This window comes from Chromohalobacter sarecensis (assembly GCF_023061135.1).
Taxonomy (GTDB): Bacteria; Pseudomonadota; Gammaproteobacteria; order Pseudomonadales; family Halomonadaceae; genus Chromohalobacter; species Chromohalobacter sarecensis.
In genome coordinates this window covers 403,700-628,818 of sequence record NZ_JAKGAN010000002.1, presented here as the reverse complement: position 1 = coordinate 628,818, position 225,119 = coordinate 403,700, and the positions used below count along the sequence as shown (strand labels likewise).

Annotated in this window: 201 protein-coding genes, 6 tRNA genes, 1 pseudogene and 1 riboswitch (1 of these 209 cut by a window edge); of the genes and pseudogenes, 68 read left to right on the top strand and 140 right to left on the bottom strand. The window is 60.0% G+C overall.

Annotation, left to right across the window (positions count from 1 at the left end):
• Positions 1–369 precede the first annotated feature (369 nt).
• On the top strand, positions 370–570 hold the full coding sequence (gene vapB / locus L1071_RS05785) for a type II toxin-antitoxin system VapB family antitoxin (protein ID WP_246969790.1): 201 nt from the start codon (positions 370–372) through the stop codon (positions 568–570).
• A 152-nt stretch (positions 571–722) separates the two neighbouring features.
• On the opposite strand, the gene L1071_RS05780 is transcribed toward vapB, so the two are convergent.
• The 3 genes from L1071_RS05780 to L1071_RS05770 are packed head-to-tail and all read right to left on the bottom strand — an operon-like array spanning position 723 to position 3,918.
• Entirely contained in the window at positions 723–1,658 is a 936-nt protein-coding gene (locus L1071_RS05780; RefSeq protein WP_246969788.1) for a glycine betaine ABC transporter substrate-binding protein, read from the bottom strand.
• 41 nt (positions 1,659–1,699) lie between these two features.
• Positions 1,700–2,794, bottom strand: coding sequence for a glycosyltransferase (locus L1071_RS05775; protein ID WP_246969785.1), 1,095 nt, complete (start codon positions 2,792–2,794; stop codon positions 1,700–1,702).
• A 38-nt stretch (positions 2,795–2,832) separates the two neighbouring features.
• The gene (locus L1071_RS05770) at positions 2,833–3,918 is read right to left on the bottom strand and encodes a glycosyltransferase family 92 protein (RefSeq protein WP_246969782.1); all 1,086 of its coding nucleotides are present in this window, start codon (positions 3,916–3,918) and stop codon (positions 2,833–2,835) included.
• A gap of 357 nt (positions 3,919–4,275) precedes the next feature.
• On the opposite strand from L1071_RS05770, the gene L1071_RS05765 reads away from it, so the two are divergent.
• A complete protein-coding gene (locus tag L1071_RS05765; RefSeq protein ID WP_246969779.1) occupies positions 4,276–5,193 on the top strand; it encodes a glycosyltransferase family 2 protein in 918 nt (305 codons plus the stop codon).
• A 7-nt stretch (positions 5,194–5,200) separates the two neighbouring features.
• On the opposite strand, the gene L1071_RS05760 is transcribed toward L1071_RS05765, so the two are convergent.
• The 8 genes from L1071_RS05760 to L1071_RS05725 all read right to left on the bottom strand — a co-directional run bounded on the left by L1071_RS05760 (position 5,201) and on the right by L1071_RS05725 (position 15,473).
• Positions 5,201–6,025: a polysaccharide pyruvyl transferase family protein gene (locus L1071_RS05760; protein ID WP_246969776.1), complete on the bottom strand. Its 825-nt coding sequence runs from the start codon at positions 6,023–6,025 to the stop codon at positions 5,201–5,203.
• 22 nt (positions 6,026–6,047) lie between these two features.
• Positions 6,048–6,917, bottom strand: a complete 870-nt coding sequence (locus tag L1071_RS05755; RefSeq protein ID WP_246969774.1) for a hypothetical protein — start codon at positions 6,915–6,917, stop codon at positions 6,048–6,050.
• 224 nt (positions 6,918–7,141) lie between these two features.
• On the bottom strand, positions 7,142–8,296 hold the full coding sequence (locus tag L1071_RS05750; protein ID WP_246969772.1) for a glycosyltransferase: 1,155 nt from the start codon (positions 8,294–8,296) through the stop codon (positions 7,142–7,144).
• Positions 8,296–9,651: an O-antigen ligase family protein gene (locus tag L1071_RS05745; protein ID WP_246969770.1), complete on the bottom strand. Its 1,356-nt coding sequence runs from the start codon at positions 9,649–9,651 to the stop codon at positions 8,296–8,298. The genes L1071_RS05750 and L1071_RS05745 overlap by 1 nt, the downstream gene beginning before the upstream one ends.
• Positions 9,652–9,805: 154 nt before the next feature.
• Positions 9,806–11,191, bottom strand: coding sequence for an undecaprenyl-phosphate glucose phosphotransferase (locus L1071_RS05740; RefSeq protein ID WP_246969768.1), 1,386 nt, complete (start codon positions 11,189–11,191; stop codon positions 9,806–9,808).
• Between the two features lie 84 nt (positions 11,192–11,275).
• Positions 11,276–12,505, bottom strand: coding sequence for a glycosyltransferase family 4 protein (locus L1071_RS05735; protein ID WP_246969766.1), 1,230 nt, complete (start codon positions 12,503–12,505; stop codon positions 11,276–11,278).
• A 20-nt stretch (positions 12,506–12,525) separates the two neighbouring features.
• The gene (locus tag L1071_RS05730) at positions 12,526–13,755 is read right to left on the bottom strand and encodes a glycosyltransferase family 4 protein (RefSeq protein WP_246969764.1); all 1,230 of its coding nucleotides are present in this window, start codon (positions 13,753–13,755) and stop codon (positions 12,526–12,528) included.
• Entirely contained in the window at positions 13,752–15,473 is a 1,722-nt protein-coding gene (locus tag L1071_RS05725) for a hypothetical protein (protein ID WP_246969762.1), read from the bottom strand. The genes L1071_RS05730 and L1071_RS05725 overlap by 4 nt, the downstream gene beginning before the upstream one ends.
• A 252-nt stretch (positions 15,474–15,725) precedes the next feature.
• Between L1071_RS05725 and L1071_RS05720 the strand changes: the two are divergent.
• Positions 15,726–16,348: pseudogene (locus tag L1071_RS05720) on the top strand (IS630 family transposase); the annotation flags it as partial.
• 598 nt (positions 16,349–16,946) lie between these two features.
• Here L1071_RS05720 and L1071_RS05715 read toward each other — a convergent pair.
• The 6 genes from L1071_RS05715 to L1071_RS05690 form a co-directional block, all read right to left on the bottom strand.
• Complete coding sequence (locus L1071_RS05715) at positions 16,947–19,280, bottom strand: hypothetical protein (RefSeq protein ID WP_246969760.1); 2,334 nt, start codon at positions 19,278–19,280, stop codon at positions 16,947–16,949.
• A gap of 66 nt (positions 19,281–19,346) precedes the next feature.
• A complete protein-coding gene (locus tag L1071_RS05710) occupies positions 19,347–21,482 on the bottom strand; it encodes a glycosyltransferase family protein (protein WP_246969757.1) in 2,136 nt (711 codons plus the stop codon).
• Positions 21,483–21,512: 30 nt separating this feature from the next.
• Positions 21,513–24,926, bottom strand: coding sequence for a glycosyltransferase family protein (locus L1071_RS05705; protein ID WP_246969755.1), 3,414 nt, complete (start codon positions 24,924–24,926; stop codon positions 21,513–21,515).
• A 27-nt stretch (positions 24,927–24,953) separates the two neighbouring features.
• Complete coding sequence (gene wecC / locus L1071_RS05700) at positions 24,954–26,237, bottom strand: UDP-N-acetyl-D-mannosamine dehydrogenase (RefSeq protein WP_246969752.1); 1,284 nt, start codon at positions 26,235–26,237, stop codon at positions 24,954–24,956.
• A gap of 34 nt (positions 26,238–26,271) precedes the next feature.
• A complete protein-coding gene (wecB, locus tag L1071_RS05695; RefSeq protein WP_246969749.1) occupies positions 26,272–27,390 on the bottom strand; it encodes a non-hydrolyzing UDP-N-acetylglucosamine 2-epimerase in 1,119 nt (372 codons plus the stop codon).
• A gap of 51 nt (positions 27,391–27,441) precedes the next feature.
• Entirely contained in the window at positions 27,442–27,735 is a 294-nt protein-coding gene (locus L1071_RS05690) for an SLC13 family permease (RefSeq protein ID WP_246969747.1), read from the bottom strand.
• 575 nt (positions 27,736–28,310) lie between these two features.
• Here L1071_RS05690 and L1071_RS05685 point away from each other — a divergent pair.
• From L1071_RS05685 to L1071_RS05670, 4 genes are all read left to right on the top strand, one after another.
• Positions 28,311–29,693 carry an aminotransferase class V-fold PLP-dependent enzyme gene (locus tag L1071_RS05685; RefSeq protein WP_246969745.1) on the top strand — a complete coding sequence of 461 codons (1,383 nt, stop codon included), beginning with the start codon at positions 28,311–28,313 and terminating at the stop codon, positions 29,691–29,693.
• A gap of 85 nt (positions 29,694–29,778) precedes the next feature.
• Positions 29,779–30,210 carry a DUF2384 domain-containing protein gene (locus L1071_RS05680; protein WP_246969743.1) on the top strand — a complete coding sequence of 144 codons (432 nt, stop codon included), beginning with the start codon at positions 29,779–29,781 and terminating at the stop codon, positions 30,208–30,210.
• A complete protein-coding gene (locus L1071_RS05675) occupies positions 30,207–30,725 on the top strand; it encodes an RES family NAD+ phosphorylase (RefSeq protein ID WP_246969741.1) in 519 nt (172 codons plus the stop codon). The genes L1071_RS05680 and L1071_RS05675 overlap by 4 nt, the downstream gene beginning before the upstream one ends.
• A 75-nt stretch (positions 30,726–30,800) precedes the next feature.
• Positions 30,801–31,142 (top strand): type II toxin-antitoxin system HicB family antitoxin, encoded by a 342-nt coding sequence (locus tag L1071_RS05670; protein WP_246969739.1) that lies wholly within the window; start codon positions 30,801–30,803, stop codon positions 31,140–31,142.
• Positions 31,143–31,245: 103 nt separating this feature from the next.
• Here the strand turns inward: L1071_RS05670 and L1071_RS05665 are convergent, their stop codons facing one another.
• The 5 genes from L1071_RS05665 to L1071_RS16250 form a co-directional block, all read right to left on the bottom strand.
• Positions 31,246–31,734, bottom strand: a complete 489-nt coding sequence (locus L1071_RS05665; protein ID WP_246969737.1) for a nucleotidyltransferase substrate binding protein — start codon at positions 31,732–31,734, stop codon at positions 31,246–31,248.
• A gap of 2 nt (positions 31,735–31,736) precedes the next feature.
• Positions 31,737–31,892 carry a NadS family protein gene (gene nadS, locus L1071_RS05660; RefSeq protein ID WP_246969734.1) on the bottom strand — a complete coding sequence of 52 codons (156 nt, stop codon included), beginning with the start codon at positions 31,890–31,892 and terminating at the stop codon, positions 31,737–31,739.
• 2 nt (positions 31,893–31,894) lie between these two features.
• Entirely contained in the window at positions 31,895–32,203 is a 309-nt protein-coding gene (locus L1071_RS05655; RefSeq protein ID WP_246969731.1) for a HigA family addiction module antitoxin, read from the bottom strand.
• A 208-nt stretch (positions 32,204–32,411) separates the two neighbouring features.
• The gene (locus L1071_RS05650) at positions 32,412–32,819 is read right to left on the bottom strand and encodes a helix-turn-helix transcriptional regulator (RefSeq protein ID WP_246969728.1); all 408 of its coding nucleotides are present in this window, start codon (positions 32,817–32,819) and stop codon (positions 32,412–32,414) included.
• A complete protein-coding gene (locus L1071_RS16250) occupies positions 32,816–33,073 on the bottom strand; it encodes a type II toxin-antitoxin system RelE family toxin (protein WP_246896343.1) in 258 nt (85 codons plus the stop codon). The genes L1071_RS05650 and L1071_RS16250 overlap by 4 nt, the downstream gene beginning before the upstream one ends.
• 310 nt (positions 33,074–33,383) lie before the next feature.
• Between L1071_RS16250 and L1071_RS05645 the strand changes: the two genes are divergently transcribed.
• Positions 33,384–33,773: a HigA family addiction module antitoxin gene (locus tag L1071_RS05645; protein ID WP_246969725.1), complete on the top strand. Its 390-nt coding sequence runs from the start codon at positions 33,384–33,386 to the stop codon at positions 33,771–33,773.
• Between the two features lie 181 nt (positions 33,774–33,954).
• On the opposite strand, the gene L1071_RS05640 is transcribed toward L1071_RS05645, so the two are convergent.
• From L1071_RS05640 to parS, 6 genes are all read right to left on the bottom strand, one after another.
• Positions 33,955–34,431, bottom strand: a complete 477-nt coding sequence (locus L1071_RS05640) for a hypothetical protein (RefSeq protein WP_246969722.1) — start codon at positions 34,429–34,431, stop codon at positions 33,955–33,957.
• Positions 34,428–34,841 (bottom strand): nucleotidyltransferase domain-containing protein, encoded by a 414-nt coding sequence (locus L1071_RS05635; protein WP_246969718.1) that lies wholly within the window; start codon positions 34,839–34,841, stop codon positions 34,428–34,430. Before L1071_RS05635 ends, L1071_RS05640 begins: the two co-directional genes overlap by 4 nt.
• A gap of 15 nt (positions 34,842–34,856) precedes the next feature.
• Positions 34,857–35,132 carry a type II toxin-antitoxin system RelE/ParE family toxin gene (locus L1071_RS05630; protein WP_246969715.1) on the bottom strand — a complete coding sequence of 92 codons (276 nt, stop codon included), beginning with the start codon at positions 35,130–35,132 and terminating at the stop codon, positions 34,857–34,859.
• Complete coding sequence (locus L1071_RS05625; RefSeq protein ID WP_246969712.1) at positions 35,132–35,404, bottom strand: CopG family ribbon-helix-helix protein; 273 nt, start codon at positions 35,402–35,404, stop codon at positions 35,132–35,134. The genes L1071_RS05630 and L1071_RS05625 overlap by 1 nt, the downstream gene beginning before the upstream one ends.
• Before the next feature lie 195 nt (positions 35,405–35,599).
• Complete coding sequence (locus L1071_RS05620; RefSeq protein WP_246969709.1) at positions 35,600–36,064, bottom strand: RES family NAD+ phosphorylase; 465 nt, start codon at positions 36,062–36,064, stop codon at positions 35,600–35,602.
• Entirely contained in the window at positions 36,061–36,513 is a 453-nt protein-coding gene (gene parS, locus L1071_RS05615; protein ID WP_246969706.1) for a type II RES/Xre toxin-antitoxin system antitoxin, read from the bottom strand. The genes L1071_RS05620 and parS overlap by 4 nt, the downstream gene beginning before the upstream one ends.
• Positions 36,514–36,792: 279 nt before the next feature.
• Between parS and L1071_RS05610 the strand changes: the two genes are divergently transcribed.
• A complete protein-coding gene (locus L1071_RS05610) occupies positions 36,793–37,086 on the top strand; it encodes a type II toxin-antitoxin system TacA family antitoxin (RefSeq protein WP_246969704.1) in 294 nt (97 codons plus the stop codon).
• Positions 37,038–37,586 carry a GNAT family N-acetyltransferase gene (locus L1071_RS05605; RefSeq protein ID WP_246969702.1) on the top strand — a complete coding sequence of 183 codons (549 nt, stop codon included), beginning with the start codon at positions 37,038–37,040 and terminating at the stop codon, positions 37,584–37,586. The genes L1071_RS05610 and L1071_RS05605 overlap by 49 nt, the downstream gene beginning before the upstream one ends.
• Before the next feature lie 170 nt (positions 37,587–37,756).
• On the opposite strand, the gene cysQ is transcribed toward L1071_RS05605, so the two are convergent.
• The 3 genes from cysQ to L1071_RS05590 all read right to left on the bottom strand — a co-directional run bounded on the left by cysQ (position 37,757) and on the right by L1071_RS05590 (position 39,217).
• A complete protein-coding gene (gene cysQ, locus L1071_RS05600) occupies positions 37,757–38,593 on the bottom strand; it encodes a 3'(2'),5'-bisphosphate nucleotidase CysQ (protein ID WP_246969700.1) in 837 nt (278 codons plus the stop codon).
• 67 nt (positions 38,594–38,660) lie between these two features.
• Positions 38,661–38,951: a type II toxin-antitoxin system RelE/ParE family toxin gene (locus L1071_RS05595; protein WP_246969698.1), complete on the bottom strand. Its 291-nt coding sequence runs from the start codon at positions 38,949–38,951 to the stop codon at positions 38,661–38,663.
• On the bottom strand, positions 38,939–39,217 hold the full coding sequence (locus L1071_RS05590; protein ID WP_246969696.1) for a CopG family ribbon-helix-helix protein: 279 nt from the start codon (positions 39,215–39,217) through the stop codon (positions 38,939–38,941). The genes L1071_RS05595 and L1071_RS05590 overlap by 13 nt, the downstream gene beginning before the upstream one ends.
• Positions 39,218–39,378: 161 nt before the next feature.
• On the opposite strand from L1071_RS05590, the gene L1071_RS05585 reads away from it, so the two are divergent.
• Together L1071_RS05585 and L1071_RS05580 are read left to right on the top strand one after the other, a co-directional pair.
• Positions 39,379–40,407, top strand: coding sequence for a CNNM domain-containing protein (locus L1071_RS05585; RefSeq protein ID WP_246969694.1), 1,029 nt, complete (start codon positions 39,379–39,381; stop codon positions 40,405–40,407).
• Between the two features lie 274 nt (positions 40,408–40,681).
• Complete coding sequence (locus L1071_RS05580) at positions 40,682–41,347, top strand: hypothetical protein (protein ID WP_246969692.1); 666 nt, start codon at positions 40,682–40,684, stop codon at positions 41,345–41,347.
• An 86-nt stretch (positions 41,348–41,433) separates the two neighbouring features.
• Here L1071_RS05580 and L1071_RS05575 read toward each other — a convergent pair whose 3' ends face one another.
• The 4 genes from L1071_RS05575 to L1071_RS05560 all read right to left on the bottom strand — a co-directional run bounded on the left by L1071_RS05575 (position 41,434) and on the right by L1071_RS05560 (position 44,648).
• Entirely contained in the window at positions 41,434–41,637 is a 204-nt protein-coding gene (locus L1071_RS05575) for a cold-shock protein (protein WP_040243594.1), read from the bottom strand.
• Between the two features lie 216 nt (positions 41,638–41,853).
• Positions 41,854–42,120: a hypothetical protein gene (locus L1071_RS05570; protein WP_246969689.1), complete on the bottom strand. Its 267-nt coding sequence runs from the start codon at positions 42,118–42,120 to the stop codon at positions 41,854–41,856.
• Between the two features lie 251 nt (positions 42,121–42,371).
• A complete protein-coding gene (locus L1071_RS05565) occupies positions 42,372–44,078 on the bottom strand; it encodes a putative bifunctional diguanylate cyclase/phosphodiesterase (protein ID WP_246969687.1) in 1,707 nt (568 codons plus the stop codon).
• Between the two features lie 327 nt (positions 44,079–44,405).
• On the bottom strand, positions 44,406–44,648 hold the full coding sequence (locus tag L1071_RS05560) for a hypothetical protein (RefSeq protein ID WP_246969684.1): 243 nt from the start codon (positions 44,646–44,648) through the stop codon (positions 44,406–44,408).
• 553 nt (positions 44,649–45,201) lie between these two features.
• Here L1071_RS05560 and L1071_RS05555 point away from each other — a divergent pair.
• Complete coding sequence (locus L1071_RS05555; protein WP_246969681.1) at positions 45,202–46,200, top strand: AraC family transcriptional regulator; 999 nt, start codon at positions 45,202–45,204, stop codon at positions 46,198–46,200.
• Between the two features lie 122 nt (positions 46,201–46,322).
• Here the strand turns inward: L1071_RS05555 and L1071_RS05550 are convergent, their stop codons facing one another.
• A complete protein-coding gene (locus L1071_RS05550) occupies positions 46,323–46,700 on the bottom strand; it encodes a histone-like nucleoid-structuring protein, MvaT/MvaU family (protein WP_246969678.1) in 378 nt (125 codons plus the stop codon).
• Between the two features lie 180 nt (positions 46,701–46,880).
• Positions 46,881–48,227, bottom strand: coding sequence for a Na+/H+ antiporter family protein (locus L1071_RS05545; protein WP_246969676.1), 1,347 nt, complete (start codon positions 48,225–48,227; stop codon positions 46,881–46,883).
• Positions 48,228–48,935: 708 nt separating this feature from the next.
• Between L1071_RS05545 and L1071_RS05540 the strand changes: the two genes are divergently transcribed.
• The 5 genes from L1071_RS05540 (at position 48,936) to L1071_RS05520 (ending at position 54,086) form a co-directional block, all read left to right on the top strand.
• Positions 48,936–50,270 carry a hypothetical protein gene (locus tag L1071_RS05540; RefSeq protein ID WP_246969673.1) on the top strand — a complete coding sequence of 445 codons (1,335 nt, stop codon included), beginning with the start codon at positions 48,936–48,938 and terminating at the stop codon, positions 50,268–50,270.
• A 432-nt stretch (positions 50,271–50,702) separates the two neighbouring features.
• A complete protein-coding gene (locus L1071_RS05535) occupies positions 50,703–51,560 on the top strand; it encodes a GGDEF domain-containing protein (protein WP_246969670.1) in 858 nt (285 codons plus the stop codon).
• Positions 51,561–51,763: 203 nt separating this feature from the next.
• Complete coding sequence (locus L1071_RS05530) at positions 51,764–52,414, top strand: hypothetical protein (RefSeq protein WP_246969668.1); 651 nt, start codon at positions 51,764–51,766, stop codon at positions 52,412–52,414.
• Entirely contained in the window at positions 52,411–53,151 is a 741-nt protein-coding gene (locus L1071_RS05525; RefSeq protein WP_246969665.1) for a DUF3307 domain-containing protein, read from the top strand. The genes L1071_RS05530 and L1071_RS05525 overlap by 4 nt, the downstream gene beginning before the upstream one ends.
• A gap of 32 nt (positions 53,152–53,183) precedes the next feature.
• Entirely contained in the window at positions 53,184–54,086 is a 903-nt protein-coding gene (locus L1071_RS05520; RefSeq protein ID WP_246969663.1) for an N-acetylmuramoyl-L-alanine amidase, read from the top strand.
• Here the strand turns inward: L1071_RS05520 and L1071_RS05515 are convergent.
• Positions 54,073–54,480, bottom strand: coding sequence for a VOC family protein (locus tag L1071_RS05515; RefSeq protein ID WP_246969661.1), 408 nt, complete (start codon positions 54,478–54,480; stop codon positions 54,073–54,075). The genes L1071_RS05520 and L1071_RS05515 overlap by 14 nt on opposite strands.
• A gap of 47 nt (positions 54,481–54,527) precedes the next feature.
• Complete coding sequence (locus tag L1071_RS05510; protein WP_246969660.1) at positions 54,528–55,247, bottom strand: SDR family NAD(P)-dependent oxidoreductase; 720 nt, start codon at positions 55,245–55,247, stop codon at positions 54,528–54,530.
• 195 nt (positions 55,248–55,442) lie between these two features.
• Between L1071_RS05510 and L1071_RS05505 the strand changes: the two genes are divergently transcribed.
• From L1071_RS05505 to L1071_RS05495, 3 genes are all read left to right on the top strand, one after another.
• Positions 55,443–56,048, top strand: coding sequence for a TetR/AcrR family transcriptional regulator (locus L1071_RS05505; protein ID WP_246969658.1), 606 nt, complete (start codon positions 55,443–55,445; stop codon positions 56,046–56,048).
• Positions 56,049–56,366: 318 nt separating this feature from the next.
• The gene (locus L1071_RS05500; RefSeq protein WP_246969656.1) at positions 56,367–56,858 is read left to right on the top strand and encodes a nuclear transport factor 2 family protein; all 492 of its coding nucleotides are present in this window, start codon (positions 56,367–56,369) and stop codon (positions 56,856–56,858) included.
• A complete protein-coding gene (locus L1071_RS05495) occupies positions 56,855–57,586 on the top strand; it encodes an SDR family NAD(P)-dependent oxidoreductase (RefSeq protein WP_246969654.1) in 732 nt (243 codons plus the stop codon). The genes L1071_RS05500 and L1071_RS05495 overlap by 4 nt, the downstream gene beginning before the upstream one ends.
• Before the next feature lie 152 nt (positions 57,587–57,738).
• Here L1071_RS05495 and L1071_RS05490 read toward each other — a convergent pair whose 3' ends face one another.
• Both L1071_RS05490 and L1071_RS05485 read right to left on the bottom strand, forming a co-directional pair.
• A complete protein-coding gene (locus tag L1071_RS05490; RefSeq protein ID WP_246969651.1) occupies positions 57,739–58,740 on the bottom strand; it encodes a saccharopine dehydrogenase family protein in 1,002 nt (333 codons plus the stop codon).
• A complete protein-coding gene (locus tag L1071_RS05485; protein WP_246969648.1) occupies positions 58,737–59,138 on the bottom strand; it encodes a VOC family protein in 402 nt (133 codons plus the stop codon). Before L1071_RS05485 ends, L1071_RS05490 begins: the two co-directional genes overlap by 4 nt.
• Before the next feature lie 185 nt (positions 59,139–59,323).
• On the opposite strand from L1071_RS05485, the gene L1071_RS05480 reads away from it, so the two are divergent.
• Positions 59,324–60,247 carry an AraC family transcriptional regulator gene (locus L1071_RS05480; protein WP_246969645.1) on the top strand — a complete coding sequence of 308 codons (924 nt, stop codon included), beginning with the start codon at positions 59,324–59,326 and terminating at the stop codon, positions 60,245–60,247.
• Positions 60,248–60,261: 14 nt separating this feature from the next.
• Here the strand turns inward: L1071_RS05480 and L1071_RS05475 are convergent, their stop codons facing one another.
• Positions 60,262–60,819, bottom strand: coding sequence for a helix-turn-helix domain-containing protein (locus L1071_RS05475; RefSeq protein ID WP_246969642.1), 558 nt, complete (start codon positions 60,817–60,819; stop codon positions 60,262–60,264).
• 134 nt (positions 60,820–60,953) lie between these two features.
• Here L1071_RS05475 and L1071_RS05470 point away from each other — a divergent pair, with 134 nt between their 5' ends.
• The gene (locus L1071_RS05470) at positions 60,954–62,132 is read left to right on the top strand and encodes a benzoate/H(+) symporter BenE family transporter (protein WP_246969640.1); all 1,179 of its coding nucleotides are present in this window, start codon (positions 60,954–60,956) and stop codon (positions 62,130–62,132) included.
• A gap of 29 nt (positions 62,133–62,161) precedes the next feature.
• On the opposite strand, the gene ppc is transcribed toward L1071_RS05470, so the two are convergent.
• The 5 genes from ppc to cysM form a co-directional block, all read right to left on the bottom strand.
• Positions 62,162–64,813 (bottom strand): phosphoenolpyruvate carboxylase, encoded by a 2,652-nt coding sequence (ppc, locus tag L1071_RS05465; protein ID WP_246969638.1) that lies wholly within the window; start codon positions 64,811–64,813, stop codon positions 62,162–62,164.
• 121 nt (positions 64,814–64,934) lie between these two features.
• Positions 64,935–65,777: a nucleoside triphosphate pyrophosphohydrolase gene (gene mazG, locus L1071_RS05460; protein ID WP_246969636.1), complete on the bottom strand. Its 843-nt coding sequence runs from the start codon at positions 65,775–65,777 to the stop codon at positions 64,935–64,937.
• Positions 65,774–68,026: a GTP diphosphokinase gene (gene relA, locus L1071_RS05455; protein WP_246969634.1), complete on the bottom strand. Its 2,253-nt coding sequence runs from the start codon at positions 68,024–68,026 to the stop codon at positions 65,774–65,776. The genes mazG and relA overlap by 4 nt, the downstream gene beginning before the upstream one ends.
• Complete coding sequence (gene rlmD, locus L1071_RS05450; RefSeq protein ID WP_246969632.1) at positions 68,010–69,437, bottom strand: 23S rRNA (uracil(1939)-C(5))-methyltransferase RlmD; 1,428 nt, start codon at positions 69,435–69,437, stop codon at positions 68,010–68,012. Before rlmD ends, relA begins: the two co-directional genes overlap by 17 nt.
• 1 nt (position 69,438) lies before the next feature.
• Positions 69,439–70,335: a cysteine synthase CysM gene (gene cysM, locus L1071_RS05445; protein ID WP_246969630.1), complete on the bottom strand. Its 897-nt coding sequence runs from the start codon at positions 70,333–70,335 to the stop codon at positions 69,439–69,441.
• A 183-nt stretch (positions 70,336–70,518) separates the two neighbouring features.
• Here cysM and L1071_RS05440 point away from each other — a divergent pair, with 183 nt between their 5' ends.
• On the top strand, positions 70,519–73,275 hold the full coding sequence (locus L1071_RS05440) for an ATP-binding protein (protein WP_246969628.1): 2,757 nt from the start codon (positions 70,519–70,521) through the stop codon (positions 73,273–73,275).
• 11 nt (positions 73,276–73,286) lie between these two features.
• Here the strand turns inward: L1071_RS05440 and pdxJ are convergent, their stop codons facing one another.
• The 9 genes from pdxJ to rpoE all read right to left on the bottom strand — a co-directional run bounded on the left by pdxJ (position 73,287) and on the right by rpoE (position 82,754).
• On the bottom strand, positions 73,287–74,102 hold the full coding sequence (pdxJ, locus tag L1071_RS05435; protein WP_246969626.1) for a pyridoxine 5'-phosphate synthase: 816 nt from the start codon (positions 74,100–74,102) through the stop codon (positions 73,287–73,289).
• Positions 74,103–74,159: 57 nt separating this feature from the next.
• Positions 74,160–74,864 (bottom strand): DNA repair protein RecO, encoded by a 705-nt coding sequence (recO, locus tag L1071_RS05430; protein WP_246969624.1) that lies wholly within the window; start codon positions 74,862–74,864, stop codon positions 74,160–74,162.
• A 30-nt stretch (positions 74,865–74,894) separates the two neighbouring features.
• Positions 74,895–75,794, bottom strand: a complete 900-nt coding sequence (era, locus tag L1071_RS05425; protein ID WP_246969622.1) for a GTPase Era — start codon at positions 75,792–75,794, stop codon at positions 74,895–74,897.
• Positions 75,791–76,483 carry a ribonuclease III gene (gene rnc / locus L1071_RS05420; RefSeq protein WP_246969620.1) on the bottom strand — a complete coding sequence of 231 codons (693 nt, stop codon included), beginning with the start codon at positions 76,481–76,483 and terminating at the stop codon, positions 75,791–75,793. The genes era and rnc overlap by 4 nt, the downstream gene beginning before the upstream one ends.
• An 81-nt stretch (positions 76,484–76,564) precedes the next feature.
• Complete coding sequence (gene lepB / locus L1071_RS05415) at positions 76,565–77,368, bottom strand: signal peptidase I (protein WP_246969618.1); 804 nt, start codon at positions 77,366–77,368, stop codon at positions 76,565–76,567.
• 11 nt (positions 77,369–77,379) lie between these two features.
• Positions 77,380–79,200: a translation elongation factor 4 gene (gene lepA, locus L1071_RS05410; protein WP_246969615.1), complete on the bottom strand. Its 1,821-nt coding sequence runs from the start codon at positions 79,198–79,200 to the stop codon at positions 77,380–77,382.
• 194 nt (positions 79,201–79,394) lie between these two features.
• Positions 79,395–80,828 carry a DegQ family serine endoprotease gene (locus L1071_RS05405; protein ID WP_246969613.1) on the bottom strand — a complete coding sequence of 478 codons (1,434 nt, stop codon included), beginning with the start codon at positions 80,826–80,828 and terminating at the stop codon, positions 79,395–79,397.
• Between the two features lie 340 nt (positions 80,829–81,168).
• Complete coding sequence (locus L1071_RS05400; RefSeq protein ID WP_246969611.1) at positions 81,169–81,927, bottom strand: sigma-E factor negative regulatory protein; 759 nt, start codon at positions 81,925–81,927, stop codon at positions 81,169–81,171.
• Positions 81,928–82,148: 221 nt separating this feature from the next.
• Positions 82,149–82,754, bottom strand: coding sequence for an RNA polymerase sigma factor RpoE (gene rpoE / locus L1071_RS05395; protein ID WP_246969609.1), 606 nt, complete (start codon positions 82,752–82,754; stop codon positions 82,149–82,151).
• 387 nt (positions 82,755–83,141) lie between these two features.
• Between rpoE and L1071_RS05390 the strand changes: the two genes are divergently transcribed.
• Complete coding sequence (locus tag L1071_RS05390; RefSeq protein WP_246969607.1) at positions 83,142–84,221, top strand: 3-deoxy-7-phosphoheptulonate synthase; 1,080 nt, start codon at positions 83,142–83,144, stop codon at positions 84,219–84,221.
• A 103-nt stretch (positions 84,222–84,324) separates the two neighbouring features.
• Here L1071_RS05390 and dinG read toward each other — a convergent pair whose 3' ends face one another.
• Together dinG and L1071_RS05380 are read right to left on the bottom strand one after the other, a co-directional pair.
• Positions 84,325–86,490 (bottom strand): ATP-dependent DNA helicase DinG, encoded by a 2,166-nt coding sequence (gene dinG, locus L1071_RS05385; protein WP_246969605.1) that lies wholly within the window; start codon positions 86,488–86,490, stop codon positions 84,325–84,327.
• A gap of 3 nt (positions 86,491–86,493) precedes the next feature.
• Positions 86,494–87,768: a DEAD/DEAH box helicase gene (locus tag L1071_RS05380; RefSeq protein ID WP_246969603.1), complete on the bottom strand. Its 1,275-nt coding sequence runs from the start codon at positions 87,766–87,768 to the stop codon at positions 86,494–86,496.
• A gap of 230 nt (positions 87,769–87,998) precedes the next feature.
• Between L1071_RS05380 and L1071_RS05375 the strand changes: the two genes are divergently transcribed.
• Positions 87,999–88,247, top strand: coding sequence for a hypothetical protein (locus L1071_RS05375; protein ID WP_246969601.1), 249 nt, complete (start codon positions 87,999–88,001; stop codon positions 88,245–88,247).
• Complete coding sequence (gene xthA / locus L1071_RS05370) at positions 88,247–89,062, top strand: exodeoxyribonuclease III (RefSeq protein ID WP_246969598.1); 816 nt, start codon at positions 88,247–88,249, stop codon at positions 89,060–89,062. The genes L1071_RS05375 and xthA overlap by 1 nt, the downstream gene beginning before the upstream one ends.
• A gap of 37 nt (positions 89,063–89,099) precedes the next feature.
• Here xthA and L1071_RS05365 read toward each other — a convergent pair whose 3' ends face one another.
• The 8 genes from L1071_RS05365 to L1071_RS05330 all read right to left on the bottom strand — a co-directional run bounded on the left by L1071_RS05365 (position 89,100) and on the right by L1071_RS05330 (position 96,199).
• Positions 89,100–90,344, bottom strand: coding sequence for a tetratricopeptide repeat protein (locus L1071_RS05365; protein ID WP_246969596.1), 1,245 nt, complete (start codon positions 90,342–90,344; stop codon positions 89,100–89,102).
• A gap of 33 nt (positions 90,345–90,377) precedes the next feature.
• Positions 90,378–91,166 carry an energy transducer TonB gene (locus L1071_RS05360; protein ID WP_246969594.1) on the bottom strand — a complete coding sequence of 263 codons (789 nt, stop codon included), beginning with the start codon at positions 91,164–91,166 and terminating at the stop codon, positions 90,378–90,380.
• On the bottom strand, positions 91,163–91,573 hold the full coding sequence (locus tag L1071_RS05355) for an ExbD/TolR family protein (RefSeq protein WP_097023273.1): 411 nt from the start codon (positions 91,571–91,573) through the stop codon (positions 91,163–91,165). Before L1071_RS05355 ends, L1071_RS05360 begins: the two co-directional genes overlap by 4 nt.
• The gene (locus L1071_RS05350) at positions 91,566–92,099 is read right to left on the bottom strand and encodes a MotA/TolQ/ExbB proton channel family protein (protein ID WP_246969592.1); all 534 of its coding nucleotides are present in this window, start codon (positions 92,097–92,099) and stop codon (positions 91,566–91,568) included. Before L1071_RS05350 ends, L1071_RS05355 begins: the two co-directional genes overlap by 8 nt.
• Positions 92,083–93,507: a MotA/TolQ/ExbB proton channel family protein gene (locus tag L1071_RS05345; protein WP_246969590.1), complete on the bottom strand. Its 1,425-nt coding sequence runs from the start codon at positions 93,505–93,507 to the stop codon at positions 92,083–92,085. Before L1071_RS05345 ends, L1071_RS05350 begins: the two co-directional genes overlap by 17 nt.
• Positions 93,504–94,280 (bottom strand): DUF3450 domain-containing protein, encoded by a 777-nt coding sequence (locus L1071_RS05340; RefSeq protein WP_281504428.1) that lies wholly within the window; start codon positions 94,278–94,280, stop codon positions 93,504–93,506. The genes L1071_RS05345 and L1071_RS05340 overlap by 4 nt, the downstream gene beginning before the upstream one ends.
• A 243-nt stretch (positions 94,281–94,523) precedes the next feature.
• Positions 94,524–95,450, bottom strand: coding sequence for an electron transfer flavoprotein subunit alpha/FixB family protein (locus L1071_RS05335; RefSeq protein ID WP_246969585.1), 927 nt, complete (start codon positions 95,448–95,450; stop codon positions 94,524–94,526).
• Positions 95,447–96,199, bottom strand: coding sequence for an electron transfer flavoprotein subunit beta/FixA family protein (locus tag L1071_RS05330; protein ID WP_246969582.1), 753 nt, complete (start codon positions 96,197–96,199; stop codon positions 95,447–95,449). The genes L1071_RS05335 and L1071_RS05330 overlap by 4 nt, the downstream gene beginning before the upstream one ends.
• Before the next feature lie 366 nt (positions 96,200–96,565).
• Between L1071_RS05330 and L1071_RS05325 the strand changes: the two genes are divergently transcribed.
• Complete coding sequence (locus tag L1071_RS05325) at positions 96,566–98,206, top strand: electron transfer flavoprotein-ubiquinone oxidoreductase (protein ID WP_246969841.1); 1,641 nt, start codon at positions 96,566–96,568, stop codon at positions 98,204–98,206.
• Positions 98,207–98,257: 51 nt separating this feature from the next.
• Here L1071_RS05325 and L1071_RS05320 read toward each other — a convergent pair whose 3' ends face one another.
• The 15 genes from L1071_RS05320 to L1071_RS05250 all read right to left on the bottom strand — a co-directional run bounded on the left by L1071_RS05320 (position 98,258) and on the right by L1071_RS05250 (position 111,111).
• On the bottom strand, positions 98,258–100,453 hold the full coding sequence (locus L1071_RS05320; protein ID WP_246969579.1) for an ATP-dependent helicase: 2,196 nt from the start codon (positions 100,451–100,453) through the stop codon (positions 98,258–98,260).
• Positions 100,450–101,004 carry a DUF1285 domain-containing protein gene (locus L1071_RS05315; protein WP_246969577.1) on the bottom strand — a complete coding sequence of 185 codons (555 nt, stop codon included), beginning with the start codon at positions 101,002–101,004 and terminating at the stop codon, positions 100,450–100,452. The genes L1071_RS05320 and L1071_RS05315 overlap by 4 nt, the downstream gene beginning before the upstream one ends.
• Before the next feature lie 22 nt (positions 101,005–101,026).
• Positions 101,027–101,854 (bottom strand): TatD family hydrolase, encoded by an 828-nt coding sequence (locus L1071_RS05310; RefSeq protein ID WP_246969575.1) that lies wholly within the window; start codon positions 101,852–101,854, stop codon positions 101,027–101,029.
• 35 nt (positions 101,855–101,889) lie between these two features.
• Positions 101,890–102,219: a PilZ domain-containing protein gene (locus L1071_RS05305; protein ID WP_378110595.1), complete on the bottom strand. Its 330-nt coding sequence runs from the start codon at positions 102,217–102,219 to the stop codon at positions 101,890–101,892.
• Positions 102,220–102,299: 80 nt separating this feature from the next.
• A complete protein-coding gene (locus L1071_RS05300) occupies positions 102,300–103,277 on the bottom strand; it encodes a DNA polymerase III subunit delta' (protein WP_246969571.1) in 978 nt (325 codons plus the stop codon).
• Positions 103,268–103,906 (bottom strand): dTMP kinase, encoded by a 639-nt coding sequence (gene tmk / locus L1071_RS05295; RefSeq protein ID WP_246969569.1) that lies wholly within the window; start codon positions 103,904–103,906, stop codon positions 103,268–103,270. Before tmk ends, L1071_RS05300 begins: the two co-directional genes overlap by 10 nt.
• 18 nt (positions 103,907–103,924) lie before the next feature.
• A complete protein-coding gene (gene mltG, locus L1071_RS05290; RefSeq protein WP_246969567.1) occupies positions 103,925–104,926 on the bottom strand; it encodes an endolytic transglycosylase MltG in 1,002 nt (333 codons plus the stop codon).
• A 14-nt stretch (positions 104,927–104,940) separates the two neighbouring features.
• The gene (pabC, locus tag L1071_RS05285) at positions 104,941–105,756 is read right to left on the bottom strand and encodes an aminodeoxychorismate lyase (protein ID WP_246969564.1); all 816 of its coding nucleotides are present in this window, start codon (positions 105,754–105,756) and stop codon (positions 104,941–104,943) included.
• A gap of 5 nt (positions 105,757–105,761) precedes the next feature.
• Positions 105,762–106,994, bottom strand: a complete 1,233-nt coding sequence (gene fabF / locus L1071_RS05280) for a beta-ketoacyl-ACP synthase II (protein WP_246969561.1) — start codon at positions 106,992–106,994, stop codon at positions 105,762–105,764.
• 173 nt (positions 106,995–107,167) lie between these two features.
• Positions 107,168–107,401, bottom strand: a complete 234-nt coding sequence (gene acpP / locus L1071_RS05275; RefSeq protein WP_011506901.1) for an acyl carrier protein — start codon at positions 107,399–107,401, stop codon at positions 107,168–107,170.
• A 98-nt stretch (positions 107,402–107,499) separates the two neighbouring features.
• The gene (gene fabG / locus L1071_RS05270; RefSeq protein ID WP_246969559.1) at positions 107,500–108,243 is read right to left on the bottom strand and encodes a 3-oxoacyl-ACP reductase FabG; all 744 of its coding nucleotides are present in this window, start codon (positions 108,241–108,243) and stop codon (positions 107,500–107,502) included.
• A 20-nt stretch (positions 108,244–108,263) separates the two neighbouring features.
• Positions 108,264–109,220, bottom strand: coding sequence for an ACP S-malonyltransferase (fabD, locus tag L1071_RS05265; RefSeq protein ID WP_246969557.1), 957 nt, complete (start codon positions 109,218–109,220; stop codon positions 108,264–108,266).
• A gap of 5 nt (positions 109,221–109,225) precedes the next feature.
• The gene (gene plsX / locus L1071_RS05260) at positions 109,226–110,359 is read right to left on the bottom strand and encodes a phosphate acyltransferase PlsX (protein ID WP_343315405.1); all 1,134 of its coding nucleotides are present in this window, start codon (positions 110,357–110,359) and stop codon (positions 109,226–109,228) included.
• 24 nt (positions 110,360–110,383) lie between these two features.
• Positions 110,384–110,554 (bottom strand): 50S ribosomal protein L32, encoded by a 171-nt coding sequence (gene rpmF / locus L1071_RS05255; protein ID WP_040243667.1) that lies wholly within the window; start codon positions 110,552–110,554, stop codon positions 110,384–110,386.
• Between the two features lie 29 nt (positions 110,555–110,583).
• The gene (locus L1071_RS05250) at positions 110,584–111,111 is read right to left on the bottom strand and encodes a YceD family protein (protein WP_246969555.1); all 528 of its coding nucleotides are present in this window, start codon (positions 111,109–111,111) and stop codon (positions 110,584–110,586) included.
• Positions 111,112–111,233: 122 nt separating this feature from the next.
• On the opposite strand from L1071_RS05250, the gene L1071_RS05245 reads away from it, so the two are divergent.
• Positions 111,234–111,815 (top strand): Maf family protein, encoded by a 582-nt coding sequence (locus tag L1071_RS05245; protein ID WP_246969553.1) that lies wholly within the window; start codon positions 111,234–111,236, stop codon positions 111,813–111,815.
• Positions 111,816–111,831: 16 nt separating this feature from the next.
• Here the strand turns inward: L1071_RS05245 and sppA are convergent, their stop codons facing one another.
• The 3 genes from sppA to L1071_RS05230 are packed head-to-tail and all read right to left on the bottom strand — an operon-like array spanning position 111,832 to position 114,620.
• Positions 111,832–112,911, bottom strand: a complete 1,080-nt coding sequence (gene sppA / locus L1071_RS05240) for a signal peptide peptidase SppA (protein WP_246969550.1) — start codon at positions 112,909–112,911, stop codon at positions 111,832–111,834.
• Entirely contained in the window at positions 112,908–113,615 is a 708-nt protein-coding gene (locus L1071_RS05235; protein ID WP_246969547.1) for an HAD family hydrolase, read from the bottom strand. Before L1071_RS05235 ends, sppA begins: the two co-directional genes overlap by 4 nt.
• A gap of 57 nt (positions 113,616–113,672) precedes the next feature.
• Positions 113,673–114,620, bottom strand: coding sequence for an RluA family pseudouridine synthase (locus L1071_RS05230; protein WP_246969544.1), 948 nt, complete (start codon positions 114,618–114,620; stop codon positions 113,673–113,675).
• Between the two features lie 727 nt (positions 114,621–115,347).
• Here L1071_RS05230 and rne point away from each other — a divergent pair.
• Entirely contained in the window at positions 115,348–118,860 is a 3,513-nt protein-coding gene (gene rne, locus L1071_RS05225; protein WP_246969541.1) for a ribonuclease E, read from the top strand.
• A gap of 124 nt (positions 118,861–118,984) precedes the next feature.
• Here rne and murB read toward each other — a convergent pair whose 3' ends face one another.
• The 7 genes from murB to L1071_RS05190 all read right to left on the bottom strand — a co-directional run bounded on the left by murB (position 118,985) and on the right by L1071_RS05190 (position 126,547).
• Positions 118,985–119,986 carry a UDP-N-acetylmuramate dehydrogenase gene (murB, locus tag L1071_RS05220; protein ID WP_246969538.1) on the bottom strand — a complete coding sequence of 334 codons (1,002 nt, stop codon included), beginning with the start codon at positions 119,984–119,986 and terminating at the stop codon, positions 118,985–118,987.
• A complete protein-coding gene (locus tag L1071_RS05215; RefSeq protein WP_246969535.1) occupies positions 119,973–120,473 on the bottom strand; it encodes a low molecular weight protein-tyrosine-phosphatase in 501 nt (166 codons plus the stop codon). The genes murB and L1071_RS05215 overlap by 14 nt, the downstream gene beginning before the upstream one ends.
• Positions 120,470–121,243: a 3-deoxy-manno-octulosonate cytidylyltransferase gene (gene kdsB / locus L1071_RS05210; protein ID WP_246969531.1), complete on the bottom strand. Its 774-nt coding sequence runs from the start codon at positions 121,241–121,243 to the stop codon at positions 120,470–120,472. Before kdsB ends, L1071_RS05215 begins: the two co-directional genes overlap by 4 nt.
• Positions 121,240–121,464 carry a Trm112 family protein gene (locus L1071_RS05205; protein WP_246969528.1) on the bottom strand — a complete coding sequence of 75 codons (225 nt, stop codon included), beginning with the start codon at positions 121,462–121,464 and terminating at the stop codon, positions 121,240–121,242. The genes kdsB and L1071_RS05205 overlap by 4 nt, the downstream gene beginning before the upstream one ends.
• A 3-nt stretch (positions 121,465–121,467) precedes the next feature.
• Positions 121,468–122,460, bottom strand: coding sequence for a tetraacyldisaccharide 4'-kinase (gene lpxK, locus L1071_RS05200; protein ID WP_246969525.1), 993 nt, complete (start codon positions 122,458–122,460; stop codon positions 121,468–121,470).
• Positions 122,457–124,196 (bottom strand): lipid A export permease/ATP-binding protein MsbA, encoded by a 1,740-nt coding sequence (gene msbA / locus L1071_RS05195; RefSeq protein WP_246969522.1) that lies wholly within the window; start codon positions 124,194–124,196, stop codon positions 122,457–122,459. The genes lpxK and msbA overlap by 4 nt, the downstream gene beginning before the upstream one ends.
• Before the next feature lie 74 nt (positions 124,197–124,270).
• On the bottom strand, positions 124,271–126,547 hold the full coding sequence (locus L1071_RS05190; RefSeq protein WP_246969519.1) for a DNA internalization-related competence protein ComEC/Rec2: 2,277 nt from the start codon (positions 126,545–126,547) through the stop codon (positions 124,271–124,273).
• Between the two features lie 122 nt (positions 126,548–126,669).
• Between L1071_RS05190 and L1071_RS05185 the strand changes: the two genes are divergently transcribed.
• Complete coding sequence (locus L1071_RS05185) at positions 126,670–127,197, top strand: DUF2062 domain-containing protein (RefSeq protein ID WP_246969516.1); 528 nt, start codon at positions 126,670–126,672, stop codon at positions 127,195–127,197.
• Positions 127,198–127,206: 9 nt separating this feature from the next.
• On the opposite strand, the gene L1071_RS05180 is transcribed toward L1071_RS05185, so the two are convergent.
• Together L1071_RS05180 and L1071_RS05175 are read right to left on the bottom strand one after the other, a co-directional pair.
• On the bottom strand, positions 127,207–127,935 hold the full coding sequence (locus L1071_RS05180; RefSeq protein ID WP_246969513.1) for an ABC transporter ATP-binding protein: 729 nt from the start codon (positions 127,933–127,935) through the stop codon (positions 127,207–127,209).
• The gene (locus L1071_RS05175) at positions 127,928–129,169 is read right to left on the bottom strand and encodes a lipoprotein-releasing ABC transporter permease subunit (RefSeq protein WP_246969510.1); all 1,242 of its coding nucleotides are present in this window, start codon (positions 129,167–129,169) and stop codon (positions 127,928–127,930) included. The genes L1071_RS05180 and L1071_RS05175 overlap by 8 nt, the downstream gene beginning before the upstream one ends.
• A 227-nt stretch (positions 129,170–129,396) precedes the next feature.
• Between L1071_RS05175 and L1071_RS05170 the strand changes: the two genes are divergently transcribed.
• The 3 genes from L1071_RS05170 (at position 129,397) to L1071_RS05160 (ending at position 132,387) form a co-directional block, all read left to right on the top strand.
• The gene (locus tag L1071_RS05170) at positions 129,397–130,494 is read left to right on the top strand and encodes an agmatine deiminase family protein (RefSeq protein ID WP_246969507.1); all 1,098 of its coding nucleotides are present in this window, start codon (positions 129,397–129,399) and stop codon (positions 130,492–130,494) included.
• 4 nt (positions 130,495–130,498) lie between these two features.
• Positions 130,499–131,398 (top strand): carbon-nitrogen hydrolase, encoded by a 900-nt coding sequence (locus L1071_RS05165; RefSeq protein WP_246969505.1) that lies wholly within the window; start codon positions 130,499–130,501, stop codon positions 131,396–131,398.
• A gap of 128 nt (positions 131,399–131,526) precedes the next feature.
• Positions 131,527–132,387 carry a DNA replication terminus site-binding protein gene (locus tag L1071_RS05160; protein ID WP_246969502.1) on the top strand — a complete coding sequence of 287 codons (861 nt, stop codon included), beginning with the start codon at positions 131,527–131,529 and terminating at the stop codon, positions 132,385–132,387.
• 5 nt (positions 132,388–132,392) lie between these two features.
• Here L1071_RS05160 and L1071_RS05155 read toward each other — a convergent pair whose 3' ends face one another.
• From L1071_RS05155 to L1071_RS05105, 11 genes are all read right to left on the bottom strand, one after another.
• Positions 132,393–132,677 carry a YrhK family protein gene (locus tag L1071_RS05155; protein ID WP_246969498.1) on the bottom strand — a complete coding sequence of 95 codons (285 nt, stop codon included), beginning with the start codon at positions 132,675–132,677 and terminating at the stop codon, positions 132,393–132,395.
• A gap of 116 nt (positions 132,678–132,793) precedes the next feature.
• Positions 132,794–134,212: a Si-specific NAD(P)(+) transhydrogenase gene (gene sthA / locus L1071_RS05150; protein WP_281504427.1), complete on the bottom strand. Its 1,419-nt coding sequence runs from the start codon at positions 134,210–134,212 to the stop codon at positions 132,794–132,796.
• A 177-nt stretch (positions 134,213–134,389) separates the two neighbouring features.
• Positions 134,390–134,647, bottom strand: a complete 258-nt coding sequence (nqrM, locus tag L1071_RS05145) for a (Na+)-NQR maturation NqrM (protein ID WP_075367888.1) — start codon at positions 134,645–134,647, stop codon at positions 134,390–134,392.
• On the bottom strand, positions 134,644–135,696 hold the full coding sequence (locus L1071_RS05140) for an FAD:protein FMN transferase (RefSeq protein WP_246969497.1): 1,053 nt from the start codon (positions 135,694–135,696) through the stop codon (positions 134,644–134,646). The genes nqrM and L1071_RS05140 overlap by 4 nt, the downstream gene beginning before the upstream one ends.
• Complete coding sequence (gene nqrF / locus L1071_RS05135; RefSeq protein WP_246969495.1) at positions 135,693–136,925, bottom strand: NADH:ubiquinone reductase (Na(+)-transporting) subunit F; 1,233 nt, start codon at positions 136,923–136,925, stop codon at positions 135,693–135,695. Before nqrF ends, L1071_RS05140 begins: the two co-directional genes overlap by 4 nt.
• 22 nt (positions 136,926–136,947) lie before the next feature.
• The gene (gene nqrE, locus L1071_RS05130; RefSeq protein WP_040243701.1) at positions 136,948–137,568 is read right to left on the bottom strand and encodes an NADH:ubiquinone reductase (Na(+)-transporting) subunit E; all 621 of its coding nucleotides are present in this window, start codon (positions 137,566–137,568) and stop codon (positions 136,948–136,950) included.
• A complete protein-coding gene (locus L1071_RS05125) occupies positions 137,568–138,242 on the bottom strand; it encodes an NADH:ubiquinone reductase (Na(+)-transporting) subunit D (protein WP_246969493.1) in 675 nt (224 codons plus the stop codon). Before L1071_RS05125 ends, nqrE begins: the two co-directional genes overlap by 1 nt.
• Before the next feature lie 2 nt (positions 138,243–138,244).
• Positions 138,245–139,021: a Na(+)-translocating NADH-quinone reductase subunit C gene (locus L1071_RS05120; protein WP_246969835.1), complete on the bottom strand. Its 777-nt coding sequence runs from the start codon at positions 139,019–139,021 to the stop codon at positions 138,245–138,247.
• The gene (locus L1071_RS05115) at positions 139,018–140,253 is read right to left on the bottom strand and encodes an NADH:ubiquinone reductase (Na(+)-transporting) subunit B (protein ID WP_246969491.1); all 1,236 of its coding nucleotides are present in this window, start codon (positions 140,251–140,253) and stop codon (positions 139,018–139,020) included. The genes L1071_RS05120 and L1071_RS05115 overlap by 4 nt, the downstream gene beginning before the upstream one ends.
• Before the next feature lie 2 nt (positions 140,254–140,255).
• A complete protein-coding gene (locus tag L1071_RS05110) occupies positions 140,256–141,605 on the bottom strand; it encodes a Na(+)-translocating NADH-quinone reductase subunit A (RefSeq protein ID WP_246969489.1) in 1,350 nt (449 codons plus the stop codon).
• Between the two features lie 316 nt (positions 141,606–141,921).
• On the bottom strand, positions 141,922–143,376 hold the full coding sequence (locus L1071_RS05105; RefSeq protein ID WP_246969487.1) for a glyceraldehyde-3-phosphate dehydrogenase: 1,455 nt from the start codon (positions 143,374–143,376) through the stop codon (positions 141,922–141,924).
• A gap of 273 nt (positions 143,377–143,649) precedes the next feature.
• Between L1071_RS05105 and mfd the strand changes: the two genes are divergently transcribed.
• Both mfd and L1071_RS05095 read left to right on the top strand, forming a co-directional pair.
• On the top strand, positions 143,650–147,102 hold the full coding sequence (gene mfd / locus L1071_RS05100) for a transcription-repair coupling factor (RefSeq protein ID WP_246969485.1): 3,453 nt from the start codon (positions 143,650–143,652) through the stop codon (positions 147,100–147,102).
• A 160-nt stretch (positions 147,103–147,262) separates the two neighbouring features.
• Positions 147,263–148,372, top strand: a complete 1,110-nt coding sequence (locus L1071_RS05095; RefSeq protein ID WP_246969483.1) for a L,D-transpeptidase family protein — start codon at positions 147,263–147,265, stop codon at positions 148,370–148,372.
• Here L1071_RS05095 and L1071_RS05090 read toward each other — a convergent pair.
• The 6 genes from L1071_RS05090 to topA form a co-directional block, all read right to left on the bottom strand.
• Complete coding sequence (locus L1071_RS05090; RefSeq protein WP_246969481.1) at positions 148,354–148,890, bottom strand: L,D-transpeptidase family protein; 537 nt, start codon at positions 148,888–148,890, stop codon at positions 148,354–148,356. The genes L1071_RS05095 and L1071_RS05090 overlap by 19 nt on opposite strands.
• A 258-nt stretch (positions 148,891–149,148) precedes the next feature.
• Positions 149,149–149,412 (bottom strand): Lpp/OprI family alanine-zipper lipoprotein, encoded by a 264-nt coding sequence (locus L1071_RS05085; protein ID WP_075367878.1) that lies wholly within the window; start codon positions 149,410–149,412, stop codon positions 149,149–149,151.
• 379 nt (positions 149,413–149,791) lie between these two features.
• Positions 149,792–150,904, bottom strand: coding sequence for a cobalamin-independent methionine synthase II family protein (locus tag L1071_RS05080; RefSeq protein ID WP_246969479.1), 1,113 nt, complete (start codon positions 150,902–150,904; stop codon positions 149,792–149,794).
• Between the two features lie 189 nt (positions 150,905–151,093).
• Entirely contained in the window at positions 151,094–151,333 is a 240-nt protein-coding gene (locus tag L1071_RS05075) for a hypothetical protein (RefSeq protein ID WP_246969476.1), read from the bottom strand.
• Positions 151,334–151,431: 98 nt separating this feature from the next.
• Positions 151,432–151,893, bottom strand: a complete 462-nt coding sequence (locus tag L1071_RS05070) for a DUF6586 family protein (RefSeq protein ID WP_246969474.1) — start codon at positions 151,891–151,893, stop codon at positions 151,432–151,434.
• Entirely contained in the window at positions 151,890–154,523 is a 2,634-nt protein-coding gene (gene topA, locus L1071_RS05065; protein ID WP_246969472.1) for a type I DNA topoisomerase, read from the bottom strand. Before topA ends, L1071_RS05070 begins: the two co-directional genes overlap by 4 nt.
• A gap of 425 nt (positions 154,524–154,948) precedes the next feature.
• Between topA and pyk the strand changes: the two genes are divergently transcribed.
• Positions 154,949–156,418 carry a pyruvate kinase gene (pyk, locus tag L1071_RS05060; RefSeq protein WP_246969469.1) on the top strand — a complete coding sequence of 490 codons (1,470 nt, stop codon included), beginning with the start codon at positions 154,949–154,951 and terminating at the stop codon, positions 156,416–156,418.
• Positions 156,419–156,577: 159 nt separating this feature from the next.
• Complete coding sequence (locus L1071_RS05055; protein ID WP_246969466.1) at positions 156,578–158,788, top strand: DUF3141 domain-containing protein; 2,211 nt, start codon at positions 156,578–156,580, stop codon at positions 158,786–158,788.
• Between the two features lie 12 nt (positions 158,789–158,800).
• On the opposite strand, the gene oadA is transcribed toward L1071_RS05055, so the two are convergent.
• Entirely contained in the window at positions 158,801–160,615 is a 1,815-nt protein-coding gene (oadA, locus tag L1071_RS05050; RefSeq protein ID WP_246969462.1) for a sodium-extruding oxaloacetate decarboxylase subunit alpha, read from the bottom strand.
• Between the two features lie 13 nt (positions 160,616–160,628).
• Positions 160,629–162,044: an acetyl-CoA carboxylase biotin carboxylase subunit gene (locus L1071_RS05045; protein WP_246969459.1), complete on the bottom strand. Its 1,416-nt coding sequence runs from the start codon at positions 162,042–162,044 to the stop codon at positions 160,629–160,631.
• A gap of 176 nt (positions 162,045–162,220) precedes the next feature.
• Here L1071_RS05045 and L1071_RS05040 point away from each other — a divergent pair, with 176 nt between their 5' ends.
• From L1071_RS05040 to lipA, 3 genes are all read left to right on the top strand, one after another.
• Complete coding sequence (locus tag L1071_RS05040; RefSeq protein ID WP_178998154.1) at positions 162,221–163,195, top strand: LysR family transcriptional regulator; 975 nt, start codon at positions 162,221–162,223, stop codon at positions 163,193–163,195.
• An 88-nt stretch (positions 163,196–163,283) separates the two neighbouring features.
• A complete protein-coding gene (locus L1071_RS05035; RefSeq protein ID WP_246969456.1) occupies positions 163,284–164,306 on the top strand; it encodes a zinc-binding alcohol dehydrogenase family protein in 1,023 nt (340 codons plus the stop codon).
• 267 nt (positions 164,307–164,573) lie between these two features.
• The gene (lipA, locus tag L1071_RS05030; protein ID WP_246969453.1) at positions 164,574–165,623 is read left to right on the top strand and encodes a lipoyl synthase; all 1,050 of its coding nucleotides are present in this window, start codon (positions 164,574–164,576) and stop codon (positions 165,621–165,623) included.
• Positions 165,624–165,775: 152 nt separating this feature from the next.
• Here lipA and lipB read toward each other — a convergent pair whose 3' ends face one another.
• The 11 genes from lipB to L1071_RS04975 all read right to left on the bottom strand — a co-directional run bounded on the left by lipB (position 165,776) and on the right by L1071_RS04975 (position 176,100).
• Positions 165,776–166,432: a lipoyl(octanoyl) transferase LipB gene (gene lipB / locus L1071_RS05025; protein ID WP_343315403.1), complete on the bottom strand. Its 657-nt coding sequence runs from the start codon at positions 166,430–166,432 to the stop codon at positions 165,776–165,778.
• 6 nt (positions 166,433–166,438) lie between these two features.
• Positions 166,439–166,735 (bottom strand): HP0495 family protein, encoded by a 297-nt coding sequence (locus L1071_RS05020; RefSeq protein WP_246969450.1) that lies wholly within the window; start codon positions 166,733–166,735, stop codon positions 166,439–166,441.
• A gap of 117 nt (positions 166,736–166,852) precedes the next feature.
• Positions 166,853–168,055, bottom strand: a complete 1,203-nt coding sequence (locus L1071_RS05015) for a D-alanyl-D-alanine carboxypeptidase family protein (RefSeq protein WP_246969447.1) — start codon at positions 168,053–168,055, stop codon at positions 166,853–166,855.
• Between the two features lie 24 nt (positions 168,056–168,079).
• Entirely contained in the window at positions 168,080–169,000 is a 921-nt protein-coding gene (locus L1071_RS05010) for a septal ring lytic transglycosylase RlpA family protein (RefSeq protein WP_246969444.1), read from the bottom strand.
• Positions 168,997–170,028, bottom strand: a complete 1,032-nt coding sequence (mltB, locus tag L1071_RS05005) for a lytic murein transglycosylase B (RefSeq protein ID WP_246969441.1) — start codon at positions 170,026–170,028, stop codon at positions 168,997–168,999. The genes L1071_RS05010 and mltB overlap by 4 nt, the downstream gene beginning before the upstream one ends.
• Positions 170,029–170,086: 58 nt before the next feature.
• Positions 170,087–171,184, bottom strand: a complete 1,098-nt coding sequence (gene rodA, locus L1071_RS05000; RefSeq protein WP_246969829.1) for a rod shape-determining protein RodA — start codon at positions 171,182–171,184, stop codon at positions 170,087–170,089.
• Between the two features lie 34 nt (positions 171,185–171,218).
• The gene (gene mrdA / locus L1071_RS04995; RefSeq protein ID WP_246969439.1) at positions 171,219–173,120 is read right to left on the bottom strand and encodes a penicillin-binding protein 2; all 1,902 of its coding nucleotides are present in this window, start codon (positions 173,118–173,120) and stop codon (positions 171,219–171,221) included.
• A gap of 63 nt (positions 173,121–173,183) precedes the next feature.
• Positions 173,184–173,651 carry a 23S rRNA (pseudouridine(1915)-N(3))-methyltransferase RlmH gene (gene rlmH, locus L1071_RS04990; RefSeq protein WP_246969437.1) on the bottom strand — a complete coding sequence of 156 codons (468 nt, stop codon included), beginning with the start codon at positions 173,649–173,651 and terminating at the stop codon, positions 173,184–173,186.
• Positions 173,648–174,019, bottom strand: a complete 372-nt coding sequence (rsfS, locus tag L1071_RS04985; protein WP_246969435.1) for a ribosome silencing factor — start codon at positions 174,017–174,019, stop codon at positions 173,648–173,650. Before rsfS ends, rlmH begins: the two co-directional genes overlap by 4 nt.
• Before the next feature lie 151 nt (positions 174,020–174,170).
• Positions 174,171–174,827, bottom strand: coding sequence for a nicotinate-nucleotide adenylyltransferase (gene nadD / locus L1071_RS04980; protein WP_246969433.1), 657 nt, complete (start codon positions 174,825–174,827; stop codon positions 174,171–174,173).
• The gene (locus tag L1071_RS04975) at positions 174,814–176,100 is read right to left on the bottom strand and encodes a glutamate-5-semialdehyde dehydrogenase (RefSeq protein WP_246969431.1); all 1,287 of its coding nucleotides are present in this window, start codon (positions 176,098–176,100) and stop codon (positions 174,814–174,816) included. The genes nadD and L1071_RS04975 overlap by 14 nt, the downstream gene beginning before the upstream one ends.
• Positions 176,101–176,178: 78 nt before the next feature.
• Here L1071_RS04975 and L1071_RS04970 point away from each other — a divergent pair, with 78 nt between their 5' ends.
• From L1071_RS04970 to L1071_RS04960, 3 genes are read left to right on the top strand one after another with little or no spacing between them, the layout of a single operon-like run.
• Entirely contained in the window at positions 176,179–177,096 is a 918-nt protein-coding gene (locus L1071_RS04970; RefSeq protein WP_246969429.1) for a hypothetical protein, read from the top strand.
• Positions 177,089–178,024 (top strand): GGDEF domain-containing protein, encoded by a 936-nt coding sequence (locus L1071_RS04965; RefSeq protein WP_246969427.1) that lies wholly within the window; start codon positions 177,089–177,091, stop codon positions 178,022–178,024. The genes L1071_RS04970 and L1071_RS04965 overlap by 8 nt, the downstream gene beginning before the upstream one ends.
• 2 nt (positions 178,025–178,026) lie before the next feature.
• Positions 178,027–179,430 (top strand): bifunctional DedA family/phosphatase PAP2 family protein, encoded by a 1,404-nt coding sequence (locus L1071_RS04960; RefSeq protein ID WP_343315401.1) that lies wholly within the window; start codon positions 178,027–178,029, stop codon positions 179,428–179,430.
• A gap of 40 nt (positions 179,431–179,470) precedes the next feature.
• Here the strand turns inward: L1071_RS04960 and L1071_RS04955 are convergent, their stop codons facing one another.
• From L1071_RS04955 to mpl, 3 genes are read right to left on the bottom strand one after another with little or no spacing between them, the layout of a single operon-like run.
• Positions 179,471–180,094 carry a LysE family translocator gene (locus L1071_RS04955; RefSeq protein WP_246969421.1) on the bottom strand — a complete coding sequence of 208 codons (624 nt, stop codon included), beginning with the start codon at positions 180,092–180,094 and terminating at the stop codon, positions 179,471–179,473.
• Positions 180,091–180,717, bottom strand: a complete 627-nt coding sequence (locus L1071_RS04950) for a flavin prenyltransferase UbiX (protein WP_246969418.1) — start codon at positions 180,715–180,717, stop codon at positions 180,091–180,093. Before L1071_RS04950 ends, L1071_RS04955 begins: the two co-directional genes overlap by 4 nt.
• Positions 180,707–182,077: a UDP-N-acetylmuramate:L-alanyl-gamma-D-glutamyl-meso-diaminopimelate ligase gene (gene mpl, locus L1071_RS04945; RefSeq protein ID WP_246969415.1), complete on the bottom strand. Its 1,371-nt coding sequence runs from the start codon at positions 182,075–182,077 to the stop codon at positions 180,707–180,709. The genes L1071_RS04950 and mpl overlap by 11 nt, the downstream gene beginning before the upstream one ends.
• Positions 182,078–182,219: 142 nt before the next feature.
• On the opposite strand from mpl, the gene L1071_RS04940 reads away from it, so the two are divergent.
• Positions 182,220–183,479, top strand: a complete 1,260-nt coding sequence (locus tag L1071_RS04940) for a 6-phosphofructokinase (RefSeq protein WP_246969413.1) — start codon at positions 182,220–182,222, stop codon at positions 183,477–183,479.
• A 132-nt stretch (positions 183,480–183,611) separates the two neighbouring features.
• On the opposite strand, the gene L1071_RS04935 is transcribed toward L1071_RS04940, so the two are convergent.
• From L1071_RS04935 to hemA, 5 genes are all read right to left on the bottom strand, one after another.
• Positions 183,612–184,367, bottom strand: a complete 756-nt coding sequence (locus L1071_RS04935) for a HesA/MoeB/ThiF family protein (RefSeq protein WP_246969827.1) — start codon at positions 184,365–184,367, stop codon at positions 183,612–183,614.
• Between the two features lie 57 nt (positions 184,368–184,424).
• Positions 184,425–184,922 carry an Lrp/AsnC ligand binding domain-containing protein gene (locus tag L1071_RS04930; RefSeq protein WP_040243754.1) on the bottom strand — a complete coding sequence of 166 codons (498 nt, stop codon included), beginning with the start codon at positions 184,920–184,922 and terminating at the stop codon, positions 184,425–184,427.
• Positions 184,923–185,079: 157 nt separating this feature from the next.
• Positions 185,080–185,937 carry a peptide chain release factor N(5)-glutamine methyltransferase gene (gene prmC / locus L1071_RS04925; RefSeq protein WP_246969409.1) on the bottom strand — a complete coding sequence of 286 codons (858 nt, stop codon included), beginning with the start codon at positions 185,935–185,937 and terminating at the stop codon, positions 185,080–185,082.
• A complete protein-coding gene (prfA, locus tag L1071_RS04920) occupies positions 185,937–187,022 on the bottom strand; it encodes a peptide chain release factor 1 (protein WP_246969405.1) in 1,086 nt (361 codons plus the stop codon). The genes prmC and prfA overlap by 1 nt, the downstream gene beginning before the upstream one ends.
• On the bottom strand, positions 187,019–188,293 hold the full coding sequence (gene hemA, locus L1071_RS04915) for a glutamyl-tRNA reductase (protein ID WP_246969402.1): 1,275 nt from the start codon (positions 188,291–188,293) through the stop codon (positions 187,019–187,021). The genes prfA and hemA overlap by 4 nt, the downstream gene beginning before the upstream one ends.
• A gap of 252 nt (positions 188,294–188,545) precedes the next feature.
• On the opposite strand from hemA, the gene L1071_RS04910 reads away from it, so the two are divergent.
• The 9 genes from L1071_RS04910 to L1071_RS04870 all read left to right on the top strand — a co-directional run bounded on the left by L1071_RS04910 (position 188,546) and on the right by L1071_RS04870 (position 195,749).
• On the top strand, positions 188,546–190,327 hold the full coding sequence (locus L1071_RS04910; RefSeq protein WP_246969399.1) for a tetratricopeptide repeat protein: 1,782 nt from the start codon (positions 188,546–188,548) through the stop codon (positions 190,325–190,327).
• Positions 190,324–190,968 (top strand): lipoprotein insertase outer membrane protein LolB, encoded by a 645-nt coding sequence (gene lolB / locus L1071_RS04905; protein ID WP_246969397.1) that lies wholly within the window; start codon positions 190,324–190,326, stop codon positions 190,966–190,968. Before L1071_RS04910 ends, lolB begins: the two co-directional genes overlap by 4 nt.
• Positions 190,965–191,849, top strand: a complete 885-nt coding sequence (gene ispE, locus L1071_RS04900) for a 4-(cytidine 5'-diphospho)-2-C-methyl-D-erythritol kinase (protein ID WP_246969394.1) — start codon at positions 190,965–190,967, stop codon at positions 191,847–191,849. Before lolB ends, ispE begins: the two co-directional genes overlap by 4 nt.
• Before the next feature lie 75 nt (positions 191,850–191,924).
• A tRNA-Gln gene (locus L1071_RS04895) sits at positions 191,925–191,999 on the top strand.
• Between the two features lie 63 nt (positions 192,000–192,062).
• Complete coding sequence (locus tag L1071_RS04890; RefSeq protein WP_175575845.1) at positions 192,063–193,004, top strand: ribose-phosphate pyrophosphokinase; 942 nt, start codon at positions 192,063–192,065, stop codon at positions 193,002–193,004.
• Positions 193,005–193,121: 117 nt separating this feature from the next.
• Entirely contained in the window at positions 193,122–193,778 is a 657-nt protein-coding gene (locus tag L1071_RS04885; RefSeq protein ID WP_246969391.1) for a 50S ribosomal protein L25/general stress protein Ctc, read from the top strand.
• A 20-nt stretch (positions 193,779–193,798) separates the two neighbouring features.
• Positions 193,799–194,383: an aminoacyl-tRNA hydrolase gene (gene pth, locus L1071_RS04880; RefSeq protein ID WP_246969388.1), complete on the top strand. Its 585-nt coding sequence runs from the start codon at positions 193,799–193,801 to the stop codon at positions 194,381–194,383.
• Between the two features lie 111 nt (positions 194,384–194,494).
• Positions 194,495–195,586, top strand: a complete 1,092-nt coding sequence (ychF, locus tag L1071_RS04875; protein WP_246969386.1) for a redox-regulated ATPase YchF — start codon at positions 194,495–194,497, stop codon at positions 195,584–195,586.
• A gap of 86 nt (positions 195,587–195,672) precedes the next feature.
• Positions 195,673–195,749, top strand: a tRNA-Met gene (locus tag L1071_RS04870).
• Positions 195,750–195,818: 69 nt separating this feature from the next.
• On the opposite strand, the gene L1071_RS04865 is transcribed toward L1071_RS04870, so the two are convergent.
• Positions 195,819–197,117, bottom strand: coding sequence for a M18 family aminopeptidase (locus tag L1071_RS04865; RefSeq protein WP_246969384.1), 1,299 nt, complete (start codon positions 197,115–197,117; stop codon positions 195,819–195,821).
• Between the two features lie 131 nt (positions 197,118–197,248).
• Between L1071_RS04865 and L1071_RS04860 the strand changes: the two genes are divergently transcribed.
• Together L1071_RS04860 and ligB are read left to right on the top strand one after the other, a co-directional pair.
• Positions 197,249–199,321 (top strand): carboxy terminal-processing peptidase, encoded by a 2,073-nt coding sequence (locus L1071_RS04860; protein ID WP_246969382.1) that lies wholly within the window; start codon positions 197,249–197,251, stop codon positions 199,319–199,321.
• A 223-nt stretch (positions 199,322–199,544) separates the two neighbouring features.
• Entirely contained in the window at positions 199,545–201,233 is a 1,689-nt protein-coding gene (gene ligB, locus L1071_RS04855; protein ID WP_246969380.1) for an NAD-dependent DNA ligase LigB, read from the top strand.
• A 19-nt stretch (positions 201,234–201,252) separates the two neighbouring features.
• Here ligB and L1071_RS04850 read toward each other — a convergent pair.
• From L1071_RS04850 to L1071_RS04830, 5 genes are all read right to left on the bottom strand, one after another.
• A tRNA-Asn gene (locus L1071_RS04850) sits at positions 201,253–201,328 on the bottom strand.
• A 28-nt stretch (positions 201,329–201,356) separates the two neighbouring features.
• Positions 201,357–201,432: transfer RNA gene (locus L1071_RS04845), tRNA-Asn, on the bottom strand.
• 21 nt (positions 201,433–201,453) lie between these two features.
• A tRNA-Asn gene (locus tag L1071_RS04840) sits at positions 201,454–201,529 on the bottom strand.
• A 345-nt stretch (positions 201,530–201,874) separates the two neighbouring features.
• Positions 201,875–201,951, bottom strand: a tRNA-Met gene (locus L1071_RS04835).
• A 94-nt stretch (positions 201,952–202,045) separates the two neighbouring features.
• Positions 202,046–202,996, bottom strand: coding sequence for a choline ABC transporter substrate-binding protein (locus L1071_RS04830; RefSeq protein WP_246969378.1), 951 nt, complete (start codon positions 202,994–202,996; stop codon positions 202,046–202,048).
• Between the two features lie 229 nt (positions 202,997–203,225).
• Here L1071_RS04830 and betI point away from each other — a divergent pair, with 229 nt between their 5' ends.
• From betI to L1071_RS04795, 7 genes are all read left to right on the top strand, one after another.
• A complete protein-coding gene (gene betI, locus L1071_RS04825; protein WP_246969375.1) occupies positions 203,226–203,837 on the top strand; it encodes a transcriptional regulator BetI in 612 nt (203 codons plus the stop codon).
• Positions 203,838–203,893: 56 nt separating this feature from the next.
• Positions 203,894–205,363, top strand: a complete 1,470-nt coding sequence (gene betB / locus L1071_RS04820) for a betaine-aldehyde dehydrogenase (RefSeq protein WP_246969372.1) — start codon at positions 203,894–203,896, stop codon at positions 205,361–205,363.
• Between the two features lie 176 nt (positions 205,364–205,539).
• Positions 205,540–207,222 (top strand): choline dehydrogenase, encoded by a 1,683-nt coding sequence (gene betA / locus L1071_RS04815; protein WP_246969370.1) that lies wholly within the window; start codon positions 205,540–205,542, stop codon positions 207,220–207,222.
• Between the two features lie 241 nt (positions 207,223–207,463).
• A complete protein-coding gene (locus L1071_RS04810; protein ID WP_246969367.1) occupies positions 207,464–208,672 on the top strand; it encodes an efflux RND transporter periplasmic adaptor subunit in 1,209 nt (402 codons plus the stop codon).
• The gene (locus L1071_RS04805) at positions 208,669–211,803 is read left to right on the top strand and encodes an efflux RND transporter permease subunit (RefSeq protein ID WP_246969365.1); all 3,135 of its coding nucleotides are present in this window, start codon (positions 208,669–208,671) and stop codon (positions 211,801–211,803) included. The genes L1071_RS04810 and L1071_RS04805 overlap by 4 nt, the downstream gene beginning before the upstream one ends.
• A complete protein-coding gene (locus L1071_RS04800; protein ID WP_246969362.1) occupies positions 211,800–214,904 on the top strand; it encodes an efflux RND transporter permease subunit in 3,105 nt (1,034 codons plus the stop codon). The genes L1071_RS04805 and L1071_RS04800 overlap by 4 nt, the downstream gene beginning before the upstream one ends.
• A 164-nt stretch (positions 214,905–215,068) precedes the next feature.
• Positions 215,069–217,519 carry an acyl-CoA dehydrogenase gene (locus L1071_RS04795; protein WP_246969360.1) on the top strand — a complete coding sequence of 817 codons (2,451 nt, stop codon included), beginning with the start codon at positions 215,069–215,071 and terminating at the stop codon, positions 217,517–217,519.
• Between the two features lie 45 nt (positions 217,520–217,564).
• Here L1071_RS04795 and L1071_RS04790 read toward each other — a convergent pair whose 3' ends face one another.
• From L1071_RS04790 to L1071_RS04780, 3 genes are all read right to left on the bottom strand, one after another.
• Complete coding sequence (locus tag L1071_RS04790; RefSeq protein WP_378110635.1) at positions 217,565–217,957, bottom strand: septal ring lytic transglycosylase RlpA family protein; 393 nt, start codon at positions 217,955–217,957, stop codon at positions 217,565–217,567.
• A complete protein-coding gene (locus tag L1071_RS04785) occupies positions 217,957–218,934 on the bottom strand; it encodes an NADPH:quinone reductase (protein ID WP_246969357.1) in 978 nt (325 codons plus the stop codon). Before L1071_RS04785 ends, L1071_RS04790 begins: the two co-directional genes overlap by 1 nt.
• Before the next feature lie 143 nt (positions 218,935–219,077).
• Positions 219,078–219,650 (bottom strand): hypothetical protein, encoded by a 573-nt coding sequence (locus L1071_RS04780; protein WP_246969354.1) that lies wholly within the window; start codon positions 219,648–219,650, stop codon positions 219,078–219,080.
• Positions 219,651–219,966: 316 nt separating this feature from the next.
• Here L1071_RS04780 and L1071_RS04775 point away from each other — a divergent pair, with 316 nt between their 5' ends.
• The 5 genes from L1071_RS04775 to L1071_RS04755 all read left to right on the top strand — a co-directional run.
• Positions 219,967–220,719, top strand: coding sequence for a glycerophosphodiester phosphodiesterase family protein (locus L1071_RS04775; RefSeq protein WP_246969821.1), 753 nt, complete (start codon positions 219,967–219,969; stop codon positions 220,717–220,719).
• Between the two features lie 143 nt (positions 220,720–220,862).
• The gene (locus tag L1071_RS04770) at positions 220,863–221,681 is read left to right on the top strand and encodes a motility protein A (RefSeq protein WP_246969352.1); all 819 of its coding nucleotides are present in this window, start codon (positions 220,863–220,865) and stop codon (positions 221,679–221,681) included.
• On the top strand, positions 221,678–222,520 hold the full coding sequence (locus tag L1071_RS04765) for an OmpA/MotB family protein (protein WP_246969350.1): 843 nt from the start codon (positions 221,678–221,680) through the stop codon (positions 222,518–222,520). Before L1071_RS04770 ends, L1071_RS04765 begins: the two co-directional genes overlap by 4 nt.
• Before the next feature lie 171 nt (positions 222,521–222,691).
• Positions 222,692–223,936, top strand: a complete 1,245-nt coding sequence (locus tag L1071_RS04760; protein WP_246969348.1) for a NupC/NupG family nucleoside CNT transporter — start codon at positions 222,692–222,694, stop codon at positions 223,934–223,936.
• A 77-nt stretch (positions 223,937–224,013) separates the two neighbouring features.
• Positions 224,014–224,231, top strand: a riboswitch (cobalamin riboswitch).
• Between the two features lie 121 nt (positions 224,232–224,352).
• A protein-coding gene (locus L1071_RS04755; RefSeq protein WP_246969346.1) for a TonB-dependent receptor domain-containing protein crosses the window boundary here: on the top strand, positions 224,353–225,119 show its start. The gene runs 1,078 nt beyond the window's last position; 767 of the gene's 1,845 nt are visible here — the first part of the coding sequence; it begins with the start codon at positions 224,353–224,355; its stop codon lies beyond the right edge, outside the window.

The following is a 225,119-nucleotide window of genomic DNA, read 5'->3' as shown; positions in this document are numbered from 1 at the left end:
ATCTCGCACCATCTCGGGGTGAGAGAACAGCAGCTTATAGCTGTGGTCGTGAGGGTGGTGGGGTTGACTCGCCATACGTGCTCCTGTCTTGATACCTGAAGCCTACCGCGTTGCGGGTACCGGCGACAGGGACTATCGCGAATAAATTCGCTCCCACTAATGTCTTCTCACAACCTGGATGGACACCCTATACGGCGTATCTTGTGGGAGGCCTTCGCGAGAGGCACGCACTGACGTCCTTCTTGCCGCTCTTTCTCGGCCCACAAACGAGAACGGCCCAAAAGGGGCCGCTGCGTTCATATACATTGACATTCTTATGCCTCTATTCTAATTAATTATATTAATACAAAATATTCCAAGGTGACTTCCATGCCGCAAGGTTCTGTCTTTCACTCCCACCGCCCCCAGACCATACGACTACCCAAGGAAAGCGCCTTCACCAAAGAGGTCAAACGTGTCGAGATTATCTCTATCGGGCAGAAGCGCATCATCACCCCCGTCGATAATTCATGGGATGAGTGGTTCGATGGGCAAGACGTCACCGCCGACTTCTTTTCTGAGCGCGATTAACCTACGACTCCCCCGCCCATGCCTCGGCCGCGTTGACCAATTGGCGGTGAACGTGGCTATTTACGCAACGCCCTATCGTGACGCCAAGGCGCTGCGGCGGCGGGGTTTATGCAGCGTTTCTCTAGAGAACGGGCTTCAGAAGAGAGCGAGCTTCACGGAGCGGGCTTCGCCAGATCGCTAATCTTTTCGAGATTGTAGCGTTGTGCGGTCTCGGCGGTGACTACGAAGCCATTCTTGTCTTCCGCAGGGGCTGGCTCGAAGCCCACCAAGCCGCGATCAGGCAGCAATGTAGACAAGGGTTGTCCGGTCGTATCGGCAAGCGTATTTAGCCAGCCACCCAGACTGCCGGTGTATTCCGGGAACAGGTCGATCTCACCACTTTCGAGCAGAGGCAGATAGGTCGCGCGGTTGCCGATTTCCTGCCGATGCCGGGTGGGGTATCCCGCCTGGTCGAGCGCCTGTTGGTACATTTCCGCCAGGATGATGCTCTCGGCGAAATTACCCGAGCCGACCACGATGGTTGGGCCCTCTTTCGGCGCACTTTCCGAAGGCGCGGACGCCCCATGTTCCTGCAGCCATTCCCGGGCGATGGTCTCCGCCTCCACCCCATCGAGCGCGAAGCGTCGGTTCATCTCGGTCAGCTCTGGAGTCGTCAGGGCGGCGCTGAGCGGATTGAGCACCTTACCGAGCTCGGGGTAGGCGTCGCCGATGGACTGGTGGGCCACCGGGATGACGTTTTCCGCCGGCTGGGCGTCAAGGTCATCCTCCAGCAGAACGAAGCGGTCAGTGGCAAGATATCCATTGGTGGTGAAGAGCACGCCGATCTGGATATCACCGTTCAGGAGCGCCTCTCGCGTGCGCGGCCCCCCGGGGTCGGTGACCACGAAATCGGCGAAGTGCAAGCCGTACTCTTCCTCGAGAGCGGGCAGGCAGTACGGCTCATGGGGACACTCCTCGCCGGAACCGAATACGAACTGGTTGGCGATGGTTTCGGGTCCGTTCTTGCTGGCCGACGCGTCCTGCTCGGCCTCACTGGCCGACAAGGGCGGCGCTGCCAGAAACAAAGCGGCCAGGGCCGTGGTAAACATCAGGGAGCTGCGTCTGGTCAATAGCGTGTTGCTCAATTCGATCACCCCGTAATATTGAAGTTGTGAGTCAGACTCTCGTACTGGCGCGCAATGGCATCAGGCGAGAAACGTTCATAGTGCTCGGGCTTTATCACCGGCGGCGCGTCCAACACTTCACGCATTTTACCCGCCAACGCCTGCTCATCGCCTGTTGGCACCAGGCAAGTCGCCAGTTCGCCCGTCAGGATATCCCTCGGCCCCGACGGACAATCGGTGCTGACGACGGGCGTGCCGCAGATCAGCGACTCCGCGATGACACGACCGAAACCCTCGTAGTCGGAGGCCAGCACCAAGAGATCGGCGTGACGAATATACGGGTAGGGATTGGCCTTCTGACCGAGGAACACCACGCGCGACTCGAGCCCCAGCTCACGGACCAGCGCTTGGGCGTGTTCCAGCTCCCCGTCGCCGACGAACACGAGTTTCTGCGTGATCCCGCTTTCTTTGTAAGCCCGCAGAAGGCGGTCATAACGCTTTTGCCGTAACCCCAAGCGCCCCACAAAGACGATATAATCTTTTATCTCCACCTCATCTTGCATACGCTCACGGACAACGTCAGCATCGATGATATTGTGTATTACCTTGGCTTGACGAGGGGCAGCACCATACGCAGAAATCGATTCGAGTATGCCATGCGAGATAGCAAGCACACGGCGCCCACCATAAACATTTTTTATTTTTCGTCTTATCTTGAAATTTGAAACATTTTTACTCAGCAGCATCTGAGCAGGGTCGGTCCGAGCACATAACCATGCTTGGTTAGCCAGGGAGGAATAGGCTACAACCTGATGCGTATAATAAAGATTGGCAATAACAACATCATAAGACCGTTTGTTCTCACTCAACCATTTATCAAGCTTTTGGGCGTGCAACCTAAAGCGTCTAAGCTTTTGCCAAGCATTCTTATACGTGAACGGGATTTTCTTGACCGCCACACCTCTCGGCATGTCATATTGAACTTTATCGCTCAACACAACCATCGTCACGTCATGGCCGCGCTGTACCAACGCCTCGGCCAAGCTCAATATCGAGATTGGAGCGCCTCCGCCCCCCAAGTGGTCAGAAGCAAATAAAAAGCTCCTTGCAGCACCTTTCATTTGGAAATTCCTTTTCCAATAATTTTTAACACGCTAATCTAACCAGCCACAGACATCATCCGTATATGGCTTTGATCTTCCACCAGGTCTTCCGTGGTGACCTCTTTCAATTTTTGCAAATCCGGCTGCCAATTCGTCGTAATACCGAGGAAATGCAGAAAATAAGATTTTTCATCCACCAAACCATCCAGCTTGTTGCGTTTCAAACGATTCCAAAAGAGATAGTTCTTTTTCACCCAGGTGTTATGCGGGGAAATCAAGAAATTCGCGTCTGCGTCACAAACAAACTTGCGTGCGGTCTTTTTCCTTTCCGGACACCGGTACTTGAAATCGCGAAACGAATAATCGCTTTTCCCAGGATTCACGTAGGGTACGTTATGACTCTCAAAGTAAACCACACCATCCCGAGAGACATTTTCCATAACGCTCTCTGCGTTGGATACCAAGAGCTCATCTATATCGAAATTGAACAGTACGCCGCCCCGAGCAAAACGCCTCAAGCAATGATTCAAAGCCACGGGCTGCGCAAATGAACTAAAACGCTTTGCCGTAGGCCCGAATGGAAACGGCCATTTTATAATATTTGCTTTATCCCCTACGCAACTTTCTAGCTCTTCGAGGTTGGAACTCCCATTGTCATATATATAAACTTCATCTATAGCGTAATTCGTTCTATAATGTTCAACCCAATCGTTGACCCATGCAACATCATTGTTTTTAGAGATTGCCGTCAATACCTTCTTGCCAGACGCCACAAACTCATCTTTCAGAGAAATTTCACGCTCAAAATCAGGAAACTTCAACACGACATCATATTGTTCCTGCCGTGGCAGCCTGAGCCTCAAAATCGAAACCTTTTGTTCTGGGTAATCGGCAAGAGAATATTTTCTCTGCTTCCCATTCACAAAAACTTGAAGATTTTTCACATACGACTTCAAATTCAAGGCAGGTGGACCAATAGCAACCAGTTCACCCTTGTCAGAATTAACAAATACATCATAAAAAATGTATCGATTATCAAAGTTTTGTAACTGCTCATCGCTGATCACCCCATCTTTTGGATGAGGCTGTCGCCGTTTGGCAACATCATCTGGCATCAAAACGGAGTGAACGCTATATTTCATGGTTATCTCGAGATAAGGACATTTAATTCGAAAAACCTTAATATATTAAATTAACAGAACATCCACCTATGTATCATCTTAACCCAAGATAGCACATCTGCGAAAAAAAGCTGCTAAAGAAAACGACACGGTTCACCACTCCATGAGCCATTGGCAATCAATCGCATTGGTGATCGAATGGTACTCCTACATAACAGGAAGCTGGATAGATCAGAATGCGAGGGCTTTTACCTCTCCTCCAAGTAGGGGAACATAGAAAACCATGTCCAAGCATAAGCCGGATTGCCTTGACAATTATTATAGAGTAAAATATAGAAAACAGCCACCAAACACATACCATACATCAAGAGCCAGATTTTGAAGAACGAAAACGAAACACCTCCCTTGATAACAGTAATAGTCCCTGTTTTTAACAGATGGCCTCATGTCTGCGATGCAATTGAAAGCCTTCTTTCACAAACCTATCAAAATTTCGAGTGCATTGTTGTAGACGATGCATCTTCAGACAAAAGCTATGAAAACATAAAGGAAAAATATAGCGACAACGAAAAAATAAGAGTAGTACAATTATCCAAGAACTCTGGGCAGGCAATCGCTAGAAATATTGGCGTACAAAAAGCCTCAGGTAGCTTTATATGTTTTCTGGACTCAGACGATATACTTCTTAAAGATTCACTTGAAGCTCGCATATCGGTTTATAATGAAGAAATAGACAAAGATACGATAGTGTCTGGCGGTAACATTTCAGCTGAAAAAAGTAACACCAAAGACCTGAAAAAACGACTCACCCCCATCACACTCGATGAATACCTTATCGAAAGAGGACTCATACACACCAATACGGTAATGATGCGTACTGCTTCTTTTCATCACCTAGGGGGGTTTAATGAAGAGTTGCGCCAACGGGAGGATGTTGAGTTTTTCATACGTGCACTTTGCCATTTTTCTGCAGTTTCTTGCGGCACATATGTAGCGCAAATGCGTGCCGTCGATAGCAGCCGGGCTCGTCACGACTATGAAAAAATAATAAAGCAAGGTTATGCTTTTGTAGAAGCATTAAAAAACAACAAAAAACTACATGAAGAGGCCTCCCCTAAAACCCTTAATAATTACATCAGTCAAGGCTACAACTCTTATCTTAATGCTCTTTACAAAACAGGGCGCCACAAAGAATACAGGTCAGAAATAAAAGGGTTAGCTGCATCAAAAAAAATACACTTAACCAAAAGACATTTAAAAAGAATCCTCGCTGGCTTTTTAAGCCCTAATAAATAGAGGGCCATCACATAACAACACCCTTATTCTTTAACTCTTTTATATCAGGAAAGAAAAAGTCCTGCTCCGAATACTCAACACTGGCCGGGCTCAATGGTAGGCCTGAAAGTCGCTTTTCATTAAAGTCTTTCAAAGGCTCAGGAAGATCTAAAGATACCGAAGAGTAATAATCCTTAAACTTGATCATTGATTCAAAAATGGGCTCAACAAATGTAACGGGCCTATTCAGAGCGTGAGCGAAAACGATACCATGCAGCGAAGAGCTAAACACATGTTCTGCGCTCAGTATCTCGCTGCATACTTGCTCTGCAGTAGCATCAATATCAACGACATTAACACTCTTAGACATGTACTTATAATGTTTCCGCTCTTTGTAATGCGGTATAAAAACTACTTTTCCTTTCTCAGGCTTTGTCTCACGGCCATACATGAACCGCACCATCAAACCAGGATCTAATAGAAATTTTAGTGCGGATAAGTCATACCCTTTCTTCTTGAATTCATCATACGTTATGGGGCCACGAAGCCCATAAATAGAAACATTGTCTTTCCTTTCTATTTTATCAGACTTCCCTTGGGTGCCGATACCACACAAAACATCTCCGTCTTCCAACCTATGGGAGACAGAGCCTATCAGCAAAAGCCTATCACCCTCATCTTTAATATTGACGGGTTCCTCACTATAAAATGACGTCAATATATCATGATTAAGAATATCGCCAGCATTACCTACTTTAAAGTGCTTATAGCCATCTCGCCAAAAAAAATCTCTTAGCTTGATCTTCCATTCCGGAAGAACACGATCATTCCAATAATAAGTTCTCAAACTCATTAAATATTACCTTGAATAAAATTTATGGATCAAGCCGCCCCGACATAAGTTCGGGCGTACATGTTTGAAAGGCTTTACACAAACGCACTAGGGCATCCTGCCCCTGCAAGCCTTGCGTCACCCGCGCCCACCACTCCCGATGCACGGCCTTCACCAACACGGGCACGGAAGGCAAGCCGAGATGCTGGGCCATGGCCAGGCGATGCAGGCCGCGGTTGATCTTGAGGAGCCGACCTTCACGCGTAACAGCCACACCCAGCATATCCTTCCCACGGGTGGCGTCGAAGCCACGCACGGTCATGTCGTCCATGAAGCTCAGGTACACCCGCAAGAAGGTGAGAATGCGCGCCTCGCTATCCAGCAGAATACCCTGCTGATGCGATGACCAGGGTTTCCCAGCCTTCAAGCGTTTCATGTATTTGGCGAAGGCTTCCGACTGGGTGAGATCGTCGCGATGGTTATCGATATCCTGGATGAAGCGGGCACGCGAGCTGGTACGTAAGTCGCCCCGGCGCAGATCCCACTCACCATCCCAAATGAATGCCGAGGAAGTCGGCCGGTACTTATGGGGCCAACCCTGCCAATGCGTACTACGGATCAAGGCCCTGGGATCAACGTGCAGTATCAACGCGTCGCCAAGGGTCAACTCGACTGCGCGGCGCGGCAGGCCGATACGCTCGACACAGGCGGCACCCGGTAACGCATGCTTCCAGAGACCAAGCAAACCCAGCTCCACTGGCACGCCCAGGGATTGAGCGCCCTCCCTCACCGTTTTAGCCACGCGTGCCCGCTGTACCGGCCAGTACATGCGGGCGTCTTCCAAGGGAGCGAATGCGGGATCGCCCGCAGGTGGCGTCGGCAGCCGACGCTCGCCAAGCAGCAGAGACCTCACGCCGCGCCCTCCTGCCTCACCGACAAAGCAAAGAAAGCGCTATTCTTGTGTCGCCCTAAGAAGCGACGGAGAAGATGCGGTTGCCCATGTTCCATGCGTCGTGCCTCGTTATATGCTTCATGCTTTAATAGTTAGCATGATAGCAATTTTAACGCACGTTACGTAAGGCTAACGTCTTATAAAGCGACCTCTTTCAAAGGTTATCCCGGCCTGGCAACCAGCCCCTAGCCGGCAGAACCCGGCGTTTGTAGAAACCGCGCCGCAACGGTCTCAGGCTTGAAGTCATCCAGCCATGCTTCTTGTATGACCGGGGGGGCGTTGGCTGCGGCATCGCGTATCCCCGTGGCCAGGCTTTCTTCATCATGAGCGACGATACTGCTTTCCAGCTCGCCCTTGAGAATCGTGCGAATGCCGCCTGGGCAGTCCACACTCAGCACCGGCGTGCCACACGCCAAGGCCTCGAACAGCACGATGCCCATGCCCTCGAAGCGCGAGCTCAGCACGAACAGCCGGGCATGGTGCATCCACGGATAAGGATTATCACGCTGACCTGCGAATATGACCCGCTCGGCAATATCCAGTTCCACGGCCAATGCCTCGAGGTTGGCGCGCTCTCGGCCATCGCCGACCAGCACCAGCGGCATGGTCACCCCGGCACGCGCATAGGCCCGTAGCAGCAGCGCCTGGTCTTTCGCCGGCACCATGCGCGCCACGTTGACGATGTAGGGCTCAGACGGAATATCCGGCTCCGGCGCCAGCATCGTCTGGCGTATACCCGCAATGGGACAGGGGTTGGGAATGACCTCCAGACTCGCCGGCGAAAAACGCCACACCGCCATCGCCTGGCGTAGCGTCTCGGCAACGCCCTCCGAAACCGCGACCAAATGTCGATCCTGATAAAGGCAGCGCGCAAACAAGCGGCGGCTGAAGCTTGGCTCGCGCGCACGAAGGATATTTTCCAGCGTGTAGCGCGCGCGCTCATCTCGAAACGTCCATACCTGCTCGAAGGTGCCCTGGCCACGAAAGACGATCCGATCCACCCGCCCGTGGCGGCGCTCGAAGCGCCATAGCCATAAGCGGAACACGGCCCCGCCCATGATCCCGGTACCCAGGAACACGGCACGATTGAACAATGGGTTGAGCAACCAGCGCGCGACAAGCTCGAGAAGGAAGCCGACCACCGTCAAGCGACATACACGCATGAGCGGTAAATGATGCACGTTCACGCTCGCGTGTGTCGGGCTTAGCGGCTTCTTGACCCGGCGAAAGCTCACCAGATGACTTTCATGCCCGGCATCGGCAAAGGCATCGGCCAGATTGACGGCCACCCGCTCCATGCCGCCCATCTTCAATGAGCGAACGACAACCAATGTACGCATTACACGCCCCGCCGACGCGGCCAGGAGAAAACTCGCTGGCCAGTATCCAATTGCCAGCGCCAAATGTGCGTCACCAACCCACCGACAACGATGTTATGCACGTACACCCCCGTCCAGAAGGAGTTATAAGACTCGAATTGATTGACGATCATCCAATAGACGAAGAACGACGCCCCGAATAGCGCCATATCATTCGGCAGCACGCCCGCGCGCCACGCCAGCCAGGTTCCCCGGCCGATCCACAATGCCAATGCCGCAATAACGCCAAGCCCCAGCACGCCATACGCCACCCACACTTCCAGGAAGAAGTTATGCAGGTGACCAAAGCGTTCTTTCACTTCATCCGGCAACCACGGCGTATGGTCAATCACCAGGCCACGCCCTTCGCCGCCCCAGCCGACCAGGGGGCGCTCGGCGATCCAATCGCTTGCCGCCACCCAGGTATGAATGCGAATACCCACGCTACTGTATGGCACTGACTCCAGATCACCTTGCAGCACCTCCGCTATCACCCCGGATTCCGTCTCCAGGCGTTCGCTCAGCGTGCCTCCGAAGAACACACTGCCAAGCGTGATGAGCACCAGCCCCGCGACGACGCCACCGATGACGGAACGCAGCATGCGACGCCCCATGCCACGGTTAATTGCCCATAGCAAAACGATCAACACCGCCACGGGGAACGAAACGGCCAGGGCCAGCCACACTGCACGCGTCTGTCCGATGGCAATACCCACCACGCAGATGCCCAGTGCCAGGCCCCACCCGATGCAGCGCCAGGGAACCCAACGCGTGTCATTCATCATGATGCGACGGGCAAAGATCACCAGCCCCAGCAAGGCCACCCCGAACAGCATCGAGCCATGCTGTTTATTGCGGATGCCGAAGCCGGTTCTTACGCCCTCCAGGCCCTTGCGCCATTCCTCCAGCCCGCCGGCGGCAAAGGAGGCAACGAGATAGCCCAATACAGCCAGCCCCCATACCAGCAGCGTATTGCGCGAACTTCCGCCTAGCCACCACGCCACACCGATGAAGATGAACAGCTTGGCAAGGCGATCCACTTCGGGGTTATCCGCCACCCATTGCGGGTGATGAAAGTACCCCAACCCCCACGACAGCACCTGCACAGCGATGGACAGCAACAATAACCACAGTGGCGCAGAACCACGTATGCCCTTGCCCCATGCCAGAACGGCGATCAACCCCAATAGCGCCGTGGCGCTACCCGCCGGGCTACCCACGGCAGGCCACAGCACGCGTAACGTGCCATACAGCAACAACGCCGTTGCCCCCACGACGACAAGCGCACCGGGAGACCGCCCGATACCGCTAGGCTCCCACAGACGAGAACGCAGCATTCCACCCCCAAAACCAACCGACCGAACATTGCGGCGCACCATGCGACGATATGGCGACAGCCCCACTATGTTCTTCCATGAAAAAGCCGCTGACAAAGTCAGCGGCCCGAGAATATACCCATGCGTTCGCCAGGCTGTTGCTTAACACCAAAATTCAATACGCATTCTTGTGCAAGAACCCACGCACAACCGTCAAACCGATAATACGAAAATCGAGCCACAGCGACCAGTTGTCGATGTACCACAAGTCATACTCGACGCGCTTTTCCATCTTCTCGATGGTATCCGTCGCGCCACGAAATCCATTCACCTGCGCCCAGCCGGTGATCCCCGGCTTCACCTTGTGGCGCTTCATGTACGACTCGACGAGATCCTTGTAATGCTCGTTGTGCTTCAAGGCATGCGGCCGCGGCCCGACGATGGACATGCGCCCTTGCAGCACATTGTAGAACTGCGGCAGCTCATCCAATGATGTACGGCGCAGGAAGGCCCCGAAGGGCGTCACGCGCGGGTCGCCGCGCTGCGCCTGGGTGATCTGGCCTGAGGGCTCGTCATGTACCTCCATCGAGCGGAACTTGTAGACCTTGAAACGCCGCCCGTTCACGCCGGTGCGATGCTGCTTGAAGACGATTGGCCCCGAGGACTCAAACATCAGGATCAACGCGATCACGGCACCGATTGGCAGGGAGATCAGCAAGAACACCGAGCCCAGCACCACATCCTCGACACGTTTGAGAAAGCGCGCCGTTTCCGTCATCGGCGTCACGCTCAAGTCGATGGAGAAACGCCCCGCCACCTCGCTGATGCGATGGTTGAGCAGCTTGAGATCCTGAAACTCCGGCAAAAAGCGCACTTCAGCGGTCTGGTGGCGAAGCGCGAACATGATATCCCGCACGGTGCCGCCCATTTCCAACGGCAAGCACAGCCAGACCTCCCGTGCCCCGGAGGCCTCCACACGTCGCGCCAGGGATTCCAAGCTCTCTTCGTCCGGCGCCTCTGCCATTCGCTGCACGCCTGAAATGGCGAAGCCCTCGGCCGGTGACTGGCGCATCCCCCGCGCGACATTGAGTAGATGCTCCTGGGGGCCGACGAGAAAAACCCCTCGCAGGTTCTTCCCCAACGCACGCGCTCGCTTCAACAGCAGCATGACGAGAACGCGAAACCCTGCCGATATGCCAAACGAGAACAACAGGGTCATCCCCAGCCACAGGCGCGAATACCTGACGGAGGCCTCAGCCAGATAGATGATCGACGTCGCCAACAGCGCCACGATCACCCAGACACACAACAGCCGGAAAAGGATGTTGGAAAGGCGCGTAGTACGCCAGCGCACGTAAGCACCATCCAGGAAATTCGCCATCACCACGAAGATGGCGATGATCACCATGCCCAACAAGAAACGATCATGAACATCCGTGGAGCCGAAGCGAATGCAATAGGCCAGAAACCCGGAAAACAGCACAGCGCCGGCATCGATCAAGGGGACGAAGACTTGAGCCGGAAAACGCTCGGTAATAATCTTCTGAGAAGACTTACTCATTTAGTCAAGGCAATCCAAACCGATTTAAAAAACCATACGAGACGTTGAATCGCGGCCGAGGCTCAACCGCGTTCCGTCAGCGCATCAACGCCAGCACATCAACGCCAGCACATCATCAGCCATTTCCCCCATGATCTTGTCCCTGTGAAAACGCTCGATGAACGCTTGCCTAGGCTGCGATCCAAGCACCAGTGTCTCGAAAGCTTCCAGTGCGGAGGCGGCATCGCAAGGCTCAAAAACGGCCGTGTTGGCGATATTCTGCTGACAGAACTGGGCAGGGAAAGCACGTACACCCGCCCAAATCGGCTTGCCCATCGCGGCGTATTCGAAGAGCTTGGAAGGAATGACCCGCGAGAAGCAAAACATATCATTCAGGTGTAGAAACAACACATCGGCTTGCCGGTAGTGTTCGATTAGTTGATCCCGAGCAACGGGAGGTCGAATTTCCACGTTGGAGACCCCTTGCGCCTGCAAGGCGGCTTGCAACGTCTCGCGACGCCCACCGTCGCCGATCAACAAGAAGTCGACGCGATTCTCCAACCGCTTGGCCAATGCCGGCAAGATACGGTCGATCCCTTGGCACTGGCCGATATTGCCTGCATACAGCACACGCAAGCGTGACGTAGCCGGGCTAGACGCACTCGCAACGTCAGCAGCCGATACCTCACGACGCTCAGCCTCGGCCCCCTGCAAGGCCGAATCGGCAAAAAGCGGATCCACCCCATTGGTATGCCAGGTAAAGCGCTTACCGGGGTAGCGACGTTCGAAATACTCCCCAAACCCCGGCGACACCAGATTGACCTTTGAGGCATAGCGGACCGCCCAACGTTCCAGGGTGCTGAAAAAACCGATGCCCAAGCGTTGGGTGCCTTTGGGTAACAAGAAAGGCAAGTTTTCTACAAAGATATCGCGGATATCGAGATACAGGCGTGCCGACACGCGACCCGCCACATAGCGCCCCAACACACCGGTCATCAGCCGCGATGAGGTCGCGATCACCAAGTCGTAATGCTGACCTCGTGTCAGCCGCGCCACCTGCCATGCATAGGCGAGAAAGGCCCTTGATTGATCCAGTATGCCACTCTGGTGGCTGGGCAAATCGATACGACGCACCGTAAGCCGCCCGTGATCAGACGTCTCGACATCAGGCGCGGTGCTATCGTACTGGGCATAGCGGTTGGGCGCCGTGGTGATGACCTCAACCTCGTCCTCCGGTGACAAGCGCTCCAACAACGCATCGACCAAGGCCCGGCTACGAAACGCCCCAGCCCCCAGATCGGGGGGGAAATAAAAAGTCAATAATAGAACGTTCAAGCGATATCCTTTTCCGCGTCCTACTTTCCCTGCAGGTCGAATACCTTACGATAGAGCGCTACCAATAAATGCTCTTGATCTTCCCAGTTCAGCGTCCGCGCCGCTTCACGCGCGTTATCCGCGAACGCAGCTCTCTTCGCGGGATCGTCCACCAGCGTCTGAATGGCCTCGGCCAAGGCGGCTGTATCGCCTGGCTCGATGAGCAGGCCTAGTGCGTGCTGCCTCACGACCTTGCGGATCTCGGGCATATCGGAGGCGACGACGGGCAAACCGGCAATCACGTACTCGAACAGCTTGTTGGAATCCGTGGTGAAGTGATTCAGACACGTATTTTCGATGGGCTGCACGCCGATATCGGCCGACGCCGTATAGTGCGGCAGCTCACTCAACGCCACCGTGGGGATGAAATGAACCCGCTCCTCGAGGCCCAGTTTCTCGCGAAGCTCATGCAGCTCCCGCTCCTGACGCCCGCCCCCAATGAACACGAAGTAAGCATCCGGAACGTGCGCTGCAGCTTCAACCAGCCTGGGCAGCCCTCTCCCCTGCTGAAGCCCCCCCTGGTACAGCACGATAGGCCAAGGTTGGGTCAAGCCGAGCTCTTCGCGTATACGGCTATTGCGCGCCACGTCAGTCAAACGCGGACGATTCTGTAACACCACGGGACGCTCAACACCATATGCACGGGCGAAGAACTTGGCGCGCGCATCGGTCGTGGTGATCGTTCCAGCCGCGCGAGGCATGATACGCCCCTCAAACCAAGCGACAAGCCCTTTGAAAGCCGCATAGCCTTCACGGTCAGTACTTATTTCATGAGCATCGTAGACCAAGGGCACTCTCGCGAGCGCTGCGGCCAACCAAGCCGTGGGCAACACGTTGACATCATGAGCATGAATGACGTCAGGCCGACAGCGTAGAAAGTACGCAAGTATGACCATATGAGTGGTCAAGCGCGAGCTTATAGCGACCAAGCTTGAGAACAATGAACGCTTGTTAGAGGCACTTGAACCTTTTTTAGTCGGCGGCTTACTACCGCGCCTTCCGAAGCGCCGGACCTTGACCCCATTTCCCAAGATTTCTCTACTCAGGGTGACTCCCGGTTCCTGCAACGCATGGACAGTTAACGCATAGCCGGCATTCACAAGCGTTTCAGCTTCCTTCAATACACGAGCATCATTGAGGAAAGAATTCCATACCAGCATGGCAACATGCTGCTTAACAGCATCACTACCCTCGGAATAATCTTCTATCACTTCATAAAATCCATTTTATCCTGCTTCTCTTTACAAGACTGGAGCCTTTCAAGCAGAAGAGGTAACACTTCCAGCGCCTGCACATAACGTTGTCGACTGCATTCTTGCTCCAGAGCGAATGTGAGTGCAGCTAGCTCAGCTTTCTCAGGTATTACTTTATTCAATGAGGAGCGTTGTTCTGCCGCCTCAGCCAGTGCAGGTGCAAGAAGGGGAAGCATTTGAAGCTTATCAAGCCACCCACAACCAACGGGCTCAATGGTCCATCGTCCCCAATTTTTAATTAAGGCATCCCCATCTTCTGTCATCCATAGTAAATCCGCTTGAATTTTGGGAATGACAAAAGTAACCGGCAACTCCTTCAACTCTTGCTGCAATACGGGGAGTTGCTCAAGCAGCGAGCTGATCTGGTGGCGTAGCTCAACCGTATTGGCAGCTACCTGCAACCGATCCCATGGCATGCTATCCAATCGTTGCCAAAGCATAGGCCTGGAGCGTTTGAAGCGTGCCACAAGAGCTTTAGGGGGTTCGACTGAAAGAATCTGGGTCTTAAGAGGCTCAAGAAACTGCTTAATCATGCTCGGTTCTGGGATATTCCCTTGTGGCAGTGAGTATACTAAGCAATGAAGCTTGCCTAATTGGGTAGCTCCCACCCAGGGCAAGCTTGGTAGCCCTTGAAGTGGCTCAGCCATTAGCGTCGACTCATGCAAAGCCAAGGCGCTTCGGTTGGTCTCGAATAACTTTATTAAATAAGCTCCACCTTCAGTCCGCGCCTCTAACCCAGCAACGTTTGGCACCCCAATCTGATGCCAAAAAATTTCTACCTTTTCAATATCCTTCTCAAGAACTTCACTTAACACTGCACAAACCCACTTCTCACGCTTATCAATACTAAGCATGGGCCACATTGTTTTTTCTGCGCGTAGGTTGTCGGGTAGCAAGACCTTGCCATGAAAAAAAAGAGCATCCAGTTTTAGGCGTTGTTTTTGTAATGCTGCCAGGTCACCAATACTACCTGTAACCCGTTGGGTTATCTGTCGACTAGCAATTAAAGAGACAACCGCAACCAAAAAGCTGGGTGGACTCCAGAACATAAAATCCACAACAAGAAAACCAAAGAAAACAAAAAAACCAACGCCACTAATCAACTTAAGCACAGGTGATAGACTTGACTCAAGTTTTTCTCGAAAAATCCAGCTCCGGTTATACAAAAGAACAGTTAACATTAGAGAAAGAAGGCTATAGCCCACCATCAAGCTGACCATACTTGGATAGAAGGGAGCCAGCCCTCCCAATGCAAGTAATACAAACACCGCACCCGCAAGAGCCCGAGAATAACGCTGATAAGCATTCGCAGCAGTTTCATCTTGGTTATCGAAAAGCACAATCTTCTGGCTTTTCAGAAGAAGATGCTTTGTGGCTCGCGCGGTAGCCAAATTAATGAAACGCTCAAAAAGCAAATACAGTAAAAAGAACCCAAGCGTGGCAGCGCTCAAGCTCCCAATCAGAATATCCCTGTTTATATCGGCAAAACTTGCTGGAAAATAGCTAGGAATGCCATCTGAACCAAGCAGAATAACAACCTTTAGTGGCAACAATGATGCTAATAAAGCCGAAACCTGCGAGCTCAATGTAAACAACACAATTACTAGTGAGTACAGTGGAACCACGCGACCAAACTTGGCACCAAGGGATAAAAACCAACGCAAATGAGTCAACATAGAGTAAATATAATCTTTAACTGGCTTTCGCTAAACGAATTGTCGTTACCACTTGGGGAGCAGCTGCGGCTGCAATGGCAGATCCAAACTCCAAGCATAATACTATTGGAGTGTTAAAGATTCGACGCCGATTTCTTTAGAACTTCCGCTTACACTTCCAATGGCGTCTTCGCATTCAAGATCCTCGAGGCCTAGTGTTGAGTGAATCTGTAATGCTCCCCTAGTTTCTGCACACCCTACGCCGAATGTTGAAAAAATCACCATAGCTTCAAGTGCATTCGACACTCACTGAAGGAACGGCGTGATGAAACAGTTTTTCGCAACACACAGAGTCTCCTGAGGGCGTTACAGGCGCGGGAAGATCGAGCGAACACGCGCTGTATTACTTTGATGAGTCGTGATTTTCGCAGTCCTCGTCGGTCCCTTATGCGTGGAGCCCCATTGGTCAGCCCTGGGAAGTGACGGCATATTCCCATAGCCGAAGACTGAACTTGCTGGGATTCCTTAGACGCACCGGCAAGCTGATCTACCACACGACTTTTGAAACAGTGACCACGAAGACGGTCATCGAAGCGTTTGACCAGTTTATCGCCTAGAAAGCCCCCGACATCTTCACCGTCGTGGTGCTCGACAATGCCCGCATGCACCGCTCCAAGGCCTTCAGACGGAAGATAGTGAAATGGATGGCGCATCGTGTCCACCTGGTCTACCTATCGACATACTCGCCAGAGTTGAACCTGATCGAGATTCTGTGGCGGCGGATGAAATATGCCTAGCTGCCCTTGAGTGTTTATCTCACGTTCGACCACTTCTGTGATGAAGTACACCGTTTACTCAGTGGCTACGGCACGAAATACACAATTAATTATAAATAATAACTTAGCTTTTCACAAGAACACTGCACAACACCTTGCCAGACAAAGTCATTGAAAGCACACAAACTATCAGACAAGCCATTATTAATAGCAAGCACAACCTTTACATCACCCCTAGCCATAATAACGCCAAAACTTAAATAAAAATATTAGCTCAAAACTATTTTATAAAAGGCTAGAAAAAAATGCACAGCGCAAAAAATAGCATAGCAGTTTTGCCGGCGCTTCGTCACAATTACAAGGACGACGCATTTTTTTAAAGCCTAAGTTAGAGACGAGCTAGACAGGCGCGAAAACACCGACTCAAGTCACTAACAGAACAAAATCGAATATACCTGACCCCAAGGACCCTAGCGCTACAGATTATAACTCTATTGCACAGCCTCATAAAATACCACTTAAAATCAGCTGTCATTTCGCTTTGGTCGACCCATCGGCTAAAACGCTAAACGAGATATTTAATCAGTGACTAACAGCGCTCGGAAAGCTCGCCCCCCGTCACGCCCCCCCCCATGCGACTAGAGCATAGCAAAATTAGTAGAATAGATTTTTCGTGCAAAATCCTAAAATCAACAATAAATGCCCAAAACTTATACAGTCAACTAATATTTACTTTCACAAAGGCAGAGAACGGGGCACTCCACAATCTAAGCACAAGAGGAATATCTTTCAATTTTTCTGAATTTTCATTTTTTTCAAAATGAATATTAAACTTTCCAGTCTCAGCATCAATATTCAAATATCTATAATAAGCCTTTAAAGTCTTACTGTAAACAAGGCTTTTAAATGGCTGAACATCAACACCATCAAAATATATGACAGCACATTGTTTTGGGCTCCCCTCTTTCAAAAGGTATCCTTCGACAGAAAGGTTCTCATTACAACTAATAGTCGCAATCACAAGTGGATCTTTTCCAGCCTTAAGAAAACCACCTTCACTTAAAGAACTGAGTTGCTCCCATGAAAACCCATTGTATACATTATTATTAGACTTATTTTCACCGCGAACACTATCTACGAAGGAAGCACTATCTTTCTTATCGCTAGCATTAACTATATCCTCCTCCATGGTAGCTATACTTTTTTCATATAACTCAATTTTATCCCCAAGCTTAGATATTTCGTCTTTCTTATCACTCACCTTAACCCCTTCTAGCTTACTCTTATCTAAAAACCCTTCGATTAAAGACTTAGATTTAGAAAAATCATCAAACGAAAAAGCATACTCCCAAGCACTATGAACTATAACAGACTTAAGGAGCCCTAAATGGACATACATTTCTCTAAACGTTTTATCTGTAGATGGCTTAAAAAGGATCTTCTTTACTGTAGAATAATCAAGAAAATCGAAAAAATCCTTATTGTCTTTAAGGTATGAATAAATATTACTCGCAGATAACTCACAAAGCTCTAACCGCTGGCTAAACATACCGAATTTTTTTTCAGCCGGGAAGTAGTTTTTAAACTCATAAGGGGTTACTGGAACTGGGTTGCGGCCATTATTCACTAATCCATACTTTTTTAGAAAACCAGGAAGCTCAGATGGCCATGCATCATCAGCGAACCGCTTGCTGACAATATCTTCTTTTGCTAGTGAAGAAAAAAAATAAGGAATATAATGGTTCTTGATTGCTTCTTCAGACATGCCGCAAACCAATCGTAGTAACTTTCCATCATAGAATGGATGAATTTGACTCCCACCAATGTGCGAAGCAGTAATTGATGGTGAGTTTCGATTCATCACCCTAAACTCTAGCCCTTCAATTTTATCATAACTCCTAACCGGAACCTCACTCAACAATTCAGTTAAAGACTTTTGATATTTCTTTGTTAGAAATTCTTTTTCGTTTTTTCGCAGCACCCCTCTATCATCGCACCAAAATCTGCGATTTTTTACAAACTCTTCCAACCCTCTTGCATTCAATGGGGATTTAATACCTACTTCATGGCCACCGGTAACCAATTCACCGGAAAAAGAAAATTTAGAAATATCGGCCAATGACTTTCCGACAAAATCTAAATACAAATCTTCTGCTATTTTTTCTGCATAATCACCAGGTGTCTGGGACAATTTCGGCCTATTAATGCTATGCTGACCTGATAATCCAAGAGAATCAGTAAGCTTAGTAGCAGCCATAACATCTGGGGAAAAAAAGTTCCCAGTAGTATTAATTTTCAACGAGGCGCCATGATCAGTCCCGCTGAGCAAGCCTAATATCCCTCTACTATCCTTTCCGCCAGTAAGAGATAATCTTTTACTCGCAGAAACCTGATCAAAAACATTTTTAAAGTATGTAGTCGCTTCTTCCATTACGCTGCCAAGATCTTCGTTTGGTATCGGCTCAAAAAGATGACGATAGTCAGGCTTTACTTCATTTAAACCGTTTTCATAGAAATATTTTCTAAAAGGGCGGCTCCTTGAAATCTCATTCCAATAAGTGCCGCTATCACCGATGTGAGTACGACCGGCCATCCACCAAAACGACTCTTTCCTCAACGTCAAACTTTCACGCACAGCTCCTAAAAGATTATGTCGGTTAGTAACATAAAAGCCATCATTTCCTTCATAAAAGAAGAGCTGATCTGCAGCAGTCACTGACGACATAAAAGAAAAGCTATTATTATAAAATAACAAAGCACAAAATGATTCAGGGAAATCTACTGCGTTGGCGCTCTTTTTTGAGAGAAGCTCTCTCACTAAACCATCTAGCTTAGAGTTAGGTATATATCCTTGAACAAACAAAAAGCCTTTATCCAGTATTTTGATGGTTTTATCCAAAGCCGCCCCATAGGAGAAAACTGCTATCTCTCCCTCACCACAGTTTTTATACTGGGTACTTACAGGCTCTCTAGGCAAAAACTTTCTCAAATCTAAGGCATCAATTTTGAATGAGCTCAACTTAGACTTATACCTAAACAAAAAGACCGACATGAAACACCTTTTAACTTTTACAGAAAATAACACCAGAAAATTAAACGTACCCAACCAACAAAACTATTACTTGATAAACTTACTAATCCAGCAATCTTTAACTTTGTCCATCGCCATATGTTTGGGAGGGTTTTGATTTTTAATAACACCAAAGCGAACTATTTCAGCTGCCTTATTCAAGTTATCTACTATATGCTCTCTCCCCCATAATACTGCTGCACCATCCCAGTCCCAAATCACAGGCTTGGCACCGGTTAGTATTCCTTCGCCGATAGCCATATGAAAAGATTCATGATCTGAGGGCGAGAGGATAAAACCCACCATGGTGAACCAATCGTTAACATCGTCACCGGGGGGATCAAAAATAACTTTATGTCGTAATGTTGGGCTAGTATTGATGCGCTCGAACACTTCACGATAAAAAATCAGCTCATCGTCTCGCTTAAGCAGCCAACCATAGTCAAGCGGATGTTTGCCTTTTATCCGTAAGCAGTAGCGACTGTCCTCTTCCAACAACGCTTCCAAGAGATCAATAGCACGATCCAATCGTTTGCTCTTAGGAGCGACACCTACGATACCCAGCGTAAAACGAGCTTCGCCGGTTTTCTTCTTGGGCGTAAACTTTGTGTCATCCAGATAGTTGGGGATCACCGAGGTCTTGGCGGTCGGAAAGCCTTGAAAGATCTCCAGTGCAAATCGCCGAGTATGTTCGCTAACAAAGCTGATGTGGTCGATAGCGTCCCAATTGGCTTCGTGCATATATCGCACGCGAGTTTCTTGCGCGTGAAAACGCGCCACCAAGCGCTGATGTGGCTTCTTGTGGTGCGAATACCACTTAAGGTTACCCAGGCACCACTCGCAGAAGATCACATCGGCTTTTTCCAGCAGGGCGCGACTCTGGGCTTCATCGTGCTTATTGTGGCCTTGCCATTGATCGATCAAGAACTCGAACTGACCAGTGGCTTCTAGCTTCTTCTGCAGCAGAGTAAAGAATTTGAGGTCATGCCCTGCCACTAGTACTTTGGTCTTGGCCTGAGGCTTCGGCGCTTTGGGAGCTTCTGCCAACCATTGGTGAATTTCGTCTACGCGGGTAGTAAAGGTGTGTCGTTCGGCCAATTGTTTCAGAACATCAGCGGCCTGCTGAGCGACCTGTGGCTCATTGAGCGCACGCATCAACTGATGACAAAATTCCTCGCTGCTGTTAGCAAATAGAGGATAGTCGTGTCCCAGCAATTGTTCATGTAACGAGTTGCGATTAAGAATTGCGGCACAACCTGCTCCACCATACTCCAGGATTTTGGTGGAGTACTCCACGGTGTTATTCATGCTCTCGTGGCGCCAGGAGAGCCCCACACGCGCTTGGTGTAACTGCTGCTGAACCGCATCGCGCGGCTGCGCACCCAGCCAAACTAAGCCCTGTGTATGCTTCAACGCGTGCAGCATACACGCTGCGTAATTCGGCTGATCCGGTTCATCATGGATCTTGTCACCGATCATCAGCAGCTCACTACTAGGGAGCTCACCATGAATAGTGGGCCAGGCCTCGGCCATTGCCAACGTCATCCAGTCACCTTTGAACTTGCCAGCGTAGATGGCACGTTGAGGACGCTCATCTATGGGTGGGAGTGACGTAGGCAGATCCGGAATTACCGGGGTGTAGAGGCATACCTTAGCGGTGTCGAGATCCGGCACCAAAGACAGCCACAGTGCCTTGAAGCCTTCGGTCTGACACAGGAGACGCTGACAGCCCTGGGCAACGCTCTGCATGATCAGGCGCTGATAGTGAGTATACTCGGCCACTGACTGGGGGATGTCGGTGAGGTATATCCAGCACTTGGCGAGCACATCCGGGGCATCCAGCAGTTGAGTGGCAATCTCTAGTCCACGCACAATGATGACATCATAGGCTTCGGCTTGATCCAGCCGAATGGCCAGCTCTCCCATCATCTCCGGGGTTATGCGTGCAAATCCCCTACCCTGCCAATACTTGCGATCACTGCCATCGAGAATGGTCAGCCTGTCGGAGTTCTTCAAGGGTCCGTAAAGCTCATCGCGGGCTGGAGTGCTTCTGGTCAGGAACTCGACCTCAGCCTCTCCGGTAGCAGTAATAGCCAAGGCAATGGTTTGTGCCCAAATAGAAGAGCCATCAATATAGTTAAGGTCCGGATTTGCACAAATAAGGACGCGTTTCAGATCAGACATCTTGCAACTTCCCTTCCCTGCGTTCTTTTATTAATGGTCGGCTTGGAACTCATCCGTATCCGTGCAAAACAGGCTACTTGAAGAAAGAGTACAGTCTTCCGATTTTAACCATTCTTTGTGGAAGACTTCCGGTCGCCAGATAGCAGCAGTAAGCCTAGTTTCAACGTCGTACGCAAAAGCATCTTCATCGCAAGCCTTTGCCCATCCATTAGCTTCTGGCTGGTAAATCATGGCATTTGCCAAGTCCTGAAGATAGTTCGATCCGTAGGCATGGTTTGAGGAAATCCAACCTATTCCTCGAAAGCCTTCTTTCTCGCCTTGTTCCACATACTTTTCCAACTCATCGGCTGTAACAAGCTGCACATGGTCAGGAAGATTTAGCTCATTTTTATTGAGGTTATGAGTGCTTTTGATCAGTAGATGGAAATTCCTGTAGTCCTGCCCCTCCGCGAAACTGGCCAACTGCTCCACTTCAGCATGCTGCTCGGCTCGAGCGAGCAGCATGAGCTTCGGCGTCGTTTCGATACGCTCATCCAAGCCGATAATCTCGAATATATTATTGAGCCGGTGAGCATAGGTATGCCCAGAGAACACTTCTCGAATGCCGGCAAGACTTCTGCGCCGCCATTCAGCGTCATCGGTCATCAGCGTATGGATGGCCTCATCGGCCTCCTCTTGGCTATTGACCAGCCACACAGCTTCGGACTCGAACAGGTTCTCGATGCCTTTAGCATAGGTGCTGACCACAGGAGTGCCGCAAGCCATCAACTCGAATACCCGGCGCGAAAACATGGTGGGCGAGTCAGTTACCGAGTTAACATTGAGAAACACCCGGTAGCGTGCGTATTCCTTGCAAAGCTCTAGGTAAGGAAGGCTTCCACGAATTCCATCTTGATACTCTTCCGGGAAGGGAAATATCCCGGTCCCGTGGTTACGATCAAAAATTTCAAGCCCATGCTTATTGGCAGTAGCGAGAAGCCACTTCATGGATTCGCCGCGCTCGGCATGCCGATTTCCGTACCAGCTCCCGGCAAAGCATGACTTCTGCAACCGGCCACGCAGAGGGGCAGGCTTGTGCAGAGCCGGCTGAGCGGCGAACGGTAAGGCGTGTACCGATTGATTGCCCGTCCGCTTCTTATAGGAATCGACCATATTTTGGTCGGTCGTAAAGATGTGATCCGCCAGGCCAGCCGCTTCCATGAACTTGTCATGGTGGACCGGGTCTTCCTTATTCCAGAAAACTGTAGGCACCTTTTCCTGTCGAGCCCAAGACGCCATCTGCTCAAGTTCTTGGCCGGGTTTGTTGCTGTAGGAACCTACGCGATATTGCCAACTACCCCCGTTGCCCTTCCAAGCGCTCTCAATGAATACCAGTGCAGGAGGATATTTTTTAGCAAGTCCATACCAGTTATCTGGGCGTGGTTGAAGCAGCCGTACGTCACTTCCGAAACAACCTTCCGTGAACTCATCCATCACGGCCAACACTAAAGGCTTGTCATTATCGGGAGGAGCCGGCCAGCCAAGTATGCTGATTTCCTGAGCGGCCGCAGAGGGAGGCGTAAACGATATTTCAGTAGAGTTCGTCTTGAGCGTTTTAGCTACAGTATCGCGGTTAGGTGCAGTTGAAGCCGGCTTCGCCCGACCTAGGTGCCTTTCAATAGCTTTCGGTAGAGTAATATAAGCGACCCGGTGGCGTGGAATCCCCATTCGCGTAGCCAAAGGTACTACAGCTCGCCATTTTACATAGCGTAGCCCTTCACGTAGTTGTATACGCAGCCCGGATGTATCTCTCTTAGACTTTCTGAGGCGCCATAACCTTACGGGTAGTTTAACTGCTCCTTTCCATGATTTTGAGGCTTCCTTGATATACAGCCCTGATTTGTATGCTTTACTGGATTTCAGTGCGGACAGTTCTTGACTAACATTACGGTACTTTGCATTGGCCGCTCGATACCTGGCAGATATTTCATGATGCTGCGTGCTTATTCCTTGGAAGTCTGCGTTCAGACCACTCAGCTTAGCTTCCAGTGCCTGATTTTTTTCTTGGCACTTACTGCATTGCTCATTAGCTTCACTTAACTCGTTATCAGCAACAGCCAGCCTTTCCTCTAATATTGACTCTTGCTGCCTAACCTCACGACACTGCAAGTTGAGCTCGTGGCATTCTTCTCGTGCTATTCTGAGCTCATCCTGAAGTAGAAAAACTTTTTGATTTGCCTGATCTAAACTTTCTTGAAGATGCTGTGTTTTATCTACCTCTCGAACCGCTTTTGTCAACTTATCAATTTTTTTATTAGCTGAGGCGACATCATCAGTGAGGCTTTTATAGTTTTCGTCAAAAACCATCAATGTATTAATGATCTTATCAGAAGCAAAGCGCTCACGGTCGACCGGAGAATGACTCTCTGACTTATCTTCGCTCAGCTTTTCAAATACAAAAAAATCAGCAAAGGAAGTGTTAGAGGGGTTGATTGCAGAGAATGGGTAGCTATTAGGTACAGCATTCACTAGGTTCCATGCCGGCTGCCATCTCTCTACATCCTCCAACACGTCACGAAACCTGACGTAGTTGGCTGACTCATTTATTCCCAATCGACTCCCCTCCTCACTGCTACTATTGCTGTAAATAACGACAAAACGTGCTGAGGCTTCGAACAAATGATCCAGATAGTATTTATATACTTCATCATTCGAAAGATGGTATATCACATCCAACGAAAGGACTAACTCTGCCTTAACTGTTTCCGGATTGAAGTTCTCAGGGTCGTAAACTTCAAAGCGCTTGGAAGAATCATGCGCAAAGATTCGACGACAATGTTCTATAGCCGTGGGGCTAATATCGAGCCCTGTGTACTGAGGATAATCAGCCAACGAAAGTTGACCGCCATCCCCACAGCCAATCTCCAGAACTGACTTGATTTCGTTTTGCCTGACAAAGTTATTGAGAAAGTGGGCTTTGAAACGTGCCAAGCGTCCATATGACCCCGCACCGCTATTTCTTCCTGCGCTATAGCGATTTTCCCAGTAGCCAGCGACATCGAAGTATTTCTTATGGCTAAGGTCAGCACTCTCGGTAACATAGAAAGAGTACCCTTTCGGTTGCACCGGCGGCAGTTTATATCCTAGGGCATGCAACTTGTCCTGCACCGAGCCAGGTAATGAGCTATTTTCCAGGAGAATAACAACTGGCCTGGCATCACTATCTGCCAGTTGTGTAAATATTTCCTCGATTGACTTGTTTTTACTGGCGTTCAGTATAAGCACACTACACTGCGCCAGCGCTTCCGAATCTTCCGGAACGCCTAAGTGAAGCGCTCCAGCCGGGAATCGCGTAGACAGCACCTGCTGTAGTGACTCGTCGCCTCCAATAACCCAGCAATGTCCTTTCAAGCCAAGTTCATCGAGATAATCAGACAGCTCGTTTTTTAGGTTCATCTTCTCCATGACAACCCTACTCAAATATGATTTGTATTAGGCCGTCCAGACACCGCGGCTATCGATAAGGTAGCTTCCATTAACCTTCTGAGGGGCGATACTTTTGAACGGCTTGTGATCTACCAGCAACACAACGATATCCGCACTATCAAGTGCACTTTGTGCCTCCACCAATGTGCATCCCTCCAGCTTTCCAGAAGGTAGTACCTCTATATTGGGCTCAACGATCAAGGTCTGGCCGGGATTGGAAGTGGTGATTTGCTGGGCAATGGCGAGTGCAGGGCTCTCACGCAGATCGTCAATATCCGGCTTGAAGGCCAGCCCAAAGCAGGCAATTGTCACGTCTTTGGCGGTCTTGTCGGGGTTGGCACTCAGGAACTTGCCGACAGCTTCATTGACCTTGTCGACCACCCACTGCGGTTTGCCATCGTTCACTTCACGTGCGGTACGAATCAGGCGTGCCTCATCCGGCGTTTCACTGACGATGAACCACGGGTCGACAGCGATGCAGTGCCCCCCGACGCCAGGGCCAGGCTGGAGGATGTTGACACGCGGGTGGCGGTTGGCGAGGCGAATCAACTCCCAGACGCTGATATCGAGCTTGTCGCAAATGATGGAAAGCTCGTTGGCAAACGCGATGTTGACGTCTCGAAAGCTGTTCTCGGTCAGCTTGGCCATCTCGGCGGTGCGAGCCGTCGTCGTGATGCACTCCCCTTCCACGAAAACCTTGTACAGCTCCGTAGCGGCTTGAGAGCACTTGGCGGTCATACCACCGATAACGCGGTCATTTTCTACTAGCTCACGAATCACGTGCCCAGGCAGCACACGCTCGGGGCAATGAGCGATCCGGATATCCGACTCTTCCCCGTGGGTCTGCGGGAAGGTCAAATCCGGGCGAGCCTCAGCCAGCCACTCGGCCATGCTTTCCGTCGCACCAACGGGCGAGGTCGATTCCAGAATAACCAGGTCGCCCTTCTTGAGCACAGGGGCTATAGATTGGCTCGCGGCCTTGATGTAGGTCAGGTTCGGTTCATGGCTGGTATGTTCGGGGTTCGTCTTGAACGGTGTCGGCACAGCAATGAGAAACGCATCGGCCGGCTCAGGCGTGGTGGTGGCATGCAGATACCCTTCCTTGACTGCCGCATGCACCAGCATGTCGAGCTCGGGCTCGACGATATGAATCTTTCCTTGATTGATCGTATCAACGGTAGATTGGTTGATATCTACCCCGATGACCTTTTCCTTGCGAGACGCTATCACGGCGGCCGTGGGCAAACCGATATATCCTAAACCGACTACCGAAATAGTATTGAATTCCATTTATATAGCACCTAATGCTAATGAATTAAAAAGGTTATCGATTCGCAAGAATCTCTAGGATTCTCGGGCAAGCCTTGCCATCACCATAGGGGTTATGGGCATAGCTCATCGTTTTGTATGCGCCTTTGTCAGTCAGCAGGCTATGAAGCTCGCCCACGATCGTATCGACATCGGTACCGACGAGTTTGACAGTGCCGGCTTGTACCGCCTCGGGTCGCTCAGTCGTCTCACGCATTACCAGCACCGGCTTACCCAGCGACGGCGCTTCTTCCTGAATGCCGCCGGAGTCGGTCAGGATGATATGCGCACGGTTCATCAGGTAGACGAACGGCAGATAGTCCAGCGGATCGATCAGGTGCACATTATCGACATCGCCCAACAAACGGTTCACCGGCTCGCGCACATTCGGATTTAAATGCACCGGGTAGACAATTTGTGCTTCCGGGTGCTGGGCGGCGGTATCATGCAAGGCGCGGCAGATTCGGTCGAAACCGTCGCCAAAGCTTTCTCGCCGGTGGCCCGTCACCAGAATCAGCTTGCGCTGGCTATCCAGAAAATCGAAGTGCTTTTCGAAACGCTTCCGGTAAGAATCATCGCCTTCCAGCTTTTCTACCACCTCGAACAAGGCATCGACGACGGTGTTACCCGTCACATGCACTTTCTGAGGGGGCACGCCCTCTTCCAACAGGTTCTGGCGTGAGCGATCCGTGGGAGCGAAATGCAATTCGGCCAGTGCGCCCGTCAACTTGCGGTTGGCTTCTTCGGGCCAAGGTGAATAAATGTTGCCAGTGCGTAGCCCCGCCTCGACGTGGGCGACCGGTATTTGCTGGTAATAAGCAGCGAGCGTTGTCGCTAGCGTTGTGGCGGTATCCCCATGTACCAGCACGATGTCCGGCTGAACTTCGGCCAGAACGCTTTTCATACCTTGCAGAATGGCCGTAGTCACATCGGTCAGGTCCTGGCCGGGCTTCATGATGTTGAGATCGTGATCCGGCACGAGGGAAAACAAATCCAGGACCTGATCGAGCATTTCGCGGTGTTGGCCTGTTACACATAGGTGAGCGTCAAAGCGCTCGTCTGCTTTCAATTGCAAAGCAAGCGGTGCCATTTTGATGGCTTCAGGCCGTGTTCCAAACACGCAAAGCGTTTTCATATATTTCTGAATCCTTACTCTTGAGCCTTCTGTGGCTCTATTCAAATAGTTCTAACGATGTTTACGCGCCTGAAGCAGGCCCTTGGGCTGCCCCGGCAGGCGATGGGCGATCCACTGAATGGCCCCGGTTTCCTTGAGCCCCGCCGCGACCACATACAACGTCGCGATGGTCATCACGCCCGGGTTGGCAAACCCCGCCAGCGCCTCGCCGGGGGTCAGAATGCCACTAATGACTAGAAAGGCCAGCGCCCCCATGAGGACGACATCGGGGGCGATACGGGTCAGCGCGAGACAAGCCAGAACGGCAAAGATGAGGACTAACGTGGTGAGTGCTGCGGGTTCCATCCAATACGACGAATAAAGGTAATGCGAATAAGATCAGGCTCGGACACGCTACCGCCCTAGGATTGTTCCGGGCGGCTTCCCAAGGCCCTTGATGTTGTGCCGCGGTTGTGGTCACGCGGGCCGCGTGACGGCGCCCTCTCCCTGAAGGCGCCAACACGCCATTCTAGGCGAGTACCCGTAGGGTCTCTAGCGTTATGGCGTTGATTTTTGTGTGCATTTGGGAAAAGTTGTCGCCTATTAACGACGCCCTGTGTGTCGTTTTTTCTACACAAAGCAGCGCTTGGTTTGCCCATTATTTCGTATTTGCCCGCTATCTACACACAACAGTGTAGATCAGTCCCCGCGCGCGACATTATTAGCCGACTATCTAATATAGCGGCATAAAAAAACGCGGCCTTGGCCGCGCGACGCTCATATTAAGGGAAGTAAGGATTCGTTACCAGAATCGTCATGCCAGCGCGCTGCATCGTGATTCGCATTTACCTAATGCAGCATGCCGCTCTATGTGCTTAACTTAACCAATAGTCACAATACGAACAAAACTTTTGGTTACGTTAGCTTAGGGAGGCGTGAGGATGTCGATGACGGACGCGGCACATGCAATGCAAGACGAAAGCTCGACAACGTGCGGCGAGGCGATCGGTTTGCCGCTGGGGTTATTGAGCCAGGTGCGGGGGCATTTCTATTACGTCGACCACTGCCCCATCGATGGCAAGCGGATTCACTTGAACGGTGTCGGCGAGCCGCTGGCGTTGAAGTCAGCGGTGCAGATGAATGCGGAGTTGGCGAGTTTGCCGGCGCCGCTGGAGGCGGAGGCGCCGGGCCACCATGTTCAGGCGATGCTGACCACGCATGGCTGGGAGGATCTCGCGATTTGGTTGAGAGTGGCGTCGGCAGGTTCGCATGATCAGCTTTGGCGGGCACCTAGCGTGGCGGAATGCTGGGCGCAGGTATTGGCATTGGCGCTGGGGGCGACTCCCCGCGGGAGCCATGTGGTGACCACGGCGCTGGCCTCTGCCAAGGAGGCGACGGCCATTGCACTGCGCGCCAGGCAGCGGGCGTTGAGCAGTGCCACGGTGCCGGTGAATCCACTCACCGGGCGGCTGGAAACGGCGGAGTACGCGCACTATGTAACGCCGGAGACGCGCGTTGCGACGCTCGTGCATACCTGCCCTTTCACCGGCATGCGCCAGGATGTGGCGGCGATGGCGTATGCCATCCGCGAGGTGGCGCCGGCGTGTTTCATCCTGGTCATGGGGGAGCATCACGCCGCGCACGCGCCGCTGGCGGTGGCGCATTGGGAGGTCGATGCGTATGTGATCGGTTCAGAGGCGATCTTCTGTCGCCCTCGACAGGGGTTTGCGTGGCTGTCGCGGCGTTTGTCACTGGCCATGCGCGGCACGCCGCCGAACGGCTTGATGGCGCCACATAGCGGTGAGGAGCCCACTGCCCTGGCGAGCATTACCGAGTGGGTGGCGTATCTCGATTGGCTGGGCAGGCATTTCACCGGCGTTCCGCCCCGGTGTTCTCGCTTACAGGCAGCGGGCGAGGCCATTCAGGCCCATGAGCGGGCGTTGTTGAATCGGTTGTTGCATGGCTTTCCCGAGGCGCCGGAGACGCCACAGGCGAGCGCATCGCCCACCTCACTGTGGCGATGCGGTTTGCATGGCCATCCACGCGTGCGGGTGATCGGCGCGCCGCATGCGCTATGGCGCGACGGCAGCGTGGCATTCCATGTGCAGGGAATGGACGCGCGGGAGGTAGTTCAGTGGCTCGCGGCAACCGGCATCGCCGCCCAGCTTTTGTCCTCGCCCCAGGCAGTGCGCGCACTCGCGCCGTTTGGGTATACCACCGCCACGCGTTTATCCGTCAGCCATTACAACAGCGAGGCAGAAATCGAAACCTGCTTGCAGACGCTCGACCCCTTGCTGGAACGCCCGGCGGAGGGGCGGGGGTGAGGTTGCGGGCTGCACACCATGACCGACAATGCTATGCTACATAGAAGTAGCAATTACGTAGCATATTCGTTGCGAGGCGCTTCCCATGACCGCTGAAATTCTGAAAGAGTCTTTACCCGACCCGGCCGAGTATCACGCGCCTGCCTCGTACGCACGTTTCGTTGCAGACTTGAAAGCCTCCGCACGTGCAGAAGGCGAGCCGGTCATCAGTCCACGATTGTTTGCCAGTGCCCTGCGCATGGATATTCAGACACTTGCCAGCCGCGCCCACGTGCATAGATCCACCATCACTCGGGGCCAAGGTGCCGAAAAGCTGCAAAGCTTTCTACGCGATGCCATTCGCGTGCTGGGGGTAGCTGCAGATATCAACGGCAACCTGCCGGACGCTCTTTTCTGGTTCCGCAATGAGCCGATACCGCCTTTCGACTATCAAACCCCCGAGCAACTGGTGAGCGCTGGTCGCACTGATGATCTGGTGCGCTATGTACAGTCGCTCAAAGCTGGGGTCGCCGGATGATCGAGCTCCTGCCAATTGAGACAGAGGCCTATCGTGTCCATGTGCCTAGGTGGGCATTTGCTCCCACTAGCGGAGCCGGTGCAGGGGAACACGGCGGTCGACTGAACCGCCCTGGGGTTCCGGCACTTTACCTGGCCCTCGAAGAAGCCACCGCGTTGGCTGAATACAAGCAGCTTTCAAGTTTGATGCCACCAGGGCTCATCGTGAGCTACGAAGTCAGGATACGCCACGTCGTAGACTTCAGCAGAGGGTACAACGAGGACTGGGACGAGATCTGGCAAGAGCTCCACTGTGATTGGCGCAGACTATGGTTCAACGACCATATTGAGCCCCCTTCCTGGTTTCTCGGCGATATTGCCCTCGCGGCGGGCAGTTCAGGCATTCTCTTCCCTTCGCAAGCCAATCCTGCTGGCACCAACTTGGTCATCTACCCCGAGTCACTGGAAGAAGGCGACATGCTAAGGGTCCATGATCCCAATGGGCTACTTCCCAAAGATTCGAGTTCGTGGGAGTGACGTGAACATGTTAGCTCGGCTCAAAGCGTGCCAGCGCGTGCAGTTCATCGAGCTACGCTCAGGAGGGCTGATCTAATGGAAAAACTCTTGAAGTACCGGGGCTACTACGGCTCCCTCGAGGCCAGCACCGAAGACAACTGTCTGTTCGGCAAGCTACAGTTCGTTCGCGCCCTGATCAGTTACGAAGGCGAGACGGTGGCGGAGCTGGAAGCCGCGTTCCGCGACGCCGTCGATGACTATCTCGCCACCTGCGAGCAACTCGGCGAGACGCCCGAGACCCCGTGCAAGGGCTCCTTCAACGTGCGCATCGGCCACGACCTGCACCTGGCCGCCGCCGTTTCAGCCTCGCGGCACGGCATCTCGCTCAATGACCTCACCCGCCAGGCGCTGAACGACTACCTGCAACAGCATCCTTGACTGCCGGACACTGCGGGCTTCGGGCGCCAGGTTCGGGGCGCTGTGGAGAGTGGATTCGGTAGCATTTTAGCCCGTTGCTCGTGGCAGCGTTACCCCGCCAGTTTCAACCGGGATGATACGGTGAATGGGTCGCATCGAATCTCTGGCCAACCCGCGCGATGTGGTCGCGTAACTCTTCATTATCGATCTCGTGCTGGCGCTCCATCGTTTCGCGAAACTGCTTCAGGGCTGGGTAATAACGTTCGATGCTGTTCTTGAACTCAGTCTCCAGAATGCTGTGGCGATACGCATGCACCGTATGGTTACGCGTTTCTATCATATCCATCCAGGCTTGGCCGTCTTCCAGTAGACCGATATTGAAGGCATGTCGGGCCGCGCTGCGCGATCCCGTCACGTTTTGAATACCCTCATGCTCCAGGTAATCCTTCATCACCTTCCAGGCGAGCTCGTGGGTGAACTCGAAACGCTGGATGACGCCTTCCTTGATGATATCTAGCGTCGTGTCGCCATACGCTTCGACGGCTTGCTCCAACTGAGCAAACGCATTGATGTAATTGGCAAATCGCTGCTGCCAGCGGATATCGTCCGCCATCGTTATCCCCTTTGATCGTTTGTCGAAGTGCCTGGTTTGAATTGAGCGCGAATGGCTTCGACATCAGCCACTTCATAACGCGTCACGCGCTTGGCGGGTTGACACCCCTGCTGAATCTCCACGGCCTCTTCCAGGGAGGCTTTCAGATCATCGAACATGTTCAGCTCACCAGTTTCAGCGAGGGCACCGCGCTGACGTCTACTTCGCGCTCGGCGTGCCAGGCGTCATAGGCCGCCTGGAGACGTAGCCATAGACCCGGGCCGTTACCGAACAGCTTGCCTAGCCGTGCGGCTGTCTGTGGCGAGACAGGCTTACGCATGGCGAGAATGGCGTGTAATTGCTGGCGTGAAATGCCCAGCATCCGCGCGATGTCGCCCTTGCTGTAGTCCATATCTTCCAGCATGTCGTCGATCACCTCGCCGGGGTGCGGCGGGCAGCGATTGGGATTTTGCTTCGCCGTAATAGCCATAGGGGCTTTACCTCTTCGTCAGTGGTATTGCTCAAAATCAAACCACCAAGCGGGGCCAATCGCCATAGCGGGATACCGCAGGCTGCGAGCGCCAGATTCGGGGCGCTGTGGAGAGTGGATTCGAGCTTCGAGCAACATTATAGCTCGTTGCTCGCCGCGCTCGCGGCATGGCCGCGCTAGGCGATGCTTTCGCACAAGGCGATCACTATTATGGCCCACTTGCTTCGTCTTCTCGCAGTACGTCGTCGTGCAGGTCATCCAGGCTCACGCCGAGCACATCGGCGATCCTGCGTAGTGCCTCGATGCGCCCGGTTCGGTCCCCGCGCTCGATCATGGCGACGTACGACTGGGATACGCCGGCCGGCTCGGCCAGCGCGGCCTGGGTCAAGCGGCGGTGTTCGCGCCAGACCTTGACGGGTTTCTCCCCGGCAAGCAGCCGGTCGACCACCTCTGCCGGCACCAGCTCGTCACGTCCCTCCGCCAGCTCGCGCGTCGCATGATCAAACGCTGTCACGTCATCCAGCTCTTCGGCCTTGTGCAACAGCTCTTGGTATTCGTCATAAGGAATGACGGCGTATTCCGGCCGCCCTTCCCGTTCAATGATCTGTGCGTTCATTTGTAAATGTCCCCTCTGGGTCCGATATCCAACACCAAAATCACCAGCTCATCGTCGACGATCTTGTAAATCGCCCGCCATCGACCCACTCTGAGCCGATAGCCAGGCCGGCTCTGCAATTTCCGCGTATCCAAATCAACGCGCTGCGGGTCCTGCGCTAGCTGCTCCAGCGATTCTCTGAGCTGACGCCGCTGCTTTGCGGGCATCTTGCACAAGCCTTTGGCCGCCGATTTCTTGAACGTAATTTTGTACATGGATGAATTATAACATAATGTGATAAAAAATGCCAGCGCCTGTCCGGGGCGGTTCCCCGACCCGGGCGAGTATCACGCGCCTGCCTCGTACGCACGTTTCGTTGCAGACTTGAAAGCCCCCGAACGTGCATGTGAGACGGTGGCGGAGCTGGAAGCCGCGTTCCGCGAAGCCGTCGATGACTATCTCGCCACCTGCGAGCAACTCGGCGAGGCGCCCGAGACTCCGTGCAAGGGTTCTCCTTCAACGTGCGCGTCGGCCACGACCTGCACTTGGCTTGTCACGTGTGATGTGATAAGTCACACTTGAGACATGATCATCAGCTTTCGACACAAGGGCCTGCGTGCCTTCTTCGAAACGGGCACTACCAAGGGAATTCGCACCGACCACGCCAAGCGTCTGAGGTGGCACATGGCTTACATGCACAACCCCCCGCACCCCGGTGAGACGTTGCGCGAAGATGTATTGCCGGCGCTGGACATCAGCGTAACGGAAATGGCGCGTCGCCTGGGGCTAGCGCGGGAAACCCTATCGCGGATTCTGCACGAGCGGGCACCGATTAGCCCCGACCTCGCCGTTCGCCTGGAACGGGCCGGCATCGGCCGGGCGCGTACCTGGCTAGCGGTGCAAGGCGATTACGACTTGTGGCAGGCCGAGCACCGCGCCCAGCCAGCCATCGAGCGCTTCGCCAAGCTGGCGTAAGCGCGGTTTGAGAAAAATTCCTCTCGCGTCCCAAGGACACGGCCGTGGCGGTACAGGTAGGGATGCTGGGGTAGTGCCTTGGCTGTCTCTTCGATGGCACTGATGAGTGCTTCGAGCTTCGGCAGGATTGTAGCTCCTAGCCCGCCGCTCGTTTCTCGTAGCTTTTGACTCGTAGCCCCTCTTACTCAAGCAGATTCCTCCGCTTGGCGTCACTGAGCATGGCATGGGCAAACGCTATGAGCGTTTCCTGATAGCCATGCGCCGTATTGAGTGCGTCGGCAAGAACCTGAGGGGACTCGATGTATTCATGGATCATTTGATTGCGGGTCTGACGAATCTCGAGCCACTTGTCGGCAGAATCGAGCATACCGAGCTTTTCGGCGCGATCCAGGTTGTCGGCGACGGCCCCTGTCTTCTCGCCCAGGGCGCGTAACCAAAGAGGAAGCAGTTTGTCGCCGGTCGTGTCCTGAAGTCGACAGAATCGACTGGTGTAGGCTTCCAGCTTCTCTGCCAATGCCTCATCTTCACCCAGCCTGGCGGCACGCTCCTCGGTGAACGGCGAGGCAAACACGCTATCCGATGAGTAGCGAAGATGATGGATCTCACGCTCGACGACGCGTTTCAGGAAGCCCAAGCGCTCCGCAAGATTGTAGCTCATAAAAAAGCTCCCTGTTCTCGTGCCAGCCTGTGTATCGTCTGCTCATTGAGGTTCGGCGCACTCAGCAGTACATCCACCTTGCGCCCGTGCATGGCGCGCATGATACGCACACTGAGCCGAGCGGAGAGCTGTGCGGGATGCTCCACCGGCGCGTCAACTTCAACGAACAGGTCGATATCGCCGCCACGGGCGCTATCGTCGAGCCGTGAGCCGAAAAGCTTCACGGTGCTGCCCGAACCAAGCTCGTCGGTGACGAGCTGCCGGATGGTCTGTCGTTGGCTATCTGTCAGGCGCATGGTGGTCATCTCGGCAAGGCGTTCGGCCCAGGCTCGGGGCGCTGTGAAGAGCGGCTTCGAGCTTCGAGCTTCGAGCTTCGAGCTTCGGCAGGATTGTAGCTCGTTGCTGGGCATGGTTCGCATCCAGGGCTAGCGGTCCTCACGGGTATGCCACAGACGTAGCAGATAGATGGTGGAATTCGTGATCTCGTAGCGCATCTCGTAATGGCCGACCAGAATCCGCCGCACGTTACGCGGCTCGAACTCTTCCAACTGCTCGCCGATACGCGGGTTGGCCAGCAGGGTGGTCGGTGCAGCGGTGAGCTGTTGCACCGTGCGGGCCGCTGCGGGCTGGCTCACTGATGCCAGGAATTCGTGGAGACGTGCCAGATCGGATAGGGCCTTGCTCGTCCACTTCAGCTCCATCAGCGTGGCACTGGCAGCGGGGTATCGGTGCTCAGACTGTCGGCCCAGGCTTGCACGGCCTGATGGTCGATGACACGACCGGCATCCACATCGGTCAGCGCCTCGCGGGTCAGGCGGTTGCGCTCCTCTTCCTGGTCAAGCCAGGCGGCCAGGGCTTGCTTGACGATCCAGTTTTTGGATCGATCCAGACGATCGGCAATTTCATCGACTCGCTCGGCCAACTCTACAGGGACGTGGGCGGTAACGGATCGAGTCTTGGCGGTGGTGGCCATCGTGACTTCCTCTGCTATAAAACGATTCATATTTAATCATAGTTAATAACCATGCATCGTCAAGCTGAATTGTCAGGTTGAGCTGTGCCCCGCCGCGCCAGGTCCGGGGCGCTGTGAAGAGCGGCTTCGGGCTTCGGCAGGATTGTAGCTCGTTGCTCGAAGCGTTCCAGCGCGTACGGCGGCATTGAAGAGGTATCAAAGACGTTTATCCGGGACAAACGCGATTTCTGTGGCGCCATCGACCATCGCCTTGAAGCCAGCATGGTTCGGGTTGACGAGGTAATTCGTTTCTCTGGGCACCACGACGCTCGGCACGGCGAGCACGAGGCTCGATTGGCTTTCCAGCCAACCGTCGCCGATCTCGGCGGTCGATGAGGGCGCTGGCTCGACCATCCAGTCATCCGGGCGTCCATCTGCTGGAAGGCGCATGAGGTCGTCTTCCTGAAACGTCACCTCGAGCAGCGCATAGTCTTCCAGCAAACGGTAGTCGTTGAGGTGCACCATCACCTCGAGCATGGCCAACGATTCAGCGCCCGCGAGGTACACGCAGGCGTTGCCTTTGCTGTTCCAACGCCCACCGTACAATCGGGCGCCTTCACCATCGAAGGCACTCTTGAGCCATTTCCGCTTGACGAGTCGGTATCCAGACACCGTGCTCATGCGAACACGCCGTGCTCAAGCCGTCCGATCAGGTCCAGCACGGCTTCCGCCCCGGCGGTCGTCGCGATCATCTCCACCGGCCTCTGGTCACCTAGCCCCCGCACCGGATTGAGAAGCCAGGTGTTGGCCCGCTGTCGGTCGCCCTCGAACAGGTCGACGGCGCTCTTGTAGACTTCAGCAAAGCGATACAGCCGGTCACCCTCGTCCCGCTTGAAGTGCCCTGCTTTCGCTCGACGCTGCAAACTGGCCGGGGAAATGGCGACATACCGCGCCAACTCTTTACTCTCCAGGCCAGAGGCTGCCGCGAGCGTTGTGTAAACCTTGTAGGGGATGCCTTCGCTCAACGCTTCATGCAGTTTTGGCCCTCGTGAAGGCAACCCCAAGGTCTGCCAGAAGTCTTCCTTCCGATCTACCGCCGTGGGTCGATACTCTTTGATCGCGCCTTGCATGGCCCCCTCCTTAAATTACTTGATACATTTTCAGTATATCAAATGATTCGACGGATAGCGCATTCGAGCTTCGGGCGCCAGGTCCGGGGCGCTTTAATAGGGTATGCCCAAAGTGACCCGAGAGGTCTAGCTATACGTGTAGCTAATAGCGTTACGGTATAGACGACAGCGTTACGTCGCGCTATTGTGTGTCCTAAGACACACGCATTCAGTGTGTGGCGATGCTAGCGCCATTAAACGGCTAAGGCGTAAGTAAAACTCAATTCATAGGTGATAAGCATGAGCCAAGTTGCAGAGGCGCGGACGAATAAGTTGTTGCCTCTCAATATGCGCGTTGAGAGTAAAAAACGCGCCCTCATTGATAGGGCCGTTGCAGAATGTGGCGGTGATCGGACCAGCTTCGTGCTGGATGCAGCATGTCGTCGAGCAGAGGAAATCTTGATGGATCGGCGTGTGCTTGTAATGGATGATCGCTCGTTTGAGGCCTTCGAAAGGGCATTAGAAGCCCCCATCGAGGACAATCCATGTGTGATGAAGCTGATGAACCGAAAGAAACGCTGGGACAAGACGTAATTGAAGCGGCGCGTGTTGATCCTCCTGTCGTTATTGCCCAGCTTCATGAAGTCGATAAGTTCGATTGTGGCCGGTATAGCCTTAACGATTTCTTGAAGGATCGAGGTGTCAAGAACACGCAGCGTAAGGCCACAACGACGTATGTCGTGTGCTATGAAGGAACAAGCCAGGTGGCAGGCTACTTCTCACTGGCGACCGGCGCGGTGCTGCGGGACTTATCCCCCAAGAACATGCGGCGCAACATGCCCACTGAATTGCCTGTGATAAAGCTGGGGAGGCTAGCGGTAGATCAGCCTTGCCAGGGTGCGGGACTCGGTGGCGACCTGCTCGGAGATGCTATCGAGCGATCTTTGATCGCGGCTGGACATGTTGCAGCGCGTGCCCTAATTGTCGATGCGCTCGATGAGGACGCGGCAGCTTTCTACAAGAAGCATGGTTTTCTCGAGAGCCCCGACAACCCCCTTATGCTGTTCTTGTCGTTAAAGACCCGAGGCGGATGACGGGAATAGGATCGGTTGTCGAAGCATGTGGTGGTTAGCGGGCTTCGAGCGCCAGGTTCGGGGCGCTGTGAAGAGTGGCTTCGAGCTTCGAGCTTCGAGCTTCGAGCTTCGAGCTTCGAGCTTCGTCAGTATTATAGCCCGCCGCTCGTAGCTCGCCGCTTAGGGCCGCATCAGGCGATGCTTTCACGCAGGGCGTTTTCCCAGCGTGCGTCGCGCTGGCCGCAGACGATGAAGAAGGGGTTCAAGACGCTGTCTTGTTGGTTGCAGCGCAGCGGTTCAAGCGTTTGGACATCGAGTACGTGCCCGCCGGCGGCGGTGACCACGGCTTGGGCGGCGGCGGTGTCCCATTCGCAGGTGGGCGCGAGACGCGGGTAGAGATCGGCTTGGCCTTCGGCGACCAGGCATAGCTTCAACGAGCTGCCCATGGTGACGCATTCATGCGCGGGCAGGCGCTGGCAGAAGGCGTCGAAGATTTCAGCACCATGGCGGCGGCTGCCGATAATCTTCCAGGGCTCGGCCTGGGGGTCGGGCAAGGCGCGGGCGTGAATCGGCTGGTCGTCACTGCCGTTCTCGCGCTTGTAGGCGCCCTCCCCGTGCTGGCCCCACCAGGTCGCGGGGCCGCTTTCCAGCGCGGGCGCGTGGACGATGCCGAACACCGGCACGCCGTCTTCCACCAGGGCGACGTTGAGCGTGAATTCACCGTTGTGACTGATGAATTCCTTGGTGCCATCCAGCGGGTCGATCAGCCAGTAACGCTGCCACGTCTGGCGGGTCTCGTAGCGGATCTCGGCGGATTCCTCGGAGAGAATCGGCACCTTGGGGGTGAGCGCTTCCAGCAGCCCGACCAGGGCGTGGTGCGAGGCCATGTCCGCCTCGGTGAGCGGGCTGGCGTCGGCTTTTTCCTCGATTTCGAAGTCGCGACGGTAAATCGCCATGACTTCCTGGCCGGCGACGTGAACGCCCTCGATAAGGCGATTGCGCGTGGAATCGGTAATAAAATCGGTCATCTTGATTCGGGTATCCGGAATATCGGGTTGAGACTATTGCAGATGGGCGCGGTTGCTGGGCAGCCAGCTAGAAGCCCGCTTCTTTCTGTTGACGGATGGCCAACACTACCACGGTGTCAGCGTCGACACGGTACCGGGCGATATAGTCGCTATCGCCGAAGTCAATCAGCCAATCCCGGTAGGCTTCTGGCAGGTCGTCGATTGGGCGTCCGATATGGGAATGTTCACCGAGTGCCTGGACGCCTTGGAGGATAGCCTGGGAAGCTCGCTCGGCCGCTGCGGGATTCTTCGGTTGCAAGAATTCACGCAGCCGCTCGAGGTCGCTGATCGCTGCCGGGGCGAAGATCACTTGTGGCATGTGGGAGCGGGCTCCTCATGATCCGTTCCCCAGCTATTCAGCCACTTCTCTACGTCGTCTGCAGTCGCGTGCAGGCCGGTCGCCTGGTAGTCCTCCCAAGCCCGGAGCGCATCCTGCTTGAAGGCTTCCCGGCTTTCCTCACGCACGACATACTGCTCGATGGCTTCACGCATGAGCCAGTGTGACGAGCGTCGGCGCGCATCGGCCAAGTGCTGCACCCTTCCTTTCAGATCGTCGTCGAGCTTGATGGATGTCGGGGTCGCCATGTCAGCCTCCGTGATTAAAGCTCGTAGTCAGAGGTAATACCTATAAATACCTTAGACCGCTTGGGCCTGGCTGTCGATGAAAGCAAAACGCTTCATGCATGGATTGACAGTCTTCTTCGAGACTGGATAAATACTCGCTCCATTCTTAACCAAGAGTCTTCATGGTCCTCCTTGCGGCCTTTGCCCTGCTTTCCATCGGGTTTTCGTTTCTGTGTTCCATTCTCGAGGCGGCGTTGCTGTCACTCACGCCGAGCTATATCGCGCAGTTGAAGGACGAGCGCCCGAAGCTGCACGCCTCGCTTTCCAAGCTGAAGTCCAACATCGATAGGCCGCTGGCGGCGATCCTCACGCTCAATACCATCGCGCATACCGTGGGTGCGACGGGCGTGGGCGCGCAGGTGGCGGTGGTGTTCGGCGATGCGCATGTGGCGATTGCCTCGGCAGTGATGACGCTGGCGATCCTGATACTTTCCGAGATCATCCCCAAGACCATCGGCGCGAGCTACTGGCGAGCCCTCGCCCCGCTGCTGCCGCCGATCTTGCGGGTGATGATCGTGGTGTTGACGCCGTTCATCTGGCTTTCCGAGCGGATCACCAATCGTATCGGCTCTTCGGAGAACGATGTCGACATGCGCGGCGAGATCAAGGCGCTGGCGCGTATCGGCCTGGATGAGAAGGCGCTGGACAATGACGAGGCCCGCGCTATCGTCAATATTCTCAACCTGCATGAGATTCAGGTGAAGAGCGTGATGACGCCGCGCACGGTATGCGTGGCGGTGACGCCGGATCTCAGCGTGGCGGAGTTCGATGCGCAGTTCGGCAAGATGCAGTTCACGCGCTTTCCGGTAATGGACGGCGGCGAGCAGTCGATTGGCTACATCCATAAGGCGGATACTTATCACGCCGAGGATGAGCAGACCATGAAGGCGCTGATGCACCCCATCGAGGCGCTGCACGAGACGGATAACGTGGAGCATGTCTTCACCGCGATGCTCAAGGATCACGGCCACATGCGCGTGGTGTACGACGAGCACGGCACCTGGGTGGGCTTGATCACACTGGAAGACGTGATCGAGACGATTCTCGGCCAGGATATCGTCGACGAGACGGACAACGTCGAGAACCTGCGCAAATACGCCAAGCAGCGCTGGGTGAAACGCCTCAAGCGTGACGGCAACGACGCCGGCTGATCCGCGCCCGGTTGACCTCGCGCAGAATCAACTTTTTAAAGTGACAGGCTCTATGTCTTGTTCTTAACAATTGTTATTGAAACTTAGCTGATGACATAACAAGCTATATGACCCGCGCAATAGGTAGATGTACCACGCCATTCGCGACGCACGTTTCACGCCTTTTGCTAGACTACTAACGCCAGCAACGAACGCTGTCAGACGCTCTGCGTCGATAGCGTTTATTCTTTTTCAAACAATACCATTTACTTACCACCCATAAGGAGAGCAAGGAATGCTCGAGTGGCTCAACAATAATAGCGGTGCGCTGAGCGCAATCGCGAGTTTCTGCACCCTGGGCGTGTGGCTGTTCTACGCGCAGCTGCTTTACCTGGGGTTTGCGCGCCAGCGGCGGCCGCGCATCCTCATCAACCGCGGCCGCAGCAAGTCGCCGGACGGCATGTGCCTGATCAGCAACATGAGCTCAGAAGCGATCTTCGTCACGAATGTCCTGGGTGTATTGCATACGTCCCAAGGCGAATATACCTGCGATCTAACCGACTACACGCGGTCGGATGACAGCGGAGAAGAAAGTAGCGAGGAAAGTGCCACGCGCCAAGGCCCACTCGCCTCGGGCGACTATCATCAGGTGTGCTCGTTCAGGGAGATCATCGATCACATCGCCGAGGGGCACAATCTCGATATCGACCGGAACACGCTGACGCTCGATGATGAAATGCTGAGGATGCTGGAGATCCGGCTGATCGCGATCTACGGCAGCGAGAATCGCCCGCTGGGAGCCTACCGTTGCTTCATGCTGGAAAAGGCGGAGCTCGACCCCAACGTCAAAAATCAGGGCTGCCTGATCGTGCCGACGTCGTTCGATACCTACCGCGTGTCGCGTCGCTGGCATCAGAAGCGTATACGCCAATGGCTGGAGTCACTACCGAGCAGTCGTTGATCATCCGCCACCCAAAACGTAACAGGGCCCGCCGAAGCGGGCCCTGCTATGCGAAACCTTGGAGGTTTCGAATCAAGCGAGTGAGATCACTCAGGCTTGATATTAGAGGCCTGAAGGCCTTTCTTGCCCTGGGTGACGTCAAAAGAGACTTTTTGACCGTCTTGCAGGGACTTGAAACCTTCAGCCTGAATTTCGGAGAAGTGGGCAAAGAGGTCGTCGCCGCCGTCGTCCGGAGAAATGAAGCCGAAACCTTTAGCGTCGTTAAACCACTTAACTGTACCAGTTGCCATTTTCAATATCCTTTGCGCTTTCAATTGCCGGGTATTTACCCGAGTTGCAGTGGGTAAAACAAATTAGCGATACACCAGGCTCTCGAAAACATCGATTACTACTGCGGTATGCCACTTGCTAACCTACTGAGCTAAGCTTGGACCTTTGTGGGGGCGCTGTCAACACTTTCTCTTCGTATCTTCTCAGCGCGCCAGTGACGCGCCCCAGCAGGTGTTTCACTGTGCCCCGCGTGACGTGTGACGCAGCTCGACGATGGTGCGCAACAACGTGGCAACGCTTCGACTGGACTGGCTGTACTCGTTCATCAGCGCCTGCAAGCGCTCCTCGAACGGCGGCTCTTGAGGTTCGGCCTCTGCATTGCTTGCCCCGCCGCCATCGAGCTCCTGTAGAGCCGTGGCGAAGGCGTCATCGAGTTCACGAAACTTGCGGAGTTTTTCACGCTCGTCCATTTGGCGTGACGAGGCTTGGCGATTGTTTTTCATGGAAATATTGAAATCACGATGTAACGGTTCAAAAACGTAATAGCACGCCTTCGGTGAGGTTCACCGGAGACGCTCGACGTACGGCAACGAGTCGCGCGGATAGGTAACGCGGGAAAAACGATCTTTCTGAATAGGCGATGTGAATCGCTTGGCATCGACTCGGCCCAGCATTATAGATGATGCCGAATCTGCGAAGTTCAATCCCTGCGGTATTTTATATACTCCGCGCCCACCGAATTGGCGTACAAACCCTAGCGCGCGCGTGCGGTGCGCGCTGGCAGCGTTTCTTGGTGCTGAGATAGCCGCCACAGGAAAGACTCGACGGGCCTCGGCCTTCCCAATAGATAGCCTTGGCCAATGGGGCAACCCAGCCCGCGCAAGACATCCATCTGCTCCTGAGTTTCTATCCCTTCGGCGACGACAGTCAACCCTAGCCCCCGCGCCAGATCGATGATGCCCTTTACCAGCAACTGGCTGCGCTCGTCGTCGGCGATGGCATCGATATAAACCTTATCGAGTTTGACTTTGGTGAACGGCAATTCCTTGAGAAACCGCAGCGAGGTATAGCCGGCCCCGAAGTCGTCCAGTACCAGCCTGAAGCCGTGCAGACGTAAGGTGCGCATGATTTGGCGGACCTGGGAAAGGTCCTGTGTGGCGACATGCTCGGTGACCTCCAGCTCGATACATTGCGGGGGGACGCCGTAATGCTTGCAGCGCGCCAGCAGCCAGTCGGTGAATCGGTGGTCATCGAAATGGCGTATCGACAGGTTGATCGCCCACACCAGGCGCTGCGTCTGCGGCAGTTCGTAGCGCGCCAGCCAGGCGAGCATGGTGTCGAAGACTTTTTCGTCCAGCGGCACGATCTGGTGGCTGGCTTCGGCCACGGGAATGAATTCACCCGGCGAGATAGTGCCGAAGGTGGCGTGCTGCCAACGAATCAAGGCTTCAGCGCCTACCAGTTGCCGAGTGGCAAGACGGTATTGGGGTTGCAGATACAGCTCGAAGAACGGCGTTTCTTGCTCCATTGCATCGGCCAGCGTCTCCGCCAGGAACCGCCGACGCTCGGCGGTCTTGAGCAGGTCGAGCTTGAATAGCTGCGGCTCGGCACCGGTACTGGCCAGTACCTGGTCGGCGGCATCCTGCGCGGCTTGCAACAGCGCCATGGGTGTCTTGCCATGCTCGGGCGACACGGCAATCCCGATGCGCGGCTCAAGCCGATGCGGCACACCATGAACCTCAATGGGCGCGTAGAGCAGCTCTTGATAACGCGCCGCCATGGCCAAGGGGGCTGGTGCGCCGGTGGCCATGACCACGAAGACGTCGTCCGAGAGTCGCGCCGGATAACACACGCCGCCACAGGTATCACGCAGGCGCTCGGCGATGGCCTGTGCCGCCAGATCGGCGCATTCGACCCCGAACTGGGCGCGCAGGTGGCGCAAGTCATCGAACGCCAGGTAATAAAGCGAGACGGCGTAGACGTCGTCCATGAAGCGTTGCATCCGCTGTTCGAGCAACACCCTCCCCGGTAGATCGGTCACCCTGTCGTTACGCAGCGCTAGACGCTTCAAGCGGCGCTTGCGCTCGCGCCACCGCGCCAGCCAGATGGCGAGCACTGCCATGACCAGCGCGGCCAACGCCAGGGCGAAAGCTCGCCAGGTCCATTGACGCTGAGCGACGACCGCGTCGGGCGACTCCAATGCCAACCAGGCATCGCTGAGCCGCGGTGAATCCACCCGACGTGCACTGGCCACGACTGCGTCGCGCACATCGCCCAACAGGGCACCATCACTTTGCAGCGAAATCTGACTGGGCACCACGATCATCGCGGTGGGCGTGGTAGCAGACGGTACTGGAGCGTCATCCTCGGCCGCTCCTGCCCCCTCCAGCGGCAGGAGCGCCAGTACAAGGAGATACCATAGCCAAGGCTTGGCCTTGGTCTTGTCGATGCCCTTTAGCATGCGTGCAGCCTCCTGCCATCGAGATGAAACCCGCCATCCTTTTCCCCGAGTCACTACTTAGCATAGACGTCGGTGGCGCCTCTGATCCTCGTCAATCGAAAAAGATGCTGGCAGTCGTTTTCAAGGGATCTGGCGTGCCCGGTATGCTGATGCCAAATAGGTTCAAGATAGGAAGCGGAAAGTCAGCTTGAACGCAGATCGTCAGCAACCCTTCTTCAAACGTGGGGGGCATCCTTACAAAATCGGGTATTGAAGCGAGCGAGCCAACTATCATCTTTTTGTGTGCCATCCTCACCGGTAATTAAACCTAGCTCCGTGAGGCGATCTTCAAGCTTTTCCATATCCGGCACCCAGCAATTCGGCATCCACACCATTGAGGCTCAATCCCAGGGCGCTGAGCAGCTGGTCGATTAACGGTGCCAAGATATTGTCGAGCCCCGCCGTAAGTGCTGACAGCAAGTCGCCGGGCCGCACGGGCACGGCATTGCCGGATAACACGCCGATCAGGTCATCGAGTGTCGTGTCCACCTTGCCCGGGCCAATGGCGTTATCAGCGGATTGCAGCGCCACGAGTGCGCGTTGTTACCGCCCCCGTTGTTGTCACCCATGTCAGGACCATCGCCCGTAGCACCATCCATGGGCTGAGACTTGGAGGAACTACCACTGCAACCGCTCAGGACCAGTACCAAATACGACCGTTGTTAGTGCCGGTATTTTGAGTTTCCCAAGCATCTCGACCTCCATTAATTATCGTTTACTACCTACGGTTTTTCGTGTAGCGGCTGCTAGAGCATTGACCCTCATATTGCTCACTTCGACCGCCTCTCATCTTTAAAATGAATGAGATTTCGTCTCATTTACGTAGGAGGTATCCGAAATAAAAGACAGACCCCCTTTACATGCATTTCTTTTTATTCGCACCCCCTCCATGGCCTAAAAAATGCTATAAAAAACTGTTTTTTATATAAATATTCAGCGCAATTTATATATTTTCCTTCAACACCCCCTCCTTTTTAAGATAAAGGAAGCCATTTTCGCCTTCTTTACAAAAAAGCAAACCTCAAAATTAACTATTGGTTACATAAAAAAATATTCTAAACAACAGGTCCTTTTGGTTTTATTTTTGTACTATCTTTTACCTGTTTTGCATACTAGGGTTCTCATCCTTCCGGGCTTTGCAATTCCAGTCATCTTCTCGATATTTACAAGTTGTGTAGGCAATAACTTACAAATAAAGCCGCAAAAAAACCAAGGGGAATCATTTATGGCAGCGTATGAGACACCGTTATCGACCAGCCTCAATACCATGCGAGCCGCCGAGATATGGCTGCATGAGCGGTCAGGCGATAGCCCATCGATCAGTGAGCTGGCCAATTACCTGGGATATTCGGAAGCGCAGATACGGCGTAACTTCAACCGCTTCTTCGGTATCTCACCCGGGCGATATCGTGACTCGGTACGGTTGGAACGCGCTGCTCTGCTGCTATGTCGCACGCCGATGCAGGTGCTCGATGTCGCCATCAGCTGCGGATATCGCAGTCATGCCATTTTCACACGGGCCTTTCATGGCTACTTCGGCGTCTCGCCCAGCGATTATCGACGCCGCTTCCACGACCGCTTGTACGATACGGTGTCACGGCGCGCCCCTGAGGCGTTGACGGTCGAGATACGGCCCGAGGCACGCTGTTTTTTGACGCGGCATTACGGCAATGTACCGATAAGCGAACACCCCAGCTTGTGGCACTACTACGCACAACGATGGCGACATTCTTTGAGAGGATGCGAGGTTTTGAGGACCTGGATATATCACGACGATCCGAATATAACGCCCGCGAGCAGGGTCCGCATCGACTTCGGCTTCAAGGTCGAAGGCAACTGTATGACACCTCCGGCAATGGCATTTAGACAGGTCTGCATTCCTGCCAGACGGCAGGTCAAGATGCGTGTGGCGAGGAGGGAGAACATCGCTGGCGCATTTGCTTATCTGCTGTACGAATGGTTACCGACGCATGATGAATGGTTGAGTGGTGAACCCGTCATCGTGACGTGGCGGGAAAGCTCGTCATCATATTCGCGGCTCGAGAGCTTTGAGCTGGAGGTGCCGCTCTTGACGGTTCATTAGCTCGCCAGCACGTCCAGGAGCAAATAAAAAAGGCTGATGCTCTAAAGCATCAGCCTTTTCTGGAGAATACGCTTAGCGTACTTAACGCGCTTTCACTGGAAAGCGCTTACCCCAAAGAACGTTCAGTCCTCGACGCGCACCAACCAAGACTCGACGGTCTCGTTGCCGTGCTGATCTTTCCACGCCTTGAGCGTCTTTTGATTACCACCCCGTGTTTCTACCACTTCACCGGTATTGGGGTTCTTGTAGATCTTCAGCTTGCGCTTGCGGCGTCCGCCGGTGCTCGCCTGAGACGACGCTGCAGGACGAGAATCCGGCTGCGGGTCGAGCAGTTCGATAACGGCCGCAGGCGTCTTGTCGTACTCTTTCATCAAGGTTTCGAGCTTTTCCTTGAATTCTAGCTCTGATGTCAGGCGCTGGTCCTGCTCCAGCTGCTGCAACTCTTCGCTGAGTTGCTTTAGCAGCTGTTCCTTTTTCATGTACTCGCTCAACAGAGACATTCTGTACCTCTAGACAGTTGGGATGTGTTCATATTATCGCTACTTATTCGCTTATTGCCAAGTCCTGTATTTCTTTTTTATTTAACCTGTCGCAAGCTTGGACCTCCCAAGATGCCTTATGCGCCTTCAAGCAAGTTCGGCGACACCACACGCTTTCCCTTAAAAGAGACAGGCATCCATTTAAAGCCACATTGCCGCCAACCACCCGAACACAATGAGCGGGATATTGTAATGAATGAAGGTGGGGACGACCGAGTCCCAGATATGGTCGTGCTGGCGGTCGACATTGAGCCCCGAGGTCGGCCCCAGCGTCGAGTCGGACGCCGGCGAGCCGGCATCGCCCAGCGCAGCAGCGGTGCCCACCAGGGCCACCGTGGCCATGGGCGAGAAGCCGAATTGCATGGCCAGCGGGACGTAAATCGCGGCGATGATAGGAATCGTCGAGAACGACGAGCCGATCCCCAGCGTTATGAACAAGCCAACCAACAGCATGAGCAACGCGGCGAGCCCTTGATTGTCACCGATAATGGCGAAGGCGTTTTCGACCAGCGTATCGATATCCCCCGTGGCCTGCATGACCGAGGCAAACCCCGCCGCCGTGATCATGATAAAGCCGATAAGCGCCATCATGCGCATTCCGCTGGTGAAAAGATCATCGGCTTCTCGCCACTTGAAGATGCCGCCCAACGACAACAAGGCAAAACCCACGAGCCCGCCCATGATCATCGAGCCACTATACAATTGAATCGATAAGGCAGCGACGATGGCCACGACGGCCATGACCAGCCCACGTGTATGAAGCGTCACTTCACTGGCGTGATGTGGAGCATTGCTAGCGGCAACATCGCGCGCTTCATAATCACGCGGCTTGCGATAGGAATAAAACACGGCCACCAAAAGGCCCAGCGCCATACCCGCCACCGGAATTCCCATGGCGAGCGGTACCATGCCACGCGTTACCTCGAGCCCTACGGCCTCGCCTGCCGAATTGATATTGGCCAATAGAATATCGTTGAGGAAGATTGCCCCGAACCCGACTGGCAACAGCATATAAGGTGCCGTCAGACCAAAGGTCAGCACGCACGCCACCATGCGTCGATCCAAACGCAGGGGATTCATGATCTTGAGTAGCGGCGGAACCAAAATGGGAATGAAGGCGATATGTACGGGGATCAGGTTCTGCGAGGAAATCGCCACTAATAGCAAGGCCACGAGCAGGATGTATTTCACCGCCGATTGGCGTTTATATGACGCCTCGTGCCCAAGCAGACGAATCAAGCGCTGAGCCAACAAGTCGGGAAGTCCTGAGCGTGAAATCGCCACGGCGAATGCCCCTAGCGTTGCGTAGGCCAGCGCCACCTTGGCACCGCCTCCCACGCCATCGTTGAATGCGGCCAGCGTGTCCTCAAGCCCCAGACCACCGACTAGGCCACCCACCAAGGCGCCCACAATAAGCGCAAACACTACCGATACTCGCGCCAAGGCGAGCCCCACCATGACCAGAACGGCCAAAATAACCGCGTTCATTGCCGTGTTCCCGTTGAGTGTGTTGTATGAAAAGAGCGAGATACTAACAGAAGTGGCCACCGGAAGCGGCCATCGAAAGTCGCCATGAAAACGTCACATCCGCGACGCGATATTGTCATAGAGATGCCTTACAACGGGCGGTGACAGTCAGTGGTTAAGCAAACCATTGCTTGTCAGACAAGGGACACTGTCGTTAAGCGCGTCAGGGAGGCATGCTGAGCGAGGAAGCTCACAGGAACCGGCAAAGCACCGGTGTGTCAGGAAGACACCAAGGGAGCGCGGACTATTACGCCATGGCCGGAATCACCAGCCATGGCGTTTTTATATGCTGAAAAGGATCACACGGGCGCGCAACGTCATCTCACGATCCCCCACCCCTTCCGAAGTGCTTTCCAAGTCCTTCATAAGCGTCTATGCCGGGATCCCCCGGCCATTCCATAACACCTGTTTATGTAAGGGCAAGTTTTCGGTATGATGCCCCCCATAATGAAAAATAAAGAGAATTCAGGGAACTTTTGAACCGCATCCCACTACATGGTTTGCCTCGCATGGACGCCACCCTCATTCGCAGGGTGGATGTGCCTTTGTGCACCCCAAGAGCAAGGGGGCATGTGATACCCGGTTCGATGTTTCCTTGACGTCAGTTCGCAAGGGCGATCCCGCCCATCCGACGACTCACGACCCTAAGCAGGAAACGGAGAAAATAAAGTGGCACAACTATCATTCAAGGCAGCCGGCCTCGCCATGGGCGTTACCGGCACACTGGCTTTTGCTGCACCGGCATTGGCACAACAAGACACCGAGGCCATGCAACGTCAGTTGGATGCCCTGCGCGCGCAAGTCGAGCGCATGGAGCAGCAACTAGACGCCCAACAGTCGACCGCGACCGCCGACAGCAGCCAGGCAACCTCGCAGACGCGTGACCTCGCCGAGGAAAATCGCTCGCTGATCGACTCGATCCAGAATTCTCAGTTCAGCGGTACGCTGCAATTGAAAGGCGTCTATAACGACTGGGACGAAGTCGACAAGGACACCGCCGGCGATATGGACTTCGGCAAGTTCACCCTCGGCGTCGACGGCCAGCACGGCAACTTCCTATATTCGTTCGAGTATCGCTTCTACGACGGCTATCAGTTCCTCAAGAAGGGCTGGATGGGTTACCAGGCCAGCGACAACGACACCGTCAAGGTGGGTCTGGTCCAGACGCCGTTCGGCAACATGGATTACGGCTACCTGGGCTGGTACGGCAACCTGCCTTACCTGGCCGGTTTCAACGACAACCAGAACGCGGGTATCAAGTGGGATCATACCCAGGGCGCCTGGGACACCTCGCTGGCCTTCTTCAAGAGCGACCAGTTGGGTGATGGCGACGAGCACTACGGTGCCAATGCTGTCGCTGATCCGAGTAATCCGGTTGGTGATAGCCCCCAAGGCAATTCCGCCGAGAACCAGCTTGCCGGCCGTGTCGCTTACACCTTCGGCCAGGGCACCGACTACACCACCGAGATCAACTTCTCGGCCAAAGGCGGTCAGCTCTACAACAAGCAGACCAACGACAGTGGCAGCAACTGGCAGGCCGCCGTGGGCTTGAACGGCAGCTATGGCAACTGGCTTACACAACTGCAGGCCACCGCCTACGAATACGACGCCGAGAACCCGGCTGAGTCTACTACCGGGGTTTCCGATGACGTTCTTGAGATTGGCGCATTCGGCTTCAGCTATCTGATCCCCGCCGAAGGCCAGATGTATTCCGCCAGCGTGGGCTACAGCATGAACGTCGACTGGGGTGACATCGACAATGTCTACTTCTACAACGACTTCAGCTATATCAGCCCTGAAGGCGACTATACGCCAGTCAATGGCGGCTTCGGCGACAGTGTCGACGACCCGATGCTCAACGACTTGGGCATGAAGGTCACCGCAGGGCCTTACTACGCCTGGTTCAGCGTCGTTTCCAACAAGAACGGACTCAACTACTTCGGTTCACCAGTCGATGATGGCTGGCATACCAGCCTGCAGACCAACTTCGGTCTCAACTTCTAAGCAACACGTCTTGACTAGCTGACGTTTTATTGCCCCGCTCCCCAGGAGTGGGGCTTTTTATGTCCTGAATTCAACGAATACGTGCGCCACCTGCCGTGACAGGGAATGCAGCATGCCGCTTGGCAGCGCACTGACCCGGACGCCTCCATTCCATTTTGCGAACAAAACCTAGCCTTTATTAAATCGAAACTTTAAAAGATAACCGATACTTCAATACTTGGTTGATCTTACACCACTTTCAAACGATTGCTTCAGCTGATGTAAGTCAACTTACAGGAAATTAATTTTATTTTACTTATAAGATAACTTTATTTACATTACCTAACTGTTTAGACTAACCGCTTCATCAAAACGGCATGTAAACCAATGTCTATAATAGCGATGCAGGGAAAACATACACTTATATTCAAGGGCCGATGGGCGCGCCTGAGTGTGTTGGCCTTCACGGTCAGCGGCCTGCTCGGCGGGGTGATCGGTGTGTCACAGTGGCCTTGGCCCATGCAGGTCATCGCGCTACTACTGCTGGTATCGCTGACTTCAGGCTGGGTGCTTCTAAGGATAGATCGGGACTTTTTGCACCCCATGCGGCGGCTCTCGGAACATGCGCGTCGACTACATGAAGGTGACAATACCCACCTTATGATGACGACCTACCTCACCGAACGCCACGATGAAGTCGGCGAGTTGGCACGCCAGTTTCAGCACTTGGTTGAGGATCTCAAGACACACAATGCCCAGTTGCTGGAACAATCGCTGATCGATCCGCTCACGGGGTTGGGCAATCGCCGTATGCTGGAAAATCGCCTGGATGTCTCGCTTCCCCTGTCACGCCGACTCGACTGCACGGTGTCGGTGCTGATGATCGATGTCGACCATTTCAAGCCTTATAACGACTATTATGGCCATCCTGCCGGCGATGAATGCCTGGTGCAGATCTCCGGTGTATTACGCGATACCTTCCGCCGTGAAACGGATATCGTCGTGCGTCTGGGCGGCGAGGAATTTCTCGTCTTGCTCATCGACACTTCCAGTCAAGAGGCCTGGCGCCTGGCCGACGCCATGCGTGGCATGATCCAGGCCATGGCTATCCCACATGAGTACTCGCCCACCGTCGATGTCGTGACCGTCAGCGTGGGGGTCGTGACCAGCCCACCCGGCGTCAGCGCGGATATCGATGCCATGATTGCCTGTGCCGATGAAGCCCTTTACGCCTGTAAGGCCCAAGGCCGCAACACCACCCAGGCCCGCATGCTTTCGTCCCCCGCCGAAGCGATTGAAGCTCACGTCTGATAGCACCATGATCAAACCCCGCAAGGTTTCCCCCACATGGTGGGGCCTTGCGGGGTTGGCATGCCTTTAATACTGTATATAATTACAGCATCAAAGGCATCAGATCTGACGCCGCTAAAATTGACTTATTTTACGATTATATGGATTTATAGAATTATTAAACTATTATTGCCATATATCGTATTAAAAGGCGATCAAAACACATGGATGACATACCGCTGGGTGTGCTGACCGGCGACATCGTCGGGTCACGCCGTATCAATGACCACACGCAGCTCGATCAGGCGCTCGAGAGCGCACTAGGGCTCCTCGAATCGCACTACGGGGCGCGCGTGGACCGCTACCGAGGCGATGGCTTTCAAGTCGCCTTGCGCTCACCCGCGCAGGCCATGACGGCCGCCGTACTGACCCGTGCCGCATTGATACGTCACTCGCCTTCACGCCGCGAGACTTGGGACGCCCGCATCGCAGTAGCCATCGGCTGGGGGGATTTACCCGAGACGGGGCGTTTCGCGTCGGCCAATGGCGAGGTTTACGTGCGCTCCGGCCAGACCCTGGACGCCTTAAGCGAGGGCGATACGCGCTTTGCGCTGTCATTGCCCGCGCCCGATGACACCCTGGCCCTGTTGACCCGCTTCGCCGATGACGTCATCCAGGGCTGGACCCATAACGCCGCCGAAGTGATGTACTGGCAGTTGCAACACGGCGAAACCCAAAAGGCCCTGGCCCAACGGCTCGGACGCACGCAACCGACAATTCATCAACGCCTGCACGCCGCGCGTTGGCCGCTGATCGAGGAATATCTCGCGCATATCGGCCAGCGCATCGCCACCATCTTGGAGGCTCCGCGATGATCGGTTCGCCCTTGACCACGCTATTGCTGTTACTGATCGCGCACCTGGCCGGTGACTTTCTGCTCCAGAGCGCTGCCTGGGTTCGTGACAAGAACGCGCATCACCAGCGTTCCCGAGCCCTTTACTTGCATGCCGGCGTGCATGGCGCATTGGCCTGGCTGGTACTGCTGTGCTCTCAGCCCCTTGCCATCGCCTTGTTGGGGGCGGCTTTCATAGCCATCACGCATCTCGTCATCGACGCTCTCAAGAGCCACGCCCCGGTCGAGCGCGTGCGTTACTTCGTCATCGACCAGGCCTTACATATCGCCGTGCTCGTCATCGCCTGGGCATGGCTGGTCGGTGACGGTGCCTGGCTCGGCCACGCCATCGCGTGGCTATTGCAGCCTCGGACTCTATTGGTGGCCTTGGCGTATTTGATCGTCATGCGGCCGTTCTCGATTCTCATCGCCCTGATCATGCGTCGTTGGAGCCATGGCGTGGACAATAGCGGCACGCTCGCCGACGCGGGCGCGCGGATCGGTATGCTCGAGCGGTTCCTGGTGCTGACGTTCGTGCTCGCCGATCAGCTCGTGCCCATCGGCTTCCTGCTGGCTGCTAAATCGGTATTGCGTTTCGGTGATCTACGTGAGGATCGCGACCGCAAGCTCACCGAGTACGTCCTGCTGGGCACCATGCTGAGCTTCTCGTTGACGCTCACGCTGGGCATACTGATCGCCCATTGGTATGCCGCCTTGTAGCCCTGAAATACGCCAACGCCGGAGACGCCGCCATGCCGACGCCACGCTTCCATTCGCACCAAACGCGATGTCGGCTATCCGTGCCCTGGCTCTCGATGGCCAGCGTTGTTGCCGTCTGCCTGCTCGCTCTAACGGCATGCAGCGGCACACCGACAACCGAGTCGCGTGACGGCTACCGAGTCGACCATCGTTATCAGTCCACTGCGCAGAGCAGTCGCGTGCGCCACTTGGTGCTGCATTACACCGACAGCAATGCACGGCGCTCGCTGCGCACCCTGACTGGACCGCACGTGAGCTCGCACTATCTAGTGACGCGCGACTCAACGCCGACGGTCTATCAGCTGGTCGATGAATCGCGCCGCGCCTGGCATGCCGGGGCCAGCGCCTGGGGCTCACGTTCGAACCTCAATGACACCTCCATCGGTATCGAGATCGTCAATCGTGGCCCGCGCGACACGTCCAATGGACGTATCTGGACACCCTATCCCGCGCACCAGGTCGACACGCTCATCGCCGTGGCACGCGACATCATCGAACGCCATGACATCGACCCCGTGGATGTCGTCGGCCACGCCGACATCGCCCCGCAGCGCAAGATCGACCCCGGCCCGCGTTTTCCATGGTATCGGCTTTATCGCGCAGGCATCGGCGCCTGGCCTGACACCGACCGCGTCGCGGCTTATCAAGCATACTTCACGCAGCATCCGCCGAGCCTGGCGCAATTACAGCGTGCACTGGTGGCTTACGGCTACCCGGTTCGTATCACCGGCCGCTTCGATTCGCTCACACACGACACCTTGCGGGCCTTTCAGATGCACTTTCGGCCGATACGCTATGAGGGTTTTCCCGATACGCAGAGCGCGGCCATCCTCTGGGCACTGCTGGAGAAATACCGGCCCGAGGCCCTCCCCCTTTTTAATCTCAGTGACCGCTGATAGCAGAACTCTGGCATACCACTTCCACATTGATACCGTCCGGATCCAGCACATACGCCGCATAGTAGTGGTCGTGGTAGTGCGCGCGTACGCCAGGCGGCCCGTTATCGATACCACCGGCCTTCAGAGCGGCCTGATGGAAGGCATCGACGATGGTTCGGTCCTGCGCTGCAAAGGCGATGTGCGTGCCGACGCCCGGAGGCTCGTTGTCATGAATCCAGAGTCTGGGATAGTCGTCCTTGCCGAAACCGTGGCGTGCCCCCTTTGTGCGCGTGTGGTCGGGCCCGACGGTGATGACCCGAACAATATCCAGAGGCGCGAGAGCCGTTTCGTAAAAGCGCCGCGATACCTCGGCATCGCGTACGGCAAATTCGACGTGGTCGAGGATGGTCATGGTTGTACGCCTCAGCTCAAGGGGTTGGGATAAACGCGCGAGGCTGATTACACCTGAGACGCCCCACCATCGGCGAATAACTCGACACCATTGATATAGCTCGAGGCATCGCTCGCCAGGAACGCCACGGCCTTGCCGATCTCGTGCGCTTCGCCTATCCGTCCGAGCGTGCTCTTTTCACTGAACGCTTGGATGATCTGTTCCGCGTCATCGGCCAGCATGCTTCGCAGAGACTGGGTATCGACAGGGCCGGGGCTGAGCAAATTGATTCGAATGCCGGAACCTTTGATATCCAGGACCCAGCTTCTGACCATGGCACGGATGGCGGCTTTCGTCGCCCCATAGACACTCAGGCCGGGTCCGGGATTCATCGAGGCAGTGGAGCCGATGATGACAATACTGGACCCTTGCCCCATGAGGGGTAGCGCGCCCTGGACGGTAAAGGTCACCCCTTTCACGTTGGTATTGAAAACGCGATCGAAGACCGCCTCGGTAATCTTGCCAAGAGGCGTAATTTCGCCCATCCCGGCGTTCGCGACCAACACATCGATACGACCATGAAGCGACTCGATACGGCTAAAGAGTGCCGCCAGATCAGAGGCGTTGGACACATCGGCTGCAATGGCGGTCGCGTCATTGCCCAGACTGACCAAGGCCTCATCCAACTGCTCCTGTCGGCGCCCGGTAATGACCACTCGAGCGCTCTGCTCGGCGAACTCCTTCGCGATCGCGAGTCCCAAACCTGATGAGCCACCGGTGACCAACACAACCTTATCTTTGAATGACATGGAGATTACCTGTACGTGGAAGTAGATGGGTAGGACCTATGTAGTGAACACTACATGTCAGGAGGTGTCACGCATTTTATTTAGCGGTCGATATATAAAACATCTCCTTGCTCGAGCGTTCGATCTCTGATATATAGCGATCGCTACAACCTATATTTCATCCAGCGAGGCCCCATGACCAATAAGACTCGGCAACGCCGGCCTGCTTTTGATCGCGAAGCGGGGGTCGCTATCGCACAGGCGCTTTTTCACGAGCGAGGCTATGACGCGGTCAGTCTCAATGACCTGACCGAAGCCATGGACATCAAGCCCCCCAGCTTTTATGCCGCCTACGGCAGTAAGGCGGAGCTTTTCCAGCGGGCCATGGTGCGCTATGCGCAGGAGAATGCACTGCCACTGGATGAACTTCTGTCCCCCGAACAACGACCGCCTGCCGAAGCGCTTCCTACCCTGCTGCTCACCGCCGCCGAACAATACGGGCGCGACAGCGTGTTACGCGGCTGTCTGATTACGGAGGGGATGCGGGCGGATGACCCCGCCGCCCGTCAGATGGCCGAGAATCTTGCCGATGGCGGGCTCCAGGCGATTCGCGCCTACCTCGATCAGGTTCATCCGCAAGACGCAGAAGCACTGGCCGACTACGTGACAGTTACTCTGCGTGGCCTCTCGGCCTCGGCTTGCAACGGCATGTCTTACGAGCGCCTGACGGAAACCGCGCGGACCGCAGGCCGGTTTATCGCGCGCGAACTGGAAACCGACGAGCCCACAACGGCTTCTTGAGTCGTGAAACCGTCGCAGGACTGGTACGTCTATCTCCGCGGGTCTGCTTTTATAAATCCGTGATCGTTGTTCTCTCGATCGTTTCTGAAAACCGTGCTATCGACTCCCGTTACCTTCACTACAGCGCGAGCCCCACGGGATCGCGCTGCTCAGGGGTCGTACCCTCAGGTCCGCCGAAAATATATAGCGCTCGCTAAAAGAGCTTGCCAACCTGGCTGTCATGGCGCATATATAGTGCTCGCTATATAAAATGTGCGAGACATCCTCTCGCCATCGAAGACACCAGACACCAGACACCAGACACCTCAGGAAAAGACCATGACTGACTCCAATCGTACTGACACCATCATGCGCCTTGATGCCGAGCGCGCTATTCACCGCCTCCTTGCCAGTTACGTTCACCTTATCGACGAAGGCAGGTTTGCCGAGGTCGCGGAACTTCTTCAATACGCAGAGTTCGATGTTGCCGGGAACGTAGTCGCGGACCGGGCGCAAATCGAGGCATTCCTCGAAGCAGGCCTCCAGCGTCACGCGGATGGCACCCCGCGTACATGGCACACGGTGGCAAACATCCTCATCGACGTCGATTCTTCTGGCGAAAGAGCGAGCTCATCAAGCTACTACACGGTCCATCAACAGCTGGAGAGTTTTCCCCTGCAGCCGATCGCCACGGGCAAGTACCTTGACCGTTTCGAGCGTCACAATGGCCAGTGGCGCTTCACCCATCGCTCAGTGACCGCGCAACTGTTGGGAAATCTGCAGTACCACGCCAAAGGGCCGAACGAACACGTCATGGGGCCAAGCGCATGACAGTCCAGCGCCAGGCACTGGTGACGGGCGCGAACAAGGGAATTGGCCTGGCCATAGCCAAGGGCCTTGCTCAAGCTGGCATGTCGGTGTGGCTGGGAGCTAGAGATCGGCAACGTGGCGAGCGAGCCGTTCAAGAGCTCCAGGACACCGGTCTCGATGTCAAACTTATCGAGATCGATGTAGCTGATGACGCCAGCGTGGGACGCGCGGCGTCGGTGCTTGCCGAGCATATCGACGCTCTTCATGTCCTGGTAAACAATGCCGGCATCCTCATCGACGCATCTACTCCGCCAAGTAAACTGCGGATGGACGACATAAAAGCGACCTTCGAGGTCAACCTCTTCGGGCCCATACGAGTGACACAGAGCTTTATCCCGCTCCTGAAAGCCGCCGAGGGTGCGAGCGTGGTGATGATGGGCAGTGGGCTCGGATCGCTGACACTGATTACCGATCCGACTTCGATCTATTCGACCGTCAACCTGCTCGACTACACCGCATCAAAGGTGGCACTGAACGCCGCCACCGTCTGCTTTGCCAAGGAGCTTGCGTCTTTCGACATAAAGGTCAACGTGGTCGAGCCCGGCCATGTGCAGACAGACCTCAACGACAACACGGGTGTCACGACACCCGAGGAAGGCGCGGCAAGCGCCATCCGGCTGGCGACCATTGGAAAGGACGGCCCCACCGGAGGCTTCTACGGAATCGACGGGGCCATACAGCCTTGGTGATAGCAAAGCGCCTGACGGAAGCCGCACGAACCGCGGGCCGATTCATCGCGCGTGAACTGGAAGCCAGCGCCCCCAACGGCTTCTTGAGTCGTGAAGTCGTTGTAGGGTTAGTCCGCTTCTATCTCTGTAGGTCCGTTTCTAGAGATCGGTCTCTATAAATCCGTGATCGTCGTCCCTTCGATGGTCTCGGCAAACCCTCCACCGAACAGCCGCGCCGGCGTTTCGAAACCGGGGCGACGTTCCCCTTTGAGTACCCGGCGCGCGGCCTCTACGGCCGCCAGCGGTGTGTAGGAATAACCGTTGATGGTTTCGATCATCGATCGAGCCACCGTGCCATCGGCGCCCGTTATCTCGACCACCGCACGGGCGCGGTGGGCCTCGCGTTGTGCCTCGGTCGGGCCATCAGGCAGTTGTGACAGATCACCCTCGGGAAACGCCTCGCCGCTGACATGTACGAACATAGCAATATTGGGGATACCGGCAGAGTGCCAAGAGGTGACCAGATCTCCAAACGACAACGGCGCGCACGGCACAAGACCCTCACCGAAATCGAAGTCTCGAGGCTGCGCGTTGGGGGCCGGAATCAGATGGCCGTCGACTCTCGCCATCAGGCCTGCGCCAATGATCTCGCTGACACTCATCGCGGAGCCCCGCGACATGGAGCCTGGCACATGAAGCGCCACGCTCAGCGACTGCGGCTCGTTCATACGCTGCGCGACATGCACTGCCAGGCAATCCGTCGGTACCACGTCCCAGCCGACGCCGGGCAGCAGCATGACGCCGGCTTCAGCCGCTTCGGCACCCAAGCATTCCGCCAGCCGGTAGACGTTGATCTCGGCAGTGATATCCAGGTAATCGACACCGGCCTCGAGACACGCCCGCATCAATGGCTTCGCCGTTTGTGCGAAAGGGCCCGCGAAGTTCAGCAGCACATCGATACCGGCCAGGGCGTGCGCGGCTCCACCATCGGCAGCGACATTGACAGTCCCATCGACAGAAAATATCCGGAACGGGACCGCCAACGCGTCAGCGAGAGAAGCCAGCGTCTGCCGGTTACGCCCGGCGATTTCGAAATCGAGCCCCAACATTTTGGCACGCTCTGCCCCCATGCGGCCGGTATAGCCGGTCGCGCCGTAGATCAGTAGTTTCTTCATTGGGCGTGCTGCCAATTCTTGTAGACGAATTCGAGACTGTACCCATCAGGGTCCAGAACGTTGGCGGCGTAGTAGTTGGGGTCGTAATGCAGCCGTGCCCCGGGTGTGCCATTGGCGGTCGCCCCGTTATCGATGGCCGCGACGTAGGCCGCCTCGACTTCTGCCGTACTGCTCGCAACGAAACCGACGTGAACGGCTTTTCCTTCGACCACACCCTCACGTAGCCAGAAGAACATTCGGCCATTGGCACCGAACCCCTTGAGATCCGGATGGCCTGATGGGCCGTCTTTCCCGTCGTAATCGAGCCGGGCCGTGATCCCCAGCGGTCTGAGCACGGCTTCGTAAAAACGAATCGAGCGTTCGATGTCGCTGACGGATAAAAAGAGATGATCAAGCATTCAGTAGCCTCGCTATTCAGACGATATCGCCGGTAGCTACCATAAACACTACGCTTATCACGGACTCAGCCGTTCCTGCTCGAAACCTGCCCATTTCTGCTTTTTGCTTGCGCGGTCGCGCACCCAGGATCAGCATGCCTCATCATCGACAACCAACTACTCGCCATGAACGACCAACTGCTCCCATGAACGACCAACTGCTCGAGCTTCGCGCCCTGGCTACCAAGGCCGAGAACCGCCGTACAGAAACGGGTATCCCGCGCGTGGCCATGATTCAGGGAGAAATTCCGGCACATATGCTGGCCGCCGTCTACGCCCCGATGATCAACCTGATCCTGCAGGGCAGTAAGACGATGACCGTCGGTGATCGTACGTTGCGCTATGACCCGGCGACGTATTTCGTCATGTCCATCGAGTTGCCGGCAGTGGGCACGGTTCATCCGGCGGCTTCTGGGGAGTCCTACCTCGCCCTGAGCCTGACGCTGGATCCCACGGTGCTCTCGACACTGCTGACCGATCTACCTTCGCCCACCCGGCAAAGCGAGAACGAGAGTGAAGACGATGACAATGCGGGATTTTCGGTAGCGGCCACCACACCGGCATTGATGGATGCGTGGCTACGCATGCTGCGATTGATGAAAAGCCCGGAGGAGATTTCAGCGCTCGCGCCCGTATACGAGCGTGAGATTCTCTACCGCGTTCTGCAGGGGCCCCATGGCTGGATGCTGCGTGACATTGCGGCGCCGGATACGGCCTTGGCACGCGTCGGCCAGGCCATCCAGTGGATCCGTCGGGACTTCGCCGAGCCGATCAGAGTGGAAACGCTGGCCCAGAAAGCAGCGATGAGCGTGTCTGCGTTCCATCGCCACTTCAAGGCGGTCACCACGCTGAGCCCGCTGCAGTACCAAAAGCGGGTTCGATTGCTTCAGGCGAGAATGCTCATGGTGGCCGGTGCCAAAAGCGTCACCAACGCCGCCTTCGAGGTCGGCTATGAAAGCGCCACGCAGTTCAGCCGCGATTACGCGCGGATATTCGGGCTTCCACCTTCACGAGATACCGCGAGAATTCTGGGGAAGACGAAAGGCAGCGGTGTAGCGCTAGACAAGTAAGAAGCTCTGCCAGCCTAGACCTGCGGGTAATGAATCACGCAGTGAAAGCGCGCGGTGCGTTGGTCGGGGTTGCGATAGCCATGCTCACGGTCGGCGGTAAAGCGTCGTGCCTCACCGGTGCCAAGCGCGTTCCATTGCCCTTCGAGGCCCAGTTCAAGTGCCCCTTCAAGCACCACGACATGTTCGACCACGCCAGGTTCGTGGGGGGATGACTCGCTGCAGGCCCCCGGCGCCAGCTCGATCAGGAACATCTCGAAGCGCAGGTCCGGGTCGAAGGCGAAGAGCGGCGTCACCGTCATGCCGGCGGCGGCGTCTTCCAATACCGTGGCGGCAGCATCGTCAGGCGGGCCGCCCTCGACCGAGGCCTGCTCGAAGAACAACGAGAACGACACGCGAAATCCACCCGAGATTTTCCATAACGTCGCCACGGTGGGGCTCGACTCGCCACGCTCGATCTGCCCCAGCATCGCCTTGCTGACGCCCGTGGCGCGGGATGCTCGATCCAGGCTCCAGCCTTGCGCGGCACGCAGCGTCTTGAGTGTCGCGGCGATGTGCGGTGTGGGTTCCTGCATGTCCGTGACCTCCGGTAAACCGTCCTTGGAATGACTGCACCGTGGGTTAATTGTACGTCATCGTCGGCGCTGCTATCGTGCGTTATAACGCACAACATGCCAAAATCAGCCGACCGCCTGGGCAAGGAGCCACCATGCGTCAGCCTTTTTTTCTACGCGATCTTTCCGTCTCGGCGAGCGTGGCGGGGTTCGTGGCCGTGCTGGTAAGCTACGCCAGTTCGGCGGTGATCGTCTTTCAGGCGGCCGAGGCTGCCGGCGCCAGCCCTGCGCAGATCGGCGGCTGGCTGAGTACGCTGGGGTTGGGCATGGGCGTCACCTCGCTGGGGTTGTCGCTTTACTATCGCGTGCCGATACTCACTGCGTGGTCGACCCCCGGCGCGGCGCTACTGGCGACCAGCCTCGGCGACTATACGCTCGCCGAGGCCATCGGCGTGTTCCTGTTCTCGGGCGCGCTGATGGTGCTATGCGGGGTCACGGGGATCTTCGCGCGGCTCATGGAACGTATTCCCCACGCCCTCGCCGCCGCCATGCTCGGTGGGGTATTGCTGCGCTTCGGGCTCGAGGCCTTTGCCTCTCTCGAGGATAACGTCAGCCTGGTGGGCGCCATGTGCATCGCGTATCTGCTGGGGCGGCGCTATTCCCCGCGCTACGCGGTGCTCGGTGTGCTTCTGGCGGGGTTGGCCGTCGCTGGACTGCAAGGCGGCATCGATACGACCCGCGTCACGCTGGCCATCGACATGCCCGAACCGATTGCGCCGCGCTTCACGCTGTCGTCGCTGATCGGCGTGGGTATTCCGCTATTCGTGGTCAGCATGGCGTCCCAGAACGCACCGGGCGTGGCGACGTTACGCGCGTCGGGCTATACGCCACCGTTGTCGCCTCTGATCGCCTGTACGGGGTTGGCAACACTGATATTGGCACCGCTGGGCGGTTTCTCGATCTGCCTGGCGGCGATCACCGCTGCCATCTGCATGGGGCCCGAGGCGCATCCCGACCCTGAGCGGCGCTACATGGCCGCCGCCTGCGCGGGGGCCTTCTACTTGCTGGCGGGGGTCTTCGGCGGTTCCATCGGCACGCTATTCGCCGCCCTGCCCGGCCCTTTGGTGCTGGCCATCGCGGGGCTGGCGCTGTTGACCACCATCGGCGGTAGCCTGCACAACGCCCTGCACGACGCAACCCAGCGCGATGCGGCGCTGGTCACCTTTCTCATCACCGCCTCGGGGGTGACGCTACTGGGTGTCGGCGCCGCCTTCTGGGGCCTCGTCGGCGGCATGCTCACCCGGGCGCTACTGACGCCCGCGCGCCCGTCATGACCAGCGCCCGACGCAATAAAAAGTAGCATTCACCCGGTATTACGCAGGCCCGCCGCGATCCCCGCCATGGTCACCATCAACGCCCGCGATAGCTCGGGGCTGATCGCACCGTCGGCGTCGCGGTTACGCTGTAGAAGCTCCGCCTGCAGGCCATGCAGGGGGTCGATATAGGGGTTGCGCACCTCGATGGCCTGGCGAATCAGTGGCGTGTGCTCGAGTAGTTCATCCTGATCGAGGATATCCAGCAGCGCCGTGTGCAGATGCGCCAGACGCTCGCGCAGCGACTTGCCCAGGGCTTGCAGCGCCGGCTCGTCGACCAGACGACGCTCGTAATACGCTGCGATGTCCGGGTCGGCCTTGGCCAGCAGCATTTCGAGCATGTCCAGATAGGTACCGAAGAACGGCCAGCGCTCACGCATGTCACGCAGGCGCTCGCGGCCGTCGGGTTCGGCGAGACGCGTGGCGAAGGCTTCGCCACTGCCCAGCCAGGCCGGCAGCATGAGGCGCGTTTGGGTCCAGGCGAAGATCCAGGGAATCGCCCGCAGCGATTCCACCCCGCCCTCCTGGCGTCGCTTCGCCGGTCGCGAACCCAGTGGCAGCCGCCCCAGCGCGCTTTCCGGCGTCACCGAGCGGAAATACGGCACGAAGTCGGGGTCCTCGCGGACCACGCCGACGTAGGCGCGATGCGCGATATCGGCCAGCCGGTCCATTTCCTCGCGCCACACCGGTTCCGGGTCGGGTGGCGGTAGCAACGTGGCTTCGAGCACCGCACAGGCGTAGATCTCCATGGAGCGCAGGGCGATATCCGGCTGACCGAACTTGAAGCGGATCATTTCGCCCTGCTCGGTGACGCGCAAGCTGCCGTTCACCGAGCCCGGCGGCTGCGAGAGAATCGCCGCATGCGCCGGGCCGCCGCCGCGCCCCACGGTACCGCCACGCCCATGAAACAGCGTCAACGCGACGCCGTGCTCGCGGCAGATGCCGACCAGTTGTTCCTGGGCGCGGTACTGGGCCCAGGCAGCGGCCAGTTGACCGGCGTCCTTGGCCGAATCCGAATAACCGATCATGACTTCCTGACCATCACCGGCCATGCGCCGGTACCCCGGCAATGACAACAACCGCTGGATGACATCGCCGGCGCGATTGAGATCATCGAGCGTCTCGAACAGCGGTGCGATAGGCAGGTGCATGTCGCCGCCGACTTCCTTCATTAGAAGCGCCACCGCCAGCACGTCGGACGGCTGCCCCGCCATGGAGATGACATAGGTGCCCAGCGCTTCGCGGTGCTCGCGGGCGATGACGCGGAAGGTATCGATGACTTCGCGGGTTTCCGCCGAGCAATCCCAGCGCCGGGGAATCAGCGGGCGTGGCGATGCCAGCTCCTCGAGGAGGAAGGCCTGACGCTGGTCTTCGTCCCACTCGAGGTAGTGACCCAAGCCCAGACAATCGCTGAGCTCGTCGAACACCTGGGCATGACGCCCGGCTTCCTGGCGGATATCCAGCTTGGTGAGCGAGACGCCGAACACCGCCACACGCCGCAGAGTATCCAGCAGGCTCCCAATGGCGATGGTATCCAGGCCCATATCGCATAACGAGCGATAGCAGCTCAGCAACGGCGCATAAAGCTGATCGCGGGTTTCGATGATCGGGATGTCGCTGTCGAAGGGGTGCCCATCGAGACGCGCCTTGGCCCAGTCGCGCGTCGCCTCGACCCGTGCCAGCAAGCGCTTGAGCAAGGCCCGATACGGCTCGGGGTCACTGCCGACCTCGGCGCGCAGCGCGCCGTTGGCCTTCCACATCGAGAGTTCGGACTTGAGGCGCAAAAGGTCACGCGCGTAGAGATCGGCGGCCATCCAACGGCCCAGCAGCAGGACTTCCTCGGTGACCCGCGCGGTAACGTTGGGGTTGCCGTCACGGTCACCGCCCATCCACGAGGCGAAACGCAGCGGTGCGGCGTCCAGCGGCAAGCGTTCACCGGCGGAGGCCAGCAGCAGATCATCCAGCTCGCGATGAAAATCGGGCACCGCCTGCCACAGCGAGTTTTCGATCACCGCGAAGCCCCATTTGGCTTCATCCACCGGGGTCGGACGTTCGTGGCGAATCTCGTCGGTGTGCCAAGCCTGTCCGATCAATTCCTCGAGCCGCCCGCGGGCACGATCGGCGATTTCCTCGCGCTCGGTAGCGCCTTCCATGGTGCTCAGGCACTCGTCTATGGAATCGTACTTGCGGATCAGGGTGCGTCGGATGACCTCGGTGGGATGCGCGGTGAGCACCAGTTCCACGCGCATGGCGGCCAGCGTCTCGATCAGCTTGCGCGGCGCATGGCCGGCGCTACGAATGCGCCCGAAAAGCTCGCCGAGATCCGGCTGGGTGCCGGGCTTGTAGTCTTCGACGCGACGAAAACGCGCGCGATAGTGCTGCTCGGCGATATTGGAGAAGTTGAGAAACTGGTTGAAGGCACGCGTCACCGGCAGCAAGTCCTGCTCGGGCAGCGCGCGCAGATATTCGATCAATTCACGGCGGCCTTCGCTGTCTTCCTGGCGTCCTTGCTTGGCCAGGCTGCGAATGGTCTCGATCTTGTCGACGAAGCCATCGCCCAGGTCATCGGCAATGGTGCGCCCCAGGCTATCGCCGAGGATGCGGACGTTATCGCGCAGCGATTCATGCAAGTCGTGACTCATGATGCCCTCCGTGGTGGATGTGCCGGTCAGCGCCGTGGCCGACATGGCAAGTTGTTGTCTTGACTATTGTTGTCTTGACTACATTACCCGGGCACGCCGACACCCACAACGAATGTTCCCCTCAGGACGCCGAGGTTTCACGCTGCTTGGCGGCTTGCCAGTGACGCTCCATCTCGTCGAGGGACGAGGCCTCGAGGGAGTCGCCCCGCTCCGCCAGCGCACGCTCCACATGACAAAAGCGGCGCTCGAACTTGTCATTGGCTTCGCGCAGCGCGCGCTCGGGGTCGATATCGAAGCGCCTAGCCAGGTTGGTCACGGCGAACAGCAGGTCGCCGATCTCCTCGCGCACGTGGTCGGCGTCTTGCTGCTCTGCGACCTCCTCGACTTCCGCCAGCTCTTCGCGGATCTTGTCGTAGACGCCGCGCTCATCGGGCCAGTCGAAGCCAACCCGCGCGGTGCGCTTGGAGAGCTTGGCACCACGCGAGAGGGCCGGCAGCGTGCGTGGCACGTCATCCAGCACCGACACCGCCTCGCGGGTCTCGCGCTCCTGCGCCTTGAGGGCTTCCCAGCGCGTCTTGACGCCCGCCGTTTCGACCTTGTCGGCGGAAACGCCGGCCGGGCGCCGCGAATCAAGCGTGCCCTCGGGGAAGACATGCGGATGGCGCGCCACCATCTTGGCAGTCAACACATCGACGACGTCGTGAAAATCGAAGCGCCCTTCCTCCCGCGCGAACTGGCTGTAGTAGACGACTTGGAACAACAAATCGCCCAACTCGCCGGGCAGCTCGTCGAAGGCGCGGCGCTCGATGGCATCGGCCACTTCGTAGGCCTCTTCCAAGGTGTGCGGGACGATGCTGTCCCAATCCTGCTTGACGTCCCAGGGGCAACCTTGATCGGCGTCCCGCAACACCGCCATCAACGTCAAAAGATCGTCGAGACCATAACGTGCGGATGCCTCGCTCATGCTGTCTTGCCTCCTCCACTGCGCAGCCGCTTGACGTCGATGACGTTGGGCAGCTGCTGAATGCGCGAAAAGATGCGCTCTAAAGCCTCGAGGCCATCGACTTCCAAGGTGATCTTCATGCGCGCCAGGTTGTCATGCTTGTCGGTGAGCGTATTGACCGACAGCACGTTGATGCGATCACTGGTGAGAATGTGCGTGACATCGCGCAGTAATCCCGAGCGGTCCCAGGCTTCAATCTCGATATCCACCGGGTATTGAGCGCTGGCGTTACCCCACTCGACATCGACGATGCGGCGCGGCTCCTCGGCACGCAGCTGCAGGATATTGGGGCAATCCTGACGGTGGATGGTCACGCCGCGCCCCTGGGTGATATAGCCGACGATCTGATCGCCGGGCACCGGATGGCAGCAATTGGCCATCGAGGTCTTGAGGTTGCCGACACCCAGCACGGTGATGTCGTCCACCGCCTCCCGAGATGAGCGCCGCGGCTTGGCCAGCAGGCGGTCGAGCTGTTCCTGATCGTCGGTGTCGCCGAAGAGTTGCTGCGCCTGGTGCAGCACCTGCCCGATGCGTAGATCGCCGCCGCCGATAGCGGCATACATGTCTTCGACCGTCTGGTAATTGACGGCTTGCGCCAGGGCGTCGAAATCCACGCCCTCGATGTCCAGGCGCCGAAACGCCTTCTCGAACAACGCGCGCCCTTCTTCGATATTCTGGCTGCGCGCCTGGTACTTGAACCATGCCTGGATCTTGGCCCGCGCCCGCGAGGTCCTGACGAAGCCCAGGTTAGGGTTGAGCCAGTCACGGCTCGGCCCACCCTTGGTCGCGGTGAGGATCTCGACCTGCTGCCCGGTTTCGAGCTGATAGGTCAACGGCACGATGCGGCCGTCGACCTTGGCGCCCCGGCACAGATGCCCGACCTCGGTATGCACGCGATAGGCGAAGTCGATGGGCGTGGCGATCTTGGGCATGTCGATGACATGGCCGTCCGGGGTGAAGACGTAGATTCGATCCGGCGCCACGTCGCTGGTGAGCCCCTCGCTCAAGTCGCCCAGTTCGCCGACTTCTTCCTGCCATTCGAGCACCTGGCGCAACCAGGCGATCTTCTCCTCGTAGCTGCGGCTTTTCGAATCGACATCGTGGCCCTTGTAACGCCAGTGGGCACAGACGCCGAGCTCGGCCTCCTCGTGCATGGCGAAGGTGCGGATCTGAATCTCCAGCACCTTGTTCTCGGGGCCGATCACCGCCGTGTGCAGCGATTGATAGCCATTGCGCTTGGGATTGGCGATGTAATCGTCGAATTCATGCGGCACGTGATGCCAGCTCGAATGCACGATCCCCAGTGCGGTATAGCAGTCGGCGACTTCCGGCACCAGAATGCGCACCGCGCGCACGTCGTAGACCTGCGAGAAATCGATGTGCTTGCGCTGCATCTTGCGCCAGATCGAATAGATATGCTTGGCGCGGCCGTCGACATCGTATTGCTTGATGCCTTGCTGATCGAGCAATCCCTTGATGGTTTCCACCACGTCATGGATGTAGCGGTCGCGGTCGAGGCGCTTCTCGGCCAATTGTTTGGCGATGGCCTTGTAGTCGCTCTCTTGCAGATAACGGAACGACAGGTCCTCGAGTTCCCACTTGAGCTGCCCGATGCCCAGGCGGTGGGCCAGCGGCGCGTAGATATCGAAGACCTCGCGCGCTACCCGCAGACGCTTATCACGCGGCGCATCGCGCACCATACGCAGCGCACAGGTACGCTCGGCGATCTTGATCAGGGCGACGCGCACGTCATCGACCATCGCCACCAGCATCTTGCGCAGGTTTTCCTGCTGATTGTGCTGCGACAACCCCTGGCGCGGCGCCTGCAGTTGGCTGATCGCCGCCATGTGCAGCACGCCGTCGATCAACGACGCGACTTCCGAGCCGAAGCGCTTCTCGATGGCCTCCAGCGTGATCAGCCCCTCGCGTACCACGCGGTAGAGTACCGCCGCCTCGAGGATCGACTGATCGAGCTTGAGTTCACCGAGAATATCGGCCATTTCCAGGCCGGTGCGAAAGCCCGACCCCGGCTCAGCCCAGTTGTGGTGCGGTTTCTCGGCGTTATAGGCCAGATGTCGAGCAAGTTCGCAGGCCTCGCGCATCTCCTCGACATCGCGCAATACGACATCGTCCTGGAGGCGCTTCAACCACAATGCGATATCGACCTCGCCGGTCGGCGTCAGCGGCTGGTCTTCACGGACCTTGACCATGATCTTCCCTTTCTGCGGACATGGACCGACCACGCGATACCTCGCGGGTCAGCAACAGCATGGACTCCAAGTGCGCGGTGTGCGGAAACATATCCACCACCGCAGCACGTTCGATGCAGTAGCCACCTTGCACAAGATGTGCCGTATCCCGCGCCAGCGCGGCGGGATCGCATGAGACATACAGCACCTTTTCCACCGGATGCTCGGCAAGCCCCCGGCACAGCGCTTCGGCACCGCCACGCGGCGGGTCAAGCACCACCCAATCGATAGCTTCGACATCGGGCATGCGCGCGGCCAGGTCGGCCTGATGTGCCTCGACATGGTGCAAGCCGGCGCGGCGCGCGTTGTCGGCAAGGCGCTCGACCATCGCCGGGCTGCCTTCGATGCCGCTGATCGCGGCCACATGCGGCGATAGCGCCAGGGTGAAATTGCCCACGCCGGCAAACAGGTCAAGCACGCTTTCGTGCCCCTGTGGTGCAAGCCAACGTAGCGCCGTGCGCACCAGTTGGGCATTGACCTCGGCATTGATCTGCAGGAAATCGCCCGGCGCGCATCCCAGTTGCAAGGTGGTGTCATCCAGCGCCAGCGTGACGTGCAGCGTCTCGCCGAACGGCGCGCGCAACCAGCGCAGGGTGGGCGATTCACGCCCCACCTGCCAGACCAGGGTGATGTCGTGTTCGGCGGCGAAACGTTGCCAGCGCGTTTCGTCACCGGGCACATCGCGCAATTGACGTATCACCACGCAGGCGCCTTCAGCGGTGGCGAGCAGTTCGATGTGGCCGACGCGTCGCGGCGCCTCTAGCGTGGCCAGGCATTCGCGCAGCGGGGCGATCAAGTCCGCCAGCATGGGCTCGAGCACCACGCACGTATCGATATCGATCAAATGCTCGCTGCCCCGGGCACGAAAGCCGAGGTGCGGCGAGCCCTGGGCATCGCATTTGACGCCCAGACGCGCGCGACGCCGATAGCCCAAGCCCTCGCCGGCCAAGCGCTGCACCTCGGGGAGGCCGAGCCCCTGACGTGCGAACAGTTCCTCGAACGTACGCTGCTTGTGAGTGCGCTGATCCTCGAGCGCCAGATGCTGCAAGTCACAACCGCCGCAACGCCCATAGTACGCACAAGGCGGTGTCACCCGCTGTGGAGAGGGTTCGAGACACTCGACGACATGCGCCTCGTCGAAGCGCTTGCGCTGACGATGCACGGCGATGCGCACGCGCTCGCCGGGGAGCGCTTGATCGACAAACACCGTCTTGCCCTGCGGGTCGCGAGCCACGCCCCGCCCATCATGCGCCAGGCGCTCGATGGTCAACGTATCTGCCGCCTCGTCACCGCGCGGCGCATTCGTCCCGCTTTCCCGACGCACACGATTCGTGGCGGCACGCGGTGGGCGCCGCTTGCCCAGCATCGCCATCTCAGCGCTCCGGGGCGAACAGGCCGGTGGACAGGTAACGGTCACCTCGGTCGCAGACGATGAACACGATCACCGCGTTTTCCACTTGCTCGGCGATACGTAGCGCACCGGCGAGCGCGCCACCGGAAGAGACGCCCGCCAGAATGCCTTCTTCGCGGGCGAGCAGACGCATATGTTCCTCGGCTTCCTGCTGGCCGATATCCAAAGTAACGTCGACCCGTGAGGCATCGAAAATGCTCGGCAGGTACTCCTGCGGCCAGCGACGAATGCCGGCGATGCTGGCGCCATCGGCAGGCTGCAGGCCGACGATCTGAATGTCGCTGCGGCGTTCCTTGAGATACTGCGAGACGCCCATGATGGTGCCGGTGGTGCCCATCGAGCTGACGAAATGGGTGATTTGCCCGTCGGTCTGCTCCCAGAGCTCCGGCCCGGTGGTGCGATAGTGCGACAAGGGATTATCAGTATTGGCGAACTGGTTGAGCGGCTTACCCTCGCCCCGCGCGATCATCTCATCGGCCAGGTCGCGGGCGCCTTCCATGCCCGCCTCCTTGCTGACCTCGATCAACTGCGCGCCATAAGCAGCCATCGCCTGCTTGCGCTCGCTGGAAGCGCTCTCGGGCATGATCAAGGTCATGCGATATCCCTTGATCGCCGCCGCCATGGCCAACGCGATGCCGGTATTGCCCGAGGTCGCCTCGATCAGGGTATCGCCAGGGCTGATCTCGCCACGCGCCTCGGCCTCTCCAAGCATCGATAGCGCCGGGCGGTCCTTGACCGAGCCCGCCGGGTTGTTGCCCTCCAGCTTGGCCAATAACGTGTTGTTTCGACCTGCGTTCAGCCGGGTCAAACGAACCAACGGCGTGTGGCCGACCACATCCGCGAGAGTGGGAAATTGCATGGATTCATCCTTTGCTGACCGCGACCCCCATCGATACGCCTGGCGTGAGCGATGCGCGTCGCTTTGGAACGCATTCGTCGGTTATTCGCTGCGCCCAATTATATCCGGGACCGCCCGTCGGCGACAGGCGAACCCGCTGAGTGTGGCATACTGGCGATGGGGAACACGAAGGGAGCGGTCGGAATGTCATTAAGGCTGCGTTTGCTGCTTTTATTGCTGGGTTTGCCACTCGGCGTGGGAATCGCCTATGGGGCGTATGACGTCTATGCCGGGCGCCAGGAGGCGCGCCAGGCTCTCGTCACACGCATCGCCGATGTCACCACCACTTTGGCACCGGCCTTCACGCTGGCGCTCAATGAAGGACGTGACGAGCATCTCCGCCAGTTGGCCCAACGCCTGCTGGATATCGATGAAATCGACGCTGTCAGCGTTCGCGATGGCGACGGTGAGGCCGTGCTCAGCCTCGGCGAAACGCAGCACGACCCCGCCCGGCCGATGCCAACCCAGGGCACATTGCAGGAGCACGCGCAACGCTGGCGCTGGCTGCAACCCATGGGCACGGTCGACACGGACCAGGACACGGCAGGCGATGCCACGGCCTACTGGCTCGATGTCGATATGGGTACCACGACACTGACGCTGGCCTTTTATCGCCAGCTAGCCGGCCACGGCATGGCCGGATTGGTGCTGGGCCTGCTGCTGTTCTTGCTCGCTTACCCCTTGAGCCGCCGTCTGACCCGGCCATTGCAACATCAGATCGACTTGCTCGAACGCCTCAACGGCGGCGATTACAGCGCTCGCCTGAAGCCTCGCGGCGCGCGCGAACTGGCCACGCTGGGGCATCAGCTCAACGCCCTGGGCGATCACATGATGCGCCTGCGCGAGGACACCCAGGCACAGATCGATCAGACGACCTTCGATTTGCGCGAGTCGATGGAAACCATCGAGGTCAAGAACATCGAACTCGATATGGCCCATCGCCGCGCGCTGGAAGCCAATCGCATCAAGTCCCAGTTTCTGGCCAATATCAGCCATGAAATCCGCACGCCTCTCAACGGCATCATCGGGTTCTGCCAACTGCTCGGACGCAGTGCTCTGGACAGCCGCCAGCGCGAATGGCTCGAACAGGTACAAACCGCCTCGGACAACCTGCTTTCGCTGATCAGCGATGTGCTGGACTTCTCCAAGATCGAGGCCGGCAAGCTCGAGCTGGAAACCGTGCCGGTAGACATGGTGGCGCTGGTCGATGAGGTGCTCGGCCTGCAGGCGCCCAACGCCCAACGCAAGAGCCTGCATCTTTTGGGACTGGTCTACGACGATGTGCCCGACCAACTGCTCGGCGATCCGCTACGTATCAAGCAGGTGCTTACCAATCTGGTCAATAACGCCGTCAAATTCACCGAGCGCGGCGAGGTCGTGGTCCGCGTCATGCTCGATGATCTCAGCACCACCAGCACCAAGCTACGCATCAGCGTGCGCGATACCGGCATCGGCCTCGATCTAGCGAGTCGCGAGCGACTTTTTCAGGCTTTCAGCCAGGGCGATGCCAGCCGCTCGCGCCAATACGGCGGCACCGGACTGGGGCTGATGATAAGCAAGCGTCTGGTGGAGCAGATGGGCGGTGAGATCGACGTTGAAAGCGAGAGCGGCGAAGGCACGACCTTCACGTTTTCGCTGACGCTCATCGCCACGCAACAACGCGAACGCCTTCCCGAATTGAACCTGGGCGGTTATCGCGTCGGTTTGTTCGAAGCCCACGCCGCCAGCCGTCGAACCTTTACGCATCTGCTCGAGCGCTGGGATGCCCACGTCGTGTCGCTGTCCTCACGGAATGCCTGCAAGACCCCGCCGCCGGAGATCGATCTATTGGTGCTGGGGCTGACTCATGACGACCTGCGTCCCCGCGAGATCGCGGCCTGGCGCGAGGTGCTGAATCAGTGCGCCTGCCCCGGGCTGCTGTTGGTCAATGCCGACCCCTTCGAGTTGCCCGATCTAGCGCTTCCCCACGGTGGCGAAATCACTACCAAGCCTGTGTCGCGACGCGGGCTGGGCAATGCCCTCAATGCCTTGTTGACAGGCGAACGCGAGTCGTCGCGCACGATACCGGAAGCATCATCGCTCGCGCCTTCCGGGAAGGTGCTGGTCGTCGATGACACACCCTCCAACCGCTTGCTGGTCAAGGAACTACTCCAAGACCGTGGCTTGACGCCGCTACTCGCGGGAAGCGGCGAGGAGGCGCTGGCAATAGCGCATGGCGAGTCCATTTCCCTGGTGTTGATGGATATCCAGATGCCCGGCATGAACGGTGTGGACACCATGAAAGCGCTCCGCGCGCTTAGCGACGACTGGCAGCGGCAGCCTATCGTGGCACTGACCGCCCACGCGCTCGAAGAGGAACGCCAACAGTTGCTGCGCGACGGCATGAGCGACTGCTTGATCAAACCGATCCGCGAAGCGGCGCTGGACGCTCTGCTCAAGCGCCACCTGGGCGATACCGTCAATTCCGCGTCCGACCCTCGTCCCACGGCGCTTCCCGCACCACCGCCCGACGCGGCACCGACGCCAACAGCTCAGGACGATACCGCTGGGGATGAATTACCGGTGGTCGATATGCAGCTTGGCATGCGCATGGCCGGAGGGCGCGAGGCGCTGGCGCACGATATGCTCAGCCTGCTGTTCGAGCATCTGGATGAATCCGAGCAGGCGATTCACGCCGCTTGGGCCGCCCAAGATGCCGAGGCTTTCCATGAGCAGGTCCATCGTCTCAATGGCGCCTGCCGCTACTGCGGCGTGCCGCAACTGGCCTTATTGGCGGAGACGCTGGAAACCCGCTTCAAGGCCCAGGGCCTCGAGGCCTGCCAGGGACTCTATGCGGCACTTCAGACCGCGATCACGCGGCTACGCGAGTGGCAGGCCGAGTACTGGCAGACCGAGCACTGACGAACCCAGGCTCAAGCGCCGCAGCACTCGCCGGTATCGTCATGATCGTGGTCGTGGTCGTGCTCATGGGCATCGAGCTGCGCCATGACCCCGGCTTCCTGTCCGGCGATCGCGAGGCGCTTCATGTCCGCCACGGCCTCCTTGAGGCCGACGAACAGCGCCCGTGCAATGATCGCGTGCCCGATGTTGAGTTCGTGGATACCGGGGATCGCGGCAATCGCCTCGACGTTGTGGTAATGCAACCCGTGACCAGCATTGACCGTCAGCCCCAGCTCGAACGCCATCTCGGCCGCCGCCACCAGGCGCTGGTACTCGATACGCTGTGCTTCGCCACTGGCCTCGGCATACGCCCCGGTATGCAGCTCGACGGTCGGCGCACCCAACTCGAACGCGGCCTGGATCTGGGCCGGCTCGGGGTCGATGAACAGCGACACTTCACAGCCCGCTGCCGCCAGGCGCCGACAGGCCTCACCGACGCGCTCGCGTGCGCCGGCGACATCGAGCCCACCTTCGGTGGTAAGCTCTTCGCGTTGTTCGGGTACCAGGCAGACGTTGGCGGGACGCAACGCCTCGGCGAAGGCAATCATCTCCTCGGTCACGGCCATTTCCAGGTTCATGCGCGTGGCCAGTGTTTCGGCGAGCACGCGCACGTCGCGCTCCTGGATATGGCGGCGATCTTCGCGCAGGTGCAGGGTAATGCCGTCGGCGCCGGCCTCTTCGGCCAACATCGCCGCCTGCACGGGATCGGGATAGCGTGTCCCGCGGGCCTGGCGCAGCGTAGCGATATGGTCAATGTTGACGCCCAATAGAATACGTGGCGGATGCATGGCGGATTCCTTTCAATGAAAAAGTATGAAATGAGCGATTAGGCTTGCGTTCGGTATCTAGTTGGCGCGTCGACGCTCGGCCAGTCGCCGCATCAATTCTCGCGAGCGCAGCGGGCGCTCACCTAATAAGGGCGCCAATGCCGCACGCGTGACATGCTTGGCAACGCCCGCCAGCCCCGGCGCCTCCCAGTCGCCCCGCGCCAGCCATTTGAGGCTGCGTCCGTCGATGCCGCCCTGGCCGGCCGCGACGGCACGAAAACAATGCCCCTCGGCGTGGTACAGATAATGCGTGTAGGCATCCAGCGGAGCATCGTGCTCATCGACGAAACGCGGCGCCATGTCGAGGCTTTCCAGCAGGGTGATTTCCAGGCGTCTCAACGCTCCCGCTCGCTTGGCCGGCGATGGCAGGGCCTCAAGCGTCAGCGCGTATACCGAAAAAACGTCGCCTACCGGATACTCCAGCGGCAATGCCCGCGCCATGAGTTCGTTGGCGTAAAATCCGCACAGCAACCCTTCACCGGCTAGCAAGGCCGTACTGCCCTGGCTTTCGAGCAGACGCAAACGCTTAAGCTCGCCGTTGCCGCTCCAGGTGACATGCAGGGGGGAAAACGGTTGCAGAATGCCGCGCGCCTTGCTGCCACCGCGCTGCACGCCTTGGGCAACGGCACGCACGCGCCCCTGGGTGAGCGTCAGCAACTCGACGATGGCGCTGGTCTCACGATAGGGACGCTTATGCAGTAGAAAGGCCGGTTCAGGCGTCATCGCGGCATCCATACGCCATGGCAGGCGCCATCAGTCGAGATCGTAACCCAGGCTCTTCAGGGCGCGATCGTCGTCGGACCAGCCCCGCTTAACCTTCACCCAGAGGTTGAGCATGACCTTGGCATCGAAAGCACGCTCCATCTCCAGACGGGCTTCGCGGCCGATGTTCTTGATCCGTTCGCCCTGATCGCCGATCAGAATTTTCTTCTGTCCCGAGCGTTCGACCAGAATCAAAGCACTGATGTGCAGCGTCTTGCCGTCATCCTTGAATTCCTCGATCTCGACGGTCATCTGATACGGCAGTTCGTCACCCAACTGACGCATGACCTTCTCGCGCACCAACTCGGCGGCCAGGAAACGCTGACTCTTGTTGGTGACCTGCTCTTCCGAGAAGTAGTGCACGCTTTCCGGCAAGCGCTGGGCGACTTCGGCTTCAAGTTCGGGCACGTTGGTGCCGTTCTTGGCCGAGAGCGGCACGATGGCCGCGAACTCGCGCTTCTTGCTCACGCTATCCAGCCACGGCAACAGACTGCTCTTGTCCTCGAGCCAGTCGACCTTGTTGACGGCCAGAATCACCGGTGCCGGCACGTTGCTGAGCTTCTCGAGTACTACATCGTCTTCCTCGGTCCACTTGGTGCGGTCGACGATGAAGATGACGCAGTCGATATCGCGCAGGGCGTGCGTAGCGGCCTGATTCATGAAGCGATTGATCGCCTTGTTGCGATCGCGCGTCTGAATGTGCATGCCCGGTGTATCGACATAGATGAACTGGGTATCTTCTTCGGTCTTGATGCCCATCACCTGATGGCGCGTCGTTTGCGGGCGCCGTGAGGTGATGGATATCTTTTGCCCAAGAATCCGATTCATCAGCGTCGATTTGCCGACATTGGGGCGGCCAACAATGGCCACGAAACCACAGTGTTGCGTCATGCGTGTCTGCTCTGGGAAGGTTCGAGTATTTCCAGCGCCTTTTCGGCGGCTTGCTGTTCGGCGTGGCGGCGGCTGGAGCCGACGCCCAACGTATGATCCTCGAGCATCGCGACATGACACTCGATGGTAAAGACCTGCGCGTGCGCTTCGCCTTCGACCGAGACGACGTCATAACGCGGCAACGCCGACTGCCGCGACTGCAGAAATTCCTGCAAGCGTGTCTTGGGGTCTTTCTGGTTATCCTGCAGATCGAGCGCTTCCAGGCGCGTCGCGTACCACGACAGCACCCGCGCCTTGGCGACGTCCATGCCCGCATCGAGATAAATGGCGCCGATCAACGCTTCCACGCCATCGGCGAGGATCGAATCGCGCCGGTAACCGCCACTTTTCATCTCGCCGGAGCCGAGTCGCAGGCATTCGCCCAGCTCGAACTCGCGCGCCAGTTCGGCCAGGGTCTGCCCTTTCACCAGCCGCGCGCGCAAACGCGACAACTGACCTTCTCGGGCCTGGGGAAAACGCTGAAACAGCGCTTCGCCGATCACGAAGTTGACGATGGAGTCACCCAAAAATTCCAGGCGCTCGTTGTTCTGGCCCCCATAGCTACGATGGGTCACCGCCAATTCAAGCCGCGCGGCATCGCGAAACTGGTAACCAATTCGTTTACTGAGGGCGTACAAAGGGCTACTCACGACACTGCCTTTTTCATCTGTTCTGGGTGAAGCGGCGGAGAGCATGGCTCTCCCCCAGCATGAGTCATTCGAGAGTATGGTTCACTCGATGACTCTGACACTAGAAAAACTCGGCAAGCCGCTATCCCAGTGCATCCAAACGGCGAACGCCTTACCCACGATGTTCTCTTCCGGTACGAAGCCCCAGTAGCGGCTATCGTTGGAATGATCGCGGTTGTCGCCCATCATGAAATACTCACCATCCGGCACCACGATCTCGCGCATTTGCGGACCGGGATCGTCGGGATTGTTGTAAATGGCGTGAACCACGCCATCCAACTGTTCCTCGAGCAGCTCCTCGCCAGGCGCTGCCTCGATGTCATCGCCGGTTACCGATTTACTGACCGGTTCGCCGTTGACGTAAAGCTGCTTGTCTTCATAGCGAATGCGATCCCCCGGCAAGCCGATGACACGCTTGATGAAGTCGACCGAGGGGTCGTCCGGGAAGCGGAATACCATGACATCGCCGCGCTCGGGTTCACCGAAATCGACGACCTTGGTATTGATGACGGGTAACCGCAGCCCGTAAGTGAATTTGTTGACCAGAATGAAGTCCCCGACCTTGAGCGTCGGACGCATCGAGCCGGAGGGAATCTGAAACGGCTCGACCACGAAACTCCGCAGCACCAGCACGATCAGCAACACGGGAAAGAAGGAACGCGCATAATCCACCGCCCAGGGTTCCTTGACCAACTTGCCCCGTGTGTCGGCATCCAACCCAGCGTCGACTTGCGATTCGGCTTTTTCCAGACGAGCGCGGCGGGCTCGCCGCCACCAGACGATATCGACCAGCCAGACAATGCCGGTGACGGCGACTGCCAACACCAGCAACAACGAAAAATCCATGGCTATGATTCCTAATCATTCATCTTGAGGACGGCGAGGAAGGCATCCTGGGGAATTTCCACTTTACCTACCTGCTTCATGCGCTTTTTGCCTGCCTTTTGCTTTTCGAGCAACTTCCGTTTGCGGGTCACGTCGCCGCCGTAACACTTGGCAGTGACGTTCTTGCGCAACGCCTTGACGGTCGAGCGCGACACGACCTGACCGCCCAGCGTCGCTTGGATCGCGACATCGAACATTTGGCGCGGGATCAGCTCTTTCATCTTTTCTACCAACGCACGGCCACGCGGATGCGCGTGGTCGCGGTGCACGATGGTGGCGAGCGCATCGACGCGGTCACCGTTGATCAGTACGTCGAGACGCACGAGATTGGCGGCTTCGAAACGCTCGAAGTTATATTCGAGCGACGCATACCCCTTGGAGATGGACTTCAAGCGATCGAAGAAGTCCATCACCACTTCGCTCATCGGCAGCTCGTAAGTGAGCTGAAGCTGACTGCCCAGGAACAGCATGTCGAGCTGAGTCCCGCGACGCTGCTCACACTCGGTGATGACGTTGCCAACGTATTCCTGCGGCACCAGAATGCTGGCGCGCACGATGGGCTCGCGCATCTCTTCGATGTCGGCCATGTCCGGCAATTTGGATGGATTGGAAACATAACGTACCTCGCCATCCTTCATGACCAGCTCGTAGATGACCGTCGGCGCCGTGGTCAGCAGTTCTAGGTCGTACTCACGCTCGAGACGTTCCTGGATGATCTCCATGTGCAGGGTACCGAGGAAACCGACACGAAAACCGAAGCCTAATGCATCGGAATTCTCGGGTTCGTAATCCAGCGAGGCATCGTTGAGCGCGAGTTTTTCCAACGCATCGCGGAACTCTTCGTAATCGTCGGAGCTGACCGGGAACATACCGGCGTAGACTTGAGGCTTGACCTTCTGGAACCCAGGCAAACGCGCGACATCGTCACCGCCTTTGGCATGCACGATGGTGTCGCCCACCGGTGCGCCATGGATGTCCTTGATGCCCGCGACGACGAAACCGACCTCACCGGCACGCAGCACACCGGTCTGCTTGCGCTTGGGCGTAAAAACGCCCACTTCGCTGACTTCCCAAGCCCGCTCGGTGGACTTCATGCGAATCTTGTCGCCCTTCTTGAGCGTGCCGTCGAAGAGACGCACCAGGGAAATCACACCCACGTAGTTGTCGAACCACGAGTCGACGATCAACGCCTGCAACGGCGCTTCGGGGTCACCCTTGGGCGGCGGAATGTCACGCACCAAGCGTTCGAGCAAGGCTTCCATCCCCAGGCCACTCTTCGCGGAGACCTGGCAGGCATCGGTGGCATCGATGCCGATGATTTCTTCTACCTCATGGGCCACGCGATCGGGGTCGGCCTGGGGCAGGTCGATCTTGTTGAGGACCGGCAGGACTTCGAGCCCTTGCTCCACCGCCGTGTAGCAATTGGCCACCGACTGCGCCTCGACCCCTTGCGCCGCATCGACCACCAACAGCGCGCCCTCGCAAGCATAAAGCGAGCGCGACACTTCGTAGGAAAAGTCGACGTGGCCCGGCGTATCGATGAAGTTGAGCTGATAGACCTGACCATCGTCGGCCTTGTAGTCCAGTGTCACGGACTGAGCCTTGATGGTGATGCCTCGCTCACGCTCGAGATCCATCGAGTCGAGCACCTGCTCCTTCGTTTCACGCTCGGTCAGACCACCACAAATCTGAATGATGCGGTCGGAGAGCGTCGACTTGCCGTGGTCGATATGGGCAATGATGGAGAAATTGCGAATGAGTGGAAGCGTTGCGTTATTTTCGTCGCGGCTCATCAAGTCCTACCTGAGTCAGAAACACGATCCGGCCAAGCAATACCGCTAGGCAAGCGTACGCGGACCGACGGGCATTCAATTGAAGGACATTGTACCGGCAAGCATCTTCTATGGACAGCGAGGGCGTGTGATCGACACAACGAGGCCCCGACAGCGCGGGGCCTCGATTCCTGGCATCGGCAGCCGGTTCGGCGTCAGTCGTCGTCGGACTGCAGCCGCAGCGCCACGAACAGCGAACGCCCTTCGCGAACGATACGCACGGGAATGGCGCGGTCGGTAGGCGCGTTCTTCACCGCCTCGATCAGGGCATCGGTGTCCTCGATGGCGGTGCTATCGAAGCTGACGATGACGTCGCCACGCGCGATCCCGGCAGCGGCCGCGGCGCCGCGCGGATCGAGCTGGCGCACTACGACACCGTTGTCGACGTCGAGTTGACGGCGTGCCTGATCGTCGAGGTCGCTGATCGCGACGCCCAGGCGCGACTGGCTGTCGTTTTTGGGGCCCTGTTGGCTGGAAGCCATCTTACCCTCTTCCGGCCAATTGCCCACGGTGACCTCGACATTCTGAGGTTCGCCGTCACGCAGAATACTCAGCGTGACGTCATCGCCAGGCGACACACGGCCCACCAATCGCGGCAAGGTGGTGGAGTCCTCGACCTCTTCGTCGTCGACCGACAGCACCACGTCACCGGCCTTGAGCCCGGCTTCGCTGGCAGGGCTGTCATCGCTGACATCGGCAATCAACGCACCGCGCGTATCGTCGAGGCCGAAGGATTCCGCCAAATCGTCCGACACGGGCTGTATCACCACCCCGAGCCAGCCACGGCTGACGTGTCCGGAGTCTTTCAACTGATCGGCGATGTCCATCGCCACGTTGATCGGGATGGCGAAGGAAACGCCCATGAAGCCACCGCTCCGGGTGTAGATCTGGGAGTTGATACCCACGACCTCGCCATCGAGATTGAACAAGGGGCCGCCGGAATTGCCGGGATTGATCGCCACGTCGGTCTGGATGAAGGGAACGTAAGCGTCACTCGGCAGGGTGCGATTGATAGCGCTGACAATGCCTGCGGTGACCGAATGATCGAACCCGAAGGGCGAACCGATGGCAGCGACCCACTCGCCCACCTGCAGGGCGTCGGAGTCGCCCATGTCGAGTGTCGGCAAATCGTCGGCATCGACCTTGAGGACGGCGACGTCGGTTTTCTTGTCGGCGCCCACCAGGGTGGCCTCGAGCTCGCGGCGGTCGTTGAGTCGCACCACGATCTCGTCGGCACCATCCACCACATGCGCGTTGGTCATGATGTAGCCGTCATGGCTGATCACGAACCCTGACCCCAGCGAGTGGCGTTCTTGACTGCCCTGACCGGGCGTTCCCGGCGTCATGGGCGGCATCTGATCGCCGAAGAAGTGGCGAAAGATATCGGGGACGCCCTGTTCACCGAATGGCGAGCCCTGCATGGCCCGTGTATCGACCTTGCTGGTCGTAGAAATGTTGACGACGCCCGGCGCGGCGTCTTCGACCAATTGCGTGAAGTCCGGTAATTCACGTGCCTGAGCGAGCTGCGCAGCGCATAGCGCCACGACAGCGAATAACAGCGGGGTGACATAACGAGAGAGACGTTGCATAAAAGACTCCTGATAAAAAGCGTGAACTCGTTAACCTAAACGAGGAGTCACATTGACAACTGCCGGTGCGCATTACCGGCTTACCATGGGTCGACAGCGAGAAACGTAGCATCGACCACTACATTGATACACTAACGGGACAAGAGTTCACTGAACAACGCAATTAGTTCAACGCCACATGTTCAATGCGTGTCCCTGAGCCCTGCCAGCCGCGACCAGCACCTCTGCACAACGCGTCGACGAATCGCCAAACGACAAAAGGCGCGCCCCTGACAACAGGTGACGCGCCTTGGCATAGAATCGATGGAGCCGTCATATGCAGACGACGAATGGCATGAGGTTAACGCTGACTCGCCACCTCGGCAGCCGAACCATCGGATCCGCGAGAAGACGACATCCAAGCCTCACTCGCGCCATCAGACTGCTGCCGGTTCAAGTACGCCTGCAGAAGGCGCGCCTGTTCGTAGTCGCTGCGTGACGCCTGACGCGGGGAGTCGGAAAAGAGCGACGCGTCCATGCTGACTTCCGTGGCACCACCGGGGCCTGAAGGTGCGAGGCTGGGAAATACCGGATTCGCCCCGGACGAGGTCAAGAACCCGGTACTATCGCCGCCGAAGCTCGCGAGCCTGGCACCCGCACCGCCTCCCGAAGGCGCACTCTGAAGCGATGCTGGTTGCACGCTGGCGCCGCCGTCACCGGAAGAGGCGTTACCACTGGCAAACTCGGCGCCTTCACCGCTGACACCGCTTGGCGAGTTGGCGTTATACACCTGAACACCGGTGATGACCATCAGCGACACCGCAGCGGCGATAGCGGCGCTACCGGCGAAAGAAAACGGCACCCCACGGCGCGTGCCAGATGTCGCCGCTTCCTGCACCGCAGGCTCGTCGGCAAGACGTGCCATGATACCGGCGGACAGATCCGCACTGACATCCACACCGCGATCACGCTGCATCATACTGCGCGCCAAGTGATAACGTCTCCATGTGTCGGCGTCTTCAGGGGCGTCTTGCAACGACCTCATGACACGGCGTATCTCGAGATCGTCGCCCTCATTATCCATCAGCGCGGACAAGGACTCTCGCACGTTCTGATTCATACTTACCCCCTCACATTCGAGAAGACGAATGCCCATCGTCTACTGGGCGCTACGCAGCGGTTCACGTGTGGCAACACCTTTTCTTGATATCTTGCACGAGCATCCTGCCCACTTGACGCGGTAGCGCCCACTCATTCCACTGGTACTCGTTGAGACGTCAAAGTCGCCGGACAGTTCACTTTTGAATGCGTCGCGCGACATTTTTTTATCACCCAACCTGGTCACTCGACCGTGGCATCGGCCTGGCGCGGCGCGTTCAGCATCGGCTCGATGGCTTTGTCCACCGCCTCGCGCGCCCTGAAGATGCGCGAACGCACCGTACCTACCGGACACTGCATGATATTAGCAATGTCTTCATAGGCAAGCCCGTCCATCTCGCGCAAGGTAATCGCGGTGCGCAGATCTTCCGGTAGGTTCTCGATGGTCTCGAATACCACCGCCTCGAGCTGATCGCGCTGCAAAGCGGCTTCGGGGGTTTCAATATCGGAAAGGCGACCGCTATGATCGAGCACCTCGGCATCCGCGATGTCCATGTCGCTGCCCGGCGGGCGGCGGCCCCGAGAAACGAGATGATTCTTGGCGGTGTTGATGGCGATGCGATACATCCACGTATAAAAGGCACTATCGGAGCGAAACTTGCCCAAGGCACGATAGGCCTTGATGAAGGCTTCCTGCGCGACATCCTGCACTTCGGCGGGATCATGCACATAACGCCCAATCAAGCCGAGAATCTTGTGCTGGTACTTCTTGACCAAGAGATCGAAAGCCCGGGTATCTCCCTTCTGGGCACGCTCGACGAGCTGGTGATCGGTTTCCCTAGTGCCCATTCATTCTTCCCCCATGCCGGAGGCACTATAAAGCGAAGCGCCGACAACGGCGCCAGCGCAGGAAAATTGCATCTGCTGTGTGGTCATCATGTTCCAGTCGAGCCCACGGGGCGCTGAATGATCGAGGTAATGGATGAAATTGGGCGAAGACCTGCGGTCATGTGGCCGATCCACTTGCTTAACTTAAGTAATGCCTAGTGTTCCTTTTTCTGCCCGCCCCATCAAGGCGATAAAGCGGCGGATGCGCTAATGGCATCCAAAAGTTGACCGTCATCATCGCGAGAAGTTCGTCCATGAGATTGATTTTCCCGGCGCCGACAAGCGATAGTAGCGCTTTCTCGCAAGCGAAACCGATGCCCTTCGCGACACATATCTACAGGTAGCGGAATGTCAGAACAGCAGGTCAATAACATTAACGTCCTTTCCCAGGACGTACTGGTCACACCCGAAGCGCTCAAGCGTGAAATCCCCCTTTCCGAGGAGGCCGAACGCACGGTACTCGAAGGGCGCCGAACCGTTCAACGGATTCTCGACGGCGACGATCCACGCCTCGTCGTCGTCATCGGTCCTTGCTCGATCCACGATGTGGAGGCAGCACGCGATTATGCCCGCCGCCTGCGCCAGTTGGCCGACGAGGTGAGCGATAGCCTGTACGTGGTCATGCGTGTGTATTTCGAGAAGCCGCGCACCACCGTCGGCTGGAAGGGTCTGATCAACGACCCGCACCTCGACGACACCTTCGATATCCAGGAAGGGCTGCGCACCGCCCGGCGCCTATTGGTGGAACTCGCCGAAATGGGCCTCCCCCTGGCCACCGAGGCGCTCGATCCCATCTCGCCGCAGTATCTGCAGGATTGCATCAGTTGGTCAGCCATCGGCGCACGCACCACCGAGTCCCAGACACACCGCGAGATGGCCTCCGGCCTGTCGTCGCCAGTGGGCTTCAAGAACGGCACCGATGGCAGCCTCGACGTCGCGGTCAACGCGCTCAAGTCCGTTGCCCATCCGCATAACTTCCTGGGTATCGACCAGGGCGGACAAGTCGCCGTCATTCGCACACGCGGCAATCCCTACGGCCATATCGTGTTGCGCGGCGGCAACGGCAAGCCCAATTATGACAGCGTCAGCGTGACCCTCGCCGACAATGAGCTGCGCCAGGCGGGCGTGATACCCAACATCATGGTCGACTGCTCGCACGCCAACTCCAACAAGGATCCGTCCCTGCAGCCCTTGGTGATGGATAACATCGCCAATCAGATCCTCGAGGGCAACACCTCGATCATGGGGCTGATGGTCGAATCGCACATCGGTTGGGGCAACCAGAAGATCCCCGAGGATCGCTCGCAGCTGCAGTACGGTGTTTCCATCACCGATGCCTGCATCGACTGGCCGACCACCGAAACTGCCATGCGCGAGATGAACGAGAAGTTGAAACCGGCACTGAGCCAGCGCCAGCGCGGCGAGTAAGTGCACCTCCACGGCCCCGCCTGGCGCGGGGCCGGCGCCTACCTTCTAGCCTACCGCTCTTCCGAGCGGTGCGTCTGTGAGCAGTACGCTTGTAAGCAGTGCGCTACTGCGCCATGCCGTCGATTTCACGCCGGAAAGGCGGTAACGAATCGAGCAGCGCGCGTCCATAACGCCGCGTCAGAACACGGCGGTCGAGCAATGTGATACGCCCCTGATCGGCTTCCTTGCGGATCAACCGACCGCAAGCCTGCACCAAGCGTATCGAAGCATCCGGCACCGAGATGCGCATGAATGGATTCCCGCCTCGGCTTTCGATCCATTCCGCCAGCGTCGCCCCGACCGGATCGTCGGGCACGGAAAACGGCAACCGCGTAATCACCACATGCGTCAGATATTCCCCCGGCAGGTCGATCCCCTCGGCGAAACTGGCCAACCCGAAGATGACGCTGCCCTCCCCGGCATCGACGCGCGCACGATGACGCTGCAGCAATTCACGCTTAGGGAGGTGATTCTGCGCCGACACGCGCTGACGCACCGTCTCCGGCAACGCCTCGAGCACCGCGCGCATCTGCTTGCGTGACGAGAACAGCATGAGTACGGCTTCACGCTCCCCCAGCGCTTGGGTGAAATCGATCAGCGCGCGCTCGTGGGCCTCGCGATTACTGGGGTCGACGGCCTCCGGGGGCACGCTAAGCACCGCCCGCGAATAATCGAACGGGCTGGGCAGGCGTTGATAACGATAGCGGTTGGCAAGCCCGGCGCGTTCTTGCAAGCGCTCGAAGCGATTGAGCGCGGTCAGCGTCGCCGAGGTCACCACCGCGCCATAGCACGTGCCCCATAGATGCCGGGCCAAGGTCTCGGCAGCCGAGACGGGGCTTGCCGACAACGTCAACTCCGCCTCGCCGGCGACACGTTCGAAGGTCAACCAACGTGCCTGCGGCACGCCGTCCTCAGGGTCCGGCGTGGCCAACGCCTGCCACAAGGCATGTGCTTCCAGGGCACGACCGTGCAGCAAGGCTATCAGCGGCAGCCAGGCCTCGGCCTGTTCGCGCGGCAAGCCCGTGGCCTTTTCCGGGTCGAGGCTCTCGCGCAGGATATCGGCCATGCTCTCGAGCGTACGCGACAACTCGGCAAAGGCCGTGACCATCGACCCAGCCTGCTCGGAAAGCGCTTCGGGCACGCGCCCCATGGGGAAACGATGATGCACGGCATCGGTCGCGTCGTCGGGAAGGCCTTCCTCGCGTTCGGCGATACGATGGCCCATGGCGAACGCCTCGCCGAGGCGCGGCTCCAGCGCAGCGATGGCTTCCGGCAGGCTGCCCAGCAAACGCGCCAGGGTCGGCTGCACAGCTAACGCCGTATTGAGCTCGGTGAGCGACTTCTTCAGCGTGCGCAGCCAGCGCAGCGTGCCGTTGACCGGCAGGCGATGATAAAAGTGATCGAGCGCCTTGTCGGGCAGATGGTGGCCTTCATCGAAGACGTAGATGCATTCCTTGGGCGATGGCAGTACTAACCCACCGCCCAAGGAAAGATCCGCCAGCACGAGGTCGTGATTGGCGACGATGATATCGGCCTGGTCGAGCCCGCGGCGGGCACGAAAGAAGGCGCAGGCGCCGAAGTGGCCACAGCGGCGATTGGTGCACTGGCGATGATCGATGGTCAGGCGACGCCAATCGGCATCGTCGATCCCCGTCGGCCAGCTATCGCGATCACCCTCCCAGCGCCCCGCCGAGTAGGCGTCGGCCATCTCGTGCGCCAGGGTCTGGAAGTCATCACCGTCGCGCGACGTCATCGCTTCCTCGAAAAGCGACAGCGTGGGATTGTCTTCCCCGCCTTCCAGGACTTGATCGAGCCGCGCCACGCACAGATAGCGCCCCCGCCCCTTGGCCAGGGCGTACTCGAAATCGAGACCGCTATGCGCCTTGAGGGCCGGCAGGTCGTGATGCAGCACCTGCTCTTGCAGTGCCACCGTGGCGGTGGAAACCACCAGGCGCTTGCCCCGCGCCTGGGCGATGGGCAGTGCGGCGAGCAGGTAGGCCAGCGTCTTGCCGGTGCCGGTCCCCGCCTCGAGCACACAGACATGCTCGTTGGAGAGGCGTCGCCCGGCGTCATCCGCCTCGATGCCGCCCAGGGTTCGAGCGATCTCGGCGATCATCAGGCGCTGTCCATAACGCGGCGTCAGCTCGAGCCCATCGAGCACGCGGCGGTAGGCCGCCTGTATGGTCGCCTTGAGCTCAGGATCGAGCGCCTGGGATGCCGTTTCCGCCAAGGGTCAGAGCAACCCTTCGGGAGGATGCTGACAAGGCAGCTTGGCGTCGATGTAAGATTCGATTCCCGGCAGCGCAAAGGCGTCTTCTTCACCGACGAAACTGATCGATACGCCCTCGGCGCCGGCACGCCCCGTACGGCCGATACGGTGAACGTAATCCTCGGGATCTTCCGGCAGGGTGTAATTCACCACATGGCTGACATCATCGATATGAATGCCACGCCCTGCCACGTCAGTGGCCACCAGCACATCCACCTCGCCGTTGCGGAAGCGATCGAGGGTTTCGATACGCGCTTTTTGCGGCACATCACCGGAGAGCATCGCCACATTGATGCCGGCGTCACGCAAGGTCGAGTCGAGATTGCGCACCAGATCACGGCGGTTACCGAACACGATCACGCGTTCCATGCTCTCTTGGTTGAGCAAGTTGATCAGCAGGCGCTGCTTGTCGCTGTCACCCACCAGATAGACACGCTGATCGATGTTGGCGGCATTCTCGAGGCTGGCCTCGATCTCGACGTGTGTGGCGCCATGCGTCCACTGGCTGGCCAGGTTGAGAATGTCCGGGCTGAACGTCGCCGAGAACAGGAAGGTCTGACGCTCTTCGGCCTTGGGCGTATGCTGGATGATGCGCTTGACGTCGGGGATGAAGCCCATCGACAGCATACGATCCGCTTCGTCGAGAACCAGCACCTCGGTTTGCGTCAAATCCACATCGCGCTTCTCGTGGAAGTCGAGCAGACGCCCCGGGGTCGCGACCAGCACATCGAGCTTGCGCGACAACTGATCGCGCTGCTTCTGATAGTCCATGCCGCCAACGACGCTGGCGACATTGAGCGACGTGAAGCGCGCCAATGCCTTGGCATCTTTCTCGATCTGCAGCGCCAACTCACGCGTCGGCGCGACGATCAACGCACGCGGTGCACCGGGCTTCTGACCGTCGGGGACCTTTTCTTCCAGGAAATACGCCAGGATCGAAATCAGGAAAGCGGCGGTCTTGCCGGTACCCGTCTGCGCCTTGCCGACCACATCGCCGCCAAGCAGCGTATGCGTCAAGGCTTCCGCCTGAATCGGCGTGCAGTATTCGAATCCCAGGGCGTGAATCGCGCGCATCAGCGGCACAGGAAGATCGAAATCGTGAAAACGCCACTTGCCCGCCACCGGCGTCACCTGGAACTGCTTGATATCCCACTGGGACTGCGACCGGCGCGGCTTGCGACGCCGACGCTTGGGCTTGCGGTTCTGGGCCGGTGCTGGGGTTTTATCCGACTCACTCATAGGCTTCTATGTCTGTCCATATTCGTACGCAAATGCATGAATCCAGCGCGCTTTTTCGCCTTTCCGGAGCGCGCCACGGCCATCGCGACAGCCAAGCTGGATCACGACGCAAGCAGACATTGTATCAGTCATTGCCAAGCATCGCGCGGGCATCACACTCAAGCACGGATGTCGCCCGGCAGCGCGACTGGTAGAATGGTCCGCAAGTCAATACGACACAGGGTCACGACATGACACGCAGTAAAAAAACGCGCTCGATCGCCAGCAAGGTGACGATTCGCACCGGGCGCCGCAAGGACTTCCGTAAATGGCGCCACGACAATCCCGATCAGGTCAAATCGTCACCGCGCTACGTGCAGAAGAAGCGTCAGCAACGCAAACTGCAGGCCGCTCGTCGCTTGGCACGCCAACAACAGGCGCCGACGCTCGACGTGCATGGCGCGCCGACACCTGATGACGATTCTCAGGGTGATCGCTGATGCGCCTGGTCTCCTTCAACATCAACGGTATCCGCGCGCGCCTGCACCAACTGGAGGCGCTCATCGAGGCGCATCGTCCCGATATCATCGGTCTCCAGGAAACCAAGGTGCAGGACAGCGAGTTCCCGCGCGAGGCTGTCGAAGCGCTTGGCTATCACGTCGCCTTTCACGGGCAGAAAGGCCATTACGGCGTCGCGCTACTCAGCCGAGAGGCGCCCGAAGCCGTGCATTATGGCATGCCCGATGACGGTGAAGACGCTCAGCGACGCTTGATCGGTGTCCGCGTCCGTTGTGACGACGGCGAGACCATGACCGTGTACAACGGCTATTTCCCGCAGGGTGAAAACATCGAGCACCCCACCAAGTTTCCCAACAAACGCGATTTCTATGCCCGGCTCACGGCATTGCTGCAAGAGCGGCATACATCCAGCGAGCGGCTCGCGGTCATGGGAGACTTCAATATCTCGCCCGCCGACATCGACATCGGCATCGGCGAGTCCAATCGCAAGCGCTGGCTGCGCGAGGGCAAGACCAGTTTTCAGCCCGTCGAGCGCGAATGGCTCACGCGGCTTGCCGACTGGGGGCTGAGCGATTGCTACCGTCTGCGCTACCCCGAGGTCGACGATCGTTTCAGTTGGTTCGACTATCGTTCGCGGGGCTTCGAGCGCGAGCCCAAGCGCGGCTTGCGGATCGACTACATCATGGTCACCCCCACGCTGCGCGAGCGGGTGGAAGACGCCGGCATCGATTACCAACTACGCGGCATCCAGCGTCCTTCGGATCACGCCCCGGTGTGGGCACAGCTAACGTTGTGATGCGCCTCGACGCCCGTAAAAAGCGGGCGTTACAGCCTCACTGCGTATCGATATCCGAGGGCGCCTGGGGCGTCACCTCATTGGGGGATGAGTCGACGTCTGGCGCCTTCCCGACATTCCCTTCGCCGAGCGATGCCAGCCAGGCCTCGGCCTGCGACGCACCGGCATCGCGTGCCGCTTCGAACGCCTCGCGCGCCGCCTCTTCATCCGATAACTCGAGTTGCGACACCCCTTCCAGCAACCAGGTGCGCGCGGCATCGGCGCCCTGTTCACGCGCTTGGTGCAGCGCTTCTATCGCCGTCGACCACTCGCCCCAGCCGTAAGCCAACTCGCCGAGCTGGCGCCAGTCCTCGGCGGCATGGGTATCTTCGGCCAGCGCGCGCCACGCCGACAACGCCTTGTGGTGCGCGCGCGCCGACGTCCAGGCCTCGGCGAGAAGACGCCGATGTTCGCTATCGCGTGGTAGCGTACCCTGCTCGAATGCCGTTTCCAGATGCTCGGCGGCACGCGCCGGGGTTCCGCCCGCCAGATGCAAGCGAATCAGGCGCTCGAGATCGTCCTCGCCTGTGAGCGCCCCCCGCCGCCAACCGGCCTCCCATAATGCCGCTGCCACTCCGGGCTGTTGCATGCGCTGCGCCAGCGCCGCGGCACGCCGCCATGCCTGAGGGTCATCACTCTCGCTTTGCAGCTGATCGTCGAGCAACGACAGTGCCGCATCATAACGCTCGGCATGCTGATAAACGCTCGCCGCCAAGCGACGCCTGTCGGCATCCATGTCGCCGGCGCGACGCGCGCGGTCGACCCACTGCGCCGCTTGCGACCACTGTTTCTGCGTCGCCTGGGCTTGCACCATCAGCCACAAACTGTCGGAGTCATCGCCATGACGCTCGATCCAATCGCCCAGCAACTCGGCACCTTGCGCGGTCTGCCCCGCGCGCAACCGCAAGCGAGCCTCTTGATTGAGCCAACGCTGGCGGGAATCGCTATCCACACCGTCTATGTGCCGCGCTTGATAAAACAAGTCCGCAGCGGCGGCGTCCCGACCCTGGCGCGCCTCACCGGTGGCCGCGAGTTGCAGAAACAACGCACGCGCCCAGCGATCCGCCCGATTACCGCCTTGTAGGCGCTCGGCGGCCGCCTTGGCGTCATCGATGGCGCTTTCGCTGGCGTTATCCTGCATGCGCTGCTGCAGCGACTCCAACGCTTGCACCATGTCTGGCGCCAGTGCCGGTCCGGCGGCACTGACGCTCGTGCTGGCCATTCCCAGACCCAGACATAGCATCGTTACACATCCCCAATGACGCCACTGCATGCGTTACCTCTTGAGATGAAATTCCAGCCGCTGACGCGCTTCACGCGGTTGATCGCTTTGCGGAAACTTCCAATCGGCGACGGCCTTGAGTGCCGCGCGCTCGAACATACTGCGCGGCTCGGCCTCGGTGACGCGCAATGAATCGCGATCGACTCGCCCATTGGGCTTGATCGTGAAGCTCACCTCCACGAACCCCTCGATGCCACGCCGCTGTGCCCGCGACGGATATTCAGGCGGCACGCGCTCGGTGGGCTGCGGTGAGCCGACTTTCTCGGCGTCCTGCTCGCTCGTTTCACCATTCGCCGAGGCGTCGGAATCCGAAGCATCCGCACTGTCACCTTGCGACGCTGCATTCGAGGGTGACGTTTCTTCTGCAGGCTCGGGATCGGGCTGCGGTTCAGGGTCGGGCTGCGGCTCAGGCGCCGGCTCGGGTTCAGGCTCAGGAGTGGGTTCGACTTCCTCGAGATCGGGCAACGACTCCTCCGGCACTTCCGGCGAGGGAGGCGCCGACGCTTCCGGCTCGGGCAATGTCAGCGAACTGTCACTCTGGGCCGCAGGCACTGGCGAGGGCGGTGGAGGCGGCGGCGTTTGCGCCGGTGGCGTCGGGGCATCCGGTGCAGCCGCTTCCGGCGCCGACGCCTGCTGTGCCTCGGGCGCTTCGACGCGCGACACCGACATCGGCTGCTCGACCGGTTCACGATTATCTTCCGGTGGCGCCACCAGCAGAGCCAGCAGATAGAAAAGCCCCAACGCCATCAAAATGCCGCCTACGGCGCCCGCGATCGCTCTCATCCGTCGGCGCCTCGATCCGCCGCCACAGCGACGTTGTCAACGCCGGCGTCGCGAATGGCATCCATGACCTCGATCAGAAGCCCGGTGGTCGATTGGCGGTCAGCCTGAATCACCACGCCGCCTTCGTCGCTCACCAGACTCGCCACTTCATTGCCCACGCGATGCGCATCCACCGGCTGTCCATCGACCCACACGGCGTCCTCGGCGGTGATCGCCACCATGACTTGCGCTTCGGGGCGCGCGGTCGCGGAGGACGACTCGGGGCGGTCGATTTCCACGCCGCTTTCCTTGATGAAGCTGGTCGTCACGATGAAGAAGATCAACATGATGAAGACCACGTCGAGCATCGGCGTGAGGTTGATTTCCTGGGCGTCGTCATTGACGTCCTGTAGTCGACGCCTACGCATTGGCATCCTCCACGGCACGTGCCATGCGGTCGTGTAGCCGCTGATCCTCGCGCCGAATCACGTGTTCAAGACGGGTGGTGAACAATAGCCCCACCACGGCGACCGCCATGCCGGTCAATGTCGGTAGCGTCGCGCGGGCCACGCCATCGGCCATGGCTCGCGCCTGGTTGGTATCGGTCAGTGAGAGGCTGTCGAAGACCTGGATCATGCCGGTGACCGTGCCCAACAATCCCAGCAGCGGACACAGCCCCACCAGCAGCTTGAGCCACGGCAACGGGCGCCGCAGTTGGCCGATGAGCTCTGTCGTCCAGACCTCACGCAGTGTCAACGCGCTCCAGCTGGCGTGATCGCGGCGCGCCACCCAGCGCGCCACCAGTGCCCGGCGGCGGCGATTATGCACGAACTGCCAGTACAAGCCGCGCTCCAGCCCCATGGCGAAAAGCGCCATGGCAACCAGGGCAATCACCACCAGTACCGGACCACCGGCCTGCACCAGCCAGACGATGGGCTCAGCGAGCGTGGACATCAGCCTGCGTCCCTGTATGCCCGTGTGATGCTTCGAGGTGCTCGGCCAGCACGGCACTTGCCTGGCCCTCGAGCGTCCCCAGCAATTCGCGACTACGACTGCTCAAGGCGGTATGCACGAACAGCAGCGGCACGGCAGTGATCAGACCCAGCACGGTGGTCACCAGCGCTTGGCTGATTCCGCCGGCCATGAGTTGTGGGTCGCCGGTGCCGAACACGGTGATCGCCTGGAAGGTACCGATCATCCCGGTCACAGTCCCCAGTAGTCCCAGCAAGGGCGCAACGGCCGCCATGAGCTTGACCAAGGGTTGGCCACGCTCGAGACGCGGCTTTTCGGCCAGCAACGCTTCGTCGAGGCGTGCTTCCAGCGCTTCCGGGGCGTGATCCTGGCCCAGCGCCGCAAAGCGACCGAGCACGCGGCCCAGCGGGTTATCGTCCCGCAAGTCTTCGGGGGTCCGCAGTTGACGACGCAGCCGCAGGCTGACCATCAGTAGATACGCGTATTGTGACAACGCCACCAGCAATCCCACGATGCCCAACACGATGATGACGTAACCGACCGAGCCGCCCTGCTGAAAACGCTCCCACAGCGAGGGTTGTTGCGCCAAGGCATCGAGCACATTGCCCTGGGTGGGGTCGAAGACCACGCGTTCTCCGTCGCCATTCTGGAAGGCTTGCAGTGCGTCGCTGGCATCCTCGGGCGTATGCGATACCACCCGGAGCCCCACCTCGTCCGAGGCATCACCCACATCGCGCGTCAGAAGCTTGCCACCGCTGAAGGCGAGGAAGTCGCCCAGGCGCACGGCTTCACGCTGCTCGACATTACCTTGGGCATCGGCGATGGGCGCTTCGAAGCGCACGCCGCGCCCGGTTTCCGCCGTCAACTCGGCGAACGTCCGCCCCAGGTTTTCCAGTGTCTGGGTATCGATGATGGCATCGTCGTCGAGCCGTTCCGGCAACGTCGTCCGCGTCCCCACGGTCAACCAACCGTCGCCTAGCGCATCGCGCAATTCGCCGATTTGCCCTTGCGCCACATCGATGACGCCATCGAGATCGCCCGCTTCATCGCGACGCCGCTGGTTGACGTCATCGAGCGCTTCACGCTGGCTTTCCTGCGTCGCCTCCAGTTCGTCGCGCCGTTGACGCGCGTCATCGCGTTCGGTTTCCGCTTCTTCTACCGCCTCACGCAAAGCGTCGCGGTCGTCCACCAGTGCGCTTAAACGCTCCCGGTCCCGCGACTCGGCAGCATCGCTATCCGCGTGCAGACTTTCCAGCATCTGTCCCAGCGAGGGGGTTGAATCGTCTTCCTGGGCCAACGCCGATGGCACGATGCCTGGTAGCGCCATGGCTAGTACCAGCACCGGGGCCAATACCAACACCCGGGACCACAGAGACTTCCATGTGCTCATGACGACTCCTTGTTCTCGGCTGGAGAATTCGCGTCGTCGGCCGATTGCGTTTCGACCGTTACCGAGACCGGGAGATCGAGCAATGCCGGCGCCCGCTGATCGCGCGCAATACGCAGCCCCTTGCGCAGTTCCTCGAGCGCATCGCCTTCGAGAGGTTGCCATTCCTGGGCATCGGCACGCCAGACGCCGCCCGCGCGGCCATCCGGTGTGGCGTAATACAGCCCCATACGGCCTACGCGGAGGTAATCGACCTGACGCTCGTCGTCACCCACCAACGGACCTTGCCAGGCATCCATCTCGCGGCCGTAGTCGAGCTCCGTGCGCCAGGCGGAGAGCACGCGGTCAAGCTTGTCGCCCGCGCTCATTTCACTGTCATCGAGCATCGCATCGAGACTCTCGACGCGCGCCAGGCGCTCCTCGCGCAGGAAAGGCAAGTCGGCTTTAATCAGGGTGCGCAATTGCGACACCATATCGCGCAACTGCCCTGGCAAGGCTTCTCGCGTCACCGAGAGTTGATCGATGGCCTCGCGGCGCTTCTCGATCAAGGCCTGCTGCGCCTCGTTGCGGCGCGCCAGCTCATCGTTGTAGCGCTCGAGGCGCGAGGCTTCGCGGCTGGCATCGCGCAAGCGCGTCAGCAATTCCCGCGTTTCGTCGTCAGCCGCGTCTATCTTTTCCTGCAACGCCGCCTGTTCTTGCTGCGCCTGCGCACTGGCGTCACGCAAGGACGACTGCTGCGCCCCGGCCGTTGCGGAAACACCCATCAATAACGCCATGCCGGCGCACACCGCACGCCGGCATGTCCGTGTTCGGCTTCGCGTGTCGTTTGGCACCACGCTTTCTCCCGTTGCTTGATCGTGTCGGGGCTCATTAGCACCAACAAAAGGACGGCTAGCACGCTAATACAAACAAGAACAATTATCAATCATGAGTCACAAGAAAGAAAAACCGGCCACGCGGGCCGGTTTCGCAATGCAGTGCGGCCAACGCCAGTCGGCAGGCCGCATGTTAGCTTCGACTTACAACTTGGACTCGAGTTCGGGCAGCACGTCGAACAAGTCACCCACCAGGCCGTAATCGGCGACCTGGAAGATCGGCGCTTCTTCGTCCTTGTTGATCGCCACGATGACCTTGGCGTCTTTCATGCCCGCCAGATGCTGGATGGCACCACTGATGCCCACGGCGATGTACAGTTCCGGCGCAACGATCTTGCCGGTCTGCCCGACCTGCATATCATTGGGCACGAAGCCGGCGTCCACGGCCGCGCGCGAGGCACCGATCGCCGCACCGAGCTTGTCGGCGATGCCGTCGAGCAACGTGAAGTTCTCGCCGTTGCCCATGCCGCGACCGCCGGAGACGACCACACGCGCACTGCCCAACTCGGGGCGATCGCTACTTGCCAGCTCCTCATCGACGAACCGCGACAGCGTATTCTCGACTGTGGCACTGACCGCCTCGACCTCGGCGCTGCCCGTCGCGTCGACGGCATCGAAGGCCGTGGTGCGCACGGTGAGCACCTTGAGAGCATCGCTCGATTGCACGGTGGCAATCGCGTTGCCCGCATAGATCGGACGCAGGAAGGTATCGGGGCTTTCCACGCCGATCACCTCCGACAGTGCGGCCACGTCCTTGAGTGCGGCCACGCGTGGCAACACGTTCTTGCCGTGGGTAGACGCAGCGGCCAGCACATGGCTGTAGTCACCGGCAAGCTCGGCGATGAGTTCGGCCATCGGCTCGGCGAGCTGATGCGCGTAGACGCCGTCGTCGGCGGTTCTCACCTTGGCGACACCGGCCAGCTTGGCGGCCGCCTCGGCGACGCCTGCGACGTTCTCGCCCGCCACCAGGATATCGATGTCTCCACCGATAGCCTGGGCCGCGGCAACCACGTGGGCGATGCTGTCCGCCAGTTGGCCGTTATGATGTTCGGCGATAACCAGAATGCTCATGCGATCACCTTGGCTTCGTTCTTGAGTTTGTCGACGAGTTCATCCACGGAGGCCACCTTGGTGCCCCCCTTGCGTTCCGCCGGCGATTCCACCTTGAGCACGCTCAGGCTCGATGCCACGGCGACGCCCATATCCTCGGGGCTCTTGACGTCGATGGGCTTCTTCTTGGCCTTCATGATGTCGGGCAGCTTGGCATAGCGCGGCTCGTTGAGGCGCAGGTCGGTGGTGATCACCGCCGGCAGCTTGAGCGCAACGGTCTGCAGGCCGCCGTCGATTTCACGCGTCACCTGGACCTCGTCGCCCTCGACCTGTACCTCGGAGGCGAACGTGCCCTGCCCCATGCCCGCCAGCGCGGCCAGCATCTGACCGGTCTGGTTGTTGTCGGTGTCGATGGCCTGCTTGCCGAGAATCGTCAGGCCTGGCTGTTCGTCGTCGACGACCCGCTTGAGCAGCTTCGCCGCGGTCAGCGACTCGACCTTGTCGTCGGTCTCGACGTGGATCGCGCGATCGGCGCCCAGCGCCAACGCGGTACGCAGTTGCTCCTGCGCAGCCTTGGGACCGATGGTAACGGCGACCACCTCGCTGGCCACCCCTTTTTCCTTGAGGCGCACCGCTTCTTCCACGGCGATCTCGCAGAACGGATTCATGGCCATCTTGACGTTGGTGAGATCGACGTCGGAGTGATCCGGCTTGACCCGGATCTTGACGTTATAATCGATGACGCGTTTGACCGCGACGAGTACTTTCATGGTGTCCTCGCTTGGTTAGAACCGGCAGGCATGCCCTTAGAATAAATTCATTCAAGCGTTTGATAGGGGGCGTGTCCCGTAAAAATGTCGCCCGTTAAACACTCGGCGACCCTATATAATATTGCGTGATCTCGTCCAACCTGGTCAAACCCTGAAGCGCCGTCATGGCAGCGCCCCAGGACAAACCACGCGGAAAATGACATCATGCGGGCGGTCGTTCTGTGTAGAATCAAACGGCCGTTTAAAATACAACCAAGAAAAACGCGACTTGTCCATGCACCATTGCTCGAAAGACACTGTGCATGCTCGGGCGCGTCGACCGCCCAACGCGAAGATGGAGGAGATCAAGCCGTGGAACGCGAATACATGGATTTCGACGTCGTCATCGTCGGCGCCGGCCCATCCGGGCTATCGGCGGCGTGTCGCCTGATGCAGCAGGCCCATGAGGCCCAGCGCGAACTCAGCGTCTGCGTGGTCGAAAAAGGCTCTGAAGTGGGCGCGCATATTCTTTCCGGTGCCGTGCTCGAGACACGCGCCCTGCGCGAACTCTTTCCCGACTGGGAATCGCGCGGCGCGCCGCTGACCACCCCCGTGATCAGCGACGATCTCTACCTGCTCAAGGACGCCGAAAGCGCCCAGAAGCTACCCAATGCCCTGGTGCCCAAGAGCATGCACAACACCGGCGGCGCGCATGACAATTACGTCATCAGCGCCGGTAACCTGTGTCGTTGGCTGGCCGAGCAGGCCGAAGAACTGGGCGTGGAAATTTTCCCCGGCTTCGCCGCCCAGGAAAGCCTGCACGATGACGATGGCACGGTACGCGGCATCCTCGTCGGCGACATGGGCGTGGCCGCCGACGGCAGCGAAAAATCCGGCCACATGCCGGGCATGGAACTGCGCGCCAAATACACGCTATTCTCCGAGGGCGCACGCGGGCATCTTGGCAAGCGCCTGATCGAGCGCTTCGACCTCGACGAGGGCCGTGATCCACAACACTATGCCCTGGGTTTCAAGGAGCTCTGGGACGTGCCCGCCGATCAGCACACGCCCGGGCGCGTCTTGCATGGCTCGGGCTGGCCACTGCCCAATGACACGCATGGCGGCTGGTTTCTTTACCATGCCGAGAACCAGCAGGTCGTGGTGGGGTTGATCGTCGATCTTTCCTACGACAACCCTTATCTCTCGCCCTTCGATGAATTTCAACGCATGAAGCACCATCCGGTGCTCAAGCAACATCTCGAGGGCGGCTCCCGAGTCTCCTACGGCGCCCGCGCGATCACCAAGGGCGGTGCCAATAGTCTGCCCAAGATGACCTTCCCCGGGGGCTTGTTGATCGGCTGCGATGCCGGCACGCTCAACTTCGCCAAGATCAAGGGCATTCACATGGCGATGAAATCCGGCCTGGTCGCCGCCGAGGCTGTGTTCGAGGCGTTCGTGGCGGGCGATGAAGGCGGCGCGGAGCTGACCGCATTTACCTCGAAGTGGCAAGCCAGTTGGGCCTGGACGGAGTTGACCGAAAGCCGCAGCTTCGGGCCGGCGATTCACAAGTACGGCACCGTCAAGGGCGGCGCCTACAACTTCCTGGACCAACTGCTGGGCGGCAAGTTGCCCACGGTGCACGACACTACCTCCGACCATGCACGCATGCGCCATGCCAGCGAGGCGACACGCATCGACTATCCCAAGCCGGATGGCAAGCTCTCGTTCGACAAGTCTTCGTCGGTATTCCTCTCCAATACCAACCATGAAGAGGATCAACCCTGTCACTTGCGGCTCGCCGATCCCGAGATTCCGGTACGCGTCAACTTGCCGGAATACGCCGAGCCCGCGCAGCGTTACTGCCCCGCCGGGGTCTACGAAATAGTCGAGGAAGACGGCGAACCCAAGTTCCAGATCAACTTCCAGAACTGCGTGCACTGCAAGACCTGCGACATCAAGGACCCTGCCCAGAACATCACCTGGGTAGCGCCGGAAGGTGGCGGCGGTCCCAACTATCCCAACATGTAGTCATGCTGACACGGCGCCCTCGCTTGCGGGCGGGGGCGCCTGACGTTCACTTCAGTTGGGTACCGCCTGATCCGCCACATGCTCCAGCGGGGCGCGCGCAGCGATCAACCGCCGACGCCCCGCCTGCGTGAAGCGTACCTCGATGACCGGATTGGCGGGATCGCCCTCGAGGAGGACGATCTCGCCCTCGCCGAAGACGTCATGCCGCACCCACTGCCCCACCGTCCATGTCACAGGCGATGATTCAGAGGCCGTCTCTGACGCGCGGGTGACGGTCAGTTTCAGGCCGCAACGTTCGAGATAGCGCCCGACCACCTCCGGCGCACGCACCGCCAGTGACTCCGGCGGCGTTTCATTGAGCGCGCCGGCAGCGCGATGGCAGTCGTCCCAGGCGGTTTCGTCGAGGAAGCGACTGGGACGATGATCGCCGCCATCGTGCAGGACCAGCAAGCGCTCCCGGGCCCGCGTAATCGCTACATAGTAGAGACGCCGCTCCTCCTCCAGACGCTCGGCGTCCAGGGGCGTCTCACGCGTGTAGTGCGGAAAGTCTTCCTCGTTGACGCCCCACAGCGCGACCATCGGCCATTCGAGTCCTTTGGCGCCATGCACCGTGGTCACCAGCACGCCATCCTCGCGCGCTTCCACCGGCTGACTGAGCAGCTCGATGAAGCCTTCGGGATCGTGGGCCAGTTCACCGGCCTGCTCGATCAGCACATCGAGCAGGCGCACGTCGTCTTCGGCCTTGGCACGCCTCGAGGCCGAACGCTTGAGGGCCTTGTCCGCCTCGGTGGCCTCGACGACATGTTCGAGCAGCTTGGCCGGCGGCCAGTGCGCCATGCGTGGCAGTTCGCATAACAATTGCCAGCGACGCTTGAGGTTACGCCGCTGAAGGGGCTTCAACGCGTTCAACAAGGGGTCGTGGCGCTCGGGCCATTGCTGGGTCTGGGCCAGTTGGTGCGCCAATGCGGTCAGCGTCTCGCGAGGCACGAAGACCGTGGGCTGCGACAACAGCAGATTGAGCTGCTCGGGGTCCTGCAAGCGTCGCCCGTCACGCGCCAGGGCCAGATACCCCGCCAGCGCCTGTACCAGCGGCAAACGAAACACGAAGCGATCCTCACGCGCGAGCCGGAACGGGATGCCGGCTCGCAACAACTGTAACTGCACCGAGACGGACAACGCCCAACTGCGTACCAGCACGCAGGCCTCGCCCAAGGCTCGCCCGTCGCCGCGCCACTGCTGAAGAGCATCAAGCAGCGCACTACTGCCCACCGCTACGTCGGCGCGAGTCGCCGGCGTGCCGGGCGCGGCCAGGCATAACTGATCGGGACGCCGCCGGTTGGCGCGGATGGCATGATTGGCTGCCAATGCCAGCACATGGCCATGGCGAAAGGTATACGACAGCGGGTAATCGTGGGCGGTACCGAACAAGGTGGTAAAGCGTTCGAACATGGCATCGGGGCGCGCCCCGCGCCACTCGTAGATGCACTGATTGGCATCGCCCACCGCCATCACCTGGGCGGAAGCTCCCGAGAGAATCGCCAATAAGCGCTGCTGCACCTCATTGATGTCCTGATACTCGTCGACGATCACATGATCGAGAAAACCCTGCACCCGCGAACGCGCCTCGGGGGTCGCTTCCAGGCAGCGCAGCGGCCGATAGAGCAGATCGGCGTAGGTCATCAGGGCGTGATCCTTGAGCAATCCCTCGAAGACAGCATACGCTTCGCAGAAATGCTGGGTGCCGTCACCGAAATCCAGGCGTTCGTGGAGTATCTCGGGGGCGCACATCTCGGCCTTGACCAGCTCGCAGAACTGCGCCAGCGTCTCGAGACGATCCGACTCCAGCGCGGCGTGGCGCTGACTGTCGTCGGCGTGTTCCAGACTCATTTGCACTGCCTGGCGTAACAGCCGCTCGCGCTGCCAATCGGCGGCGATCAACTGGCGCGATGACAGATACCCCCAGCGCGTCAGGGTCTTAGTCAGGCGATGCCCGACGGAGTGAAAGGTTCGCACGTCAGGAAGGCGCTGCCCTGCCGCCGCGTACGCCAGCTTATGGGTGAAGTCCTCGCGGGCGGCGCGATTGAACATCAGCACCAACATGCGTTGCGGTGGCACGCGGTTGGCAAGCAGGTGCAAGACGCGCTGCACCAGCGTGGTGGTCTTGCCGGCACCGGCGACCGCCGATACACGCGCATGCCCTTCGACATGCGCGACCACGGCGCGTTGTTCGGGCGTCGCCTCGCTCACGGCGTCTCCTCGGGCAACCAGCCCAGAGGCTGCCAGACGCCGTCGCTATATATCCCCAGCGCGCTGCCGTCGGCTGTCGCATGCAACTCGGCGGTGTCGATCAGGCGATAGTAGACGTTGCGATTGAGGCGTGCCGCCAGCCCGAAGCGAATGGCGACCTCGGGAACCGGCTCCCCGGCCGGCATGGCGCTGACCGCGAGGCGGCGCTGCGCACCCAAGGTGACGCTATCGCCGAGGTTGGTGGTCAGCGTCCACACCCCGTCGCGACAATCGGCATCGGCGATCAGGAACGCTCGATCCTCGACCTGGATACGCAGCTTTTCCACCGGCGTCACCAGGTAATAATCGCCATCCGCTTCGCGGCGCAACAGGCGCGACAGCAAACGTACCAAGCGTGCGCGCCCGATCGGCGTGCCCTCATGCCACCAGCGGCCATCGGCGGCAATGGTCAACGCCATGTCACCGCAGAAAGGTGGGTCCCAGGTATCGACCGGTGGCAACGCTGCCGTCGGTGATGCGTCGAGATGTGCCGTCAACGACTCTAGTGGCATGCTCGCTCCTCGCTGCTGGACGTTACTGACCGCTCATCTGTGCCAATGCTTCGCGCACATCCTCGGGCGCCTCGGGCAGTGCGGCGCGAAACAGCCGGTAGAAATTGGCACTCGTCTGCATCGCGACTTCGTCGACACTGATGCCGCGCTCGGCGGCGATGCATTCCGCCACTTCCACGACCCACTGAGGCTCATTGGGTTTGCCACGATGCGGCACCGGGGCCAGATAAGGGCTATCGGTCTCGATCAACAGCCGGTCGAGGGGCACAAGGCGCGCCAGCTCGCGAACCGAGGTGGCGTTACGGAAGGTCACGATGCCGGAAAGCGAAATGTAGAAGCCCAGCCTCACCGCCTCGCGCGCCATGTCGAGATCCTCGGTGAAGCAATGCAAGACGCCCCCCACCGCAGGATCGGTATGTTCGCGAATCAACGCCAGCGTGTCTTCCTTGGCATCTCGGGTATGCACGATCACCGGCAATTCGAGCTCGCGCGCGGCGCGCAGGTGATCGGCGAAACGCCGATGCTGCACATCATGGGGCACTTCATCGTAATGATAGTCCAACCCGGTCTCGCCAATCGCCACCGCGTCATGGCGCTGGGCGCAGTCGACGATGGCCTGGACGTCGGGCTCGTGCTCGACGCGGTGCAACGGATGTACCCCGGCGGACAGCGAGACGTCATCGTGGGCACGGGCGATATCCACCAGGTTGGAGACATCGTCCAGCGTGACGGCGATCGCCAGGAAGTGACGCACGCCACGTTGGCGGGCGGCGTCCAGGGCGCCCTCAAGCTTACCGTCATGAGCGGTGAGGTCGAGTCGATCGAGATGGCAGTGGGAATCAACGAACATGCGGTACCTAAAGAATCGAAAAGGGTGTCATGGCATTAAAGGGTATAACTGGGACGCGAGGCGGTGACGCCTTCGAGTTGGGCGTCGATCAGTTCCCTCACACGCTGATCGGCATCGCTGAAATGCACGCCGATCCCCGGGACGCGCCGCCCGCCGACACCCGGCGGCGACAGCCAGGCAACCGTGCCCGAGACCGGTAGACGTTCGGCGTCCTCCGGCAAGGTGACCAGCAGATACACCGCATCGCCGAGGGCATAACGCTCCTGCGTGGGAACGAAGACGCCGCCCCGCGCCAGCCAGGGCATATAAGCCGCCTGCAGAGTCTGCGTATCGTGGAACGTCAGGGATAAGGCTTTTTGCGCCACGCCGGGTACTCCTCGGTCAGTGTGCACGACGCGCTTCATGCACCATATTTATGCTTTTATGCCTCGCCAGCGTGGTGCCGTCACGAGCGCAACAGTGACGCCCAGCGCACCAGCCAGGCTTCCAGCACCAGCTGTGCATTGGGATTGCCCCCGGCGGCGATCAAGCGGCGCTGTTCGCGCGCATAGTCGAGCAGGCGAAACCAGTCACGCACCCGTGCATTCTTGGCCGCCTGGCGATACAACGGCAGTAGATCCGGATTGCGCACGTACTGCGTCTCGCCGGAGACGCCCAGGCGAATCAGGTCTTCGAGCCAGACGATACCGTACCACAGCACGCGGTCCAACGACTGAGGATCGAGACGCGCCGCCTCGGCGACCGGCTCCGCGCCACGCACCAAGGCATCGAAGAGCTCACGCAGCTCCTGGCGCAAGCCGCGCCCCTCGGCCAATTCGACGGCGAACTGGGGTAAGCCACCGGCCACGCGCAACCAGAAACGCGCTTGTTCGGGATCCTCGAAACGTTCGTTCAGCCATTCCAGGGCGCTGTGTGGCTCGGGCACGCCCAGGCTCCAATGCTGGCAACGCGAACGAATGGTCGGCAGCATGCGCGAAGGGATGTCCGCCAGCAGCACGAACAGCGTCTTCGCGCCCGGCTCTTCGAGACTCTTGAGGAGCGCGTTGGAGGCCGCCACGTTCATGGCCTCGGCGGGATGCAGACGAATCACCCGATAACCGCCTTGTTGTGCGGTCTGCGAGACGAAAGCATTGACCTGGCGAATCGGGTCGATGCGTATCTGGCGGCGCTTTTCCGCCGGGGTAATATCCAGCAGGTCGGGATGATACCCCGACGCCAGCATGTGACAAGCATGGCACTCGCCGCAGGCGGTATCGCCCGGCGCATGACACAGCGTGCGGGCTACCAGGGCATCGGCGAGATCGTGCTTGCCGACCCCATGCGGGCCCGAAATCAATAGCGCATGCGCCAGGCGGCCGGCGTCCTGCTGACGGATCAGGCGCTGCCACAGGTCACGCTGCCAAGGCAGTGGCGTCACGACCATAACGCGCTTCTCACTGTCAGGTGATCGGCGATCGACGCCTGTACCGCGTCCAGATCGCGGTCGGCATCGATCACGGCGAACCGCTCCGGTGCCTGGGCGGCGCGGGACAGATAGCTCTCCCGCACGGCGCTGAAGAAGTCTTGGCGTTCGCGCTCAAAGCGATCGCGTGCGGCGCCCCGCCGTTCGACACGCTGCTGGGCGGCCTCGACGGGCATATCCAGCAACAACGTCAGATCGGGTTGCAGATCGTCTTGAACCAACGCTTCAAGTGTCGCGATACGCGTCTCGTCCAGCCCACGCCCGCCGCCCTGATAGGCGAAGGTCGCATCGGTAAAACGGTCACAGACGACCCACACGCCCTGCGCTAGCGCGGGGCGGATCTTGGCCGCCAGATGCTGGGCACGGGCGGCGAACATCAACAGCAATTCGGCCGTTTCGTCGAGGGGCTCCTGCGGGGCGGGGTCGAGCAGCAGCGCACGAATCGACTCGGCACGTGGAGTGCCGCCCGGCTCACGCGTGCGCAGCACGTCGATGCCGCGCGCGCGCAACCAGTCGCACACGAAATCCACGTTGGTGGACTTTCCCACCCCTTCGCCCCCCTCGAGGGTGATGAAACGTCCTGGCGTCATGGCGATGGTCTACCCCGCTCAGCGGTTGAGAATGTAACGACGTACTGCGGCATTGTGCTCGGCCAGCGTACTGGAAAAGTGATGCGAGCCGTCGCCTTGGGCGACGAAATACAAGGCATCCCCCGGGGCCGGGTCCACGGCGGCCTGCAACGACCCCGCGCCCGGCATGGCAATCGGTGTCGGCGGCAGCCCGTCGATCACATAGGTGTTATAGGGCGTCTCGCGACGCAGATCGGCACGCGTGATGTTGCCATCGTAGTCCTCGCCCATGCCGTAAATCACCGTAGGGTCGGTTTGCAGCCGCATGCCGAGCTCGAGACGCCGCGTGAACACACCGGCGATCTGACGCCGCTCTTCCGGCACGCCCGTCTCGCGCTCGATCAACGAGGCCAGGATGAGCGCATCGTAGGCGCTATCGATAGGCAAGTCGTCACGCCGCTGCGCCCATACATCTTCCAGAGTGGTGGCCATGCGTTCATAGGCACGACGCAATACCTCAAGGTCTGTCATTCCCTTGTGATAGCGATACGTATCGGGAAAGAAACGTCCTTCGGGATGTTCGTCCTCATGCCCCAGGGCCGTCATGACCTCATCATCGCTCATGTCGCGCGTGCGATGCTCGAGCTTGGCGGCGGCATCCAGTTGGCGGCGCATCTGCGCGAACGTCCAACCCTCGGGAATGGTAAACCGATAGGAGACAACGTTGTCGCTGGAAAGTCGCGCCACCATCTCGTTGCCGCTCATTCCAGGGTCGAGCTCGAACTCGCCGGACCGCAGCCCGTTGACCTTGTCCGGTGAGAGCTGCGCCAGGACGCGATATGGCCAGGCGGCGTCGATGATGCCTCGCGCCTCCAGGTCCAGAACGACACGCGTGAACCCCGCACCACGCGGCACTTCGTAGATCGTCGTTTCATCGAGGGCCAGCGGGGCCGCCAGGCGGGATTGCCAATACTGATAGGCGCCCAGAAACACCACACAGGCCAATACCGCAATCCCTATGAAAACCTTCACCACTCGCATGTCGATACCTTATCTCACGCCTCATCGAAGGCGTCATGGGGATAGCCCAGCAATGGGTGGGCATGGTGTTGCAGATGTCGATGCACGGTGTCTACCGCCCATCGCTTCAGGCAGTTACCGTCGGCATCGTCCAGTTGTCTCAAGGGCCATACCCCCTGAACCGAATTGATGACCCAGGCCGCGTCGGCTTCCATCAACGCTTCGATTCCCGTTGCCCTCGTTGCGATCGGCAATCGCTCGCGCAAGGCCGCCAGCAGCGTGCCTTCCACGCCACATGCCGTCAGATCAGGCGTTTCGAGGGTGCCGTGACGCTGCCACACCAAGTTCATGCTGGTCGCCTCGACGAGACGATCGTGCTGATCGCACAACACGCCCTCGGCAATGTCGGCATCGCACCACTCACGACGCGCCATGACATTCTCGAGGCGATTGAGATGCTTGATGCCCGCCAGTAGAGGCTGCTGACCCAAGCGCAGCCGACACAGGCGAACGCGTACACCATCCCGCCAATGAGTAGATTGCGGCGTGAATGGCATACACCGCCAACGCAGCCGCGGTGCGGGTGATTCGGGGGAAGCATAGCCACGGCCGCCACTGCCACGGGTCACGAGCAGCTTGAGCACGTACAACCCAGCCCCCGCTTGCCCCGGCAAGCTCGCCAGGGTCTGCGCATCCGGCAACGGGATTTCCAGCCGCTCGGCACCGCGCGCCAGTCGCCGTAGATGCGCGCCCCATAATAAAGGCTGCCCATCACGCACGAGGACGGTCTCGAAGAGACCGTCCCCATAAGCGAAGCCGCGATCATCGAACGGTACTGCCTCGTCGGCCATGGCGTTTAAACGCGGCCGAAGATCAGCGATCCATTGGTGCCGCCAAAGCCGAAGGAATTCGACAGACTGTACGTGACTGGCATCTCGCGCGCCTCATTGGGCACGTAATCCAGTGTGCACCCTTCGTCGGGATCTTCGAGATTGATGGTCGGCGGCGCGACGCTATCGCGAATGGCAAGCACGCTAAAAATCGCCTCGACGGCGCCAGCGGCACCCAGCAGATGGCCGATCATCGACTTCGTGGAACTGACCGCTACGGACTTGGCGGCCTCACCCATGACACGCTCCACGGCCTGGCTTTCGGCGACATCGCCCGCCTGAGTCGAGGTCCCGTGCGCGTTGATGTAATCCAGCTGACCGGCATCGATGGCAGCGTCCTTGACGGCATTGCGCATGGCCATTTCCGCCCCGTGACCATTAGGCGCAGTCATGTGGTAGGCGTCATCGCTCATGCCAAAGCCCAGAACCTCGGCATAGATGGGCGCGCCACGCTGCTTGGCATGCTCGTACTCCTCGAGTACTAGCACTCCCGCACCATCGGAGAGCACGAAGCCATCCCGGTCGCGGTCCCAGGGGCGGCTCGCCGCAGCGGGATCGTCGTTACGCGTGGACAGCGCACGTGCCGACGAAAAGCCACCCAGGCCCAGCGGCGTGGTCGCCATTTCGGCGCCCCCACAGACCATGGCATCCGCATCGCCATAGGCGATAGTGCGTGCCGCGTAGCCGATGTTGTGCGTCCCCGTGGTACAGGCCGTGGTAATGGCGATGTTGGGTCCGCGAAAGCCATGCTGGATCGCCAAATTGCCGGAGATCATGTTGATGATCGAGCCGGGCACGAAAAATGGCGATATCTTGCGCGGGCCGCCGCGATTCAAGGCATTGTGATTATGCTCGATCATCGGCAGACCGCCGATGCCCGAACCAATCGCCACGCCGATACGATCGGCGTTCTCGCCATTGCCTTCCAGCCCGGCATCGGCGATGGCCTGACCCGCCGCCGCGATGCCGTACTGAATAAAAGTATCCATCTTGCGCGCTTCCTTGGGGTTCAGGTAGGGACTGATATCGAAGTCCTTCACCGAGCCGCCAAAGCGCGTATTGAATCCCGTGGTGTCGAAGTGGTCGATCAGTGCGATGCCGCTCTTGCCTGCCAGGATGTTGTCCCAGCTTTCCTTGACACTATTACCGACCGGGGTCACCAGGCCCAATCCGGTTACCACGACCCTTTTACGAGGCATCAGCTCTCCTCCAGACTTGCGAGTTGGCACGGCAGTGCCGTGTTTGGCGCGCATTATACCCGAAACACCGACGGGGTGGAGACCGCACGCATGCACAAACGACGAAGGCCGCCCTGATGACAGAGCGGCCTTCGCGAGTCGATGTCGAACCGGGCGACCCGGTACCGCTCTACTTACTGGTGAGCGACGACGTAATCGATCGCTTCCTGAACGGTCGTGATCTTCTCGGCTTCTTCGTCGGGAATCTCGGTGTCGAATTCCTCTTCGAGCGCCATCACCAGCTCGACAGTGTCCAGCGAGTCGGCGCCGAGATCCTCGGTGAAGGAAGACGTGTTCTGGATGTCTTCTTCCTTGACGTTCAGGCGCTCAGCCACAACCTTCTTCACGCGCTCTTCGATGGTGCTCATTCTCTTGTTACTCCTAGTGGTACGAATCCGCTAGCTCTGGAAAGCTGCGGGTAGTTTATAGACCGCTCCCAGACGACGCAACAGCGCCTAGGGAAGCGTCAACGCATATTCATGCCGCCGTTGACCTGCAGCGTCTCACCGGTAATGTAGCCGGCATTGTCGCTGGTGAGAAACCCCACGGCAGCGGCAATTTCCTCCGGGGCGCCCAGCCGCGATAGCGGAATCTGCCCCAGCAACGCTTCGTGCTGAGCTTCGGGCAATCCCTGCGTCATGTCAGTGGCGATGAACCCCGGCGCGACGCTATTGACGGTGATACCACGGGATGCGACTTCACGCGCCAGGGAGCGAGAAAACCCTTCCATTCCGGCCTTGGCCGCCGCATAGTTGGTCTGTCCCAGGTTGCCCATGCTGGCAACCACCGAACTGATACTCACGATACGCCCGAACCGCGCCTTGGTCATGCCACGCACGCATGCTTTGGTAACGCGATAAAGCGACTTGAGATTGGTATCGAGCACCGCATCCCACTCGTCTTCCTTCATGCGCATCAGCAGATTGTCACGCGTGATGCCGGCATTGTTGACCAGGATGGTCGGTGCACCGAACTCGTCACCGATCGCCTTGATCAGGCTCTCGACGCTGGCCTGGTCGGTGACGTCGAGCACACGCCCGGCGCCTTCGATATCATGCGCCTTTAGATCGGCATCGATATTGTCGGCGCCGGCCTGGCTAGTTGCCGTACCGATCACCACACGCCCTTGACGGCCCAGCTCACGGGCAATCGCCTGTCCAATGCCACGACTGGCACCGGTGACCAGGGCTATCCTGCGCTCGCTTGTCATCTGGCTCCCCGCATTCATCACTAAGACTGCTCCCCTTCGCTGCGCGCCAATTCCAGCGCGCTCTCCAGCGATTCGGGGTCATTAACGGCAAGCCCCTTGGCTTGGCGCTGAATTCGCTTGTTGAGCCCGGTCAAGACCTTGCCCGGCCCACATTCGACAAAGACCCGGGCGCCGCGTTCGTACATGGCATTGACGCAATCCGTCCAGCGCACCGGGCGATAAAGTTGCTCGACGAGACGCTGACTAAGCGTTTGAACGTCCTCATGCGCAAGCGCATCGACATTCTGAACCACCGTATAGCGCGGCGTTCTGAGATCGAGTCGGTCGATCTCCGCCGCAAGGCGCTCGGCGGCCGGCTGCATCAAGTTGCAATGCGAGGGCACCGACACCGGCAGCGGCAATGCCCGCTTGGCACCGGCTTCCTGGCACAAACCAATGGCGCGATCCACGGCCGCCTTGTTGCCGGCGATCACAACCTGTCCCGGCGCATTATAGTTGACCGCCGCAACCACTTCATCTTGCGCCGCCTCGCGGCACGCTGCCTCGACCGTCGCGTCATCAAGCCCCAGCACTGCGGCCATTGCGCCGCGGCCTTCGGGTACCGCCGCCTGCATTGCCTCACCGCGCAGGCGTACCAGACGCACGCCTTCTGCAAAACGGATGACGCCGGCACATACCATGGCGCTGTATTCACCCAGACTATGGCCCGCCATCACCACAGGGCGTGGGCCTTCGAGCTCTTGCCAGACGCGCCAGATCGCGACGCTAGAGGTCAACAGCGCAGGTTGCGTGCAAGCGGTAGCATTCAAAGCGCTTTCGGGGCCTTCTTGCACGACTTTCCAGAGGTCGTAACCTAACGCACCGGACGCTTCGTCGAACGTGGTCCGCACGACGCTATAACGCTCGGCCAGCTCCCTCAGCATGCCGACCTGCTGGGAGCCCTGCCCCGGAAAGACGAGGGCGAGGGATTGTGTCATGACAGTCACCTTTGAGGATGGGAGTCGTCGGGTTGAGCGTCGCTCGCTAACCCGCTATCCGCTCGGCCGCCACGAGGGTCGACCGAGTGGATAGCAGATTGGGGGCGCGACGTGTCACTCAACTCCCTTGCCAGATGCGAAGGCAGGTCCATGTCGACCTCGCGTACTGCGCGTGAAATGGCATAGGCAAACCCCTTGGCATCCGCACCACCATGACTCTTGACGACAATACCCGACAGCCCCAGAAGACTAGCGCCATTGTAGCGCACCGGATCGAGTCGCCGCTTGAGACGCAGTAACGCAGGCCGTGCCATGGCGCGCACCACACGCGTGGTCAGGTGCGCTTCGAAAGTCTCCTGCAAGCGCGCCAGCAACATCGTCGCCAGACCTTCGCTGGCCTTGAGAACGGCATTACCCACGAAGCCGTCGCAGACCACGACATCCGCCGCGCCGGAGAAGACGCCATCGCCTTCGAGGTAACCGATATACTCGAAGCCATAACCATCTCCATGGCCCGCCACGCCTTGGCGTAGATGCTCATCTGCCTCGCGTACGCTGGGCACGCCTTTATTGGCTTCGACACCGATATTCAAGAGCGCCACACGCGGCGTCGCCACATCGTCGATCACCCGCGCCATGATGGCGCCCATGCGCGCGAAATCCACCAGGTGACGCGCCTGGACACCGACGTTGGCACCCAAGTCGAGCAGATAACACTGCCCACCGCCCTGGGTGGGCACCGCCGTGCTGATGGCAGGCCGGGCAATGCCCTCGACCGTGCCCAATTCACGCCGCGCCAACGCCATCAGCGCCCCGGTATTTCCCGCGCTGACACAGGCATGCGCCTGGCCGCCGCGAACGCTCGCGATGGCACCCAGCATGCTCGATCCCTCGGCCTCACGCACAGCGTTCGCCACCCGCATGGCCTGTGAAATGACACGCGGCGCGTGCTGCAGGACGAGACGAGAGCGGTAGCCGGAAAGGCGTTTGGGGAGGGACTCTAGCTCGGCTTCCAAGGCATCGCGAGGGCCGTGCAACTGAATCTCGAGATTCGAGTGCATGGCGAGCGCCTGGAAAGAGCCTATGACGGTGGCGCGGGGACCCAAGTCCCCGCCCATCGCATCGATAGCGATTCGCACAGTCACGTGCGCGTCGACGACGTCTTAAACGTCGAAGACCTTGCGGCCACGGTAGAAGCCATCGGACGCCACATGGTGACGACGATGCGTGGTGCCGGTTTCCTTGTCCTGAGACAAGGTCGGTGCGCTCAACGCATCGTGGCTACGACGCATGCCACGCTTGGAACGGCTCTTGCGAACTTTTTGAACTGCCATGGGTTACACTCCAGAGTGTCAACGATGATTCAAAGTTTGCCTTTCAAGTTACGCAACACCTCGAAAGGGCTTGCTGGACGCTGTTCCGACACTTCGGCATCAGCGCCGCTTTCCAGCTGGTCGCGCGAAACGGCGCAATCCGCCTCGTCATGATAAACCACCTGCGGCAAGCTGAGGATGAGCTCATCCTCGACGACCGACAGAAGATTCAGCTGTTCGTTTTCCACCAAGACCGGCTCGTAATCGCTCGGCAACTCGCCCGCCAGGCTATCATCACTGACAAGACCCAACAGAAAGCGACTCTCCAACGTCACCGGCATGAACTCCAGACAGCGCCTGCAAGGCATCTGCACATGCGCCAGGAGTTGACCGTCCATGAGGCGCCGCCCTTGGGTATCGATATCGAAACTCAGGCGTACTTCGCAATCGCCCTGTTGCGCGCCGATTTCTTCGCCAAGACGCCGCATCGCATCAAGCGCCGCTAGCCCTTCGAGACGTTCGCGATTGGCAGCGAGCTTATATGGCTCGATCTGCTTGGGGAGTCGTGTGGTTAACATAGGCGCGCAATAATAGGGACTCACCCCGACGCTGTCAAAACAAGCGCACTGTACACAACCAGCCGGGCGCGGCAGACTGCAATTTGACGCGCCATACCGCCATCGTTTTTCCAGGAGACGCCATGACCCGCCTCGTCCTCGCTTCCGGCTCCCGTTGGCGCCGCCAGCTTCTCGACCGTCTCGAGCTGCCTTATGCATGGGCCGCGCCGGATATCGACGAAACCCCGCTCCCCCGCGAATCCGCCCAGGCCCTGGTGCACCGCCTCGCCTTGGGCAAGGCCACGGCGTTGGCCGGCGAATACCCCGAGCACTTGATCATCGGCTCGGACCAGGTATGCCTGTTCGACGGCGAGATACTCGGCAAACCCGGCGACATGGCCACCGCCCGCGCCAACCTGCGCCGCTTTTCGGGTCGCCATGTTCGCTTTGTGACCGGCATCGCGCTGATCGATACCGCCCACGCGCGCCATTGGGTCGATCATGAGCGTTACGACGTGGTGTTTCGCGAGCTCAGCGATACCCAGATCGAACGTTACGTCGAGAAGGAACGCCCGCTGGATAGCGCCGGCAGCTTTCGCATGGAAGGGCTGGGCATCACGCTCTTCGAACGTCTCGATGGACGTGACCCCAACACCCTGATCGGCCTGCCACTGATACGTCTATGTGAAATGCTGCGCGAGGCCGGCCTCGACCCGCTGGGCTGATACCGGCCTGTTGTCGTCATTGCACCTGATAGCGCACGGGCGACGCATTGCTGGAGACCCCGGCCCACTCAGCCGCGACACGCCCCAACTGGCGTGACAAGCGGCTCAAGGGATCGAGCGCAGGCGTATAATCGTGCAGCTGCACATCATCGAAACGCTCTCGGGACAATCCATCGAGACTCTCCAGACCGTCGATCAACCCCAGATCGAGCGCTTGTTCCCCGGTCCAGACCAGGCCTGAGAAAAGCCGGGGATCGTCGGCCAGGCGTTCGCCACGCCCGTCCTTGACGTCGTCGATGAACTGACGGTGCGTGGTATCCAGCACGTCCTGCCAGAACTGCTGTTGCTCATCGCGCATCGGAGAAAACGGATCGAGAAACGCCTTATTGTCGCCGGAAGTAAAGACCCGGCGCTCGATGCCCAGCTTGTCGATAGCTTCCTGCATTCCGAAACCGGAATAAATGACGCCAATGGAGCCCACCAGGCTCGCCGGAGCGGCATAGATATCGTCCGCCGCCGACGCCATGTAATAGGCACCGCTCGCGCCGATATCCTCGATTACCGCGATGACCGGCTTGTCGCCTTTTTCCGTCAAACGGCGCACTTCATCATAGACACGCTGTGACTGCACCGGGCTGCCGCCGGGACTGTTGATATGCAACACCACCGCCCGCGACGACGGCGCCTGCCACGCGGCACGCAAGCCCTCGATGATGCGCTCGGCACTGGCCTCGCCATCGGCATCGATGACACCGTCAACCTCGACGACACCCAGATGGGAAGCACCGACACCACCCGCCATGTCGCGACCAGAGAAGAATAATGCATACGCCGTCATCGCCAGCGACGACGCAATCAGCAGCACGACCACCAGACGAAAGAATAGCTTCCAGCGCCGCGAACGCCGCTGCTCGACGAGCACGCCATCGATCCAGCGATCGAGCATGCGCTGCTCGCGCAGGCGCCGCAGCTCACGCAAGCGCTCGGGGTCGCTGGTCGCCTCTTCGTCAGACTCGTCAGTCGAGCGGCGTTCCCGCGGCGCACGTCCGACCTCGGGGGCCTGCGTCCAGGCATCATCGTGTTTATCGTCACTCATGAGATTTCACTCTGCTTCACGTTGCCCGGTCCTGTATCACATACGCCATCGTGATCCACATACAACCAATCCATCAACGCCGGGAACGTATCGGCCATCAGCATCGGTTCGCTACGCGCCAGACGCTCGCGCGCATGCACGCCATAAGTCACCGCCACGCGGTCCATACCCAACGCCCGCGCCATTTCCATGTCGTACTCGGTATCGCCGACCATCAACGCCTCTTCTGGCGCCAAGCGCATCTCGGCCAGCAACTCTTCCAGCATGCGCGGATGCGGCTTGGACAGCGTTTCGTCGGCCGTACGACTCGCGTGGAACCATTCGCCACTACCCGTGCTCGTGAAGATACGCTCCAACCCACGGCGGCTCTTGCCGGTCGCCACTGCTAATCGCATGCTCGACTCACCCCGCAGACGCGCAATGCCGGATACCACGCCATCGAAGAACTGCATCGGCTCGCGCTCGGCGGCAACGAAGTGTGCCGCATAACGCTCGCGCAAACGCTCACGCTGCGCCGGCGTCATTCCAGGGCATAATTTGGCGATGGCTTCCGGCAGCCCCAGCCCGATGATGTCGCACACGGCCGCGTCCGACAGCGGCGCCCAGCCGACATCCTGAGCGGCTGCTTGCATGCAGGCGACGATCCGCGCCGCAGAATCCATCAGGGTGCCGTCCCAGTCGAAAATCACTAAACGATAGCGCAAACCACTTTCCTCCTACCGGCGTTATTCGATGCCGCACCCTCGCGGCCCATGAGCCAATCAATTGGCACGGCGCGCCCTCGCCAACACCGCTTCCAGCGTTTCCCCCAGCGGCGCTTTGACGTGTACCGGGCGCCCACTCGAAGGCTCGGGAAAGGTCAAGGCATGCGAATGCAGGAACAAGCGTTCGAGCTTCAACTCACGCGCCAAACGTGCGCCCTCGCGGGTACCGTACTTGTCGTCCCCCAACAATGCATGTCCGGCATGCGCGGCATGCACGCGAATCTGGTGCGTACGCCCGGTCACCGGCTCGACCTCGATCAGCGTGACGCGCGAGAACGCCTCGCGCACGGCGAAGCGCGTACGCGACACCTTGCCCTGGTTATCGACACGCACGCGCCGCTCGCCGTTGCCAGCATTGAAGCGATCGAGCCGGGCACTGACGAACTCGCGCCGCGTCGGCCAGCGTCCCTGGACCAGGGCCAGATACTGCTTATCCATCTGATGGGCCTTGAGCGCCTGATTCAAGGTCACCAACGCCTCGCGAGACTTGGCCAGCAACAGACAACCGGAGGTGTCTCGGTCCAAGCGATGCACCAACTCCAGGAAATCGAGATCGTCACGAACTTGGCGCAGCGCCTCGATCAACCCGATCTTCACACCACTACCACCATGCACGGCGAGGCCTGCCGGCTTATTGAGCACCAGCCAGTCAGGGCCCTCGACCAGCACGCTGCCTGCCAGCAGATTGCGCAGCCCGTCACTGACTTCGCGCACGGCTTCTTCGGGCGCCAGACGTAACGGCGGTATGCGCACCATGTCGCCCAGCACCAGACGGTAGTCCGCCTTGACCCGCTTCTTGTTGACGCGAATCTCACCCTTGCGCACGATGCGATAGATCAAGGATTTGGGTGCCCCCTTGAGCCGCGTACGCAAGAAATTGTCGATACGTTGCCCGACCTGCCCTTCGCTTATTTCCACCCACTGTACGTCGCGGCCTTCGGCCATGCGCACCCTCTCCTTTACGATTCGCCACCGAATTGTCGCCACTTGACGCCGATCGACATTCTACCGCAGCGAGACCGACTTGACGCCAATTGCTGCGTTATCGCTTTACTGTTATATTCGGAGCTCGCTCTAATGGGCATCAAGCGCCCGTCAGTTGCGCCTGCTTTGCAGACACGCAGGCCCGAGCGAAGAACATGACATCCCCGCTGGCGGCGACATCATCGCCGCACTAGGGGAAGCGAACGTTTGGAACGCCATGCCCGCCAGGGGCGCACGATATGTTCGGCGCCACCACACGGGGTGACATAAACACCGTGCCGGGGCCGGCGTCGCCGAATCGATTTATTGCTAGCTGTCTGGCGGATGACCGCAGGGCCGGACGGGCACACTCCCGCCGGGACACGTCCTGCCTCCGCCGCGTACTCAACATGCTCTTACAGTGTTCAGGGATGTATACGACAGGATCGATACGAACGGGATAACGAAGTTGAACACCCCTCGAAGCGCTGGCGGGCCCCCTCGTCCACCGCATTCGGCGGCCATCATCACGCGCATCGTTCCCTCCGGGCGATGACGACCGTTGGTATGCCTGTCTTGTCGCCCACGGCCTCCGGGTCGCCACGACATCGTCACGACATGCACTGAGCACAAGCATGCAAGCAAACGATTCGACGCGCCGTTTCCACGCCTTGTCGTTAGACCGGCACGCCTAGTCAGTGAGACTTGCATGAAACGAATGCTCATCAATGCGACACAGCCCGAAGAGCTGCGCGTCGCGCTCGTCGATGGACAACGCCTGTACGACCTCGACATCGAATCCGGCGCCCGGGAACAGAAAAAAGCCAACATCTACCGAGGCCGCATCACACGTATCGAGCCCAGTCTCGAGGCTGCCTTCGTCGATTTCGGTGCCGAGCGCCACGGTTTTCTCCCGCTCAAGGAAATTTCGCGGGAGTACTTCAGCAAAGAACCTTCCGGACGTCCCAACATCAAGGAAGTCCTCAAGGAAGGCCAGGAAGTCATCGTCCAGGTCGACAAGGAGGAGCGCGGCAACAAAGGCGCCGCGCTGACCACCTTCATCAGCCTGGCTGGGCGTTTCCTCGTATTGATGCCCAACAATCCCCGTGCCGGCGGCATCTCGCGGCGCATCGAGGGCGACGACCGCGCGCAGCTCAAGGATGCGATGGGCCAGCTTACCGTTCCCGACAAGATGGGCGTCATCGTGCGCACCGCCGGGATCGGGCGTTCTCCCGAGGAACTCCAGTGGGACATGGACTACCTCGTGCAGGTCTGGGAAGCGATCACCGAGGAAGCCGGCAAGCACAGCGCGCCCTTTCTCATCTACCGCGAGTCCAACGTCATCATCCGCGCCATGCGCGACTACCTGCGCCATGATATCGGCGAGGTCCTGATCGACAGCCCCGAGGTGCACGAGGAAGCCCTGCATTTCATTCGTCAGGTCATGCCCTCCTACCAGAGCAAGATCAAGCTTTACGCCGACGATGTGCCGCTGTTCTCGCGCTTCCAGATCGAGTCGCAGATCGAGACCGCCTATCAGCGTGAAGTCAAGCTGCCCTCCGGCGGCGCCGTGGTCATCGACCACACCGAGGCCCTGGTGTCCATCGACATCAACTCGGCGCGCGCCACGCGCGGCAGCGACATCGAGGAAACCGCGCTACAAACTAACCTCGAAGCCTCCGACGAAATCGCACGTCAATTGCGCCTTCGCGATATCGGCGGCCTGGTGGTCATCGACTTCATCGACATGACGCCGGCCAAGAATCAGCGCGAAGTGGAAAATCGTGTCCGCGATGCGCTCAAGCTCGATCGCGCTCGCGTGCAGATCGGACGCATCTCGCGTTTCGGCCTGATGGAAATGTCGCGCCAACGCCTGCGGCCCTCGCTCGGCGAAACCAGCGGCGTGGTCTGCCCGCGTTGCAACGGCCAAGGCACCATCCGCGATGTACGCTCCATCTCGCTGTCCATCATGCGTCTCATCGAAGAAGAGGCCATGAAGGAACGCAGCTCGCAGATTCGCGCGGTTCTCCCGGTACCGGTGGCAACCTACCTGCTCAATGAAAAGCGCAGCGTGCTCAACGACATTGAGCAGCGGCAAGGTGTTCAGGTCGTACTTTTGCCCAATCCCGACATGGATACGCCGCATTACGACATGCAGCGCCTGCGCGACGATCAGGTCAATGAAGAAGACGGCCAGCGTTCGAGCTTCGAATTGGCGACCGAGACCGAACATACTCAGGAACCCGATCCAGCGTTCGACAAGCCGGCGCAGCGCGCCGAAGCTGCCGTCAAGAGCGTCGCACATAACGCCCCTGCGCCTACTTCGCTGCAGACCGATACCGAGTCCCAGGACAAGTCGAGCGCTGCGAGCGCCACGCCGAGCGCCGCCACAACGCCTTCGAAAGCCGCTGAAAGCGGACTTTTCTCACGCATGGTGAAGGGGCTCGGCAAGCTGCTCAACGGCGACGATAGCGCCGCCTCGACACAGGGCTCCGCATCCGGTGCCGAGTCGCCAAAGCGCGCGGCCAGCAAGTCGTCCACGGCGAATTCCTCGCAACAGCGCAACCGTACTGGCAACAGCCAAGCGGAACGCTCAGACGACAAGAAGACCGCCGACAAGCAGCAGCGTCAGACGTCCCGCGACAGCGATGATACGCGCCGTGATACGACGTCCAGCAGTGGCAACAGTAGCCGCAATGGCAACAATAACCGCCGGCGTCGTAATGGCGAGGAATCACAAGAGCGCCAGGCATCGCGCAACGAAGGCCGCCGCGAAGAAAGCAACGGCTCGCAGTCCAATCGCAATTCGCGGTCCTCGCGTGGCGCCGGTAAGTCCAACAATGCCGAGCGTAGCGACAATGCCAATAGCGGCGACAACACGCAGCAAGAGACGCGCAACACGCGTAACGACGCTCGCAACGAAGCCCGTAATGCCGGTAAATCCAACAAACCCCGCACGGACAACAAGGACCCCAAGGCCAACAAGCCCAAGTCGGAGTCTGCCTCACAAGCGACGTCCGAGGACAAGGCCTCTGAAAAGCCCTCTCCGGCGAAAGACGACACGCCGAAGGCAGACAGCAAGCCGAAGCGCACGCGCAACAACCCGCGTCAGCGCAGCCGCAAGCATGCCGTGAATCCGCAAGCCGTCGCCGAGCAGGAAAAACTGCAAGCGCAACAGCAGGAAGCGCCAAGCGAACCGGCACAAGATGCTCAAAGTGACACCGCTAGCGCCGCGCCCTCGCCCGCCAAGCCGGCAGAAGACAAAGCGAGTGCCAAGCCGAGCGAGACCGCATCGTCTGCAGTGACCGAAGCGCCTTCCGATGCAGCGTCGCAGTCTCACGAGGCGCAGACTGCGGCCACGGCCGAGCACGCTAAGACGGACGACCGCGATTCGGTGGACACTCCCCGTACAGACGCAACGAAGCCGTCATCCCCGGTCGAGGCACCGGCAGCCGATAGCGTCACCGCCGATTCGAAAGACGACGCAGCACAGGTCGACTCCACGGAGCCGAAAGCGGACAGCGCCGAACGTTCCGCCGCCCAAGCGGTGCCGGAAGACGTTTCCGCTGATGGCTCTCCACAAGCGCCCGCTGATAATTCTCCAAAAGCGCCCGCTGATGTCTCTCCGGCACAGGCACCGACGCAAGTCGCTCCGAAGGATGCCGGCGAAGCCGCCGAAGCAGCCCCCAAGGAGGAAAGCGGCATAGCTTCTCAAGCCGAGAAGCACGCCGCGCAGACCAGCGATGCACCGGTCGCGGCAGACGAGCAAGACGCGCCGTCTACGCCCACCGAGCCCCTCGCGGCTCAGGCGAGCGATGACAAGCCGGCCATCGATGACGTGACGCCGTCCTCGCAACCTGAGGACGATAACGTCGCCATCACCGATGCAACCGCCGCGACGACGCCCTCGAGCAGCGCCGAAGAACAGGCAAGCTCGACTTCGGCCCCGACGCCGACTGAGGCGCCCAAGGCCGAAACGCCGGCCTCGATCGACGCACCGGCCAGCACTAAGGAAACGTCCGCGACGCCGGCCGAATCTCCGGCACCGACGGACACGCCTCGCGCCGAGGAGGCATCCGCTCCGGCAGCTACGACCACGGTCGCGTCACAAGCGCCCCAGGAAACGGCCACGCCACGTCAGCGTCGTCGCGCCCACAACGACCCACGCGAACAGCGTCATCGTCTCCAGGAAAATCTCTTCCGCGGCGACGACAACGCCTAAGCACCCCAGGCGGTCGACCGGCCGCCTTGCAGTCACAAAAACGCCTGAAGGATTCCTCCTTCAGGCGTTTTTTTATGGTCGCGTCACCTTGACGCCCGATAATGCATCGTTTGGCGGATGTAGCCTATCCCATCAGACGCGGCTCACGCTCCAGCATCACGCCAAACGCCTGCTGTACGGTATCGCGAATATGCTCGGCCAGTGCCAACAGCTCCTGCCTGTCGCCACCACCGAAGTGCACCAGCACCAAGGCCTGACGCTCATGCACGCCAAAGGCGCCGAAGCGTGCCCCTTTGAAACCGCAGTGCTCGATCAACCATCCTGCGGCCAGCTTGACGCTTCCATCCGGTTGCGGAAAATGCGGCATCGCAGGATATTCCCGCAAAAGACGTTCGGCTTGAGTTGCCTCGATCACGGGATTGGTGAAGAAACTGCCGGCGTTACCCAGTACGGCAGGATCGGGCAGCTTCTCTCGCCTCACGGCACATACGGCATCAAAGATCTCCTGCACCTCGGGATGAACCGAAACACGCTTGGCGAGATCGCCGTAGCCCAAGCGCGGTGAAGGATGGCGCGACAACCTCAACACCACCTGCGTTACCACGACACGCCCTGCCAAGTCGCGCTTGAAAATGCTATCGCGATAGGCGAATTCACAATCATCGCGCGAGAAAACGGCGTCGCGACCATCATCGCAGTGGATGACATGGACCGCCTCCAGCACGTCGGCAAGTTCGACACCGTAGGCGCCGATATTCTGGATGGGTGCGGCCCCGACATGGCCGGGAATCAACGCGAGGTTTTCGATTCCCCACCAACCGCGCTCGACGCATGCCGTGACAAGATCGTGCCAGGGCAACCCCGCCTGGGCGTAGACGCGAATCGTCTGCTCGTCGCTTTCTTCCCACCACCAGTCGTCACACGCTACTTGCAAGGTCACACCTGAGAGACGGGGCGCGAGAATCAGGTTGCTGGCGCCGCCCACGATATGCAGCGGCGACGTATCCCGTGCAGCCATGGCCAGCGCGGTGCGTACCTCATCGTGCGTAGTGGCCGCGATGAAACGTTCCGCATGACAGGGCAGCCCCAGCGTATTCTCGAGTATCGCGGCCTCAGCGAGCGCCATCGCCAGGCTCCGGCTGCGTTTCAAGGCGTTGACGACAGCTCTCGATCAAGCCGTCGGCCGCCTCCTCGATCAAGGCGAACACATTGGCGAAGCCATCCCCCGCGCCGTAATACGGGTCCGGCACCGAGCGTCCCGGCGTCCCCGCGAAATCCAGCAGCAGACCGAGATGCGCCTGACAGTCGGCGGGCGCCATGCGTCGCATATGAGCAAGGTTGTCCGCGTCCATGGCCAACACGTAATCGAACGCCTGGAAGTCATCGACACAGAGCTGGCGCGCGCGTAGCGAGGCAATGTCGATACCGCGCGCTCGCGCTTCCGCCTGGGCACGCGGATCGGGCGATTCGTCTACATGCCAGCGCCCGGTGCCACATGAATCGAGCGCCACCACATCCGCGAGCCCCGCTGCCTGCAAACGCGCCCTGACGATGCCTTCGGCAGTCGGCGAGCGGCATATATTGCCTAGACACACGAAGAGAATACGAATCATGTCGCGCCCTCCTCTTCGGCGATCAGGCGGCGTACCCGTTCGAGGTCCTCCTGGGTATCGACCCCTGCCGGATGAGCCTCACTGGCCAACGCCACCTGTATGCGATGCCCATGGTGCATAGCGCGCAATTGCTCGAGTTGCTCGAGCTGCTCCAGTGGCGACGGCAGCCAATCGACATACTCGGCCAGGAAACTGGCACGATACGCGTAGAGTCCGATATGCCGCAGCCAGGCATCGGTCTCGAGATAGTCGGGACGCTGGGCGAAGCGTTCTCGGTCCCAGGGTACCGGCGCGCGGGAGAAATACAGGGCGCGCCCGTATAGATCGCGCACCACCTTGACCACGTTGGGATTGAACAAGGTCTCGACGTCGCCGATGGGCTCCGCCAGGGTGGCAATCGAGGCACTCGCATCGTCGGCGAGACGCCGTGCCACCTGATCGATCAGCGACGCTGGAATGAGCGGCTCATCGCCCTGCACGTTGACCACGATGGTATCGGCATCCAAACCAAGACGCGCCGCCACTTCGGCAAGGCGATCGGTGCCGGCGGGATGATCGCGCTCGGTGAGCATGACCTCGGCCTCATAGGGCCGCATGGCCGACTCGATACGCGTATCATCGGTGGCCACCACCACACGCGTGGCACCGCTTTGGCAGGCACGTCGCCATACGCGCGCGATCATCGGCTCGCCGTGGATATCCAACAAGGGCTTGCCCGGAAGCCGCGAGGAGCCATAGCGCGCCGGTATCACCACGACCACATCATTCATGTCGCGTCATCCCGCGCTTCTCCAGCACCACTGCGCGACTTGGCCAGCTTCTCGTCGGCGTCCATGCGGCGCGCCTGTTCTACCAGCATCACCGGGATTTCGTCTTCCACGGGATAGGCCAAGCCATCGAAGTGACACTTGAGTTCACCGCGCTCGCGGTCGTACTTGAGCTTGCCCTGACAGTGTGGACACACCAGCATTGCCAACATTTGCTTATCCATGATTCACCTCTCGGTCAGCGCCGCCAAGCGGCCTTCTAGCCAGGTCATCAGCGCCGGGTCGGGATGCGCTTCGACATCCAGTACCCAGCACCGTTCGTGCGCAAAAGGACGACACTTGACCGCATCCTTGGCCGTCATGACCACCGGCCGGTTATCGGAAAATTGCAGGTCGGCGGCATCGAAGCGATGGTGATCGGCCAACGGGCAAGGATCGAATTCGACGTTGAGTCCTGCCAGTGTCTCGAAGAAACGCGATGGATGGCCGATTCCCGCCAGGGCATGCACGCGTCCATTGAACGGCCGCCCTTCGATGGGATAGCAGACGTTATCGATCAGATGCCGCCACCGCGACGGCGCCAGATGCATGCCGTAGTGAGGCACCGGCAAGTCCTGCTGCAGGGGGCCATTGCCAATGACCGCGTCCACATCTTCCAACCGCGAAAGCGGTTCACGCAGCGGCCCCGCAGGCAGGCAACGACCATTACCGAAGCCCCGCGTGCCATCCACCACCACGAGTTCGATATCGCGCCCCATGGCGAGATGCTGCAAGCCATCATCGGAGAGCAGGATGTCGCAGCCGGCCGCGATCAACTTGCGCGCGGCACGCGGGCGGTCGGGGTCGACCGCGACGGGAAGCTCCGTCTGGGCCGCCAGCATGACCGGCTCGTCGCCTGCTTCTGCCGGGGAGGTTTCCGGCGTCACGTACAGCGGATAACGCCGCGCATGGCCGCCATAGCCGCGCGAGACGATGCCTGGATGCCAGCCACGTTCGGCGAGCCAGCGTGCCATCCATGCTACCAAGGGCGACTTTCCGGTTCCTCCCACGGAAAGATTGCCAATCACGATCAACGGCACCGGAGGTGCCCAGACCGTCTTCGTGCCACGCTGATAGGCCCTGCGTCGCGCCCCCATGGCCGAGGCATAAAGCCCCGCCAAAGGACGCAGCGGCATGAGCCAGGCCGCGTCACGGTACCAGGCATCCTGTAAGCGACTCACTTGGCCTCCTGGAATTGCAATTGGTGAAGCGCGGCATAAGCGCCATCCTGCGCCAGCAATTCAGTATGCGTGCCACTTTCAATGATCTCGCCCTGCTCCATGACCAGAATACGGTCGGCACGTTCGATGGTCGACAAGCGATGGGCAATGACGAAGGTCGTGCGCCCGCGGCATACCGTTTCCAATGCTTGCTGAATATAACGCTCGGACTCAGTATCCAGCGCCGAGGTGGCCTCATCGAGCACCAGCACAGGGGCATCCTTGAAAATGGCTCGCGCGATGGCCAGGCGCTGGCGCTGCCCACCGGACAACATCACCCCGTTATCGCCGACGACGGTATCGTAACCGTTCGACAAGTGTTCGATGAACTCATGCGCGTGGGCGGCGCGTGCAGCGCGCTCGATGGCTTCTCGATCGGCATCCGGATGCCCGTACGCAATATTGGCGGCTATAGTAGTATTGAAAAGCGTCACTTGCTGGGACACCAGCGCGATGCGCTGACGTAGAGGCGACAGCGAATAGATCTGGAGATCCACATCATCCAGCATTACCTTCCCCTCGGTGGGACGATAGAAACGTGGCAGCAGACTCACCATGGTCGACTTGCCGCTACCGGAGCGCCCCACGATGGCAATCATCTCCCCGGCGCGGATATCCAGATCGATACCCTTGAGCACCTCGGCCTGTTCCTCACCATAGCGAAACCGAACGCCCTCGAAACGCACATGCCCGTCGATGCGCGCCGGTACGTAGGTGCCATTGTCGACTTCGGAAGGTTCCTCGAGAAGACCGAACAACTCCTGCGAGGCCGAGAGTCCTTTCTGGATCGTACTGTTGATCTCGGTAAGCTGCCGCACCGGCTTGGCCATTAACGACGCGGCAGTAATGAAGGCCACGAACTCGCCGGGTGTCATCGACGCCATGAGAGCCGGCGACATCGCCAGCCACACCAGCCCCGCCAGCGCCAGCGCCACCAATAACTGAATGACTGGCGTGCTGACAGCTTTAGTCAACGCCACTTTCATGCTCTGTTCGCGGTTGTAGTTGCTGGCCTCGGCGAAGCGCGCCTTTTCATAACCTTCGGCGCCATGCGTGCGCACCACGCGATACCCCGATAGCGCCTCGGAAGCCACGTGAGTGACATCACCCATCGAATTCTGAATGCGCCGCGACAAGCGCCGAAAGCGCTTACTGGTATAACTGACCACAAGACCGATCAACGGTGTGACGGCCAAGAAGATCAACGTCAGCATCCAATTGGTCCAGAGGAGATAACTGATCAGACCAATCACGAAAAGGCCTTCACGCAGAATGATGGTGATGGCGTTGGTCGCGGCCCCGGTCACCTGCTCGACATGGTAGGTGACGCGTGACAGCAGATGCCCGCTGGAATGCATATCGAAAAAACGCCCCGGCAAGCGCAGCATGTGGTTGAACACTTCGCAGCGCAACGCATGCACCACATTACGCGCCACATCGCTCATGTAATAGGTGCCCAGGAATGTCCCCACGCCCCGCGCCGCGAACATGCCGATCACGAATAGGGGCAACATCAGGCGAAAGGCCGCATCGGGGTTCTGAATGCCGTCGATCAGGCGCTTCATCATTTCCGCTAACGCGGTACTCGATGCCGCATAGATGGCATACCCCACCACGGCGGCCATGAATGCCTTCCAATGCGGTTTAACGTATCCCAGCAAGCGACGGTAAAGGGACCAACTGGTAGCGTTTCTCACGGCGTCTCCGCTGGTTGAGAGGCTTGCTCGCCCCACTCAAGGGGCAACTGCTGAAAATAGGCGACACACACGTATCAATCGCCGGATTCTACCCCAATGCACGCCCCTTCGACACCGCCGGGCGGGCGCTGCGTATGCATCCGCAGCGCCGGTGCGCCCAGCGTGAAACGCAACGCGCCATCCGTGGCAGTATTCCATAAGCAGCTGCCGGCACGACGAAAACGGCGCACCACCTCGGGATGCGGATGCCCATGCGCATTGTCCCGCCCAGCACTGAAGATGACATGCCTCGGCCGCGTGCGCGCCACGAACGCCGGCGAGGAGCTGGTACGGCTGCCATGATGGCCGGCGACCAGGACCGTTAGCGGAGGCTCGAGCCCCGTCCGTAAGCGCCTCTCGATGGTCGTGCTCGCATCCCCGGTGATCAGCAGGCGTTGATCGCCGGCCGTCACCAGCAATACGCATGAACGTTCGTTATCGGAGCGCGTAACATCACTCGCAACAGGCGATAGAAAGCGGTAGTCGACGCCGTCGCTTTGCCACTCCACGCCCCGGCGACACGCCCGTGTGTCAATGCCCACGGGCATTTCCGGCGGCCCCCACCAGCGCGCCACATGGTGCATCTCGTCGATCGTCTCCACCCCGCCGGCATGATCGCGGTCGCTATGACTGACGATGACATCGTCGAAACGTCGCCCCGCTGGCCACAACGATTCCGCAGGCGTGAAGCCCGAGCCATAGCGCGGCCCGGTATCGAAGAGTAGATGCTGCGTGGCACTGCGCAATTCGACAAGTTGCCCCTGCCCCACATCGTGCACGGTAACCACGACCCGCCCTGGTGCAATAGCGGGCGGACGCAAGGCGAACGCCAGTACGATCAGGCTCACCGAGGCCCACAGGCGTAGATACCCCACCAGCCCGGGGATTAGCCACACCATGCCCAATGCGGCCAATATCAGTGCCAGCGGCCATGTTTCCCATATCGGCGGCGACCATACAGGCAACCACGCGGCGGCCAGCGTCAGGCCTTTCCAGACGATGTGAGCGAGGCCGTCGAAGGCATGCCAGGGAACCATCGCCAGTGTCGGTGACCACGCCAGCGCCCAGCCCAGGAGCCCTAATGGCACCATGATGCTCCCGACCAGCGGCACCGCCACCAGATTGACCAGCGGCCCCACCGGTGCCAGCCGTTCGAAACCGATCAACACGGCGGCAGCCATGAACGGCGCCAGCAAGCATTGCGAGCGGGCCAGTGCCCATAGCCATCCGCGTACCCCGCGCGGTGCGGGACGTCCCTGCCAAGCCGCAATCAGCACGCCCACCGCGAGAAACGACAGCCACAATCCGGGACGCCACACTGTGAGCGGATCACTCACCACGATCACCAACAGCGCCAGCCACCAAGCCTGCCACGGCCCCGGGGCATGACGCCCACTGGCCACCCACAGTCCCAGCAGGGCCATCACCGTAGCGCGTAGCGCGGGTGGTTCGAATCCTGCCATTGCTGCATATCCCAACGTCGCCAGCCCTGCTAGCCACCACGGCCAAGTCGCGAGTCGCCAATGACCTGGCATCACGCCTCTTGCAAGCAGGCGCAGCAGCAACAATGCCACGCTTGCTACCAAGCCGACATGCAGCCCGGATATCACCATCAGGTGCGTGGTCCCGGTCGCGTTGAGCAAGTCCCAGTCATCTTGGGTCAGACACTCGCTAGCGCCCAGGGTAAGCGCCGACAACCAGCGGGTAGCAAGCCCCGACAACGCCCGCGCATCCAGGAACGCCAAGCCGGCATCACGTAGGGTCGGAGACGCGCTACTCAAACGCTGGGTCACGGACGAATCACGCACATAGCCTGTCGCCTGAATGCCCTCGCGCCACAGCCACGCCGCGTAATCGAATCCGTAGCCATTGGCGAAGCCCTGCGGCGGACGCAGGCGCACGCGCCATCGCCAGCGCTCACCAGTGTGTATCACCGGCGCGTCGTACCATGACAGCCGCACCCTCGATAGGGCGTCGCATGGCGGCAAGCCGGCCTCTTGTGGCGCGCAATGCGTCACCGCCATACGAAGGCGTGTCAGGCCTTGGTCGCGACGGACCTGCGTAACCCGCCCAGCAAGCGTGACATCCTGACGCGACAAGCCCTCGGGCAACGTTCCCACGCGTTGCTCGGCGACCTGCCACGCGCATAACCCTGCGACGACGAGCATCGCGAGCCATCGCCATCGTCCGCGTGCCACCGCCAACACAATGGCCAACCCCCACACGCAGACGCCATCGGCTACCCCCCACCAGCCCCAGATACTGCCGGCGAGTGCCGACAATGCCAGCGGCATTGCCCATCCCAGATTCATTCGCCATCCTTTTCTTAGCTAATGACGATATATGATCGACTGCTGCGCGCTGGCGCGCAACGATAGCGAGAACCCAAGGTTGTATGGATAATGAATCGACACTTCGATAGCTCGTGGGGACCATGCCTCGCCGATTTCTGCAGCGTTACATGCCCCGGCCGGAAACGCTGAAACGCCAAAAATCGCTGCGTTTCATGCATCACCTGCTGGGCGACCCATCCCTATGGATGCTGTCGCGCCGTAGCGTCGGCAATGCGTTCATGGTGGGTCTTTTCGTTGCGCTACTACCGATCCCATTGCAGATGGTTGTCGCCGCCTTCGGCGCGTGGCTGCTGCGCTGCAACCTGCCATTGTCGGTCAGCCTCGTCTGGCTGACCAACCCGCTCACCATACCGGTGATCTTCTACTTTAATTACCGCGTCGGTGCGTGGCTCCTCGACTCGCCCGCACGCCATATGCCCGACAGACTGTCGACGGCGTGGATTGCCGAGAAAATGGCGGATATCTTACCCGCCTTGCTGATGGGCTCGCTGGTGGTGGCGATCATCGTCGGCTTGCTCAGCAACCTGACGATTCGGCTGATCTGGCGTTGGCAGGTGTCTCGAAGCTGGAAGCGCCGCGCACGACAGCGCCGCCAGCGTAAGACATAGCGTCCTCATTCAGTCCGCGCTTAGGCGTCCTTGATCGAGGCGCATCACGCGGTCCTGATGCGCGGCAAGACCGGTGTCATGAGTGACGATGATGAAGGCGCAGGCACTACGCGCAGCCAGGCTATCCATCAGTGCCAGGATGTTACCCGCCGTGGTCTGATCGAGGTTGCCGGTCGGCTCGTCCATCAGTACCAGGCTGGGATCGGTCACCAAGGCCCGGGCTATCGCTACGCGTTGCCGCTCCCCGCCCGAAAGTTCGCCCGGCTTGTGCTCGCAACGCTCTGCCATGCCGACCCGGGAAAGAATGTCACGCGCCTTGGCCTGCGCTTCCTGCCGTTTTTGCCCACGAATGAACAATGGCATGGCGACATTTTCCAGTGCCGAAAACTCTGCCAGTAGATGGTGGAACTGGTAGACGAAGCCGATATGGCGATTGCGAAAGTCACCCAATGCCGCTTCACCCATGTCGGCGAGCGACTGACCGGCAACGCGTACATGGCCCGAACTCGGGCGGTCGAGACCCCCCAGAAGGTTGAGCAACGTGGTCTTGCCCGACCCTGAACTTCCCACCACGGCAACCCGTTCACCGGCCCGCACTTCCAGCTCCAGCGCATCGAGCACAGTGACGTCCTGCGGCCCCTCGCTATAGATACGCGTCAAGCCATCGCAGTGCAGCATGACCTCATTATCGGCGAACGCGGGGTTGCCATTCGATGCCATCGCGGTTTTCTCACTCATAACGCAATACCTCGGCCGGTTGAATACGCGCCGCACGCCAAGCGGGATACAGTGTCGACAGGAATGTCAGCACGAAGGCCGATCCCGCGATGATGCCTACATCGCCCCACTGAAGTTGCGAGGGCAGATAGCTGATGAAATAGACATTGGGATCCAGGAACTGGATACCCGTCAGCGCCTCGAACCAGGCAATCAGGTCCGACACCGACAACGCCAGCACCACGCCAAGCGCCACGCCCACGACGGTACCAATGGTTCCGATCGCCATGCCCTGGACCATGAAGATACGCATGATGGTTCCCGGTTTGGCGCCGATGGTCCGCAAGATCGCGATGTCGGCGTGCTTGTCGGTCACTACCATGACCAGGGTAGAAACGATGTTGAATGCCGCCACGGCGACGATCACCATCAACAACAACCCGATCATGCGTTTTTCCATCTGGATCGCCTGAAACAGGTTGCCATGGGTGTAGGTCCAGTCGATCCCACGGTAACCACTGCCCAGGTCGTCCACGATCGCATTGGTGACCGGCCCCGCCTGAAAGAGATCATCCAGTTCCAAGCGTAAGCCACCGACCGAATCTCCCAGGCGGCCCAGCTTCTGCATGTCCTCGATGTTGGCATAGGCCAGGTTGGCATCAAGATCGGCGCCTATCTTGAAGATTCCGCTGACGGTGAAACGCTTGAGACGTGGGAAGACGCCCCCAGGCGTAATCGACGCCTCAGGCACCAGCAACGTCACGCGATCCCCCACACCCACGCCAAGGTTGCGTGCCAGCAAGTCACCCAGCACCACATGCCACTCGCCGGGCGCAAGATCGTCTAGCGAGCCTTGCGTCATGTGCTCGTCGATGATCGACACCTTACTTTCATAGCTCGGCTTGATCCCGTTGACCATTGCCCCCTGGGTACGCCCTTCGGAGGAAAACATGCCTTGCTGCTGAACGTACGGGGCCGCGCCGATGACGTGGTCACGCTTCTCCAGGCGTTCGGCGAGTGTCTTCCAGTCCGTCATGCCCCCCTGGGCTTCGATCTTGGTATGCGGCACCATACCCAATATGCGTGTTCGCAACTCATGATCGAAACCATTCATGACCGACAACACGAGGATCAATACCGCCACGCCCAGCATCAGGCCTAACATGGACGTCAGAGATATGAATGAAATGAAATGGTTGCGGCGTTTCGCGCGTACGTAGCGTAATCCGATAAGAAACGGCAAGCGATCCAGCATCGACATCGATTCCTTGGTATGAGCCGGGCTCATGGTACGTGTTTTTGCGTGCTCCTGCATGAGCCAATGACGGCTAAAAAACCATTCGATGGCATCATCATGGGCAGCGCTTGGTGATACTTGTATCCGTGTCGGCGAAGACTAAAATGCTGCGACTCGCCGTCATCATCGACATGACAACGCGATCCTGCCACGGCGTCGTGCCTCAATCCCCATAGGAGACCACAATGCTCCCACGCCTGTTCCCCGAATGGCATCCCCAGGATGCCATTCAACTCACTTGGCCCAGTGCCGGAAGCGATTGGGAGCCCCTGATCGAGCGTATCGAAGCCTCGCTGGAAGCCTTGGTCGTGGCCATCACACGCTATCAACCCGTGCTGATCATCGTCGCCGATACCCAGACATGCGAACGCCTCGATTCGCGTTTCTCACGCCTGGGCATCCACCCCAAACAATGGCATCTCATTGAAGCACCATCGAACGACACCTGGACCCGCGACCACGGGCCGATTGCCATCGAACGCGACGGCCAGATCGTTCTGCTCGATTATCGTTTCACCGGCTGGGGCGGAAAGTTCGCCGCCGAGCGCGATGACGCCCTGACCGAGACCCTCTCGGGTATCGGCATTTATGCCGCCCTGCGGGAGGCACGTGAAATGGTTCTGGAAGGCGGTGCTATCGACGGCGATGGTGAGGGCACGTTACTGCTCACCGAAGCCTGCCTGCTCAATCCCAACCGCAACCCACACCTGTCGCGTGAAGACATCGAAGCCGCCTTTCGCGACGACATGGGCATCGAACGTTGCCTATGGATGACACAAGGCTATCTGGAGGGCGACGATACCGATAGCCACGTCGATACCCTGGCCCGATTCTGCGATGCCGAAACTATCGCATATGTGCGCTGCGAAGACCCCGACGATCCACATTTCTCCGCGCTGACGCAGATGGAAAACGAACTCAAGGCCTTCAAGCGCGCCGATGGCGAACCTTACCGCCTCATCCCCCTGCCCTTGCCTCGCGCATGCTACGACGCCGACGACGGTCATCGCCTGCCCGCCACCTATGCCAACTTCCTGATCATCAACGGTGCGGTCCTCGTTCCTACCTATGCCGATGCTGCCGATGGCGTGGCCCTGACGGCCTTGGCCAGCGCGTTCCCCGGACGCGATATCATTCCCATCGACTGTCGCACCGTAATCCGCCAACATGGCAGCCTCCACTGCTTGACCATGCAACTGCCACGCGGCGCGTTCTTCACCGCATCCGCCGACGGCGCTGATGACAACATTGGCAATGACAACGCTGCCAATCACAAGGAGTAACGCCATGCCCTCGACGCTCAAGGTAGGACTCTTTCAGCAACAAGCCTGGCCGGACAAGCCTCGTAGCCTACGGGAAAGCGAGGCCGGCATTCGTGAACTGGCGGCGAAAGGCGCCGAGTTGATCCTGCTTCAGGAACTGCATGCCACGCATTACTTCTGCCAGACCGAAGACGACCGCCTGTTCGACCTGGCCGAACCGCTCGACGGCCCCAGCGCCCAGCAGCTGGCCGCCCTCGCCGCCGAACTCGATATCGTGCTCGTCGGCTCGCTTTTCGAGCGCCGCGCCGCCGGGCTCTATCACAACACTGCCGTGGTCTTCGACCGTCAGCGCGGTCGCGTCGGCCACTATCGCAAGATGCATATCCCCGACGATCCGGGCTTCTACGAAAAATTCTATTTCACGCCCGGCGATGCCGAAGAGGACGCCGGATTCGAGCCCATCGAGACATCCGTCGGCCGGCTCGGTGTCCTGGTCTGCTGGGACCAATGGTATCCGGAAGCCGCGCGCCTGATGACCCTCGCCGGGGCCGACCTGTTGCTCTACCCCACTGCCATCGGCTGGCATCCGCTCGACGACGAGGCCGAGAAGCAACGGCAAAAGGATGCCTGGACATTGATTCAGCGCTCACATGGTGTGGCCAATGGCCTGCCGGTCGTGGTCGCCAATCGCGTCGGTCACGAGGCCGACTCCTCGAATGCGACGCCGGGCATCGACTTCTGGGGCGGTAGCTTCATCTGCGGCCCCCAGGGCGAGATATTGGCCCAGGCCGGCGATGAAACGACGCACCTACTAGCCGAACTCGACATGACACGTAGCGAACGAGTGCGGCGAGCCTGGCCTTACCTGCGTGACCGACGCGTCGATGCCTACGCCGATCTCACCAAGCGTTACCGCGATCGCTGAGTGGTGGCCCGCCATCCAAGGGCGGGCTCTCCTCATCCCCTACGGCCGACGTTGCACGCCAAGCCTACTTGCCAAGATGCGCCAAGCTTGCGACTATGTGGGATCAGCATTTAGATAACGGTATAAGTATGGAGCGACAATATCACCTCCTGGCCCGACTCGAGCATGACTTCGATCATGTGATCGAAACCTGCGAGGCACTCATCGGCCATGTCGAACACGCGCCACCAGCGGGCTGGATACTGGGCGATACGCCCTTCGATATCGCCTGGCTACGCCATGCACTGCTCGACTTCTGGTACCAAGACGGACAAGACGGTCGCGCAACGCGTAATTACATCGGCTTGATCGCCGCCGACGCCACGTTGCTGACGTACGTCGCCGACATCAATCACGCCAAGCAGATCTTTGCGGCAACACTCGCCGAGATTCGCCAGGACGCACCGAGCCTGCTTCCCGAGCTCAAGGCGGTATTGCCGTTCCGCCATCCCACGCTGCACGACCATCTCCGTGGCCAGGGCTTGGCGCGTCTGCATCTCAAGCAATGCTGGCGCCACCTGCCCGTCGCGGACGCACCGCTGTCGCGCGTGCGTCTCGCCTGGTATACCAGTGGGCGCTCCATCAAGCGACTGAGCGTGGGCGATGCCGAACGCCGTCTTCTGGAAATGGATACCGAGAGCCCACATATTCGTATTCAACTACGCCATTTGGCGGGCATCCCTGACAGCGAGCCATTGGCACAGGTACAAACCCAGGCGCCTGTCATGCGCGCCAACCTATTCTTTCATGAAGCCCTGGCGGATGGGCGCTTGCGCCGTGCCATGAACCTGCCATTGCCGCTATTCATACCCAGTGAGGATGGCCGTCTACCGTCGCACAACACTCCGAAGGCGACCCCCCCCGACAAACGAACGCGTGCCAAACGCGCCGATACCAAGCTCGAAGACACACCTTTTCTGCCCAGCTTGCGGATCTATCGTTACCGATAATCGCCTCAGAATTCCTGACTGCTGGAAGGCAACTGCTTGAGAGTAAACTGACGGTGCAGACGAATCACCGGGCGGATCAGCAATTGCACACTGCCCAGCACGAAAAGCCACACGCCCGCTTCCTTGACGCTGCCCTGGTAAAAAAAACAGACGCTACCGATCGTGAACCATAGCCCGATCAAGAGATCGTTCACGGTACTGGCCAGTTCATGACGACGGTGAATGATCAACTCTTCGCGTCCCAGAGTGAACGTCGTTTCGTCGCTATGCTGCTTGTCTTCGCGATACATAAAACCTCCTTGTGCTCATGGGCGATTGATACCCCAATGCAACGAGCCGGCACAAGTGCCGGCTCGTCGAATGCCGATCCACGCCGGCAAATGCTCAAGGCCCATATCGCCCCGTATCAGAATATACGGTTCAGGCCATTTTGCGCCGCGACACGATACGCCTCGGCCATGGTCGGATAGTTGAAGGTGGTATTGATGAAATACTTCAGGGTATTGGCCTCGCCCTTTTGCTGCATGATGGCCTGGCCGATATGCACGATCTCGGAGGCTTGGTCGCCGAAGCAGTGAATCCCCAGTATCTCGAGCGTCTCGCGGTGGAAGAGGATCTTGAGCATTCCCACCGTATCTCCGGTGATCTGCGCACGCGCGGTGTCCTTGAAGAACGCCTGCGCTATCTCGTAGGGCACCTTGGCTTCGGTCAACTCGCGTTCGCCCTTGCCCACCGAACTGATCTCGGGAATCGTATAGATACCAGTGGGAATGTCCTCGACGAAGCGGAAGTCTTCCTCCAGGAAGTCATCGCTAGCACTGCGTCCCTGATCGTAGGCGGCGCTGGCTAGACTCGGCCAACCGATGACATCGCCTACGGCATAGATATGCGGCACCATGGTGCGATAGTGCTCATCGACCTGTAGCTGACCGCGTCCATTGGGTTCGAGGCCGATGTTTTCCAGCCCTAATTGATCGGTATTGCCGGTACGTCCGTTGGCCCACAGAAACGCATCCCCGCGCAGACGCTTGCCGGACTTGAGTTTGACGACCACACCCGATTCATCGCCTTCGATGCTTTCGTAGTCTTCGTTATGACGTACCAACACGCCATTCTGGCGCAGATGGTAGGAAAGCGCGTCGCTGATCTCGTCGTCGAGGAACGACAGTAGGCGCTCACGCATATCGATCAAGTCGACCTTGACGCCGAGTCCTGAAAAGATCGACGCATACTCGGACCCAATGACCCCTGCCCCGAAGATGATCAAGTTACGAGGCGTATGCGATAGCCCTAGAATGGTGTCCGAACAATAAATGCGGGGATGCCGGAAGTTGATATCGGCGGGACGATAAGGCCGAGAACCCGTGGCGATCACGAACTGCTGGGCACATAGCTCTTCGACGCCTTCCTGGTTGTCACGCACGATCAGGGTGTGCTCGTCACGGAAGTTCGCCACCCCGAAGAAAAGATCGATACGATTGCGCGAATAGAACTGGGTACGCATCTCGACCTGCTGGTCGATGGTTACCTTGGAACGTTCAAGCACACGAGGAAAGGAAAACCAGCGCGGTTCGCCGATGTCGCGGAACATGCGGTTGGTATTGAACTGCATGATCTGCTTGACTTGGTGGCGTAGCGCCTTGGACGGGATCGTCCCCCAGTGGGTGCAGTTGCCGCCCACCGCTTGTTGCTTCTCGACGATGGCCACACGCTTACCGTGCTTGGCCGCGTTGATCGCAGCGCTTTCGCCTGCGGGACCCGAGCCAATCACCACCACATCATAATTGTGAACTGCCATTAGGTTCGCCTGCTCCTCTCGGTGCATGAGGAACCGCTGCGATAAGCCTCAACGCAAGACTGGCCACGGCAAGCGGGGATGACGAGGTGCGCCGCTATCGGCGGCACATACCCGTATTTCCCGCAATATCATGTCGGGACACGCCCTAAGGCGCCTTGGACTCAAACCAACGATTCCAGTGTGAGTATTGATTGACGAGTGCGATCAGCGTCGAACGGCGTCGTAGCCGAGGTCGGCGCCTCGGTTCTCGTCGCTGGAACGACGCGCACTCTTGCGGCGCTTTTGATTCTCTTCTTCGCAGACCTTGTCATTCCCACCGCAGATGTCGCATCCCTCCTTGAGGCCCAACTGATTGAGCCCCCCGCATGAGCCTGCGATGGGCTTACGGCCGAGAATGACGCCGATGGCCATACCCGCCAGCAGCAACAGCATCAATGCGAATACCAACAGCCATAGTGTCATTGCTTTTCCCCTTCGGACGGCTCATCCGCAAGATAGGTATGAAACGCCTCGCTAAGTTCTGTCTTGAAACCTTCATCGGTTTTGACGATGAAATAAGCCGCAATATCCTCGCGATTAGCCAACGCCATGGCTTTCTCGGGCCCCAAAACCTCGAGCGCCGTCGCCAGCCCATCGGCCGTCGCGCTACGCTTGGAGACGACCGTCACCGAGGCGAGATGATGGGTGATCGGACGACCGGTACGCGGGTCGATGGTATGCGAAAAACGCTGGCCATCTTCCTCATAATAATTGCGGTAATCCCCCGATGTCGCCACCGCCACGTCTTCGAGTTCAAGCACGCGTTGTACGCTACGTTCTTGGGAGATCGGCTTTTCCACGGCGATGCGCCAAGGCTCGCCATTGGGCTTGGCGCCCCGCGTACGGATCTCGCCACCAACCTCCACGAGATAAGACGTCACGCCCAACGCATCCAGGCGAGACGCTACTTGGTCGACCCCGAACCCCTTGGCGATGCCCGAAAGATCGACATACACCGGCTGGGTCTTGGTCAGACGATTGCCTTTCAATTTCAGCGCCTGGTAGCCGACCTTGTCCAGCGCCTGGGCGATGTCATCGTCGCTTGGTACTTCGTCAGGACGCATCTCGGGACCGAAGCCCCACAGGTTGACCGCACTACCGATGGTGATATCGAAGGCCCCATTCGAGAGATCGCCGATGTCGATCGCTTCCCCGATCACGTTCGCCGTGGGAGAGGATAATTCGAACGGCTCATTCACCGGCGCGGCATTGAAACGCGACAACTCCGAGCCGGACTTATAGGTCGACATTAGATGATCGACCTCCTCGAGCGACTCCTTGATGCCCGCCTCCAGCGAAGCCAGTTGCTTATCGCTGAAGTCGCCATAGACGGTCACATGGTAGCCCGTCCCAAAGATGGGACCCTCGAAACGATGCGCCTGCGGCGGTTGATCGCATCCGACCAGCACCAATAACACAAGCAGGACCAGTCCTTTCCAGGCCGATCCCGCACAGTATGCTGCGAGTCTCATCCGCCGAAGTCGTCCAGCATGATGTTTTCAGGCTCTACACCCATGTCGGTCAGCATCTTGATGACCGATGCGTTCATGATGGGTGGGCCACACATATAGTATTCGCAGTCTTCAGGCGCTGGATGATCTTTAAGGTACTTTTCATAAAGCACGTTATGGATGAAACCGGTGTCACCTTCCCAGTTGTCTTCCGGTAAGGGATCGGAGAGCGCGAGGTGCCATTCGAAATTCCCGAACTCTTCGGCCAGCTGGTCATATTCTTCATTATAGAAGGTCTCACGCCAGGAGCGCGCACCGTACCAGAACGTAATCTTGCGCGACGATTTGAGGCGCTTGAGCTGATCGAAGATATGGCTGCGCATGGGCGCCATGCCTGCGCCGCCACCGATGAAGATCATTTCCGCATCGGTGTCCTTGGCAAAGAACTCGCCGAAGGGCCCCATTACCGTCACCTTGTCGCCCGGCTTGAGCGAGAAGGTATACGTCGACATCAGCCCCGGGGGATGATCGGTATTAGGTGGCGGCGTGGCGATACGGATGTTGAACTTGAGGATGCCCTTTTCATCCGGATAGTTAGCCATCGAGTACGCGCGAATGATTTCCTCATCGTTCTTGTGGGAAACATCGAAGAGACTGAACTTTTCCCAATCGCCGCGATACTCTTCCTCGATATCGAAATCCGAGAACTTGATGTCGTAGGGCGGCGCCACCAGCTGAACATAACCCCCGGCGCGGAAAGCCACATCCTCACCTTCGGGAAGCTTGAGGTTGAGCTCCTTGATGAAAGTAGCGACGTTGGGATTTTCAGTGACCTCGCATTCCCACTTCTTGACGCCGAAGACCTCCTCGGGCACCTCTACTTTCATGTCCTGCTTGACCGGCACCTGACAAGACAGCCGCCAGCCCTCCTTCTTCTCGCGCAGGGTGAAGTGAGACTCTTCAGTGGGCAGAATCGAGCCCCCTCCATCGGACACACGGCACCGGCACTGCGCGCAGGACCCTCCGCCGCCGCACGCGGAGGAAAGAAAGATGCCGTTGGCAGCCAGCGTTTGCAGCAACTTGCCGCCGGCCTGGGTCGTCAAGGTGTTCTCGGGGTCGCCATTGATCTCGATGGAGACGTCGCCACTGCTGACCAGACGACTACGCGCCGTCAGGATCACGGCCACCAGACCAAGCACGATCGCGGTGAACATGACGACGCCGAGCACGATGATGGATGTATCAACCATGTCGGTTTCCTATTTCCGTTGCTTAGAGCTGGATGCCGGAGAAGGACATGAAGCCCAATGACATCAGTCCGACGGTAATGAACGTAATCCCTAACCCTTGAAGGCTGGCCGGCACGTCACTGTACTTGAGCTTTTCACGAATCCCCGCCAATGCAGCGATCGCCAGTGCCCAGCCGAAGCCGGCCCCAGCACCATAGATCACCGACTCGCCGAAGTTGTAGCTACGTTCGACCATGAACAGCGACGCGCCGAGAATCGCGCAATTCACCGTGATCAACGGCAGGAAAACCCCCAGTGCGTTATAGAGCGAGGGGACGAATTTATCGAGAAACATCTCGAGGATCTGTACCAGCGCCGCGATGACGCCGATATAACTCAAAAGACCCAGGAACGAAAGGTCGATATTTTCGGCGCCTTCAAGGCCCGTCCAAGTCAGCGCCCCTTCCTTCAATAGATACGTCAGGATCAGGTTGTTGACCGGCACGGTGATGGTCAGCACCACCACGACCGCGATCCCCAGCCCGATGGCCGAGGAAACCTTCTTGGAAACGGCAAGAAACGTACACATGCCGAGGAAAAACGCCAGTGCCATGTTCTCCACGAACACTGCCTTGACGAAGAGGCTCAGGTAATGCTCGAACATCACACGGACTCCTTAATCTTAGCCTTGCTGTTGGCCACGATCCGGTACTCGGCTTTTTCGACCTGCTCGGTACGCATGCTCCGCAGGACCCAGATAATCAAGCCAATGACGAAGAATGCCGAGGGCGGCAACAGCATCAGGCCGTTGGGCACGTACCAGCCACCGTCCTGCACCGGCGTAAGCACCGTGAAGCCGAAGACGCTGCCGGAACCGAAAAGCTCACGGAAGAAGCCGACGATCAGCAGAATCACGGCATAACCCAAGCCGTTACCGACCCCATCGAGAAAGCTCATGACGGGCCCGTTTTGCATGGCATAGGCCTCGGCACGGCCCATGACGATGCAGTTGGTGATGATCAGCCCGACGAAAACCGACAACTGCTTGGACATCTCGTAGGCATACGCCTTGAGCACTTGGTCGACCACGATGACCAGCGAGGCGATGATGGTCATTTGCACGATGATGCGGATCGACGACGGAATATGCTGACGAATCAACGAAACGAACAGGTTGGAACACGCCGTGACCGCGATAACGGCCAGGCCCATGACCAACGACACACTCATGGAGTTGGTCACCGCCAGTGCCGAACAAATCCCCAGCACCTGCAGCGCGATCGGGTTGTTCTTGAAGACCGGCGAGAGAACAACGTCTTTTACGGATTCAGCAGCCATGTTCACGCTCCTTCGGAGTTGCCGTGGAAGCGGGCGAGGTAGGGGCCGAAGCCACTCTCGCTCAGCCAGAAATGCAGCATGTTGGTAACGCCGCGGCTCGTCAGCGTCGCCCCCGACAAGGCATCGACTTCATACTTGTTGTCGGCGCCGCCCTTAACCAGGGAGATATCGGGACTCATGCCATCTTCTGCATAAATCTCCTTGCCCTGCCACTTCGACTTCCAACGAGGATTGTCGACCTCGCCACCCAGCCCCGGTGTTTCGGAATGAGAGTAGTAGGACAACCCAATAATGGTATTCCCATCGCCTTCGATAGCGAAGAAACCACGCATCAGCCCCCACAGACCCTGGCCGCGAATCGGCAGAATGATCTGCTCGGGGTCATCGGGATCGTCGCCCACCAGATAGACCGTCGAGTACATCTCTTCGCGGCCAATGCCCGCACTATCTTCTTCCCCGGACAGGGTGCGGGATGTCGCAGGGTCTCTGGCGGCATCGAACTGATCGTAACTTTGCGGATCGAAACGATCACTGTACTCGCCGGTTTCCAGGTTGATCACGCGCGAGGTAATCAGCTCATCGAACGCATCGTCGACGTCCATCCCCGGCTCGTAGAGATTGGCCACCTGCAGGATGTTGCTCTTGCGGTCGAGCTCCTGATTCTTCTGCTGAGTAGGCTGCAAGACCACGGCGGCGGTCGATACCACCACCGAACATACGATGCACAGCGCGAGTGCGACCGTTAGCGTTTTCTTGATGGAATTGTTACTGGCCATCAGGTGGTCTCCTCGGTCGTCGCGGTGGAATACGCGGCATCACGCTTATGGCGGCGCTTGATATTGGCCTGCACGAAGAAGTGATCGATCATCGGCGCGAACAGGTTGGCAAACAGAATCGCCAGCATGATGCCTTCCGGAAACGCGGGGTTGACCACGCGAATCAATACCGTCAGCACCCCGATCAAGAGACCGAACAGCAACTTGCCACGATCCGTCATCGACGCCGATACCGGATCGGTGGCCATGAATACCATCCCGAAAGCGAAACCACCGACCACGAAATGCCAGTACCACGGCATGCCGAACATCGGGTTGCTGTCCGAACCGATGGAGGTGAACAGCATGGCGGTCAGTGCCATGCCCACGAACACGCCCAGCATGATGCGCCACGAGGCAATACGCGTAATCAACAAGACCACCGCGCCGATGAGGATTGCCAATGTTGACGTTTCCCCCACCGAGCCGGGGATGAAGCCCAGGAAAGCATCCCACCAGCTATAGGCCTGCTGCACGGCCCCCATGCCGTTCTGCGCCGCAGTGGAAAGTGCAGTGGCACCGGTATAGCCGTCGGCAGGAACCCACACGCTATCGCCGGAAATCTGCGCCGGATAGGCGAAGTACAAGAAGGCGCGCCCGGTCAGCGCCGGGTTCAGGAAGTTCTTGCCAGTGCCGCCGAAAATTTCCTTGCCGATCACAACCCCGAAGGTAATCCCCAAGGCCACCTGCCACAACGGAATAGTTGCCGGCAGGATCAATGCAAACAGCACGGAAGTGACGAAGAAGCCTTCGTTGACCTCATGGCCGCGCTTGACGGCGAACAGCACTTCCCAAAACCCGCCGACGAGGAAAGTTACCAGGTAGATAGGCAAGAAATAAGTGGCGCCGAGCACAAAATTGGCCCAGATACTGCCGGGATCGTGACTCCCCGCCAGTACCATGGTGATGGCCTCACGCCATCCGCTCAGCGCGCCGAAACCCTCGCCCATCGCCACGTTGGCCTGCAGGCCAGCGTTGTACATGCCGAAGAACATCGCCGGAAAAGTACACAGCCATACCGTGATCATGATGCGCTTGAGATCGATGCCATCACGCACGTGCGCCGTGCTCTTGGTCACGTCCGGGGGCGTATAGAAGATCGTATCGACCGCTTCGTACAGCGCGTAGAACTTCTCGTATTTACCACCCTGGTGAAAATGCGGCTCGAGCTTGTCGAGCGTGTTACGAATTCCCATCGTCAGACCTCTTTCTCGATCATGGTGAGGTTATCACGCAGGATGGGGCCGTACTCGTACTTGCCGGGGCAAACGTAGGTACAAAGCGCGAGATCTTCTTCATCCAGCTCCAGACAGCCGAGTTCCATCGAGGACTCGATGTCGCCCACGATCAATGAGCGCAGCAGCTGCGTCGGCATGATATCCAGCGGCATCACACGTTCGTAGGCGCCCACCGGCACCATGGCGCGTTCGGAACCATTGGTAGACGTATCCGGCGAATACTTATTGAGCCCCAAGAATTGAGAGACATAGATGCCCATCACCGAGTGACGCCGCAACCCGGGCGACAGCCAGCCCAGGAAGGCACGCTTGTTGCCCTCTTCGAGCAGCGTGAATTGGCGATGAAAACGGCCCAGGAAGCGCCGCGAGCCTTCGGCGATCTCGCCACCGAAGACCGACCCTGAAATCACGCGAGCGTCATCGGGCGACTCGATCTCACCTTCCAGCAATTCACTGCTGCTCGCCCCGAGACGCGTCCGCAACAAGCGCGGCTGCTTGGCGCGCGGCCCGCCGACGGCCACAACGCGCTGTGTCTCAAGGCGCCCTTCGGCAAACAGCTTGCCGAAGGCGATGACATCTTGATAGCCGAGATGCCACACCTGACGCGCAAGACTCACCGGCGAGAGATAATGGATATGGGTGCCCACCAGTCCGGCGGGATGCCGGCCGGCAAAGGCCTCGGAACGCACGCCTTCGAGCTCACTGCCCGGCAGCTCGGCGCCTTGCCCATGGCAGACGAACACCTGACCTGGCGTTAGGTGCTTGAGCACCTTGAGCCCCTGCTCGAACGCAGCGGCGTCCTCACCGATTACCACATTGGGGTCGGCTGAAAGAGGGTGCGTATCGATGGCGGTAACGAAAATATCGGCGGGAGTCGCATCGGGTGCGGGCGTGCGGGAATAAGGGCGAGTCCTGAATGCCGTCCAGAGCCCTGAATCGACCAATTGATCAACGACCGTCTGGCGCTCCAAGCGTTCCAGCGCATCCGCGCCATGCGCCGTGAAGGGTACGGCCTCTTCGTGATCATCGAGCTTGATGACAACCGACAGCAGACGCCGCTTCTCGCCACGGTTGATCGCCACCACCTCGCCTGCGCCTGGTGCCGTGAACCGTACACCCGGGATTTTCTTGTCGGTGAACAGTAGCTGGCCCAGCTTTACCTTGTCCCCCTCTCGGACCTCCATCGTCGGCTTCATGCCCACGTAGTCGGTACCGAGGATCGCCACCTGCCGCACGGGCGGCGCATCGTATATGCGCTGCTCGGGCGACCCGGCGATGGGGAGATCCAGGCCTCGTTTGACTTCGATCATAGTCTCGCCCAGTTGTCGGATCTGATGTTTCGAAAGGAAAGGGGTCCATGAACGGCCACACACTTGCCACGCGTCTTGTAGGCACGCTGAGCAGCACGGGCAATCTTCACGGGAGTCGGATTCTTTTCTTATCAGACGATTGCTTCTTTCGGCCCATGGCCAAGGGCCGTCCCCAAAATCGGGCACCATTATAGAGAGACGAACCCCAAATGACTACATAACCTTAGGAAGTATGAGGCTTAAAATAATGCATGCGAGACACGACTACGCCCCGAAATCGGGGCGCAGGGTGCAGGGGTAAAGAGACGGGGAGGACTCAGCGCGTCTCGCGCGGCAGGTACACGAAGCGCACGTTGGACATGTGCTGCAGGATACGCACGACCTGACAGCTATAGCCGAACTCGTTGTCGTACCACACATAGAGCACGACCTGATGATCTTCGGCGATCGTCGCCTGGGCATCGACGATGCCGGCATGGCGATTGCCGACGAAATCAGACGACACCACCTCCGGTGAGTCGACGTAATCGATCTGCTTTTGCATGCGGGAATGCAAGGCCATGTCGCGCAGGTACTCGTTCAGCGCCTCGCGGTCGGTGGCCTTGTCCAGCGTAAGATTGAGGATGGCCATGGAGACATCCGGCGTGGGTACGCGAATGGCATTTCCAGAGAGCTTGCCCGACAGCTCGGGCAGTGCCTTGGCCACGGCCTTGGCGGCACCAGTTTCGGTCAGCACCATGTTCAGTGCGGCACTGCGCCCCCGGCGGTCGCCCTTGTGATAGTTGTCGATCAAATTCTGGTCGTTGGTGTAGGCATGCACCGTCTCGACATGCCCGTGGACGATACCGAACTCGTCATTGACCGCCTTGAGAACCGGCACGATAGCGTTAGTCGTGCACGAGGCCGCAGACAACACACGGTCATCATCGCTGATATCATCCTGATTGATACCCGGCACGATATTCTTGACGCTGCCCTTGCCGGGCGCGGTCAGTAGCACCTTCGCCACGCCCTGGGACGCCAGATGCTGGGACAGGCCTTCCTCGTCACGCCATTTGCCAGTGTTATCGACGACCAGGGCGCTCTGGATGCCGTATGCGGTGTAATCGATCTCACTGGGCGAATCGGCATGAATGATCTGGATATAATTGCCGTTGGCGATGATCGCCTGGTTCTCATGATCGACCCGGATCGTGCCGGCGAACGGTCCGTGCACGCTATCGCGGCGCAACAGACTGGCACGTTTCTCCAGATCATCGCCGCCACCCCGTACCACGATGGCACGCAGACGCAGCAAGTTACCGCCGCCCGCCTTCTCGATCATGATACGCGCCAGCAAGCGACCGATGCGCCCGAAGCCGTAGAGCACGACATCCTTGGGTTCGCCACCCATGCCGGTATCCGCATGACGACCCACGATATCGGCGAGCTCCGTTTCGAGGAAGGCCCGAATGTCGTCTTGCCCGGAGCGCTTGAAGGCCACCCCCAACTTGCCGATGTCGATGTGCGCCGGCCCCAACTCGAGCTCGGTCATGGCCTTGACCATCGGCAACGTATCGCGGACCGAGAGCTCGGTCCCCTCAACTTTTTTGACGTAGCGATGGTTCTTGAGAATGCGTATGACCGAGCGATTGATCAGCGAACGACCGTAAAGGGACGGCACGACATTGTACTTGCGATAGAGGCGTCCCAGCAGCGGGATCATCTCCTCAGCCAAGGCTTCGTTTTCTTGCCAATCCTGGAAATAGGTCTCGAGATTTTCTTGACTCACGGCGGGCCTCGTCACGGCAGCGGGGAACGAAATCGAGCGCATTATCCGTAGCCTTTCGCCCCCTTAGCAATGCGTGCTTGGTCGCATGCGGTGTAATTCCACTACACCAACAGGCCCTTGACTACAGGGTCGAAAAAGGGCATTGAACATCGATTTATGCGGCCGTTTTCGACTACAAGACCGGCGACGGGCTCGGCTTTAAATACCCGCTTATCGCCCCCAACCCATGTTTTGCCTGCTATCATCGTCTCGTCCTAAAAAATGAAGCGCACCATGTCGTATTTTTCACCGCTTGATCCACCGCATCCCCAAGGCCTGCGTGACACTGTTTACTGGCAACGTCCGCACGCCGCCGCTAGCGCCCTGGCGCTGGCACGCCTCGCCGACGACGCTCCACTGATGGTTGTGACTCCGGATACCGCCAGCGCTCAACGGCTCGAAGGCGCGCTGCAATTCTTCGCCGATCACCCCATCTTGTCGTTCCCTGACTGGGAAACGTTGCCCTACGACAGCTTTTCGCCGCATCAGGACATCGTCTCGGCACGTCTCAAGACGCTGCGTCAGCTACAAGAAGGGACGCGCGGCATCGTCGTGGTGCCCATCAATACCCTGATGCAACGGCTCCCGCCCACCGACTACATCGCCGGTCGTGTCCTGACGCTGCACACCGGCATGCAACTCGACAGGGAGGGCTTCCGGGAGCGTCTATCGCGAGCTGGCTACCGCGCCGTGGAGACCGTTTACGAACCCGGTGAATACGCGCTTCGTGGTGCTTTGATCGACCTTTACCCGATGGGCAGCGAGCATCCTCTGCGTATCGATCTCTTCGATGACGAAGTCGATACACTGCGCTATTTCAATCCTGATTCTCAGCGCTCCCTGGACAAGGTCGAGCGCGTGGAATTGCTTCCGGCACACGAATATTCGCTGTCGCGCTCGGCCATCGCCTGCTTCCGCGAGGGATTCGAGACATTGTTCGACGTCGACCCTCGTCAATGTCCGCTGTACAACGACGCGCTCAAGGGCATTCCTTCTCCCGGGCTGGAGCAGTACCTGCCGCTGTTCTTCGAGGAGACCGCAAGCCTATTCGAGCATCTGAATGCGCATACGCGCATCGCGCTAATGCCCGGCGTCCACGAGGCGGCCGAGCATCACTGGAGCGCCATAGAAAGTCGCTACGACAATCTTGGCGTCGATCCCACACGGCCCTTGCTGCCACCGGCACATGCCTTCGTGCCCGTGCCCGAGGTCTTCGCGTCCATCAAGCAACACCCGCGCGTGGCGCTGGTTGACGACGACGAACCGCATTCGCATGCCAAGGTGCCGGCTACGCACCCCCTGCCGGACGTGGCCATTCAGGCCCGTGGGCGCCACCCTCTCGCCAAGCTGGAAGCGTTTCTCGGTGCACCCGACGCCCCGCGCGTGTTGCTGGTCGCCGAGTCCAGTGGGCGCCGCGAAGCCTTGGAAGAAACCCTCGCCCCGCTGGAGCGCCCTCTAGCCGTGGCCGATGGCTGGCAACACTTCCTGGATGGCAGTGCGCCGCTGGCAATTTGCGCAGGCGGTCTCGATGAAGGGCTATGGCTCGACAGCCCCGCCACCTGCGTCATTACTGAAACCGAGCTGTACGGTGACGTCGTTCGTCAGGCACGCCGCCGGGGACGGGTAACCGATGACAACGAGCTCGCCGTTCGCCACCTGGCAGAATTGCGCCCCGGCTCTCCAGTGGTCCACCAGAGCCACGGCGTGGGCCGCTACCAAGGGCTAGAGACGCTCGAAGCCGGTGGTCAGGCCGCTGAATTTCTGGCGCTGGAATACGCCGGCGGCGCCAAGCTCTACGTTCCGGTGGATAGCCTGCACCTTATCTCGCGTTATGCCGGCGCCACCGATGAACTGGCTCCGCTGCATAAACTAGGTTCGGAAACCTGGGATAAAGCCAAGCGCAAGGCAGCCGAGAAGGTCCGCGACACCGCCGCCGAGCTGCTGGATACCTACGCCCGACGCGAGGCACGCGAGGGCTTCGCCTGCGACGTCCCCGATGAGGAATACGCACGCTTCACGGCCAGTTTTCCCTTCGAGGAAACCCCCGACCAACATGCCGCCATCGATGCAGTGATCGATGACATGACCGCACCACGCCCGATGGATCGCGTGGTCTGCGGTGACGTAGGTTTCGGCAAGACAGAGGTCGCCATGCGCGCGGCTTTTCTCGCCGTGCATTCCGGCCGCCAAGTGGTGGTGCTGGTGCCCACCACTCTGCTGGCCCAACAGCACTACGACAATTTCCGCGACCGCTTCGCGGATACCGCGGTGCAGATCGAACTGCTCTCGCGCTTCACCGCCGGCAAGGGACAGCAAGCGTCGCTGGAGCGCATCACCGAAGGGCGTGCCGACATCGTCATCGGCACCCACAAGCTGCTTTCCAAGTCGATGTCGCTTCCCAACATGGGGCTGCTGATCATCGACGAGGAGCACCGCTTCGGCGTCTCGCAGAAGGAAAAGCTCAAGAGCCTGCGGGCCGAGATCGATATTCTCACGCTCACCGCAACGCCGATTCCCCGCACCTTGAACATGGCGATGAGCGGCATTCGCGATCTCTCGATCATCGCCACGCCGCCGGCACGTCGCCTATCAGTCAAGACCTTCGTGCAGCAGCGCAATGAAGGCGTCCTGAAGGAAGCCCTGCTGCGCGAAATCCTGCGTGGCGGCCAGGTCTACTTCCTGCACAACGAAGTCAAAACGATAGAAACCACCGCCGAACGGGTTGCCGAGCTGGTGCCCGAAGCTCGCGTCGGCGTCGCCCACGGTCAGCTACCCGAGCGTGCGCTGGAACGCGTGATGTCAGACTTCTACCACAAGCGTTTCAATGTGTTGGTATGCTCGACGATCATCGAAACCGGCATCGACGTGCCCAGCGCCAACACCATCATCATCGAGCGCGCCGACAAGTTCGGGCTCGCCCAGTTGCACCAGCTGCGCGGGCGTGTCGGCCGCAGCCACCATCAGGCGTACGCCTATCTCCTCACGCCACCGGCCAAGGCCATGACCCAAGACGCACTCAAGCGCCTCGAAGCGATCGGTCTAGCGGAGGATCTCGGGGCCGGCTTCACGCTGGCCAGTCACGACATGGAAATTCGCGGCGCTGGCGAACTGTTGGGCGATGAACAAAGCGGGCAGATGGAAACGGTCGGTTATAGCCTTTACATGCAAATGCTCGACCGCGCGGTCAAGGCCATCAAGAGCGGCAAGACGCCGAATATCGAGTCGCCGCTGGACGATGGCGTAGAAATCAGCCTCAACTTGCCGGCATTGATCCCCAGCGATTACCTGCCCGACGTGCAGCAGCGCCTGATCATGTACAAGCGCATCGCCAATGCCGAGGATGAAGCCGAGCTCAAGGAATTGCAGGTCGAGATGATCGATCGCTTCGGCCTGCTACCCGGGCCGCTCAAGACGCTGTTCCGTCAGACCCGGCTACGCCAGCGTGCCGAACGCTTGGGCATCGTGCGTCTTGAGGCCGGCGCCGAGCGTGGCCGCCTCACTTTCGGCACGCAAACCGCCGTCGACCCGATGACGCTTGTCCAGATGATCCAGCAGGATCCGGCGCACTACCGGCTCGACGGCGCGGACACGTTACGCTTCGACGGCGACATGAGCGACGAGGAACAGCGCTTTGCCCTGCTCGAAGCGTTACTCGGACAACTCAATCGCAAAACGGAAGCAGCGTAACAGGCAGCGTCCATCAAGGTGGGTGCCCTGCCAGCGACTTACATAGACGTACGGATGCACGCCACAAGTCCGCCGAGGGCTTGTGTCGGCATGAAAATACGCCAGAATGCAGGTAATCGTGGCGTCCGCCACTTGCCTGAACGAAAAAGAGTCCTTATCCATGCCGGTTACTTCCCGAGGCCTATCGCCCTTCTTGCTGGCCCCTTTGCTGTCTCTCTCCACGCTGGCGCTTGCCGATTCCGCCCCGGGCCCCGTCATCGACCCCGAGGCGACCAGCTTGCCACAAACCGAGGAGGCCCCCCACGATCAGCGTGTCACCCGTTTCGATATTGACGAAGACAGCAATATCGTCGGCGAAACACGCGTCATTGAGGCCGAGAAGGAAGATACGCTGCTCGATATCGGTCGCCACTACGGAATCGGCTACGAGGAGATGCGCCGGGCCAATCCCGGCGCCAGTGTCTGGTATCCCGGCGAAGGCACCGAGGTCACGGTTCCCACGCGCTTTATTCTCCCCGATGCCGACTACGAAGGCGTCGTGGTCAACATCCCCGAAATGCGCCTCTATTACTACCCTGAGCAAAAGGAGGGAGAGCCGGCACGGGTGGAGACCTACGCCATCAGCGTCGGACGCATGGACTGGTCGACGCCGCTGGGAGAAACACGGATCACCCAAAAGCAGGAAAATCCGCCGTGGTATCCGCCGCAGTCAATCATCAAAGAGCACGCCGAGGACGGCCGAGAACTCCCTGACGTGGTGCCGCCCGGCCCCGATAACCCGCTGGGCAAGTACAAGATGCGCCTGGGCATTCCCGGCTACCTGATCCATGGCACCAACCGCCCGCAAGGTGTCGGCATGCGCGTGACGCATGGCTGCATTCGCATGTTCCCGGAGGACGTGGAGCACCTCTTCGGCAAGCTCCCGATAGGCACCCAGGTAAACCTGGTGAGCGAGCCGACCAAGTTCGGCTGGCGCGACGAGACGCTCTACGTGCAGTCCTTCCCGCTGCTCGAGGAAGACCGTCGTTCGCCAGTGCTCAAGCGTGTGCTCGACGCCGACGAAGCGCTCGTTGCCACCTTGAAACACCACGATATCGACACCGACATCGATCACCGCCGTCTAGCGGACGCGGTATTGATTCCCGATGGCGCAGCGGTGGCACTGAACGTCGAGCCGGAAGAAGAGACACCGCGCGAACCGCTGCCCGGCAGCCTGTACGACGCTTTGCCGACACCGCCGCTGTTGCTCTATCAATCCGTCGAGATCTGAGTACTCGCCTGTGACTTGTCGCGCAGGGAATCGATCGGTGCATCGTCGTCCCCACGAATCACGACACGTGTGCCGATCGAGACCAGGCGCGTCAGTTTTTCAATCTGATCGTTGGTGACGGCTACACACCCTTCCGTCCAGTTAAAGCGCCGGTGAATATCGGGATCGCTACTGCCTAGACCATGAATACCGATATAGCCGCCCAGCACCGTATCCTGCGGCGGCGCCCCATCACGATAGTAAGCATCCTGGAAATCGGCATATTCGGTCGGCGACATCAAACCTGCCTGCATCGCCTCACGTGCGGTTTCGAGCTTGGGGTAGTCTACTCCCAGGAAGATATTGAACTTGCTGTCGCGATTGATGCGGTTGATATGAAATTCGCCGGTAGGCGTCATTCTACTCCCTTGCTGACGCACACGCGCGGTTCCACCCCGCCCCAACGCCACCGGCTCGAAACGCTCGATACGCGTATCGCCGCGATAGATATCCAGCGTGGAATCATTGTCGTCGATCAAGAGCCAAACCTCGTCATCGGCGTTCGCAAGCGCATATGACGCACTCCACACCGCTAACGACAACACACTCAAGGTCATTACCCACGCACGCGCCCATCGCCTCATGTTCCACTCCGAATGATCGTGACAAGGCGCTAGCGTACACTGAAAGCCCCCGGGGACGTCATCCCCGTCGGCTGCATACGAAAAGAGCCCCACCAATGGCGGGGCTCTTTCCTGGACCAGACATCGAAATGCCAGCCCGATACTACCTACGCATTACTTGCGCATGGACTTCTCGAACATACGGTCCATCTCGGCACGGTTACGCTGAGTCGCTTCGAGAGCGGCATTCGCATCGCGCTGCGCTTTCTCGGCAGCATTCATTGCCTGCTGAGACATGCTCTTGGCTTCAGACGCGTCAGCCTGCGCCTGATCGATATCGCTCTTCATCTGTTCTTGACCAGAAGCACAACCGGCCAACACGGCCAGAGAGCCAGCAGCGACCAGAAGCTTGAGCGTGTTCTTGCTGTTGGACAACATCTGCGTTCTCCTTGAAAACCTTTCTGTGTGTGGTGATGAAGCCCTGATACATCAGGTCCCTCATGTACCGCCCACAGGATAATACGAATACCGCTAATCTCGCCAATATCAATTGCCTGATAAACGGTAAATTTTCCCACACTGCCCATGATCAAGGGGTCCAGAGATCCCTATTCGTCGCCGAATGGACACACTTCTGACGCCGCTAGACGTCATAATTCCCACTATAGAAGCGATGATTTACCGTTACATCACAGAATGATTCAACGCTTAGCGCTCCATCCGCATCGCCTTCATTGAACTGTCACGCGAGCCCAGTCAATAAAACGCCCCCACATGCAAGCATGCAGAGGCGAACAACAGATCAGCACAGCAAGACTCAGTCTTGCCAGACGGCCTTGGCGATATCCACGACATGGCGCAGCTTGTCCCACTGCTGCGTTTCGCTGAGCATATTGCCTTCCTCGGTCGAGGCAAAACCGCACTGCGGGCTCAAGCAAAGCTGGGAAAGCGGCGCATAGCGCGACGCTTCGGCAATGCGGGCGCTGACCGTATCCGCGGGCTCAAGTTCGCCGCTTTTGCTGGTGATCAGCCCCAGGACGGCTTGCTTGTGACCTTCGGGCAGAAAACGTAGCGGCTCGAAACCACCCGCCCGCTCGGTATCGTATTCGAGGAAGTAGGCATCGACATCGACGCGCCCCAGCAGCGTCTCGGCAACCGGCTCGTAACCCCCTTCGCTGATCCACGTCGAGCGGAAGTTACCCCGGCAAACGTGCAGGCTGACATGCAGATCGTCGGGGCGATCGGCCAGCGCGTGGTTGAGCACCTCGGCATAGATGTGTTGCAGACGATCGGCGTCCTCGCCACGCTCACGCGCCGCCGCCAGCTCCTTCTCGGAGCACAGATACGCCCACACCGTGTCATCGAGTTGAAGATAACGACAGCCCGCCGCGTAGAAATGCTTGACCACGTCACGGTAGGTATCGGCCAGGTCGGCGAAGAAGGTATCCAAGGAAGGATAGACGCTACTGTCGATATTGCGGCGCCCGCCACGAAAGTGCAGCACACTGGGACTCGGCAGCGTCATCTTCGGCGCCGCCTTGTCGACCGTGTCCGCCAGGAAACGGAAGTGGTCGAGCATCGGATGCTTCGGATCGAAACCCAGCTTATCGGTCACACGCACGCTGCGCGCCTGTGTCTGACGCCCCTGAAACTGAATCCCTTGATCCGAGCTATAGCCTTCTACGCCCTTGAGGCCTTCGAGAAAATCGAAATGCCACCAGGCGCGGCGGAACTCACCATCGGTGACCGCCTTGAGACCCAGTGCTTCCTGCTTGGCGACGACACGCTGAATCTCGGCGTCTTCGACATCACGCAATGCCGCATAGTCGGTTTCCCCGGCGTGGAAGCGACGTCTCGCCTGCTTGAGTTCGTCACTGCGTAACAGGCTACCCACGGTGTCGGCACGAAATGGAGGCTGATACTGGCTCATAGCGTTTCTCGACTCTCGGCTCGAAGATTAGGGGGCTCACTTTGCCGCGCCTCGGCGCCCGTGACTACTGCATATCTTTCAAGTAATCATGAACAAAATTCATGATGCCATGAACAACGATGCCCGGTGCCTCGTGGGCAGCCGAGCATCATGGCGACAACACCAGTATCGGTCATCAAGCAACGCGCATCAATGCACCGTTTCCGGAACCTCTTGTGACTCTTCTTCATTGCCCTCCCACAGGCGTGTGCGCGTGATCGCATGGTCGATCATCTGACGCGCCACCTCGAAGCGGCTCTGACGCAATAGATCCAGCGCTTCCTCCGAGAAGCGAATGCTTACCAATGGCTCGCCGTCGGCTTCGGAAGGCCGCAGCACGACTTCGCCATCGGCAAGCTCGACGATTTCCAGAATCGCGGTATCGGACACGCTACACTCTCCCGTTTATCTCAATAAAAAACGACCAAGGCAAACGCCATGGTCGTTTCTTTTCATTGACGTCAGGATACCACTGCATGCATGCGGCGTCACCACTCCTCGCTGGTCTCGCGCAGTTCGTCAAGCTGAGTCTTGAACGCCGCGATACATGCGTCGAGCTCCTCGGACAGGGCCATGCCCGAGACACTGGCGATCATGCTCGAACCGCCGGTACGCCGACGCGATGCGCCCTCGATGTCATGCAAAGACTCGAGACGCGCCAGCAATCGCGCCAGCCAGCTGTCTTCACGTCGCGCCAGCTCGCGCAACTGCACGACCCCCGCCAGAGCCGGGCCTTGATCGGCCAGCAGCTCGCGCCAATCGTGATGCGAGAGTTGCGCATGCTCGGTCAACTCACGCAGCGCCGCGTTGAGCGCCAACTCCAGCGTCGCCAGAGCGCCTTCTTCATGTGCCATGCGCCGGGCATCGGTATGCTCGTCGTCGGCCCAGGCGGTATCCAATAACAGCTGGGCATGATAGAGCAGCTGATTGGTACGACCTCTCGGCGTCATTTGCGCTTATCCTCGATCCGCCACTTTCCATTTTCAAACTCGGCCCGCCAGCCGCTGGCCTTGCCGTCACGTTCACTCATTACGTACTGGCTTTTGGTCTTGCGCGAGAAGCGAATCTGCGCGTCACGTCCCTCGGGATCTTCTCCCGGCGCGTCGAGCAGGAAATGATACTTCTCGGGTAGCTCGTCGCGGTGCGCCTTGAGCTCCTTGACCAACGGGGGCCGCGTTTCGCGATTCTTGGGAAACTGACTCGCCGCCAGGAACAGGCCGCTGGCGCCATCGCGCAAGACGTAATGATCCTCTACCTTCTGGCAAGCCAGCTCAGGCATGGGAATCGGGTCCATCTTGGGTGGCGCGACTTCGCCGCTCTTGAGCAGCTTGCGGGTATTCTTGCAGTTCTCGTTGGTACAGCCGAAGTACTTGCCGAAACGCCCCGACTTGAGCTGCATCTCGCTACCGCATTTGTCGCACTCGATGACCGGGCCTTCGTAACCCTTGATACGAAACTTGCCCTGCTCGATTTCGTACCCGCTGCAATCGGGGCTGTTGCCGCAGATGTGCAGCTTGCGTGTTTCGTCGATCAGATAGCTATCCATCGCCGTGCCGCATTCCGGACAGCGGTGCTTGGCCCGCAAGGCCTCGGTTTCAGCCTCATCATCGGCATCCGACGCCACGGCTTCGTCACCGGCGATAAGATCGATGGTCGTCTTGCAACGCTCCTTGGGTGGCAGGTTGTATCCCGAGCACCCCAGGAAGACGCCGGTCGATGCCGTGCGAATCTGCATCTTGCGACCACAAGTGGGACAGTCGATGTCCGTCGGCACCGGCTGGTTCGGGCGCATGCCCTCTTCGGCTTCGGCATGCTCGAGCTTGGCCTTGAACTCGGCGTAGAAGACGTCCAACAGCTCACGCCATTCGCGGTTACCGGTGGCGATCTCGTCGAGGTGATCTTCCATGCGTGCGGTGAAGCCGTAATCCATCAGGTCACTGAACGATTCGGCCAGCCGATCGGTGACGATATCGCCCAGCTTCTCAGCATAGAAACGCCGGCTTTCAAGCTTGACGTAACCGCGATCCTGAATCGTGGAAATAATCGACGCGTAAGTGGAAGGCCGCCCGATCCCTCGCTTTTCGAGCTCCTTGACCAGGCTGGCCTCGGTATAACGCGCCGTCGGCTTGGTGAAATGCTGTTGAGGGTCGAGTACCTGCAGGGCCATCGACTGCCCTTTCTCGAGATCCGGCAGTGCCTGGTCTTCTTCTTTCTTGCCCGCCGGCTTCATTACCCGTGTGTAACCGTCGAACTTGAGCACCCTGCCACGCGCCTTGAGCTCGAACCCTTCGGCTTCGACGGTCAGCGTCGTCGCTAGGTATTCCGCCGGCACCATCTGGCAGGCCACGAACTGGCGCCAGATCAACTCGTAAAGACGCTGAGCGTCGCGCTCCACCGCAAGCTCGTCGCCATTTTGCGCCACCTCGGTAGGACGAATCGCTTCGTGAGCTTCCTGCGCCCCTTCCTTGCTGGCATAACGATTGGGCGTTTCGGGGAGATAAGCCTGGCCGAAACGCTCGTCGATATACGCCCGAGCACTGTCCACCGCATCTTGCGAAAGATTGGTGGAGTCGGTACGCATATAGGTGATGTAACCCGCCTCGTAGAGACGCTGCGCCAGGGTCATGGTTTTCTTCACCGAGAAACCAAGACGCCCGCTGGCCGCCTGTTGCAGGGTCGAGGTGATGAACGGCGCGTTCGGCTTGGAACGCGTCGGCTTGGTTTCACGCTCGGTGATCGCCAGCGCCGCCTCACGAAGCGGCGTGATGCGCTCCAGCGTTTCCTGTTCGGAAGTGGGGCGAAACGCCTGGCCTTTATGACGCGCTACCTCGAAGCGAACCGGCGAGGTATCACCTTTTTCAGGCACCAGATCGGCATGCACGTCCCAGAATTCCTCGGGGACGAAGGCACGAATCTCACGCTCGCGTTCGACGATCAAACGCACCGCCACCGACTGCACCCGGCCCGCTGACAATCCCCGCGCGATTTTGCTCCACAGCAATGGCGACAGCATGAAGCCTACGACACGGTCCAGGAAACGCCGAGCCTGCTGCGCCTCGACGCGTGACAGATCCAGCTCGCCGGGCGTCTTGAATGCCTCCTGAATGGCATTCTTGGTGATCTCGTTGAAGACCACACGGCGATAGCGGGACGTATCGCCGCCAATGGTTTCCTGCAAGTGCCAGGCAATGGCCTCCCCTTCGCGGTCCAAGTCCGTCGCGAGATAGACGGCGTCGGCCTTCTCGGCATGCTTCTTGAGCTCAGCGACGACTTTTTCCTTGCCGGGCAGAATCTCGTAATTGGCATCCCAGCCATGCTCGGGGTCGATCCCCATGCGCCGCACCAACTGGTTCCACTGCTTGTGCTTTTTATAGGTGGCTTTTTCATCGGGCGACATCTTGCGCGTCGCCGCTGCCTGGCGGGCCCGCTCCTTGGGATCGGTGGCGTTCTTGCCGCTGCCACTCGTCGGCAAGTCACGGATGTGCCCGACACTCGACTTCACCACGAAATCGTTGCCGAGATACTTGTTGATCGTCTTGGCCTTGGCCGGCGACTCCACGATGACCAGTGACTTGCCCATAACGCTCCGCTCGAATGGCCAACGCGCCCTTTCAGGGCGTCGGCAGTGATGTCGTGACCGGGAAACCGCCCGGCGAAAAATGCGCCTACCCTACCTTAGCGCCTCGTGTCGCGCTAGTCCGTCGCAACACGGGCCTTTACGCCAGGTCCATGGCGGTCTTTACGCCACTGGCCTGAAAAACACTAGACGCGACGCCTTGCCAACGGCAAGCAAAACCCACATTCGAGTTCCCCCTGGAAGTGTCATTGGCAAGCGTCTCCAGTGTCACCCAACCTAGAGGCGTGTCCGTCATGCGAAAGGTGCTAATCTGACGTTCGCAACCTGGAAACATCGCACCTGTCGAGACGATGAGGCACAATGTAGTAAAATAACGACATGGCTCGTACGGAGCCGCTACTACCTTTCATGAGGCCAAGGAGAATTCCATGCAGAATGCGTTTCACGGTCCGATTCGCCGCACCAAGATCGTCGCGACCCTGGGCCCGGCCAGCGACCGCGAGGGGGTCCTCGAAGACATGATCTCCGCAGGCGTCGACGTGGTACGACTCAACTTCTCCCACGGTTCTGCAGACGATCATCGGCGGCGGCTAAAGGCGGTGCGTGACGCGGCCGCACGCGTCGGGCGCACCGTCGCGGCCTTGGGCGACCTGCAAGGCCCCAAGATCCGCATCGCACGCTTCAAGGACGAGGCGGTCACGCTCGAGAAAGGTCAACCTTTCGTCATCGATATTTCCCTCGAGCGTGATGCCGGCGACGCCCAGCGAGTGGGCTGCGATTACCAGGACCTGGCCGATGATGTCGCCCCAGGCGATGTCCTGCTGCTCGATGATGGCCGTCTGGAACTGCAAGTCGAGCGCGTCGAGGCCCCGAAGATCCACACCACGGTCAAGGTGGGCGGCAAGCTCTCCAACAACAAGGGCATCAACAAGCAAGGTGGCGGTTTGTCTGCTGCCGCACTGACCGACAAGGACCGCGAAGACCTCAAGACCGCCATCGACATCGGTGTCGACTATCTAGCCGTGTCCTTTCCCCGGCATGGCGACGACATGCGCCTGGCCCGCGACCTGCTCGGCGAAGCGGGTAGCGAGATCGGCCTGGTCGCCAAGATCGAGCGTGCCGAGGCGGTTGCCGACAACGACACCCTGGACGACATCATTCGTGCCAGCGAGGCGGTCATGGTTGCGCGTGGCGATCTCGGCGTAGAAATCGGCGACGCCCAGTTGATCGGCGTGCAGAAACGCATCATCCAACATGCACGTAGCCTTAACAAAGTGGTGATCACCGCGACGCAGATGATGGAGTCGATGATCGAATCGCCGCTGCCGACGCGTGCCGAGGTCTTCGACGTCGCCAACGCGGTACTCGATGGCACCGACGCCGTCATGCTCTCCGCCGAGACCGCTGCCGGCGACTATCCCGTGGAAACCATCAAGGCGATGGATCGTCTCTGCCTGGGTGCCGAGCGTGAGCGCGCTGCGCAGCAATCGCAGCACCGCATTCACGAAGGCTTTACCCGGGTCGATGAAACCGTGGCGCTGTCGGCCATGTATGCCGCCAACCATCTCGACGGGGTCTCCGCCATCGTCTGTATGACCGCCACCGGTTATACGCCGTTAATCGCCTCGCGCATTCGTTCGGGCTTGCCGATCGTTGCTTTGGCGCATACCGAAATCGCGCAACGCCGCATGGCATTGTATCGAGGGGTCGTTTCGCTGCCTTTCGACACACAACGTATCGCGACCAACGAGTTCAACCGCTATGCCGTGGATAACCTCATCTCTCTAGGCATCGTCAAGCAGGGGGATCACGTCATTCTCACCCGCGGCGACCATATGAATGCGCATGGCGGCACCAACACTATGAAGGTCATTCAAGTCGGCGACGACATTGATTGATCAGCACCTTTGCCGGCGAGCTGCACGTCGCTTGCCGCTTTGAAACACCTCGACGCATGCCACGTATTGGCGGCATGCGTCGATTTCACATGCCAGCCACGCGTTTTCGGGTTACGCTCAATATTGCAGTGCAGCAATTCGTGACCAGGAGCGCCCTTCATGTTTCCCATGCACGCCGCTTGGTTGGCAGCCGCCAACCCCGTTCTCGACCCCTTCGGCCTGATTCGTGCCACGCAGGATTACTGGCAGGATACTTTCGAACGTAGCGTGCTCTACTGGGATGTCATGCGTCAGCGTGGCAACCAGTATCTCCAGCACATGGAGCAGACCAAGCCCAACGTGCTGGGGTTCGAGGCCGAAGTGCTCATGGACGGCCGCGACCTGCCACACCCGGTCAACTACGAGTTGATGCGCATCCTGCCTCCACCCGACACGGCAATCGACCCACTCAAGCGCCCCTTCGTCATCGTCGACCCGCGGGCCGGCCATGGGCCCGGCATCGGTGGCTTCAAGCCCGATAGCGAGATCGGCGTCGCCATGCGCGCCGGCCACCCGTGTTACTTCATCGGCTTTCTGCCGTTTCCGGTACCCGGCCAGCACGTCGAGGATGTCATCGATGCCGAGATCGCCTTCATTCGCGAGGTCGGGGCCCGTCACACCCAGGCCAACGAAAAGCCCGTGGTGATCGGTAACTGTCAGGCCGGGTGGCAATTGATGATGGCCGCCGCCCTGGAGCCGGATGTCTTCGGTCCGATTCTGGTCGCCGGCGCACCGCTGTCCTACTGGGCCGGCGAACGCGGCCACTACCCCATGCGCTATAGCGGTGGTTTGCTCGGCGGTAGCTGGCTGACCGCTTTTGCCGGCGACCTGGGCGCCGGGCTGTTCGACGGGGCCTGGCTGGTTCAGAACTTCGAGCGCCTCAATCCGGCGAATACGCTGTGGAGCAAGCAATATCGGCTTTACGCCAACGTCGATGATGAAAGCGAGCGTTATCTGCAATTCGAGCGCTGGTGGGGCGGACATATCGTCCTCAATGCCGAGGAAATACAGTACATCGTCGACAACCTCTTCATCGGCAATCGCTTGAGTACCGCCCAACTGATCACCCGCGACGGGCGGCGCATCGACCTGCGCAACGTCCGCTCACCCATCGTGGTGTTCTGCTCGCAAGGCGACAATATTACGCCACCGCCCCAGGCGCTGGGCTGGGTGTCCGATCTCTACGATGGCGTAGACGACATCGTCGCCAATGAGCAGACCATCGTCTATTGCGTGCACGACTCGACGGGGCATCTGGGGATTTTCGTCTCGGGGAGCATCTCGCGCCGAGAGCACACGGAATTCACCGCCAACATGGACTATATCGACGTCCTGCCGCCCGGCTTGTACGAAACCGCCATCACGCCACGCGATGCGACCGAGGACGCCACCGATGGCGACTATCTGCTCGAGTTTCGCCCACGCGGCGTCGACGATTTGCAGCCGCTGATACAGCGACGCGATGATGACGAGCGCCGCTTCGCCACCGTATCGCGCCTTTCCGAAAGCGGACTGGCGCTTTATCAGCAATACGCCCAACCGTGGATACAGGCCGTCATGACACCCGAGGCCGGGCGTTGGATACGCCGCTTGCACCCCATACGGCTGGGCTACAAGCTGCTTTCCGATCGCAACCCACTGATGTCCACCATACCGATACTCGCCGAGCAGATCCGCCGCCAGCGCCACCCGCTTTCGCCGGACAATCCTCTAGCACAATGGGAACGCAGCGTGGCCACCCGTATCGAGGAAAACCTCGAAGCTTATGGCGAATGGCGCGACCGCGTCAGTGAAGCGCTGTTCATGAACGTCTACGGTCAGCCCTGGCTACAGGCGCTCGCCGGTATCGGCCCGGACACGGCGCGGATGCGCCCTCATCCCGGGCGCTCGCCGGAGCATCAGCACTTTCTGCGTACGCGACGCGACGCCTTGCAGGACCGCATCGCCAGCGGTGGCGCGCGCGAAGCAGTGGTGCGTGCCTTGATCTATATCCTGGGCGGAGCGCCAGCCACCGATGAGCGTAATTTCCAGCGCCTCAAGGCCACCCGAGAAGAGCTTGGCAAAAGCTTGGATCTGCATCAGTTCAAGATGCTGGTCCGCGAGCAGTTCTTCATTCTCAAGCTTGACGTGCGCGAGGCGCTCGAGGCGCTGCCCACGCTCATCGCACGCAGCGATGCTACTGATATCGACGCCCACCTGGCACACATCACCCACATCCTCGACGCCAGCGGGCCGCAAAGCGAGCATGTGCAGAAACGCCTGGAGCGCGTTCGCGACCTGTTCGAGCAAGCCCGACCCGCAGCACCGAATCACCAGGTGCCACGGACATGAGCAACGCCCCGATCAGGCAATCTCGATCAGTACCTCGCCTGGCGTTACACGGTCGCCCTTGGCGACGTGGACCGCCTCGACGGTGCCCGAGACCCGCGCCTGGACCTCGGTTTCCATTTTCATCGCTTCGGTGATCAGCACCGCCTGGCCTTCCTCGACGCGATCGCCCTTGGCAACCAGCACATCGACGATATTGCCGGGCATGGAGGTCGTGACATGGCCGGGCTGCGAGGCACGCGCGCGGCCCGCGGTCTCGCCACCGACGAATGCGTCCTTGGCTTCGAAGACGACCTCCTCCGGCATGCCGTCGAGGGTCAGGTAGACTTGGCGCTTGCCGCCGCTGTTACCACCCACGCCAGTGATCTGCACTTCGTAGGACTCGCCATGCACGTCGATGACGAACTCGGTGGGTACGCCTTCGGTCACCGGCCGGCTGGCGTCTCCGGCGTCGGGAGCGGGAACCGGCTCCGGCACCAATGAGCCGTCGCGACGCCCCTGCAAATAATCGCGCCCCAGCTCGGGGAACATGGCGTAGGTCAACACGTCTTCTTCACCCTCGGCCAGTTCACCGATATCTTTCTTCAGTCGTGCCATTTCAGGGTTCAAACGGTCGGCAGGACGCCCTTCTTCCACCGGGGAATTGCCGATAGCCTGACGCCGCACGGCGGTATCCACGGCCGCCGGCGGATGACCGTATCCGCCTTGGAGATAGCGCTTCACCTCATTGGTGATGGTCTTGTACCGCTCGCCGGTGAGCACGTTCATCACCGCCTGGGTGCCGACGATCTGCGAGGTCGGCGTCACCAGGGGCGGATAACCGAGATCGGCGCGCACGCGGGGAATCTCGTTGAAAACATCGCGGATCTTGGACAGCGCGTTCTGTTCCTTGAGCTGATTGGCGAGGTTGGACATCATGCCGCCCGGCACCTGATTGATCTGTACCGAGACATCCTCGCGGGTAAACTCGCTCTCGAAGGCAGCATACTTCTGGCGCACGCCCCGAAAGTAGTCACCGATCTCCTTGAGCGCTTCGAGGTCCAAGCCGCTGTCGTATTCGGTGCCCTGGAAGGCGGCGACCATGGATTCCGTCGCCGGATGGCTGGTCCCGCCGGCAAACGCCGAAATGCAGGTGTCGATATGCCGGCACCCCGCTTCCACGGCCTTGAGATGGCACATCGGCGCCAGCCCGGAGGTGGCGTGGGCATGCAGATGAACCGGCACGTCCACCGCCTCGACCAAAGCAGCCACCAGTTCGCCCGTGGCATACGGCGTCAGCAGCCCCGCCATGTCCTTGATGGCGATCGAGTCGGCGCCCATATCGACCAGGCGCTTGGCTTGGTCCACGTACATCGCCAGGGTGTGTACCGGGCTCACCGTGTAGCAGATCGTGCCCTGGGCGTGCTTACCGCTGGCCTTGACCGCGCGCATGGCGGTTTCCAGGTTACGTAGATCGTTGAGCGCATCGAAGACACGAAACACATCGACGCCGTTGTCCGCCGACTTGGCGACGAAGCGCTCGACGACATCATCGGCATAATGCCGATAGCCCAGCAGGTTCTGGCCACGCAGCAGCATCTGCAGCGGCGTGTTGGGCATCGCGTCCTTGAAGGCGCGCAGGCGCTCCCACGGATCTTCCTTCAGAAAGCGCACACAGGCATCGAAGGTCGCCCCGCCCCAGACTTCCAGCGAGTGATAGCCGATGGCGTCCAGCTGGGCGCAGGCGGGCAGCATGTCTTCCGTACGCAGGCGCGTGGCGATCAATGATTGATGGCCGTCGCGCAACACGACGTCGGTGATATTGACCTGGGAAGATGATACGGCATTCATGATGGGTATCTCCTTATAGACCGGCGTGAGCGGCGATGGCGGCGGCAATCGCCAGGGCGACTTCTTCGGGATTGCGCTTGACCGAATAATCGAGCAATTCGGGATGATTGGGCACGAAGCCGGTATCGAAGTGCCCACTGCGGAAATCGGGGTGGCGAAGAATTTCCTGATAATAAGGCGCGGTGGTCTTGACCCCCTGCAGACGCATATCGTTGAGGGCGCGTATTCCTCTATTAAGCGTTTCTTCCCAGCTCATGCCCCACACGATCAGCTTCAAGCACATGGAGTCGAAGTACGGCGGGATGGTATAGCCGGTATAGATGGCTGTATCGGTGCGCACCCCAGGTCCGCCCGGCGCGTAGTAGCGTGTGATACGCCCGAACGAAGGCAAGAAGTCATTCTTGGGATCTTCGGCGTTGATGCGAAACTGGATGGCATAGCCATGGTGACGGATGTCTTCCTGGCGGTAGGCGAGCTTGAGCCCTGCAGCGATGCGCAATTGCTCGCGTACGATATCCACCCCGGTGATCGCCTCGGAGATGGTGTGCTCGACCTGTACGCGGGTATTCATCTCCATGAAGTAGACCTCGTTACCCTTGACGAGGAACTCCACCGTGCCGGCGTTTTCGTAGCCCACCGCGCTGGCCGCGCGTACTGCCATTTCGCCGACGTAGGCACGCTGCTCGGGGGTGAGCTGGGGGCTCGGCGCGATCTCGATGAGCTTCTGATTGCGACGCTGAATCGAGCAATCGCGCTCGAAGAGGTGAATCACGTTGCCGACACTGTCTGCCAGGATCTGCACCTCAATGTGATGCGGCTCGACGACGCATTTTTCCATGAACACATCGGCACTGCCGAACGCCTTGGTCGCTTCGGAGATCACACGCTCCCAGCCCTGCTCGAGTTGTGCCGACGTATCGCAACGACGAATGCCTCGCCCGCCGCCGCCCGAGGTCGCCTTGAGCATTACTGGGTAGCCGATGGTATCAGCCAGCGCCAACGCCTCCTCGCAGGTATCGAGGTTGCCTTCCGAGCCCGGTGTGATGGGCACGCCCGCCTCGCGCATCGCCGCGCGTGCCGCCGTCTTGTCGCCCATTCGCGCGATCACATCGGCGCTCGGCCCCACGAAAGCCAGTCCGGCGTCTTCGCAGATTCGTGCGAAGTCGGCGTTTTCCGAGAGGAAGCCGTAGCCGGGATGAATCGCGTCACAGCCGGTCTCACGTGCCAGGTCGACGATCCGTCGTGGGTCGAGATAACCCGCCAGCGGATCCTCGCCGACGAAATGCGCCTCGTCGGCCCGTTTGACGTGTAGCGCGAAGCGATCGGGCTCGGTGTAGATCGCCACCGAGCGGATGCCCATCTCAGCGCAGGCGCGTACAATGCGTACAGCAATTTCGCCGCGGTTGGCGATGAGAAGTTTCTTGAACACTGTCTGCCCTCCGGTTGCGGACGTCGCGTCGACATAGCGTGTCAGCGTGGCGCCCTCTGGGTCGCTGAGTGCTTGTTGTTACCGTACTCCCACGCTACCCACCGAAGGACCAATAGAAAAATTGATATTTTTTTGCCAAGCTATAAGTAATAGCTTATGACCACGCCGGGGGCGTCATGTCACGACCCAATCTGCTCAATCGTCTGACCTTTCGCCAATTGCAGGTTTTCCAGGCCGTGCACCGGCAACAGTCCTATTCGCGTGCGGCCGAACAACTCGGCCTCACGCAGCCTGCGGTCAGCGCTCAGATTCGCCAACTCGAGCAAGCGCTCGAGCAACCACTCTTCAAGTACGCGGGTAAGACCCTGCACGTACTGCCGGCTGCCGATGCGCTGGCCGCCTCGGTGCAATCGATCTTCGGTCAGGTTTCCAGTCTGCAAATGGAGCTTTCCGAGCTGGCGGGCACCATTCGCGGCGAGCTCAACCTCGCCGCCGTCAGTACCGCGCAGTATGTTGTGCCGCACATCCTGGCGCGTTTTCGCGCTCGCTACCCGGAAGTCCAGGTACGCCTGCGCGTCTGCAATCGGGGGCAAGCACTGGAGCGTCTCGCCGAACGGCGCGACGACCTGGTGATCATGGGCATGGTCCCCGAGGACGCCAACCTCGCCTTCATGCCGATCCTCGATAACGAAATGATTCCCGTGGTGTGGCCCGGGCATCCGTTGCTGACGGCCGACTCGCCCACACTCGAGGATTTCACGCGCTATTACGTGCTGATGCGCGAACCCGGCTCGGGAACACGCACCGCGTTCGAGGACTTCGTCGCCCGTGAGCGTGTATCGCTACGTCATACCCTGGAGCTTGGCACCAATGAAGCCATCAAGCAGGGGGTCATGGCGCACCTTGGGGTCGCCGTGCTGCCGCGCCTGGCGGTCCAGCTCGAGCTCGCTTCAGGGCTTCTAGCCTCGCCGACGCTGCCTGGCTTTCCGCTGCGCCGCTCCTGGTGCACTGTGCACCCCAAGGATCGCTACCCCACACCGGTGACCGAGCTCTTCCTGCGCTTCGTGCGCGAACTGCTGCCCGAGCTGAACGCGCACTTCAAGGCGCCGCTGGTACCCGCGCCCGGCCCCAGCTTCGCCTGTACGCCCTGAATTGGCCACGCTTGACTTGACTCCCACCTTGACGGCCCTCATCTAGGGGTCAGCGTCATTACGTTTCGCTTTTTATAGGGAGTCAGTCATGCAAGTAGTCGCTACCACCGGCCAGCCCCAGGCAGCGCCCCTGGACGCTTTCGAGCTCCACGAACGCGAGATGCCCACTCCCGGCGAATGGGACCTCCTCGTGCGCGTCGACGCAGTATCGGTCAATCCGGTGGATACCAAGATTCGCCAGGGCGCCTTCCTGCCCAGCGACCAGCACAACGTTCTCGGCTGGGATGCCGTGGCCCGGGTGGAGCGCGTCGGCGCCAACGTCGAGCATTTCGCCCCGGGAGATCGCGTGTACTATGCTGGCGAGGTCGAGCGCCCTGGCTGCAACGCCGAATATCAACTCGTCGATGCACGTCTAACCGCCAAGGCACCGAGCAAATTAAGCGCCGAAGAAGCGGCCGCCATGCCGTTAACGGCACTCACCGCCTGGGAAGCCCTGTTCGACAAGCTCCAGCTCGCGCAGGGCGACGATACCCACCAAGACCAGACCCTGCTGATCATCAACGGTGCCGGCGGCGTCGGCTCGATCGCGACACAAATGGCCCGCCAGTTGACTGGCATCAAGGTCATCGCCACAGCATCGCGCGATATCTCCATCGAATGGTGCCGGCGCATGGGCGCGCATGAAGTCGTCGATCACTACGATCTCGTGGCGAACATGCAGAAGGCCGGCCACGAGCAGGTCGATTACATCTTCAATTGCCACGATATCGGCGACCACTGGGAGAACATGACCACGCTCATTCGTCCCCTGGGCCACATCGTGGCCATCGCCGAGACCCAGAAGAGCGTCGACCTCAATGCCCTGCAAGGCAAAGCGGTGACCTTTAGTTGGGAATTCATGTTCGCGCGGCCGCTGCACGGCGCCGACATCGCTCACCAGGGCCGCATCTTGGCCACCTTGGCCGAGCACTTCGATAGCGGTCACCTGCGCAGCACGCTCAGCGATATCGTCGGCCCATTGACACCGGCCAATCTCGGGGAAGCCCATCGCCGCCTCGAAACCGGTCATACCACGGGCAAGCTGGTGTTGAGTGCCATGCCCGAGGCGTGACATTCATCACTGACACGCCTCTGCGCAATACGACACGCCCGGCATTGGCCGGGCGTGGTATCGCGTGCGGCCAGGCGCCGTCCTTGACATCGACGCGCCATTGACAGCCTGTCCAGCACTACGCCTTTTGTGGTATGTTGGACACATCAATTCACGCATCATCAGACGTGCCAGGCCCCCAGGAAACGTCGACCGACGCCCTTCCCCTCCTCTGTGGTAGCGTCGTCGCCTCGGCGCCGTCGGCCGGCTTGCAGAGAGGCTCACGCTATGAGCGACACTCCTACCCAACGCGTCACCAGCGGCAAGAAATACCGCAACGACCAGGGCATCGCCGCCATCAAGGATGGCATGAAGTCACGCGATCAATCCGCAGATGGCGTTGGCGGCCGCAAGCCCTCATGGTTACGCGTCCAGATGCCCGGCGGCGAACGCTTCGAGGCGGTCAAACGCAATGTGAAGGAGCACCGGCTCAGCACCGTCTGCGCCGAATCCCACTGTCCGAATATGGGGGAGTGTTGGAGCAACGGCACCGCCACCATCATGTTGATGGGCTCGGTATGTACCCGAGCCTGCCGCTTCTGCGCCGTCGACACCGGCAACCCGCGCGGCTGGTTGGACCCCGAGGAACCGGCGAACACCGCCGAGTCGGTGGAACTGATGGGGCTACGTTACGTGGTACTCACCTCGGTGGATCGCGACGACCTGCCCGATGCTGGCGCCAGCCACTACGCCGACTGTATTCGTGCGATCAAGGCGCGTACTCCCCAGGTGGCAGTGGAAGCGCTGACGCCGGACTTCGATGGCATCCCCAGTGCCGTCGAACGAGTCGTCGATTCCGGCCTGGAAGTGTTCGCCCAGAACGTCGAGACCGTGGAGCGCTTGACCGAGCGCGTGCGCGACCCGCGTGCCGGTTATCGCAAGACCCTCGACGTCCTCGCGCATGCCAAACGTCATCGCCCCGAGGTAATCACCAAGACCAGCATCATGCTGGGGCTCGGCGAAACCGAAGAAGAGATCCTCGAGACCTTCGATGACCTTCGCGCCATCGGCGTCGACATCGTGACGCTGGGTCAATACCTGCAACCGACCCGCAACCACCTGCCAGTGGAACGCTGGGTAACGCCCGACGAATTCGAGCACTACCGCCAGCAGGGCCTGGCAAAAGGCTTCATGGAAGTGCCATCCGGTCCGCTGGTACGCTCCAGCTATCGCGCCGACCGGGTGTTCGAGAAAAACAACCTGGGGCTGGCCGCACCCGCTGAGGTGCCCGGTCAGTCGCCCGACCTCGACCGCATCGCGGCCGTCAACGTCGGCTAACCGGCGACACTTTCCAAGCCTCAGTGCCCCAAGACAAACGGCCCGCCGTGGACTCAGTCCACGGCGGGCCGTTTTCGTTGAAATGCGCCGATCATCGATGCTGAAGCACGCCGAACGGCAGCGCGCTCCGCGCTCAGGCGCAACTATGGCCATCAGGCGTGCGCGGCGGCAGCCGGCACGAGCGTTCGTTCCAGCGTTCGCGCCAGACGCTCGGCCAGCTCGACGGCGACCGTATCGCTCTCCGGACAATCGTCGATCAGATCGGCAAGCCGCGTCATGGTCATGCCGGCATAGCCACAGGGATTGATACGCTGGAAGGGGGATAAGTCGCCATCGACGTTGAGCGCAATACCGTGAAAGCTGGCGCCGCGCCGAATACGCAAGCCAAGCGAGGCAATCTTGGCCTCGCCGACATAGACACCCGGCGCGTCAGAGCGCGCATGCGCCTCCACGCCGTACTCGGCCAGCAACGCGATCGCCGTGTTTTCGAGCGCCGATACCAACTCCCTTACACCCAGCTTGGCACGACGTACGTCGATCAGTGGATAAAGCACGACCTGGCCCGGTCCATGATACGTCACCTGCCCGCCACGATCGGTGGCAACCACCGGAATTTCGCCGGGCATGAGCAGATGCTCGGGCTTGCCGGCCTGCCCCTGCGTGAACACCGGTTCGTGCTCCACCAGCCAGAATTGATCAGGCGTTGTGGCATCACGCTCGTCGGTAAGCTTGCGCATAGCCTGCCACACCGGCTCATAGTCGCGACGCCCTAGGCGATGCAACTGCACCGGCGAGCGCTCATCGCTCACCGCCACCTACAGCACCATATGCACACGGCCCGTCGCCTTCAGCGAATGGAACAATGCATTGAGTTGGTCTTGTCCGGTGGCGTGAATGACGACACGCACGGATTGAAAGCGGCCATTACGGCTATCGACCATGCGCACGCTACGGCGGTCGAAGCCAGGCGAATGTTGCTCGACGATATCGACCACAGTGACCTTGAAGTCCGGTGCCGCGTCACCGACGATCTTGATGGGATACTGACAGGGAAACTCGATCTTGGGCGCATCTTGAGATGCACCTTGCTCGGTTGGTGAAGTCTGTTGCATGGAGAACGGCCTCACATGGGCTCGACATGATATTTCCGAGTATTCTACTCAACCTTAGCGTATCGACCAAGGGCGAAGCTTTCGAAACGCTTCGCCCTCCAGCCTAACCACCATGAATCAGTCGAAAAATCCATTCACGAACTGCAAGACGCTATCCCAGATGCGCTTGAAGAAACCACCCTCGGCGACTGATTCCAGCGCTACCAAGGGGCGCTCGTCGAGCACTTCACCATCCAGCTTGATCTTCAGCGTGCCAAGTTGCTCTCCTTTCTCGACCGGCGCGTCGATGGTTTTCTGGATATCGAGCTGAGCATTGAGTTCGTCACCATGCCCGCGCGGCACGGTCAAATACACGTCGTTGGCCACACCCAGACGCAATTCGTCTTTGTCACCGCCCCAGACACGCGGCTTGTTGAGCACGGCACCACTTTCGTAGAGACGCTTGGTCTCGAAGAAGCGGAACCCATAGCTCAACAGCTTCTGGGTCTCTTGGGCCCGCGCTTCGTCGGAGTCGGTCCCCATCACCACGGCGACCAGGCGGGTATCGTCTTTCTTGGCGGACGCCACCATGCAATAGCCAGCTGCTTCGGTGTGACCGGTCTTCAACCCATCGACGTTGGGGTCACGCCACAACAGGCGGTTGCGGTTAGGCTGACGGATATCGTTCCAGGTGAAGTACTTCTCCGAATATACCTCGTAATGGTCGGGGTAGTCCTCGATGATGTGCTGCGCGATGACCGCCAGATCGTGTGCCGATGAGTAATGATCGTCGTGCGGCAGGCCGGTGGGGTTCATGAAATGCGTATGCTTGAGATCCATGCGCGAGGCCTGCTGATTCATGAGATCGGCAAAGGCATCCTCACTCCCTGCAATGTGCTCCGACAGCGCGACGCTGGCGTCATTTCCCGACTGAATCACGACGCCCCTGAGCAAGTTATCGACGCTTACCTTGCTACCGGGGTTGAGGAACATCCGCGAACCGCCAGTGCGCCAGGCATTCTCGCTAATCGTCACCTCATCGTTGGCATCGATGTTCTCGGAGTCGATTTCGCGCTCGACGATATAGGCGGTCATCATCTTGGTCAGGCTCGCCGGCGGCAGTTCCTTTTCAGCATTGTGCTCGACCAGGATCTTGCCACTATCGGCATCCATCAGCACCCAGGACGAGGCCGCCAGGTTCGGCGCCGATGGCACCATCGATGACGGCACCGGCGAAGGCTTGGGGGGATCCTCGGCTTGCGCCACAGGGGTGAGACCACCGACACCTAGCGTGACCAATAAAACAATGCGTAACAATGACGATCGGGCGAACACTCTCATGACAACTTCTCTCGCTAAGCGGGGTTACTCGGTAGCGGAAACGACAAACGACTGATCAAAACCCGCCGCGTGTAGTTCCGCTTTGATGGAATCGAGATGCGACGCATCACGCACAGGCCCTACCTGAACACGATACACGGACGCCTCTTCCCTTACGCGTACCGGACGCGATACTTGTTCTTGCAAGCGCTTTTCCAACGCCTTGGCCCTTGCCGCGGAACTCAGTGCCGCGACCTGAACATATTGTCCCGTGCCACCCTGGCGCTCGGCGACACGGCCTTGCTGGGGCGTCTTGGCAGTCGAGTCTTCATCCACTGTCTTCTCCCCCGGTTCTTGAACCGGTGCGCCCGAAGACACCGTAGCCACACCCTCTTGAGATGCCGACGCGGTGGAACGCTTATGCTGCTCGGCCCATTGCGTTGGGTCAATGGCCTCCACACGCACATGCCCCGTTCCATTTCCCAAGATATCCAAACGTGCTGCGGCGGCATAAGACAAATCGATCAGCCGATCGCCATGAAACGGGCCACGATCATTGACACGCACGATGACACTGCGCCGATTGTCGAGGTTGGTCACGCGAACATAGGTCGGCAACGGTAGCGTGCGATGCGCCGCCGACATCTTGTACATGTCGTAGGTTTCTCCGCTTGCGGTATCGTAGCCCTGAAACTTGGTGCCATACCAGGACGCATCGCCTTCTGCCACATAGCCGCTAGGATCGGACAGCACATGATAGGTTTCGCCCCACACCTCATACGTGGAGCGATTGCCACTCTTGGCAAGCGGCTCATCCTTGGGCACCGCATCGGGAATATCCGACACATCAGGCGGCGCGTCCGGATAAGCATCGTTTTGCTGCGCATAACGACCACCGCCGCCGTCACTGGCGCACCCTGCCACCAACAGCATCAACAGACACACAAGCGCACCACCGACTCTCATGCGTCATCCTTGTCGAGGGAGGCTTGGATATCTGCCGCGAGTTCGGTGACGGCCATCGCATATAGGTGGCTGTGGTTATAACGCGTGATCACATAAAAATTTTCATGCCCCAGCGCGTAGCGGTAATCCCCCGACTCAAGTGCTAGAGACAGTGGAATGACACGCGACACGTCGAGCTCACCGCGCGGCTGGATACCGACATCGGCAAGCGCGGCCAATCTCACGTACGGCTCACGCGTGCGGTTGAAATCGATCGCTTGCGGAGGCGTCTCGGGACCATCGGCGGGCGTCACGACCGGCGCCCCTCGACGCCATCCATGCTCGGCAAAGTAATTGCCCACGCTGCCGATCGCATCCACGGGATCATCCCACAGATCACGCCTCCCATCGTCATCAAAATCGACGGCATAGGCGCGGTAACTGGTCGGAATGAATTGTGGGTAGCCCATGGCACCGGCATAGGAGCCTTTGGGGGCTTCCGGCGAAATCCCCTGATCCAGGGTAATTTCGAGAAACGCCGCCAGTTCACCACGAAAGAACTCGCCGCGTGAAGGGTGATGAAACGCCAGCGTCGCGAGCGAATCAAGCACACGATGACGCCCCTTGTGCTGGCCATAGCGCGTCTCGACACCGATGATCGCGGCAATGTAGGCAGGCGGCACACCGTATTCGCGTTCGGCACGCGCGAAAGCGTCACGGTGCTCACGAATGAACGCCACGCCTTCTTGAATACGCTTGGGTTGCACGAAGATGTCGCGATATTCATGCCAACTCAAGCGACGCTCCGCCGCCCCCTGCATGGCGTCCAGCACTTCCTGGCGAAACTGGGCGTGGCGCAATGCCTGAGTCACGTCATCGCGAGAAACCCCGCCTCCCGATACGCCATCGACCCACTTGCGGATGTCAGCGTGCGAAGCAGGATCGAACTCCTCGGCCGCATGCGCCGACGGAAAAACACCTACCCCGCACAGTAACAAAGCCGCCGGGACATACCCTCGCCAATGGGACCGCACACTATTCCACTTCATCAGGCTCTTACTCCTTGACCCTGGGCTGTCGCCGCTTTCTCTCTGCGTCGCGCCCTGCCTAGCGCGGCAACAACCGGCGGTGGCTATGAACGGACATGAGGATACCGAAACCGACCAGCAAGGTCACGCTGGACGTGCCGCCAAAACTGACCAGCGGTAGCGGTATGCCAACCACGGGCAAGATGCCGCTGACCATACCGATATTGACGAAGACATAGATGAAGAACGTCAGCACGATGCCGCCACCGACCAGGCGCCCGAAGGTATCCTGGGCGGTATTGGCGAGAAACAACCCGCGCCCCACGATGAGCACGTAGAGGGCCAGGAAGACCAGCATCCCGATTAGTCCCCACTCTTCTCCCAGCACGGCGCCGATGAAGTCGGTATGGCGCTCGGGAAGAAATTCCAATTGAGATTGAGTCCCCAAGCCCCACCCCTTGCCGAAGACGCCCCCGCTGCCGATGGCCGTTTTCGACTGGATGATGTTCCAGCCCGCCCCCAGCGGATCGCTTTCAGGGTTGAGGAACGTCAATACGCGTTGGCGTTGGTATTCGTGCATGTTGAACCAGAGCAGGGGCAAGGCGGATGCAAGCAGCACCGTCAGCAAGCCGATTACCCGCCATGACAGGCCCGCGAGGAAGATGACGAACACCGCCGCGCACGCTACCAGCAATGACGTCCCCAGGTCAGGCTGACGCATGATTAACATCACCGGTACACCGATGATCAAGACACAGATCAGCAAGTCGCGCATGCTCGGCGGTAGCGGCCTCTTGTAAAGATACGCCGCCACCATCATGGGCACCGCCAGCTTCATCAACTCGGATGGCTGAAAGCGGATTATTCCAGGGATTTCCAGCCAGCGCTGCGCCCCCATCCCCATGTCGCCCATCACCTCCACCGCCACGAGCATGGCTACCCCTATGAAGTAGCCAATGGGGGTCCAACGGCACAACGTACTTGGCGAAAACTGGGCGATCACGAACATGGCCAGCAAGGCCACACCGAAACGCGACGCCTGCCCCAGCGTGACGGCGAGACTCATGCCACTGGCGCTATACAAGACGACCAGTCCCGCCCCCATTAGACTCAGCAGAAGCAAGAGCAACCAAGGATCGAGATGAAGGCGCGACCAGAGGGAGCGCTTGCGCCCCATACCATCCGCCGATGCCCGACTAAAGCGACGCCATTCAAGTCCCTTCAACTTCGACGCCCTCCTCGATGAGTTCTTCGGCTTGATGGGTATTCTCGTCATCGGACAGGAGCCATTCGTCTGCCAGGGCACGAGCCAGACCTGCGGCATGCGAACTACCGCCCCCGGCGTTTTCGACGATCACGGCGATGGCTATCTGCGGATCGTCCACCGGCGCGAACGCCGTAAACAAGGCGTGATCACGTAAGCGCTCCTTGAGCTCGTCGGCATCGTATTTCTGGTTCTGTCCCAGAGAAAACACCTGTGCCGTGCCCGACTTGCCCGCCATTTCATACTTAAGCCCCTTGCCGATGTGACGCGCCGTGCCTTCGCGGCCGCTGACGACTTTCTGCATGCCGTTGAACACGTCGTCCCACCAGACATCCTTGTCGAGCTTCACATCGGGCTTGGTATTCTTGAATGGCGGTTCGACTGAGGCCTCACCGACGCGCTTGGCCAAATGGGGACGCACCCAGTCCCCACGGTTGGCCAACGTTGCCTCGGCCGTTGCCAGCTGCAACGGTGTGACCATCCAGTAGCCTTGCCCGATCCCCGCCGAGAGCGTTTCCCCGGGATACCACGCTTGTCCATATTTCTCGCGCTTCCACTCACGGGAAGGTACGGTCCCCGATGAGGCACCTTGCACATCCAACGAGGTCACTTCCCCAAACCCGAACTTGTACATGAAGCTGGATAAGGCATCGATACCCAGACGGTGCGCCATGGTGTAGAAGTAGGTATTGTTGGAAACGGCAAGGGCGCGTTCCAGATCGACACGACCGTGCCCCCAGCGCAACCAGTTCCGGTAGTGACGTGAATCATTGGGCAGCTTGTAATACCCCGGGTCATAGATGACTTCCTGGGGCGTCACGACACCATTCTGAAGCGCGGCCAAGGCCTCGAACGGCTTGATGGTAGACCCGATCGGATACTGGCCGCGCACGGCCCGATTGAACAGCGGCAGGTCAAGATCCTGCTGCAACGACTGATAGTCCTTGTAGGAAATCCCGGTCACGAACTCGTTGGAATCGAATCCTGGAGCGGAGACCATCGCCAGAATGTCACCGGTCTGGGGTTGAATCGCGACGATGGAGCCGCGCCGCCCATCCAACAAATCGTAAGCCATCTGTTGCAGCCGCGTGTCGATGGTCAGCGTCAAGTCCTTGCCCGGTTCTGGTGGTGTACGCTCGAGTTCGCGCAGCACACGCCCCCGGGCATTGGTTTCCACCTTACGTAGACCGGCCTGCCCGTGCAGCGCTTCTTCGTACTGCTTTTCGATGCCGGTCTTGCCGATATAATGCGTGCCGGCATAGTTGCCGTTATCAAGTGTGGCCAATTCCTGCTCGTTGATTCGCCCTACATAGCCCAGCACATGCGACATGATCTGGGGATCGGGATAGTGACGCAGCCACTGTGCCTCGACCTCGACCCCTGGAAGCCGGTATCGATTGACGGCCAATCGCGCGATTTGCCGTTCGTTGAGATCGCTCATCAACAATGCCGGTTGATAAGGCCTTTGACGCTGACGCGAGCGTTTGCGAAACGCCTCGACCTGCGTTTCATCCAATCCCAGGATATCGACCACTCGATCGAGAGTGGCATCAAGATCCTCGACCCGCTCACGTACGATGGTTAGGTTATAGGTCGGACGGTTTTCGGCGACCAATTGCCCTTGGCGGTCGTAGATGAGGCCCCGCGTCGGTGGCAACGGTTCGACCCTTACGCGGTTCTTCTCGGAACGCGTGGTGAAAACGTCATGCTCAACGACCTGAAGATAGAAAAGACGAGCGCCCAGCCCCCCCGCCATCAACAATACGAGTAATGCCGCCAGTAGCGAACGAGCCCGGAATACACGGACTTCTCGAGCGGTATCCTTGATTGGGTCGCGTCGTTTACGCATGAGTCCCCAATAACAGGCGGGAAAATGAAAGGTAACCGCTGAGCAGGTAGCGAGGCCCGTCGCTCATCGGTGGTAGGGATGACCGGCCAACAAGGTCCAGGCGCGATACAACTGCTCGGCCAACAGAATACGTACCAGTGGATGCGGCAACGTCAATGCCGAGAGCGACCAACGTTGCTCGGCCCGCGCCAACAGACGTGGGTCGAGTCCGTCCGGCCCGCCCACCAGGCACGCCACGTCGCGGCCCTCCTGACGCCATTGCTCGGCGTTGGCGGCCAATCGTTCGGTACTCCAACTTCGACCCTCGACATCCAATGCGATGACACGCTCCTGATTGCGCAGCTTCGCCAGCATGGCATCGCCTTCGCCCTGAATCGCACGGGCCACATCGGCGTTCTTGCCTCGCTTGCCGGGCGCAATCTCGACGATATCCACGCTGAAATCACGCGGCAGTCGCTTGAGGTATTCGTCGACGCCCTGCGTGACCCAGTCGGGCATACGCGTCCCCACCGCGAGAACGCGCAGCTTCATCCACGCACCTCGCCAAGCGCCCCCTCGACGGATACGCCATCGCTGGGCAGATCCGACCACAAACGCTCAAGATCGTATAACTGACGGGTCTCGGGCAGCATGACGTGAACCACGAGATCGCCTAAATCGACCAGAACCCAGTCGCTTCCCTGGTGCCCTTCGACGCCCAAGGGACGGCATCCCGACTCCTTGACTTTCTCCACCACGCTCTCGGCCAGGGCGCCGATGTGTCGGCTCGATGTACCGCTAGCGACGATCATGGTGTCGGTGACGCTGGTCAGCGAGGCGACGTCGAGTTCGGCAACATCGCGTGCCTTGAGTTCCTCGAGCGTGTCCATTACCAGCGTTTTGAGTGCTTCAGTCTGCATAGCTCCTCGTTCATATGTCATACCCCTTCGGGCAAGGCCAGCATTCTACCGCGCTGACACCAAACCGCCAGGGGCAAGGCTAAAAAGGCCTTGGGGTAACCTTGAAGTGACACCACCACTCGCCAGGCGCCTTTCATTGATTGATGGCGGATCACCGATAAAGACGGCGCGCCAGGAGATAGCGCTCCACGGCATCGGGCAACAAATAGCGCACGCTTTCACCGCGCTGCAAGCGCTCCCGAATCGCCGTGGCCGAAATCGCCATGCGCGTGGGCAGGCTCAAGTGCAGCAAGCCCCCTGCCGGCGATTCCATCAACGTATCGACACTCGCCACCTCACGGCCTTCGATCAGCGTCTCGAGCGCCGCCGAAAGCGGCTGTTGATGATCGGGGCGATCGACGACGACGACATGCGCGAGCTCGAACAGACGCGCCGGCTCGTGCCATTCGGCCAAGTGCAGGTAGGCATCGTACCCCAGCGCCATCACCAGGCGTGCCTGCGGCCCCAGTTCTTCTCGCAAGGACGCCAGGGTCGCGGTGGAATAGGAAGGCCCCTCGCGGCGGAACTCGCGGTCGTCCATGTAAAGCCCCGGCGTGTCGGCGATGCCCAGCGCCAGCATGGTCGCCCGCTGCTCGGCATCGACACCGGGCGTGGCGCGGTGCGGCGGTACGCGCGACGGGACCATGTGAACGCGATCAAGCGCCAGTGCCTCGCGCAGCTCGATGGCACTACGCAGATGCCCTACGTGCACGGGATCGAAGGTACCGCCCAGCATCGCGACGCGCGGCGGGGCCTCAGCTGCGCACATGACCATCGCCATACACGATGTACTTCTCGCTGGTGAGGCCTTCCAGGCCGACGGGGCCGCGTGCGTGCAGTTTATCGGTGGAAATGCCGATTTCCGCCCCTAGTCCGTATTCGAAGCCGTCGGCGAAACGTGTCGAGGCGTTGACCATGACCGAGCTGGAGTCGACCTCGGTCAGAAAGCGCCGCGCGTCGGTCAGATTCTCGGTGACGATGGCATCGGTATGGTGCGAGCCATAGGTATTGATGTGCATGATCGCCTCTTCCAAGGTATCGACCACGCGAATGGCCACGATCGGCGCCAGGTATTCGCTGTACCAATCGTCCTCGGTCACGGTGACGGCACCCGCCACCCAGGCGCGCGTCCGTTCGCATGCGCGCATCTCGACGCCCTTGCGGCGATAGATGTCGGCCAGCTCAGGAAGGACCAGGGGCGCCGCCTCGGCATGCACCAGCAGCGTCTCCATGGCATTGCAGGGCGAGTAGCGCTGGGTCTTGGCATTGTCGGCAATGGCCACGGCCTTGGCCGGATCGGCGGCCTGATCGACATACACATGGCAGATACCATCGAGATGCTTGATTACCGGCACACGCGCGTCTCGCGCAATGCGCTCGATCAGCCCCTTACCGCCACGCGGCACGATGACATCGACGAATTCCGGCATGCCGATCAATGCACCGACCGCGGCACGATCGGTCGTCGCCACGACCTGCACGCAGGCTTCATCGAGCTCCGCCGTCCTCAGTCCCTGACGGATACAGGCCGCAATCGCCCGATTGGAATGGATCGCCTCGGAGCCGCCGCGCAAGATCGTGGCATTGCCTGATTTCAAGCACAGGCTGGCGGCATCTACGGTCACGTTGGGGCGCGATTCGTAGACGATGCCCACGACGCCCAGCGCAACGCGCATCTTGCCCACCTGGAGCCCCGAGGGTAGATAGCGCATGTCACGAATCTCGCCGACCGGGTCGGGCAAGGCAGCCACTTGACGCAAACCTTCGATCATCGCATCGATGCCCGCCGGGGTCAGCGCCAGACGATCCAGCAGCGCCTCGGCGAGGCCATTGCCACGCCCCGCCTCGAGATCGCGGCGATTGGCGGTTTCCAATGCATCGCGCGCCTCGTCCAGGGCGCTCGCCATGGCGAGTAGCGCACGGTTCTTTTGCGCGGTAGTGGCACGGGCCAGCACGCGTGACGCACCACGCGCCCGTTCACCCATCGCGTGCATGTAAGCCTCAACGTCGGCGATTTCGGACTCGGAAGTTTCAAGGGCCATGCGGGCAAATTTCTCCTGGGTATCCGCCGGGAAGCATATGATAATCGGTGCTTTCCGAAGCATGACGACAGCGCCACAATGGCTATACTGCCGGCACCGTTGGGAAAGGAATCACTATACGGCACCATGCAGAGCAAATACAAAACACCGCTAACCGGGCTTTTCCTGCTGGGTGCAGGACTGGTGGCCATCACCGCCTGGCAGGAAGACGACCCCATCACGCAAGGCCTGTTCATTGCTGCCATTGTCGTGTTGACGACGCTTGCGGGTCGCCACCTGTCGCCCCGTGCCTGGGCCTTGACGATCCCAGTGTGCGCCCTGCTGTTACTGGCGCTACTCTGGCATGCGCCGATGACGTACGCCATCGGCGTATGGCTGTGGCCGATCATGTTGCTCGCACCGCAACCCCGGGTCATGCGCTACGCGCTCCTGGTGGCCGCCGCACTCGGCTGGTGGCACGTTCAAGCACCCCTCGGCGTCGCACAAGCCGCCTTGAGCGGCGCATTACTGGCCGCCTTAATGGCACTGGGGTTTGCCAAGGCCAACGAGCACAACCGGCTACGCCAAGAATTGGAACGTCGCCATCGCCTCACGCTGGAGGACTCGCTGTGGTCGCTCAATCGTCTGCATCATGACCTGAGCGTCGAATGGTCGCGGCGCCAGCGCGAAAACGTCTGCATCGAGCTGTTCATGGTGCGTCCGTATCAACGCGGCCGCAATGTTCGACGGCGTCTCAGAGAGCGCTTGGCCACGCTTATCCACGCCTTCGAGGGATGTTACCGCGTGGATGCACAAACCTTCGCAATACTGCTGATTTCAAAGGACGAGCAACACGCCGCCTCACGTCGTGACGCGATCTCGGCCGAACTTCAGGAGCACTGCCGTATACGCATCGCCCCCATCTCGCCCGATCTCGATCCCGTTACGTTGGGCCATGAACTAGCGGTACAAGCCAGCGGCCTGCATATCCGCCAGGAGACAGCCGACCATGCCTGAGCGTCCTTCGTCGTCACGCCTGCACGCCATGGCATATGCCTGCGGAGCGCTCGTGCTCGCCAATCTCGCCGCTTGGCACTATCTGATGGGCCATTATCCGCGCATTCTGCCGGTTGCCATCCTGGCAGTCATGGTGTCTGCCGCCGCCCTAATGGCCGAAAACGATTACGCGCGTCGACTGCCCGCCTATCTGGTGCTGATCAGCGGCTATTTGGCGATTGCCGTGGAAGCGCCTTACCTCGAGACTTCCGGCGCACTTTGGATAGGGATACCGCCGATACTTGCCACGTTGCTATTGCCACCTGGTGCCGCGCTCTTCCTCAACGTCTTGCTCGCACCCATGTGGCTTTTTTTGATCAACCCCGTATTGTCAACGCCCACCTGCGGGCTGCAATACTTCACGCTGGTCATTATCTCGATGCTGCCCTTAGGGTGGTATATGCAGCAGGCCCGACTGCTCAAGACCACCGACCAGTTCGATACGCAAAGCGCTATGTTACCGCGCGACGCCATCAGCGAACGGCTCGTCGCCGAGGTCGCTCGCGCTCGCGTATTGAACCAATCGTTGAGCGCGCTCGTCATTCATTTACCGCAACTCGACATGGCCAACGAGCAATTCGGCCAAACGGCACAAGATGCGCTATTGACGACCTTCTGTGAGGTGGTACAACGCAACTCTCGACGCGGCGACGCCCTGGGCCGACATCGCCATAGCGTCTTCTGGTTGCTGCTTGCCGACGCGGGGGAAGCCGGCGCCCTCATCGTCCGTGAGCGCTTGATGCATGCGCTCGGAGAAAATCCGCTCCCCGAAATCGGTGCTATCGAGGCCCAGGCTCGTATTTGCCACCTAGCGAATGACGAAAGCGCCGAACGTTTCGAGCAACGGCTGATCAAGGGTGGATTCAACTTGCTGGAGCCGGATACTTGAACGTGACCGAGTGGCTGTACCAATTCTCTCCATCGCCGACATTACTAGTCTTGATCGTGCTGCTGGTGGCACTGCTCGAGTCGCTCGCCGTGATTGGCCTACTGGTACCCGGTATCATACTACTGACCGCTGCCGCGTCACTGGCCGGGCACCAACACCTTCCCCTGCCGTTATTGCTGACGGCGGCCTTTGCGGGAGCGACCCTAGGCGATGGCCTGAGCTTCTGGCTAGGCTATAGTCAGCGCGAACGCGTGCATCGACTGTGGCCGTTCACCCGCCATCCCGAATGGCTGGCGCGCGGCGTCAAGTTCTTCAAGCGCTATGGCGACTTTTCCATCCTCATCGGTCGCTTCGTGGGGCCGGTACGCCCCATCGTCCCGATGGTCGCCGGCATGCTCCACATGCCGACATGGCGCTTTGCCGCCGTCAATATCGTTTCCGCCCTGCTTTGGGCACCTGCCTATCTACTACCCGGCTATCTGCTCGGCCATTCATGGGACAAGCTCCTCGCTTTGCCTGCAAACAGCGAACGCTGGCTCATTACCTTGGCCGTGATACTGATAATACTGAGTGTAGGGTTTTCCTGGTGTCGACATCTTCTCGGGCGCGGTGGCTGGGTCTATATGCGCCTGGCCCGCTTTTCCCGCGCGACGCCGCGTCGACGCCGCCTATGGCTCGCCCTGGGCGCCGCTCACCCACGCAACGAAATCCCCCTCGCGTCGCTTGCGCTTCTCGTGGTCAGCCTGGTCGCCCTTTGCGGATGGACGCTGTGGGTGCTCGAGCATCCCGCACCTTCGCTGCCGATGGACCGACAGATCCAGGCCTTGCTGGCCCCCCTCGCGGACAGTTGGCTAGCAGAGTTCAGCACGCTCATGGCCCTGAGCGGGGATGCCCTGGGCATCATCGCGCTGGCTCTGCCATGGCTGACGTGGCTGCTGCTGTCACGGCGTATCGCAGCCTTCGTGCATATCAGTAGCGCGTTGGTGGGTGTCGGGTTTGCCAACCTGGTCTTCAAGCACCTCGCCGGGCGTGCTCGCCCCGATACGCCGGACTATCTCCTGGGGTCGTTTTCCTATCCCAGCGCCCATACCTCGACGAGCATCGTGTTGATTGGCTTGGCGGCAGCATTCACGGCCGAGACACTGCCCGCGAATCGGCGGATGTGGGTATATTGGGGGGCGACGCTAGTGTGCCTGCCGATGGCCCTATCACGCCTTGTGCTTGGCGTGCATTGGACCAGCGATCTGATCGGTGGCGCGCTTCTCGGCCTGGTGGGGTGCGCCATCACGCGCCTCAGCTATCAGCGTTTCGTACATGTACCGCTCACGCCCTGTCCTTGGGCATCGCTGGTCGTTGCGTCCTTGCTGTTGCTAGCGGCACGCATTGCCTGGCTGCCCTACGTCTAGGCCGAACATGGCTAGAGCGAACGCCCACGACGGATCACCTTCAGCCCAGCGCCAACCAGATGCCGACGCCCACCATCAAGCTGCCCGCCACCCGATTCAGCAAACGCACGTTGCCGTCGCGACGCAGAAAGCGACTGGCGGTATGACCGCCCCCGGCATAGATCAGCAAGCAGGTCAGTTCCAGCGTGAGGATCATCCCCACCAGGACCGCCAATTGCGGAGCCATCGGCTGACCAGCGTCCAGGAAGGGCGGCAGCAGTGCGATGAAGAACGCCCAGCCCTTGGGGTTGGCGACCGCCGTGACGAACCCTTGCACGATCAATTGCACCGGCGTCACGCTGGGTACGCTCTCACCGGCGTCGGGAATCGCCATGCGCCCCCTGGAGCGCCACATCATCACGCCGAGATAGATCAGGTAGGCGCCCCCGAGCCACTTGAAGGCCGCGAATATCTCGGGATAGCGCAGCATTAGCGTTGCCACGCCGATCACCGCCGAGACTGCGACCAGCCCGACACCCACCAGTTCGCCGAGCATCATCCACATGGCGCGGCGCACGCCGATGGTCATGCCCAATGTCATGGAAAGCGTCATGCACATGCCCGGCGTCAATGAGACCATGAAAAACGTCGGTACGAAGACCGACAATACCGACAGGTTGATCACGTAGCCTCTCCCCAGCGCGGCATCAACGTGTGGGCGATTCCCAGTTGATTGAGAATTCGGGCGACAATGAAGTCGATCATGTCATCGAGTGTCTGCGGGCGATGATAAAACCCCGGCGCTGCGGGAAGTATCACCGCGCCCATGCGAGTCAGCGTCAGCATGTGCTCAAGATGGATTGCCGAAAACGGCGTCTCGCGAGGCACGAGAATGAGCTGACGACGCTCCTTGAGTGCCACGTCTGCGGCGCGCTCGATCAGGTTGTTGCTCGCCCCCGTGGCGACCGCTGACAGGGTGCCGGTGGAACACGGGCAAATCACCATGGCGCTCGGCGCGCCGGAGCCCGAGGCCACGGGCGCCATCCAGTCCTCACGACCGAAACAGCGAATCTGCCCAGGCGCGGCGCCGCTTCGCTCTTTCAACGCCTCACTCAGACGCTCAGGATTCGACGGCAAGCTCACATCAGTCTCGGTGGCGATCACCATCTGCGCCGCCTTGGAGATCAACACCAGCACCTGATGGCGGGCCGCCACCAGGCAATCGATGAGTCGCAATCCGTATTGCGCGCCGGAAGCACCCGTCAACGCCACCGTCACGGGTTTCTCGAACGTCGCCTCATCCGCCATGCCGCACCTCCAGAGCCGCAAGCAATTTCTCGTGGATGCCCTCGAAGGCACCGTTGGACATCACCACGATACGATCCCCCGGCATGGCGTCAGCGACCACCTCGGCCACCAGCGTCTCGATATCCTCGCTGACCGCCGCAGGTACCGGACAGGCGTCGGCCAAGGTATCCAGCGACCATGACAGCGCCGGCGGCTGGTACCACCAGACGCGGTCCGCCGCCGCGACGCTCGCCGGCAGACGTTCGCGCATAGCGCCCAGGCGCATGGTGTTGGAGCGTGGCTCGATCACCGCCAGCAAGCGCCCCGAGTGCGTCCCCGCTCCCAGGCCTTCAAGCGTGGCGGCGATGGCCGTGGGATGGTGGGCGAAATCGTCAATCACCTGAATGCCGCCGATCTCACCGCGCACTTCCTGACGCCGCCGGGGCGATTCGAAGCGCGATAACGCCGCGGCACCCTCTTCCAGGCCGACCCCGCATGCCGCAGCGGCCGCCAGCGCAGCAACCGCATTGCTCACGTTGTGGCGTCCGCTCAACGACCATGCGACAGACGCCTGACGCTCGCCGTGACGCACCTCGAAACGGCGCCCATCGTCGCTGAGCATACGCCACCGCCAGGCGACCTCGTCTCCCTCGCCAAAGCGCACGATGGGGCTCCAGCAGCCCTGCGCCAACACACGCTCGAGTGCCGGCTCTCCCGCCGCCACGACCAACTGGCCATTGCCGGGCACGGTACGCACCAGATGATGGAACTGACGCTCGATGGCGGCCAGGTCGGGGAAGATATCCGCGTGATCGAATTCAAGGTTGCCCAGCACCGCGACATCCGGGCGGTAATGCACGAACTTGGAGCGCTTATCAAAGAACGCTGTATCGTATTCATCCGCCTCGACCACAAAAGGCGCTCCCGCCGTGCCCAGCCGCGAGGACACGCCCAGGTTGCGGGGCACGCCGCCGATCAAGAAGCCTGGCGCGTGGCCGGTCGCTTCCATGATCCACGTCAACAGACTGGCGGTCGTGGTCTTGCCATGCGTCCCCGCCACCGCCACTACTTGCCGCCCGGGCAGGACATGCTCGGCCAACCATTGCGGCCCCGACACATAGGGCAATTTGGCGTCCAGCACCGCCTCTACCTCGGGGTTGCCGCGCGACAGGGCATTACCGATGATCACCACGTCAGGACGCGGCATCAGGTTGTCGGCGGTATAACCTTCACAGAGCGCGATCCCGGCTTCCTCGAGCTGCGTGCTCATGGGGGGATACACATTCGCGTCCGAGCCGCTGACATGATGACCAAGGGCCTTGGCCAAGCGCGCCAGACTGCCCATGAACGTACCGCAAACCCCTAAAATATGGACGTGCATCTAAGCCTCCTGCCATGATGCGGCGAGACTAGCATGGCGCCGCGCAGCCCACCAGCCGAACGCCTTGGCATAGCCGTCGCAGGCCGATGTCGGCTATCATTCGTCCATTCATGCGCCCAGACTCAGGAGCACGAGAAGCCCCATGGCCCAGCACAATGCCTTCTACGCCCAATCCGGTGGCGTCACCGCCGTGATCAACGCCAGCGCCTGCGGCGTCATCGAAACCTGCCGCCGCCACTCGGACAAGATCGGCAAGGTCTACGCCGGCCATAACGGCATCATCGGTGCCTTGACCGAAGATCTGATCGACGTCTCCCAGGAAAGCGACGACACCATCGCCGCGCTGCGCCATACCCCGGGCGGTGCGTTCGGCTCCTGCCGTTACAAACTCAAGGACATCGAGACCCACCGCGCCCAGTACGAACGCCTCATCGAAGTCTTCAAGGCACACGACATCCGTTATTTCTTTTATAACGGTGGCGGCGACAGCGCCGATACTTGCCTCAAGGTGTCCCAGCTTTCCGAGAAGATGGGCTATCCGCTGACCGCGATTCACGTGCCCAAGACCGTCGACAACGACTTACCGATCACCGACAACTCGCCCGGCTTCGGCAGCGTGGCCAAGTACATCGCCACCTCGACCCAGGAAGCGGCACTGGATGTCGCCTCCATGTGCGCCACTTCCACCCAGGTCTTCGTCCTCGAGGTCATGGGTCGCCATGCCGGCTGGATCGCAGCCGCCAGTGCACTGGCAGGCAATGGTGAAGGCGAGCCTCCACATATGGTCATCTTCCCCGAGCTCGCCTTCCAGCGCGCGCAAGTCATGCAACGCGTCGACGAATCCGTCAAGAAGTACGGCTATTGCGTCATCGTGGTCTCCGAGGGCGCCCACTACGAAGATGGCACCTTCCTCGCCGACGCCGGCAATACCGACGCCTTCGGCCATCGTCAGTTAGGTGGCGTAGCTCCCACGCTTGCGGGGATGATCAAGCAGGATCTGGGCTACAAGTATCATTGGGCGGTCGCCGATTACCTGCAACGCGCGGCGCGCCACCTAGCCTCCAAGACCGATGTCGAGCAAGCCTATGCTGTGGGCCAGAAAGCCGTCGAGCTGGCTCTGGACGGCAAGAACGCGATGATGCCGACCATCAAGCGTGTCAGCGACACACCTTACGAATGGCGTATCGAGGCGGCGCCGCTGGCGGAAGTGGCCAACAAGGAAAAGTTCATGCCCCGCGAGTACATTCGCGAGGACGGCTTCGGCATCACCGAAGCGGGACGGCGTTATCTGTCGCCGCTGATCCAGGGCGAAGATTTCCCCCCGTTCGAAAACGGCCTGCCCAAGGTGGCCAAGCTCGACAAGGTCAAGGTCGCGCGCAAGCTGCCCACCTTCGAGCTCTGACGCGTTTTATCGACTCCCGACACACTACGCCCCGGCTCAGAGCCGGGGCGTTTAGTCTCTTTTCGACAATTCACATCCGCTCGCGATGAGGCCTATCGGCATACGGATGTAGCGACGCGGCCTGTCTGAGCCTCAGGCGGGATTCGACACGCTGCAGACGGGGCACGCGGGGTCGCGCCCCACCTTGAACCGGCGCCATTCGCCGCTCAGCGCATCGAAGGTGGCCAGTCCGCGATGCGCACGCCCGACACCGGCGAGCAACTTGAGCGCCTCGAGCGCCTGAAACGTACCGATAACCCCCACCAGTGGCGCGACCACGCCATTTTCGGCACAGCGCAGCGCATCGTCATCGCCGTCCTCGCCATACACGCAGGCGTAACAGGGCGAGTTGGCATCACGGGTGTCGAAGACCGCCAACTGCCCCGAGAAGCGAATTGCCGCCCCCGAGACCAGCGGTGTCTGCGCCGCCACGCAAGCACGATTGATGGCATGGCGACTGGAGAAACGATCCGTGCAGTCGAGCACGACATCCGCCGCCGCGACCGCACGCTCAAGCGCTTCTCCCTCGAGGCGCGAGGTGATGATCTCTATCTCGCAGCCGGTATTGAGGCGCCGCGCCGCGGCTGCCGCCGATTCCGCCTTGGCATGTCCCAGGTCGCTCTCGCCATGGGCGATCTGGCGCTGCAGATTGGAAAGCTCGACGACATCGTCATCGGCGATCGACAACCGGCCCACTCCGGCAGCGGCCAGGTACAGCGCCGCCGGCGAGCCCAGCCCACCGGCACCGACGATCAGCGCATGGCCGTCCAGCAGGCGCTGCTGGCCGTCCACATCGAGCTGCTCGAGCATGATCTGGCGGCTATAGCGCAGTAGCGCGGTATCATCCATTTCCTTCATTTGCGTCCATCGCCTCCCGAGTGGAAAGTGCCTCGAGGCCTGTGTCCGTCAGGTATCGAGCTGCTCGGTGTCGGGTACGTGCAACGAGACATCCTCCTTGACCTCTTCCATGACGACGTAACTCTTGGATTCCTTGACCCCGGGCAACGTCAACACGACATCGCCGAGCAACTGACGATAGGCCGACATCTCAGGAATCCGGCACTTGAGGATGTAATCGAACTGCCCCGAGACCAGATGACATTCCTGAATCTGCGGCAGCTTGGCCACGGCCCGGCGAAATTCGTCGAACACCGCCGGCGACTGTGTCTCCAGGCTGATCTCGACGAATACCAGTAAGTTGGCCTTGAGCGCCTTGGGGTCGAGCAAGGCCTTGTAACCGCGGATGATGCCGGCCTTCTCCAGGCGCTTGACGCGCTCCAGGCACGGCGTGGTCGATAAACCCACCTGGGATGCCAGGTCGACATAGGAAATGCGCGCGTTGTCCTGCAGGCAACGCAGAATATTGAGATCGATACGATCCAACGAACGGGTCTTGGCTTTCATTATATTGTTGTTCCGAGACAATGAATGACAGGAGAAACCACGATCGAGCCCTATGACAGGTGATATTCATCCAGAAGCTGGGGCATCGATGCGAGACGTATTACTACCATAACCACTGCCCGCGTCTCCAGGCGGCCAGCGGTGTTGTTTACCGCAGTCAATGTTTACCCCCCATTTGTGTCGGTGCGCGCCCCAGCGTCAGACGTTCACGCGCGCCTAGATCGGTCTCGCTGACGACGTCCTCATATCCGGCCCTTACGAGCGCTTCACGTACCCGCGATGCCTGCTCCCAACCATGCTCCAGGGCCAACCAGCCACCCACCGCGAGATGCGCGCGCGCAGCCACCGCCAGATGACGCAAATCGGCCAGACCGGCATCGTTCGCCACCAGCGCCGTGCGCGGCTCGAAGCGTACATCGCCCTGCGCGAGATGTGGATCATCCTCGGCGATATAAGGCGGATTGGCGGCAATTACGTCGAAGGTCATCCCCTCCAGTGCTGCGAACCAGTCGCTGACGAGAAAGGAGGTGTTGGTGATTCCCAGGCGTCGGGCATTATCTTGAGCCACGGCCACGGCTGCCACTTCCCGGTCGACGCCGGTGACGTGCCATGTCGGCCGCTCGGCGGCGAGCGCCAGGGCAACGGCGCCCGTTCCCGTGCCCAGATCGAGCGCTTTCCCGGGTCCATGCGGCATCTTCGCCAACAGTATTGCGACCAGGCACTCGGTATCGGGCCGCGGAATCAGGGTCGACGCATCGACACGTAGACGCAGCCCCCAGAACTCGCGTTCGCCGATGAGATACGCCACGGGATGACCCAGCGCCCGCGCCGCCACCAGCGCCTCGAAACGTGCCCGGGGCACGCCGACAAGTTCGCGGTCGCCCCAGGTATATAGCCAGGTGCGTGTCACCGAGGCCGCGTGCATCATCAGCACCTCGGCATCCAGACGCGGCGAGTCACTGCCCGCCGCCTGCAACCGCCGCGCAGCGCGCGCCAGCAAGGTATCGTAGGTCATCAGGCCGTCTGCAGCGCCGAGAGCTGCTCGGCCTGGTACTCATGAATCAAGGGCTTGATCACTTCATCGAGCTGCCCCGTCATCACGTCACCCAGCTTGTAGAGGGTCAAATTGATGCGATGATCGGTGATGCGCCCCTGGGGGAAATTGTAGGTACGGATACGCTCGCTACGATCGCCCGAACCGACCAGCGAGCGGCGTGTATCGGCCTGCTCCTGGCGCTGCGCGTCCACCGCAGACTGCTTGAGGCGCGCCGCCAGAAACGCCATCGCCTTGGCGCGATTCTTGTGCTGGCTACGTTCTTCCTGGCACTCCACCACCACGCCGGTCGGCAAGTGCGTGATGCGAATCGCCGAGTCCGTGGTATTGACGTGCTGCCCGCCGGCGCCGCTGGAACGGAACGTATCCACACGCAGATCATTGCTGTTGACCTCCACATCGCCGACGGCGGATGCTTCGGGCATGACCGCCACGGTACACGCCGAGGTATGGATACGTCCCTGGGATTCGGTGGCCGGGACTCGCTGCACGCGGTGCGCGCCGGACTCGAACTTGAGCCGCGCATAGACGTTATCGCCACGCACCCGGGCGATCATTTCCTTGTAGCCACCTTGCTCGCCGTGACTGACGTTGATCACCTCGATTCGCCAGCCCTGGTGTTCGGCATAACGCGAATACATGCGAAACAGGTCACCGGCGAATAGCGCCGCCTCGTCACCGCCAGTCCCGGCACGGATCTCGAGAAACACGTTGCTGCCATCGTCAGGATCCTTGGGCACCAGGAGCTGCTTGACGTCGGCATCCAGCTCTTCGAGTCGCGCCTGCGCCAGACGCGACTCCTCCTCCGCCAGTTCGCGCATTTCCGGGTCACTATCCTCGCGCATCTGCTCGGCCGCCTCGATATCACCCTCGGTACGCCGATAGACTCGCCAGGTCTCGATCAAAGGCTCGAGCTCGGCATATTCGCGTGAGTAATCGCGAAAGCGTGCCTGATCGGCGATCACGTCGGGCTCTGCCAGCAAGGCGGCGAGTTCTTCGAAGCGTTCCTGAAAGGCGTCGAGACGTGTGCGCAGAGTCGCTTTCATGCAGGGTCCTGTGTCGATGCGGCCGGGTCGATCAGCAAGGTATCGGCCGCCTGGAGGATATCGTGCTGCTCTTCGCCCGACGCTTCGCGTATGCGTAGCGTCGGGCCATGCAGCAATTTATTGGTCAGTTGACGCGACAGCCGTTGCAGGACTTTCTGGGGATCTTCGCCGCGGGCGAGTTGCGCCAGCGCTTGACGCTCGGCTTCTTCACGCAGCGCCTCGCCCTGCTCACGGTAGCGGCGAATCAAATCGCCGGCGCCACGCACGCGGCGCTCACGCTGCCAATGCTGGATACCGTGCTCGATCAGAGACTCGGCTTGGGCCGCGGCAACGGCACGCTGCTTACGGTTTTCCTCGATCACTTCTTGCAAGTCATCGACGCTGTACAAGAAGACATCGTCCAGCTCGCCGACCTGGGACTCGATATCGCGAGGCACGGCGATATCGACCATGAACATGGGGCGATGGCGGCGCTTTTTCAGTGCGCTCTCGACCATTCCCTTGCCGAGAATAGGCAGCGGGCTTGCCGTGGAGGAGATAACGATATCGGCCTGTGCCAGCGCCTGGGGAATCTCTCCCAGTGAAATCGCCTCGGCATCGAAGGCATTGGCCAAAGTCTCGGCGCGCTCACGGGTACGGTTGGCGACGGTCAGCCCACGAATGCCCGCTTCACGCAGGTGCCGCGCGACCAGTTCGACGGTTTCGCCCGCGCCGATCAACAGTGCGCGAGCGCGTCCGAAATCATCGAAGATATGACTCGCCAGACTGACGGCCGCATAAGCCACCGACACCGGGTTTTCGCCGATGCCGGTTTCGCTGCGCACCTGCTTGGTCACGGAGAAGGTATGCTGGAAAAGCCGTTCCAGCTCGCCGCCCAATCCAGCGTTGTCGCGCGCGAGCTGGTAGGCCTCTTTGAGCTGGCCCAGGATCTGCGGCTCGCCCAGCACCATGGAGTCGAGCCCCGCCGCCACGCGCATCAAATGACGAGCGGCCTCGCCATCGAGATAATGATAGGCGCTTTGCATCAGGGTCTCGGACGGCAACCCGTGGAAGCGTCCCAACCAGTCGAGCACCGAACGCTCGCCCTGAGCGTCGGTAACGCAATAGAGCTCGGTACGATTACAGGTCGACAGCACCGCCGCTTCGTTGACGCCGGGCAGCGATTTGAGTTCGACCAACGCGCCCGCCAGCTCGGTCGGCGTAAAAGCGACCTGCTCGCGAACCTCGATGGTCGCTGTCTTGTGGTTGATCCCCAGGGCGAGAAGCGTCATGAAATCACGGTCATCACATCGGTCTATCGGCAGCGTCCGGCCTTTGCATTCGGGCGCGGCGGACAATGTGGGGGTGACGAAGCCGGAATACCAGCCCCGCCCGCTGCAGGATCGATATCCTAGCACAGGACTGAGACATTTGGGCATGGGGCGGCAAGTTGCCGCGCAGCGCGAGGTTTCCAGTGCCTGATGCTTTGCCAGCCCTGATCGAGCCGGTATGCTGATACTTTCAAACGCACATTCGAGGGTGGCATGCGCATACGCTTGACCCTGGCTTCCGTCCTGGCGTTGCTGCTGACGGGCTGCCAAAACGCTCCGACATCGCCCGACGCCATCCCGCTCGATGACCCCATGGAAAACGCACCACCGGTGACCAGCGGCTTCGACGCCGATGGTCTTTCATCGTTGCTGCTTGCCGAATTCGCGGGGCAACGTGGCGATTACCGACGTGCTGCCGAGGGCTATCTCGAAGTCAACGAACGCTACGCATCGCCCGTCCTGGCCGAGCGTGCCACCCTCGCGGCGCGCTACGCCGACGACAGTACCCTGCTCGAACGCACCGCACTGCGCTGGCAACAACTCGATGACGATGCCACTACGCCGCGCCACGTCCTCTCCAGTCTTGCGGTACAACGTGGCGATTGGGAAACCGCCCTGGCCCAGCGCTTGCGCATTGCCGACCAGGAGCCCGAGGCGGACCTTGCCGCGCTGGCTGAGCTCGCCATCGAGAACGATGCCGACGTCACCCCGCTCCTGCCACCTTTGCATGATTTCGTCGAGCGCCACCCCGATCATCTCGATGCCCAGCTAGCCACCGCCCAGCTCGAGGCGGCGAACGGCGACACCGAAGCCGCCGACGCACGCCTCGAGCGCCTGGCCGACAGCGCGGAGGCGCCCGCCGAGGTATGGCTGACGCGCAGCATGATCGCCCTGCACAATGGCGCCTTGGATGATGCCCGGCGCTATGCCCAGCAAGGGCTCGAACGCTTTCCCGACGACAGCCGCCTACGCCTGACCCAAGCGCAGGCGCGCCTCGCGGATGGCGATATCGACGCCGCCGACGAGGATGTCGAGCGCTTGCTTGCTCACCATGATGACACCGCACCGCTACGCTTGGCGCTCGCCCAGCTGTATCTCGATGCCGCGCATCCCGATGGCGCCAGGCGTATTCTTCTTCCCCTGCTCGACCGAGAAGACACGCCTACGGCCGCCTATCTGATGCTGGGTAGCATTGCCGAGCAAGCCGGCGAAATCGACAACGCCCTGCTTTATTATCGCCAAGTACCCAGCGGCGACGGTTTCATCGAGGCACGCGCACAGGCCGCCAAGATGCTGGTCGGCGCGGACCGGGCACAGGACGCCAGCGCGTTTTTACGCATCGAACGATTGCGTCATCCCGAGCAACGCGTCGCCCTGCTGCGCCTCGAGCTCGACGTCCTCGACGCTCAGGATCAACGCGCCCGCGCCGATGAACTGCTCGACGACGCCATCGCCAAGACGCCCGACGTCACCGAGCTACGCTTCCAGCACGCCATGCGCGCCTATCACCGCGGCGATCTTGATACCATGGAAGTCGATCTGCGCACGATCATCGAACGCGAGCCCGATAACGCCGAAGCACTCAATGCCCTCGGCTATACGCTGAGCAACGACATGAGCCGCCATCAGGACGCCTTGCCGCTAATCGAAAAGGCCCATCGCCTCGAACCCGATAGCCCTGCCATCCTCGACAGCCTCGGCTGGGTCTATTTTCATCTCGACCGCGCGCAAGAAGCGCTCCCTTATTTGCGCGAAGCCTATCGTGGCCAACCCGACCAAGAAGTAGCCGCTCACCTTGCCGAGGTGCTCGCCGCCACCGGACGCGCCGACCAGGCACGCGCCCTGCTGGAAGACGCGCTACAGCGCTTTTCGCCACACCCGCTGATCGATGACTTACTGCGTCGACACCCCGAACTCATCCCGGCCGACGATGACGATGCAGCAGATAGCCACGTCGATCCGGACTCGACCCGCGACACGGAAGCCAGCTCATGATCCATCCTTTCTCATTGCGCCTTCGTCCTGCTTGTGCCGCGCCTCGCGCCTGGCTCGGACTACTGCTCATCGTCATGCTGGCAGGTTGCGCCAGCCAGGCACCCGGCCCCGACCAAGCCCGTGAACGTGGCGATTGGGACGCTCAAGCCGAGCGCCTGCAGGCATTGGAATCCTGGAGCCTCGCCGGCAAGGTCGGGCTGCGCACCAATGAAGGTTCCGAAAGCGCCAATATCGACTGGCAGCAGCGCCCCGATACCTACCGCATCCTGATCAGCGGTCCCTTCGGCGCCGGCCGTACCCTGTTGAAAGGGCTACCCGGGAAAGTCACATTGACCAACGGCGAGGGGCGCTTCGACGCCGAGACACCAGAAGCCTTGATGGAACAACAGTTAGGCTGGTCGCTGCCCATTTCCGCGCTCGATTACTGGGTGCGCGGCCTGCCTACTCCCGACGCCAGCGAACGCCTCGAACACGACGACCTGGACTTCCCCCAGCGTCTGCAGCAGCTTGGCTGGACGATCGAGTATCGTGACTGGACGCGTACCGACGACTTATGGCTGCCGCGTCGACTGGTCATGACCTACGGCGATCTACGCGCCACGCTCGTCGTCAATCAATGGGATACCGTGTCCGATTCATGAACGCACGACTCAGCCTGCCTGCACCCGCCAAGCTCAACCGCATGCTGCACATCGTCGGCCGGCGAGCCGACGGTTATCACGAGCTGCAGACGCTGTTCCAGTTCCTCGACCACAGCGACACGCTACATTTCACCACGCGCGAGGACGGAGCCATCCAGCTTCATCCTGCGGTGGCGGGCGTCGATCACGAGGCCAACCTCATCGTGCGCGCCGCACGCCTGCTGCAGCATGAAAGCGGCACGTCGCTAGGCGCGGACATCCATCTGGAAAAACGTCTCCCCCTGGGCGGCGGCCTGGGCGGCGGTAGCTCGGATGCGGCCACCACCCTGCTCGCACTCGACCGACTCTGGTCACTCTCACTGGGACTTCCACGCTTGGCCGAGCTGGGCCTGTCGCTGGGCGCCGATGTGCCGGTCTTCGTACACGGCCGTAGCGCCTGGGCGGAAGGCATTGGCGAGCGCCTGACGCCCGTGACGCTCGAGACCCCATGGTTCGTGGTTCTTCACCCCGGGGTGGAAGTGTCAACGCCTGCCGTGTTCGGCCACCCTGAATTGACACGCAACACCCCGCCGATTAGTATGGCGCGCGCACTGCGAGGGGAAGCCGAACAGGGTCGCGTCTGGCGCAATGACTGCGAAGCAGCGGTAAAACGCTTGTCGCCAAAGATCGCGCAAGCGCTCGACTGGTTATCGGCTTTCGGCCCAGCCATGCTGACGGGGACAGGCAGCTGTCTATTTTGTCCCTTGACGAGTGAGCAACAAGCCGATAGGATTTTGCACCGTGTTGATAGCCATTGGCATGCATTCAAGGCACGCGGCTGCAACACATCTCCCCTCCACGACGCTCTCGACATTCACGATGAAATGTCGCTCATGAGCTAATACGGGGACGCCTGATATCGGCATCGTGTTCTATGTGGGCAATACGACACACAAAACGACGAGTCGATGAGTTGCTGGGGTATAGCCAAGTGGTAAGGCACCGGTTTCTGGTACCGACATTCCCAGGTTCGAATCCTGGTACCCCAGCCAATTTCTCAGAGCGCCCGACGAATCCCACTCCGAGATCCCTCAAGACTCCAAAGGTGGCTGCGCGTGTCTAAATTGATGGTGTTCGCGGGAAATGCCAATCCCGAACTCGCCCGCAAGGTGGCCGAAAGCCTCGACAACCGGCTGGGCCATGCAACCGTCGGTCAATTCAGCGATGGTGAAATCGCGGTCGAGATCAATGAAAACGTTCGCGGCAAGGACGTCTTCGTATTGCAGTCCACCTGCGCACCGACCAACGACAACCTGATGGAGTTGATTCTCATGGTGGATGCACTGCGCCGTGCTTCCGCTACGCGAATCACCGCCGTCGTACCGTACTTCGGATATGCCCGCCAAGACCGTCGAGTGCGCTCTGCACGCGTGCCTATTTCGGCCAAGCTGGTCGCCGACATGATGGTCAAGGCCGGCGTCGACCGCGTCATGACCATGGATTTGCATGCCGATCAGATTCAGGGCTTTTTCGACGTCCCCGTCGACAACGTCTATGGCTCGCCGATCCTGCTCGATGACATCGAACGCCAGAACTACGACGACCTCGTCGTGGTCTCCCCCGATGTCGGCGGCGTGGTTCGCGCACGCGCCATCGCCAAGCAACTCAACGCCGATCTAGCGATCATCGACAAGCGTCGTCCGCAGGCCAACCAAGCCCAGGTCATGCATATCATCGGCGAGATTCAGGATCGTACCTGTGTGGTGGTCGATGACATGGTCGATACCGCTGGCACCTTGTGCAAAGCGGCCGAAGCGCTCAAGGGCCATGGTGCTCGGCGTGTCGTCGCCTACGCGACGCACCCTATCCTGTCCGGACCGGCCGTCGACAATATCGTCGGCTCGGTACTTGACGAGCTCGTCGTGGCCGATACCATTCCGCTCTCCGAGACGGCTTCACGTAGTGGTAGAATCCGCCAACTCTCGGTCGCCGGTCTGATCGCGGAAGCCATTCGCCGCGTCAGTAACGAAGAATCCGTCAGTGCCATGTTCCACTGAGGCAATAAGCCACAGAGAGCGTGCACGGATACGCGGGCCGCGAGGCCCTCACGGAATCGGCATCGTCTGGTCGCGGACGGTGCCGCTTTCCTTACATAACCTATGAGGTGACAATCAATGTCCCAATTCACTCTATCCGCCAAGGTTCGTCACGAGCTGGGGAAAGGTGCGAGCCGCCGCCTGCGTCGTGAGAACCAGAAAGTCGCCGCCATAATCTACGGTGGTGACAAGACGCCGCAGCCGATCACTCTCGACAAGCCTGCCTTTTACAAGGCCATCGAGGATGAGGCCTTCTTCTCTTCCGTGATCAACATCGATCTCGAAGGCAAGTCGGAGCAGGTCATCATCCGTGATATCCAGCGCCACCCGTACAAGGCGCTGGTCACGCATGCCGACTTCATGCGCGTCGATGCCACGCATACCATGACTATCCACGTGCCGCTGCACGTGCTCGGTGAAGAAAACTGCAAAGGCATCAAGGAACAGGACGGCGTCCTGCACGTCATGACAACCGACGTGTTGGTCGACTGCCTACCCAAGGATTTGCCGGAATATCTGGAAGTCGATGTCAGCGCCTTGGAACTTGGCGATACCTTGCATCTATCGGACCTGACGTTGCCGGAAGGCGTTTCCCTGGTCGACCTGGCTCATGGGGAAGAGCATGACTTCGGCGTCGTCAGCATCACGCGCCCAACGCGTGGCACCGTAGAGCAAGACGAAGATGAGGAAGGCGGCGACGACACTGCCGCTGAAAACGGCGAAAAGACCGAGTAATCGGTTTTCCAGGGGCCCGCATGAGTCACGTCAAAGCGATTATCGGCCTGGGCAATCCAGGCTCCGAATATGATGGCACGCGACACAATGCGGGCGCCTGGGTCGTTGAAGCCCTGGCGCGCGACAGCCTGACCCCGCTACGCAACGAGCGTAAGTTCCTTGGCCAATACGCCAAAGTTCATTACGCCGGTCATGAGCTTCATTTATTGGTGCCCAACACCTACATGAACCTCAGCGGCAAGGCTGTCGGCGCGCTTTGCCAGTTCTTCAAGCTCTCCCCCGACGAGCTTCTCGTCGCCCACGACGAACTGGATATTGCACCGGGCACGGCACGCTACAAGCACGGCGGCGGCCATGGTGGTCATAACGGCTTGCGCGACATCGCCAGCGCCCTGGGCAACGACAAATCCTTTCATCGCTTGCGTGTTGGTATCGGCCATCCAGGCTCGGCCAAGCAAGTCACCCACTATGTCCTCGGGCGCCCTGGCAAGACGGAACGCTCCGCCATCGATGCTGCCATCGAGGAATGCCTGCGTACTCTCCCCGATGTTGCCGCCGGTGACTGGGCAAGCGCTATGAATCGCCTGCATAGTTTCAACGGCTAATCACGGCTTCTTTTCGACAGCCGCCTCGCGCCCATAGCCCCACACCCGCCACATCGGTAGAATGCAGGCCACGTTAATCACGTCCTTTCGCATACGATTCAGGAAGATCCCATGGGTTTCAATTGCGGTATCGTCGGCCTTCCCAATGTCGGCAAATCCACGCTGTTCAATGCCTTGACCAAGTCGGGAATCGACGCCGAAAATTTCCCTTTCTGCACCATCGAACCCAACGTCGGCATCGTGCCCATGCCGGACCCGCGTCTGGATAAACTTGCGGCCATCGTCAAACCGCAGAAAGTCATACCGACGACCATGGAGTTCGTGGACATCGCCGGGCTTGTCGCGGGCGCCTCGAAAGGCGAAGGGCTGGGCAACCAGTTTCTGGCCAATATCCGCGAAACCCAAGCCATCGCCCACGTGGTGCGTTGCTTCGATAACGACAACGTCATTCACGTTGCCAATCAGGTCGACCCCAAGACCGACATCGAGACCATCAATCTCGAACTTGCGCTTGCCGATCTGGATACCGTAGAGCGCGCCATCCAACGCCTCGCGCGCGTCGTCAAGGGCGGTGACAAAGAAGCCATCGCCACCAAGGCCATCCTCGACCGTATCCTGCCCCATCTGGCCGAGGGCCAGCCGCTACGCAGTTTCGGCCTCGATGACGACGAACAACGCCAGCTCAAGAGCTTCGGCTTCTTGACCCTGAAACCCACCATGTACATCGCCAACGTCAACGAGGACGGCTTCGAGAACAACCCCTATCTCGACACCGTTCACGAAATCGCCGCCGAGGAAGGCGCCGTGGTGGTACCGGTATGCAACCAGATCGAAGCCGAGATCGCCGAGCTCGATGAAGAGGAACGCAGCATCTTCCTCGATGAGATGGGCATGCAAGAACCTGGCCTCGACCGGGTCATCCGCGCCGGTTATGCCCTGCTCGGCCTGCAGACGTATTTCACCGCTGGGGTCAAGGAGGTCCGCGCCTGGACCACACCGATTGGGGCCACCGCCCCGGAAGCCGCCGGCGCGATTCATACCGATTTCCAGAAGGGCTTCATCCGCGCCGAAGTGGTCGGCTATGACGACTTCGTGACGCTCGGTGGCGAGCAAGGCGCCAAGGATGCGGGCAAATGGCGTCTGGAAGGTAAGGATTACATCGTCGTCGACGGGGATGTCGTGCATTTCCGCTTCAATGTCTAGGCGTCTCACGGAATCGCCAAGCGGCCTCATGACGACGAACGTTTGACACATCAGGGAGTTATACGTAGTATACGCCCGCACTGGACGGCTACGTAGCTCAGTTGGTTAGAGCACATCACTCATAATGATGGGGTCCCCTGTTCGAGTCAGGGCGTAGCCACCAAGATATAAAAAAGCCCGCCGACATTCGTGTCGGCGGGCTTTTTCGTGTTTCCGTGATCGAAGCAAGCGCCTAGTTCAATTCTGCGCGATTAACGTACACAGTCAACGCACGAATCAGATAGTCGGCGTCACGGCTGCCGGCGGTTTCGCGAATCGAGTGCATCCCCCACTGTGGCACGCCTACATCTAGCGTCGGCACCCCGAGTTCGGTAGCGGTGATCGGCCCGATGGTGCTACCGCATCCCATGTCAGCGCGTGTGACGAATGTCTGGACCGGCGCTCCCGCCTCGCGACAGATATCCCGAAACATCGCCGCAGTAGCACTATTGGTCGCATAGCGCTGATTGGCGTTGACCTTGATCACCGGACCGCCGTTGATCGTCGGGCCATGGTGAGCATCGTGCTTCTCGGGGAAGTTGGGGTGCAGGGCGTGGGCGTTGTCGCAGGAAATCATCCGCGAGCGCTGAATTAATCGCACCCAGCCTTCTTCGCCGCCTTCGCCCAACTGGGCATGCACACGGCGCAGCACGTCCCCCAGAAACGGGCCCTGGGCGCCGCTGGTACTGGCACTGCCCACTTCTTCGTGGTCATTGGCGACGAAGACCGCGCCCTGCCGACCATCACTGGCCAACAGCGCTTCGATACCGATGAAGCACGACAGCAGGTTATCGAGGCGTGCGCTGGCAATCAGCTCGCCCTCGATTCCCACACGCGACGGCCGCTGCATATCGTAAAGAGCGAGTTCATAATCCATCAGTTGGACGTTTTCCAGGCCATGCTGCTCATACAACCAGCGCTTGAGCCACTTCTCCAGATCGGGCTCGCTACCGCCTTGCAGCATGACCGGTAGCATCTGCGTCTGGGCATTCAGCGTACGCCCGTTATTGGCCTCCCGGTCGAGATGAATCGCCAGGCTGGGGATGATCGCGACGGGGCGATCAACGTGCAATAATACGCCCTGCAGTCGCCCATCCTCACGCCGTACATGAACACGCCCGGCCAGCCCCAAATCTCGGTCGAACCAGGGCGCCAACAACGCACCGCCGTAGACCTCGACGCTCAGTTGAAGCCAGTCGCTGCCGGTGACCACCGGCTGAGGCTTGAGACGCAGCCCCGGGCTATCGGTATGCGCGCCGATCATGCGCAACCCGCCCAGGGTCTCTTCCGGCACCTGCATAGCGATCAACGACGAATCATTGCGGGTGACGTAAAAGCGATCGCCGGGCGCCAGCTGCCACGCCTCGGTTTCCTCGAGGCGCCGGTATCCCGCTTGCTCGAGTCGCCTGGCCATGTTGTCGACGGCATGCCAGGGCGTGGGAGAACGTTCGAGAAAATGTAACAAGCGGTCAAGAGTGGGGGCGTGAGCCATGGCGTCCTCGGAGAAGTGTCTGTGGCGGATGATACAGACTGCTACAATGCCAGTCCGGTCTGAGAAAACTCAACTCAAGGGACCGGCAATCTGGGAACGAGAGTGTACATGAAACCGGGAGTGCTTGATTAATGAGCCTGTTTGCAGCCGCTCGGCGCGCGGCGATCTTGTCACTGTGGCTGGTGGTTTGTGCCCCGGCATTGGCCGATGCCCCGACACCCACCGACGAACAGCGGCAAGCAGCGGCAGAAGTCGCTGAATCGCTGCGATATGGATATTACGCCGATATCAATCTGGACGATGAGTGGTCTTCGAGAGCGTTTCAGCGCTACCTCGATGTACTGGACCCCCAACGCGCCTACTTGCTGTCACGTGACGTAAAGGACTTCCATGATCTCGATTCTTCGTTCGACGAGGCGCTCGACGAGGGGAAACTGGAACGCGTCTATGAACTCTACGCTCGCTACCAAGAGCGTCTGGAAGCACGCCTTAAATGGATGATCGACCGTCTCGACGACGGCATCGCTTTCGACTATCAAGGCAACGAGCGTCTGGCGCTGGACCGTGAAGACGAAGCCTGGGCGAAGAACCAGGAAGCCCTCGATCAGCTCTGGGGAAAGCGCCTCAAGAATGCCGCGCTGACCCAATCTCTCAGTGCCCCGGATGAAGATGACGCCGAGGACATCACTGAGACGCTGCGCGACCGTTACGAAAATCAGCTCTCGCGCGTCGAACAGACCAATGCCGAAGACGTTCTGGTGCTGTTTCTCAATGCCGTCACCGGCACCGTCGACCCGCATACCGAATACCTTTCGCCCAGCCAAAGCGAATCCTTCGATATCCAGATGAAGCTCTCGCTCGAAGGTATCGGTGCGCTGCTGCAAAGCGAAGGCGAATACGTCAAGGTGTCGAGCCTGGTACCCGGCGGCCCCGCCGACAAGGGCGACGCCCTGGAGCCCGCCGACCGTATCGTCGCGGTGGGGCAAGACGAGGATGGCGAGATGGTCAATGTCGTGGGCATGCGCCTCGACGAGGTCGTCGACCTGATTCGTGGCCCCAAGGGCTCGACCGTGCGTCTCGACGTCATCCCCGCCAAGGCGGTCGACGTGACGCGTACGCACACGGTTCGCATCACCCGCGATACCGTCAAGCTCGAGGATCAGGCCGCCAAGAGCGAGGTCGTGACCGTGACCCGCGATGGCGAGGACCACAAGGTCGGCGTGATCGATGTACCCACCTTCTATGTCGATTTCGATGCTTGGCAGGCCGGTGACAGCGACTACCGCAGCAGCACGCGGGATGTCGCCAAGGAGATCGACAAGCTCAAGCAGGAAAACGTCGAGGGTATCGTTCTGGACCTGCGCAATAACGGCGGCGGCGCCCTGCAGGAGGCCAACTCGCTGATCGGCCTCTTCATCGACCGTGGCCCCACCGTGCAAGTGCGCGACGCCCGTGGTCGTATCAACCTCTACGGCGACTCCGACCGCGGTTCTCACTACGACGGTCCGCTGACCGTACTGGTCAACCGTCTTTCGGCATCCGCTTCAGAAATCTTCGCTGGCGCGATCCAGGATTACGGACGCGGCCTGGTGGTCGGCAACCAGACCTTCGGCAAGGGAACCGTGCAGACGCTCAATGAGCTCAGCCATGGTCAGATCAAGCTGACCCGTGCCAAGTTCTACCGCATCACGGGCGAGAGCACCCAACTGCGCGGTGTCGAACCGGACCTCACCTTCCCCAGCCTCATCAGCAATGACGACATCGGGGAAAGCGCACTCGACAATGCCCTGCCTTGGGACAAGGTACGCTCCGTTCAGTACCGTCGATATGGTGAGCCGCAACGCTATCTCGACACGCTGCAGAAAGAGCATGACGAACGCGCCGAGCAGAATCCCAACTTCGTCTATCTCGAACGCGAGGCCAAGCTGGTCAAGCAACTCAAGGAACAGCGGACCAGCATCAGCTTGAATCGCGAGCAGCGCCAACGGGAGATGGACGCTCAAGAGGCTGAGCAACTCTCACTGGAGAATCAACGCCGCAAGGCGCTGGGGCTCGACCAGCTCGAAGAATGGACCGATGCCCGCGAGAGCGAGAGTGACGGCTCAGAAGACGAGGAGGAAGACGACAAGCCGGTCGATCGCGCGCAAGTCGTCGAAGCAGCGGAAATCCTGCTCGACTATGCCCATCTGAAAAAGACGCAGTAAACGTTACGCCGCCGGCCTACGCCGGCGGCATTATTTGACGCCAGCGGCGTTGGCTTTTGTCATCGTTCTTATATTATATTAGTTAAATACAATATTATAGGACATTGAATCCTTTATGCCAGCCCTCTGTTGTTCCTTCCGCATCACTTCATTCCTGCCACTCTGCAAGTCCTGTCTCTCGGGACGCTGCCTCCTGTGGGGCCTCATTGCCTATGCCCTCGCCATGAGCACTCCGGTATTGGCCTCGACGTGTCCTCAACAGCCACCTCAGGAAGATTACCGGGCACTGAATGCCCAGCTCATGCGCTGGGACCAGGCCTACTATCATCAGGGACGACGCCTGGTCGACGACGGCACCTACGACTCCGCCAAGCGCCAACTCGCCCGTTGGACTCGCTGCTTTCCTTCCTTGGCTGCCTCACGCGTCGCCTTGCATGAACCCGACGGCTCTCAACGCCACCCGATCCCGCAGACGGGCGTCAACAAGCTGCCCGACCGTGACGCGGTGGCACGCTGGATCACCCAGCGGGCACGCCATCCACTGTGGATACAGCCCAAGGTCGACGGTGTCGCCGTAACCCTGGTGTATCGGCAATCTCGGCTGGTCGCGGCGATCAGTCGAGGGGACGGCGTCAGCGGGCAAGACTGGCTTGCCAAGGCATCGCATATCCCGGCGATCCCTTTGAAGCTTCCCGACACGGCACCCTCAAGCGTCATTTTGCAAGGCGAGCTCTATGCACGCCGCGACGCCCACACGCAATCCCGCGATGGGATCGACGGTGCACGCGCCCGGGTCGCCGGACTGATGGCGCGCAATTCACTGACAGATCGCCAGGGCGAGGAGATAGGCCTGTTCGTCTGGAGCTGGCCTGACGGGCCCGCCACCATGCCCGCGCGACTTGCCACGCTTGCCGACTGGGGATTCGACAATGTCGCCGATACCACGCACACCGTCACCACGCCGGAAGATGTCGCCCATTGGCGCGAATACTGGTATCGCCACGCCCTGCCCTTCGCCACCGACGGCATCGTCGTCAAGCGTGGCGACCGTCCCGACGGACACGAGTGGGAGGCCGCGCCTCCCGACTGGGCCATGGCCTGGAAATACCCCGCCCAACAGGCAGTCGCCCACGTCGATGCCCTCGACTTCACGGTGGGCCGCACCGGGCGCATCACCGCCGTCGCCACATTGACGCCGGTCATGCTTGGCGACAAGCGCATCACCCATGTGAGCCTTGGCTCGCTAGCGCATTGGCGCAAGACGGACGTGCGTCCCGGCGATCAAGTCAGGCTGCGTCTAGCGGGTCTGACCATCCCGCAACTCCAGGACGTGGTCATACGCACGCGACCGCGTCCTCCGATCACGGTGCCCGACGCCGACCGTTACGACCGCCTGTCATGTCTACGCCTGACACTGCGGTGTCGCGAACAATTCCTCGCTCGGCTCGAATGGCTGGGAAGCGACAACGGCCTGGACTTCGAAGGCATCGGCTCGGCCACATGGGGGCAACTCGTCGATGCCGGGCTCATAGAGGGGCTTCTCGACTGGCGCACGCTAGATTCCCGAACCCTCGAGGCGCTACCCGGCGTCGGCAACAAGACCGCCCGTGACTGGCAAGCACGCTTCGCAGCGGCCGATAAACGCTCCCCTCGCCGCTGGCTGCGCGCGCTAGGACTCCCCGCCATCCCGCAGGGAGCCCTCGAGGCGATACTCGCACGACACGACGTGCGTGAGCTCACACGATGGGCGTCATCCGCTTGGCAAGGTTATTCAGGTATTGGAGAAACGCGTGCGAAACAGCTGGAGGATTTTTTCCACCATCCGGAAATGCGACGCTTATTGAAATCACTGCAGAAAGAAATGACACCGCGCGAGGAAGGGGCGACCGAGACAGTCAATAATGCGCGCTAATGAGATATGTAGCCTCGCCTGGCTCCCCGAACAGGACTCGAACCTGTGACCCAATGATTAACAGTCATTTGCTCTACCAACTGAGCTATCGGGGAATATCAGCGATGTGACTCGGCGGGAAATTGGCTCCCCGAACAGGACTCGAACCTGTGACCCAATGATTAACAGTCATTTGCTCTACCAACTGAGCTATCGGGGATCGCCGAGTGCGATCTGGTGTTGGCTCCCCGAGCAGGACTCGAACCTGCGACCCAATGATTAACAGTCATTTGCTCTACCAACTGAGCTATCGGGGAACTATGCCGGAGCACGCGGCGTAGTATACGGATTCGATCGAGGGCGTCAAGGCTGGAAATGAATTCGTTACCCAGAGCGGCGCTTCAGCCCACGCTCATTCCTCTCTTGAAACAGCGACCTGGCGTCCCGGACAAAGATTGCAGTGATTCGCAAGGTGGCCGCTCCCAGCAAACTCACGGTGGCGATGAGCTCCGCCGACAAGGACGCGGCATGCCACACGGACATGGCAGCGCATCACGTTCTGCGGCATGCAAAACACAGCAGGAAGTCGCCAACGATACGCATCAGGCAAAAAGGTTCTGCTAAACAAACAGGAAATCTAGCGGGACTTGCGGGAAGAGAAGTGGTGGCTACGCCCTGACTCGAACAGGGGACCCCATCATTATGAGTGATGTGCTCTAACCAACTGAGCTACGTAGCCACATATCGCATAGCAGGAACGCTTAGCGACGGAGGCGAATTATGCACATGGGCCTGCCGCTTGGCAAGCCCATGGCAATGACAAGGTGCGACACTTAGGCGTCGATGTCGAGCTCGCGCTTCACGGCATCCAGACCGGACTGGCCATCGACGGTGGTCACGCCATCGAGCCACTCGTCGAGCACGTCAGGATTGTCCTGGAGCCAGGTCCGAGCAGCGTCGCGCGGATCTTCACCATCATCCATGATCGCGCCCATGATTTCGTTTTCCATGGACAGGGTGAAGCTCAAGTTATTGAGCAACTCGCCCACGTTGCCGCATGTCTCGGCGTAATCGGCACGGGTATTGGTATACACGGTGGCACCGCCCAGATCAGGTCCGAAGTAATCATCGGCATCCTTCAGGTAGGCCATGTCATAGTTGGTGTTCATGGGGTGCGGCTCCCAGCCGAGGAACACCATCCACTCTTCGTTCTGGGTTCTAGAATTGAGCTCGGCAAGCATGCCCGATTCGGAAGAATCGATCAGGTCCCAGTCGCCCAGACCGAAGGCATCGTCACTGATCATCTGCTGGATGATTTCGTTGCCATCGTTGCCGGCTTCGATGCCATACAGACGGCTACCGAACTGGTCGGCATGATCGTCCAGGTCTTCCACCGAGGTAACACCGGCATCATAGACGTACTGCGGTACCGCCAAGGTGTACTTGGCGCCCTCGAGGTTCGCGCCCAGTCGATCGACTTGGCCTTTGTCGATGTACTCGTCGCTGATCGACGCCATCGACGGCATCCAGTTGCCCAGGAATACGTCGAAGTCGCCATTCTTCATACCCGCGTAGGCCACGGGCACGGAAACGGTATCAGACGTCGTTTCATACCCCAGCCCTTCGAGCACCTCACGCGTCAATGCGGTGGTGGCGGTGATATCCGTCCAGCCGACTTCGGCGAAGCGCACGGGCTGGCACTCCTCTGGCGTATCGGCCATGGCCAGCGGCGAAAGCAACGTGGCACTGCCCAGCAGCGCGATCAGTGGGGTCTTATTGGACATGGGATTCTCCCTTGCGTTGATGTTGGAATTGAATGACGATTCAATAACGTTTTTTTATGCTAAATGAATTCGGTGATTCTTTTCCACTATGGATTTCATTTACCATGGAAAGATAGCGGATTTTTTATTGATTGAACGTTCAATAAAAACATTCCATAATGAGTCGACGCGGGTAGCTGATGAGGTACGCAAGCAGACTACCCCGAACGTCAGCAAAGGAGAATGCTCGGTGCCCAAGCTCGGTATGCAACCCATTCGCCGCCGCCAACTGATTCAAGCGACGCTGGAAGCCATCGACGACGTCGGCCTGGCAGATGCCACTATCGCACAAATCGCCAAGCGCGCCGGCGTTTCGGCGGGCATCATCAGCCACTATTTCGGCGGCAAGGACGGGTTGCTCGAATCGACCATGCGTCAGATTCTCTGGGATCTTGGCAACGCCGTCGCACAGCGTCGTGCCCGAGACGATGTCGAGTCCCCACGCCAGCACCTGCATGCCATCATCGATGGCAACTTCGACCGCAGTCAGGTCAACAAAACCGTCATGAAGACCTGGCTGGCCTTCTGGTCGGTCAGCATGCATCGTCTCGATCTGCAGCGCTTGCAGCGCGTCAATGACCGGCGACTGTATTCGAACATCTGTCACCATTTTCAACGCTGCCTGCCACGACCCGACGCACAGCAGGCAGCCCGCGGCCTGGCCGCGATGATCGATGGGCTCTGGCTGCGCGGCGCGCTGGCGCCAGAAGGCATCGATGTCGACCGAGCGCGGCAACTGGCCTATGACTATGTGGAAGAGCAACTCGCTCACACCACATCGCGAACACCGAGCCACGCCTGAGACGCCAGGCCTCGAGACTTTTCATTCACGAAACATTCACGATACGGGAGGACCCAATGGCCACTTTCGAGACTCAGAAGCTCTACATCGGCGGTCGCTTCGTCGATGCCACATCCGGCGAGACATTCGACACGATCAATCCGGCCGATGGCAGCGTGCTCGCCAGCATCCAGCAAGCCTCTCAGGACGATGTCGACCGTGCCGTCGCCTCGGCCCGTGAAGGACAGCGCGTGTGGGCGGCGATGAACGGCATGGAACGCAGCCGCATCCTGCATCGCGCCGTCGCGATGCTGCGCGAACGCAACGACGAACTGGCTCACCTGGAAACGCTGGATACCGGAAAGCCGATCAGCGAAACGCAAGCCGTGGATATCGTCACCGGCACCGACTCGCTGGAGTACTACGCCAACCTGGCACCCTCCATCGAAGGCACTCAGGTGCCGCTGCGCGAGGACTCGTTCTTCTACACGCGCCGCGAACCGCTGGGCGTCATCGGTGCCATCGGCGCCTGGAACTACCCCCTCCAGATCGCCTGCTGGAAGTCCGCACCGGCGCTGGCGGCAGGTAACGCCGTGGTCTTCAAGCCCAGCGAGGTCACCCCGCTGACCACCCTGAAACTGGCGGAAATCTTGACCGAAGCCGGCCTCCCGGATGGCGTATTCAATGTCGTCCAGGGCGATGGGCGCGTCGGGCAGATGCTCACCAACCACGCTGACATCGACAAGATCACCTTCACCGGCGAAGCTGGCACCGGCAAGAAGGTCATGTCCGCCGCCGCGAGCTCGACGCTCAAGGAAGTCACCATGGAGCTGGGTGGCAAATCGCCGTTGATCGTCTTCGAGGACGCCGATCTCGAGCGTGCCGCCGACGCCGCGATGATGGCCAACTTCTATTCCAGCGGTCAGGTCTGCACCAACGGCACGCGCGTCTTCATCCACCGCTCGGTGCAGCAGGACTTCGAAGCCAAGATCAAGGAGCGTGTGGAGCGCATCAAGGCCGGCGACCCGCTCGACCCGGCGGTCAACTTCGGCCCGCTGGTCAGCTTCGAACACCAGGAAAAGGTGCAGAGCTATATCGATCTTGGCGCCCAGGAAGGCGCGCGGCTGCTGGTCGGCGGCGGGCGCTGGAACCAGGGCGAATGGGCACAGGGCGCCTGGGCTGCGCCGACGGTGTTCACCGACTGTGGCGACGACATGCGCATCGTACGCGAGGAAATCTTCGGCCCGGTGATGGCGATCCTGGTCTTCGACGACGAGGAAGAGGTCATTCGCCGCGCCAACGACACCGGCTACGGCCTCGCTGCCGGGCTGTTCAGCGAAAGCCTGAACCGCGCGCATCGCGTCATCCATCGTCTGCAGGCCGGCATCTGCTGGATCAACACCTGGGGTGATTCCCCGGCGGAAATGCCGGTGGGCGGTTACAAGGAATCGGGCATCGGCCGCGAAAACGGACTCTCATCGCTCGATCAGTACACCCAGATCAAGTCAGTGCAGATCGAAATGGGGCCCTTCGAGTCGGCGTTCTGATCGCTACTTGGCGCTATTCGCGAGATGAGCGCCGGGGATAAGACGAAGCGAGGGTCATCCGCCATGGATGGCGGATGTAGCGCCCATGGAAGAGTTTACAGCGCCCTCGCGCAGACTTGTCGCCGGAAAGGCTCATCTTCCACCGTGCTCTTTTTGTCATTGCCCAGGGAGGTCCCATGCCTCAGACCCGTGAATTCGATTACATCATCATCGGTGCTGGCTCTGCCGGTAACGTCCTCGCCACGCGACTCACCGAAGACCCCGACGTGCAGGTATTGCTGCTCGAGGCCGGCGGTCCCGACTATCGCTTCGACTTCCGCACGCAGATGCCCGCAGCGCTTGCCTTTCCGCTGCAAGGCAAGCGCTATAACTGGGCGTTCGAGACCGATCCCGAACCCTACATGAACGGCCGCCGCATGGAGTGCGGGCGCGGTAAAGGGCTCGGCGGTTCCTCGCTGATCAACGGCATGTGCTATCTACGCGGCAACGCCCTGGATTACGACAACTGGGCCAAGATTCCCGGCCTGGAAGATTGGAACTATCTGCAATGCCTGCCCTACTTCAAGCGTGCCGAGACACGCGACATCGGGCCCAACGATTATCATGGCGGCGATGGCCCGGTCTCGGTAGCCACCCCCAAGCAAGACAACAACGAGCTCTACGGCGCCTTCATCCGCGCGGGCATCGAGGCCGGCTATCCGGCCACCGAGGATGTCAACGGCTATCAGCAGGAAGGCTTCGGTCCCATGGACCGTACCACCACGCCCAACGGGCGGCGGGCGTCCACGGCGCGCGGCTACCTGGATATCGCCAAGCAGCGTTCCAACCTGACCATCGAAACGCATGCCACCACCGATATTATCGAATTCGAGGGCAAGCGTGCCGTGGGCGTGCGCTACGCACGCAAGGACCAGACGCAGAAGGCCCACGCACGCCGCGAGGTGCTGTTGTGCGGAGGCGCCATCGCCTCGCCGCAGATATTGCTACGCTCCGGCGTGGGTAACCCCGAGCACCTCAAGGAATTCGACGTTCCCGTGGTACACGCGCTACCCGGCGTCGGCGAAAATCTCCAGGATCACCTGGAAATGTACATCCAATACGAGTGCAAGAAGCCCATTTCACTGTACCCGGCGCTCAAGTGGTACAACCAGCCCAAGATCGGTGCCGAATGGCTGTTCTTCGGCAAGGGTGTCGGCGCCAGCAACCAGTTTGAGGCGGCCGGCTTCATTCGCACCAACGACCAGGAAGAATGGCCCAACCTGCAGTACCACTTCTTGCCGATCGCCATCAGCTACAACGGCAAGAGCGCGGTGCAGGCCCATGGCTTTCAGGCCCACGTCGGCTCGATGCGCTCCATGAGCCGTGGCCGCATTCGTCTGACCTCGCGCGACCCCAAGGCTGCGCCCAGCATCCTGTTCAACTACATGGCCCACGACAAAGACTGGCAGGAGTTTCGCGACGCCATTCGCCTCACCCGCGAAATCATCGAGCAGCCGACGATGGACGAATACCGTGGGCGCGAAATCTCGCCCGGGCCGGAGATCCAGAGTGACGAGCAACTCGACGAGTTCGTGCGCCAGCATGCCGAGACCGCCTACCATCCCGCCGGCACCTGCAAGATGGGCAGTGCCAATGATGAGATGGCCGTCGTCGACGGCGCGGGACGCGTGCACGGCCTCGAAGGACTGCGTGTCATCGATGCCTCGATCATGCCCGTGATCGCCACCGGCAACCTCAACGCGCCGACGATCATGATCGCCGAGAAAATGGCCGACAAGGTGCGCGGACGCGATCCGCTGCCGCCTGCCGAGGTCGATTACTACGTTGCCCATGACGCACCGGCACGTCGCAAGGCATGACGACGCCTGCGTCGACATGACCTCTGCCTCGAACACCCGATGCACTCGCATCGGGTGTTTTTGCATGATCCTTCCTTAATTCTTGCCCACCGCACCCGTAGACTGTGCACGATCGCCTAATCGATTCGTCGCTAACAGGAACCTTTCGTTACAATGCACCTCATAATCCGGTACTCGTGTCCGCTCACGGAGCGATGCGTCCCTGCACCGGAATGTCTCTGACAAGGATCGCTGCCCCGTCATGCCTCACTCTCGCCGTCTCTGGATTGCACTACTCATCGTCGTCTTGATCGCCCTCGCCGTATGGTTGATCCCCAACTGGCAAAGCGACGACCAGTCCAACGATGCCTCAGCCAACGCAGGTGACGACAGAAGCACGGCCGTGTCCGCCATCGAGGCGCAGCGTGGCGATCTCGAGATCACTGTCGGGGCGCTGGGCACCGTGCGCTCGCTATCGAGCATTGACGTGTACCCACGTGTCGAGGGCGAACTGCTCACGGTGGATTTCGAGGAAGGCGAGCATGTCGAGAAAGGACAGCGCCTGGCCACCATCGACCCGCGTGACTATCAGGCTCAGCTCGCCGCCGCCCAAGGCCAGCTCGTCCAGGATCAGGCACAACTAAACTCGGCCCGCGAGGATCTCGAACGCTACGAGACCTTGTCGCAGAGCCAATCGATCTCCCGTCAGGAACTCGAACAGCAGCGCCAGCTAGTCCGCCAGTATGAAGGCGCGGTGTCCAGCGACCGAGCCGATATCGAGAGCGCCCAGGTGCAACTCGACTATACCGACATCACCGCACCCAACGCCGGCATCATCGGCATCCGCAACGTCGATCCCGGCAATCTGGTCAGCAGTGGTGACGACGCCCCCATCGCCACGCTTACCCAGCTCGACCCGATCTCGGTGGTCTTCTCATTGCCCAGCCAATACGTACCGGCGCTGCGCGAGCAACTCACGGCAGGCGACTCACCCAGCGTTTCGGCGACCACGGTGGGCGACGAACGCCTCGAAGGCCAACTCACCAGCATCGACAGCCAGATCGACACCGCGACCGGCACCGTGCGACTCCGCGCGCGCTTCGACAATGCCGCGGAACGTCTCTACCCCCGCGCCTTCGTCGACGTGCGCCTGACGGTCGACACGCTGCATGACCGCGTCATCGTCCCCGCGCCTGCGGTTCAGACCGGTCAGGACGGCCTGTTCGTGTATGTCGTCGGCGACGACGACACGGTGACCCGCCACGCTGTCGACGTCAGCGCCAGCGAAGATCATCGCAGCGCCTTGGCCAGCGGCGTCTCGGCAGGCGAGCGCGTGGTCGTGGACGGTGTCGATAGCCTGCGCGACGGTGCCGAGGTACGCGTCGTCAGCGATGCCCTGCCGGGAGACGCCAGCGCCTCTGCGACGGCTGACGAGGATGCCGACACACAGACGCCGCGAGACGCTTCATGAATCCATCGCGGCTATTCATTCTGCGGCCGGTCGCCACCTCCTTAGTGATGCTGGCCATCCTGATCGCGGGCGCGCTCACCTATCGGCTACTCAGCATTTCGTCGCTGCCCGAGGTCGACTTTCCCACCATTCAGGTCACCACGCTGTACCCTGGCGCGGGGCCGGACGTCATGCTGTCCCACGTCACCGCCCCGCTGGAAGACGAACTGGGGGAAATCGCCGGCCTCGAAGACATGAGTTCGACCAGTACCGGGGGCGCATCACTGATCACGTTGCGCTTCGGTCTCGATGGCGAGCTGGGCGTCGCCGAGCAGGAGGTGCAGGCCGCTCTCAACCAGGCGGAAACCCTGCTGCCCGACGACCTGCCACGCCCGCCGAGCTACAGCAAGGTCAACCCCGCCGATACGCCGGTACTGACGCTGGCCGTGACCTCCGATAATCTGCCGTTGACCGAAGTCCACGACCTGGTCGATACCCGCCTGGCGCAGAAGCTCGCCCAGATCAGTGGCGTCGGTGAGGTACGGCTTTCCGGCGGCAATCGCCCCGCGGTACGTATCGATGTCGATTCGCGCCAGCTCGCCGCGCATGGACTCGACCTTTCCAGCGTCCGCAGCGCCGTGGAAAGTGCCAACGTCAACCAGGCCAAGGGCACCATTTATGGCCCCTACCGCGCCTACAGCATCGATGCCAACGACCAGTTGACCTCCGCCGCGGGGTATCGCGACCTCATCCTCAAGTACGAGAACGACGCACCGCTACGCTTGAGCGACGTGGCGAGCATCGACGACGGCGCAGAAAATGCACAACTCGGCGCCTGGGCCAATGGCGAGGGGACGATTCTGGTCGACGTGCTGCGTCAGCCTGGCGCCAACGTGGTCGGCGTGGTCGACGACATCGAGCGTCGCTTGCCGGCGTTGTCGGAGAGCCTGCCGGGCAGCGTCGACGTGGACATCTTGAGCGATCGTACCACCACGATCCGCGCCGCCGTCGAGGACGTGCAGTTCGAGTTGGTCCTCGCCATCGCGCTGGTGATCATGGTTACCTTTCTGTTTCTGCGTAACCTGCCGGCGACGTTGATCCCCAGCCTGGCCGTGCCATTGTCGCTGGTCGGCACCTTCGGCGCCATGTACCTGGCCGGCTTCAGTCTCAACAACCTCACCTTGATGGCGCTGACCATCGCCACCGGCTTCGTTATCGACGATGCCATCGTGGTGCTGGAGAACATCACGCGCTATCTGGAACGCGGCGAAACGCCCTTGCAGGCAGCACTAAAGGGATCGCGCCAGATCGCCTTCACCATCCTCTCGCTGACGGTCTCGCTGCTGGCGGTGCTGATCCCGTTGCTGTTCATGGGCGGCGTAGTCGGCGTGCTGTTCCGTGAATTCGCCATGACGCTGGCGATTTCCATCGTTATCTCGGCGTTCGTCTCTCTGACGTTGACGCCGATGCTCTGCGCGCGCTGGCTGCGACGCCGTACCGACGAGGCCGAGGGCGACGCTCAGGCCCTCGACGACGAAGCCATGGTACGCAGCCGCCAAGGCCTCTTCGGGCGCCTCACACGCGGCTACGAACGCGCTCTGGACACGGTACTCAGGCACCAGACGGCGACGCTATGGGTGGCACTGGGCACCTTCGTGCTGACCGCCGTGCTGTTCTGGATGACGCCCAAGCAGTTATTCCCGATTCAGGACACCGGTACCTTGCGCGGCATCACCACGGCCACGCAGACGACGTCCTACCGGGCCATGTCGGCGCGTCAGCAGGCGCTTGCCGAGCGCTTGATGGACGATCCCGCCGTGGCCAACATCGCCTCGAGCATCGGTATCGATGGCACCAACACCACGCTCAATAGCGGCCGGCTGCAGATCGACCTGGCCGATCTGGACGCGCGCGACGCCGACCTGGATACCATCGTCTCACGGCTGCTCGATGCCGCCGCTGATGTTCCCGGCATCGAGCTGGCACTCACACCGGTGCAGGACCTGACGCTGGAAGACACCGTCAGCCGCTATCCCTATCAGTTCGCTCTGACCCAAGGTGATCGTGATCAATTGGCGCAAGATGTCGCGTCGATGACCGAGCGTCTCAAGGCTGCACCGGCCATCGCGCATATCGCCACCGACCTTCAAAACGCGGGACGCAAGCTCGCGGTCAGCATAGATCGCGACCGCGCCAGTCGTCTCGGCGTCTCGGTCGCCGATATCGACGACGCGCTTTACGATGCCTTCGGCCAGCGCCTGATTTCGACGATTTTCACCCAATCCAACCAGTATCGCGTGGTGCTGAGCGCGACGCATGGCGACGATGCCGGTCCCGAGGCCCTCTCCCGGCTGTATGTCAGCGGCAGCGACGACGCCATGGTGCCGCTGTCGAGCCTGGTGAGCATGGAAGAAGCGCCTACCGCGTTGTCGCGTCAACGCCTCAACCAGTTCCCCTCGGCGTTGATGTCGTTCGATCCTGCATCCGGCTATTCGCTGTCGGACGCCTTCGATGCCGTGGAAACAGCCCGCGATGACGTGCTCAGCGCCGACACGCAACTCGATTTCCGCGGCACCGCCCTGGCGTTCACCACCTCGACGCGCGACACGCTGTGGCTGATCGCCGCCGCCATCGTCACCATGTACATCGTGCTGGGCGTGCTCTACGAGAGCTACATCCATCCGTTGACCATTCTCTCGACCCTGCCATCGGCGGCCATCGGCGCCTTGCTGGCCCTTATGCTCAGCAACAACGCCTTGGGCATGGTGGCCATCATCGGCATCATCCTGCTGATCGGCATCGTCAAGAAGAACGCCATCATGATGATCGACTTCGCCCTCGAGGCGCAGCGCGAACAGGGCATGTCGGCGTATCGCGCAATCCACAGTGCCGCGCTGCTGCGCTTTCGGCCGATCATGATGACCACCTGCGCCGCCCTGCTCGGGGCGCTGCCGCTGATGCTCGCCAGCGGGTACGGGGCCGAGTTGCGGCGTCCGCTGGGCATGACCATGGTCGGCGGTCTGTTGCTGAGCCAATTGCTGACGCTGTTCACCACGCCGGTGATCTATCTGTTCTTCGACCGGCTGGCCGAACGCTGGCGTCGGCGTGGCAATGCGCATGACACCGCAATGGATACCGAGGTCGACAGGTGAGCATTTCGAGTCCCTTCGTGCGTCGCCCGGTGGCCACCGCACTGCTGGCGCTGGGGATCGTGCTACTCGGGCTGCTGGCCTACCAGCGCCTGCCCGTGGCACCGCTACCCAACGTGTCGTTCCCTACTATCGTGGTCAACGCCAACCTCTCCGGCGCCAACCCGGAGACCATGGCGTCTAGCGTGGCCACGCCGCTGGAACGTTCGCTGGGGAGCATATCGGGCATATCGCAGATGACCTCGCGCAGCTCGGACGGCTCGACACGTATCACCGTCCAGTTCGCTCTCGACAAGGATATCGATGTCGCCGCACGTGAGGTGCAAGCGGCGATCAACGATGCCCAGCCACTACTACCTAGCGCCATGACCAGCCGCCCCAGCTATCGCAAGATGAACCCGGCGGCGGCGCCAATCATGATCCTCTCGGTGACCTCCGACACGCTGCCCACCAGCGAGCTTTATCAACTCGCCGACGAACGCATCGCGCCCCCCGTCCTGCAGGTCCCAGGGGTCGGCGATGTCAACGTCGGCGGTAGTTCGTCCCCGGCGGTGCGCGTGTCACTCGATCCGAGTCGACTCGAGCATGCGGGCGTATCGCTGACGGCCGTGGCCAGTGCGATACGCAGTGCCACCACTAGCACGCCCACCGGTTTCGTGGCGTCTCCCGCCACACGCTGGGAAGTCGACACCGACTCGCAGCTGATGCAGGCCGAGGCGTTCGAGGATCTCATCGTGGCACGCGGCGAGGACGGCGCGGTGATGCACTTGAGCGATGTCGCCGATATCAAGGACGGCGTGGAAGATCGCTACAACGTGGGCTTTCAGAACGAGCAACCCGCCGTGTTGCTGATCATCAGCGCCAGCAGCGGCGCCAATGTCATCGACACCATCGCCGGCATTCGCGAGCGCATGGCGTCCATCGAAAGTCAGCTTCCCGCAAGTGCCTCGCTCAGCGTACAACTCGACCGCGCGCCCGGCATTCGCGGCTCGCTGCATGAGACACAGCTCACCCTGTTGCTGGCCATCGCGCTGGTGGTCCTGGTGGTGTTCCTGTTCCTGCGTAACGCCCGTGCCACGCTGATTCCCAGCCTGGCGATTCCAGTGTCGTTGATCGGCACCTTCGCGATGATGCATGTCATGGGCTTTTCACTCGACACGTTGTCGCTGATGGCGCTGATCGTGTCGATCGGCTTTCTCGTCGACGATGCCATCGTGGTGGTCGAGAACATCGCCCGACATATCGAGCAGGGCATGCCGCCCCGGCAAGCCGCCCTGCAAGGCGCCCGCGAAGTGGGCTTCACGGTGACCTCGATGAGTGTGTCGCTGGTCGCCGTCTTCCTGCCATTGTTGTTCATGGGCGGCTTCATCGGGCGCATGTTCTTCGAATTCGCGATGACCCTGTCGCTGGCAGTGCTGGTCTCGCTGGTGGTGTCGTTGACCCTGACGCCCATGCTCTGCGCGCGCTGGTTACGTCAGGGACGCGAGCGCCGGCCCCCACGTTGGGAAACGGCCCTGCTCGCCTTCGGCCAGGGCTGTCAGCGCCTGTATACGCGCAGCCTGGATGTCGCCCTGCGCCATCGGCGGCTAACGCTACTCTCGTTGGTCGGCGTGATCGTACTCAACGGCTACCTTTACGCCGCCGTCGACAAGGGCTTCATTCCCGAGCAGGACACCGGACGACTGATCGGTTTCGTACGCGGCGACCAGAGCCTGTCGTTCGATGCCATGTCGGCCAAGTTGCGCACCATTCGCGAGCGTCTGTCCGAGGCGCCCGAAGTGCATAGTGTGCTGGGCTTCATGGGTGGCCGTGGTGGGGGCGCCTCGGCGACCTTGTTCATCACCCTGGAGAACGGCGAGTATTCACAGGGCACGCAAGCCACCGGCAACCGTCTGGGCACGTCGATGAGCGATATCCCCGGCGTCAATACCTCGATGATGGCCCTGCAGGACATCCGTATCGGTGGCCGACAGAATACCGGGACGCAATATGAGATCACCCTCAAGAGCGACGACCTCGCGCTGCTCGATACCTGGTCGCAGCGCGTCAGTGACGCCATGCAGGATGTCGACGGACTGACCGGCGTCGACAGCGACAGCCGGCGCGAGGGCCAGGCCGTAGAGCTGAAGGTCGATCGCGATACCGCCAAGCGCCTCGGCGTCGACATGCAGGACGTGGACACGTTGCTCGGTAACGCCTTTGCGCAACGCAGCATCACCAGCCTTTACGATGCCGACAATCAGCGCTACGTGATCCTCGAGGTAGATGACGAACACCGCAGCGCGCCGGAAGCCATTTCGCGACTCCACGTCATCAACGACGAAGGCGATGCGATTCCCGTCTCGGCGTTCAGTCATCTTGAGGAAAGCACCACGCCGGTGACCGTCAATCATCAGGGCCAGTTCGCCTCTACCACGGTATCGTTCAATCTCGAAGACGGCGTCACACTCGGCGATGCCACCCAGCGCATCCGTCGGGCGGTGGACGACCTGCGCCTGCCCACCGCCGTACAGGTGGATTTCGAGGGCAGCGCGGGCGCCTTCCAGAGCGGCATGCAAGCCATGCCATGGCTGATCCTGGCCGCGCTGGTGACGGTCTACCTGGTGCTGGGGATTCTCTACGAGAGCTACATTCACCCGCTGACGATCCTCTCCACCCTGCCCTCGGCGGGGGTCGGCGCGCTGCTCGCCTTGATGCTGCTCGACACGCCATTCACGCTCATCGCCCTGATCGGCATCATTCTGCTGATCGGCGTGGTCAAGAAAAATGCCATCATGCTGGTCGACTTCGCCGTCAGTGCCGAACGTGAACGCGGCTTGAGCGCGCTCGAGGCCATACATGAAGCGGCCGTGGTACGCTTTCGTCCCATCATGATGACCACGCTGGCCGCCATTCTCGGCGCGATTCCATTGCTGCTGGGCACCGATGAAAACGCCGCGCTGCGCGCACCGCTGGGCATAACCATCATCGGCGGCCTGATCCTGAGTCAGCTCTTGACGCTCTACACCACGCCGGTGGTCTATCTCTACCTCGACCGGCTACATCGCCGACTGCGCCCAGGCCGACTCGACAACGCGCCACAGCACTCGACGCCAACGACCTGAGCGCACTCCCCGTGCCGCCCAGTGCGGCGCGGGGCCTCCCGTCAATCTCGAATGATGATGTCCATCCTGAATGACGACTTCCACCATGGATGACTAGTCGTCACGACACGAGTACGCTAGGCTAAATTCAAACAAGCGTTAGAAATTAGCCAGGGAGAGTCCGCATGTTGGAACTGTTGCTCATCGTCGTGGCGCTGGCAGGCCTGGTCTGGATCATGCGTCGGGAGGCAGGCGCCTTGCCGGCGCTGGGGCTGTTGTTGGTTCTCGGTGCCATCGGCATCGTCTTCGGCGCGCTGATAATAGGCGTGCTGCTGTGGCTAGGCGCCCTGGCCGTGGCGGCCTGCGGGCTCCCCACGTTGCGTCGGCGGTGGCTAACTCCACGCCTCTTCGCGGCCTTCAAGAAGTCGGCGCCCAAGGTCTCCGAGACCGAGCGTATCGCCCTCGAAGCGGGTAGCGTAGCGTGGGACGGCGAGCTCTTCTCCGGCCGCCCCCAATGGCAACGGCTGCTGGATTTCGGCACCACGCAACTGAGCGAGGAAGAGCAGGCTTTCGTCGACCATCAATGCTCCGTGGCCGCCGGCATGTGCAACGCCTGGGAGATCGCCCGCACGCGTGCCGACCTGCCGCCCGAGTTGTGGGACTACCTCAAGCGCGAAGGCTTCTTCGGGATGATCATCCCCAAGCGCTATGGCGGGCTGGAGTTCTCCGCCAAGGCGCAATCGGCAGTACTGCAAAAACTGGCGGTCAACGAGACGTTGATGGTCACGGTGGGCGTACCCAATTCGCTGGGGCCAGGTGAGCTGTTGCTCAAATACGGCACCGAAGAACAGAAAGACCATTACTTGCCACGCCTGGCGGATGGACGCGAGATTCCCTGCTTCGGGCTCACAGGACCGCGCGCGGGCAGCGATGCTACCTCGCTGCCCGATGTCGGCGTCGTCTGCCGAGGCAAACACAACGGCGAAGACGTCCTCGGGCTCAAGCTCACCTTCGAGAAACGCTGGATCACCCTGGCGCCCATTGCCACCGTGGTCGGCCTGGCGTTTCGCATGTTCGACCCCGATGGCCTGCTCGGTGAGACCGAAGACCTGGGCATCACCTGCGCGTTGATCCCGCGCAATACGCAAGGCATGGAGATCGGGCGTCGCCATCACCCCATCGGCAGCCCGTTCATGAACGGCCCGATTCGCGGCCAGGATGTCTTCATCCCCCTCGACTGGATCATCGGCGGCACCGAGATGGCCGGACAAGGCTGGCGTATGCTGGTCGAATGCCTGTCCGTGGGACGCTGCATTACCCTGCCCTCCGGTGCCTCGGGCATCGGCCGCTACGCGCTGGGCTGGGCCGGCGGCTATACCCGTATCCGGCGGCAGTTCAACCTGCCCGTCGCCGAGATGGAAGGCGTCCAGGAACCGCTCGCGCGCATCGCCGCGCATGCCTATATCGCCCAGGCAGCGGTCATGCAGACCGCCAACACCATCGACCACGGCGTCAAGCCGGCGGTGCCCTCGGCCATTCTCAAGAGCCAGTTGACCGAATTCCAACGCAATATGCTCGCCGATGCCATGGATGTGCACGGCGGACGCACGGTCACGCTGGGGCCGCGCAACTACCTGGGCATCGCCTATGCCGCCAACCCGGTGTCGATCACCGTGGAAGGCGCCAATATCATGACGCGCAACCTGATGATCTTCGGCCAGGGCGCGATTCGCTGCCATCCCCATGTGCTCGACGAACTGGCCGCCAAGGACAACGACGATCTCCCGGCCTTCGACAAGGCGATTTTCCGTCACGCCGGCATGGTCTTCGGCAATGCCGCGCGTGCCTTTACCCTGGGCCTGGGTATCGGCAAGCCGAACGTTCCCTTCGACGAAATCGCCGCGCCTTACGCGCAGGAAGTCGCGCGCCTGTCCGCGGCCTTCGGCTTGTGCGCCGATGCCGCCATGGCCAGTCTCGGCTCAGGCCTCAAGAAACGCGAGATGCTCTCGGCGCGCCTCGGCGACGTGCTCTCCAATCTCTATCTGGCCTCGATGCTACTCAAGCAGTGGCACGAGTCGGACAACGTCGAACACGAGGCGACGCTGCTGCATTACAGCTGCCGCACGCTGCTCCACCGCGCCGAGCAGGCGTTCATCGAATTGTTCGACAACCTGCCCAACCGGGCCTTGGCGACAACCCTATCGGCCATCGCGATGCCACTCGGGCGGCGCTGGCACAAGCCCCACGACCGCTTCACGCGCGATATTGCCCACGCCGTCTCTACCGATAGCGCCTTGCGTCGCAAGCTGATTGAAAACACTTGGGATACACAGGATGCCGGGCAACAGGACAACCCCCTGGCCCGTTACAATGCCCTGCTCGCCGATAGTGAGCGTGCCGAGCCGCTCTATCGGCGTATTGCCAAAGCCTATGGCAAGGGTGAATTGCCCGCCGAGGCACTGCATCCCGAGCAGCGCGTGGAAGCCGCTTGGGAATCCGGTTTGATCGACGACGCGGAAGCCGACTTCATGCGGCGTTTCGAGGGTGAGGTGCTGGAGATGCTCAGCGTCGACGATTTCGCCTTCGATGCCTTCGCTCTCGACAAGGAAAGTGTGGTCTGGCACGACACGGCATGAAAAAGCGCGGCCGCGCCTCGGTGAGACACGGCCGCGTGGGATGGCTTACGGCAACGGTGTCACGCGTACCGGCGCCGTACCGTCGTCCAGCATGTCCAAGCGCTCGGCGGCACGGCGTGAAAGATCGATGACGCGCCCCTCGGTAAAGGGGCCTCGATCGTTGATGCGCACCGTCACCTGACGCTCATTATCGAGATTGGTGACGCGCACGCGGGTATCGAAGGGCAGATTGCGATGCGCGGCGGTCAATGCCTGGGCATCGTAAGGCTCACCGCTAGCCGTCTGCCGTCCTTGATAACGATCATGATAGTAGCTGGCCAGGCCACGCTCTGCCGTCGCGCCGGATGTTTCGCCACCGTCGGTGGCACATCCCGCCAACGCCACCATGGCAACCGCCCAGCCCCTGACCGCCACTCGTCGGGAGACACGGCCCCACATCAAGGCAGCAGCACCGTCGAACCAGTGGTCTTGCGCGCCGCCAGGGCTTCCTGTGCCTGGGCAGCCTCGCTCAGGGGATAACGGTTGGCGACATCGATGGCGACCTTGCCGCTGGCGATCACTTCGAACAGCTCCTCGGCCATGGCCTCGAAGCGCTCACGCGTATCGGCATACCCGTTGAGGCTGGGCCGCGTCACGAACAAGGCGCCCTTCTGATTGAGGATACCAATGTTGACGCCTTCGACCGGGCCCGAGGCATTGCCGAAGCTGACCATCAGGCCGCGTTTTTGCAAGCAATCAAGCGAGGTTTCCCAGGTATCCTTGCCTACCGAGTCGTACACCACCGGCACCATCTCGCCACCGGTTAGCTCACGCACGCGTTCGACGACGTTTTCACGGGTGTAGTCGATGGTCGCCCAGGCGCCGTTGCGCTTGGCCAGTTCGGCTTTCTCGGGCGAACCGACGGTGCCGATCAACTTCACACCCAGCGCCTTCGCCCATTGGCAGGCGATCGAGCCGACGCCGCCTGCGGCGGCATGGAACAGAATCGTCTCGCCTTCTTTCACCCGATACGTCTGACGCAGCAGATATTGCACCGTCAGGCCCTTGAGCATCGCGGCGGCGGCCGTCTCGTAATCGATGGCCTCGGGCAACGCCACGACCTTCTCCGCCGGTAACACGTGCTGCTCGGCGTATGCGCCCAATGCCCCTTGGGCATAGGCGACACGATCGCCCGGCGAGAAGCCTTTCACGCCGTCACCGACCGCATCGATCTCGCCGGCCCCTTCGGTACCCAGGCCGGACGGCAGGCTCGGCGCGGGATAAAGCCCGGTACGGAAGTAGATATCGATGAAGTTCAATCCCACCGCGCGATTGCGAACGCGGACCTCGCCCGGGCCGGGCTCGGCGGGGGTAAAATCGACATATTCCAGGACCTCGGGTCCACCGGTACGCGCGAACTGAATACGCTTGGCCATGTATTCTTCCTTATAAAGCTAACGAATCTGGGCTTTCATCCAAGCGCCGAACGCGCCCCGGGTCAAGCCGTCCCGCCCGGAGAAAGCGTCCGGCGTAGCGCATCGCGACTAAAGTCGAATGGCATTGACTTCGACGAGCGTTTTCACACGCGGCCGTCGAAACGTTCCAGGCCGGCGATGAAGCGCGCCTTGTACGACTCGAAGGTCTCGGGCTCACGCTTGAAGGTCTGCACGATGCCCTCGGCATTGAAGCGCAGCGGTTTCGTCAAGGTATCCGGCATCACTGTCTCATGTCGCGCGGCCAAGCCCAGACGCATGCCATCCGGCATGTCCAGCCATCGGGTGATGCCACAATCGCGAAAGAAGGCTTCACTGGCCTCGTCGGGAGCATGCACTCGCAGGGGCGCACGCGTGGCCATTTCTCTGATCAGGCGTTTGACATGCTCTTCGTCGCCCCCGGTTTCCGGGGTCGAGAGCAATGTCACTTCCATGCCTTGGCCTTCGATGTCCGAGACCAGCAGCAGCATGGCGAGAATCGTCTGCTGCTCGTCGACCAGGACGAAAATGCGCGCCGCATCCTGCTCGAACAACACCCCTAATGTGCCCGTGAAGGTCACCAGGGGATCGAGCCCGGCTTTTTGGCCATACACATTGGCGCATAGCTGTGCGAGGCACGCCTCACGGCTTTCCGGGTTCTTTACATGAATGATTTTCATCGGTCTCTCTGCCGGTCGGGCGCCGTCTGTCGGCCAAAGCGCCAGACGGCTGATCTCGAAACAAGGCGCGCAGATTAGCATATCCCCGAACGCCGCCCCATGGCGATACGGTCATGATGCTGTCAAAAAGATGTCTCAAACTAGCGGGGCGATCATGCCAACGTGAACGGCACGTTCCAACCACTGAAACAATGCCGACACGACATGCCATAATGCCTATCGGTCATTCGCGAGGTTCGTTTACATGCCACTTTCTTCAAGCGGTACCACCTTGCCGCCGACAACCGCCCCCCAGCGCGCGGTACAAGTCTCGCCGATCAGCGAGACGCACCTGGCGCTCCCGCGTGTTATCGCGCATCGGGGGCTTTCCGCACATGCTCCCGAGAACACCCTGGCGGCGGTACGCGCCGCCCATGCGGCCGGATGCCGTTGGGTAGAGCTCGATGTGCAGCAGCTCGGTGATGGCACCCCGGTGATCTGGCACGACGCCGGCGTACGACGCTGCTCCAACGGACGCGGCAAGTTACGCCATCTCGACCTTGCCCAGGCACACCAACTAGACGTGGGTAGTTGGTTCAGCCCGGCGTTTCGCCACGAGCGCATGGCGACGCTCGACGCGATGCTGGCGCTGCTCGTCGAATGTGACATGGGGCTCAACCTCGAACTCAAGATCAGCTACCGGCATGACCCCGCTGCCCTGGCCAAGGCCGTTATTCCGCGCCTGCTGGCAACGCTTCCCCCCTCACGACTGCTGGTGTCCTCATTCGACCGTGACGCCCTGCGCGCGGCCCGCGAGATCGAGACCGACCCACACCGCCTACGCCTGGGGCTGCTCTACGACAAGCTTCCCAAGGGCTGGCGCGCGGATGCCGAAACCCTGCTGGCGTACAGCGTCCACCTCGACTGGCGCAAGCTGAAACCCGCCGCCGCCAGCACCGTACGCGACGCCGGCCTGCACCTGCTGTGCTATACCGCCAACGACCCGGCGGTTTTTCGACCGCGTTGGGCATGGGGCGTCGACGCCGTGATCAGTGACGACCCGCCTTGTTTCACGGACGCCCTATCCTAGCCGTCCTCTAGTCGTTGAAAAGCGCACAAAGCACACGGCAAATACACGCTTTGCACATTCGGGCCGCGCGTATCATGCGTCATGGTGACCCTTGGCCACCTCGCTTTATCGCTTTCATGCTGTTCCTGCACCGGACAATGCCCATGAACCCGTCGACTCTGATCGGCATCGCCGCTAGTGTGCTGCTGCTCGCCACCGTCGTGCTCTTCACCGCGCAAACGCCCAGCAGTTTCTTCAATTTCCCCGGCCTCGCCATCGTCATCACCGGCACGCTGGCCGCCACCTTCATCAGCTATCCCATGCGCGAGGTGGTGCGCGTCTCGCGTCTGGTAGGGCTCGTCTTCCGTCGCGAGAACAGCCGTATCGACGCTGACATCCAGACGCTGGTATCCATGGCCCGGCACTGGTTTCGCGGTAACATTCGCGCCATCGAGGCCGAACTCGAAGACACACGCAATCCCTTTCTGCGTACCGGGGTATCGCTGGTCATCGCCAATACCCAGGACGACGAGATTCACGACGTCCTGCGTTGGCGCATCGCCCGTATGCGCGCGCGTGAATACGCCGAGTCGCAGATCTTTCGCACCATGGCGACCTACGCGCCAGCGTTCGGCATGCTGGGCACCCTGATCGGTCTGATCAACATGCTCGAAGTGATCGATGGCGGCAACCTGGCGGTGATCGGCCCACGTCTCGCCATCGCCTTGATGTCGACGTTTTACGGCATTCTGCTCGCCAACCTGCTCTTCAAGCCGATTGCAGTGAAACTGGAACGCCGCACCGAGGAACGTCTGATCGAGATGCACATGGTCATGGAAGGGGTGATGCTGATCGCCAAGCGCCGCCTGCCGTCGTTCATCGAGGACACGCTGAATTCCTTCATGGCCGAGCATCAGGACGAGATCCGCGACCCCGTCCCGCGTACGTCCAAGCGGTCACGCGAGGAGGAAACGGTGGCATGAGCCGTGCGACGCATCGCTACGCCATCGACGCCGGCGATACACTGCTCACCCCCGTAAATCACGCGGGCGATGAAGGCGGCGGCTGGCTGATGAGCTATCTCGACATGCTCACCCTGCTGATCACCTTGTTCGTGCTGCTATTGGCACTCACCGGGAACGACGACAGCAGCGCCAGCGACGAGGCGCTCGCCTTCCCGGCCCTGGGCGTGCCTACGTTGCAAGCGCCCGCCTGGTCGCCGAACTTCTATGTCCCGCCTCGCTCGGACAAACGCTATGTTCCACCGCGTGACACCGCTTTCTATACGCCGCCACCAATGCCGCCGCGCCCGCCACGCGTGATCATGGTCAACCCGGATCCCGCCAAGACCTTGATGGCGAGCGTCAAAGCTTCACGCGATACCCGTCGCGTGCGCCAACTGACGAGTACGCTCAAGCCCTTGATCGATGGCGTGGTCGTGACACAAAGTGCCCAGACACTGAACTTCCGCATCGAGAATCGCCTGCTGTTTTCCAGCAGCCGCGCCGGCCTCACCGACGAAGGCCGTGAGGTACTGCGTCAGTTGCTGGACTCGCTGCAGCAATACGAGGGCGATATCACCATCGAGGGGCATACGGATAGCCGGCCCATCGCCACCGACCGTTTCCCCTCCAACTGGGAGCTCTCGACGGCGCGCGCCACCGCCGTCTTGCGATTCCTGGTCGAGGAAGGGCTCGACAGCGACGAGCTACGCGCGGTGGGCTATGCCGACACGCATCCGCTGAAAAGCAATGCTACGGCCGAAGGGCGTGCGGCGAATCGGCGTGTCGAACTGGTCCTGCATGAACCCGAAGGCCAATGACGCCCCCTCACATCGGCCACCGATCCTGATAAAGTACGCACCCTTCGAGGCGACCCCACGGTCGCCTCACGCGTGCCACCCCAGCGCGCCTTCTCGGTCCCTCGTGAAGGCGGCAATACCGGCATCATGGCCGCACTTCTCGTAACCTAGACCGAGTATCAGGAGTATTCGATGCAAACCCTCATGGGGCTCGTCGGCGTGGTCGTCGTCCTGCTGATCGCCCTCGCCTTGTCCGAAAACCGTCGGGCCATTCGTCTGCGCACCGTCGCCGGGGCACTTGCCATTCAAGCCGGCCTTGGCCTGTTCGTGCTCGCCATCCCTTTCGGACAAAGTGTTCTTCTGGGGCTCACCAACGCCGTGCAGTCGGTCATCGACAGTGCCCAAGCGGGTATGGATTTCGTCTTTGGTGGCCTGGTCAGCGACACCATGTTCGAGGTCTTCGGCGACGGCGGTTTCGTCTTCGCCCTGCGCGTGTTGCCCATCATCGTGTTCTTTTCTTCACTGGTCGCCGTGCTCTATTACCTGGGCATCATGCGCTGGGTGATCAAATTGATGGGGGGCGCGCTACAGAAACTGCTGGGCACCTCGCGCACCGAATCGCTCTCCGCCGCCGCCAATATCTTCGTCGGGCAGACCGAAGCGCCGATGGCCGTGCGTCCTTTCCTGTCGCGCATGACCCGCTCCGAGCTCTTCGCGGTAATGGTCGGTGGTCTGGCGTCGGTGGCCGGCAGCGTACTCGGCGGTTACGCGGCGATGGGCATCTCCTTGGAATATCTGCTGGCCGCCTCGTTCATGGCGGCGCCGGGCGGGTTGCTGATGGCCAAGCTCATGGTGCCCGAAACCGAGCCCCAATCTCAGCAATTGGAAGACGTCATCGACGGTGAGGACGACGAAGCACCCGCCAACGTCATCGAAGCGGCGGCCAACGGTGCCGCCTCCGGCGTCCAGCTGGCCCTCAACGTGGGCGGTATGCTGCTGGCCTTCATCGCCCTGATCGCACTGGGCAACCAAATCCTGGGCGGCATCGGCGGCTGGTTCGGCTACTCGGACCTGACCCTGGAACTGCTGCTTGGTTATCTGTTCGCGCCCTTGGCGTTCTTGATCGGCATCCCCTGGGAGGAGGCGATCCATGCCGGTAGTTTCCTGGGCCAGAAACTGGTGCTCAACGAGTTCGTCGCCTTCGCCAACCTCGCTGCCGACCCGCAAGCACTGAGCGCGCATGCCCGGGCCATCGTCACTTTCGCGCTCTGTGGTTTTGCCAATCTCGCCTCCATTGCCATCCTGATGGGCGGACTCGGCATGATGGCGCCCAGTCGCCGCAGCGATATCGCCCGGTTGGGTCTCAAGGCCGTCGCCGCCGGCACGCTTTCCAACTTGATGAGCGCGACATTGGCCGGCGTATTCCTCTCTCTCTAACGGATGTCGTCTCTTTGCATGCCGGTCGCGCCCGCCGCGACCGGCGTTTGACTTCCCCGGGGACGCCAAGCAGAATCCTCGCCCGTCGAGACCCAGGTGCTCGGGAAGCGGGTGAAAATCCCGCACTGCCCCCGCAACGGTAATCGCGCCCCATCGGAAATCATCGCTGCCAGCCGCGCATGCGATCGCCACTGCTCTTTGCTTATTTCGAGTGGGAAGGCGTTTCCGCCCGGTGTCGGAGCTTCTCCGCCGCCAGCGCGTCAGTCCGGAGACCGGCCTGGTTCTCAGCACTGGCTGATGCGGAGGGCTTCGCCAGTGGCGACCGTTGCATTCACGCCGTCCAGGCGACGCGGCGGCGTCACCTCTTGTCCTCCTCATCGCGTAACTCGTTTCTTACGCTGATGAGGCGTTTTTCTATGTTGCATAAAAAGAATCTGCTGTGGCTGACCCTCGTAGTGGCGGGCAGCGCACAGGCGCAGGGCGATCAACGACTGTCCGACCTTCAGGTCACCGCCAACCGGCTTCCCCAATCGCAAAGCGATGTGCTGGCCAGCACCACCGTCATCGACCGCGATGACATCGAACGCAGCCAGGCCGGCTCGATCATCGATCTGCTGCAGGGCCGCGCGGGCATCGAAATAGCCCAGAACGGTTCGCCCGGCACGACCTCCAGCCTGTTCATGCGCGGCACTGAATCCGACCATAGCCTGGTGCTGGTCGACGGCGTGCGCGTCAACTCGGCGACCAGTGGCGGTGCCAGCCTGGAAATGCTGCCACTCGAAGCCATCGAGCGTATCGAGATCGTGCGTGGGCCGCGAGCCGCCGCTTATGGGGCCGACGCCATCGGCGGGGTCATCCAGGTCTTCACGCGGCACGGCACGGATACCGGCACCCAAGGCGGGCTCAAGGCGAGCGCGGGCAGCGACAGCACGCAACGCCAGAGCGCCTGGGTCGCCACCGGCGATGACGACACCCGGCTGAACGCTTCGCTCTTCCACCGCGACGGCGACGGCTTCAATGCCACCCAGGCAGACGACAGCGGCGAGCGCGACGGCTTCGAGCGCGAAGGCGCCCAGTTGGGGCTTTCACATCGCATCAACGATGACGTCGACGTGAGCGTCAACGCCCTGCGCCAGAACTTCGAGGGCGAATACGACAACTGCTCGTTTCCCGCTTCTCAGGA

Excerpts from the sequence above, each read along its gene's own strand:
- L1071_RS05655 (WP_246969731.1), bottom strand. The coding sequence starts at position 32,203 with ATGGCTATTACGGCGAAGCAAAATCCCAATCGCTGCCCGCCGCACCCC.
- L1071_RS05390 (WP_246969607.1), top strand. The coding sequence starts at position 83,142 with ATGTCAGAACAGCAGGTCAATAACATTAACGTCCTTTCCCAGGACGTA.
- L1071_RS05165 (WP_246969505.1), top strand. The coding sequence starts at position 130,499 with ATGCCCTCGACGCTCAAGGTAGGACTCTTTCAGCAACAAGCCTGGCCG.
- L1071_RS04910 (WP_246969399.1), top strand. The coding sequence starts at position 188,546 with ATGCGCATACGCTTGACCCTGGCTTCCGTCCTGGCGTTGCTGCTGACG.
- L1071_RS05070 (WP_246969474.1), bottom strand. The coding sequence starts at position 151,893 with ATGACGCCGAGAGGTCGTACCAATCAGCTGCTCTATCATGCCCAGCTG.
- L1071_RS05040 (WP_178998154.1), top strand. The coding sequence starts at position 162,221 with ATGTCACGACCCAATCTGCTCAATCGTCTGACCTTTCGCCAATTGCAG.
- L1071_RS05520 (WP_246969663.1), top strand. The coding sequence starts at position 53,184 with ATGCCGACGCCACGCTTCCATTCGCACCAAACGCGATGTCGGCTATCC.
- nadD (WP_246969433.1), bottom strand. The coding sequence starts at position 174,827 with ATGTGCGCAGCTGAGGCCCCGCCGCGCGTCGCGATGCTGGGCGGTACC.
- pdxJ (WP_246969626.1), bottom strand. The coding sequence starts at position 74,102 with ATGCATCCGCCACGTATTCTATTGGGCGTCAACATTGACCATATCGCT.
- L1071_RS05365 (WP_246969596.1), bottom strand. The coding sequence starts at position 90,344 with ATGCTATGTCTGGGTCTGGGAATGGCCAGCACGAGCGTCAGTGCCGCC.
- L1071_RS04780 (WP_246969354.1), bottom strand. The coding sequence starts at position 219,650 with ATGAAAATCATTCATGTAAAGAACCCGGAAAGCCGTGAGGCGTGCCTC.
- vapB (WP_246969790.1), top strand. The coding sequence starts at position 370 with ATGCCGCAAGGTTCTGTCTTTCACTCCCACCGCCCCCAGACCATACGA.
- L1071_RS04810 (WP_246969367.1), top strand. The coding sequence starts at position 207,464 with ATGCCTCACTCTCGCCGTCTCTGGATTGCACTACTCATCGTCGTCTTG.
- sppA (WP_246969550.1), bottom strand. The coding sequence starts at position 112,911 with ATGAGTGACGATAAACACGATGATGCCTGGACGCAGGCCCCCGAGGTC.
- L1071_RS05725 (WP_246969762.1), bottom strand. The coding sequence starts at position 15,473 with ATGTTGACTCATTTGCGTTGGTTTTTATCCCTTGGTGCCAAGTTTGGT.
- L1071_RS05770 (WP_246969782.1), bottom strand. The coding sequence starts at position 3,918 with ATGAAATATAGCGTTCACTCCGTTTTGATGCCAGATGATGTTGCCAAA.
- L1071_RS04770 (WP_246969352.1), top strand. The coding sequence starts at position 220,863 with ATGAACCCGTCGACTCTGATCGGCATCGCCGCTAGTGTGCTGCTGCTC.
- parS (WP_246969706.1), bottom strand. The coding sequence starts at position 36,513 with ATGCAAGGCGCGATCAAAGAGTATCGACCCACGGCGGTAGATCGGAAG.
- L1071_RS04930 (WP_040243754.1), bottom strand. The coding sequence starts at position 184,922 with ATGAAAGCCAAGACCCGTTCGTTGGATCGTATCGATCTCAATATTCTG.
- rodA (WP_246969829.1), bottom strand. The coding sequence starts at position 171,184 with ATGGGGCGCAAGCGCTCCCTCTGGTCGCGCCTTCATCTCGATCCTTGG.
- L1071_RS05675 (WP_246969741.1), top strand. The coding sequence starts at position 30,207 with ATGATCGAGCTCCTGCCAATTGAGACAGAGGCCTATCGTGTCCATGTG.
- L1071_RS05630 (WP_246969715.1), bottom strand. The coding sequence starts at position 35,132 with ATGGAGCTGAAGTGGACGAGCAAGGCCCTATCCGATCTGGCACGTCTC.
- L1071_RS05230 (WP_246969544.1), bottom strand. The coding sequence starts at position 114,620 with ATGGCCGAAGGCCGCGACGTACAGTGGGTGGAAATAAGCGAAGGGCAG.
- L1071_RS05125 (WP_246969493.1), bottom strand. The coding sequence starts at position 138,242 with ATGGCTGCTGAATCCGTAAAAGACGTTGTTCTCTCGCCGGTCTTCAAG.
- L1071_RS04785 (WP_246969357.1), bottom strand. The coding sequence starts at position 218,934 with ATGGCCAAGCGTATTCAGTTCGCGCGTACCGGTGGACCCGAGGTCCTG.
- ychF (WP_246969386.1), top strand. The coding sequence starts at position 194,495 with ATGGGTTTCAATTGCGGTATCGTCGGCCTTCCCAATGTCGGCAAATCC.
- L1071_RS05705 (WP_246969755.1), bottom strand. The coding sequence starts at position 24,926 with ATGGAGAAGATGAACCTAAAAAACGAGCTGTCTGATTATCTCGATGAA.
- L1071_RS05020 (WP_246969450.1), bottom strand. The coding sequence starts at position 166,735 with ATGCAACAGACTTCACCAACCGAGCAAGGTGCATCTCAAGATGCGCCC.
- wecC (WP_246969752.1), bottom strand. The coding sequence starts at position 26,237 with ATGGAATTCAATACTATTTCGGTAGTCGGTTTAGGATATATCGGTTTG.
- L1071_RS05400 (WP_246969611.1), bottom strand. The coding sequence starts at position 81,927 with ATGAATCAGAACGTGCGAGAGTCCTTGTCCGCGCTGATGGATAATGAG.
- L1071_RS05095 (WP_246969483.1), top strand. The coding sequence starts at position 147,263 with ATGCCGGTTACTTCCCGAGGCCTATCGCCCTTCTTGCTGGCCCCTTTG.
- sthA (WP_281504427.1), bottom strand. The coding sequence starts at position 134,212 with ATGCACCGAGAGGAGCAGGCGAACCTAATGGCAGTTCACAATTATGAT.
- tmk (WP_246969569.1), bottom strand. The coding sequence starts at position 103,906 with ATGACGCCAGGACGTTTCATCACCCTCGAGGGGGGCGAAGGGGTGGGA.
- L1071_RS05665 (WP_246969737.1), bottom strand. The coding sequence starts at position 31,734 with ATGGCGGACGATATCCGCTGGCAGCAGCGATTTGCCAATTACATCAAT.
- L1071_RS05215 (WP_246969535.1), bottom strand. The coding sequence starts at position 120,473 with ATGATTCGTATTCTCTTCGTGTGTCTAGGCAATATATGCCGCTCGCCG.
- L1071_RS04860 (WP_246969382.1), top strand. The coding sequence starts at position 197,249 with ATGAGCCTGTTTGCAGCCGCTCGGCGCGCGGCGATCTTGTCACTGTGG.
- L1071_RS05340 (WP_281504428.1), bottom strand. The coding sequence starts at position 94,280 with ATGGCGTTATTGATGGGTGTTTCCGCAACGGCCGGGGCGCAGCAGTCG.
- ppc (WP_246969638.1), bottom strand. The coding sequence starts at position 64,813 with ATGAGTCACGACTTGCATGAATCGCTGCGCGATAACGTCCGCATCCTC.
- L1071_RS05775 (WP_246969785.1), bottom strand. The coding sequence starts at position 2,794 with ATGAAAGGTGCTGCAAGGAGCTTTTTATTTGCTTCTGACCACTTGGGG.
- L1071_RS05495 (WP_246969654.1), top strand. The coding sequence starts at position 56,855 with ATGACAGTCCAGCGCCAGGCACTGGTGACGGGCGCGAACAAGGGAATT.
- L1071_RS05345 (WP_246969590.1), bottom strand. The coding sequence starts at position 93,507 with ATGAGCACATGGAAGTCTCTGTGGTCCCGGGTGTTGGTATTGGCCCCG.
- L1071_RS05035 (WP_246969456.1), top strand. The coding sequence starts at position 163,284 with ATGCAAGTAGTCGCTACCACCGGCCAGCCCCAGGCAGCGCCCCTGGAC.
- L1071_RS05180 (WP_246969513.1), bottom strand. The coding sequence starts at position 127,935 with ATGAGTGAGAAAACCGCGATGGCATCGAATGGCAACCCCGCGTTCGCC.
- era (WP_246969622.1), bottom strand. The coding sequence starts at position 75,794 with ATGACGCAACACTGTGGTTTCGTGGCCATTGTTGGCCGCCCCAATGTC.
- L1071_RS05575 (WP_040243594.1), bottom strand. The coding sequence starts at position 41,637 with ATGGCAACTGGTACAGTTAAGTGGTTTAACGACGCTAAAGGTTTCGGC.
- rlmH (WP_246969437.1), bottom strand. The coding sequence starts at position 173,651 with ATGAAGCTGCGCGTTCTCGCGGTGGGGACGCGTATGCCCGACTGGGTC.
- L1071_RS05670 (WP_246969739.1), top strand. The coding sequence starts at position 30,801 with ATGGAAAAACTCTTGAAGTACCGGGGCTACTACGGCTCCCTCGAGGCC.
- L1071_RS05650 (WP_246969728.1), bottom strand. The coding sequence starts at position 32,819 with ATGAACGCACAGATCATTGAACGGGAAGGGCGGCCGGAATACGCCGTC.
- wecB (WP_246969749.1), bottom strand. The coding sequence starts at position 27,390 with ATGAAAACGCTTTGCGTGTTTGGAACACGGCCTGAAGCCATCAAAATG.
- L1071_RS05140 (WP_246969497.1), bottom strand. The coding sequence starts at position 135,696 with ATGAGACTCGCAGCATACTGTGCGGGATCGGCCTGGAAAGGACTGGTC.
- rne (WP_246969541.1), top strand. The coding sequence starts at position 115,348 with ATGAAACGAATGCTCATCAATGCGACACAGCCCGAAGAGCTGCGCGTC.
- pth (WP_246969388.1), top strand. The coding sequence starts at position 193,799 with ATGAGTCACGTCAAAGCGATTATCGGCCTGGGCAATCCAGGCTCCGAA.
- L1071_RS05710 (WP_246969757.1), bottom strand. The coding sequence starts at position 21,482 with ATGTCTGATCTGAAACGCGTCCTTATTTGTGCAAATCCGGACCTTAAC.
- L1071_RS05715 (WP_246969760.1), bottom strand. The coding sequence starts at position 19,280 with ATGTCGGTCTTTTTGTTTAGGTATAAGTCTAAGTTGAGCTCATTCAAA.
- L1071_RS05315 (WP_246969577.1), bottom strand. The coding sequence starts at position 101,004 with ATGCCACTAGAGTCGTTGACGGCACATCTCGACGCATCACCGACGGCA.
- L1071_RS05485 (WP_246969648.1), bottom strand. The coding sequence starts at position 59,138 with ATGCTTGATCATCTCTTTTTATCCGTCAGCGACATCGAACGCTCGATT.
- L1071_RS05685 (WP_246969745.1), top strand. The coding sequence starts at position 28,311 with ATGTCGATGACGGACGCGGCACATGCAATGCAAGACGAAAGCTCGACA.
- ligB (WP_246969380.1), top strand. The coding sequence starts at position 199,545 with ATGAGCACTCCGGTATTGGCCTCGACGTGTCCTCAACAGCCACCTCAG.
- lepA (WP_246969615.1), bottom strand. The coding sequence starts at position 79,200 with ATGAGCCGCGACGAAAATAACGCAACGCTTCCACTCATTCGCAATTTC.
- L1071_RS05205 (WP_246969528.1), bottom strand. The coding sequence starts at position 121,464 with ATGGATAAGCAAATGTTGGCAATGCTGGTGTGTCCACACTGTCAGGGC.
- L1071_RS04765 (WP_246969350.1), top strand. The coding sequence starts at position 221,678 with ATGAGCCGTGCGACGCATCGCTACGCCATCGACGCCGGCGATACACTG.
- mltG (WP_246969567.1), bottom strand. The coding sequence starts at position 104,926 with ATGCGAGTGGTGAAGGTTTTCATAGGGATTGCGGTATTGGCCTGTGTG.
- L1071_RS16250 (WP_246896343.1), bottom strand. The coding sequence starts at position 33,073 with ATGTACAAAATTACGTTCAAGAAATCGGCGGCCAAAGGCTTGTGCAAG.
- L1071_RS05310 (WP_246969575.1), bottom strand. The coding sequence starts at position 101,854 with ATGTTCGTTGATTCCCACTGCCATCTCGATCGACTCGACCTCACCGCT.
- L1071_RS05610 (WP_246969704.1), top strand. The coding sequence starts at position 36,793 with ATGAGCCAAGTTGCAGAGGCGCGGACGAATAAGTTGTTGCCTCTCAAT.
- L1071_RS05080 (WP_246969479.1), bottom strand. The coding sequence starts at position 150,904 with ATGAGCCAGTATCAGCCTCCATTTCGTGCCGACACCGTGGGTAGCCTG.
- nqrF (WP_246969495.1), bottom strand. The coding sequence starts at position 136,925 with ATGGTTGATACATCCATCATCGTGCTCGGCGTCGTCATGTTCACCGCG.
- L1071_RS05515 (WP_246969661.1), bottom strand. The coding sequence starts at position 54,480 with ATGACCATCCTCGACCACGTCGAATTTGCCGTACGCGATGCCGAGGTA.
- L1071_RS05155 (WP_246969498.1), bottom strand. The coding sequence starts at position 132,677 with ATGTATCGCGAAGACAAGCAGCATAGCGACGAAACGACGTTCACTCTG.
- L1071_RS05760 (WP_246969776.1), bottom strand. The coding sequence starts at position 6,025 with ATGAGTTTGAGAACTTATTATTGGAATGATCGTGTTCTTCCGGAATGG.
- L1071_RS05190 (WP_246969519.1), bottom strand. The coding sequence starts at position 126,547 with ATGAATCTGGGATGGGCAATGCCGCTGGCATTGTCGGCACTCGCCGGC.
- betA (WP_246969370.1), top strand. The coding sequence starts at position 205,540 with ATGCCTCAGACCCGTGAATTCGATTACATCATCATCGGTGCTGGCTCT.
- L1071_RS05250 (WP_246969555.1), bottom strand. The coding sequence starts at position 111,111 with ATGTTAACCACACGACTCCCCAAGCAGATCGAGCCATATAAGCTCGCT.
- cysM (WP_246969630.1), bottom strand. The coding sequence starts at position 70,335 with ATGCAATTTCCCACTCTCGCGGATGTGGTCGGCCACACGCCGTTGGTT.
- L1071_RS04790 (WP_378110635.1), bottom strand. The coding sequence starts at position 217,957 with ATGTGGGGCCGTGTCTCCCGACGAGTGGCGGTCAGGGGCTGGGCGGTT.
- fabD (WP_246969557.1), bottom strand. The coding sequence starts at position 109,220 with ATGACACAATCCCTCGCCCTCGTCTTTCCGGGGCAGGGCTCCCAGCAG.
- pabC (WP_246969564.1), bottom strand. The coding sequence starts at position 105,756 with ATGGCCGACGAGGCAGTACCGTTCGATGATCGCGGCTTCGCTTATGGG.
- L1071_RS05525 (WP_246969665.1), top strand. The coding sequence starts at position 52,411 with ATGATCGGTTCGCCCTTGACCACGCTATTGCTGTTACTGATCGCGCAC.
- L1071_RS05335 (WP_246969585.1), bottom strand. The coding sequence starts at position 95,450 with ATGAGCATTCTGGTTATCGCCGAACATCATAACGGCCAACTGGCGGAC.
- rlmD (WP_246969632.1), bottom strand. The coding sequence starts at position 69,437 with ATGGCGATGCTGGGCAAGCGGCGCCCACCGCGTGCCGCCACGAATCGT.
- L1071_RS05380 (WP_246969603.1), bottom strand. The coding sequence starts at position 87,768 with ATGAGTGAGTCGGATAAAACCCCAGCACCGGCCCAGAACCGCAAGCCC.
- L1071_RS05085 (WP_075367878.1), bottom strand. The coding sequence starts at position 149,412 with ATGTTGTCCAACAGCAAGAACACGCTCAAGCTTCTGGTCGCTGCTGGC.
- L1071_RS05580 (WP_246969692.1), top strand. The coding sequence starts at position 40,682 with ATGCTCGAGTGGCTCAACAATAATAGCGGTGCGCTGAGCGCAATCGCG.
- L1071_RS04950 (WP_246969418.1), bottom strand. The coding sequence starts at position 180,717 with ATGGCGGATGAGGCGACGTTCGAGAAACCCGTGACGGTGGCGTTGACG.
- L1071_RS04760 (WP_246969348.1), top strand. The coding sequence starts at position 222,692 with ATGCAAACCCTCATGGGGCTCGTCGGCGTGGTCGTCGTCCTGCTGATC.
- murB (WP_246969538.1), bottom strand. The coding sequence starts at position 119,986 with ATGGCGCTCGCTGAGGCCGCGATACTCGAGAATACGCTGGGGCTGCCC.
- L1071_RS05185 (WP_246969516.1), top strand. The coding sequence starts at position 126,670 with ATGCCTCGCCGATTTCTGCAGCGTTACATGCCCCGGCCGGAAACGCTG.
- acpP (WP_011506901.1), bottom strand. The coding sequence starts at position 107,401 with ATGAGCACCATCGAAGAGCGCGTGAAGAAGGTTGTGGCTGAGCGCCTG.
- L1071_RS04940 (WP_246969413.1), top strand. The coding sequence starts at position 182,220 with ATGGCCCAGCACAATGCCTTCTACGCCCAATCCGGTGGCGTCACCGCC.
- hemA (WP_246969402.1), bottom strand. The coding sequence starts at position 188,293 with ATGACGCTTCTCGCCCTGGGGATCAACCACAAGACAGCGACCATCGAG.
- L1071_RS05585 (WP_246969694.1), top strand. The coding sequence starts at position 39,379 with ATGGTCCTCCTTGCGGCCTTTGCCCTGCTTTCCATCGGGTTTTCGTTT.
- xthA (WP_246969598.1), top strand. The coding sequence starts at position 88,247 with ATGCGCCTGGTCTCCTTCAACATCAACGGTATCCGCGCGCGCCTGCAC.
- prfA (WP_246969405.1), bottom strand. The coding sequence starts at position 187,022 with ATGAAAGCGACTCTGCGCACACGTCTCGACGCCTTTCAGGAACGCTTC.
- L1071_RS05505 (WP_246969658.1), top strand. The coding sequence starts at position 55,443 with ATGACCAATAAGACTCGGCAACGCCGGCCTGCTTTTGATCGCGAAGCG.
- L1071_RS05635 (WP_246969718.1), bottom strand. The coding sequence starts at position 34,841 with ATGCCCAGCAACGAGCTACAATCCTGCCGAAGCTCGAAGCTCGAAGCT.
- L1071_RS04805 (WP_246969365.1), top strand. The coding sequence starts at position 208,669 with ATGAATCCATCGCGGCTATTCATTCTGCGGCCGGTCGCCACCTCCTTA.
- L1071_RS05010 (WP_246969444.1), bottom strand. The coding sequence starts at position 169,000 with ATGAGAGTCGGTGGTGCGCTTGTGTGTCTGTTGATGCTGTTGGTGGCA.
- L1071_RS05625 (WP_246969712.1), bottom strand. The coding sequence starts at position 35,404 with ATGGCCACCACCGCCAAGACTCGATCCGTTACCGCCCACGTCCCTGTA.
- L1071_RS05745 (WP_246969770.1), bottom strand. The coding sequence starts at position 9,651 with ATGCTGCGTTCTCGTCTGTGGGAGCCTAGCGGTATCGGGCGGTCTCCC.
- mpl (WP_246969415.1), bottom strand. The coding sequence starts at position 182,077 with ATGCACGTCCATATTTTAGGGGTTTGCGGTACGTTCATGGGCAGTCTG.
- recO (WP_246969624.1), bottom strand. The coding sequence starts at position 74,864 with ATGACGCCTGAACCGGCCTTTCTACTGCATAAGCGTCCCTATCGTGAG.
- prmC (WP_246969409.1), bottom strand. The coding sequence starts at position 185,937 with ATGACCTACGATACCTTGCTGGCGCGCGCTGCGCGGCGGTTGCAGGCG.
- pyk (WP_246969469.1), top strand. The coding sequence starts at position 154,949 with ATGCAGAATGCGTTTCACGGTCCGATTCGCCGCACCAAGATCGTCGCG.
- L1071_RS05570 (WP_246969689.1), bottom strand. The coding sequence starts at position 42,120 with ATGAAAAACAATCGCCAAGCCTCGTCACGCCAAATGGACGAGCGTGAA.
- L1071_RS05480 (WP_246969645.1), top strand. The coding sequence starts at position 59,324 with ATGAACGACCAACTGCTCGAGCTTCGCGCCCTGGCTACCAAGGCCGAG.
- L1071_RS04830 (WP_246969378.1), bottom strand. The coding sequence starts at position 202,996 with ATGTCCAATAAGACCCCACTGATCGCGCTGCTGGGCAGTGCCACGTTG.
- rsfS (WP_246969435.1), bottom strand. The coding sequence starts at position 174,019 with ATGCAGACTGAAGCACTCAAAACGCTGGTAATGGACACGCTCGAGGAA.
- L1071_RS05640 (WP_246969722.1), bottom strand. The coding sequence starts at position 34,431 with ATGAGCTACAATCTTGCGGAGCGCTTGGGCTTCCTGAAACGCGTCGTC.
- L1071_RS04865 (WP_246969384.1), bottom strand. The coding sequence starts at position 197,117 with ATGGCTCACGCCCCCACTCTTGACCGCTTGTTACATTTTCTCGAACGT.
- L1071_RS05405 (WP_246969613.1), bottom strand. The coding sequence starts at position 80,828 with ATGCAACGTCTCTCTCGTTATGTCACCCCGCTGTTATTCGCTGTCGTG.
- nqrM (WP_075367888.1), bottom strand. The coding sequence starts at position 134,647 with ATGACACTATGGCTGTTGGTATTCGCATTGATGCTGTTGCTGCTGGCG.
- L1071_RS05620 (WP_246969709.1), bottom strand. The coding sequence starts at position 36,064 with ATGAGCACGGTGTCTGGATACCGACTCGTCAAGCGGAAATGGCTCAAG.
- L1071_RS05300 (WP_246969571.1), bottom strand. The coding sequence starts at position 103,277 with ATGGTCGTGACGCCACTGCCTTGGCAGCGTGACCTGTGGCAGCGCCTG.
- relA (WP_246969634.1), bottom strand. The coding sequence starts at position 68,026 with ATGGTCAAGGTCCGTGAAGACCAGCCGCTGACGCCGACCGGCGAGGTC.
- mltB (WP_246969441.1), bottom strand. The coding sequence starts at position 170,028 with ATGAAGTGGAATAGTGTGCGGTCCCATTGGCGAGGGTATGTCCCGGCG.
- nqrE (WP_040243701.1), bottom strand. The coding sequence starts at position 137,568 with ATGTTCGAGCATTACCTGAGCCTCTTCGTCAAGGCAGTGTTCGTGGAG.
- L1071_RS04885 (WP_246969391.1), top strand. The coding sequence starts at position 193,122 with ATGTCCCAATTCACTCTATCCGCCAAGGTTCGTCACGAGCTGGGGAAA.
- L1071_RS05350 (WP_246969592.1), bottom strand. The coding sequence starts at position 92,099 with ATGTCCACGCTCGCTGAGCCCATCGTCTGGCTGGTGCAGGCCGGTGGT.
- L1071_RS05470 (WP_246969640.1), top strand. The coding sequence starts at position 60,954 with ATGCGTCAGCCTTTTTTTCTACGCGATCTTTCCGTCTCGGCGAGCGTG.
- oadA (WP_246969462.1), bottom strand. The coding sequence starts at position 160,615 with ATGAATGCCGTATCATCTTCCCAGGTCAATATCACCGACGTCGTGTTG.
- L1071_RS04795 (WP_246969360.1), top strand. The coding sequence starts at position 215,069 with ATGTTGGAACTGTTGCTCATCGTCGTGGCGCTGGCAGGCCTGGTCTGG.
- L1071_RS04970 (WP_246969429.1), top strand. The coding sequence starts at position 176,179 with ATGGCTATACTGCCGGCACCGTTGGGAAAGGAATCACTATACGGCACC.
- rpoE (WP_246969609.1), bottom strand. The coding sequence starts at position 82,754 with ATGGGCACTAGGGAAACCGATCACCAGCTCGTCGAGCGTGCCCAGAAG.
- L1071_RS05015 (WP_246969447.1), bottom strand. The coding sequence starts at position 168,055 with ATGAGAGTGTTCGCCCGATCGTCATTGTTACGCATTGTTTTATTGGTC.
- L1071_RS05360 (WP_246969594.1), bottom strand. The coding sequence starts at position 91,166 with ATGAGAGCGATCGCGGGCGCCGTAGGCGGCATTTTGATGGCGTTGGGG.
- ispE (WP_246969394.1), top strand. The coding sequence starts at position 190,965 with ATGAACGCACGACTCAGCCTGCCTGCACCCGCCAAGCTCAACCGCATG.
- L1071_RS05550 (WP_246969678.1), bottom strand. The coding sequence starts at position 46,700 with ATGTCTCTGTTGAGCGAGTACATGAAAAAGGAACAGCTGCTAAAGCAA.
- kdsB (WP_246969531.1), bottom strand. The coding sequence starts at position 121,243 with ATGAATGATGTGGTCGTGGTGATACCGGCGCGCTATGGCTCCTCGCGG.
- L1071_RS05055 (WP_246969466.1), top strand. The coding sequence starts at position 156,578 with ATGTTTCCCATGCACGCCGCTTGGTTGGCAGCCGCCAACCCCGTTCTC.
- cysQ (WP_246969700.1), bottom strand. The coding sequence starts at position 38,593 with ATGACCGATTTTATTACCGATTCCACGCGCAATCGCCTTATCGAGGGC.
- topA (WP_246969472.1), bottom strand. The coding sequence starts at position 154,523 with ATGGGCAAGTCACTGGTCATCGTGGAGTCGCCGGCCAAGGCCAAGACG.
- L1071_RS05605 (WP_246969702.1), top strand. The coding sequence starts at position 37,038 with ATGTGTGATGAAGCTGATGAACCGAAAGAAACGCTGGGACAAGACGTA.
- L1071_RS05490 (WP_246969651.1), bottom strand. The coding sequence starts at position 58,740 with ATGAAGAAACTACTGATCTACGGCGCGACCGGCTATACCGGCCGCATG.
- L1071_RS05160 (WP_246969502.1), top strand. The coding sequence starts at position 131,527 with ATGGAGCGACAATATCACCTCCTGGCCCGACTCGAGCATGACTTCGAT.
- L1071_RS04965 (WP_246969427.1), top strand. The coding sequence starts at position 177,089 with ATGCCTGAGCGTCCTTCGTCGTCACGCCTGCACGCCATGGCATATGCC.
- L1071_RS05175 (WP_246969510.1), bottom strand. The coding sequence starts at position 129,169 with ATGCTGGATCGCTTGCCGTTTCTTATCGGATTACGCTACGTACGCGCG.
- L1071_RS05645 (WP_246969725.1), top strand. The coding sequence starts at position 33,384 with ATGATCATCAGCTTTCGACACAAGGGCCTGCGTGCCTTCTTCGAAACG.
- L1071_RS05110 (WP_246969489.1), bottom strand. The coding sequence starts at position 141,605 with ATGATCGAAGTCAAACGAGGCCTGGATCTCCCCATCGCCGGGTCGCCC.
- L1071_RS05530 (WP_246969668.1), top strand. The coding sequence starts at position 51,764 with ATGGATGACATACCGCTGGGTGTGCTGACCGGCGACATCGTCGGGTCA.
- rpmF (WP_040243667.1), bottom strand. The coding sequence starts at position 110,554 with ATGGCAGTTCAAAAAGTTCGCAAGAGCCGTTCCAAGCGTGGCATGCGT.
- L1071_RS05375 (WP_246969601.1), top strand. The coding sequence starts at position 87,999 with ATGACACGCAGTAAAAAAACGCGCTCGATCGCCAGCAAGGTGACGATT.
- L1071_RS05115 (WP_246969491.1), bottom strand. The coding sequence starts at position 140,253 with ATGGGAATTCGTAACACGCTCGACAAGCTCGAGCCGCATTTTCACCAG.
- mazG (WP_246969636.1), bottom strand. The coding sequence starts at position 65,777 with ATGAGCGAGGCATCCGCACGTTATGGTCTCGACGATCTTTTGACGTTG.
- L1071_RS05590 (WP_246969696.1), bottom strand. The coding sequence starts at position 39,217 with ATGGCGACCCCGACATCCATCAAGCTCGACGACGATCTGAAAGGAAGG.
- betB (WP_246969372.1), top strand. The coding sequence starts at position 203,894 with ATGGCCACTTTCGAGACTCAGAAGCTCTACATCGGCGGTCGCTTCGTC.
- L1071_RS05355 (WP_097023273.1), bottom strand. The coding sequence starts at position 91,573 with ATGCGTAGGCGTCGACTACAGGACGTCAATGACGACGCCCAGGAAATC.
- L1071_RS05740 (WP_246969768.1), bottom strand. The coding sequence starts at position 11,191 with ATGAGTAAGTCTTCTCAGAAGATTATTACCGAGCGTTTTCCGGCTCAA.
- L1071_RS05170 (WP_246969507.1), top strand. The coding sequence starts at position 129,397 with ATGCTCCCACGCCTGTTCCCCGAATGGCATCCCCAGGATGCCATTCAA.
- fabG (WP_246969559.1), bottom strand. The coding sequence starts at position 108,243 with ATGACAAGCGAGCGCAGGATAGCCCTGGTCACCGGTGCCAGTCGTGGC.
- L1071_RS05475 (WP_246969642.1), bottom strand. The coding sequence starts at position 60,819 with ATGCAGGAACCCACACCGCACATCGCCGCGACACTCAAGACGCTGCGT.
- L1071_RS04935 (WP_246969827.1), bottom strand. The coding sequence starts at position 184,367 with ATGGATGATACCGCGCTACTGCGCTATAGCCGCCAGATCATGCTCGAG.
- fabF (WP_246969561.1), bottom strand. The coding sequence starts at position 106,994 with ATGCCTCGTAAAAGGGTCGTGGTAACCGGATTGGGCCTGGTGACCCCG.
- L1071_RS04975 (WP_246969431.1), bottom strand. The coding sequence starts at position 176,100 with ATGGCCCTTGAAACTTCCGAGTCCGAAATCGCCGACGTTGAGGCTTAC.
- L1071_RS05440 (WP_246969628.1), top strand. The coding sequence starts at position 70,519 with ATGTCATTAAGGCTGCGTTTGCTGCTTTTATTGCTGGGTTTGCCACTC.
- L1071_RS05565 (WP_246969687.1), bottom strand. The coding sequence starts at position 44,078 with ATGCTAAAGGGCATCGACAAGACCAAGGCCAAGCCTTGGCTATGGTAT.
- L1071_RS05545 (WP_246969676.1), bottom strand. The coding sequence starts at position 48,227 with ATGAACGCGGTTATTTTGGCCGTTCTGGTCATGGTGGGGCTCGCCTTG.
- L1071_RS05690 (WP_246969747.1), bottom strand. The coding sequence starts at position 27,735 with ATGGAACCCGCAGCACTCACCACGTTAGTCCTCATCTTTGCCGTTCTG.
- L1071_RS05595 (WP_246969698.1), bottom strand. The coding sequence starts at position 38,951 with ATGCCACAAGTGATCTTCGCCCCGGCAGCGATCAGCGACCTCGAGCGG.
- L1071_RS05330 (WP_246969582.1), bottom strand. The coding sequence starts at position 96,199 with ATGAAAGTACTCGTCGCGGTCAAACGCGTCATCGATTATAACGTCAAG.
- L1071_RS05245 (WP_246969553.1), top strand. The coding sequence starts at position 111,234 with ATGACCCGCCTCGTCCTCGCTTCCGGCTCCCGTTGGCGCCGCCAGCTT.
- mfd (WP_246969485.1), top strand. The coding sequence starts at position 143,650 with ATGTCGTATTTTTCACCGCTTGATCCACCGCATCCCCAAGGCCTGCGT.
- nadS (WP_246969734.1), bottom strand. The coding sequence starts at position 31,892 with ATGTTCGATGATCTGAAAGCCTCCCTGGAAGAGGCCGTGGAGATTCAG.
- lepB (WP_246969618.1), bottom strand. The coding sequence starts at position 77,368 with ATGGATTTTTCGTTGTTGCTGGTGTTGGCAGTCGCCGTCACCGGCATT.
- lolB (WP_246969397.1), top strand. The coding sequence starts at position 190,324 with ATGATCCATCCTTTCTCATTGCGCCTTCGTCCTGCTTGTGCCGCGCCT.
- L1071_RS05750 (WP_246969772.1), bottom strand. The coding sequence starts at position 8,296 with ATGCGTACATTGGTTGTCGTTCGCTCATTGAAGATGGGCGGCATGGAG.
- L1071_RS05780 (WP_246969788.1), bottom strand. The coding sequence starts at position 1,658 with ATGTTTACCACGGCCCTGGCCGCTTTGTTTCTGGCAGCGCCGCCCTTG.
- L1071_RS05325 (WP_246969841.1), top strand. The coding sequence starts at position 96,566 with ATGGATTTCGACGTCGTCATCGTCGGCGCCGGCCCATCCGGGCTATCG.
- mrdA (WP_246969439.1), bottom strand. The coding sequence starts at position 173,120 with ATGCGTAAACGACGCGACCCAATCAAGGATACCGCTCGAGAAGTCCGT.
- L1071_RS05680 (WP_246969743.1), top strand. The coding sequence starts at position 29,779 with ATGACCGCTGAAATTCTGAAAGAGTCTTTACCCGACCCGGCCGAGTAT.
- L1071_RS05500 (WP_246969656.1), top strand. The coding sequence starts at position 56,367 with ATGACTGACTCCAATCGTACTGACACCATCATGCGCCTTGATGCCGAG.
- lipA (WP_246969453.1), top strand. The coding sequence starts at position 164,574 with ATGAGCGACACTCCTACCCAACGCGTCACCAGCGGCAAGAAATACCGC.